Here is a 227,645-nt window from a genome sequence, read left to right as displayed (position 1 = left end):
CGCAACCAGGGTCGACAGGGCGGGGAGAGGCAACGATGGGGGCTCAGTACCAAGGCGCCGAGAGCGAGCACGGCGACCGCATCAGCACGGCCACCAGCATCGACACCGTCGGCCCGTGAGTTCACCGTCTGGATGGCCGCCCGCGACTTCCCCGGACGGCCGGCCAGGCAGGTCACCGACGTCTCCCACACGCTCTAGAGGCTGTCATCTCGCGGGTCGTGGACGGTGATCGCCCCGGCGGGGCAGACGCCGGCGGCCATGCGGGCGGCCGTGTCGTGCGGGGCGGGTGGGTCGGTGTGCAGCAGGAGTACCAGACCCTCGTCCGGGTCCTGGTCGAAGACCTCGGGGGCGGTCATGGCGCACATGCCGGCGCCGATGCAGCGCTCGCGGTCGACGCTCAGGTGCGGCGCGCTCATGTCCGGTCCCAGGTGACCGGGAGGCTCTTCACGCCGAAGATGTCCGCGGTCTCCGGGCGCAGGGCGACCTCTTCGGCGGGTACGGCCAGGCGCAAGGTGGGGAAACGGTCCAGCAACGCCCGGAACGCGACCCGCATTTCGACGCGGGCGAGCTGCTGGCCGAGGCACTGGTGGATGCCGTGGCTGAAGGCCAGGTGCCCGGCGGCCTGCCGGTGCAGGTCGAGGGTGTGGGGGTCGGCGAAGCGGTCGGGGTCGCGGTTGGCGGTGTGGTAGGAGAGGACGACGGTCGTTCCCGCCTCGATGACCTGGCCGCCCAGCTCGACGTCCTCCAGTGCCGTCCGGTGGAACGTCTTGGCGACGCTCAGGTACCGCAGCAGTTCCTCCACGGCACCGTCGGTGAGCGCGGGATCGGCGCGCAGTGCGGCCAGTTGCTCCGGGTTGCGCAGCAGCGCGTAGGTGCCGAGGGACAGCATGTTCGCGGTGGTGTCGAAGCCGGCCGCCAGGAGGATGAGGCTGATGCCCTTCAGCTCCTCGTCGGTCAGGTCGCTGTCGGTGAGTTCGCTGAGGATGTCGTCCGTGGGGTTGGCGCGCTTGGCTGCCACGAGTCGTGCGAGGTACTCCTGGGTCGCGGTGTACGCGGCGATCAGCTCCTCGTCGCTCACCTCCCCGCCCATGAACGTGTCGATCTGCTCCTGGAAGGACGCCCGGTCCTCGTACGGGACCCCGAGGATCTCGCAGATGACGATGGTGGGGATGGGCTTGGCGAACGCGGTCACCAGGTCCGTCGGAGGGCCGGCCTTCTCCATGGCGTCCAGGCAGTCGGCGGTGATCTGCTCGATCCGCTCGCTCAGCAGGCGCATCCGCCGCACGGTGAACTTGCCCACCAGGGGCTTGCGGTAGCGGCTGTGGTCCGGCTCGTCCATGAGGAGGAACTCGCCGGGCGGCGCCGGCGGGAGCGCGAAGTCCACGACGTTCATGAGGTCCTTGCGCGAGCTGAACCGGGGGTCGGCCAGGACCGAGCGCACCAGGTCGTATCCGGTGATCATCCAGCCGGGCTTGCCGCCGGGGTGGGTGTAGCGGCTGATGGGGCCGTGGCTGCGGGCGTCGAGCAGCTCCGCCGGCGGGTCGAAGGGGCAGCCGGGCCGGCGCTGCGCCGGCAGTGTGGTGACGGTGTGCAGGGATGCGCTCATGGTCCGTCCTCGCCTCGTGACTTGACGTTCGTCGATGCTCGAAAGCTACGTTGCGTTTAGTGAGTCGTCAATCGTCAATGCCCGTATCTGCTGGTCAGGCACCGTGAATTGATGCAATGGCGTGCGGCCGAACGCAACGGTGCGTTGCAATGGCTGCCGGAGAAGGCAATACTGGCGCCATGCCAGGCGGACGGTTGACCCAGCAGGAGCGGCAGCGCATCGCGGCGGGACTCGTGGACGGCCTCTCCTGCGCCGAGATCGCCCGCCGCCTCGGACGCCCGACCTCGACCGTCAGCCGGGAGGTCTCGCGCAACGGCGGCCCGGGCGGCTACCGGCCCGAGCGGGCGCACCGGTCGACGGCCCGGCGGGCGCGGCGTGGTGAGCCGGCCCGCCGCCACGAGGACCGACCGCGGGGCGGCGCGATGGAGGAGGAGATCATCGAGCTCGCGGTCAGGTCGGGGATGCCGAGAATGACGGCGCGCGTGCACGTCGACCTGTTGCTGTCCGAGGACGGCAGGCGCACCGCGGCCGAACTGGTCCGCAGGCTGCGGGTCAGCCCGGCCTCCGTCTCCGTGGCGGTGAACTTCCTCGTCCAGCACGGATTCGTCCGCCGCGAGCGGGACCCGCGGCGGCGACGTGACGTCTACGTCGTCGACGACCAGGCCTGGTACCACTCGGTCGCGGTCAGCGCGCGGCAGACGCGCGATTCGGCACGGGCCGCGATGGCGGCGGCCGAGACGCTGGGGCCCGAATCGCCGGTGGGAAAGCGGCTGCTCAGGGCGGGCATGTTCCTCGAACGGGTCGTCGAGGACATGAGCGAGTCGGCCGACCGCTGGCGCGGCCTCCTGAGGTGAGCGGGGTGATCACCTCCCTCCGCGACCACCGACGCGCGTAGGGGAGGCGTCAAGAGGGGCGTCCCGGAAGTCAGGGCCGCGTCAACGAGGCCGGCGGGTGGCCGAAAGGGATGTTTCCTCATCTCGTCAGAACATCCGCTCTTCGTTCTTCCGGGAGTTCACGATGGCCGACGTGGCCTTCGTCGTCGCCACAGCCGCGGTCTTCGCGCTGGTGGCCCTCGTCGCCAAGGGGGTGGCGAAGCTGTGAGTGCCGAGAACATCGTCGGGCTGCTCGTCGCCGCCGCCCTGCTGGGGTACCTCGTCCTGGCGCTGCTCAAGCCGGAGAGGTTCTGAGCGGGTATGAGTCCTGTCCTGGCTGGAATCCTCCAGCTGCTGGCGCTGGTCGTCGCGCTCGGTCTGTCGTACCGGCCGCTGGGCGACCACATGGCGCGGGTCTACTCCTCGCCGCGGCACCTGTGGGTCGAGAAGCGGATCTACCGGGTGATCGGTGCGAACCCCGACGTGGAGATGCGCTGGCCGGCGTACCTGCGCGGCGTCCTCGCCTTCTCCGCGGTGGGCGTGCTGTTCCTGTACGGCCTCCAGCGGTCGCAGGATGTGCTGCCCGGCTCGCTGGGCTTCGTGTCGATCGACCCGGACCAGGCGTTCAACACCGCCGCGTCCTTCGTCGCGAACACGAACTGGCAGTCCTACTACGGCGAGCAGGCCATGGGGCACGTCGTGCAGACCGGCGGCCTCGCGGTGCAGAACTTCGTCTCGGCGGCGGTCGGCATCGCGGTGGCGGTCGCGCTCGTACGCGGCTTCGCCCGGTCGCGCACCGGCGAGCTGGGCAACTTCTGGGCCGACCTGGTCAGGGGCGTCGTCCGGATCCTGCTGCCGATCTCCGTGATCGGCGCCCTCGTGCTCGTCGCCTGCGGCGCGATCCAGAACTTCTCCGGCATCCACGAGGTCGGCCAGTTCGGCGGCGGCACGCAGCAGTGGAACGGGGGCGCGGTGGCCTCGCAGGAGGTCATCAAGGAACTGGGCACCAACGGTGGCGGCTACTTCAACGCCAACTCCTCGCATCCCTTTGAGAATCCCAACGGTCTCTCCAACCTCTTCGAGATCTACCTGATCCTCGTCATCCCCTTCTCGCTGACCCGGACCTTCGGCCGCATGGCCGGCTCGGTCAGGCAGGGGTACGCGATCCTCGGCGCGATGGCCACCATCTGGCTCGGCTTCACGGCGCTGATGATGTGGACCGAGTACGCGGGCCATGGCCCGGCCTTCGAGATCGCCGGCGGCGCGATGGAGGGCAAGGAGACCCGGTTCGGCATCGCCGGCTCCTCGCTGTTCGCGGTGGCCACGACGCTGACCTCCACCGGTGCCGTGAACTCCTTCCACTCCTCGTACACCGGGTTCGGCGGCGGCATCACGATGCTCGGCATGCAGCTCGGCGAGATCGCGCCCGGCGGCGTCGGCTCCGGCCTCTACGGGATGCTGGTCATGGCGGTCGTCGCGGTGTTCGTCGCCGGCCTGATGGTCGGCCGTACGCCGGAGTACCTGGGCAAGAAGATCGGCACCCGTGAGGTCACGTTCGCGGCCTGCTACCTCCTGGTCACCCCGGCGCTGGTGCTCGGGTTCACCGCCGCCTCGTTCACCCTGGACACCCCGGTGCACTCGATGACGAACTCCGGCGCGCACGGCTTCTCCGAGATCCTCTACGCCTACACCTCCGGCGCCAACAACAACGGCTCCGCCTTCGCCGGCCTGAACGCCGACACCCCGTGGTTCAACACGACCATCGGCATCGCGATGCTCCTCGGCCGGTTCCTGCCGATGGTGTTCGTGCTCGCCCTCGCCGGCTCGCTCGCCGGCCAGCGGCCCGTACCCGAGACCTCGGGCACGCTGCGGACCGAAAAGCCGCTGTTCACGGGCCTGTTGGTCGGCACCATCATGATCATCACGGGTCTCACCTACTTTCCGGCCCTCGCGCTGGGCCCGCTCGCCGAAGGGCTCGCCGCATGACCATCGACGTGAAGAAGCAGCAGGACGGCATGGACCGTACGACACCTTCCACCACGGCTCCGCACGGCGACGTCCTCCCGGGCCGCGAGCCGGCGCCGGCGGGCCGGGCCGGTGGGGGACCCTTCGGCCCCGCGCAGATGATCGCGGCCTTCCCGGAGGCGATCCGCAAGCTCGACCCACGGGTGATGGTCGCATCGCCGGTGATGTTCGTGGTGCTGGTCGGCTCGGTGGTCACCACCGTGCTGGCGCTGAGGCACCCGGGGGAGTGGTTCGGCTGGGCGATCACGGTGTGGCTGTGGCTGACGACGATCTTCGCCAACCTGGCGGAGGCCGTCGCCGAGGGCCGGGGCAGGGCCCAGGCCGACACCCTGCGCAGGGCCAGGACCGACACCGTCGCCCGCCGGGTCACCACGGCGGGCGAGGAGGAGGTCCCCGGCACCGGCCTGCGCACCGGTGACCTGGTCGTCTGCGAGGCGGGGGACGTCATCCCCGGCGACGGCGACGTCGTCGAGGGCGTCGCCAGCGTGGACGAGTCCGCCATCACGGGCGAGTCCGCGCCGGTGATCCGCGAGTCCGGCGGCGACCGCTGCGCGGTGACCGGTGGCACGACGGTGCTGTCCGACCGGATCGTCGTCAGGATCACGACGAAGCCCGGCGAGACCTTCATCGACCGGATGATCAACCTGGTGGAGGGCGCCGCCCGGCAGAAGACCCCGAACGAGATCGCCCTCAACATCCTCCTCGCGTCCCTGACCATCATCTTCCTGCTCGCGGTCGTCACGCTCAAACCGTTCGCGATCTACGCCGGTGCGGACGAGCAGACCTCGCTGATCGTGCTGACGGCGCTGCTGGTCTGCCTGATCCCGACGACGATCGGGGCGCTGCTCTCCGCGATCGGCATCGCCGGCATGGACCGGCTCGTACAGCGCAACGTGCTCGCCATGTCGGGCCGTGCGGTCGAGGCGGCCGGTGACGTGTCGACACTGCTCCTGGACAAGACAGGCACGATCACGCTGGGCAACCGGCGGGCCGCCGAGTTCGTACCCGTACACGGGACGACGGAGACCGAGGTCGCCGACGCCGCCCAGCTCTCCTCGCTCGCCGACGAGACGCCCGAGGGCCGCTCGGTCGTCGTCCTCGCGAAGGAGAGGTACGGCCTGCGGGAGCGGCACCAGGGGGAGTTGGCGCACGCCACCTGGTTCGCGTTCACGGCCCAGAACCGCATGTCGGGCGTGGACGTGGACGGCAGGAGGATCCGCAAGGGCGCGGCGGGTGCGGTCGTCGCGTGGGTGCAGGAGCGGGGCGGCGAGGTCGCCGAGGACGCGCAGGCGCTCACGGACCGGATCGCCCTGGCCGGTGGCACACCGCTGCTGGTGGCCGTGGAGGACGACAGGGGTGCGCGCGTCCTCGGGGTCGTCCACCTCAAGGACGTCGTGAAGGACGGCATGCGCGAGCGCTTCGCCGAACTGCGCCGCATGGGCATCAAGACGATCATGATCACGGGTGACAACCCGCTGACCGCCAGGGCCATCGCCGAGGAGGCCGGCGTCGACGACTTCCTCGCCGAGGCCACCCCCGAGGACAAGATGGCCCTCATCAAGCGCGAGCAGGCCGGCGGCAAGCTCGTCGCGATGACCGGCGACGGCACCAACGACGCCCCGGCCCTCGCCCAGGCCGACGTGGGCGTGGCCATGAACACCGGTACGTCGGCCGCGAAGGAGGCCGGCAACATGGTCGACCTCGACTCCGACCCGACCAAGCTCATCGAGATCGTCGGGATCGGCAAGCAACTCCTCATCACCCGGGGCGCTTTGACCACCTTCTCCCTCGCCAACGACGTCGCCAAGTACTTCGCGATCATCCCCGCGATGTTCGCCGTGGCGTATCCGTCGCTGGACCGGCTCAACATCATGGGCCTCGCCTCGCCCCAGTCCGCGATCCTGTCCGCCGTCGTCTTCAACGCGCTGGTCATCGTGGCCCTCGTGCCGCTGGCGCTGAAGGGCGTGCGCTACCGCCCGTCCAGCGCCGACTCGCTGCTGCGGCGCAACCTCGGCCTGTACGGACTCGGCGGCCTCGTCGCCCCGTTCCTCGGCATCAAACTCATCGACCTCCTCCTCTCCCTCATCCCCGGAATCGGCTGATACGCGATGAACAACCCCGCAGGAAACACCGGGCGCGTCCTCTGGGCCGGGCTCCGAGCCCTGCTCGTCCTCACCCTGATCACCGGCGTCCTCTACCCGCTCGCCGTCACCGGCATCGCCCAACTGGCCCTTTCCGACCAGGCGAACGGCTCGGAGATCAGGGACGCACACGGCAGGGTGGCCGGCTCGGAGCTGATCGGCCAGTCCTACGACCTGCCGCTCGAGAAGGGGCAGGAGACCCCCGCTCCCGACCTCCGCTGGTTCCAGCCCCGCCCCTCGAACGGTCTCGGCACCAACTCGGTCAACACCCGGTACGCGCTCGTCCTGTCCGGCGCGACCAACCGCTCCGGCGACAACGCCGAACTGGTGCGGTGGGTCACGGCCGCCAAAGCGGCCGTGGTCAGGGACAACTCCACCCCCGGCCACACGGTGAAGCCGTCCGACGTCCCGCCGGACGCCGTCACGTCGTCCGGCTCCGGCCTCGACCCGCACATCTCCCCGGAGTACGCGAGGCTCCAGGCCCACCGGGTCGCGGACCGCAACGAGCTGGACGTCGCGACGGTCGAGAAACTGGTCGCCGACCACACCGACGCCCGCATCCTCGGCTTCGTCGGCGAACCCCGCGTCAACGTCCTCAAGCTCAACCTCGCACTCAAGGAGCTGGTGCCCAACGGCTGATGGGGCCCGGCCGTACGACGGCGGAGCCGGCGGGCCCCGGACGATCCGGGGCCCGCCGGGGTGTGTCGCGCCCCTGGAAGGGTTGTCCCTAGTCCCACTGGTTGTCGCCGAGCGAGGTGACCGGCTTCGGCTTGCCGATCACGGCCAGGGCGGTGAAGAAGTTGATCTGGCCGATGGCGACGGTGAGGGTGGCAAGCGCCTTGTCGTCGTAGTGCCGCGCCGCCTCGGCGTACACCTCGTCGGTGACGCGCTCCTGGCCGTGCGGGGCGGGCTGGACGGTGGCTTCGACCAGAGCGAGGGCGGCGCGCTCGGCGGCGGTGAAGTAGGGCGCGTCCTGCCAGGAGGACACGGCGGTGATGCGCTCCTCGCTCTCGCCGGCCTTGCGCAGGAAGCTGGTGTTGAGCACGGTCAGGTAGGTGTTGCGGGCGATCTGCCCGGCGCGCAGGTGGACGAGGTTGATCGTGGTGCGCGGCACGGACTGGTTGCCGGTGGCGCGGAACAGGGCGGCGCTGACGTCACTCAGCTCGGGGATGAACCGGGCCGGGTCCTGCATGCGGGAGACCTTGGTGGTCGTGTCCTCGGCGGTGGGGGCGGTGTTGGCGCTCATCGTGTTTCTCCTTGGTCATCGGTTAGCGTCCGTCATACGACCGACGGATCCCGAGGCGAGGATGTGACAGGTGAACGGGGACGAATTTCTGGCCGGGCGCTTCGAGGCGGAACGGCGTCAACTCCGCGCGGTGGCCTACCGGATGCTGGGTTCGCTCGCGGAGTCCGAGGACGCCGTCCAGGAGGCGTGGCTGAAGCTGGGCCGCAGCGACGTGAGCGGGGTGAAGAACCTGGGAGCCTGGCTGACGACGGTGGTCGGCCGGGTCTGCCTGGACATGCTGCGGGCCCGCACCTCCCGCCGTGAGGATCCGCTGACCGGTCCCGACGACCGTGTCCGGATACCCGACCCGGTCGTCAGCGGCCTGCCGGCGGCCGACCCGGAGCAGGAGATCCTGATCGCCGACTCGGTCGGCATCGCGCTCATGATCGTGCTGGAGACGCTGTCACCGGCCGAGCGGCTGGCCTTCGTCCTGCACGACATGTTCGACGTGCCCTTCGACGAGATCGCGGCCGTCCTGGACCGGACCCCCACCTCCACCCGGCAACTCGCCAGCCGCGCCCGCCGCCGCGTCCAGGGGGCCACACCGTCCGCCGACACCGACGTCACACGCAAGCGCGGAGTCGTGGACGCCTTCCTGGCCGCCTCCCGAGGCGGTGACTTCGACGCCCTGCTCGCCGTTCTCGACCCCGCCGTCGTGGCGCGCTCCGACGGCGGTGCGCTCCTGCCGAGCCTGGCCCGGCGCGGAGCGACCGACGTGGCGTCCCAGGCGATCACCTTCGCCCGCTTCGCGCAGGACGCCCGTGTGGTGCTGGTCAACGGCTCTCCCGGCGTGGTCTCGTTCGCCGACGGCCGCCCCCTGTCGGTGATGTCCTTCACCGTCCGGGACGGCCGGGTCACCGGCCTCGACATCCTCACCGACCCGGCCCGCCTGTCCACGCTCGGCCTGACCGGCTGACCCACCCGGCCCCCACCCGGGCCGGCCGGGCTCAGCCGTCCACGAGCCCGTGCGCGCGCTGGTACTCCCTGACCAGGCCCACCGGCAGCCGTCCGCGTGCGCTGACGGCCCTCCCCTGGGCCGCGGCCCACGCCCGCACCGCCGACGGCGTCACTCCGCCGGGCGTTTCCGCCGCGGGCGGCTCCTCCTTCCCGGGGAGCCGCCGGGCGGGATCCACCGCGGCGGGCGCCGTCGGTCCCCGGCCCGTCGACTCGATCGCCGACGCGAGGGCCCGCAGCCGTGCGGCGACCAGGGCGGGCGGGCCCGTGACGACGTGATCGGCGCCCTGCCGGACCACTCCGCCGACGAGGGGCGTGCCCAGGAAGGCGAGCGCTTCCTCGATCTCCGCCGGGTCCAGGGGGGTCTCCAGCACGGCCTTGGTCTCCCGCCAGATGTCGCGCACGCCCAGCGCTCCGGCGCTGTACTCGATGTCGACGGGGTCGTTGCCGCTCTTCCACAGGGTGTCCAGGACGTGCACCAGGGCCTCCTGGCGCCGCTCGGCCCTCTCGCAGGTGCGCTCCCACGCGGGCCGCTCGCCCACGCTCACCAGCGCGGCGATCTCACGGGGCGCCAGCGGCGTACGGCCGTGCCGTACGACGGCGTCCGCGAGCTCGCGTGCGGTGAGCAGAGCCACCCCGTCCTTCGCTGCCTCCTCCTCCACCCGGGCGTCGAACCGGGGACCGACCAGCACCGTGGACCGCGCCCGGTGGCGCTCGCGGTGCTGACGGAGCCTCACGAACCGGACGTCGTCGTCCGTGACCAGGCCCGCGCCGTCCGTCTTGGCCTCCACCGCGACGCGCAGTCGGCTGACCGGGGACTGCCACAACTCGACGACCACGTCGGTCTTCTTGGGGCCGCTGTGTTCCTCGACCTCGACCCCCAGGGTGCGGAACGCGGCGGCGACCGCCCTCTCGAAACGCTCGTAGTCGGCGCTGTCGGTGGCCGCCCGCACCACCTCGGCCGCGACCTCGGCGGCCCTCTCGGCCGGGTCGGGCCGAACCGTACGGTCCGCCCCGGCCGGGGACGGCGAGCCGGCCACCCCGTCGGCCTGGCCGCGCGGCCCGGGGAGCGCGCCCGGCCCCATGTCCTCCCGGGCCAGCAGCGGCAGCGTCCGCACCAGCGCCGCCCCCAGCTCGGTCCTCCGGACGATCTGGCCGATCCGCTCGGCCAGGCCGGTCTCCAGGAACAGGGCCACCCGGCGCGTGACGTCGTCCCGGGTCAGCCGCGCGTCCGGGTACCGCTCGGCGAGGACATGCACGAGCGTGCCCGTGTCGGTCTCGTCGGCCAGCGCGTCGAGCGTCTCCCCCAGCAGCGCGACCCGCAGGTGCAGGAGGCGGACGAAGTCCAGGGGCTCGCCGGACGCCAGGCAGCTCGCGGCGAGGTCGGTCGCCGCGAACGCGTCGGTGCCGACCTGCCCGACGAGGCCCAGCGCCTTCAGGGTGCCCAGCGTCTGGTCGGCGGACGACTCGCGGACGCCGAACTCCCCGACGCAGAAGTCGAGGAAGTCGCCGCGGTCGATGCTGGGCACGGCCGCGTTCACCAGGCGCGCCAGCGCGTCCACCCGTACACCGCCCGCGATGTAGCCGACGAGGCGCTTGCGGGACCGCAGTGCGTCCTGGCCGGCCTCTTCGAGCCCGGAGGCCAGCGGCGCGGGCGTCGGCGGCAGTTCCGGTGGCTGCGGCGACGACGGGCGACGGTGTGGCAGTTGCTCGGCGTCCGCGAGTTCCAGGCGCTCCAGGAACCGCCGGCCGCGTTCGTTGAGCAGGATCCTCCCGTTGCTCCAGTAGTCGACGACGCCCGCCGCGCGCAGCCAGTACACACGCCGCCGCACCTGGTCGAGCGAGTCCCACTTGAGGCCGTAGTCGCGGAGCGCGGCACCGTTCAGCTCGTCGTGGCTGAGGCCGTCCCCGACGGCGGCGAGGGCCTCGCCCATGAACCTGACGTGGGCGTGGAGCACGGAGAGCAGGTGGAGGGGATCACCGGCGGCGAGGAACCGCTCGGCCTCCTCGGTGAGGGTCACCCGGGCGGGGCGGCTCTGCCGGACCAGCAGGCCGCACGTACCGAGGAGGTGCAGGGCCTTCCGCAGGGTCGTGGGCCTGTCCCCGGTGGGCCAGCCGAAGGGGCGGTCGACCGTCGGGTCCGCCGCGATGTCCCGCAGCAGGGCGGTGAGGTTCCCGATGATCTCGGCCGGTCCGCCGGGGACGTGAGGGGCCGAACTCGCGCGCGCCAGCCAGGGGAGTGGCACGGGGTAGCCGTCGGGTTCGGCCTGTCGAAGGGAGCTCACGTGCCGTCCTCACAAGTTCGGTGCACACGTCATCGAGGTGAGGACGTCCCCCACTCGGTCCGTAAACCATTCAAACAGACCTGACGGCGTGTCGATTGCGCGAGAGAAGGGCCCGGAGCGGGCCGCCGAGGCGCGGCGTGTCGATGCCACGGGGTTATCGGGCGGCCGTGCGAGGCCTCATACCAGAGCGGGACGCTTGGCGGGCAAGTTTGTCAACTGCGCATCGCACGTGACGGATTGGCGACTACTGTGTGTTGCCAGTGATCAACCGCGGGCTCATGTGGCGCCTTGTGTCACCGCCGCGGCACCGTACTCGAACATCCGTTTAGTACGCCGATAGTACGCCGAATCCTGTTCCTGGGGCCCCACGTACCAAGGACGCTGATGTCTCAACTTCGCGCACCCGTCGCGCGGCCGGACCGCCGTGAGGGCGGGCGGCACGGCCGGCCAGGCGCCCGTTCCCTGTCGCACACCGGGAGGTCGCGCTCCTCGTCCCTCTCGCCGGACGTCCGTATACGACCCCAACTCCAGCGTGCCGCCGTGCTGCCCCCCGTCGTGGTGGCGCTGGGCGGCGCCGCCACCCTGCTGTTCACGATCCGCACCACCGGCGCGCACCTGTCTCCCGCCGTATGGGCGGCGCTGGCGGCCTCCGCGGGGCTCGCCGTGGCCGCCGTCGGCGCGGCGCTGCTCAGTGTGAACCGCGCGGCCGCCGCCGTACTGGACCGCTGCGACGCGCTCCGGCAGCGCAGCGCCCGCAGCCAGAACGAGCTGCGCGCCCTGGTCGAGCAGCTCCGCCGAGGGGAACGCCCGCCGGCCCGCCAGAGCCCGCCGCCGCTCCCCGCGGGCGGGGACGGGTTCGACCGGCTGGCGGACGAGCTGAACCGCGCCCACGACGCGGCCCTGACGACCGTGGTCCAGGCCTCGCGGCTGTCCAGCAGCGTCGGCAACGAACAGAAGGTCGAGGTCTTCGTCAACCTCGCCCGCCGCCTCCAGTCCCTGGTCCACCGCGAGATCCAGCTCCTCGACGAGCTGGAGAACGAGGTCGAGGACCCGGAACTGCTCAAGGGCCTGTTCCACATCGACCACCTGGCCACCCGCATCCGCCGGCACGCGGAGAACCTCGCCGTACTGGGTGGGGCCATCTCCCGCCGCCAGTGGTCGAACCCGGTCACGATGATGGAGGTGCTCCGTTCCTCCATCGCGGAGGTCGAGCACTACCCTCGGGTCAAACTGGTGCCGCCCATCGACGGCACCCTGCGCGGGCACGCCGTCGCCGACGTCATCCACCTCCTCGCCGAACTCGTCGAGAACGCCACGCTGTTCTCCGCCCCGCACACCCCGGTGCTGCTGCGGGCGCAGTACGTGACGGCCGGGCTCGCCGTCGAGGTGGAGGACCGGGGCCTCGGCATGTCCGTGTCCGAGCAGAACAAGATGAACGCCCTGCTCACCGATCCCGATCAGGTGAATGTGGCGCACCTGCTCCAGGACGGCCGGATCGGGCTGTTCGTCGTCTCGGCGCTCGCCCGCCGGCACGGCATCGCCGTACGTCTCCAGTCCAACATCTACGGCGGTGTCCAGGCCGTTCTGGTCCTTCCCCAGGGCCTGCTCGGCGCCGACCCCGACGGGCTGTCCACCGCCGAACGCCAGGCGGTGCTCCAGGCGGGCCACGAGGAGGCGTACCAGAACACGCACCAGGAGGCGCACCAGGAGGCGCGCGCACAACCGCGCACACCACTGGGCGAACAGGCGCCCGGACAACCGCGCGAAACCCTGCCGGACAGTCCGCGCGAGGCCCCGCGCGAGCCGGTGCACCACGCCGGCCCGGCGCGGCACATCCCCGGCGAGGTCACGGTCCCCGAGCCTGTGCACCGCAAGCCGGTCCACGCGCCCACCGCCCCGCCGATGATCCCGCACCAGCACCAGCACCAGCAGCAGCACGGCGGCGGCAACGCGCCCCTGCCCGTCCGCGGCGAACGGTCCGACCGGCCGAACCCCGCGTCGGCGACGCCCGGAACCCCGGGCCGCCCCCAACTGCCCAAGCGGCGGGCGCAGGAGCACATCGTCCCGCAGCTGCGGGACGCGCCCACGCCGCGCAAGCACGACGACGACGCCCTGCACGACCCGGGTCTGATGGCCGCCTTCCGGCGCGGCATCGGCCTGGCCGAGTCCATGCCGGCGGTCCCGCGCGACGCCGCGTACCCGGAGCAACCCGCGCACCCCCAGGCGCCGGAGAACGCGCTGCACCTCGGGCACCTGGCGCAACCCGGGCACCTGGCGCACCCGGGTCACCCGGAGCAGCCGCCGCACCCGGCCCAGTCCCCGCACCACGGGCACCACGGGCACCCGGAACCGCAACGACACGACGAAGCGCACAAGGAGTAGATGCACCATGGCGAGCGATGTGCCGACCGGCCATTCCTCGGATCTCGACTGGCTGCTCGGCGGCCTGGTCCAGCGGGTCCCCTACACCCGCAGCGCGGTTCTGCTCTCCTCGGACGGGCTGGTGAAGTCCGTGCACGGCCTGGACCCCGACAGCGCCGACCACATGGCGGCGCTGGCCTCCGGCCTCTACTCGCTCGGCCGCAGCGCCGGCAGCCGCTTCGGCGGCGACAGCGAGGTGCGGCAGGTGGTCGTCGAGCTCGACTCCACGCTGCTGTTCGTCTCCACCGCCGGCTCCGGCACCTGCCTGGCCGTGCTCGCCGGCCGGGAGACGGACGCCGCGGTCCTCGGATACGAGATGACCATGCTGGTCAAGAGCGTACGGCCCTACCTCGTCACCCCGGCCAGACAAGCGGCCGCGGCGCCGGGCGGCACAGGGCGCTGACCGTGCCGCGCCGACAGGACGGGCCGTGGCTCGACGACGCCGCGGGCCGGCTCGTCCGCCCGTACACGGTGAGCGGCGGCCGCACCCGACCGACGGCGGCACTGGACCTGCTCTCCCTGGTGATGGCCACCGGGGCTCTGCCCCAGTCGCACCTCGGCCCCGAGCACGCCCTGGCCCTCGGGCTGTGCGACGGGCCGACCTCGGTGGCCGAGGTCGCGGCGCACTTACGGCTGCCCGCCGTGGTCACCAAAGTGCTGCTCTCGGACCTCGTGGACTGCGGGGCGCTGACCGCGCGGGCGCCCCGCTTCCACGACACCCCCACCGACCGTTCCCTGCTGGAGGCAGTGCTCGATGGCCTACGACGACGGCTCTGAGGACCGACCCGAGGACCGGCCCGGGAACCGACCCGAGGACCGGGGGGACGACCAGGACGTCTTCCCCACCGCCCTGAAGATCCTGATCGCGGGCGGCTTCGGGGTCGGCAAGACCACCTTCGTCGGGGCGGTCAGCGAGATCGAACCGCTGAGCACGGAGGAACTGCTCACCACGGTGAGCGTCGGGACCGACGACCTGGAGGGCGTGGAGAGCAAGACCACCACCACGGTCGCCATGGACTTCGGCCGCATCGGCCTCGACGACCGCCATGTGCTCTACCTCTTCGGAACGCCCGGCCAGGAACGCTTCTGGTTCATGTGGGACGAACTGTCGGAGGGCGCCCTCGGGGCCGTCGTCCTCGCCGACACCCGGCGCCTCCAGGCGTCCTTCTCGGCGGTGGACTTCTTCGAGCGGCGCGGCATCCGGTTCCTGGTCGCCGTCAACGAGTTCGACGGCTCGTACCACTACGAACCGGACGAGGTGCGCGCGGCCATCGACCTGAAGCCGGACGTGCCCGTCGTCCTGTGCGACGCCCGGATCGCCAGCTCCGGGATCCAGACCCTGGTCACCCTCGTCCAGCACCTGCTGGACGCCAACCCGGCCCCGGCGCCGAGCTACGGAGCACCCACATGACGTACGACCCGACCGGCCACCTGCTGCTCACCCCCGTCGACCGGGAGGCTCCGCTGCGCGTGCGGCGGCTGCGCCAGCTCGGCATCGGGGAACGGCCGGACCCCGACTTCGACGCGTTCGCGCAGCGGCTCGCGAAGGTGACCGGCGCGCCCTACTCGATGGTCAACTTCATCGACGAGAACCAGCAGTTCTTCGCAGGGCTGCACACCCCGAACGGCACCCGGGCCACCGACGAACTCGGTGCGACCGCGGCCGTCGGCGGCGGCGTCAGCCGGTACATGGCCCGCGACCACGGCTACTGCCCGCACGTCGTCGTACGCCGCAAGGCGCTGGTCCTGGAGGACGTCTGCGACTACCCGCGGTTCGCCGGGAACCCGGTCGTCGACGAGATCGGCATCCGCTCGTACCTGGGCGCGCCCCTGATCGACCGTACGGGTACGGCCCTCGGCACCATCTGCGTGGTCGACACGGAACCGCGGCCGTGGGGAAGGCCGGGGCTGGAGACCATCAAGTCGCTCGCCGCCGAGCTGGTGGAGCAGATCCACCGCCGCGAGGAGGGCCGGTTGTGACAGGCCGCGCGCCACGCGCGGGGCGCACGTCCCCGCGGGGAGCCCGTGGGGACGTGCGCCCCGGGGACGTCGCGTCCTAGAGGGCCGGTTCCATCCGGACGGCGTCGGCGAGCCGCTCGGACCACTGGCCCTTCGCCGTGCCCAGCGCCACTTCGGCCAGGCGCAGCAGCTGGATGTCGGAGGTGCCGGCCGGGGCGAAAATGTGGTGCGCGTCCCGGAGGTAGCGCTCGATGGGCCGGTCGGTGCAGAGCCCGGCCGCGGCGTGGATCTCCATGGCGTTGCGCGCCGAGTCCAGCGTCGACTCGACGTTGACGAGCTTGGCGTTCATCAGCTCCGCGTCACAGGGCTGACCCGCGTCGAGCAGGTGCACGGCGTGGTACGCGGCGAGCCGGGCCGTCATCAGCCGGGACTGCATCTGGCCCAGCTTCAGCTTCACCGAGGGCAGTTCGTGCAGGGGCTTGCCGTACCGGTGCCGCTCCTCGCAGAACCGGGTGGTCTCCTCGAGGACGGCCCGGTGCAGGCCCAGGGACACGGCGGTGAGGTTGGCCCGCCCGTAGAGCACACTGGAGGAGTACGCGACCGCCAGCCCGTCGCCCTCGTCACCGAGCCGGTTGACCGCCGGGACGCGGCAGTCCTCGAAGACGAGCTCGCCGAAGCTGAATCCGTGCAGGCCCATGGTGGGTTTCTCGTCAACGGCCCGCACGCCGGGCCGGTCGGCCTCCACCAGGAAGGCCGTCAGCCCCTTGGAGCCCGGCCCCGTCCGTACGACGACCCCGTGCAGGTCCCCGATGTGGCTGTTGCCGACGTACACCTTTCGGCCGTTCAGGACGTAGTCGTCGCCGTCCCGCACCGCGGTGGCGCTCATGCCCAGCACATGGCCGCCCGACTCGGCCTCGGTGACGGCTATGGTCGGCAGGCACTCGCCCGCGGCGATGGCCGGCAGCCACGTCTTCTTCTGGTCGTCGCTGCCGAAGTGCACGATCTTGGCCGCGCCGAGCTGGGAGGCCTGCACCATGGCGCCCATGGCGCCGCTGACCCGCGACAATTCCTCGATGATGATGGTCTTGCCGAGATGGCCCACGCCCATCCCGCCGTAATCCCTGCTGATGGTCGCTCCGAGCCAGCCCTGCCGGGCGATCAGCGCGGACAGCCCGCGATGGACCGAGCGGGCCGCTTCCATGGCCGGTATCAGCGGCCGGACCTCGCTCTCCGCGAAATTCCGGACGTGCTGCCGGAGCTGATGATGCAGTCGACTGGCGAAGTACCCGTCCATGCGAGCCCTCCTCTGCGAAACGCCTGCTCGCGCGGTTGTACGAGCGGATGGTGCATCGGCAGTGGTCCCGTCCCGAACAGGCCGACCACCACATGGTGTTGATCATTCCGGAACGGTTCAACATGGTCGTCAACTCTGGCCGAAACGGCTGGCGTTGACGTTTGATTGAAATTATGTGTCGCGTGGTACTGGCCTGTCCGCTCCTATCCGAAGGGCATTCCCCCAGCGCTTCTTTCTGCCACATGCCAAGGGCAAAGCTTTCGGAGGAAGAGGGCGCCGAGGGCCGGTCCTCGACCTCATGAATGCACAGCAGTCCCACCGGTACACCTCTGCCGGATCGATTCCGCAGGAAGGTCGACCGAATCGGTTCCCTCTGTGCGCGGTCACTGCGCGGTGACTGCGCCCTCCCGGAGGCCTGCGTACGCCGGCGCACCGGCCCCGCCCCGCAGGAGCGGCGCGTCGGTGTGCCTTCCGGTGCGCACCGCGCGCCGCGGTGCTCCACGGCGCGCGCCCCGGAGCGCCAGGGCGACGGGTGCGCCCCCGGCCGGCCGCTTCCGGTGGCGTTGTCAGTGGTGGGTCGTACGGTCGTCACATGGCCACAGCCGACGATGTGCGCAGGATCGCGCTCTCCCTGCCGGGAGCCGTGGAGAAGCTCGCCTGGGGCATGCCCACGTTCCGGGTGGAGGGGTCCGGCGGGAAGGTCTTCGCCTCGCTGGACGACGACGACCGGGTGATGGGCGTCAAGTGCCCCAAGGAGGACCGGGAGGAGCTCATCGCCGCGGAGCCCGGAAAGTTCTTCATCCGGGAGGGGCACGACGACAACTACGCCTGGATGCGGGTCCGGCTCGCGGCGCTGGACGACGAGGACGAGCTGTACGCCGTCCTCGCCGACTCCTGGCGCCAGGCCGCCCCGCGCCGCCTCCTGGCCGCCCACCCGGATCTGGCGGCCGGGCGGGGCGGGCCGGAGGGCTGACGCCTCAGCGGCGCAGGAAGGCTCAGCCGCGCAGGAAGGCGGTGATGCGGGCGCGCAGGCCCCGCGGGTCGAGGCCGTGCGCGGCCAGGTGCTCGTCCATGCCGCCGTAGCGGCGCAGCTCCCGCCTGCCGACTCCCAGGCCGAGCACCCGGTGCGGGACGTCGGCGAGGGCTTCGGTGGCGGCGGCCGTGGAGGTGCCGGCGAGGTACGGCTCGACGAGCACGACGTCGGCCGTCCCGCCGCCGGCCACCGCGCGCCGCACGGCCTCGCCGTCGAAGGGGCGCACGGTGGTGGCGTACAGGACCGTCACGTCGAGCCCCTCCGTCGCCGCCAGGACGCCGTCGAGCATCGGACCGACCGCCACGACCACACCCCCGCGCCCCTCCCGCACGCGGAGGAAACCCTCGCCCGTGACGGTTCGGGCCCGGTCGTTCACCTGGAGCGACAGCCGGACGTACACCCGGTCGTCCCCCGCGACGGCGTGCCGCAGCAGCGCCTCCGCCTCGTCCGGGTGCCCCGGCACGTGCACCGTCCAGTCGTCGAGCGTGTCCAGCAGGGCCACGTCACCCGGGGACATGTGGGTGAAGCCACCGGCGGGCCAGTCGTAGGAGGCCCCGGCGCTGACCAGCACCCCGCCCACGCCCTGGTGGCCCAGGTCCAGCTTGACCTGCTCGAAGGGCCGCTCGACCAGGAAGCTCGCGAACGTGTGCATCACCGGCCGCATCCCCGTCAGCGCCATCCCGCCGCCCACCCCGATCAGCAGCTGCTCCCTGATCCCCACGTTGACGACCCGGTCCGGGTGCCGGGCCGCCGCCCGCTGGAACCCGTCGGCGCTGATCTCGGCCAGGACGACCGCCAGGCGCGGGTCCTCGTCCAGCAGCCGGCCCGTCGTCGCGATGAACCGGTCACGCATCGTGTCCATGATGTTCTCCCCCTCTTCTCTTCACGCTTCTCTTCACGCGTTCTTGGGCTCGACCCGGGCCACCACGGCCCGCGGCCGCCCCGGGTGTGGGCGGGTGAAGGCGGCGTACATCGCCTCGTGGTCCCGCCCGTCGACGGTCTCGGCGGACCAGCCCGCCGCCTCGAACCGGGCCACGATCCCGCCGGGCCGCGCGTACGACGCCGACGCGTTGTCGATCACCACCGTGTGCAGCTGCTCCAGGCCGGCCGCGCCCGCGTAGGCGATGGCCTCGTGGTTGCTGCCCTCGTCCAGCTCGGCGTCCCCGACCAGCACCCACACGCGCGGGTCGGTCAGACCCTGCGCCCGGAGCCCCAGCGCGCTCCCCACCGCCAGCGGCAACCCGTGCCCGAGCGAGCCGCTGCCGATCTCGGCGCCCGGCACCAGCATCCGGTCCGGGTGGTGGCCGAGTGGCGAGTCGTAGGACCCGAAGCCCGGCAGGAGGTCCTCGGCGAGGAACCCCTTGGCGGCGAGGACCGCGTAGTACGCCATCGGGCCGTGCCCCTTGGACAGCAGGAACCGGTCCCGCTCCGGCGCGTCGACGGTGGCGGGCGTCACCCGCAGCACCCGGTCGTAGAGCACCTGGAGGGCGTCGAGCGTGGAGGTGGCGGCGGGCCCGTGCTTCTCGTCGCCGGTCATCAGGGCCATCAGGCGGTGCAGGTCCGCCGTGGACGTCTCAGCCGTGTTCGTCATGGCACTCACGGTGCGACGTCAAGCGCGCTTGAGGTCAAGCGTCCAAAGCGGTTCGTGATCACCGGCAGGAGTGCGGTATTGTTCTCGTGCACGCCGGGCCGGGGGAAACCCCAGGTCAGACGGGCATCGGGACGTGGCGCAGCTTGGTAGCGCACTTGACTGGGGGTCAAGGGGTCGCAGGTTCAAATCCTGTCGTCCCGACCACGCGGAAACGCTGGTCGGAGGCCGTATCGGAGAAATCCGATACGGCCTTTCGCCGTTGTGGGGCTTGCCCGTCGCCCGTGGGTCAGGGGGCGGCGGGGCCCGGGAGCGGCTGGAGCAAGGGCTCGTCGCCCGCCAGTGGGTACCAGGCGACGAAGGTGGCCGGCAGGCTGTCCGACGCGTTGTCGAAACGGAGGACGGTCGCGCCCGGCGGCTCGAAGAAGGCGCTCCCGGCGCCGAGTTCACACGCGGGCCGCCCCTCCAGCTCGAAGACGACCCGGCCCTCGGTGACGTAGCCGGCGACGCCGCCGGGGTGGGTGTGGCGGCCGGCCACCGTGCCGGGCGGGAGGGTGACCCGGTGCATCTCCATCCGTTCGGCCGGGGCCGCCCGGGCGGCGAGGTCGCCGGTCACCAGGTGGTCGCGGCTGACGGCGTGTCCCCGGTGCCCGGCGTCCGTGGCGTGGTCCGGCCGGGCGGTGGCCGGGTCGTCGTGGCCGGGCGGGCGAGGGGCGGGGTGCTCCATGCGCATGGCGGCGGGCTCCTTCGGGTCGGTGAGGCGTGGGCCGTGCGGGGTGGGCGGACGGGTCAGGGGCGAGCGGCGCGTCAGCGGGAGTGGGCGGCGAGCAGGCCGAGGGCGCCGTCGACGGCCCGGCCGAACACCTCGGCCGAACCGGAGGCGCGCGCCAGCACGTAACCCCCCTGCACCACCGCGACCAGGGCGGTCGCGGTGGCCGCCGGGTCGAGCCCGCCGCCGAACTCGCCGGACGCCCGCCCCTCGGTCAGCAGTGCGGCCAGCCGGCCGGTGAGCCAGGCGAAGGTCTCCTCGACCGGGCGGCGCAGCTCCGGGTCGGCCATCACGTCGGGGTCCTGGGTGAGGCGGCCGACCGGGCAGCCCTTCAGTACCTCCCGCTCGCGCCGCAGGTAACCGGTGATCCGCTCGGTCACCGTGCCGGGACCGGAGAAGCCGGCCTCCGCCCTGGCCCGGAGTTCCTCGGCGCTGCGACCGATCGCGGCGAGAGCCAGGTCCGGTTTGCCGTGGAAGTGGTGGTACATACTGCCCTGTCCGGCCGCGGCCCGCTCCTGGATGGCCTTCGGGCTCGTGCCCACGTAACCGCGCTCCCACAGCAGCTCGCGCGTGCTGTCGATGAGCCGCTCCCGCGTACCCCTGGTGTCGCTCGTCCCCATGATCCGAGCGTACATACTAGTAGGTACAATCGGAACCCTCGCGGCCGCCCGGCACGCCCGGTTTGTATCCTCGCAGGACCCGCCCCCCACCGCCGCGGCACCTGTGAGAGGACACACCATGACCACCGAGCTGAGCCCCGACGCCCTGAGCGGGCTCCTCGACCGCGCCCGCCAGGACTACGAGGCCCTCGTGGGGCGCGGGCTCTCGCTCGACCTCACCCGGGGCAAGCCGGCCCCGGAGCAGCTCGACCTCTCCGGCGAGCTGCTGGCCCTGCCCGGCACGCGCTTCTCCGCCGCGGACGGCACGGACGTGCGCAACTACGGCGGACTGCACGGTCTGCCGGAACTGCGGGAGATCTTCGCGGAGGTCCTCCAGGTGCCGGTGGCGCAGCTGCTCGCCGCGGGCAACTCCAGCCTGGAGCTGATGCACGACTGCCTGGTGCACGCCCTGCTGAGCGTGGTGCCCGGCGCCGAGTCCCGCTGGGTGGAGCAGGAGCGGATCGCGTTCCTGTGCCCGGTCCCGGGCTACGACCGGCACTTCGCGCTGTGCGAGCGGTTCGGCATCGACATGATCCCGGTGCCGATGACGCCCGAGGGCCCCGACATGGACGCCGTGGAGCGGCTCGTCGCCGAGGACCCGAGCGTCAAGGGCATCTGGTGCGTACCGAAGTACAGCAACCCGGACGGCGTCAGCTACAGCGACGCGACCGTGGCGCGGCTCGCCGCGATGCCCACCGCCGCGCCCGACTTCCGGATCTTCTGGGACAACGCCTACGCCGTCCACCACCTCACCGACGAGCCCGTCGAGATCGCCGACCTGCTCGGCGCCTGCGCCGACGCCGGCCACCCCGACCGGGCGTTCGTGTTCGGCTCCACCTCGAAGATCACCGCGGCCGGCGCGGGCGTCGCCTTCTTCGGCTCGTCCCCCGCGAACGTCACGTGGCTCCTCGCCAACAACGCCAAGCGGTCCATCGGACCCGACAAGATCAACCAGCTGCGGCACGTCCTGTTCCTGAAGGACGCCGACGGTGTGCGCGCCCACATGGAGGGCCAGCGCGCCCTGCTCCAGCCCAAGTTCGAGGCGGTGGCGCGGATCCTCGACGCCGAGCTCGGCGGCACCGGGCTCGCCACCTGGACGTCCCCCAGGGGCGGGTACTTCGTCACCCTCCAGGTGCCGGACGGCTGCGCCAAGGAGGTCGTCCGCCGGGCCGCGGAGGCGGGCATCGTGCTGACCCCCGCCGGGGCCACGCACCCGTACGGCGACGACCCGCGCGACGCGGTCATCCGGATCGCGCCCAGCTACCCCGGCCTCGCGGAGCTGGAACAGGCGATCGAGGGCCTGGCCGTCTGCGTACGCCTGGTGGGGTACGAGCAGCGGGCGCGCTGAGCGGGGACGCCGGCCCGGCGCGGGCCGTCGCCCGGTGCCGCCCCCGCGCGGGGCGTTCCGGACGGCCCGCGCCGGCGCGGCTCACGCCCCGGAGCCCGCGCACGTCCGGCGCACGGTGTCCGCGAACGCGCGGGCCAGCGGGGTCAGGGCCTCCCAGCTGCGCACGGCCCAGCCCACCGACAGCGGCGGCAGCACCGGGACGGGCACGAACCGCAACGCCCCGCCGCTCCCGGCGGTCCGGCCGGGGAGGTCCGGCACCACGGCGTGGCCGAGGCCCAGTTCGGCCAGCAGGATGGCGGTGTCCCAGTCGGCGACGCTCGTGTCGGAGCGGCCGGGGACGCCCAGCGCGGCGAGGGCCGCGTCCAGGTGCGCCCGGGAGGTGGACCTGGCCGGCAGCCGGATGTGCCGGATCTCCGCCAGGTCGTCCGCCCCGATCCGCGGGCGCGCCGCGAGCGGGTCGTCGGCGCGGACGGCCAGCACCCAGGGCAGCTCGACCACCGGGTGCTGCTCGATGCCGCGCACGCGCTCGCCGATGGTGACCCAGGCGAGGTCGAGGTCGTCCGCGGCGAGCGCGTCGAAGCACCGGCTGCTCGAACTCTCGGTCTGGAACTCCAGACTGGCCCGCGGGTAGCGGTGGTGGAAGTCCACCACGGCCTCGGACATGAAGTGCCGCAGCGTCGTGGCGCCCGTCGTCACCCGCACCGACCCGACGTCACCGCGGACGGATTCCTGGATGCTCCGCACGGCCATGTCGAGGCCGGCCATGCTGTGCGCCGCGGCCGCCTGGAGCACCCGCCCCGCCTGGGTGGGGACGACACCGCGGGTGTGGCGCTCCAGCAGGGCGACGCCGGTCTCCCGCTCCAGCCGCTTCACGTGCTGGCTCACCGCCGACTGCGAACGGCCGAGGTCACGGGCGACCGCGCTGAGGCTGCCCGCCCGGCAGACGGCTATGAAGACGCGCAGATCGTCAAGAGTCACGGACCCAAGCTATCCCTTGGGGCTGAGCAGCAATCCCTAGGATTGACTCGGTGGTTGGGGCGGCGGAAGATCATCGCGGGGCCCTGGGCGGCAACCCGTCCCCCTCCGCACCCCACGGGCCCCGCGGAGCGGGACGGGTGCCGACCCTCCCGGCCCCCTGCCGAGCCGGTCTCCAGTGACGCTGCAGGACCGCGCGGGAGGCTGGGGGAGATCGGCGCGGCCACCGGGCCGGCCGTCTCGAAGGGAGTATCCATGTCTCAGCCGGTCGGGACCCTGCCCAACCAGGTCACCGGGGATCTCTACGCCGAGGTGCAGACCTTCTACGCCCGGCAGATGCGGCGGGTCGACGCCCTCGACATCGAGGGGTTCGCCGACACCTTCACCGAGGACGGCGAGGTCGTGCACGCCGGCGGCCAGCGACAGCGGGGCCGCGAGGAGATGATCGCCGGCATGCGGGCGAACCTGCCCCGCTACCGCGACATCGCCGTACGGCACTGGTTCGGCCACCTGATCATCGAGACCGACGCGGCCGACCCCGACCTGCTGCGCGTCTCGTACTACACCCTCGTCACCCAGACCGACCGCGAGGGCAAGGTGAACTTCCAGCCGACCTTCACCGTCGAGGACGAGCTCGTCCGGCGCGACGGACGGCTCCTGACGCGCTCCCGCGTCATCCACCGCGACAGCCCGGCCGAACCGCCCGCCGCCTCCTGACCCGTCCCCCGACCCCTCCCCCCGGGACACAGCGCCCCGCCCACGGACTGCCGTGAGCGGGGTGCTGTGGTGTGCGGCGGGGGACGGCGCTCAGTCGATGCCGCGCCAGATGTGCGGCTCGCTGCCGTCGTCGTCGGGGTCGCCCGCCAGCAGCAGCGGCACCCAGGCCGGCGGCGGCGGGTCGGGAGGCACGGGCACCGGCTCCTGGGTGGGCCGGTCCAGCAGGATCGTCGCCATTGACGGCTCCTCTCGCTCGGCATGCTCGGGGTCAGGCGTGACAGGCGGGCAGCCCGCCGTGGAAGGCGACCATCTCCTTGAAGGACGCCAGCACGTCGATGCGGGCACCGGGCGCCAGCCCGTCCAGCTCGGCGTACGCGCGGTGCAGGTTGCCCACCAGCCGCTCGGGGTCGACGAGCTTGGCGAACGGGCCGAGGTCCGCCTCCTCGGCGGCCCGCAGCGGGGTCAGCCCCCGGCGCACCCCGTCCCGCGCCAGCTCCTGGAGCAGCCGGAGGTACGCCTCCGTCTCGTCGAGCAACTCGGGGCCGCCGACCGGTCCGTGACCCGGCACGACCGTGGCGGCGCCCAGCGCCCTCAGCCGGGCGAGGGCGTCCAGCGACCCGGTGATCGAACCCATCAGGACGTACGGTGTGACGCCCGACCACACCACGTCGCCGGTGAAGAGCACCGAGCGCTCCGGAACCCACACCACGACATCGTTGGCCGTATGGGCGGGGCCCACATGGAGCAGCTCGACCCGCAGGTCGCCGGCGTGCACGGTCAGCGCGTCACGGAAGGTCAGCGAGGGCAGCGTGAGCGGCGTCTCGCCCCACTCCACACCGGGCCACAGGCCCCGCAGGCCCAGCCCCGCCTCCGCCGAGTCGGCGCGGCACCCCTCGTGGGCCACGATCACCGAACGCGGGACGAACTGTCCGTTGCCGAAGGTGTGATCGCCGTGGAAATGCGTGTTCACCACGAACTCCGGGCCGCCCGGCAGGAGCCGTTCGACCTCCGAGCGGAGCCTGCGGGCGCGCGCCTGTGTGGCGGCCGTGTCGACGAGCACCCCGTGGTCCCCGTCGACGACCAGGCCCGCGTTGTTCAGGCACCAGCCGCCGTCGGGCTGGACGAACGCGAACACGCCCTCGGCGACCGGCTCCAGCGAGGCGAGGGACGCCGTCATGACGACGCCGCCGGGTCGGCGGGCAGCCGGGTGAAACCGCCCCGGTGGAAGACGAGCGGGTCCGCCGCGGCGTCCCCGCCGCCGAGCGCGACCACCCGGCCGACGAGCAGCGTGTGGTCACCGGCGGCGTACTCCGCCTCCAGGACGCACTCGAAGTACGCCTCGGCCGAGGGGATCACGGCGTTCCCCAGCACGCCCCGGGTGGCTCCCAGCCGCGCCATGGCGGCCGGTCCGGCCGGGCGGTCCGGCCGGCAGAACTCCTGGGCGAGGTCCTGCTGGTGCCGGTTCAGCACATTGACGGCGAAACTGCCGGACCGGGCGACCCGCGGGCGCATCCGGCCGTCCGCCTTGACGGACACCAGGATCAGGACCGGCTCCAGGGACACCGAGGTCAGGCTGTTGAGGGTGATGACGCTGGTTGTCTCGTCACTGCCCTGGGTCAGCAGCGTCACACCGGTGGGGAAGCGGCCCATCGCCGCCCGGAAGGCGGCCGCGTCGGGCACCTGGGCCTCGGGCACATGGGCGTCGGGCACATGGGCGTCGGGCACATGGGTGTCCGGCACGAGTACGGCCGTGGCCGTTCCGCCGGTGGTCGTCGCTTCGGGCGCTTGGGTCATCGTGGAGGTGTCCGTTTCCGTTCGCATCAGTAGTTGCCCAGCCCGCCGCAGACGTTGAGCGCCTGTGCGGTGATCGACGCCGCCACGTCCGACACGAGGTAGCCGACCAGCCCCGCCACCTCCTCGGGGGTGGAATAGCGGCCGAGCGGGATCTTGGCGTTGAACTTCTCCTGGATCTCCTCCTCGGACACGCCGTAGTGGCCCGCGTAACCCTGGCGCACGCGCTGCGCCATCGGCGTCTCGACGTAACCGGGGCACACCGCGTTCACCGTGATGCCGGTCTTCGCCAGCTCCTTGCCCACGGCCTTGGTGAAGCCGATGACCCCGTGCTTGGAGGCGGAGTACGGGGCGGCCAGCTCCACCCCCTGCTTGCCACCCGTGGAGGCGATGTTGACGATGCGGCCCCAGTCGCCGTCCCGCATCCGTCCGGTGCTCAGCACCTCGCGGGTGACCCGGAACGTGCCGTTGAGGTTGGTCTCGATCACGTCGTCCCACAGCGCGTCGCCGATCTCGGCCGTGACGCCGCCGCCCCCGCGTCCCGCGTTGTTGACCAGGACGTCGATCCGGCCGTACGTCTCGACGGCCGACCGGACGGCGGTCTTGATCTGCTCCACCGACGTGACGTCGCAGACCGCGCCGGCGACGTCCAGGCCCTCTTCCCGCAGCCGCTTCACCATGGCCCGCACGTCCTCCTCACCGCGTGCGACGCCGAACACGGCGAGACCCTGCCGGGCCAGGAGTTCGGTCACCGCCAGACCGATACCGCTGGTCGCGCCCGTGACGAAGGCGACCCGCCGCTCGGTGCCCGTCCCCGTAGCTGTCATCGTGCTCTCCCGTCGCTCGTCGTCCGAATGGGTCGACCGTGACCCCGTCTCCTTGCGCGGTTCTCGACTCCTCCTCGAACAGCCGCCGTTCGAGCCGCCGTCGACGGGCGGTTGAGCCGCCGGCGCGAGGCTGGCCCGGTCCGAACGAAGTGACACGAGCGAGGAGGGTCCGTGGCCGAGCAGACGATTCCGGACGTACGGAAGTCGGTGACCGTGGCGGCGACGCCCGAGGAGAGCTTCACCGTCTTCACCGGGCGCCCCAAGGACTGGTGGCCGCCGTCGCACGTCCTGCTGAAGAAGGAGCGGGCCGGCCTCGCCTTCGAGGGCGGAGTGGGCGGGCGCTACTACGAGTGGGACGTCGAGGGCAACGAGATCACCTGGGGCCGCATCCTGGAGTGGCAGCCGGGGCGCCGCCTGCTGATGACCTGGCGGCTCGACGGCAACTGGCAGTCCATCCCCGACGACGAGCGGGCCAGTGAGATCGAGGTGACCTTCACGCCCGCCGCCGGCGGCGGCACCACGGTGGAGCTGGCCCACATCAAGCTGCACAAGCACGGCGAGGGCGCGCAGCGCATCTTCCAGGCGCTCGACGGGCCGAGCCCGGGGGAGACCCTGGAGCGGTTCGCCAAGCTCTTCTGAACCCGCGCCCGTCTTCATCCGTTTCTTCCCGTACGGCTCAGGGCCCCGGTCACCGACCGGGGCCCTGAGCCGTGTTGCCGTTCGCCGCGGGTCAGTCCGCGATGGCCTCGATGACCGAGACGACCGGGTCGACCGTCTCCAGCACCTTGGTCACGGTGAAGCCGGCCGCGCCGAGGATCTCCTTGAACTCCGGCAGCGTGCGCTCCTTGCCGTTGAACACCGTCATCATCATCATGTCGATGGTCTTGCTGACGTGGGGGTCGTTGCCCTCCGGGATCACCGCGTCGACCACCAGCAGCTTGGCGCCCTTCGGCATTCCCTCGCGGGTCGCCTTCAGGATGCGCAGGCCGTTCTCGTCGCTCCAGTCGTGGAGGATCGACTTGAGGATGTAGATGTCACCGCCGCCCGGCACCGACTCGAAGAAGTTGCCCGGCTCCGTCTTCCAGCGGCCGGCCACCTGCGGCTCGTCGAGCAGGTTCTCGCGGAGCACCGACTCCTGGTCGTACAGCGTGCCGGTCACCGTGGGGTGCTTGCTGAGGACCGACAGCAGCAGACCGCCGCGGCCACCGCCGACGTCCACGACGCGGGCGCCCTCCGGGAAGGGGTAGGTGTCGGCGACGAGGTCGGTGAACTGGCCGGAGAAGGCCGCCGTCCCCGCGTTGAAGATCGTCGCCTCCTCGGGGTGCGAGCCGAGCCACTCGAAGAACGGCGCGCCGTACAGCTCGTCGAAGATCGTGCTGCCCTTGCGGACCGTCTCGTTGAGCTTGCCGATCGGCTTCCAGAACAGCTCGTTGCCGAGCATCAGGAAGCTGTCGCGCACCGAGTTCGGGACACCGGTGCGCAGCAGCTCGGCCATCGGCGTCAGGTGGAAACGGCCCTCCTCGTCCTCACGGAACACCTCACGGGTCGCCAGGTAGCGCAGCAGCCGCCGGACGTAGGGACCGTGCAGGCCGCTCAGCTCGCCGAGCTCGGCCGGCGTGCGGGGGCCGTCGGCGAGGTGGTCGGCGATCTTCGCCTCGGCCGCCGTGTAGAGCGACGCGGAGTACAGGAAGCCCGTCATGTGCACGGTCAGCTCGGCGGCGAGCTCCGTGCGGTCGGACTCGGTTGCAGCCATGGGACCCTCCGTATGTCGGCTGCCCGGCCTCCAGTGGCCGGACGGTCGGCACGCCCTTCGACGTGCGGTGCGGCCAACCGTGCCCGCCGCGGCATGAGCGGCGGCGTAGAACGGGTCGCACGCCGCATGAGTACGCCGGCGGCGCGCAGGCCGCCCGGACGCACCCGACCGGGCCGGCGGGCGGCGGCCGGCCCGGCCCCCACCTGCGCCGGACCGCCGCGCCGCGCCTGGCGCGGTCCCGGGCGGCGCGGCGGGGGAGGGGGCGTCTCCCGCCGCGGCCGGGTACGTTCCTGCCGCCGTAGGGCGGCGCCCGGGTGGTGCTGGTCGTCGGCAGCGGCGACGACGGGGGCGACGCGCTGTACGCGGGCGCCCGCCTGACGCGCCACGGGGCGGACGTGTCCGCCGTGCTGCCCGGCCCCCGGGCCGACGTCCGGTGCGGGCCGGCGGGCGGAGCGCGACGTGCCGGGCGGGCGTCCAGCGGCGGTGTACCCGGCTTCGAGGCCCGGCGGCCACGCTGCCCGGACGACCGCGCACCGCGAAGCGTTCACCACAGGAGGTCACGAGGATGCCTGCCGCCATACAAGGGGACACCGGGTTGGCCGAGGCCGCCGACAAGCTGCGCGCCCTCGCCGCCGAGTACGCCGCCGAGGCGGACAGCACCCGCCGGCTCGCCCCCGACGTCACGGAAGCGGTCCGCGGGACCGGCTTCGCCCGCCACTTCGTGGCCTCCCGCTGGGGCGGCACCGAGGGCACGTTCGGCGAGCTGACGCGTGCCGTCGTCACCGTCGGCGAGGCCTGCGCGGCCACCGCCTGGTGCGCGTCGCTGGCCGCGTACTCGGCCCGGTTCGCCTCGCACCTGCCCGAGGAGGGGCACCGGGCCGTCTGGGGCGAGAGCCCCGACGTGGTGATCGCCACGGCCCTGATGCCGGCCGGCCGGGCCCGGGCGGTGGAGGGGGGCTGGCGGCTCAGCGGCCGGTGGTCCTACGTGAGCGGCATCGACTTCGCCGACTGGGCGCTGGTCTGCGCCGCCGTGCCCGGCGCCGACGGCCCCCCGCAGCTGCGGTTCTTCGCCCTGCCCCGGGGCAGCTGGACCGTGCAGGAGACCTGGGACAGCGTCGGGATGCGGGCCACCGCGAGCCACACCGTCGTCGTCGACGACGTGACCGTGCCCGGCCACCTGTCCTTCGACCGCACCGACATGCTCACCGGACGCAACGCCACCTCCACCGCCTCCTGCCACACGGTGCCGTTCCAGGCGGTCGGCGGACTGACGTTCATCGCCCCCGTCGTGGGAGCCGCCTCCGGGGCGCTCGCGGCCTGCGCCGCGACGATGACCGGCCGGCGCCGCAACCAGGCGGGCGAACTGCTCGTGGTCCGGGCCTCGGGGCGGATCGACGCGGCACGCCACCTGGTGGAGCAGAACGCGCGGGTCATCGACGAACGGCGGTTCACGCCGGAGTACATGGCGCGGAACGAGCGCAACGCCACCTTCTCCGCCGAGCTCCTCCAGGAGGCCGCCGGCCTGCTGATCCGCGGCGCGGGCACCGGCGGCCTGGGGGAGGCGCACCCGCTCCAGCGGTTCTGGCGCGACATCACCTCCGCGACCAGCCACGTCGCCCTCCAGTACGACACGGCCGCCCGCAAGAACTACTCGGCCGTGCTGTTGGGCCCCGAGGAGGGCTGACGCCCTCACCGGCCGGGGCGGACGTCAGGTCCGCGGCTCCATCAGGTCGGGGGCGGTCGCGCCGTCCAGCGACTCGCGCAGGAGGTCGGCGTGGCCCGCGTGCCGCGCCGCCTCCGTGATCAGATGGAGCAGGATCCACCGCACACTGCGCGGCTCCTCCGGCGGGCCCCACGGTGTCACCGGCATGGGCACCCGGCGCCCGAGGCCGCCCGGCAGGTCGCGTACCGCGCGCACGACCTCGGCGCCCACCCGCCGGTGCTCGCGCAGCAGGTCCCCCACGCTCTGCCCGGCCGGCGGCGTGAACTCGGCCTCGCCGTCCCGGTCCGTCCAGTCCCCGCCCCGGCCGCGCAGCACCGGGATCCAGGCGGGCTCACCCCGCACGGCGTGCGCCAGCAGCGCCGCCAGGGACAGTTCGCTCACACTGGGCCTGCTGTGCGCCTGCTCGTCGGTCAGCCCGCTCACCGCCCTGCGCAGGGCCGCGCGCTGCTCCTCCCAAGCGGACAGCAGCACCTCGCGTTCCTCGGTTCCCGCTTCCACCATGACCGGCATGCCGATCGCCTCCTCCACCTCGTGCCGGACGCCGTGCCGCACGGCCCCGTCCTCCCCGTATGTCCCGAACGCCGCGCTTCGTGCCCAACGGCGTGTTCGAGTCCCAGGACACGGACGTCGACCCGGGCACGGACCCGGGCTGCGGCGGGGCGTGGGCGGGGGGCGCGGGCGCGGGTGATGCGGGCGCCCCGCGATGTAGCGCCTCTCCAGGACGCGTCCAGCCCGCGTTGCCACCGTGGGCGGTGGATGCGCGCCGCCACGGTGGTGGCGCGCCGACCTACGGAAAGGGGAGCCGACGTGTCCCAAGCGCTGCGGTCAACCGACCGGCGCGTGAGCGCCGAACTCTACGTCGAGGTGCAGCAGTTCTACGCCCGGCAGATGCCGCTGCTGGAGGAGCGCAGGCTCGAGGAGTTCCTCCAGACGCTCACCGAGGACGGCTCCATCGAGCACCGTCCGGGCGGCTGGAAGCTGGAGGGCCGGCAGCAGCTGCTGGAGGAGATGACGGCCCGCCGGGGCGACGCCGAACGGCCCCTCGTCGACGAGATCTCGGCACGCGAGGCGCGGGAGAAGAACATCGCGTACTACGACGGGCTCGTCTACCGCTACTGGTTCGACCGGATGCGCGTCGAACCCGTCGACGACGACACCCTGCACGTGCGCTACCAGGCGATCGTCAGCATGACCGACCGGTCCGGCAAGGTCAGCTTCGAGCCGACCACCACCGTCGAGGACGTGCTGGTCCGCGTCGACGGCGTGCTGCACACCCGGTCCCGGGTCGTCACCCATGACACCCCGAACTGGGCCGACAAGATCCACAACCCTTCCTGAAGACAGCGCCCGCCCCGTTCCGTAACCCGCCCACAGCCCGCACCCCGCGGAGGTATCCCTTGTCCGCCTGCCCCGTGTCGCACGCAGCCGACGTCTTCCCCTTCCCCGGTTCGACCTATCGCGGCCCCGCCCCGCAGTACGCCGCCTTCCGCGCCGACCAGCCGGTGGTCAAGGTGCCTACCGCGGGAGGTGTGGACGCCTGGCTGGTCACCCGCTACGAGGACGTGCGGGCGCTGTCGGCGGACCCCCGGCTGAGCCGCGCCCGGGCCTGCGGGCCGGGCGCCCCCCGCATCGGCGGCACCATGCACACCACCCCCGAGATGATCATCTCGCTGGACTCGCCCGAGCACTCCCGGCTGCGCAAGCTGGTCGCCGGAGCGTTCACCCTGCGCCGGGTCGAACGGATGCGGGCCGGTGTGCAGAAGGTCGCCGACGAGCTGCTCGACGACATGCAGGCCCAGGAGGGCCCGGTCGACCTGGTGCAGCAGCTCGCCGTGCCGCTGCCGCTGACCGTCATCGGCGAGCTGCTCGGCGTACCGGCCGCGGACCTGCGGGACTTCGAGAAGTGGGCCCGCGCGTTCGCCACGGTCGACGACCGGGCCGGCGGCGAGGAGTCCCTCAACGGTCTCGCCAAGCTCAGCGAGTACATCGTCGGGCTGGTCGCGGACAAGCGTGCCCGCCCCACCGACGACATGCTCTCCGAGCTGATCGCCGCCCGCGACAACGACGACCGGCTCAGCGAGCAGGAACTGGTGACCTTCGGCTTCACGCTGATCGGCGCCGGCTTCGACACCACGGCCAACCAGCTCGCCAACTCCGTACTGGCCCTGATCGCGGACCACCGCGACCAGTGGCGGTGGCTCGCGGAGGACCGCTCGCGCATCCCCGTGGCCGTCGAGGAACTCCTGCGGCACGTCAACCTGTTCGCGACCGACACGTCCGGCTTCCCGCGCATCGCGGCCGACGACATCGAGGTCGGCGGGGTGACGATAGCCAAGGGCGACGCCGTGCTGCTCTCGCTCGCCTCCGCCAACCGGGACGGCGACGTCTTCCCCGACGCCGACCGGCTCGACCTCGCCAGGGAGAAGAACCCGCACATCTCCTTCGGCCACGGCCTGCACTACTGCCTGGGCAAGCACCTCGGCCGCATGGAGATGGAGATCGCCCTCGACGGCCTGGTGCGCCGCTTCCCCGACCTCCGGCTCGCCGTGCCGGAGGACGAACTGCCCTGGCACAACGGCGAGATCAACCACACCCTCACCAGCCTGCCGGTCGTGTGGGGAGCCTGACCCATGGCCACCGCCACCCTTCCCCTGCTGCGGGAGCGTGTGGACCGCGCCCTGCCCGACCGGTTCGCGCGCTCCGCCGCGGTCACCGGCGCCGGGGCGCGGACCCGTACCGCCGACGTCCTCGGCTGGCTGGAGGAGCGCCGCCGCGCGCACCGCTTCGGTGTGCGGCGCATCCCGTTCACCGGGCTGGAGGGGTGGTCCTTCGCGGCCGGTACCGGCAACCTGGTGCACCGCAGCGGCCGGTTCTTCACCGTCGAGGGGCTGCGGGTCACCACCGGCACCGGGCCGTACCCCTCCTGGCAGCAGCCCGTGATCCGGCAGCCCGAGGTCGGCATCCTCGGCATCCTCGCCAAGGAGTTCGACGGGGTCCTGCACTTCCTGATGCAGGCCAAGATGGAACCGGGGAACCCCAACCTGCTCCAGCTGTCGCCGACCGTGCAGGCCACCCGGAGCAACTACACCAAGGTGCACCGGGGCGCCGACGTGCGGTACCTCGACCACTTCCTGCGGCCCGGGCGCAACGGGGACCGGGTGGTCGCCGACAGCCTCCAGTCCGAGCACGGGGCGTGGTTCTTCCGCAAGAGCAACCGGAACATGATCGTCGAGACCTCCGGCGAGGTGCCCGGCCACGAGGACTTCCGCTGGCTGACGCTCGGTCAGCTCGGTGAGTTGCTGCGGCTGGACAACGTCGTCAACATGGACACCCGTACGGTGCTGGCCTGCGTGCCCGGCGCGGGCGGGCCGGGGGCGCTGCACTCCGACACGGAACTGCTGTCCTGGTTCACCGCCGAGCGGGCCCGTCACGACGTCGACGCCGGGCTGGTCCCGCTCGACCGGGTGGCCGGCTGGCGCCGCGGCTCCTTCGACATCGCGCACGAGGAGGGACGGTTCTTCACGGTGGTGGCCGTCTCGGTCGACGCGGGCAGCCGCGAGGTCACCGGCTGGACCCAGCCGCTCATCGAACCCGTGGGAAGGGGGGTGGCCGCCTTCCTCACCCGGTCCATCGGGGGCGTGCCCCACCTCCTGGCGCACGCCCGGGTGGAGGGCGGCTTCCTCGACACCGTCGAGCTCGGCCCGACGGTCCAGTGCGTACCGGAGAACCACACGCACCTCCCGGCGGACGCGCTGCCGTTCCTCGACACGGTCCTGCGCGCCGACCCGTCGCAGGTCCGGTACTCGGCCGTCCACTCGGAGGAGGGCGGCCGGTTCCTCAACGCCGAGAGCCAGTACCTGATCGTCGAGGCCGACGCGCCCCTCGACCCGCCGCCCGGCTACCGGTGGTGCACCCCTTCCCAGCTGCTGTCGCTGACCCGGCACGGCCACTACCTCAACGTCCAGGCGCGCAGCCTGCTCGCACTGCTGACCAGCGGCGCGGTCCGGCTCGAGCGCTGATCGAGCCCCGCGCGAGCGGCCGCCCGCACACTTGCCCCGCACCACCTCTGTCCCGCCCCTGTCCCACCCCTGCTCGACCGCCCGCCCGCCCCGGCCCACAACGGAGGACGACCATGCCAGCCGGAACGCCGTACACCATCCCGGCCAAGGCCCGTGAGATACGACTGGCCAAGCACCTCGAGGGTGCGCTGACCCCGGACCACTTCGACCTCGTCGACGTGGAGGTGCCGGAGCCCGGACCGGGAGAGGTCGTCGTCCGGATGGACCACCTCGGTGTCGCGGCCGCCTACCAGGACCTGATGCGGACGGACTGCCAGCTCCCGCTGCCGCCCTACCAGGTGGGCGCCCGGATCGGCGGCGGCGAGACCGGCACCGTCGTGGCCTCCAACAGCCCCGACCTGGCGGTCGGCGACCTCGTCCAGTCCATGACCGGCTGGTGCGAGTACTCGGTCGGACCCGCCTCGTCCTACTTCAAGCTCCCGGCCGGGCTCTTCCCCAGCACCTCCTACTTTTTGTGCCAGGGGCCCACCGCCTACTACGGCATGGCCGACATGGCGCGCGCGGGTGAAGGGGACGTGGTCTTCGTGTCCGGCGCGGCCGGCGGCGTCGGCTCGCTCGCGGGCCAGATCGCCAAGTGCCGCGGGGCGGCCCGGGTCATCGGCAGCGCGGGCAGCAAGGAGAAGGTCGCCTACCTGGTGGACGAGCTGGGCTTCGACGCCGCCTTCGACTACCACGACGGCCCGGTCGCCGACCGGCTCGCGGAACTCGCGCCGGAGGGCATCGACGTCTTCTTCGACAACGTCGGCGGCGAGCAGTTCGAAGCGGCGCTCCAGGCGGCCCGCCCGCACGCGCGGTTCGCCCTGTGCGGCGCGCTGTCGGTGCAGAACGGCGCCGGCCAGGCCTCCTTCCCCCGCTTCGACCTGATGACCGCCATCACCCGGCACGTGGAGCTGCGCCCCTTCGCCTGCTACCACACCCCCGAGCAGATCGGGGCGTGGATCCAGCACTTCGCGACCTGGCTGGGCGAAGGCCGGTTCGTCTTCCCGCAGACCGTCGTCGAGGGCGGCATCGAGGCCGCCCCCGAGGCCCTGCTCTCGCTCCTCAAGGGCGCCTACCGGGGCAACGTCTCCGTCGCCCTCTGACCCGCCCCCCGGTGCCGGCGACGGCACCGGGGCCAGGCACGTACGGCATTCACACAGATGGGAATCGTCATGACATCAGCGGCCGCCCCCGCGGACGCCCCCCGCAAGGCAGGCCGGCGGGAGTGGTTAGGACTGGCCGTCCTCGCCCTCCCCGCCATGCTCATCGCCATGGACATGACTGTCCTCTACCTCGCGGTCCCCCAGCTCAGCGCCGACCTCGCGCCCGACAGCTCCCAACTGCTGTGGATCCTCGACGTGTACGGGTTCCTCGTCGCGGGCTGCCTGATCACCATGGGGACCATCGGCGACCGCATCGGACGCCGGCGCCTGCTGCTGATCGGCGCCGCGGCGTTCGGCGTCGCCTCGATGCTCGCCGCGTGGTCCGACTCCGCCGGGATGCTCATCGCCACCCGCGCCCTGCTCGGCGTCGCCGGGGCGACCCTCATGCCCTCGACGCTCGCCCTGATCCGCAGCATGTTCCCGGACCCGGCGCAGCGCACGGCGGCCATCGCCGTGTGGATGACCAGCTTCACCCTCGGCATGACCCTCGGCCCGCTCGTCGGCGGCGCCGTCCTCGAACGCTGGTGGTGGGGAGCGGTCTTCCTGCTCGCCGTCCCCCCGATGGTGCTGCTGCTCGCGGTCGGACCCGCCCTGCTCCCCGAGCACCGCGACCCGGCCCCCGGCCGGCTCGACCTGGTCAGCGCCGCGCTGTCGATCGTCGCCACCATCTCGTTCGTCTACGGGGTCAAGGAGATCGCCAAGGACGGCGCCGGAGCGATCCCGTTCGTCGCCCTGCTCCTGGGCGTCGCCCTCGGCGTGGTGTTCGCCCGCAGGCAGCGCCGCCTCACCGACCCCATGCTGGACCTGAAGCTCTTCTCCGACCGCGCCTTCAGCGCCTCACTGGGAACGCTGACACTCACCCTGTTCGCGATGTCCGGGGTCTTCTTCTTCCTCTCCCAGTACATGCAGATGGTGCTGGGGCTCACCCCCTTCCAGGCGGGGCTGTGGACACTGCCCCAGGCCGGCGCCATGGTCGTGGTCGCCGCGCTGACGCCGGGGCTGGTGCAGCGCGTCCGCCCCGCCTACGTCATGGCGGGCGGACTCGTCGTGGGCGCGGTCGGGTTCCTGCTCTTCCTCGGCCTCGACGGCACGGACGACCTGTGGCTGCTGGTGACTGGGTCCGTCGTCCTGTCCATCGGCGTCGGCCCCATGACCATCATGGGCGTCGACATGATCGTCGGTGCCGCCCCGCCGGAGCGGGCGGGCGCCGCCTCGGCGATCTCCGAGACCAACCAGGAGTTCGGCATGGCCATCGGCGTGGCCGTCCTCGGCAGCGTCGGCACCGCCGTCTACCGCGGCACGCTCCAGGACACCCTGCCCGCCGGGGTGCCCGCCGAGTCCGCGGAGGCGGCCCGGGACACGCTCGGCGGCGCCCTGGAGGCGGCCGCCGCGCTGCCCGGCACGGCCGGACCGGAGCTCCTTGCCGCCGCGCGCCAGGCCTTCACCCAGGGCCTGCACGTCAACACCGTCATCGCCGCGGTGCTCGTCTTCGTCGCGGCGGCCCTGGTCGCGGGCCTGCTGCGGCAGGTGACGCCCCGCAGCGCCGAGGAGGCGGAGACCGCCGGGGAGCCCACCGGGAAGACGGGCGAGGACGGCGACGGTCCCGGGACGGCCCCCGCGGAGGTGGCCGAGAGCGCCGCCGCGGTGGACACTGCTGTCGCGGAACCGGCAGGGAAGACCACGCGCGCGGAAACGGTGTGATGACGAACGTACCCACGGTGGAGTGGCCGCGGGCGGCGGCCCGGCGCCTCGAACGGCACGGGCTCGCCGCCCCCGCGAAGGACGCCGGCCCCGCCGACGCCGTCGCGGCCATGTGCGGAGCCCACGCCCAGCTCATGTCCGCCGCCGAACTGTCCGTCGCCCTGCGGCTGAAGGGCACCACCCGGGCGGGCGTCCGGGAGGCGCTGTGGACCGCCCGCACCCTCGTCAAGACGTACGGGCCACGCGGCACCGTCCATCTGCTGCCCGCCCGTGACCTGGCGATGTGGACGGGCGCCCTGTCCGCGCTGCCGGGCGTGCGCAACCTGCACGCGCCCGGCGTCCGCCTCACCCCGGAGCAGACCGACCAGGTCGTCGAGGCCGTCGGCGACGCGCTCCTTGAGGGCGAGCTGACCGTGGAGGAGCTGGGCGAGGCGGTGACCGACCGGGCCGGGGCCTGGGCCGGCGACCTCGTCGTCCCCGCCTTCGGCGGCATGTGGCCCCGCTGGCGGCAGGCCATGGACGTGGCCGCCAACCGCGGCGCCCTGTGCTTCGGCCCCCAGCGCGGACGCAAGGTCACCTACACCAACCCGCACCGCCTGGTGCCCGGCTTCCGCCCCCTCGGCGGGACGGCCGCGCTCACCGCGCTCGTCGAGGCGTACCTGCGGTCCTACGGGCCCGCGACCGCCCAGCAGTTCGCCCAGTGGACGGCGACGCCCCGCCCCTGGGCCACGGAACTGTTCGCGTCCCTGGAGTCCCAGGGCCGCGTCGAACCCGTGGACTTCCTGGGACAACGGGCCTGGCTGGTCGCCGGCGACACCGCGATGCCGGGCGCGCCGCCGAGCGGGGTGCGGCTGCTGCCGTACTTCGACGCGTTCACCGTCGGCTGCCACCCCCGGGAGGCGCTCTTCCCCGGCCGGGCGGCGCAGCGGGCCCTCTCCGGAGGCCAGGCGGGCAACTTCCCCGTCCTGATCGTCGACGGCGAGGTCGCCGGAGTCTGGCACCAGCGGCGCTCGGGACAGAAGATCCTCCTCACCGTCGAGCCGCTGAACCCGCTCACCCCCGGGCAGCTGCGGGAACTGGACGAACAGGTCGAACGGGTGGGCCACATCCTCGAAGGCCGGCCCGAACTCACCATCGGCACGGTCACCGTGGGCGCCCACGCCTGACCGACCACCCCCCACACACGCCCCGCCCGGCCGCCCGCTCGCGGCCGGGCGGGGCCTTTTCCGGCCACGGCCGGCTCACGGCGGCGGTACGCCGGGGCGCAGCGGGCGCGCCGAGATCTCCACCCGGGAGACCCGCAGCCGCGCGCCGTCGGCGCCGTACACCACCGACGTGCCCTCACCCCTGAACCCGCCGCCGTCGCCGGTCAGCACGGCCCGCTGCTCGACGTCGACCCAGCCGGCACAGTCGCCGCGCGCGTCGAAGACCGGCTCGGCGACCCGGAAGGAGAACGCCCGCGCGCCGGTCGGCCACCAGGTGCCCGCGCCCCCCGACGCCAGGAACACCCGGCCGTCCACCGTGAAGTGGAGGACGCTGCTGGACGTGCCGCTCGGCCGGGCGACCCGGGCCGTCCAGGCCCCGGCCAAGAAGTCTCCGTCGACATCGAGAACGGCATCGGCATCGGCAGTCATGGCCGAAATGCTGCGCCTCCCGGCTCGAGCACCGGTCGAGTCCCGCCGGGGACAATGAGCCCATGGCCGTGATCTCTCAGCGCACGCTCAACAGAACGCTCCTCCAGCGCCAGTTCCTCACCGAACGCACCACCCGCGCACCCCTCGACGTGACCGGTCACCTGGTGGCCCTCCAGGCACAGGAGCCCGACGCGCCGTACATCGGACTGTGGACGAGGATCACGGACTTCGGGCACGACGACCTGACCTCCCTGGTGCACGACCGCTCCCTGGTACGGGCCAAGCTGCTCCGCAACACTCAGCACCTGGTCACCGCGGACGACTTCCCCTGGCTGTGGCCCCTGCTGGAACCGGTGCTCGGACGGACCAGGCAGGGCGCCTTCGGGCGCGCCGTGGCGGGCATCCCCGAGGACGAGCTGCGCGCCGCCGGGCGGGAGCTGCTGGCCGGCGAGCCGCTGACCCGGCCCCAGTTGGGCCGGCTGCTCGCCGAGCGCTTCCCGGGCCGGGACACCACCGCCCTGGCCTATGTGGTGCAGTCGCTGGTGGCGCACATCCACCCGCCGCCCAGCGGGACGTGGGGACAGCGCGGCGCGACGCCGCTGACCCTCGCCGACGCCTGGCTCGGCCGTCCCATGAGCACCGACGCCCGGCTCGACACCATGGTCCTGCGCTATCTGGCGGCGTTCGGGCCCGCGAGCGTCGCCGACCTCCAGGCGTGGTCCGGCCTCACCCGGCTGCGCGAACCGCTCGACGCGATGCGCTCCCGGCTGCGCGTCCACCGCGGCCCCGACGGCAAGGAACTCCTCGACCTCCCCGACGCACCGCTCGCCGACCCCGACCTGCCCGTCCCGGTGCGGTTCCTGCCTGCCTACGACAACCTCGTCCTCGGCCACGCCGACCGGACCCGGGTCATCGGCGACGAGGACCGCGCGCGGGTCATCACCGGCAGCGAGGTCAGGCCGGTGTTCCTGGTCGACGGGGTCGTCCACGGCGTCTGGGCGCTGAAGGAGACCACGCTCCACATCGAGCCCCACCGCCCCCTGACCGGTCCGCAGGCCGCCGAGGTGGAACAGGAGGCCTGGCGGGTGCTCGACTTCGTCCGGGCGGCCCCCGCCAAGCGGGGCAGGCGTCCGGCGGCGGCCGGCGAACCGGCCGTCACCTTCGTCTGACCCGCGCCGGGCCGGCCACGGGCGCACCGCTCACGGGACGGGCAGGACGAGGACCTCGTACGGGGTGGCCGGCGTCGGAACGGTCATGTTGATCCGCGAGTTGGGGACGTACAGCCGGTCACCGAACACGGCCACCGCCGAGGGGGCGTCGAACCGCTCGTCCTTCACGCGCCGGACCACCTCGCCCCGGGTGCCGGCCGCGTCGAGCCGGACCTCGGCGAGGTGGTGCTCGATGCCGACGGCCCCGTACAGCCTCGTCCCGGACAGCGCGAGGCCGTCGGCGCGCAGCGTCTCGCCCCCGAGGCCGACGCGCGTCGTCGTGCCCGTCCGCGGGTCGACACGGAACAGGACGCCCTCGTTGGCCTGCACGATCAGCAGTGCGGTGCCGTCCGGGGTGCGTTCGGCGCCCATCACGTTGAGCCCCTCGGTGTACACCAGGTCACCGGTGAGCGGCACCCGGCGGACGTCACCGGGACCGGGCAGGGCGCCGTCCGGGCCCAGCGGCAGGTGGTACAGCACCGGGGCGAGCGCGTCGGTGAACCACGCCCCGTCCGGAGTGAGCACCACGTCCGCGACCAGCGTGGGGCCGTCCGCCGCCAGCCGGTAGTCGGCGAGGATCTCGCCGGTCTCCCCGTCCACGACCCGGGCGTCACCGGCGAAAGCGCCCGCGACGAAGACCCGCCCGCGACCGTCGACCCGCACGCCCGCCGCCGGCGTACCGGGTCCCGGACCCAGCGTCCGCCCCACGCCCGTGACCAGGTCCAGCCGGTGCAGCGAACCGTCGGCCAGCGAACCGAACCAGGCGACCGGCTCCGCGCCGATCGTCACCGACTCCGGCTGGAAACCGTCGGGCAGCCGCAGTGCCGTGAGCACCGGACCCGGCGCCGCCCCTCCGTGCGCGCCCGCACTCCTCGTGTCGGTCATGGGTCCGCTCCTCCTCGCGTACGCCGCCGCCCCTCGTGCGGTGGCCGGTTCCCGTCGTCCGCCCATCGTCCGCAGAACCGCTCGACGTGGCCTCGAGAGCCGCCGCAGCGCTCCGCCCCGGCCGGTTCGAGCCCGCTTCGACCCGCGCTCCCTACCCTCCCGGCATGAGAATTCTGGTGAACACCGGCCCGTCGCACGGGCTGTACTTCCCCGTCGTGCCCATGGCCTGGGCCCTGCGCGCCGCCGGGCACGACGTCCTGGTCGCCGGCACCGAGGGCCTGGGCCCCCTGGTGAGCGGCTCGGGACTGCCGTTCGTCGCCGTCCCCGGCCCGTACCACACCAGCGAGGCCATGATCACGGACCGGGCCGGGCAGCGGCTGGTCCCGCCGGACGACGAGGCCGGCGTCCTGGAGCACATGGGCCGGGGCTTCGCCCGGCTCGCCGCCCGCACCCATGACGGCCTGTCGGACGTCGTCCGGCGCTGGCGCCCCGACCTGGTCCTGAGCGACGTGCACGCCTACGGGGCGGGCCTGGTCGCCCGCGAGCACGGGGTGCCGTGGGTCGAGCACAGCATCGGGCTCGGCTACCGCCACCGGCCCGTCATGGACAAGTGGGGCGCCGAGGAGCTGGCGCCCGAGCTGGAGCGCGCCGGGCTCGCGGGCCTGCCGCAGGCCGACCTGACGCTGGACGTGTGCCCCCCGAGCCTGCGGGCGGAGGAGGCGGCCACCGTCCAGCCGCTGCGGTACGCGCCGTACGACGCCCCGGGCACCCTGCCCGAGTGGGTGCTGCGGGAGCCGGAGCGGCCCCGGCTGCTGCTGAGCATGGGCACCGTGTGGCCCGCGATCGGCGGCGCGCCGCTGCTGGGCCGCCTGGTGGCCGCCCTGGCGTCGCTGGACGTGGACATCGTCGCGGCCGTCGACGACCAGTACCTGGAGCAGCTCGGGCCGCTGCCGCCGCAGGTCGTCGGCGCCGGGTGGATGCCGCTCGGCTCGGTGCTGCCGGGCTGCGACGTGGTGGTGCACCACGGCGGCGGGGGACTGACGATGGCGGCGCTGCGGGCCGGGCTGCCGCAGCTGCAGGTCCGCTACCTCATCACGGCCGAGCAGTTCGACAGCGGTCGCCGGCTGGCGGAGCTGGGTGTGGGACGGCAGGCGGTGAGCGAGGAACTCGACCTGGACGCGGTGGTGGAGAGCACCACGGCACTGCTGCGGGACAGCGGATACCGGGAGCGGGCGGGGAAGGTCCGCGACGAGATCGCGGCCATGCCGCCCGCCACCGACGTCGTCGCGGTGATCGAAGCGCTCGCCGGCGCCTGAGCGGAACACGGTGAGGGGCCGGGGCGATGTGCCGCCCCGGCCCCTTCGCCGTGCCGTCGTCGTCGAGCCGTGGTCGTCGTCGGGTCGTGTGGGTCGTCGGTGCGTGCCGGCAGCCGTCGGGCCCGTGCCGAAGCCGGGCCGTGTCGGCGTCGGTCCGGCGGTGTCGCCGTACCCTGCTGCCGCCGTGACGGCGGCTCAGGACTCGCGCGCCCGCTGGTAACCGTTGATCTCGCGGAGCCAGCCCTCGTGGTCGGCGAGGCGGGCCTGCGCGTGGTCCGCCACCTCCGGATGGGGCAGGACCAGGAACCGGTCCTCCGCCATGCCGTCGAACAGGGCCTGCGCCACCTCCTCCGGGCCGATGGGCGCGGACGTGAGGGTGAGCCCGCCGGAGGAGCCGGCCGTCGCGTGCATCGCGGTGCGCACCCCGCGCGGGCAGACGGCGTGCACGGCCACCCCGCGGTGCCGGTAGGTGACCGACAGCCACTCGGCGAACGCGAGCGCCGCGTGCTTGGACACCGCGTACGGGGCCGACCCCACCATCGTCAGGAGCCCGGCGGCGGACACCACCGATACGAACCGGCCGCTCCCGCGTTCCAGCCAGTCCGGCAGCAGGTCCCGCGCGGCCCGTACGTGCGCCATGAGGTTGACGTCCAGCGCCGAGGACCAGCCGTCGTCCGGTACGTCCGGGCCGCCCGCCGTGGCGACCCCGGCGTTGGCGCAGTAGACGTCCACGGGCCCGCCGAGCAGGTCGCGGGCGGCCGGGACCAGCGCGCCGGCGGCGTCGCCCGGCAGGGCCAGCCCGCCGATCTCGGCCGCCAGCGCCCGTGCCCGGTCCTCGTGCCGGTCGTTGACGACGACCCGGGCGCCCTCGGCGGCGAAGCGGCGGCACAGCGCGGCGCCGATGCCACGGCCCGCCCCGGTGACCACCACGCCCGCCCCGCGGAACCGCGACGCCCCGCCCGTCCCGTCCGCCCCGTGCGGCCGCGCCGACCCGTTCGTGCCGTGCCCGGTCATGGGCGCGCACCGGACAGGTCGAGCGCGCGGCAGTCCGCGTAGCGGGGGAGGAGCCCGGCGCGCTCTGCCTCGGCGAGGGTGGGGGCCGCCCGGTCCCGCTCCGACAGCACCGGGGTGATGTCGTCCGGGATCGGCAGGCCCAGTGCCGGGTCGAGGGGGGAGAGCGCGTGCTCGCGCTCGGCGGCGTAGGCGGTCGACAGCAGGTACGAGACGGCGGTGTCGTCCTCCAGGGCGACGAACAGGTGCCCGACGCCCGTCGGGAGCAGCACCGCCTGGCACTCCCGCGTGTCGAGGACCACCGAGTCCCAGGTGCCGAAGGTGGGCGAGCCGACCCGGGTGTCGACCACCACGTCCAGCGCCGCGCCGCGGGTGCAGTACGCGTACTTGGCCATGCCGGGCGGTGTCGCGGTGTAGTGGACGCCCCGGACGACGCCGCGCCGCGAGACGCTGTAGCTGCACTGCGCCACCGGGAACAGCGGGCGCCCCAGGGCCTGGGTGAACGCCTCCTCCTGGTGGGGCGACAGGAACATGCCCCGGTCGTCGTGGAACACCTCGGGGGTGAAGGCGAACGCGCCCTCGACCGCCAGCTCCCGCGCCTTCACGACCGGCCCCCGCGGGGGAGCCCGCCCGCCGCCCCGCCCAGCGGTGCGCTCATCGGTCCGCGCCGAGCACGCCGACGAACAGCCCGGGGCCGGCCTGGTCGTACGGCACGAACTCCACGGACAGCCCGGCGGCGCGGAACGCGTGCTCGTACTGCTCGCGGGTGAACAGCGTCATCACGTGCGTGTCGGTGAAGTGCTGGATGCCGTGCTCCGGTTCGGCGACCACGTAGTGCACCTCCATCCGGCTCACACAGTGCTCGTCGTGGCGCACGGTGTGCGAGACGCGGGAGATCGTCCGCCCGTCGACCTCGACCACGTTCCCGGCCACGTAGCCCGGCAGGAAGGTGTCGGGGGACCACCACGGCTCGACGACGGCCACTCCGCCGGGCGTCAGGTGCCGGGCGAAGGAGCGCAGCGCCGCGTCCAGCTCCGCGGTCGTCGCCAGGTAGCCCACGGAGCTGAACATGCAGGTGACGGCGGAGAAGGAACGTTCCAGCCGGAGGTCGCGCATGTCGCCCTGGTGGATCGGGACGCCGGGCACCTTGGTCCGTGCGGTACGCACCATGTCGTCCGACAGGTCGACGCCCTCGACGTGGGCGAACCGCTCGGAGAAGTACCGCAGATGGGATCCGGTGCCGCAGGCGACGTCCAGCAGGGATGTCGCGTCGGGCTTCCGGTCGAGGACGGCCCGGACGGTGACGGCCGACTCGGCCGCGTAGTCCTTGCCGCGCCCGCGGTAGATCGCCTCGTAGATGTCGGCCCTGTCGTACAGGTCCAGGACCTCTGCCGTGTTCACGTGACGCCTCCTTGGCCGATCGGCCGTCGTGGAGCGGCCGGGCCCGGTCGGGGCCCCGGTCCCGGTCCCGGGGGGCTGCCGCCCGCCCGGGGAACCGGGGCCGGACCCGGCCCGGCCGCTGGGGGATTCCCGGTCAGTCCCGGGCCAGCCTGACGAGCACCTGGCCCTTGTACTCGCCGCCCAGCAGCCCGAGGAACGCCTTCGGCGCCTGCTCCGGGCCGCCCTCGACGACGCTGTGCGGGAAGACGATGCGGCCCTCGCGCAGCCACTCGCCGAACTGCCGCTGCCAGTCCGCGATGGCGTCCGGCGTGTACGGGGTGCTGAAGCCCTTGATGACCACGTCCCGGCCGACGGCCGGGTCCAGGTCCAGGGTCGGGTTCTTGCCGGACAGCGCACCGCACAGGACGAAGCGGGCGCCGTGCGCGGCGTTCTGCATCGCGGCCTCGAACTGGTCGCCGCCGACGGTGTCGAAGTACACGTCGACGCCGTCGGGGGCCAGCTCGGCGAGGCGGTCGCCGAGCGACCCCTCCTTGTAGTTGAACGCGGCGTCGAAGCCGAGCTCCTTCACCACGTACTCGACCTTCTCGTCGCTGCCCGCGCTGCCGATGACGCGCTTGGCGCCGAGGCACTTCGCGATCTGGCCGGCCAGCGAGCCCACACCGCCCGCGGCGCCGGAGACGAACACCGTGTCACCCTCGCGGATGTCGGCGCTCTTCACCCCCCAGAACGCCGTGGGGCCCTGCTGGGCCAGGAAGTGCTTGACGTCGGGCAGCGAGCCGGCGTCCAGCTTGGTGAACTCCTCGGCCGCCGCGACGGCGTACTCGCGCCAGCCGAGGTTGTGGGACACCACGTCACCCACGGCCAGGTCCGGGCTCTCCGACGCGACGACGGTGCCGACCGCCGGGAACCACAGCGGCTCGCCCACCTCGAAGGTGGGGAACGGCAGGTCCGGGTCGGGCTCCAGGCTCAGCATGAAGCTCATCGCGTACGCGAGTGCCATGTACTCGTTGCGCACCAGCACCTCTCCGGAACCGGGACGGCGCACCTCCGTCTCCACCACGGCGAAGTGGTCGAGCGTGATGTCACCGTCCGGCCGTGCGGCGAGGTGCACTTCCTGCGCGGTGGAGGGAATTCGGGGGGTGGTCACAGGGTCTCTCCTCAGTTCCAGCGATGAACGCGGAACCAGCGTAGGGGTGTTCGGCTAGAGCGGCCCTCGATTCCCCCTGGAACGGCGGCCTCCGGAGTGGACGGCCGAAAATCGCGGGCCGGGGGTGTTCAATTCCGGCAGATCCGGCCGGGATCGGTCGTCGACACCCGGACGAAATCGGCCTCGCCCTCGAACGTGGCGACATGGTTCCCCGCCGCGTCGAATATCTTCGAGGTCCCCTTGGCGTGGTACGTGCCGCCGCTCTGGGTGGCGTCGTCGCTGATCTCCGCGTGCCCCTGCGGGGTGCCGTCCGGGGAGGGGAAACGCTCGGTGATGCGGTACGAGAACGTCTTCCAGCCCGTGGGATACCAGTGCCCGGTCCCGGTGGCGCCGCCACCGCCCTTCAGGCACGCCTTGCCCCGGTGGTCGAACGAAAGCGAAAGCGTGTGCGTACCTCCGGGCGTTTCCACCTCCGCCTCCCAGACTCCCAGGGGCAGGAAATCACGCCATTTCGCGCCGGACACCGGGGTGGATTTCGCGCCGGTCGTCGCCGAATCCGCGCCGGCCGGCGTCGTGGTCCGGCCGTGGGCGGTGGTGGCGGCGAGCGGAATCGTCGCCAGGGCGACGGCGGCCACGGCCAGTACTGTCGTTCTACGGCGCGGGAATCGTTGCATCATGTCGTCCTTTTCTGCTTTCCGCGGGGAATTCGACGGGAAGGGGTGACGGGAAGGCGTTACGGGAAGTGGTAGCGGGAACTCGTCCCGCCCGGCGGGCGGTCAGGCGGTGACGGGGGAGGGCGCCCGCCAGGTCTTGAGGTCGAACCCGGGCCGCGCCGCCTCGTCCGGGGTGGGCCGGGGGCCGTCCGAGGCCAGCAGCCGGCGAGTGATCATGTGGTCGGCCGGGCGGTTCACCGACTCGGTGCCCACCAGCAGGCCGTCGCGGAAGCACAGCACGGAGAACCGCCCCGCCGGGTCCCCCACCGTCACCCGGTGGTCGTGCGCCCGGACCACGCCCGCGATCTGCACCCGCAGGTCGTACTGGTCCGTCCAGAACCACGGCACCGCCGTGTACGGCGCCGACGCGCCGCACAGCTCGGCCGCCACGTGCCGGGCCTGGTCGGAGGCGTTCTGCACGGACTCCAGCCGCAGCCGGCCCGCCGCGTGCGGACTGGGGAACCGGGCGCAGTCCCCGATGGCGTACACGGCCCGGTCGCTGGTGCGCAGCCGTGCGTCGACGACGATCCCGCCGCCCACCTCCAGCCCCGCGTCCGCCGCCAGCTCCACCTCCGGCAGCACACCGATGCCCACGACGACCACATCGGCGGGGATGCGCCGTCCGTCGTTCAGCTCGACCACCCGGACGTGCCCGTCCCGGTCGCCCGCCAGCGCGGTCACCTCACGCCCGAGGAACAGCTCCACGCCGTGCGCCTCGTGCTCGGCGGCCAGCCGCGCCGAGACCTCCGGGCCCACCGTCCGCCCCATGACCCGGGTGCCGGCCTCGACGACCGCCGTCCGCACGCCCAGCCCGCTCGCCGTCGCCGCGAGCTCCAGACCGATGAACCCGCCGCCGATGACGGCCAGATGACGCGCCCCGGCCAGCGCGCGGCGCAGCGCGTCGGCGTCGGCCAGGCTCCGCAGGACCCGCACACCGGTGAGCCCGGCCCCCGGCACCGGCAACGACCGCGGCCGGGCCCCGGTGGCCAGCACCAGCCGGTCGTAGGGAAGGGTCCGCCCGGACGCCAGGACGACGGCTCCGGCGTCCCGGTCGATCCGCGTCACCCGGTCCTGGCGCACCCGCTCGATGCCGTGCGCGGAGTAGAACTCCTCCGGGCGCAGATCCAGTCCGGCGGCGTCCATCCGGCCCGCGAGGTACGCCTTGGACAGCGGAGGGCGCTGGTACGGGACCGCCCCCTCCTCACCGACCAGCGTGACCTCACCGGTGAAGCCGCGCTCGCGAAGCGCGGCCGCCGCGTCCGAACCGGCCTGACCGGCACCCACGACGACCACCCGCTGCCCGGTCATCAGCTCTGGACCTCCGGCAGGTGCACGACCAGCCCGTCGATCGCGTCGGACACGGGCAACTGGCAGCTCAGCCGGCTCGTCTCACGCCGCGGACTGGCCGTGCCGTACAGCACGTCGTCCTCGACCTCGTCCATCGGCGGCAGCGGCAGCGTATTGGCCTCGTCTATGTACACGTGGCAGGTGCCGCACTGGGCGGAACCGCCGCACTGCGCCTCGATGCCGGGCACGTTGTTGAGCTTCGCGCCGCGCATGACGCTGTTCGGTTCCGGAACGTCGACCACGGTCTCACTGCCGTCCGGATGCGTATACCTGATCTTGGCCATGGCGCCCTCCTCGTAGAAAACCGTCCGGCTGTACGCCCGGTACGCCCGGAACGCCCCTGCGCCCGCGACTGTGGCAACGCGGACTGGGGGTCGGCTGGAGCGACCCTCGAAACGCCTCCCGCCCGCGCGACGACGCGATCCCGCCCGGGCCCCGGCTCGACCCGGCCGCTACCGGGCGTCGATGCCCCGGGGCCAGCGTCCCGGCATGACGCTTAAGACCCTGCGTACGCCCGACACCCCCGCCAAGGCGGCCGGACGCCTCCGGCTGATCCTCACCGCCTGCTGCCTGGGCCAGTTCATGAACGTGCTGGACGCCTCCGTCGTGAACGTCGCCCTGCCGGTGATCGGCGCCGAACTGGGCTTCGCACCCACCGGTCTGAGCTGGGTGAACAACGCCTACACCATCACCGTCTGCGGCTTCCTGCTGCTGGGCGGGCGGCTCGCCGACCTCTTCGGACAGCGCCGCGTCTTCCTGGCCGGGGTCGCCCTGTTCACCCTCGCCAGCAGCGTCGGCGGGATGGCCGACGACCCCTCGACCCTCGTCCTCGCCCGCGCCTTCCAGGGGCTGGGCGCCGCCGTGATGGCCCCGGCGACCCTCACCGTGCTCGGGACGACCTTCACCGCGCCCGGCGCGCGGGCCAGGGCCTTCGGCATGTGGAGCGTGATCTCGGGCGCCGCGGGCGCGGTGGGCGTCCTCGCCGGCGGGCTGATCACCGAATGGCTCTCCTGGCGCTGGATCCTGCTGGTGAACGTCCCCATCGGCCTGCTACTCATGGCGCTCGTGCGCTGGGTGGTCCCCGAGACGCCCGGGCGCCCGGAGGGACGCCGGGGCCTGGACGTACCCGGCGCCCTCACCGTCACCGGCGGGCTGATGGCACTGGCGTACGGCATCGCGGAGTCGCACACCTACGGCTGGCACGCGCCCCGCGTCATCGCGGGCCTGGCCGCCGGAGCGATCCTGCTGGCGCTCTTCGTCCTGATCCAGGCCAGGTTCGCCACCTCACCGCTGGTGCCGCCGGCCATCTTCCGCAACCGCGCGGTGACCACCGCCAACCTGGTGGCGTTCTTCAGCATCGCCGCGCTGTTCAGCACCTTCTACTTCTTCACCCTGGTCCTCCAGCAGGTCCTGGGCTACAGCCCCCTGCACACCGGTCTCAGCTACCTGCCCCTGTCGCTGGGCATCGCCTTCGGCGGCTTCGGGGTGTCGTCCTTCGTGCCGCGGACCGGCCCGCGGCCCGTCCTCATCGGCGGGCTCGCCCTGTCGGTCGCCGGCCTGATGTGGCTGTCCGGGGTCGACGAGCACTCCGGCTACACGGCCGACGTCCTCGGCCCCGCCCTGCTGCTCGGCTTCGGCATGGGCGCCGTCCTCAACGCCACCACCAACGCCGCCACCTCGGGCCTGCCGCCTCGCCAGGCCGGGCTCGCGTCCGGGCTGCTGAACACCACCCGCCAGCTCGGCAGCGCCATCGGGCTCGTCACCCTGGCGACCCTGTCCGCCGCACGGGCCGAGTCGGAGGTGGCCCGCGGGCTGACCACGCCCCAGGCGCTGGCATCCGGCTACGGCCTGGCCCTGTTCTGCGCGGCGCTGTTCGCCCTGGCCGGACTGCTCGCCGCACTCGCCGTACCCGCCTCCCGGCCGGTCCGGAAGGGGTCCAGAGCCTCTCGAGGCGACACGGAGACGCTGGCCGCCTGAAACGAACTGGAGGTTCTGCGGTGGCAACCACTCGGTCCGCGACCACACCGACCGACCCGCTGAGCGAGTTCCGCGCCCAGCGGCCGGTCTGGACGACGACCACGACCGGCGACGGCACCACGGTCGAGCACACGACCATCGAGGTCCCTGCCGACTACGCCCACCCCGGCGGGGCGCGCCTCACGCTCGCCCTCAGCCGCCACCGGGCGACCGACCCGGCCCGCCGGCGCGGCATCCTGCTCTCCGTCAACGGCGGTCCCGGCGGCGACTGGGGCAGGGGAAGGGGCCTCGCGGCCGCGTACACCGGCACACCCGTGCACGAGGCGTACGACCTGATCGGCTTCGACCCCCGCGGCACCGGGGCCTCCACACCCCTGCACGCCGAAGTCACCCTGCCCACGGCGCCCTTCGACTCCCGCCCCCCGGACTCCGCGTTCGCCGCGCTCACCGAGGACATGCGGCTGCGGGAACTGGCCTGCGAACGGGCGGGCGGCACCCTGCGCCCCCACATCAGCACCCGCAACACCGCCCGGGACATGGACCTGATCCGCGCCGTGCTCGGCGAGGAGCGGATCAGCTTCGTGGGCTACGCCTACGGCGCGTACGTCGGCGCCGTGTACGGCACGATGTTCCCGGACCGGCTGGACCGCAGCGTCCTCGACTCCTGCGTCCACCCGGACTGGACGTGGCGCGAGCAGTTCCTCTGGCAGGGCGACGCGGTGCAGCGGAACGTCGACCAGTGGGCGCGCTGGACCGCCGACCGCCACGACCGCTTCGGGCTCGGCCGGGCGCCCGGTCAGGTCCTCGCCACCGTCGAGGACGTCGTCGCCCGGCTGGAGAAGCTCGACGACGGCAGCCACCTGCGCACCCTCCTCGACGGAGCCGTCGGCAACCGCGCCGCGGACCGGGCCCGGTGGGCCGAACTGGCCGACCTGGTCGGCGGAGTCCGGGACGCCACCGCCGCCGACGACACCACGACGGCCCGCACCCTGCTGTCCGAACAGGGCACCTGGCGGCCGAGTGACAACGAGGGCGAGCTGCGCACGGCCGTGCTCGAAGCGGTGACCCTGGAACACGAGTGGCCCAGCGACCCGGAGGTCTACTACCGGGACATGCGGGAGTTCCGCGAGCGGTTCCCCTACGGGTACGGGGTGCTGCGCGCCCAGCCGTGGGTCGGCGCCTTCCGCACCTTCACCGCACCCGAGGAACCGGTCGCCCCCGCCCGCGACGGCTACCCGGTGGGCCTGATCGTCCAGGCCGACGGCGACCCCATGGACCACTACGCCGGAGGCGTCGCCATGGCGGAGCGCCTCGCGCACCACCTGATCACCGTCGAGGACTCGGGCGACCACGAGGTCTACGCCCTCCTCGGCAACCCGCACGTGGACGACCTCGTCAACGCCTACCTCGTCGACGGCGTACTGCCGCCGCCGCGGGTCAGCGTCCCCGGAACCACCCCCAGGCCGGACGTCCCGGCCGACTCCGATTCCCGCAACGTACAGAGGAGCACCTCCGCATGACGACTGTCGCCGACCGTCAGGACTTCAAGGTCGCCGATCTCTCCCTGGCCGCGTTCGGCCGCAAGGAGATCACCCTCGCCGAGCACGAGATGCCGGGCCTGATGGCGATCCGCAAGGAGTACGCCGAGACCCAGCCGCTCGCCGGCGCCCGCATCACCGGCTCCCTGCACATGACCGTGCAGACCGCCGTCCTGATCGAGACGCTGGTCGCCCTCGGCGCCCAGGTCCGCTGGGCCTCCTGCAACATCTTCTCCACCCAGGACCACGCCGCCGCGGCCATCGCCGCCGCGGGCATCCCCGTCTTCGCCTGGAAGGGCGAGACCGCCGAGGAGTACTGGTGGTGCACCGAGCAGGCCCTGACGTGGCCCGGGCAGGCGGGGCCCAACATGATCCTGGACGACGGTGGTGACGCCACCCTCCTCGTCCACAAGGGCGTCGAGTACCAGAAGTCGGGCGCGCTGCCGGCGCCGGACAACGAGGAACTCCGCATGATCCGCGCCCTGCTGGAGAACAGCCCCCTCGACTGGACCCGTCTCGCCTCGGAGATCCGTGGTGTGACGGAGGAGACCACGACGGGTGTGCACCGTCTGTACGAGATGCACCGGGACGGCACGCTGCTGTTCCCGGCGATCAACGTGAACGACGCGGTGACGAAGTCGAAGTTCGACAACAAGTACGGCTGCCGACACTCGCTGGTCGATGGCATCAACCGGGCCACGGATGTCCTGATCGGTGGCAAGGTCGCGGTCGTGTGCGGGTACGGCGATGTCGGCAAGGGCTGTGCGGAGTCGCTGCGCGGCCAGGGTGCCCGTGTGATCGTCACCGAGATCGACCCGATCTGCGCGCTGCAGGCGGCGATGGACGGCTACCAGGTCACGACCCTGGACGAGGTGATCGGCCAGGCCGACCTGTTCATCACCACGACCGGTAACAAGGACATCATCATGGCCGCGGACATGGCCAGGATGAAGCACCAGGCGATCGTGGGGAACATCGGTCACTTCGACAACGAGATCGACATGGCCGGTCTGGCCAGGATCCCGGGCATCGTCAAGGACGAGGTCAAGCCGCAGGTCCACACGTGGACCTTCCCCGACGGCAAGACGATCATCGTGCTGTCGGAGGGCCGGCTGCTCAACCTGGGCAACGCCACCGGTCACCCCTCGTTCGTGATGTCGAACAGCTTCGCGGACCAGACGCTGGCCCAGATCGAGCTGTTCACCAAGCCCGAGGAGTACCCGACCGACGTCTACGTGCTGCCCAAGCACCTGGACGAGAAGGTCGCCCGCCTGCACCTGGACGCGCTCGGTGTGAAGCTGACGACGCTCCGCCCCGAGCAGGCCGCCTACATCGGCGTCGAGGTCGAAGGGCCCTACAAGCCCGACCACTACCGCTACTGACCCGGAACCCGCTACCCCCTTGGAGTGCGCATGTCCCGCCGCCTGTTCACCTCGGAGTCCGTCACCGAGGGGCATCCCGACAAGATCGCCGACCAGATCAGCGACACCATCCTCGACGCGCTGCTCCGGGAGGACCCCACCTCCCGCGTGGCCGTCGAGACCCTGATCACCACCGGTCAGGTCCACATCGCCGGTGAGGTGACGACCCGGGCGTACGCGCCGATCGCGTCCCTCGTCCGCGAGAAGATCCTGGAGATCGGCTACGACTCCTCCGCCAAGGGCTTCGACGGCGAATCCTGCGGCGTCTCGGTCTCGATCGGCGCCCAGTCCCCGGACATCGCGCAGGGCGTCGACACCGCCTACGAGAAGCGCGTCGAGGGCGCCGCCGCGGGGCACGACGGCGACGAGCTCGACAAGCAGGGCGCCGGCGACCAGGGCCTGATGTTCGGCTACGCGTCGGACGAGACGCCCGAGCTGATGCCGCTGCCGATCCACCTCGCGCACCGGCTGTCCAGGCGCCTCACGGAGGTCCGCAAGGACGGCACCGTCCCGTACCTGCGCCCCGACGGCAAGACCCAGGTCACCATCGAGTACGACGGTGACAAGGCCGTCCGCCTCGACACGGTCGTCGTCTCCTCGCAGCACGCCTCCGACATCGACCTCGAGTCGCTGCTCGCGCCCGACGTGCGCGAGTACGTCGTCGAGCACGTGCTGCGCCAGCTCGCCGACGAGGGCATCAAGCTCGACACCGAGGGCTACCGGCTGCTGGTCAACCCGACCGGGCGGTTCGAGATCGGCGGCCCGATGGGTGACGCCGGCCTGACCGGTCGCAAGATCATCATCGACACGTACGGCGGCATGGCCCGCCACGGCGGCGGTGCCTTCTCGGGCAAGGACCCGTCCAAGGTGGACCGCTCGGCCGCCTACGCGATGCGCTGGGTCGCCAAGAACGTCGTCGCGGCCGGGCTCGCCTCGCGCTGCGAGGTCCAGGTCGCCTACGCCATCGGCAAGGCCGAGCCGGTCGGGCTTTTCGTCGAGACCTTCGGCACCGCCAAGATCGACGCCGAGAAGATCGAGAACGCCATCGGCGAGGTCTTCGACCTCCGCCCGGCCGCGATCATCCGCGACCTCGACCTGCTGCGGCCGATCTACTCGCAGACCGCCGCGTACGGCCACTTCGGCCGTGAGCTCCCCGACTTCACCTGGGAGCGCACCGACCGCGTCGAGGCCCTCCGCGCGGCGGCGGGAATCTGACATGCGTATCGCCGTCACCGGATCCATCGCGACCGACCACCTGATGGCCTTCCCCGGCAGCTTCACCGACCAGCTCCTCGCCGACAGCCTGGACAAGATCTCCCTGTCCTTCCTCGTCGGCGGCCTCGACGTCCGGCGCGGCGGGGTCGCGGCCAACATCGCCTACGGACTCGGGGGGTTCGGGCTCGACCCGGTCCTCGTCGGCGCCGTCGGCGACGACTTCGCCGAGTACCGCGTCTGGCTCAAGGAGCACGGCGTCGACACCGACGCCGTCCACGTCTCCGCGACCCGGCAGACGGCACGCTTCTCGTGCGTGACCGACCGGGACATGAACCAGATCGCGGCCTTCTACGCCGGCGCGATGAGCGAGGCCCGTGACATCAGCATCGGGCACGTCGCCGAGTACGCCGGTGGACTCGACCTCGTCCTCGTCGCACCCAACGACCCCGAGGCCATGCTCCGGCACACCACCGAGTGCCGCGCCCTGGGCATCCCGTTCGCCTCCGACCCCTCACAGCAGCTCGCCACCCTCACCGGCCCCCAGATCGCCCACCTCGTGGAGGGGGCAACCTGGCTCTTCACCAACGAGTACGAGGCGGCGCTGCTCCTCGAACGCACCGGCTGGGAAAGGGCGGACGTCCTGCGCAAGGTCGGCGCCTGGGTCACCACCCTGGGCGCCGACGGCGCCCGGATCGAACGGGACGGCGACGCGCCCGTCGTGCTGCCCGCCGTCCCCGCCCGGTCGACGGCCGACCCGACCGGCGTCGGCGACGCCTTCCGGGCCGGGTTCCTGGCGGCGACCGGCCGCGGCCTGCCCGCCGAGTCGGCCGCGCGCCTGGGCTGCGCCCTGGCCACCACCGTCCTCGCGGCCGTCGGCCCCCAGGAGTACGAGGTGGACCCCGCGGCCCTCTTCGCCGACATCACGGCCGCCTACGGCCGCGAGGCCGCCGCCGAGTTCACCCCCTGGCTCGGGGAGGCCCCACGATGAGCGCCCGGTCGACGGCTCTCCGCGAGGCGCTCGCCTCCCGCGTGGTCGTGGCCGACGGAGCCATGGGCACGATGCTCCAGGACCAGGACCCCACCCTGGAGGACTTCCAGCAGCTGGAAGGCTGCAACGAGGTCCTGAACGTGACGCGGCCGGACATCGTCCGGTCGGTCCACGAGGCGTACTTCGCCGTAGGCGTCGACTGCGTGGAGACCAACACCTTCGGCGCGAACCTCGCGGCCCTCGGGGAGTACGACATCCCGGAACGCGTCTTCGAACTGTCGGAGGCGGGGGCGCGGATCGCCCGTGAGACCGCCGACCGGTTCACCGCCGGGGACGGCCGGCAGCGCTGGGTGCTCGGTTCCATGGGGCCCGGCACCAAGTTGCCCACGCTCGGCCACGCCCCCTACGACGCGTTGCGCGACGCCTACCAGCGGAACGCGGAAGGGCTGGTGACCGGGGGTGCCGACGCGCTGCTGGTGGAGACGACGCAGGACCTTCTCCAGACCAAGGCCGCGGTGCTGGGCGCCCGGCGGGCGCTCCAGGCCCTGGGTGAGGACCTGCCGCTGATCGTCTCCGTCACGGTGGAGACGACGGGGACGATGTTGCTGGGTTCGGAGATCGGGGCGGCGCTGACGGCGTTGGAGCCGTTGGGCATCGACATGATCGGGCTGAACTGTGCCACGGGTCCGGCGGAGATGAGCGAGCACCTGCGGTACTTGGCGCGGCATTCTCGGGTGCCGTTGTCGTGTATGCCGAATGCGGGTCTGCCGGTGCTGGGCAAGGACGGGGCGCATTATCCGCTGTCGGCCGGCGAGCTGGCGGACGCGCAGGAGAACTTCGTCCGGGAGTACGGGTTGTCGCTGGTGGGTGGGTGCTGCGGTACGACGCCGGAGCATTTGCGTCAGGTGGCGGAGCGGGTGCGGGGGCTGGTTCCGGCACCTCGTGATCCGCGTCCGGAGCCGGGGGCGGCGTCGTTGTATCAGACGGTGCCGTTCCGGCAGGACACCGCGTATATGGCGATCGGTGAGCGGACGAACGCGAATGGTTCGAAGAAGTTCCGTGAGGCGATGCTGGAGGGCCGCTGGGACGACTGTGTGGAGATGGCCCGGGACCAGATCCGCGAGGGCGCCCACATGCTGGACCTGTGTGTGGACTATGTCGGCCGGGACGGTGTGGCGGACATGGAGGAGCTGGCCGGCCGGTTCGCGACCGCCTCCACGCTGCCGATCGTGCTGGACTCCACCGAGGTCGAGGTGATCCGGGCGGGGCTGGAGAAGCTCGGCGGCCGAGCGGTGATCAACTCCGTCAACTATGAAGACGGCGACGGCCCCGAGTCACGGTTCGCGAAGGTCACCGCGCTGGCCCGGGAGCACGGTGCCGCGCTGATCGCGCTGACCATTGATGAGGAGGGTCAGGCGCGGACGGTGGAGACGAAGGTCGCGATCGCCGAAAGGCTGATCACCGACCTCACGGAGAACTGGGGCATCCATGAGTCGGACATCCTCATCGACACGCTCACGTTCACGATCTGCACGGGTCAGGAGGAGTCGCGCAAGGACGGGATCGCCACGATCGAGGCGATCCGGGAGCTGAAGCGGCGTCATCCCGAGGTGCAGACCACGCTGGGCCTGTCCAACATCAGCTTCGGCCTGAACCCCGCGGCGCGGATTCTGCTGAACTCGGTGTTCCTGGACGAGTGTGTGAAGGCGGGTCTGGATTCGGCGATCGTGCATGCCAGCAAGATCCTCCCCATCGCCCGGTTCGACGAGGAGCAGGTCACCACCGCGCTGGACCTGATCTACGACCGGCGCGCGGAGGGTTATGACCCGCTGCAGAAGCTGATGGAGTTGTTCGAGGGGGTCAACACCAAGTCGCTGAAGGCGGGCAAGGCCGAGGAGCTGGCGGCTTTGCCGTTGGAGGAGCGGCTTCAGCGGCGGATCATCGACGGGGAGAAGAACGGTCTGGAGGCCGACCTCGACGAGGCCCTCACCACCCGCCCCGCCCTCGACATCGTCAACGACACCCTGTTGGAGGGGATGAAGGTCGTTGGTGAGTTGTTCGGCTCGGGTCAGATGCAGTTGCCGTTCGTGCTGCAGTCGGCCGAGGTGATGAAGACGGCGGTGGCACATCTGGAGCCGCACATGGAGAAGACGGACGACGACGGCAAGGGCACCATCGTGCTGGCCACGGTCCGTGGTGACGTCCATGACATCGGCAAGAACCTCGTCGACATCATCCTGTCCAACAATGGCTACAACGTGGTCAACCTCGGTATCAAGCAGCCGGTTTCGGCCATCCTGGATGCCGCGGACGAACACAAGGCCGACGTCATCGGCATGTCCGGCCTCCTCGTCAAATCCACCGTGATCATGAAGGAGAACCTCGAAGAACTCAATGCCCGAGGTCTCGCCTCCCGCTTCCCGGTCATCCTCGGCGGCGCCGCGCTGACCCGGGCGTATGTCGAGCAGGACCTGCACGAGATCTACCAGGGCGAAGTCCGCTACGCCCGGGACGCGTTCGAGGGGCTGCGCCTGATGGACGCGCTCATCGCGGTCAAGCGCGGCGTCCCCGGCGCCACCCTGCCCGAACTCAAGAAGCGCAGGGTGCCGGTACGCGAAACCGCGCACGTCGAGGAGCGCCCGGAAGCCGGCGCCGTCCGTTCCGACGTGGCCACCGACAACCCCGTACCCCAGCCGCCGTTCTGGGGCACCCGGGTCGTCAAGGGCATCCAGCTCAAGGAGTACGCGTCCTGGCTGGACGAGGGCGCCCTGTTCAAGGGCCAGTGGGGCCTCAAGGGCCAGGACACCATCGAGACCGAGGGCCGGCCACGGCTGCGCGGCTGGCTGGAACGGCTCCACACCGAGCAGTTGCTCGAAGCGGCGGTCGTCCACGGCTACTTCCCGTGCGTCTCCAAGGGCGACGACCTGATCGTCCTGGACGAACGCGGCTCCGAGCGCGCCCGCTTCACCTTCCCCCGCCAGCGCCGCGGCCGCCGCCTCTGCCTCGCCGACTTCTTCCGCCCCGAGGAGTCCGGCGAGACGGACGTCGTCGCCCTCCAGGTCGTCACCGTCGGCTCGCGCATCGGCGAGGCCACCGCGGAGCTGTTCGCCGCCGACTCCTACCGCGACTACCTCGAACTGCACGGCCTGTCCGTCCAGCTGGCCGAGGCCCTCGCCGAGTACTGGCACGCGCGCGTGCGCGCCGAACTCGGCATCGCCGGGACCGATCCGTCGACGCTCGACGGGATGCTCCGCACCGAGTACCAGGGCTGCCGGTACTCCCTCGGCTACCCCGCCTGCCCCGACCTGGAGGACCGGGCCAAGATCGCCGACCTGCTCCGGCCGGAGCGGATCGGCGTCCACCTCTCCGAGGAGTTCCAGCTCCACCCCGAGCAGTCCACCGACGCCATCGTCGTCCACCACCCCGAAGCGAGCTACTACAACGCCCGCTGACCCGCCGCCCCCGTGCCGAGGCCGGCGCCCGGCCGAAGGCCGACCACGAGAGGCCGCCCATGCCATCCGTGCCGACACTGGGGGAGCTCCTGGCCTCAGGACAGCGCTCCTTCTCCTTCGAGTTCTTCCCACCCAAGAGCGACGCCGGCGCGCGCACCCTGTGGGCCGCGATCCGCCGCGTCGAGGCCCTGGCGCCCACGTTCGTCTCCGTGACGTACGGGGCGGGAGGGTCGTCCCGCGACCGCACCATCGAGGTCACCCAGCGCATCGCGGCCGAGACGACGCTGCGACCGGTGGCCCACCTCACCGCCGTCGGACACTCGGTCGCCGAGTTGCGGCACATCATCGGCCAGTACGCGGACGCGGGCGTCCACGACATCCTCGCCCTGCGCGGCGACCCGCCGGGCGACCCCCGCGGCCCGTGGCTGCCCCACCCGCAGGGACTCACCTACGCCCGCGACCTGGTCGGCCTCGTCCGCCGCTCCGGCAACTTCTGCGTCGGCGTGGCGGCCTTCCCCGAGCTGCACCCGCGCTCCCGCGACTGGGAGAGCGACATCCGGCACTTCGTCGCCAAGTGCCGGGCCGGCGCCGACTACGCCATCACCCAGATGTTCTTCGACCCCGAGGACTACCTGCGCTTCCGCGACCGGGTCGCGGCCGCCGGCTGCGACACCCCGGTCATCCCGGAGATCATGCCCGCCACCGACGCCCGCCAGATCCGCCGCTTCGCCGAACTCAGCGACGCCGCCTTCCCCGAGGACCTGGCCCACCGCCTGGAGGCGGCCAGGGACGACCCGGCCGCCGCGCACCGCATCGGCGTCGACCACGCCACCGCGATGGCCGACCGCCTCCTCGCCGAGGGCGCGCCCGGCCTGCACTACATCACGCTCAACCGGTCCACCGCCGCCCTCGACATCCACCGGAACCTCGGCGTGACCCCGCGCGGCGCCCTCCAGCCGGCCTGACCGGCGCGCGCACCACGGAAGCGGGCCCTGCTCTCCCGGAGAGCAGGGCCCGCTTCGGCGTTCCGGCGGTTCCGGGTCACCAGCCCTCGACGGGCAGCTCCCACAGGCCGTAAATGACCGCGCCTTCCTTCCGCTCGATCTCCAGGAACGGCTTGGCCAGCTTCAGCCCCGGGATGCGGTCGAAGAGCTTGCTCCACACGATCTCGAGCTCCAGCCGGGCCAGGTCCGCGCCGATGCAGTGGTGCACACCGTGCCCGAATCCCAGGTGCTTGCGGCTGCCGCGGCTGAGGATCACCTTGTCCGGCTCGGGGAAGACCTCCGGGTCGCGGTTGGCCGCCAGGCCCAGGCACAGGATGCCGTCGCCCCTGGGAATCACCTTGCCGCCGATCTCGATGTCCTCCAGCGCCACCCGGGGCACCGCGGTGTCGCCGATCGTCGCGATCCGCACCAGCTCCTCGACCGCCGGCTTGATCAGCGCCGGGTCGTTCCGCAGCTGCTCCAGCTGGTCCGGGTTCTCCAGCAGGCAGGCGGTACCCAGCGAGATCTGGCTGGCCGTGGTCTCGTGCCCGCCGTTCATCAGCAGCCGGACCATGTTGAACAGGTCGCGGTCGGTGTACGACTCGCCGGAGGCCTCGTAGTCGGCCATCGCCCGGCTGAGCAGGTCGTCGCCGGGCTCCCGCTTCTTGAGCTGGATCAGCTCCTCGACGTACGCGTTCACCTCGACGATCGCGGCCTGGCGCTCCTCCGTCGAGCTGTGCCCGCCGAGCAGCGCCGTCCCGTGCTTGATGAAGAAGTCGTGCCGGTCCTGCGGGATGCCGAGCAGCTCGCAGATGACGGTCATCGGCACGGCGAGCGAGAACACCCGGTGCATGTCGACCGGCGGCTCCATCGACAGCATCAGGTCGATGTGCTCGTCGACGATCTCCTCGATGCGCGGCCGCAGCCGCTGCACCTGGCGGTTGGTGAAGGTCAGCGCCGCCTTGCGCCGGGTGCTGGTGTGCTCCTTGCCGTCGTAGCCGATGAAGGAGGTCTCGGTCCGGTACTCCGGCGGCGCGATGAAGTAGAAGGGGAAGTTCGCGTGCCGGCGCGACGCGCTGACCCGCGGGTCGGTGAGCAGCCGGCGGATCGTCTCATAGCCGGTGACGGTCCATATCCGCAGTCCGGAACCGGTCAGGGTGACCTGCGAGACGTCCTCCTCGACCATCCCGGCGTACTCGGCGGGCGGCGTGAACGGGCAGGTGCGCTTGTAGGGGAAGGTCGGGTCCTGCTGCTCCTGGCCCGACTCGGCGGTGGGTGCGGTCACGATGGGTCCTTCCTCGAAGGGGTGGGGTCAGCGCAGCGAGCCGAAGAAGGCGCGCAGTTCGGCGACGAGGGTGCCGGGCTGTTCGAGAGCGGGGAAGTGGCCGCCGCTGTCGTGGTCGGTCCAGCGGCGCAGGTCGGTGAAGCGCCCCTCGATCCAGGGGCGGGGCATGCGGCCGTCCTTGGGGAAGTTGGACACCGCGGCCGGTACCCGCACCGGTCCGAGGGCCAGCTTGTTCTGGCTCTCCCAGTAGATGCGGGCGGACGAGACCGCCGTCGCGGCCAGCCAGCCGACGGTGACGGCGTCGAGGACCCGGTCGCGGGGGATCGCCTTCTCCAGGTCGCCGCCGTGGTCGCTCCACGCCCAGTACTTCTCGACCATCCAGGCGAGCTGGCCGGCCGGTGAGTCGGTGAGCCCGTAGCCGAGGGTCTGCGGCCGGGTCGTCTGGATGACCGAGTAACCGCCCTCGGTCCGCTGGAACTCCTTCATCAGGGACAGCCCGGCGAGGTCCCGCTCCGACAGTTCCACCTGCTCCTGGGGCGGCCGCGCGAAGGGCATCGTCACATGGATGCCGAGGAGCCGCCGGGCGTCCGCGGCGCGCTCGGAGTCCCGTTCGCCCAGGATGGCCGTGACGAACGAGCCCCAGTCGACCCCGTGGGCCGCGTACCGCTCGTATCCGAGCCGTGTCATCAGCTCGTCCCACGCGGCGGCGATGCGCTCGGCGGTCCAGCCGGTGGCGGACGGCCGGTCGCTGTAGCCGTAGCCGGGCAGGGAGGGGCAGATCACGTGGAACGCGTCCGCCGGGTCGTCCGGGTCGGTCAGCGGGCCAACGAGGTCGAGGAACTCCACGACGGAACCGGGCCAGCCGTGGGTGATCAGCAGCGGCACCGCGTTCTCGTGCCGGGACCGCACGTGCAGGAAGTGGATGCCCAGCCCGTCGATCTCGGTACGGAACTGCGGCAGGGCGTTCAGCCTCGCCTCGGTCGCCCGCCAGTCGTAGCCGTCCGCCCAGTACGCGCACAGCTCCCGCACGTACGACAGCGGCGCGCCCTGCGACCAGTCGGTGACCGTCTCCCGCTCCGGCCAGCGGGTGCGGGCCAGCCGCAGGCGCAGGTCGTCCAGGTCGCTGTCGGGCGTCTCGACACGGAAGGGGACGATGCTCATCAGGCCGCGCCCCCGCCCACGTCCATGCCGCCGTCGACGGTGATGACCTGACCGGTCACCAGGTCGCTGCCCGGCTCCGCGAGCCGGGTGATCCAGGGGGCGATGTCCTCGGCCTCGGCGACCCGGCCGAGCGGGATGCCCTGCACGACGCCCGCGAAGAGGCCCTCGACCTGCTCGGGGCTCAGCCCGTTGGCGGCGTACGCCTCGGTGCGGACGAAGCCGGGCGCCACCGCGTTGACGCGGATGCCCGAGGCGGACAGCTCCGCCGCCCAGCTACGGGTGAAGCTGTGCACCGCCGCCTTGCTCGCCGAGTAGACGGAGCTGCCCGGGCCGGGATTGTGGCCGCCCCGGCTGGAGACGAGGACGATGCTGCCGCCCGGCGAGCGCAGCAGCGGCAGCAGCCGGTGGGTGAGCCGCAGCGGGGCGACGACGTTGACGTCCCAGACCTCCTGGGCGGCCGTCTCGTCGAGCGCGGCCAGCGGGGTGAACCGGAACACCCCGGCGTTGTGGACCAGGACGTCCAGCGTGCCGCCCGCCGCGGTCACCGCGTCGGCGACCGCGCGCGTCCCCTCCTCGGTGGTGACGTCGGCGGCCACGGGCACCACCGCCGGGCTGAGCGCGGCGGTCTCGTCCAGCCGGTCCTTGCGCCGGCCGGTGACGATCACGGTCGCCGCGCCGAGCCCGGCGAAGGCCAGGGCGGTCGCCCGGCCGATGCCGGTGCCGCCTCCGGTGACGACGACGGTACGGCCGGTGAACGGCTTGTCGGTCATGACGGGTTGCCTCTTTCGTCGATGGTTGCTCGAACTGTGGACCGGGGCGCGGGGCCGCCGGAGGCGACGCGGACGTCGCGCGGGCCCGCCCCGGCCGCCGCGAACTCCAGCAGGCGGGCGCCCTCCTCCGCCACGGCGTCCCGCTCGGGGCGGGAGAGCGGGGCACCCTGACCGAGGGGTTCGACGCACAGGGTGGCCGCTCCGCGCTCCTGGACGACCGACCAGGTGCCCCGGACGAAGCCGTCGACCAGCACGGTGGCGCGGATGGTCCCGTTGCGGGTGAAGAGCGCCGACCGGGGCACGTCGCCCAGGACGCGGACCCGGTCGGCGTGCGACAGCAGGATGTTGTCGAACTCCGGCAGGAAGCGCACCGGCGCGGGGGTGTCCGCGTCGGGCAGCGGCGCCTCCGGCACGTCGAACAGCTCCGCGCCCTGCTCGTCGCGGAACGTCCGCAGGACCGGCCGGAGCCGCTCCAGGACCTCACGCAGCCGGGTCAGCCCCGACCAGGTCTGCACGTCCTTGACGGAGGCCGGGCCGTACGCGCGCAGGTAGCGCGTCACCATGGTGTCCACGCCGCCCGGCGGCGGGGTGGCCGCCGTTGGCCGGCCGAGCCAGGACTCGGCGGTGGCGTACCGGGTCCGTCCGCCCACGCCCCAGACGCCCCGCGGCGGCACCTGCACCAGCGGCAGCAGGTTGCGCACCGCGTACGCCAGCCCGGCCGGGTCGCGGTCCGCCCACCGCGCCGCGAGCGCGGAGCCCAGTTCGCCGGGGGTGAGCGGCCCGTCGGCCAGGGCGGCGCGCGCGGCCCGGCGCAGGGCGTCCGGGGGCAGCCCCGCGGACGCCTTGGCGTACCGGGTGGCGGCGCGCAGGTCGCGGTCGAGGGCCGGCTGGACCAGCGGGCGCAGGGCCAGGCAGTCCTCGGCGGTGACCAGGTGGACGGTGGCGCGCAACAGGGTCACGCGCACCGCCTCCCGTGAGGTCAGCAGCCCGGCCAGCTCCTCGTGCCGGAAGCCCGCCAGCCGGCTCCACAGGCCGACGTACGGCGGGTCCGGCGCCTGCGCCTGCATGCCGACCAGGTGGCCGACCGCCGTGGTGGCGGCCATGCGGTGGCGGCGGAGCAGCAACTGCCGCTCGATCAGGGCTCGGTTGAGCGCGCGGCGCTGGAGCGTGGGCATGCCCGTACTGTCGCCTGCCGCGCTCGGGCCGCCCTTGAGGGCGGGGGCCGCGCCGGCAGGCTTGAGGGGTTCTGTAGGACCCGTCCCTACCGTGCCCGCATGCTGATCACGCAACGTGACGATGCCCGGCCGGGTGGGCCGCTGAGCGGTCTGCGGGTCGTCGAACTGGCGGGGATCGGGCCCGCCCCCTTCGCCTGCATGCTCCTCGCCGACCTCGGCGCCGACGTCGTACGCGTCGACCGCGCCGACGGGGAGCGGGCGTTCGGCACCTGGCACCGGGTCCTCGACCGGGGGCGGCGCTCCGTGGCCCTGGACCTCAAGCACCCCGACGGCACCGAAGCCGTCCTGCGGCTGGCGGAGCGCGCCGACGTCCTCGTGGAGGGCTTCCGGCCGGGAGTCGCCGAGCGCCTCGGTATCGGCCCGGCGGTGTGCGCCGAGCGGAACCCGGCGCTGGTGTACGCCCGGATGACGGGGTGGGGCCAGGACGGGCCACTGTCCCGGGCGCCCGGCCACGACATCAACTACATCGCGCTGAGCGGCGCGTTGCACGCCATCGGCACCGGCGGCGGGCCCCCGGTGCCGCCCGTCAACCTGCTCGGTGACTTCGCCGGCGGCGGGCTGTACCTGGCCGTCGGCGTCCTCGCCGCCCTCCACGAGCGCCGGACGTCCGGACGCGGCCAGGTCGTCGACACGGCGATCGTGGACGGCACGGCGTCCCTGCTCGGCATGCTGATCGGCATGGCGGAGGCGGGGGAGTGGCAGGGCGGCAGGGGAGACAACCTGCTGGACGGCGGAGCCCCCTACTACACGGTGTACGCCTGCGCGGACGGCGGGCACGTCGCCGTCGGGGCCCTGGAGGACCGCTTCTACGCCGCCCTGCTGGACGGCCTCGGACTCGACGCCGCCCTCGTGCCCGACCGGTCGGACCGGGCCGGCTGGCCCGCGCTGCGCGAGCTGTTCGCCGCCCGGTTCGCCACCCGCACCCGCGACGACTGGGCGGCCGTCTTCGACGGCACCGAGGCGTGCGTGAGCCCCGTGCTGTCCGTCACCGAGGCCGTGGCCCACCCCCACCACGCGGCCCGCGGCACCTACCTGCGCGACGACACCGGCGTCCAGCCGGGCCCCGCGCCCCGCTTCGGCCGCACCACCGCGACGGTGCCCCCGCCCGCCCCGCGCCCCGGCGAACACACCCGGGAGGTCCTCGCGGAGTGCGGCTGGTCCGGCGCGGACACCGAACGGCTGCTGCGCACCGGCGCGGCCCGGGACGCCCACCGCCACGGGGCGACCACCCGCGCTTGAGCGAGACCCGACTGCCGCGCCACACATTGCGGGCACCGGACACCGGCCACCGGGCACGCACCGGACCACGGACACGGCGTACGGACCGCCCGACGGAACTGATGGAGGCTGACCCACCCATGACCACCTACGTCTGGGACTACCTGCCGGAGTACGCGACCGAGCGCAAGGACATCCTCGACGCCGTCGAGACCGTGTTCGGCTCCGGCCAGCTCGTCCTCGGAAAGAGCGTGCGGGGCTTCGAGGAGGAGTACGCCGCCTGGCACGGCGTACGGCACTGCACCGGCGTCGACAACGGGACCAACGCCCTCAAGCTCGCCCTCCAGGCCCTCGGCGTGGGGCCCGGCGACGAGGTGATCACCGTCTCCAACACAGCCGCGCCGACCGTCCTCGCCATCGACGCGACCGGTGCCACACCGGTCTTCGTCGACGTCCGCGAGAGCGACTTCCTCATCGATACCGACCAGGTCGCCGCAGCCATCACCCCCCGCACCAAGGCCCTGCTCCCGGTCCACCTCTACGGTCAGTGCGCCGACATGGCGCCGCTGACCCGGCTCGCCGAGCAGCACGGCCTGAAGATCCTGGAGGACTGCGCCCAGGCCCACGGGGCGAGCCACCACGGGCGGCTCGCCGGGACCATGGGCGACGCGGCGGCCTTCTCCTTCTACCCGACCAAGGTGCTGGGCGCCTACGGCGACGGCGGCGCCGTCATCACCGACGACCCGGACACCGACGCCCGGCTGCGCCGGCTGCGCTACTACGGCATGGAGAAGACGTACTACGTCGTCGAGACCCCCGGCCACAACAGCCGTCTCGACGAGGTCCACGCCGAGATCCTGCGCCGCAAACTGACCCGCCTGGACGCCTACATCGAGGGCCGGCGCGCGATCGCGCGCCGCTACGAGGAAGGGCTCGCCGACCTCACCGGACCCGGCGGCCTGCTCCTGCCGGCCACCAACCCCGGCAACGAGCACGTGTACTACGTCTACGTCGTCCGCCACCCGCGGCGCGACGAGATCATCGAGGCGCTGAAGAGCCACGACATCGCGCTCAACATCAGCTACCCCTGGCCCGTGCACACCATGACCGGCTTCCAGCACCTCGGCTACGAGCGCGGTGCCCTGCCGGTCACCGAACGGCTCGCCGGCGAGATCTTCTCGCTGCCGATGTACCCGTCGCTGCCCCCGGAGACCCAGGACCGGGTGATCGGGGCCCTGCGCGAGGTGCTGACCGCCCTCTGAGGAGGCCCGACGATGGAGGTCCGACGATGAAAGCACTCGTGTTGGCCGGGGGGCTCGGCAGCAGACTGCGCCCCTTCAGCCACTCCATGCCCAAACAGCTCATGCCGATCGCCAACAAACCGGTGCTGGCCCATGTGATGGAGGACCTGCGGGACCTCGGGGTGCGGGACGTGGGAGTCGTGGTCGGCGACCGCGGCCAGGAGATCGCCCGGGCACTCGGTGACGGCTCCTCGCTGGGCGTGCGCCTCACCTACGTCCACCAGGACCTGCCCCGCGGACTCGCCCACTGCATCGCCATCTCCCGCGACTTCCTCGGCGACGACGACTTCGTGATGTACCTCGGCGACAACCTGCTGACCGAGGGCGTCAAGGACATAGCCGACGAGTTCCGCGCCCTGCGCCCCGCCGCCCAGGTGGTGGTGCACCCGGTCCCCGACCCCCGGGCGTTCGGTGTCGCGGAGGTCGGTGACGACGGCCGCGTCCTGCGGCTGGTGGAGAAGCCGCGGACACCGCGCAGCGACCTCGCCGTGATCGGGGTGTACTTCTTCACCCCCGCCATCCACGAGGCGGTCGCCGCCATCGGGCCCAGCGCCCGGGGCGAACTGGAGGTCACCGACGCCATCCAGTGGCTGGTCGCCCGGGGCGACGACGTGCGCGCCAGTACCTACCACGGGTTCTGGAAGGACACCGGCAAGGTCGAGGACGTACTCCACTGCAACCGCGAACTCCTCGACGGCCTGAAGCCCGCCGTCGCCGGAGACGTCGACGGCACCAGCGAACTGGTCGGCGCCGTGGTCGTCGAGGAGGGCGCCCGCATCGTGCGGTCGCGGATCACCGGCCCCGTGATCGTCGGCGCGGGCAGCGTCGTCGAGGACAGCCACATCGGGCCGTACACCGCGATCGGGCGGGACTGCGTCCTCGCCGCGGCGGGGATGGAGGACTCGATCATGCTGGACGGGGCGCGGATCCACAGCGTCGGCGGGGTGCACGGCTCGGTCATCGGCCGGGACGCCACCGTGTCCTCGCAGGCCCGCACCAACCGCAGCAGGATCGTGGTCGGCGACCACTCCAGTGTGGTGGTGGCCGCATGAGGGTCTTCGTCACCGGAGGCGCCGGCTTCATCGGCTCGCACTACGTGCGGACGCTCCTCGAAGGCGGCTACCCCGGCTTCGCCCAGGCCCGCGTCACGGTCCTGGACAAGCTCACCTACGCCGGGAACCGCGCCAACCTGCCCCCCGACGGCCCGCGGCTCACCTTCGTCCAGGGCGACGTCTGCGACCGCGCGCTCCTGTTCGACCTGCTCCCCGGCCACGACGTCGTGGTGCACTTCGCGGCCGAGTCGCACGTCGACCGGTCGCTCGTCGACGCGTCGGACTTCGTCCGCACCAACGTCGCCGGCACCCAGACCCTGCTGGACGCCTGCGTCGCCGCGGGCGTCCAGCGCGTCGTCCACATCTCCACCGACGAGGTCTACGGGTCCATCGACACCGGCTCCTGGACCGAGGACTGGCCGCTGCTCCCCAACTCCCCGTACGCCGCCTCCAAGGCCGCCAGCGACCTCGTCGCCCGCTCCTACTGGCGCAGCCACGGACTCGACCTGTCCATCACCCGCTGCTCCAACAACTACGGCCCCTACCAGCACACCGAGAAACTGATCCCGCTGTTCGTGACCAACCTGCTCGACGGACTGCCGGTCGGCCTCTACGGCGACGGGAGCAACGTCCGCGAGTGGCTGCACGTCGACGACCACTGCCGCGCGGTCCAGCTGGTCGTCACCCGCGGCCGGCCCGGCGAGATCTACAACGTCGGCCGGGGCAACGAACGCACCAACCGGCAGATGACGGACCTGCTCCTGGAACTGTGCGGGGCCGACCCGGCCCTCGTGCGCACCGTCCCCGACCGCAAGGGCCACGACCTGCGCTACTCGCTCGACGACAGCAAGATCCGCGAGGAGCTGGGCTTCACGCCCGCGGTGCCCTTCGAGCAGGGGCTCGCCGACGTGGTGGCCTGGTACCGGGCCAACCCCGGCTGGTGGCGCCCGCTCAAGGAGACCGTGCCGCCGCTCGCCGCGGTACGCCCCTGAGGCGTCCGCGCCCAGCCCCCTCCGGCACCGCCGGAGGGGGCGCCGCCCTGCCCGCGTGGCCCGGGAGCGGCGCACACCGGGTGTCGACCGCCGCTCCAGGGCTTCCCGAGCCGGCCACCGGACGGTGGCCCGACCAGAGCCGCCGTATGACGGGTACCGGCGGCACGAAGGAGGAGGGGCGATGGCCGAGGAGAGCCTGCAGCTCTACGACACGACCCTGCGGGACGGCAGCCAGCAGGAAGGCATGGTGCTCACGGTCGACGACAAGCTGGCCGTCGCCCGCCACCTGGACGCCCTCGGCGTCGGCTTCATCGAGGGCGGCTGGCCGGGCGCCATCCCCAGGGACACCGAGTTCTTCCACCGCGCCCAGACCGAACTGACGCTCGACAACGCGCTGCTCGCCGCCTTCGGCGCCACGCGCCGGCCGGGCATCCCGGTCTCCACCGACCCCCAGGTCCGCGCCCTGCTGGCGGCCGGGGCACCGGTCATCACCCTGGTCGGCAAGAGCCACACCGGACATGTGCAGCGCGCCCTGCGCACCACGCTCGCCGAGAACCTCGCCATGATCGGAAGCACCGTGCGCCACCTGGTGCATGCCGGCCGGCGCGTCTTCCTCGACGCCGAGCACTACTTCGACGGCCACCGCCTCAACCGCGACTACGCCCTCGCCGTCGTCCGCACCGCGGCCGAGGCCGGCGCCGAGGCCGTGGTCCTCTGCGACACCAACGGCGGCTCCCTGCCCGACGAGGTCCACGAGATCGTGGCCGACACCATCGCCATGACCGGAGCCCCCGTCGGCATCCACTGCCACGACGACACCGGCTGCGCCGTCGCCAACACCCTCGCCGCCGTGGACGCCGGGGCCGTCCACGTCCAGGGCACCGCGCACGGCTACGGCGAACGCTGCGGCAACGCCGACCTGTTCACCGTCATCGGCAACCTGGTCCTCAAGAAGGACAGGGCGGTGATCGGCCCCGCACAACTCGCCGGACTGGCCGCCACCGGACACGCCATCACCGAACTCACCGGCATCCCGCCCCGCCCCGCCGCCCCCTACGTCGGCCCCGCCGCCTTCACCCACAAGGCGGGCCTGCACGCCTCAGCGCTGCGGGTCGACCCCGGCCTGTACCAGCACACCGACCCCGAGCGCGTCGGCAACGTCATGCGGACGCTCGTCTCCGACATGGGCGGCCGCTCGTCCGTCGCGCTCAAGGCCCGGGAACTGGGCTACGACGTCGAGGCGGGCTCGGAGGAGGTCGCCCGAGCCGCCGCCCGCGTCAAGGACCTGGAGAGCGACGGCTACAGCTTCGAGTCCGCCGACGCCTCCTTCGAGCTGCTGCTGCGCGAGGAACTGGCCGGCACCCCGGACGAACCGCCGTTCGAGGTCGACTCCTGGCACGTCTCCGTCGCCCGCCGCAAGGACGGCGATGTCCACACCGAGGCCACCGTCCGCCTGCGTCTGGACGGAGCGCCGCTCGCCGCCAGCGGCAGCGGCAACGGGCCCGTCAACGCCCTGGACCGGGCGCTGCACCAGGCGCTCGACCCGTACTTCCCGCAACTCGCCAAACTCGAACTCGTGGACTATCGGGTGCGCGTCCTCACCGGCGAGACCGGCAGCAGCGCGGCCGCCCGGGTCCTGATCTCCTACTCCGACGGCGAACGCCGCTGGGGCACCGTGGGCGTCGACCGGAACACCGTCACGGCCAGCTGGCGGGCCCTGCTCGACGCCGTCCACTACGTGCTCCTCGACGACGTGCGACCCGGACGCGGAGCCAGCCCCCTCGCCACCGCCCTCGCGGGCTGAAGAAGACGAACCGATACGGGAGCAGCCGTGCGCGTGGAAGACATCTACATCCGGGGGACGTCGGTACGGCTCCCCGACACGGTGTCCATTGCCGACGCCGTGGCGTCCGGGGCCTGCCCGCCCCGGGTCGCCACGACGACCGGACTGGTCTCCGTGGCGTACTCGCCCGACGAGTCCGCCGCCGAGATGGCGGCCACCGCGGCCCGAACGGCCCTGAGTCGCGCCGACTCGGCGCCGGAGGACGTCGACCTCGTCCTGCACGCCAACACCTACCACCAGGGCCAGGACCTGTGGCCCGCCGCCTCCTACATCCAGCGCGAGGCACTCGGCAACACCTGCTCCGCCCTGGAGATCCGGCAGATGTCCAACGGCGGCCTGGCCGCACTCGACCTCGCCACCGCCTACCTCACCGCCGGCGACGGCCGCTGCGACGCGCTGCTCACCACCGCCGACCGGTTCTGCGAGCCGGGCATCGACCGCTGGAACACCGACCCGGGCACACCGTACGCCGACGGGGCCACCGCCCTCGTCCTGTCCCGCCGGGGCGGCTTCGCCCGCCTCCGCTCGCTCGCCCTGCTCGCCGACCCGGAGCTCGAACCACTGCACCGCGGCGACGAACCGTTCACCCGCGCTCCGTTCAGCCACCGCATCCCGGTCGACTTCGAGGAGGCCAAGCGCGCCTTCGTCGGACGTGTCGGCATGTCGTATGCCATCACCCGCGCCCACGCAGGACAGAGCACCGTCATCAAACAGGCCCTGGCCGACGCCGGGATGGAACTGGCCGACGCCGAGTGGGTCGTCCTGCCCCACTTCGGCCTGCGCCGCCTCACCTCCATCTACCACCGGCCGTTCGGCATCGACCCCGCCCGCACCACGTGGGAGTGGAGCCGCACGGTCGGCCACCTCGGCGCCGGCGACCAGTTCGCGAGCCTGGACCACCTGGTCTCCACCGGCCGCGCCCGGCCCGGCGACCGCTGCGTACTGATCAGCGTCGGCGCCGGCTACAGCTGGGGCTGCGCCGTCGTGGAGATCACCGAACAACCCCACTGGGCCACCGGCTGACCCCGGCGGCACACCCCCCACCGCACTCTCGTTCCACCACCGCTCGAGTCTGGTTCGAGCCCACCTCTGCCACTCTGGACCGGCCGCTCTCACGGCCGCAGTGAAGGGAAGGTACGCCGTGGCGACCGTTACGCCCGCATCTCCGGCGATCCATGTCGCGGAACACTCCGTCACCATCTCCGCCTCACCGGCCACCGTCTACGGCCTGATCGCCGACGTCGCCTCCTGGCCCCAGGTGTTCGGCCCCACCGTGCACGTCGAGGTCCTCGAGGACGTCCCCGGCGACGGCGCGGCCGAGGGCGAGCAGCTCCTGCGCATCTGGGCCATCGCCAACGAACAGGTCCGCACCTGGACCTCCCGCCGCGTGCTCGACCCGGCCGGGCTCACCATCTCCTTCCGGCAGGTCGTCCCCGCCGCACCCGTCGCCTCGATGGGCGGCGAATGGCGCATCGAGCCCGCCGACGACGGCACCAGCCGGGTCGTCCTGCTGCACGACTACCGCGCCGTCGGCGACGACCCGGCCGCCGAGGAACTCATCGAGCGCGCCGTCGACCGCAACAGCCGCGCCGAGCTCGCCGCCCTCAAGAACGCGGCCGAGCTGGGCGACGCCCGCGACGAACTCCACTTCACCTTCCACGACTCCGAGACGATCCTCGGCGCCGCCGGCGACGTCTACGCCTTCCTGGACCGGGCCGACCTGTGGCCCGAGCGGCTTCCGCACGTCGCCCGCCTCGACCTCACCGAGGACGAGCCCGGCATCCAGACGATGGACATGGACACCCGCAGCCCGGACGGCTCCCTGCACAACACCACCTCGGTGCGGGTCTGCTTCGAGGACCGCCACATGATCGTGTACAAGCAGCTCAGGGTGCCCGTCGCCATGAGCGGTCACACCGGCCGCTGGGTCATCGAATCCCAGGGCGACGGCACCGTGAAGGCCACCTCGTGGCACACCGTGACCCTCGACCCCGAAGGCGTACGCAGCGCCCTCGGCCCCGAGGCCACCCTCGCCGAGGCCCGCGCGCTGGTCCGCAAGGCCCTCGGCACCAACAGCTCCACCACCCTGCGCCACGCCAAGCAATTCGCGGAGGAAGCACGTGCATGATCGCGACCCCAACGGGCCGATCACCGTCGTCAACAGGTTCGAGGTCAAAGGAGACACCGCGACGTTCGAGCGCGAACTCCGCCGCCACCACACGTTCCTGAGGCAGCGGCCCGGATTCGACTTCCTCGTCACCGTACGGCTCGTCGACCGGCCCAGGACGTACGTCCACTTCGGCCACTGGAGGAGACTCAGCGGCTTCCTGGACACCGCGCACGACGACGCGTTCGTCGCCCAGGTGCAGCGCCTCGGGCCCCTCGTGGACACCGAGGCCGACCAGGCGCGCAGCGTGGACCGTGCGCTGCGCGCCAACGCGGCCGTCGGCGACCCGGCCGTCGTCCTGCTCTCCTGCCGGGTGCGCGACCACAGCGCCTTCGAGAAGGCGTACCTCGCGCTCGGCGAGACCAGCGGGCGCCTCGGCGGATTCGGCGGCAGCGACCTGCTCCGCTCCATGGTGCGGCCGCTGTCCTACACCGGTGTCCAGTGGTGGCGGGACGCCGGCCACTGCGAACGCGCCCTGGCCTCCGACGCCTACCGCGCCGCGCTCGCCGAGCTGTCCGCCCACGCCGTCATCACCACCGAACGCGGCCATCACCTCGCCTACGAACGGGCCGTCGACTGACCCGCGACGGACCTCGCAGCCGCCGGAGTCGGGGACCACGCGTCCCCGGCTCCGGTGCGTGCCGCCCCCTAGGGCCCCTCGAGCGCCTGGGCGCAGTCTTCCTCCATGGCAGAAGAGACAGGCATAACCGTGCTGCGCGGCCTGCCGGACGCGGCGGAACTCGCTGCCGTGACGACCGTGCTGCTGGCACTGCTCCGCGACAGGTCCCGGCCGGCCGACGAACCGCGACCGGCCGCGTACGCCGACTGGAGCGTCAGAGGCACCGGCGGGCCCACCCCCGGGGGCTGGCCCGCCCGACACCTGAGGGGGCGCCAGTGACCGCGTACCGCACCTACATCGACGCGTTCCACCAGCGGGCCGCCGAGGCGCCCGGGCGCGACGCCCTCGTGCTCCTCACCGAACGCGACGGGCGGCTCACCCCCGAGAGCGTCAGCTACGCGGACCTCGCCGCCCGGGTACGCACCCTCGCCGCCCGGCTGCGTGCCCACGCCGCGCCCGGAGACCGGGTGCTCGTCCTGCACTCGTCCCGCCGGCAGTTCGCCACCGCGTTCCTGGCGTGCCTCCACGCCGGGCTCGTCGCCGTCCCCGTGGCGCCGCCGGGCGGCCGCGGCCACCACGACGAGCGCATCGCGGGGATCGTCAAGGACGCGGCGGCGGCCTGCGTCCTCACCGAGGCGGCCCACGCCGCGGACGTCTCACAGCTCCTGGCGCGCACCGGCTTCGGCGAGGTCACCTGCCTGCTCACCGACGCGGCCGCCCGGCCGGGGACCGACCCGGAGCCGGGCCCGCCGGTCACGGCCGCCCCCGACGACGTCGCGTACCTCCAGTACACCTCGGGCTCCACCCGCGAGCCCCGCGGGGTGATGGTGACGCACCGCAACCTCGTCGCCAACCAGGAGGCCATCCGCCTCGCCCTCGGCACCGGTCCCGCGTCCCGCTTCGGCGGCTGGCTGCCGCTCCACCACGACATGGGCCTCGTCGGCCAGCTGCTGCACCCCCTGTGGCTCGGCACCACGACGGTGATGCTCTCCCCGCAGGCCTTCGTCAAGAAGCCGTTCCACTGGCTGGACACCGTCTCCCGCTACGGCCTGACGGTCAGCGGCGCCCCCGACTTCGCGTACGACCTGTGCCTGCGCCGCGTCAACGACAGCCAGATCGCCTCGCTCGACCTGGCCCACTGGCGCACGGCCGTCAACGGCGGCGAGCCGATCAGCCCCGCCGTCCTCACGGCCTTCGCCCGGCGGTTCGCCCCAGCGGGCCTGCGCCCCGGCGCGCTCACCCCCGCCTACGGGCTCGCCGAGGCGACCCTGATGGTCTCCGGCGGCGGCGGGCCCTGGGACACCGCACACCCGACCGTCTCCTGCGGTGCGCCGGCGTCGGCGGAGGTCCGCGTCGTCGACCCCCGGACCGGCACCGAGGTCCCCGCCGGGCGCACCGGTGAGATCTGGGTCCGGGGCGACAGCGTCGCGAAGGGGTACTGGCGCCGGCCCGCCGAGACGGCCGCGTCCTTCGACGCCCGGCTCGGCGACCGGGGAGGGTACCTGCGCACCGGCGACCTCGGCATGCTGCACGAGGGCCGGCTCCACGTCACCGGACGGATGAAGGACATGATCGTGGTCGCCGGCCGCAACCTGTACCCGCAGGACGTGGAGCGCACGGTCCAGCAGGTCAGCGGACTGTTCGGGCCGGCCACCGTGTTCGCCGTCCCCGGGGCGCGGGAACGGGTCGTCGTCGTCCAGGAGCTGCGGGCCCGCAGCCACTACGACATCGACCTGGCCTCGCTCGCCGCGAGCGTGGAGGCCCGCATCGGCGAGGAGCACGAGGTGCGCACCGGGGGCCTGATCTTCGTCCGCCCCGGGACGGTGCGCCGGACCACGAGCGGCAAGGTGGAGCGGGCCGCGATGCGCCGCATGTTCCTGCGCGGCGAGCTCAGCCCGCTGCACCAGCGGGTCGACGGAGAGGTCGAGCGGCTGCTGATGGCGGGAAGCGGCTCATGACCCCGTTCCGCGAACGCCCGGCACCCGACCGCCCCGGCCAGGAGCGGCCGGGGCCCGGCCGTCCGGCCGCGGGCGGCACGGCGGCGGAACGCGCCGACGCCCTGGAGCGGTCCTTCGGCCCCCTCGACGACCCGGCGAACCCGCTCGGCGGGGCCTCCTTCGTCGCCGCGGACCGGGCCGGCGCCCTGCCGCCCACCGCCGAGGACGTCCTCGACGCGTACGGCATGAACGAGGAGTTCGTCCCGGCCGCGCTGGGCGGCCGGCTGCGGCGCATGGACGAACTCGGCCGGGTGCTGCGCCCCGTCTTCCGCCGGGACGCCTCGCTGGGATTCGGGTACGGGCTGAACTGCTTCTTCGCCGCGACGCCCGTCTGGACCGCCGGGTCCACGGAGCAGCGCGAGCGGGCCGCCCGGCTGCTGCTCGGCGGGGACCGGATCGCCGTCGCCCGGCACGGGGTCGCCCACGGCAACGACTTCGTCCGGGACGAGTTCACCGCCCGGCCCGGCCCCGGCCGGGACCTGCTGCTCAACGGGAGCAAGACCGGCATCGCCAACGCGTCCCGGGCGCGCGGCCTGCTCGTCTTCGCCCGGACCGGCACGCCCGGCCACGCCCGCAGCCACACCGTGCTGTTCCTCGACCGGGACGACGTGCCCCCGGGCCGCGTCCTCGACCTGGGCCGCCGCTCCACCAACGGCATGCGGGGGGCCGAGTTCGGCGGACTGGGCTTCGACGACTGCCCGGTCCCGGACACCGCGCTGGTCGGCGCGCCGGGCGACGGCTACGAACTGTCGCTGCGCTCCTCCCTGGTCATCCGGGGCCTGATCCCGTCGATCGTGCTGGCGGGGGCCGACACGGCACTGCGCACGGTGGCCGCGTTCGCGGCCCGGCCGCGTGCCGACGGCCGCTCCTCGCTCGACGTCCAGCACGTCCGCTCGGTGCTGACCGGGGCGTTCCTGGACCTGCTGCTCATCGACTGTCTCGCCCTGGTCGCCACCCGGGCGCTGCACCTGCTGCCCCGGCAGATGAGCGTCTACGCGGCGGTCGCCGCCTACCTGGCGCCCAAGCTCACCGCCGAGGCCATGGACGAGATGTCGGCGGTCCTCGGCGAGGAGACGTTCGCCGAGGACGGCGCGTACGGGATGTTCCAGAAGCAGCTGCGGGACCTGCCGGTCACGTCCCTGGGCCACGCCGGCAGCGCGGGCCGCCAGGTCAGCATCCTGCCCCAGCTGCCGTTCTTCGCCCAGCACGCGTGGTTCGCCGACCCCGAGCCGCCGCCGGGGCTGTTCGCGCCGCACGGTGACCTGCCGCCGCTCGACCTGGCGCAGCCCGCGCTGCTGGGCGACGCGGACCCGCTGGCCGCGACGCTGGTGGCCAGCACCGACCTGCTGGAGGAGGCACGGCTGCCGCGGGCGGGCCGGGACGCGGGCGTGCTGCGGTTCCTGGTCCGCGCGTTCGCCATCGAACTCGCCGACCTGCGCAAGGCCTTCGCGGGCATCCCGCAGTCGGACCGCAGCGCGCTCGCCAGCCCGCACAGTCTCGCGCTCGCCGACCGCTACACCCTGGTGCTGGCGGCGGCGGCCTGCCTGGGCGTGTGGCGCGAGCAGCAGGCGTCGGGGGACGCCACGGACCGGTTCCTGGCCGACACCGCCTGGCCGTCGGCCGCCCTGTACCGGCTGGCGCGGCGGCTGGGCCTGGCCCTGCCGGACCGGCCGGCGCTCGCCGAGCAGCGGGTGCTCGCCGAGGTCATGGCCCGGCTGCACGGCCGGCGCAGCTACGACCTGTTCAACTCCCCGCTCGCCTGACCCACCCCGCCCCTCGCCCCCGAAGGAGCACACACCATGCCCGCGCAGGAACCCGACCGCCTCGGCGGGGCCCATCGAGAATGGCTGCTGGAGCGGCTCGGCCACTATCTGGGCCGGCCGGTGGACGACTCGGTCCCGTTGTCCGAGTACGGTCTCGACTCCGTGGCCGCGCTGAGCCTCTACGGGGACATCGAGGAGGAGTTCGGACCACTCATCGACCTGGACGACATCCGGGCGTACCCCACGGTGCGCGAACTCGCCCGCCACATGGCGGTGCGCGACGTCCGCCGGCCGGGCGCCCACCGGGCCAGGGCGGCGTTCGTGTTCACGGGCCAGGGCTGCCAGTACCCGGGCATGACGTCGGCCCTGTACCTGGACTCCGCCGCCTACCGGGGCCATCTGGACGAGATGGCCGAGGCTCTGCACCCGTACCTGGGGCTGTCGGTCGTCGACCTGATCCTCAGCGAGGACCCCCGCATCCACCTGACGGCGTTCACCCAGCCGGCCCTCTTCGCCGTCGAGTACGCCCTCGCGAGGACGCTGGAGACCTCGGGCGTCGTGCCGGTCGCCGTCCTCGGCCACGGCATCGGTGAGTTCGCGGCGGCCACGGTGGCGGGCGCGCTCAACCCGGCGGATGCGGCCAAGCTGATCGCGATGCGGGGCGCCTTCATGCAGTACCTGCCCTCCGGCGGCGGCATGATGGCCGCCTGCGTCTCCCCGTACGAGATCGCCGAACTGGTCGTCGCGGAGCCGGGTGTCGGCATCAGCGCCGTCAACGCGGCCCGTGCGACCGTGCTCTCCGGCGAGGTGGCCGGACTGGAGCGGATCGAGGCGGAGCTGGCCACCCGTGGCATCAAGTGCCGGCACCTGCCGGTGGGCCACGCCTTCAACTCCCCGCTGATGGAGCCGGTCGTCCCCAAGTTCGAGGCGGTCGCCCGCCGGATCCCCGCCGGGACGCCGCGCGTGCCGTTCTACTCCACCGTGCTGGGCCGGCTGGCCACCGAGCCGCTGTACGCCTCGTACTGGACCGAACAGCTCACCTCGCCGATCCGGTTCGCCGACGCGGCCCGCGGCATGCTCGGCCAGCAGACCCCCACGCACGTCGTCGAGATCGGGCCGCGTCCCGTCCTCGGTCCCTACCTGCGGCGCATGGGCGGGCCCGCCTGCATCCCGATGTGCCCCCGGCCGGACAGCGACGCCGTGGACCTCGCCGGGGTCATCTCCGCGCTGGGCGCCGGCCCGCTGGCCGCCGAACTCGCGGGAGCGTGAGTGGGCACCCGAATCGGCCGGCCGCTGCCGGCGCTGGGGCCGGGCGGACCGTGGGACCGGGTCCGCGACGAACTGGCCGTCACCGGGAGCGTGCTGGTGTACGGCACGATGCCCGGCTGGCTGCCGCGGGGCGGGACCGACGCGGTGCGCCACCTCCTCGGCCGTGACTGGAACCGCTACGAGAGCTTCGACCGGCCCCGGATGAGGGACCGTTTCGTCGCCTCCCGGCTGTTCCTGCGGTACACCGCCGCCCAGGTGCTGGACACGACTCCGGACCTCGTCGACCTGTCCTACCAGCCGGGAGGCAGGCCCTACGTACGGGGCTGCGACCAGATCGACGTCAGCCTCAGCCACACCGAGGAGATGATGCTCGTCGGCGTCACCCGCCGGGGGCGGATCGGGGTGGACGTCGAGCGCGCCGACCGCAGGCTCGCGGGCACCGGTTCCGAACTCCAGGCGTGCACCCCGTACGAGAAGGCGTCGCTGGACGCCGGCGGTGAGCGGTCCCGCAACGACACGATGGTGCGGTTGTGGACGCTCAAGGAGGCGTACAGCAAGGCCCTGGGGCAGGGACTGCGGTTCCGTTTCACCGAGTTCGGCTTCGACCTGGACGGGCCCCGGACCACGCTGGTCCGTCCCGACGGCACGCCGGCGGGCGGGGACGAGTGGACCTTCGGCACCTTCCGGGTGGGGGAGCGGTACGTGGTCAGCGCCGCCGTGCACGACGCCGGCTTCGGCGACCTGCCGGACGTCTCGGTGGGCACGATGCTGGACCAGGGCATGCTCGACACGCTGCTCGGGTGGTCGAGGGAGGGGTCACGGGATCCAGCCGGCCTCCTCGGCGATCCTGATGGCGTCGATGCGGTTGCGGGCGCCCAGCTTGCTGACGATGGCGGTGAGGTAGTTGCGGACCGTTCCCTTGGACAGGAACAGACATCCGGCGATCTCGGCGGCGTCGGCACCCTGGGCGGCCAGTCTCAGGACTTCCAGCTCCCTGGGCGAGAGCGGGTTGTCCGGTGAGTCCCATGCCGTGAGGGCGAGCTGTGGGTCGACGACCCGTCTGCCCACGGCCACCGCGCGGACCGCCGCCGCCAGTTGCTCGGGCGGCGAGTCCTTGAGCAGGAACCCGGTGACGTGCGCCGTGAGGGCGCGCCGCAGCGTGCCGGGGCGACCGAGGCTGGTGAGGATGAGGGTGCGGCAGCCGGGGAGCTGGTCATGCAGGTCGGCCGCGGCGGTGAGTCCGTCCGTGCCCGGCAGGTCGATGTCGATGATCGCCACGTCCGGCCGTGTCTCCAGCGCCGTCTTCACGATGGTGTCCCCCCGGTCCACGGAGGCGACGACCTCCAGGTCCGGCTCCAGTTCCAGCAGCGCGATCAGCGCGCCGCGGATCATGTGCATGTCCTCTGCGAGCAGGATCTTCACGCATAGCATCGGTCCCCCCAGAAGTGCACTACGGTGCTAACTGGTCGTCATGGTCAGGCGGCGGCACGTTCGGTGGGCCTCGGGCCGGTACCCCTCGACCCGTCGTTCCCCGCCCGCGGCCGCACGGGCGCGTACGCCTCGAGATGGAAGCGGCCGTCCTCCCCCGGGCCGGCGCTGAGCCGGCCCCCGATCCTGGCGAACCGCTCGCGAAGGTTGTCCAGCCCGCTGCCTCCGGTCGATGCCGACGCGGGCGCCTTCCCCAAAGGCGCACCGTCGTTGACCAGGCTGAGCAGGACCGTTTCCGCATCCACGGTGGCCGAGATGCTGCACCTCTGCACCTTACTGTGTCGCAGTATGTTGGTCACACCCTCACGCAGAGCGGTGGCCAGCGCGGTGTCGACGACCGGGTGGAGCCGGCCGCACTCGATCGACACGTCGGCCCGTACGTCGGCCGCCGCCAGGATGGCCGCGGCCGTCTCGGCCTCGTCCCGCAGTGACATGTCGCGGTAGCCGCTGGACACCAGCCGCACGTCGGCCAGCGCCTGGCGCGCGACCGCGAGGAGCTCCGCCGTCTCCCCGCGCGCCTGGTCCGGGCGGGTGGTGATGAGCCGGTGGATGAGTTCACCCTTCAGGGCGATGGCCGACAGGCTGTAGCCCAGCAGGTCGTGCAGGTCCCGGGCGAACCGCAGCCGTTCCTGGTTGACCGCCATCCTGGCCAGTTCCTCGCGCGTGGAGTGCACTTCGTGGACCAGGTCGGTGAGCCGGCTGAGACCGTAGATGACGATGCCGCAGAGCATGCCGGCGATCAGGAAGTAGCCGACCTGGGCGGCGGGCTGGCCGAGGGCGATCGCGTACACCGGGATGCTGGCCACCACGGCACCGAACAGCGGCCAGGCGGTCCGCCAGCGGAACGTCAGGAGCACGGAGGCGGCGAGCGGCCCTTCCATGCTGCCCCACGACAGCCCGAACCAGACCAGCGGCAGATAGGTCAGCAGCGTCTGGAAGGCGAGGAAGCCGACCTTCCGGCGCATGGACCAGGTCCGGGCCGCGGGGGCGGAGACCACGAACTGCACGCCGAAGACGAGCAGGACGAGGCCGACGCAGACGGCGAGGCGGGTACCGCTCGACCCGCCCGACCGCAGGACGTTGAGCACGGTGACCGTGGCGTAGCACAGCAGGGCCACGATCGTGATGCCCCGGGCCAGCCGGGGGGCGGGAATGTCGGGCCGGGCCGGCGGCACCCCGGTGGCGGCCGGGAAGTGGCCGGGTTCCATCCCTTCCTCATTGGCCGAAATACCTATGTCTCGTTGTCTGTCGTCGAATATGTGCGGAACAGCATTCCGGACACGATCCGGCATCGCGGCCTCCTCGCAAGGACAGTGGCGATCCGCATGCTAATAAGCAAAGGTTCGGACTTGCCACCGATGAGGAGAAAGGAGGGGGTTCATACGAACAATGGAACGGGATTCAACTCCTCGTAGGGGACGGGCCGCTCGCGCCATCCCATGCGTACGGGCACGTCGAAGAGGCGTCCCGGGGCGAACCGCGCCCAGAAGTGCCGCAATCCCGGAACGATGACTTTGACGACGGGCAGGCCCACGTCCGGCCGCGTCTGGTCGAGCACCAGCAATTCCATGTCATGGGCACGTATAACTGATTCGGCCGCTTCCACATCCGCGCGCAGATCGGCCCGCGGAACGTAACCGTATCCGGCCGGCCCCCGGGCGGTCTGGGCGGGATCGGGGAGCAGGTACGGCTGGTTCCGGACGGTCGCCTCGCACCACCAGGCACGCAGTTCCGCGGGCACGCCGGGTCTTCGGTGCAGCGGCTCCTCGGACCCGGTGTCCGCGGGAGGCAGCAGCTGGCACATCTCCGTGACCGCCCGCCGCAGCGCCAGCCGGGGGTCGAAATGGGCACCGAAGCCGAAGGAGATCCGCTCCTCGGGCCCCTCCTCCCGGCGGGAGACGGCGGCCATCACGGGGATGCCGAAGTCGGCGGTGAGGTCGAGGACCCACAACGACCGGCCCGCCCTCCCGTACGCGGTGCGCGTCCGCGCGAGCCACGGCTCGTCGAACAGGTCGAGGTCGACCGCCGGCCGGCGCAGCCGGTTGTACCACCACAGGGCCACCGCGTCGCGCTCGACGAGTTCCAGGAACCCCTGGACCAGGGCGTCCTCCAGGCTGCTGCCGGCCGCGTTGCCGTTGGAGTCGGCCCAGGGGGCGCGGTCGACGCCGTCACGGCCGGGGCCGAAGTACAGCATGGAGGTGGGCAGCAGCCGGTGCCGCCGTGCCGTCAGCGACCAGACGGGCGTCCACTCCCGCTCCGCCCCCTCGTCGAAGCGCGGCGGTACCGCGTGCATCGGCGCGCAGTGCGCGTTCCACCGCTCCCGCTCCCGGAACTGCCGCTCGGCGTACAGCTGCACGCGCTGGGGGTGCACGGCGGCTTCCCCCAGCTCCGTGAACGAACCCCGCACCACCGCCTCGTCGCCCTGCCGCGTCCCGCAGTAACGTTCCACCGCCTCGCAGAGCGCGCCCGCCTCGGCCTCCTCGGGGGTGACCCCCTTGCCGCCGCTGCAACTGCGCAGCCCCTCGGGCCCCGTGCCGCGCCACGCGAGGTTCCGGCCCGACACCCAGTGGTTGAGGCCCTCCGGGGTGCCCGGGGCCGGCCGCAGCCCGGACACGACGCCGGTCACCGGATCGACCAGGTGCCGGTAGCGGCCGAGCACCTGCGCCGGGGTCATCGCCCGGTGATTGCCGCCCGCCCCGCTCACCTTCGGCCGGGACACCGGCACCACGGGACGCCGGGCCAGGGCGCCCACCAGCCCCGGGTCCCCGCACTCGGCGCACTGCGGGCGCCGGGTCACCGGGTGGTGGCTGGTGCGCAGGGTGCGGGTGTCGAGCCGGCACACCGAGCCCTGCCCCGCGTACCGCATCCCGGCCGCCCACTTCAGGGCCTCCAGCACGGTCGTCTGCACCCCCATGGTCCGCACCGCCGGCAGTGACGCCTCCGGCAGCGGCACCGGGCCGGGCAGCCCGAGGGCGTGCCGGACCGGCGCCTGCGACGAGCGGTGACCGCGCAGCCGGTGCGCCAGACACGACCAGCACGGTCCGCCGGCCGCGCCGAACACCGGGCCCACCCACACCTCCGGCCCGCCGGGCCGGGCCAGCAGCCACGGCCGGCCCGCCGCACGGTGCCGGGCGTCCACCTCGGCGAGTGCGGGATCGAGGTAGTCGTCGCACAGGATCAGCCCGAACGCGGCCTCCTCCTCGGACGGCGCGAGGGCCAGCCCGGCCGCCACGCACTCCGCCATGGCGGCCGCCCCGTCCGTCCGCCCCAGCGGCACCACGTGCACCGGAGTGGAACGGACCGCCGCCGCGACCCCGGGTGCGCCGATGCCGGCGAGCTCCCAGTAGGCCTCGGCCGCCGCGTCCGCCGCGGGGTCCCGGTACCCGACCAGGTCGGCCCTGGCCAGGGCGGCGATCACCCGGCCCGCCTCCGCCGCGGGCACCGCCGCCGTCGCCTCGGCGATCACCGCGGGCAGCGTCCGTGTCCCGTCCAGCAGCGGGGCCAGCACCTCCACCTGCGGGCCCCGCAGCACCGTGGTGCCCCGCTCCGACAGCAGGTACACCGCCTCTCCGCTCACCGTCTCCACCCGCAGGTGCCGCTTGAACCCCACCGGAAGACCGGCGGGAGCCGGATCGGTGACGGTCACGAGCGCTCCGCGGCGGACGTCGCGAAGCAGGACGGGCCGTGGGTGAAGTTGCAGAACGAGGCCACGCCCGCGCCCGGCTGGTCCAGGTTCTCCAGGTACACGTCCTCCGCGGCCACCAGGTAGACCGGCTCGGCTCCGGTCAGGCCGAACTCGGTCAGCACCGACAGCGGGTCGGTGGTGTAACGCTGCGCCAGGTCCGGCTCCAGACCCGTGCGGGCGGTGAGCAGTGCGTAGCGGTGGGACGTGTCCACCGACGGGGCCGTACCGGATTCGATCATGGTCGAGCCGAGCATGAGTTCCCCTCCCTGAGGCGGTGCCCGCCGGGGCTGTCGCCCGTCGGCCGGCGCCGATGTCCTGTGGGTCAGGATTCTGCGTGGTGGCTCTCCCCGCGGCACAGTGCCGGCTTCACCATCCCGCCATGACATTTTCACGTCTCCCTTCGTGAGCCGCTCACTGGGGCGCGGCCACCACGAGTGCGAGGCTCGAGCCACGCTCCGCTCCGAAGGCCGGCAGCAGGAGTGACGGGGAACCGAGGCAAAGGGGAACGAACGATGGAGATCAACGTACTGGGACCGCTCACCGCCATCGAGCACGGAGTCTCCGTGGTCCCCACCGCGGGCAAGCCGCGACAGATCCTCGCGCTTCTCGCCCTCCAGGCCGACCGCGTCGTCACCGTGCCGACACTCATGGAGGAGATCTGGGGCGAGGACATCCCGCGCAGCGCCGCCACCACCCTCCAGACGTACATCCTCCAGCTCCGCCGCAAGATCGCCGCCGCGCTCGACGGCGACCCGCTCCGCCGCGCCAAGGACGTCCTCGTCACCCAGCACGGCGGCTACCTGCTCCAGGTCCAGCCCGGCCGGGTGGACGCGCAGGAGTTCGGCCGCCTCACCTCCTCCGGGCGCGACGCCCACGAGGCGGGCGACCACCGTGCCGCCTCCCGCCTCCTCGGCCGGGCCCTGGACATGTGGCACGGGCCGGCCCTGGTCGACGTGCGCGTCGGCAGCGTCCTCGAACTGGAGGTGCTGGGGCTGGAGGAGGACCGGATGGCCGCCCTGGAGCGGCGCATCGACGCCGACCTGCACCTCGGCAGGCACACCGAGATCGTGCCGGAACTGCGGGTCCTGGTCGCCAAGCACCCCATGCACGAGAACTTCTGCGCCCAGCTGATGACGGCCCTGCACCGCTCGGGCAGCTCCTGGCGCGCCCTGGAGTCCTACCAGCGCCTGCGCACCACCCTCATCGACGAGCTGGGCCTGGAGCCGTCCCCCCGGCTCCAGCGCCTGCACCAGGCGGTCCTCTCGTCCGACCCGGGCCTCGACCTGCACGCGCCCGCCAGCACCTGACGCACCGTCATCACCGGTCGTGACAGCGGCCGCCACCCCCGATCCGCCGTGACCGGCGTGCCGGGGGCAGCGGCGCGTGCGGGCCCTCCACCGCGTTTCGAGGAGGCGTTCCTACGTTCGGCCAATGACGATCCTCGACGAGCTCACGGTCACCCCCGCCGCTCCCGACCTGCGGCGCGCCACCGACGAACTGCGCCGCCTCAAGGAGGAGGTGAGCCGGGGACCCGACCCGGCGGCCACCCGGCGACAGCACGAGAAGAACAAGCTGACCGCGCACGAACGCCTGGAACTCCTCTTCGACGAGGGGACGTTCACCGAGATCGAGCCCCTGCGCCGCCACCGCGCCACCGGCTTCGGCCTGGAGGAGCGCAAACCCCACGGCGACGGCGTCGTCATCGGCTGGGGCCTCGTCCACGGCCGTACCGTCTTCGCCTACGCGCACGACTTCCGCGTCTTCGCGGGCGCCCTCGGCGAGGCCCACGCCGCCAAGGTGCACAAGGTCATGGACCTCGCCGAGTCCGCCGGCGCCCCGCTGGTGAGCCTCAACGACGGTGCGGGCGCCCGCATCCAGGAGGGCGTCACCGCGCTCGCCGGTTACGGCGGCATCTTCCGCCGCAACGTCGCGGCGTCCGGGGTGATCCCGCAGATCAGCGTCATGCTCGGCCCGTGCGCCGGCGGCGCGGCCTACTCGCCCGCCCTGACGGACTTCGTCTTCATGGTCCGCGACACCGCCCAGATGTTCATCACGGGACCCGACGTGGTGCAGGCCGTGACGGGCGAGGAGATCACCCACAACGGCCTCGGCGGCGCCGACGTGCACGCCACCACCTCCGGCGTGTGCCACTTCGCCCACGACGACGAGGCGACCTGCCTGGAGGACGTGCGCTACCTGCTCGGCCTGCTGCCGGCCAACAACCGGGAGACGCCGCCCGCCGTCGCCTGCGACGACCCGGCCGACCGGCGCACCGACGCCCTCGCCGACCTCGTCCCCGCCGACCCCGGTCGCTCCTACGACATCCGCGGCGTCATCGAGGAGATCGTCGACGACGGCGAGTACCTGGAGATCCACGAGACCTGGGCCCCCAACGTGGTGTGCGCGCTCGCCCGGCTCGACGGTCACCCGGTCGGCATCGTCGCCAACCAGCCCGCCTCCCTCGCCGGCGTGCTCGACATCCACGCCTCGGAGAAGGCCGCCCGGTTCGTGTCGACGTGCGACTCCTTCAACATCCCGCTGGTCACCCTCGTCGACGTCCCCGGCTTCCTGCCCGGCGTCGACCAGGAGCACAACGGCATCATCCGGCACGGCGCCAAGCTGCTGTACGCCTACTGCAACGCCACCGTGCCCCGCATCTCCCTCGTCCTGCGCAAGGCCTACGGCGGCGCCTACATCGTCATGGACTCCCGGTCCATCGGCGCCGACCTGTCCTTCGCCTGGCCCACCAACGAGATCGCCGTGATGGGTGCCGAAGGCGCGGCGAACGTCATCTTCCGCCGCGAGATCGCCGCCTCCGACGACCCCGACGCGGTGCGCGCCCAGCGCATCAAGGAGTACAAGTCCGAGCTGATGCACCCGTACTACGCCGCCGAACGCGGCCTCGTCGACGACGTCATCGACCCCGCGGACACCCGCCGCGTCCTCGTCCGCTCCCTGGCCATGCTGCGCACCAAGCGGGCCGAGGTCCCGGCCCGCAAGCACGGAAACGTCCCCACGTAGTGGGGCGTTCCGGCAGATCCACGCCCGCGCGAGCCACGGTCGAGAGCACAGACGTTCCATGTCTGCACCGGACACGGCGGCCCGCCAAGAGCGAGCCGCCCGGCCGGTGCCAGGCCGGCCGGGGCGGGGAGGACCTGACCCTGAACCGCCCCGGCCGCCCAACCGATTCAGGAGCGTCACGGACGAAGGGATCGACAGTGACCCCCACAGTTCCATCCGGCTGGTGCGCCGCGCCGCACCCGGCCCCGTCGAAGGCCAGGTAGCCCATGCGCAGAGTCGCCATCACCGGCCTGGGCGTCGTGGCCCCGGGAGGGGTCGGTGTCAAGGAGTACTGGGACCTGCTCACGGCGGGACGCACCGCCACCCGCAGGATCACCTTCTACGACCCGTCCCCGTTCCGCTCGCAGGTCGCCGCCGAGTGCGACTTCGACCCGCGGGCCGCCGGTCTGTCGCCGCAGGAGATCCGCCGCCTCGACCGGGCCGCCCAGTTCGCGGTGGTCTCCACCCGCGAGGCGCTCGCCGACAGCGGCCTCGACACCTCCGCGCTCGACCCCGGGCGGATCGGCACCTCGCTGGGCAGCGCGGTCGGCTGCACCACCAGCCTGGAGCGCGAGTACGTGGTGGTCAGCGACGGCGGCCGCACGTGGAACGTCGACCACGAGTACGCCGTCCCGGAGCTGTACCGGCACTTCGTGCCCAGCTCCATGGCGGCGGAGGTCGGCCGGGCGGCCGGCGCCGAGGGACCGGCCGCCGTGGTCTCCACCGGCTGCACCTCGGGACTGGACTCGCTCGGCCACGCCGTCGACCTGATCCGCGAGGGCACCGCCGACGTCATGATCGCCGGCGCCACCGAGGCCCCGATCTCGCCGATCACCTCGGCCTGCTTCGACGCCATCCACGCCACCACCCCCCGCAACGACACCCCCGAGAGCGCCTGCCGGCCCTTCGACCGGACCCGCAGCGGCCTGGTCCTCGGCGAGGGCGCGGCCATCCTCGTCCTGGAGGAGTTGGAGAGCGCCCGGCGGCGCGGCGCCCACATCTACGCGGAGATCGCGGGATTCGCCTCCCGCTGCAACGCGTACCACATGACCGGACTCAAGCCCGACGGCCGCGAGATGGCCGAGGCCATCGACGTCGCCCTGGGCGAGGCGGCCCTCGCGCCGGACTCGGTCGACTACATCAACGCCCACGGCTCCGGCACCAAGATGAACGACCGTCACGAGACGGGCGCCTTCAAGCGCAGCCTGGGCGCCCACGCCTACGCGACCCCGATCAGCTCCATCAAGTCGATGATCGGGCACTCCCTCGGCGCGATCGGCTCCCTGGAGATCGCCGCCTGCGCCCTGGCGATGGAACACGGTGTGCTGCCGCCCACCGCCAACCTCCACGAGCCCGACCCCGAGCTGGACCTCGACTACATCCCCCTGACCGCGCGCGAGAAGAAGACCGACGTGGTCCTCAGCGTCGGCAGCGGCTTCGGCGGCTTCCAGAGCGCCATGGTGCTGGCCCGCCCGGAGAGGAGAAGCGCATGAGCACGGCAACGGTGGTGACCGGCCTCGGCGTCACCGCACCCAACGGGCTGGGCACCGAGGAGTTCTGGAAGGCCACCCTCGCCGGCGAGTCCGGGCTCGGACCGGTCACCCGCTTCGACGCCGGCCAGTACCCCTCGCGCATCGCCGGCGAGGTGTCGGACTACGTGGCCGAGGACCACATCCCCAGCCGCCTGATGCCGCAGACCGACCACATGACCCGCCTCGCGCTCACGGCGGCCGACTGGGCCCTGGCCGACGCCGGGATCAACCCGGAGGAGATGCCCGAGTTCGGCATCGGCGTGGTGACCTCGGCGTCCGGAGGGGCCGTCGAGTTCGGCCAGCGCGAGCTGGAGAACCTGTGGAGCAAGGGCAAGGAGTACGTCAGCGCGTACCAGTCCTTCGCCTGGTTCTACGCCGTCAACACCGGCCAGATCTCCATCCGCCACAAGCTGCGCGGCCCCAGCGGCGTCCTGCTCACCGAACAGGCCGGCGGCATCGACTCGATCGGACAGGCCCGCCGCCACATCCGCAAGGGCTTCCCGGCCGTCATCTCCGGCGGCGTCGACGCGGCCATCTGCCCCTGGGGCTGGGTCCCGCAGATCGCCTCCGGACTGATGAGCACGGTGAACGACCCCGCACGGGCCTACCTGCCCTTCTCGGCCGAAGCCAGTGGATACGTGCCGGGCGAGGGCGGCGCGATCCTCATCACCGAGGACGAGCGGTCCGCACGCGACCGGGGCGCGAGCAAGATCTACGGCGAGATCGCCGGATACGCGGCGACCCTCGACCCCGCGCCCGGCTCCGGCCGCCCGCCGGGTCTGCGCCGCGCCGCCGAGAACGCCATCGCCGACGCCGGGCTCACCCCGGCCGACATCGACGTCGTCTTCGCCGACGCCGCCGGCGTGCCGGAACTCGACCGCGCGGAGGCTGCCGCACTGGCCGGCGTCTTCGGACTGCACGGCGTCCCCGTCACCGCGCCCAAGACCATGACGGGACGCCTCCTCGCGGGCGGAGCCGCCCTCGACGTGGCGACCGCCCTGCTGTCCCTGCGCGACGGAGTGGTCCCGCCGACCGTGAACGTGACGGCACCGGCCGCCGACCAGCCCGTCGACCTCGTCACCGAGGCACGCGAGGCGGACCTGCGCACCGCACTCGTCCTGGCCCGCGGACACGGCGGGTTCAACGCGGCCCTCGTCCTGCGCCGCGCCGCCCGGCCGGACTCCCGGTGAGCCCGGCCGGCCCCACCGCCCCCACACGCACCCCCCACACCACCACATCACCGTCAGGCCCGACCGAGAGGACGTCTCCCATCATGACCACCACGACCACCACCGTCACCCTGGCCGACCTGACCCGCATGCTGCGCGAGAGCGCGGGCGAGGAGGAGGGCGTCGACCTGGACGGCGACGTCATCGACACCCCCTTCATGGACCTCGGCTACGACTCCCTGGCCCTGCTCCAGGTCATCGGCCAGATCCAGCGCGAGTACGGCATCGAGATCCCCGACGACGCCGTCGTCGACGCCGAGACCCCCGGCGCGCTCCTCGCCCTCATCAACTCCGGCTCGACGGCCACCGCCTGAGCCGGCCCGGACGCGGCCGCTCCGCCCAGTCATCCCCCGTGGGCGGGGCGGCCGCCCCCCTCTTCCCCACCCTTGCCCGGGCGGCCCGACGCCGTGGCCCCACGAGGAGGTAAGCATGTCGCTCACGTCGTACAGCGCGGTCGTCCGGAGGCTGGTCGTCAGCCCCGGCCCCGCGCAGGAGCAGCGCGCGCAGATCGTGGCCTCGGCCGCCGGTGTCTCCGCGGTGCTCCGCGCCTTCGGCCGGCCGCTGGACCGGCTGCCCGTGCGTACCGTCGTGTACATCGGTGCCGCCGCGCTCGACCCCGGCCTCGGCCCCGAGCACGAGGGGTTCACCGTGCGCACCGCGCTCGGCCCCGGCGGCGCCCTGCGCCTCGCGCACCGCGAACTCCAGTCCGGGACCACCGACTTCGCCCTGGTCGCCGGGTTCGGCGAGCCCGACACCCACACCATCACCGTGTACGCGGTCAAGCGGGCCGCCGAGGCGGTCGCCGACGCCGACCGCGTCCTCGGCGTCCTGGACGGGACCGGCACCGACGAGGACGGGACACCGTCCCTGCGCCCGCTGCACCACGGCCACCGCGCCACCGACCCCGAAAGGCACCGGCTGCTGCTCTGGTCGGGCCGGGACACGGAGGACGAGACCCGCGTCCGCGGTGAACTGCTCCCGCTGCTCAGCGGACTGCACAGCGAGGCGTTCCCCGCCCTGCCGACCGCCGTCCCCTGCGGAACGCCCCCGGGGCCCGTGCGCGGCGCCGCCGTCACGGTCGCCGCGCTCGCCGCCGGAACCGTCCACAAGGCCACGGCCGTCCGCGCCGGAAGGCCCCGCCCGGTGGCCCTCCTCTTCCCCGGCCAGGGCTCGCAGCACGCCGGCATGGCCCGCGGGCTGTACCGCCGGGAACCCGTCTTCACCGCGGCCGTCGACGCGGCCCTCTCCCACATGGGCGACGAGGGCGGGCGGATCCGGGAGGACTGGCTCACCCCCGGCGAGCCGCGCGTCCCCATCGACGACGTACGCCGCGCCCAGCCGCTGCTGTTCGCCGTCGACTACGCCCTCGGCCGCATGGTCCTCGGCTGGGGCGTACGCCCCGCGGCCCTCCTCGGGCACAGCGCCGGTGAACTGGTCGCCGCGGTCATCGCCGGAATCGTGTCGCTGCCGGACGCGGTCGGCATGATGATGACCCGCGTCCGGGAGGCGGTGAAGATACCGGAGGGCGGCATGCTGGCCGTCGCCGCGAGCGAGGAGCGGCTGCGCCCGTACCTGAACGCGGACGTCGCCATCGCCGCCGTCAACGCCGCCCAGCAGGTCATGCTCGCCGGCTCGGCGGAACCGCTGGCCGCCACCGCGGCCCGGCTGCGGGCCGACGGCCTGACGGTGGTCACGGTGCCCGCGACGAGCCCCTTCCACTCCCCGGCGATGGCACCCGCCTCCGACGCGGTGGAGGCCGACTACGCCCGCGTCCCGCTGCGCGAGCCGGTCCTGCCCCTCTACTCGGGCTACACCGGAGCCCTGATGCGCCCCGAGGAGGCGCTCAGCCCGCGCTTCTGGGCCCGTCAGATCACCGACACCGTCCACTTCCGCGCGGCGCTGGAGGAACTCCTCGCGATCGAGGACGTCCTGCTCGTCGAGGCCGGACCGCGCCAGACGCTCACCGCGTTCGCCCGCAGGCACCGGGCCGTCCGCCTCGGCGCGAGCGCGGTGACCCCGCTCCTGCCGGCCCGCCGCGGCACGGCCGAGGGCGACCGCCAGTCGGTGCTGAACGCCGCCGCGCGGATCTGGACCGAGGGCCACGACCTCGACATGGACGCCGTGTCCCGGCTGTGGACGTGGAGCGACGAGGAGCAGCCGCCGGCCGCGGCGGCCCCGAGCACGGCGGCGGTCCTGCGCGAGCCGGCACCGGCCCTCCCCGGCTGAGGGTGATGCGTCCATGAGAGCGATCGCGCGGTTCCTGCGCGGCTGCTACGACGCCCTCGCGGCCGCCGGGTGGCTGTGGCTGGGCGTCCCGATGCCGCCGCCGCCCGAACAGCGGCCCGCCCTGCGGCCCCCGCCGGACCCGCCGCCCGCCCTGCGGCCCCCAGCCGCCGGCCACCCCGAGCGGGTCCGTCCCGACCTGCCGCCGAGCAGCACGGAGCGCGCGCTGTGGCGGCAGCTGATGGAGCCGACCGGGGACCGGTGACTCGGGCGTGGCGTTACGCCGGCTGGCGGGCGCCCATGTCTCCCATAAAGCCGAAGAAACGTTAATCCGACATGGCGGGAGGGGCTTTCGGACACCTCTGGTTCGGCACGTCTTCCCCGGAAGAGACCCCCGAACAGAGGTGACACCCGATGCTCCACAGACACGCCACAGCCGCGTGCGCCACCCTTACCGCCGTCGGCGCGCTCGTGCTGGCCGGCTCGCCCGGCGTGGTGGCCGCCGAAGTGCCCACGCCCCCGTCCACCCCCGCGGTGGCCGGCACCCCCGGCGCCGACAAGCCGTCCCCCGCGCTGCTCGACGCCATGCAGCGCGACCTCGGCCTCACCCGCGAGCAGGCCGAGACCCGGCTGAAGAACGAGGCCGAGGCGGGCGCCCGGGCGGGCCGCCTGCGCAACACCCTCGGCGACCGGTTCGCCGGGGCGTGGGTCAGCGGCCCGGTCTCCGCCACCCTCACGGTCGCCACCACCGACGCCGCCGACACCGCCGCCATCAAGGCGGGCGGCGCCGAGGCGAAGGTGGTCCGCCACGGGCTCAAGCGGCTGGAGGAGGCCAAGGCCGAGCTCGACAAGGGCTCCGTCCGCACGAAGACCACCGACGCGCCCGTCTGGTACGTCGACCCGCGCACCAACAGCGTGACGCTGGAGGCGGCGAAGGAGTCCGCCGCCGACGTCTTCCTCACCGCCACCGGCGTCGACCGCACCCTCGTACGGGTCAGGGCCACGACCGAGCGCCCCCGCCCGCTGGCGCACGACATCCGCGGCGGCGACGCCTATTACATCGGCAACAGCCGGTGCTCCGTGGGCTTCGCCGTGGTCTCCGGCACCCAGCAGGGCTTCGTCACGGCCGGGCACTGCGGCCGGGCCGGCGCCGCGACCCTGGGCCACAACAAGGTCGCCCAGGGCGCCTTCAAGGCCTCCACCTTCCCGGGCAAGGACATGGCCTGGGTGGGCGCCAACGACGACTGGACGGCGACGGCGCACGTCAAGGGCGAGGGCGAACAGAACGTCGAGGTCGCCGGCTCCACCGAGGCCCTCGTCGGCGCGTCGATCTGCCGCTCCGGGTCCACCACCGGCTGGCACTGCGGCACCGTCGAGCAGCACGACACGAGCGTGTCGTACCTCCAGGGGACCGTGAAGGGCCTGACCCGCACCACGGTCTGCGCCGAGCCGGGCGACTCGGGCGGCCCCTACGTCTCCGGCACCCAGGCCCAGGGCGTGACCTCCGGCGGCTCCGGCAACTGCAAGGACGGCGGCACCACCTTCTACCAGCCGGTCAACCCGCTGCTCCAGGAGTACGGGCTGACGCTCAAGACCAACGGCACCGACGCGGGCGACGCCGGCAAGGCGGGCAGCACCTGGGCCGCCGGCAAGGTCTACCGGGCCGGCGACCGGGTGACGTACGACGGCGTCCCCTACCGCTGTGTCCAGTCCCACCAGGCCCAGACCGGCTGGCGGCCCTCGGGCACCGCGGCCCTGTGGCAGCGCGCCTGACCACCTCCCCACCGCGGACGCGGGCCCGGGCCGCCCACCGGCCCGGGCCCCCGCGACGCACCGCGCACCCCGCGCCCGCGACCTAGCCTGGAGACATGACGCGAGCCCACCGCCCCAGGATCCGCCGCATCTACGAACCGGCCGGGCCCGACGACGGCGTGCGGGTCCTCGTGGACCGGCTGTGGCCCCGCGGCCTGGCCAAGGCGGACGCCCAGGTGGACGAATGGCCCAAGTCCCTCACCCCGTCCACCGAACTCAGGCGCTGGTACCACGCCGCGGAGGGCGACGCGTACGACGAGTTCCGCCGCCGCTACGAGGACGAACTCACCCGCCCGGAGCCGGCCGAGGCCCTCGACCGGCTGCGCGCCCTCGCCCGCGAGGGCCCGCTCACCCTGCTCACCGCGTCCACGGACCCCGAGCACAGCCACGCCGCCGTGCTCGTGGACCTGCTCACCGGGTGACCGGCCCCGGGCCGAAGATCACCACGCGGTAGGCTCGTCCCGCAACACGACGCGAAGGGGAGCTTGTGGCGCGGGTTGCGGTCATCGGTGGGGGAATCAGCGGCTTGGGCGCGGCGCTCATGCTCGGCCGGCGGGGCCATACGGTCACGTTGTTCGAGCAGGACGCGCGGCGGGCGGGGGAGGACCTCGACCGGGACTTCTTCGGCTGGCGCCGGCCCCGCACACCCCAGGCCGTCCAGCCCCACTCGTTCCTCGCGCCCGTACGCGACGTGCTGCGCGCCGAGGTGCCCGACGTCCACGCGGACCTGCTGGCACGGGGAGCCCGCGAGTACCACGACTTCGACTGGTTCGGGGAGCATCCGCCGTACCGGCCCGGCGACGAGGACCTGGTCACCCTGCGTACCCGCCGCATCGTGCTGGAGGCCGCCCTGACCGCGGCCGTGCGACGTGAACGCACCGTCGAGGTGCGGCAGGGCAGCCGCGTGACCGCCCTCGCCTTCACCGCCGGCCGTCCCGCACGCGTCACCGGGGTACGGGCCGGTACGGACACGCACCGGGCTGACCTCGTCGTCGACGCGTCCGGCCGCCGCTCACCGGTTCCCGGCTGGCTGGTCCGGGCCGGCTGCCGCCCGCCGGTGGTCGACAGCCACCGCGCCGGGATCGCCTACCTGTGCCGCTGGTACCGCCTGCGCCCGGGTGGTCCGCGGGACGCCGGGCGGGTGAAGACGGGCTCGTCCGCGCCGTTCGCACTGGCCGGCGTCTTCCCCTCCGACAACGACACCTTCGCGCTGAACATCGTGCTCTCCACGGCGGACCCGACCCGTGCGGCGCTCACCGACCCGGCCGTGTTCGAAGCCGCGGCCCGCCTCTTCCCCGCCTGCGCCGCCTGGCTCGCCCTGGACCCCGAACCGCGGTCGGCCGTCCTGGCGATGGCCGGTCTCGACAACCGCTGGACCGCCCTGGCCGACGGAGACGGTCCGGTCGTCACCGGTCTGGTCAACGCCGGTGACAGCCTCGTCCACACCAACCCCACCCTGGGCCACGGGGTGGCCCTCGGCCTGCTCGCCGCCCGGCACCTCGCCGCCCACGCCGACCGGATCGCCGAGGACCCCGCCCGCTACCACACCTGGGCGGGGAGGGCCCTGCGCCCGTGGTTCGACGCACAGGTGGCGGCCGACCGCGCCGGCGAACGACGTCTCGCCGAGGGCTCGCCGTCCTCGGACCGGCGGGCCGCCGCGGTGGGCGCCTGCGCCTTCGACGACCCCGTCGTCATGAGAGCCCGGGCCCAGGTCCGCCATCTCCTGCGACCGGCACACGAGGCCTACGGCGCAGCGGAAGTGGACCGCCACGTCACCGCCTGGCTGGCCGCCCGGCCGGACTTCACGCCCGCGCACGACGGCCCCGACCGGGCACGGTGGGACGCGCTGATCCCGGGCTGAGCGTCTCCGGTGTCACGGTGGGGGCGCCGGAGCCGGCTTTTTCCGGCCAGGCCGTAACCCGCGTGCATGGGCGGTCGTTTCCGGGGCACCAGAACGTCGACCCGAGCTCGGCCGGCCAACCCCCCGACCGCCGCCGAGCACACCGGCCCCGCCTCCCCTCCCCCCCCCCGGGAGGCGGGGCCGGTCCCCTTCGGGCGGAACCCGGCGCCGCTACGGCGTGGTCGAGGCGGTGCGGGGCTCCGGGACGCGGGGCGCGGGCACCGGCGCCGGGTGCCCGGCCGTCAGCACCAGCACCCCGCGCGCCGCCACCGCGCCGGACACCGCCGCGACCAGCCAGCCGACCGGGCCCGCCCGGAACGTCTCGCCCAGCAGCGCGACGCCGATGACGGCGGCCGCGGCCGGGTTCGCGAGGTTCACCACCGCGAGCGGGGCCGCCAGCCCGCCCCGGAACGCCGCCTGCGACAGCAGCATCCCGCCCGTCGCGAACACCGACACCAGCACCGCCAGGAGCGTCGTCTGCCACCACGTCATCGGGCCGCCGGGCAACTCCCGCGCCAGGGACGCGGTGACCGTCTGCGTGAGCGCCGAGGCGACGCCCGAGGCGATCCCGGCGGCCGTCGCCAGCCGCAGCCCGCGGCCCCCGCGGCGTACCAGCGCGGCGATCCCCGCCGCCGTCACCGCGGCCACCGCCAGCGCCTCCGGCAGCGACAGGGCGTCGCCCGGAGTGGCCGGGCCCACCACCGCGACCAGCCCGACCAGACCGGCCAGCGTCCACAGCGCCCCGCGCCACTCCACCCGGCTCACCCGCCGCCGTTCGTAGTACGCCCCGATCGGCAGCGCGGCGACCAGGGTGAGAGCGCCGAGCGGCTGGACGAGCGTGAGGGGGCCGTAGTGCAGGGCCGCGACATGGGTGAGCGCACCCGCCGCGTTCAGCCCGACCGCCCACCACCACAACGGCCGGGCGAACAACGCCGTGGCGCGCCCGGTGCCCGTGGCGCCCTCAGCACGTCCGGCGCTTCCGGCTCCGGCGGCCAGCCGCGCCTGGGCGACGGCCGCGAGGGCGTATCCGGCCGCCGAGGCCAGCGACAGCAGCACGGCGAACAGCGTGGCTCTCATCGGGGCACCGCTTCCAGCCGTACCGGGGCCGCTGGACGCCGCCGCGCTCCGGGCGGCCGGAGGACGGCGAGGGCGGCGCCGAGCAGCGCGGTGGCCACCAGGGCGTCCAGCCAGTAGTGGTTGGCCGTGCCGACCACCACCAGCAGTGTCAGGAACGGGTGCAGCAGCCACAGCGCCCGCCACCGGCCGCGCGTGGCGGCGATCAGCCCGACCGCGACCATCAGCGCCCAGCCGAAGTGCAGTGACGGCATCGCCGCGAACTGGTTCGCCATGCCGTCCGTCGCGGGGGTGGCGCCGTACACGGACGGTCCGTAGACCCGTGCGGTGTCGACGAGCCCCGCCTCGGCCAGCATCCGCGGCGGCGCGAGCGGCATCAGCAGGTGGAGGGCGAGCGCGGCGGCGGTCAGCAGCGCCAGGACGCGGCGGGCCCACACGTAGTGGCCCGGCTGGCGCCAGTAGAGCCAGGCCAGGAAGGCGACCGTGGCCGGGAAGTGCACCCAGGCGTAGTAGGCGTTCGCGGTGTGGACGACCGTCCCGCCGTCCAGGAGCAGGGCCTGCACCCGGCCCTCACCCGGCAGGTGCACGGCCCGCTCCAGGTCCCACACGCGGTCCGCGTTGCCGAAGGCCCGGGCCTCGTGCCCGTTCGCGAACAGCCGGCCGAGCTTGTAGACGAGGAACAGCGCCGTCACCAGCGCCAGTTCGCGTACCAGGGGCGGCCGCGGCGTATCGGTCGTCTCCGGCTCGGCAGGGCGTATCCCGGCGGTCCCGGTAGCCATCTCCGGCCTCATTCACAGATCAAAACGGAAGCAAACGAGTGAAAGCGTAGATCCGATTTTATCGAGACGCAAGCGTATCGATACGTTTGCGTCTCGATTGAGCGCGCCCTACTCTCGTACGTGCACGCCCCGACCGCCCACGCCCCCGTGGAGGAACCCGATGTCCACGCAGGCCGCCACGGCCGACAGGACCGCCGCGCGCCGCAGCAGGATCAGCCCGGAGCGAGAACTGGAGCTGTACGGGGCGGTGCTCGACCTGCTGCGGGAGGGCGGCTACGACGCCGTGACCATGGAGGGCGTCGCCGCGCGCACCAAGTGCGGAAAGGCCACCCTCTACCGCCAGTGGAAGACCAAGTCCCAGCTCGTCACGGCCGCCCTCGACAAGAGCCGGTGCCCTCTGTTCACCGGCATCGACACCGGGTCCCTGGCGGGCGACCTGCGCGCCGCCGCGGTCGCGGCCGGGGGCCGCCGGGGCCGCGACACCGAGCTGATGGAAGCCGTCGGCCAGGCCTACCTCCGCCACCCCGACCTGCGCAGGGCGCTGCGCGAGACCGTCATCACCCCCGAGGTCGCCGCGCTCGACGCGATGCTCGCGCGCGGTGTCGAGCGCGGCGAGATCGCCGCCGACAACCCGGCCATCGCCTTCGTGGCCCCCGGCTTCCTCGGCGTCCTGCGCGTCGAGGGGCTCTTCGAGGACCGGTTCGGCGACGAGGACGCCCTGCCGGCGTACGTCGAAGCGGTGATCCTCCCGGCCCTCGGCATCGCCCCCTCCGGCCCCTGACGGAGGCCTCCGCCCCTGACGGATCCCCGGACAGCGCCCCGCCCCCGCTCAGCCGCGCAGTCTCGGCGCCTCAGCCGCGGGGTCGACCACTCCGTCCAGCCGTCCCGCCAGCTCCCGCGCCCACGCCACCAGACCGCTCCCGTCGAGCCCGTACGGAGGCGTACCGAACGCATCGATCCGGTCCGCGCCCCGCAGCAACAGCCGGGCGCCGCCCGCCGTGTTGCCCCGGGCGGCGTGGGTGAGACCGACCGCCAGCTGCGCCAGCCCGCGCCACAGCTCGCGCTCCTCCGCGGGGCCGGACTTCCAGGCGTCCTCGAAGACCTCATGGGCGTGGAAGGGCATCCCGCCGTCCAGCAGCCGCTGTGCCTCCCGCACGGTCTCCTCGGGGGAGCGCACCACCCCCTCGGGCTGCCGCTCCACCCCCTCCGCGCCGTACGGCAGGGGCCGCCCCAGCCCGTCCCGGGGGCGTGCGCTGCGCGCCCGCCCCTCCTCGTCCCGGTCCCTTCGCGTCCTGTTCACCCCACCAGTGTCGCCCGTACGGCGGGTACCGTCCCCACCATGTCCGCCGGCCGGGGCACGGGGCTACGCTCGGGTGGCCACGATGTGTGGGGACTCGTCGGGTACTCGTGGGGGAGGGAAGGCGATGCTGCCGTCCCGGCCGGAACACCGGTTTGCCGTGAGGCTGTTGGAGCGCGAGCCCGAGCTCGCCGCGGCCGCTCGCGCCGTGGAGTCGCTGTGCGGCCCGGTCGCCTCCGGCGGCCTGCTGATCTACCGCGGCGAGGCCGGCATCGGCAAGACCGCCCTGCTCGCCGCCGTCCGCCGGCTCGGCCGGGACCGGTGCACCGTCCGCGGCGCACGCGGCGGGGAGACGGTCACCTCCGTGCCCTTCCACGTCGTGCGGCAGCTGATGCGCCCGGCCCTCGCCGCACTCGGCGACGACCAGGCGGGGCGCCTGTTCGGCGACTGGTACGACATCGCCGCCCCCGCCCTCGGCCTCGCCGCACCCACCCGGCCGGCCCCCGACCCCCAGGGCGTCCGCGACGGCCTGGACCGGTTCGCCGCGCGGCTCGCCGAACGCCACCGGGCACGCCCCCTCGTCCTGCTCGTCGACGACGCGCACTGGGCGGACACCGAATCGCTGACCTGGCTCGCCTCCCTGGCCGTCAGCCTGCCGAGCCTGCCGCTGCTCGTCGTCCTCACCCACCGCTCCGACCCGCCGCCCGGGCCCGCGGGCACCCTGCTCGGCCGGCTCGCCGACGCCGCCCGGCTGCGCGTCACCCTGCGCCCCTTCAGCCCCGGCGCCACCGCCGCACTGACGCGCGCCACCCTCGGCGACCGGGCGGACGACCCGTTCTGCCGGGAGGTGTGGGCGGTGACCGGCGGCAACCCGTACGAAACGGTGGAGCTGCTCGCCAAGGTCCAGGACCGGATGCTCGACCCCGTCGAGCGGTCGGTGGGCCGGCTGCGCGACCTCGGCGCCTCCGCCCGGGGCAGCGGACTCGTCACCCGGCTGGAGCGGCTCGGCACCGGCCCCACCCGGCTCGCCCGGGCCGCCGCCGTGCTCGGCACGGACATCTCGCGGGGCCTCGCCGCCTCCCTGGCCGGAATGACACCGGCCGAGGCCGCCGGCTGCACCGAACGGCTCCAGGAGGCCCGCATCGTCACCGGCTCCGACCCGCTGGAGTTCGTCCACCCGCTCATCGCCTCCGCCATATACCGCTCCATCCCGCCCGCCACCCGGACCGCCCTGCACGGCCGGGCCGCCTGGGCCGTCGCCCACGCCGGACTCGGCGCCGCGGCCGCCTCCCGCCACCTGCTGGAGATCCACCCGGACGACGACGAGTACGTCGTCGCCCAACTGCGCGCGGCCGCCCGCGAACACCTCGCCGTCGGCGCCCCCGAGGCCGCCCGCCGCTGCCTGGAGCGAGCCCTCCAGGAACCCCCGCCACCCCACAGTTACGCCCAGGTCCTCTACGAACTCGGCTGTGCCTCCCTCCTCACCTCGCCCGCCGCCACCGTGCGCCACCTCCGCTCCGCCCTCGCCCTGCCCGGCCTCGACGGCGAGCTGCGCACCGATGCCACCTGCCGCCTCGCCCAGGCGCTCGCCCACGACGACCAGCTGGGCGAGGCCGCCCACGCCGTCGCCGCGGAAGCCGCCCGCACCTCCGACTCCACCGCCCGCACCCGGCTCCGGGCGGCCCACTTCATGTACGAGGCGTTCCGGGCCACCGAGGACGACGGCCCCGCCCGCTCCCGGCGCCTCGCCGAACTCGCCGACCACCTGCCCGGCGCCGACAACGCCGAGCGCGCCCTCCTCTCCCTGCGGGCCTTCGACGCCATGCTGCGCGGTGAGGACGCCGAACACGTCGTCGACCTGTGCGACCGCGCCCTCGTCGACGGCCGCCCGGCCCGCGGCATGAGCTGGACCGACACCGCTTGGGGCTTCGAGACGCCCGCCGTCGTCGGCGTCGCCTACGCCTTCACCGACCGGCCCGACCGCGCCCTGGCCCTCTTCGAGGAGGCCGTCCGCGCCTACGAGATCTCCGGCTGGAGCGGCACCCACCTCGCCTTCGCCCACACCCTCCTCGGCCTGGCCCACCGCCGGCGCGGCGCGCTCGTCCTGGCCGAGAGCTTCCTGCGCGAAGGGCTCCGCCTCGGCAGCGGGCCGCCCGTCCAGTGGGACGCCGCCTGCCTGCTCATCGACACGCTCCTGGCCCGCGGCCGCGTCGCCGAGGCCCGCGCCGTCGCCGACCGCCACCGCTTCGGCCCGCCCTGGCCGAACGCCATGGTCATGCCGGACGGCCCCTGCGTCCACGGCCGCCTGCTCCTCGCCGAAGGCCGTACGAGGGAAGCCGTCACCGAACTGGAAGCAGCCGGCCGCGCCTTCGAGGCCCGCGCCCGGCACAACGGCGTCTGGGCGCCCTGGGCCTGCGACCTCGCCCGCGCCCTCAGCCCCGAGGACCCCCACCGCGCCGCCCGGCTCGCCGGACGCGCCCGCGTCCAGGCCGAACGCTTCGGCACCCACACCGCCATCGGGGAAGCCCTCCGCTGCGCCGCCCTCTTCGCCCGACCCGACGAAGCGGTCGCCCTCCTCGCCCAGGCCGTCCGCCACCTGGAGGCGTCGCCGTCCGCGTACGAGCACGCCCGGGCGCGCCACGAGTACGGCCTCGCCCTCGGCTCACCGTCGGAACTGGCCCGCGCCGCCGCCCTCGCCACCACCTGCGGCGCCGACGCCCTGGCCGCCCGCGCCCGCTCCGACCACGCCCGCCCGCCCCGCGACACGGACCCCGCCCCGGAGTGAGGTAATCTTCTCTTGCGCGCCCACCACGGCGATGACCGCGGGACGCGCGCACCGGGACGTGGCGCAGCTTGGTAGCGCACTTGACTGGGGGTCAAGGGGTCGCAGGTTCAAATCCTGTCGTCCCGACTCGTGAGAGTCGCAGCGCAAGGGCCGTTTCAGAGAGATCTGGAACGGCCCTTCGCCGTTCCCGGAACCGCCGCCCGGACCGTTCCCGGGGCTCGGGCCCCGTGCTCGCGGCGGGCTCGCGGCGGGCTGTTCCCCGGCCGGGTAGAGGCTGGAATTCCGCTTGCGGCGGGCTGAAAAGCCGCTCGGCTGGGCTCCGGCAATCCGGAATGTTAAATTCTTAACGAGGTCGACTTTCCGGACAATCTTGTTGCAAATATTGCTCGACAAGCGTTACGGGGCTATGGCACTCTTCAAGTGAGCCGAGGTCTCGGGGGACACCTGAACGGCACACGGGGGGACACAATCTCTTCTGCATGCCCGCGCATGATCGACGCGGGTATCACACGTATGGGCTTTCGCGACTTCTGCGCGCGTCGCGCTTTCGCGTGCCCACAATCAACGGGGTTAGATTTCAGTGATAGCGGAAGAAATCTATGATCTGGTGCTGGATGACTTGTTCATCCGGGCTGATCATCTGGCACCGGGAAGTTTCGTCTATCTCAAACTAGAGGGCCTCAATCCGGCCGGATCGGTCAAGCTCAAGACCGCCGTCGCGCTGGTGAACCAGGCCGAGGAAACGGGTCGCGCGTTCCCGCGCACCCGGCTGATCGAATCGACGTCGGGGAACCTCGGGGTGGCCCTCGCCATGGTCTGCGCGGCCAAGGGATACCACCTCACCTGCGTGACCGACCCGACCGCCAACGCCCAGTCGGTGCGCCTGATGAAGGCGCTGGGGGCCGAGGTCGTCGTCATTGACCGGCGGGACCGCAACGGCGGCTTCCTGCAGTCCCGCATCGACTACATCGGCGAGCGCCTGCTGCGCGAGCCGGACACCTACTGGCTCAACCAGTACGCCAACCCGGCCGGCCCCCGGGCCCACCGGGAGCGCACCGGCCGTTCGATCTCCGAGACGATCGGCCACGTCGACCACGTCTTCATCGGGGCCGGCACGACCGGCACCCTGATGGGCTGTGCGGAGTTCTTCCGGCAGCACAGCCCGCACACCCGGATCATCGCGGTGGACTCGGTCGGCTCGGTGACCTTCGGCGGCCCTCCCGGCCGCCGGCACATCCCGGGCCTGGGCACCAGCCGGCGCCCCGAGATCGTGGACGAGGACCTCGTCGACGAGGTCGTCCTGGTCCCCGAGGCACGCGCCGTGGAGATGTGCAGAATGCTCGCCGAAGAGCGCGGGCTGCTGCTCGGCGGATCCTCCGGCACGGTTCTCGCCGCGGTCGCCGAAAAAGCCAAGGAAATTCCCGCGGGAAGCGTGGTGGTGGCCCTCTCCCCGGATTTCGGCGAGCGCTATCTGGAAACCGTCTACAACGACGACTGGGTGGCCGAGCGCTGGCCCGGAACCACGTCCGACGACATCGCAGAAAATTCTCGGGCCCGGGTCCGGGTCTGAGGAGAGGAAAAGAACGTGTTCGACTTCGATGTGGTGGCGGGCGAAACCGTTCGCGACGTGCTCGACGGCAAACGTGCCGAAGTACTCGGTATCGTCAGCGACGCCTATCGCAGCCATGAAGCAGGGGAAACCGTCAATCCGGACAGCTACTTCCTGCGATTCCCCGACAAGCCCGACTCCCGGATCATCGCACTGCCCGCCTATCTCGGCGCCGGCGTCCAGCTCGCCGGGATCAAGTGGATCGCCAGCTTCCCCAGGAACACCCTGGCCGGAAAGCCCCGCGCCTCCGCCGTACTCATCCTCAACGACTACGAGACCGGCTACCCGGTCGCCTGTCTGGAAGCCGCCAACATCAGCGCGGCCCGCACCGCCGCGTCGGCCGCCGTCGCGGCCACCGCACTGCGTCCGGACGGCTACACCGGGACCCGTGTCGCGATCGTCGGCGGCGGCGTCATCGCCCGCAACATCTGCGACTACCTCCACGCGGCGGGCGTCGCCCCGGACGCGTACGTCGTGCACGACCTCCACCGGGAGTCGGGCGAGGCACTGGTCGCGCACCTGCGCTCCACACAGCGCCGTGCCGCCGCGTTCACCGACGACCTCGGCACCGCGCTGGAGGCCGAGACCGTCGTGTTCGCCACGACCGCGCTGGAACCGTACGTCACCACACCCTTCAAGCCCGGCCAGGTCGTGCTGAACGTGTCGCTGCGGGACCTGGCGCCCGAGGTGGTGCTGGCGGCGCAGAACGTCCTCGACGACGTCGACCACTGCCTGAAGGCCAACACCTCGCCCCACCTCGCCGAACAGCTCACCGGCTCCCGGGACTTCGTGACCGGCACGCTCGCCGGGGTGCTGGGCGGCGACGTGCCGGTGACCGCCGACCGTCCGGTGATCTTCTCGCCGTTCGGCCTCGGCGTCCTCGACCTGGCCGTCGGCGCCTACGTACTGGAACAGGCGCGCGCGGCCGGCTCGGCCATCGCGGTCCCCAACTTCTTCGGGGAGACACGACGATGGTGACCACATCCCTCACCGAGCCGGCCGGGCCTACCGCCCCGCCCACCGGCCACCCCGGCGGCGACCACCTCACCCTCGCGGTCGTCGGCGCCGGATCACGCGGCCTGGGCGTCATCGAGCGCCTGGTCAGCCACTGCCTGGCGGACCCGTTCCCGGTCACCGTGCACCTGGTGGACACCCGGCCGCTGGGCCCCGGATTCCACACCGACGACCAGCCCGACCACCTGCTGCTGAACACCGTCTGCGCGCAGATCACCGCCTTCGCCGACGACGAGATGGTCGACGGACCCACGCGCGTGCCGGGTCCGTCGCTCTACGAGTGGTGCCGGGAAAGGCAGTTGCGCCTGCTGCCGGACGGCTGCACCGTACGGGAGGCGGCACATGAGGACGCTGCGGACGGCCGGGAGATCCGGCCCAACGACTTCCTGCCCCGCCGGCTGCTGAGCGACTACCTGCTCTGGGCCGCGCGGCGCATCGTCGCCGCTGCACCGCCCTGCCTCACCCTGGTACGGCACGCCACCACCGCCCTCGAGGTGCGGCCATCGGCCGGCGGCGGGGAGACCGTCCTCCTCGACGACGGCGGCGCCATCGACGCCGACGCGGTCTTCGTCACCGTCGGGCACCACTCGCTCTACCTGCCGGCCCCACCGCCGGCCGAGCCACGGCTGATCACCCGCCCGTACCCGCTGCCCACGGCCCTGGACGGGATCGCACCCGGCGACCGCGTCGCGGTCCTCGGCATGGGGCTGACCGCCATGGACGTCATCGCGTCCCTGACCCTGGGCCGCGGCGGCCGGCACGAGAAGACCGACGAGGGCCGCACGCGCTACGTCCCCAGCGGCGACGAACCGCTGATCGTGCTCGCCAACCGCTCCGGCCTGCCGTCCCGCAGCCGCCCCCACCTCCACCCGGGGCGGACCCGGTTCGCCCCCCTCGCCCTGACACCGGAACGTGTCCGGGAACTGCGCGCACGGCGGCCGGACGGCCGGATCTCCTTCGCCGAGGACGTGCTGCCGCTGGTCGAGGCCGAGATGGAACTGGCCTATTACCGGACCCTGCTGGGCCGCGCGAGCGGTGACGTCCAGGGCGTGGGCGACGCGTTCGCCCGGCGCGCCGCCGAGTCCGGCTGTGAAGGGCTGCTGACCGAACTGCGCGCCGCCCATGGACCGTTCCCGCTGCGGGGCGTCCTCACCGAACGGCTCGCCGACCGGCAGTGGCCCGGACAGGACGACTACACCGAGTGGTTCACCGCCCGGATCGCCGACGACCTCGCCGAGGCCCGGGCGGGGCTGGGCGTGAGCCCGGTCAAGGAAGCCCTGGAGGTGCTGCGCGACCACCGCGACGCGCTCCGGTCGGTGATCGACGCCCCCGGAGTCGACGACCCGTCGCTGGAGTACTTCTTCGGCACCTTCACCCCCACCGTCAACCGTCTGGTGATCGGCCCGCAGCTGGACCGGTCGGCTGAACTGCTGGCGCTGCTGGACGCCGGGGTGCTGCGGATCGGCCCCGGCCCCCGGCCCCGGCTCGTCGCCCCCTCCGGGCAGGGGCCGTGGCGGCTCGAATCCACCTGTCTGGCCCGGCCGGAGAGCGTCGAGGCCGACCACGTCGTCCTGGCCCATCTCGCCGAACCGGCCGCCGGCGAGCTGCCCGGCTCCCTGCTCGGCCGGCTCGTCTCCGCGGGCCGCGTCACCACCATGGCGGACCGCGGAGGCCGGGTCCCCGGACTGCGCGTCACCCGGGAGGGCCGGGGCATCGGACCGGCCGGCGACGTCCAGCCCCGGCTGTTCTTCCTCGGCCCGCACACCGAGGGCTCCAGCTACTACAACCACTACGTTCCGTCGCCCGGCGCGCCCTCCCGGGCGCTGCGTGACGCCGAACTGGCTCTGCGTACCGCCCTGACCGCCCTGACCGCGAGGACATCATGAGCAACAACCGCGACACCTACACCCCGTGGACCCGGGACTACCGTCCCGAGACCCGTGCCGCCCAGGGCGACGGCTGGCGCTGCCCGACCACCGGAGCCGTACCGCCGCCGATCGGGCTGGGCGCCACCTTCGCCCGCGACGACCAGTACCGCACCCCCGCCGGCCACGCCTATCTGCGCGACCAGGGAACACCCGGCTACGAGCAGGCCGAGGACGTGGTCGCGGGCCTGGAGGGCGGCAGTGAGGCGCTCGTCTTCTCGTCCGGCATGGCCGCCGCCACCGCCGTCTTCCAGGTGCTGCCCGCCGGTTCCCGGGTCGTCGTCCCGCAGACCATGTACTTCGGCCTGACGAAGTGGCTGCTGGAGTTCGGGCCGCAGCGCGGCCTCGAGGTCGTCCGCGTCCCCATGGACGACCTGGACGCGGTGGCCGCGGCGGTGGCGGCGGCGCCGACCGCCCTGCTGTGGGCGGAGTCGCCGGCCAACCCCACCTGGCTGGTGACCGACCTGGCGGCGTGCGCCGAGATCGCGCACCGCGCGGGCGCCCTGTTCGGCGTGGACAACACCGTCCCCACCCCGGTGCACGCCCGCCCCTTCGAGCTGGGCGCCGACCTGATCATGCACTCGGGTACGAAGTACCTGAACGGCCACACCGACGTCGTCGCCGGCTTCCTGGTCGCCGCGCCCGGGCCCGACGAGCACCGTGCGGCCCTGTGGGAGCGGCTGCGGCTGCACCGGCGGCTGACCGGCCCGATCCTGGGCCCCTGGGAGACGTACCTCCTGATGCGCGGCATCCGCACGCTGTACCCCCGGATGCGGCAGATATCGGCCACGGCCATGCAGCTGGCCGAGCACTTCGACGGCCACCCCCTGGTCAGCCGGGTCGCCTACCCCGGCCTGCCCGGCGACCTGGGACACGAGGTCGCCGCCCGGCAGATGACCGGCGGTTTCAGCGGCATGCTCTCCCTGCACGTCGCCGGGGAGTGGCAGCGGTCGCTGCGCGCGGCCCAGTACTGCGAACTGTTCATCCGGGCAACCTCCCTGGGCGGGGTGGAAAGCCTGATCGAACACCGATACACCTTTGAGGGACCGGGCAGCACCTCTCCGATGGACATGCTGCGCCTGTCCATCGGCCTGGAGAGCCCCACCGATCTCGTGGCCGACCTGGAGCAGGCATTGGAACGCGCCGCTAAGGACGAACTTTGAGCTCTGACACCACCAAGGCCGGCAGCGCCGGGGAGGCCGGCACCGCCGCCCACTCCGACGCTGCCGGCGGCGCCGCCACGGCGTCACCCCCGGACGGCCGCCCGCGGCTGTGGCGGGACATGTCGCTGTCCGCGGTCCTCGCCGGGTTCGTGGCCGTGGTCGTCTCGTACTCCGGGCCGCTGGTCATCGTGCTCGCCGCGGCCTCGGCCGGGCACCTGGACACGGCACAGACCGGCTCGTGGGTCTGGGCCATCTCCATAGGCAGCGGCCTGACCTGCATCGGCCTCAGCCTGCGCACCAGGATGCCGGTCATCACGGCATGGTCGACGCCGGGCGCCGCCCTCCTGGTCACCAGCCTGGGCGCCTACTCCTACGCGGAGGCCATCGGAGCGTTCCTCGTCACCGGCGTCGTGATCACCCTGGTCGGGCTGACCGGGGTGTTCGGCCGGCTGATGCGCCAGGTGCCCACGGCCGTGGTCGCGGCCATGCTCGCGGGCATCCTGTTCTCCTTCGGCACCGGGGTGTTCACCTCGCTGAAGACGGCGCCCTGGATCGCCGGGACGGTCCTGGCCGCCTACCTGGTCGGCAAGCGGCTGCTGCCCCGCTACGCGGTGCTGATCGCCCTGGCGGTCGGGGTGGCGTGCAGCGCGGCGACCTCGCGGCTGGACATCCGGCTGGACCACGTCGAGCTGGCCCGCCCGGTGCTGACGACGCCCGACTTCTCCGTCGCCTCCCTCATCGGCATCGCGGTGCCGATGATCCTGGCGACCCTGGCCTCGCAGAACGCCCCGGGCATGGCGGTGCTCACCGCGTCCGGCTACCGGCCCGACGACCGGCTGCTGATCGGTTCGACGGGCCTGGTGTCCACCGCCCTGGCGCCCTTCGGGTCGCACGCCATCAACCTCGCGGCGATCACCGCGGCGATCTGCACCGGCCCGGAATCGCACCGCGACCCCCGGCGCCGCTATGTCGCCGGTGTCGCGTGCGGGGCGTTCTACCTCCTCATCGGGGCCTTCGGCACGACCCTCGTGGTCTTCTTCGCGGGCCTGCCGAAGGAACTGGTCGCCGCCATCGCCGGTGTCGCCCTCTTCGGCGCGCTGGCCGGAGGACTGGCCGGAGCGGTCACCGAGGAGAAGGACCGGGAGGCCGCGCTGATCACCTTCCTGGCCACCGCGTCCGGCATGACCCTCTTCGGCATCGGATCGGCCTTCTGGGGCCTGGTGTTCGGCGTCGTGGCCCATGTCGTACTGACCCGCCGGCGGGCCCGCTCCGCCACCGGCTGACCCCGCGCGCCGGGCCACCCGGCCGCCCCGGTGCCCACCGGGGCGACCGGGTGCGCCCCGCGTGCGGGCCAGGCGGGCTCGCCGGAGCCGGGGGCGGTCAGCCCTCCGTCGACGGGTACGGGGCGCCGACGGGCGCGGGCCGCTGCGAGCCGGTGAAGTACGCCGCGTCCTTCGGCCGCGCGGGGCTGTGGCCGGCCGGGCGCGGGGCCGGTTCCAGGTGCGGGATGTACTTGGAACAGTGGATGTACGCCTCCTCCACCCGCAGGTGCACCCAGAGTTCGGGTGCGCGACCGGGCGCGATGCCGGTGGGCAGGGTGGGGTGCAGGGCCCGCAGCTCGGTGTCGCCGTAGAGCCGGGCCACGCCGTTGACGTGGAGGCCCACGTGGTGGTGGGTGAAGTCCACGAACAGCATGCCGAGGTGCGGGTTCTCCGTCATGTTGCCGGCGCTGGCCAGGACGCCGTTGCCGCGGAACTCGGGGTAGGCGAGCGCCTGGTCGTCCAGGACGTGGACGAAACCGGGCGGGCCGGCGCGGAAGCTGGCGTCGCACTCTCCGCGGGAGTCCGCGGTGGCCAGGAAGACCATGGCCTGGCGGCCTATGAACGCCCGCATCTCCGGTGTCAGGCAGGGACGCACCTGCTGGTCGTAGAACCGGGCGGCGCGCTCGGTGGTGCCCAGCCGCTGCTGCAGCCGGTGTTCGCCCGCTGATCCGAAGGGCGGTGGAGGCAAGGTCACGGGGCGTTCTCCTGATGGGGCGGCCGAGCACACGGCTCAGGGCATGGACAGGACGGGAACGTCGAACGGATCGTGGTGGATGCGTTCGGGCAGGGTGCCGTGGAGGGTGAGTGTCTCCCGGGCGGAGACGATCATCCGGGGCGGGCCACTGAGGTAGACGTCGTGCTCGAACCACGGGCCGTACTCGGCGAGGACCTCCGGCAGGGAGCCCCGCAGGCCGGGCGTGTACTCGTCGGAGACGGCCCCTCTGATGGTCAGCCAGTGGTGGCGCTGGGCCATCCGGAGCATGTCGTCGACCCCGTACAGCTCGGCGCTGGTGCGGGCGCCGAGGAACAGCTCCACCTGGTGGCGCCCGCCGCGGCGGGCGACCTCCTCCACGAGGGCGCGCACCGGAGCGAGCCCGGTGCCTCCCGCCACGCAGAGCAGGTTCTCGAAGACGGCGGTGTCCAGCACCATGTCACCCGTCGCGGGACCCAGGGTGAGACGGTCACCGACCCGGGAGCGGTGCACCAGCGCGGTGCTGACGGAGCCGCCGGCCACCGCGCGCACGTGAAAGGTGAGGGTGCCGTCCTCGCGCGGTGCGTTGGCGGGGGAGTACGAGCGCCACTGCCGGGGCCACCAGGGCGTCTCGACGCTGACGTACTGCCCGGCGGCGTAGGAGTAGGGCGAGTCGGGCCGTACGGTGATCTCGGCGATGCCGTGTCCGCGCGGGACGTGCCGCACCACCGTGGCGGGCCACACCGCCGGCCGCACCGCGGCGTCCTCCTCGGCGGCACGGATCATGAGCCCGGCGACCGCGCCGTACGCCTTCGTCCAGGCCGCGGCGGTCTCCGCCGTCCAGGCGGGCCCGGCGTAGCGCGCCAGGGAGTCGAGGAGGCACGCGCCCACGGCGGGGAAGTGCTCGGCGACGGTGCCGAACTTGCGGTGGTCACGTCCGAGGCGGTCACAGAAGCGCGTCAGGTTCCCGGGGTCGTCGACCAGGTCCACGATGCGCAGCAGCGCGCGCAGCAGGCGCCCGCGCTGGGCGTCCATCGCCGGCGGGAACAGCGAGCGGACCTCGGGGTGACGGGAGAAGAGGATCGCGTAGAAGTAGACCGTCATGTCCGCCGCGACGGGTGCGACCGCGGCGGCGGAGCCCCGTATCAGCTCCGTCTCGCGGGCCGACAAGGGTGCCTCGGCGGCCCGGGGCACGTCGTGGGACGCGGCGGGGGAGGGCGCCGTGTCCCCGGACGGGGTGCGCGCCGGTGCGCCGTTCGCGCGGGTGATCCGGAACCTCACGGGTGCGGCGCTCCTCCATCGGGCCCCGGTCTCCTCAGGGTGCGGCGGGGCGTGGTGTCCGGGGCGTCGAAGGTGACGGTCATGAGTCCTCACGGGCGGCGGAACGCGGAAACGGATCAAGCGGTTCCGGACGCTACAGGACCGTGTGGGTGACTCAGAAGTAGCCAAGGTATTTGGCCGGAAAGGACCGAATCGGAAGCCGTACCGGGCGCTCCAGGACGGGTTCCGGGACGGGTTCCGGCCCCGGTCGCGCCGGACCGGAGCGTGGCGCGCACCGGGCCGGTCGGTCCGGGCGGCGTGGGGCCGACGGAACCAAACGGCGACCGCCCCGGCCGGGGGTGCCGGTCGGGGCGGTCGCAGGGGTGCGGGCGGGAGCGCCGCGGGGGCGTCAGGCCAGGGTGGCGAGCGCCTGGTTGAACGTCGCCGACGGGCGCATGACGGCCGAGGCCTTGGCCGGGTCCGGGTGGTAGTAGCCGCCGATGTCGGCCGGCTTGCCCTGGACCGCGATCAGTTCACCGACGATCGTCTCCTCCTGCTCCGTGAGCGTCTGGGCGAGCTGGGCGAACGCCTTGGCGAGCTCCGCGTCGTCCGTCTGCCGGGCCAGCTCCTGCGCCCAGTACATGGCGAGGTAGAAGTGGCTGCCGCGGTTGTCGATGCCGCCGAGGCGACGGCTCGGCGACTTGTCCTCGTTGAGGAACGTCGCGGTGGCGCGGTCCAGCGTGTCGGCCAGGACCTGGGCGCGGGCGTTGCCCTTGGTCTGCGCGAGGTGCTCGAAGCTGACCGCGAGCGCCAGGAACTCGCCCAGGCTGTCCCAGCGCAGGTAGTCCTCCTTGACCAGCTGCTGGACGTGCTTCGGCGCGGAGCCGCCGGCGCCCGTCTCGAAGAGGCCGCCGCCGTTCATCAGCGGGACGACCGACAGCATCTTGGCGCTGGTGCCCAGCTCCAGGATCGGGAACAGGTCGGTCAGGTAGTCGCGCAGCACGTTGCCGGTGACCGAGATGGTGTTCTCGCCGCGGCGGATCCGCTCGACGGACAGCTTGGTCGCCTCGACCGGGGACATGACGCGGATGTCCAGGCCCTCGGTGTCGTGCTCCGGGAGGTACTGCTCGACCTTCTTGATGAGCACGGCGTCGTGCGCGCGGGTCTCGTCGAGCCAGAAGACCGCCGGGTCCCCGGTCGCGCGGGCGCGGGTGACGGCCAGCTTCACCCAGTCCTTGATCGGGGCGTCCTTGGTCTGGCAGGCGCGGAAGATGTCACCGGCCGACACGGCCTGCTCGATGACGACGTCGCCGGCCTCGTCGACCAGGCGGACGGTGCCCGTGACCGGGATCTCGAAGGTCTTGTCGTGGCTGCCGTACTCCTCGGCCTTCTGCGCCATCAGACCGACGTTGGGAACGGTGCCCATCGTCGAGGGGTCGTAGGCGCCGTTGGCGCGGCAGTCGTCGATGACGACCTGGTAGACGCCGGAGTAGCTGCTGTCCGGCAGCACCGCGAGGGTGTCGGCCTCCTGGCCGTCCGGGCCCCACATGTGGCCGGAGGTGCGGATCATGGCCGGCATCGAGGCGTCGACGATGACGTCGGACGGGACGTGCAGGTTGGTGATGCCCTTGTCGGAGTCCACCATGGCGAGCTCCGGGCCCTCGGCGAGCTCGGCGTCGAAGGACGCCTTGATCTCGGCGCCCTCGGGCAGGCCCTCCAGGCCCTTGAAGATGCCGCCGAGGCCGTCGTTCGGGGTCAGGCCGGCCGCGGCGAGCGCCTCGCCGTACTTCGCGAACGTCTTCGGGAAGAAGGCGCGTACGACGTGGCCGAAGACGATCGGGTCGGAGACCTTCATCATCGTCGCCTTCAGGTGCACGGAGAACAGCACGCCCTCCGCCTTGGCCCGGGCGACCTGCGCGGTCAGGAACTCGCGCAGCGCGGCGACCCGCATCACGGACGCGTCGACGACCTCGCCCGCGAGGACGGGGACCGACTCGCGCAGGACGGTGGTGGAGCCGTCGTCGCCCGCCAGCTCGATGCGGAGCGAGCCGGCCTCGGAGATCACCACGGACTTCTCGGTGGAGCGGAAGTCGTTCTGGCCCATGGTCGCCACGTTGGTCTTCGACTCGCCGGTCCACGCGCCCATGCGGTGCGGGTGGGTCTTGGCGTAGTTCTTGACCGACGCGGGAGCGCGCCGGTCGGAGTTGCCCTCGCGCAGGACCGGGTTCACGGCGCTGCCCTTGACCTTGTCGTAACGGGCGCGGATGTCCCGCTCCTCGTCGGTCTTCGGGTCGTCCGGGTAGTCCGGGAGCGCGTAGCCCTGCTCCTGGAGCTCGGCGACGGCCGCCTTCAGCTGCGGGATCGAGGCCGAGATGTTCGGCAGCTTGATGATGTTCGCATCGGGCGTCTTGGCCAGCTCGCCGAGCTCGGCGAGCGCGTCGTCGATGCGCTGCCCCTCCTGGAGGTACTCCGGGAAGCCCGCGATGATCCGGCCTGCCAGGGAGATGTCCCTGGTCTCCACGCTGACCCCGGCGGTCGAGGCGTACGCCTGGATCACGGGCAGGAACGAGTGCGTGGCCAGGGCCGGGGCCTCGTCAGTGTGTGTGTAGATGATGGTCGAGTCAGTCACCGGGTGCTCCGCTCCACGTCTGCAACATTGCTCGACATCAAGATATCTCGTGATCGAGGTCTGCTCGACAGCGGTCCGGGTCCTTTCCGGCGGGCGGTGGCGGGAGGAAGCCCTCCTCCACGAAAAAGCGAACATAACGCTCGAAAAGGGCGCTATCGACGTCCGGCGGGATCACGGTCGAGCCCCGGAGCGCCTCCCGGGTGGCGGAGGAGTCGAACAGCGGCGAGCCTGCCGGCCGTGCCGTGCCCGTCGGCGGAAGGAGGCCGAGGAGCGGGTACGCCGCGTTCCCCGGCCGCCCCTCGACGTGGCGGTGCCAGACCTCCAGCGGCACGTCGTCCAGCCGGTAGCCCAGCGACCTCAGCGTGGCCGTGATCCCGGTGAACGGCCGCAGCCGCTCGCTGGACAGGTGGAACGTCCCTCCGGCCGCCCCGGGGTCGGCGGCGAGCGCGGTGATCGCCCCGCTGACGTGGTCCACCGGCACCAGGTCGAAGTCCGAGACGTAGTCCGCGGGCGCCAGACCCGCCTGGACACAGCCCTTCACGAGCAGCCACAGGAAGTCGGACCGCTGGCACACCCCCGTGACGCTGGAGCCGCCGATCCTCGTGGGCCGGTACACCGTGACCGGCAGACCCCGCTCCCGGGCCCGGGCGACGAGGGTCTCGGCCACCCACTTCGACTCGGCGTACCCGTTGCGCAGCCGCGTCACGTCGCCCAGCGGCTCGGCGGGCAGGACGCGGCCCGCGGGCGGTCCGGCCCCCGGGAAGACCCCGACGGTCGACACGTGGTGCACCGGCACCGTGCGGTGGGCGGCCGCCAGGCGCAGGACCTCGGCGGTCCCGCCGACGTTGGCCGCCTCCAGCCGCTCGTAGCCGTACGCCAGGTTCACCTCGGCGCCCGCGTGGAACACCGCGTCGACCGTCCGCGCCAGCTCGTCGAACCGGTCCCGGTCCAGCCCCAGCCGGGGCAGCGCCAGATCGCCGGGCACGGCCACGACGCGGTGCGCGAGGGAGTCGTCCCACAGCCGGTACCGCTCCAGCGCGGCGCGGATCCGCTTGCCCGCCACGGCCTCCGCCCCGGCGACCGGCTCCCCGGCGACCGACGTCCCGAGGACCGGCTCCCCGGTGCGGACGAGACAGTGCACGACCGCCTCCGTCCGCACCAGCAGGTCCCGCAGAATGAACGCGCCCAGGAACCCGGTCGCCCCGGTCAGCAGCACCCGGCGCGGCTCCCGGGCCACCCGCACCACCTCCCGCGCGGGCACGACGCCCGCGTCGAGCGTCGCCGGACCAAGGGCCGGCACCGCCCGGCCGCGCGCGGTGGCGAGCGCGGTCAGGGCGCCGAGCGTGGGGGCAGCGACGACGTCGGCGGGCCGGACGTCCAGCCCCAGCTCGGTGCGGAGGCGGACGGACAGCCGCACGGCCAGCAGCGAGTCGCCGCCGAGGGCGAAGAACGACTGGTCCGGGTCGGCCGCGCCGCTCGCACCGGACGTACTCGTCACGCCGGTACGCAGGACCTCGGCCCAGATCGCCGCCAGACCGCCGGCCCGCGCCCCGCCGCCGTGCTCCTCGTGCGGGCCCGGCGACGGACGCGGGGTGGTGCCGGCGCCGTGCAGCCGGTGCACCGCCGCACGGTCCGTCTTGCCGCTCGCGGTGAGCGGGAACTCCGGCACGCGGACGACGGACGCCGGCACGAGGTGGCGCGGGAGCCGCTCCACCAGCGCCGCGCGCACCCGCTCGGGCGCCGGCTCCGCGGCGCCCGCCGCCGAGGTGAAGTACGCCACGAGCCGCTTCTCCGCCGGTCCGGCCGCCGCCCGCTCGCCCCCCGCCGCCGGGGCGCCCTCCCCGTCGGTGGCGACGGCGTGCACGACGGCGTCCGTCACGCCCGGTACGGCCTTCAGCGCGGCCTCGACCTCGCCGGGCTCGACCCGGTAGCCGCGGATCTTGACCTGGTCGTCGTCCCGGCCGAGGAACTCGATGGTGCCGTCGGCCCGGAAGCGCCCCCGGTCCCCTGTGCGGTACAGGAGGCCCCCCGACCCGGCCGGGCGGCCGAAGGGGTCGGGCACGAAACGGCGGACGCCCGTGGGCTCTCCCGAGAGGTAGCCGAGGGCGACGGAGTCACCGGCGACGCAGATCTCCCCGACCGTGCCGACCGGACACGGCCGCAGCCGGTCGTCCAGGACGTACACCCGGCTCCCCGGCACCGGGCGGCCGATCGGCGGCCGGTCCGGCCACCCGGCCGGCGCTCCGGAGAGGCGGTGGGCGGTGACCACATGGGTCTCGGAGGGACCGTACTGGTTCTCCAGGAGCGCCCCCGGACAGGCCGTGGTGAAGAACGCCCGGATCGCCGGGGTGACGTACAGCTGCTCACCGGCCGTGATCACCTCGCGCAGCGACCGGGCGGAGAGGCCCGCGGCCACGGCGTACTCGGCCAGCTGCTGCAGGGCGACGTACGGCAGGAACAGGCGGTCCACCGCCTCCCGCCCGACGAGGTCGAGCAGCCGGTGCGGGTCGCCCCGCGTCCCGTCGTCCGCCAGGACGAGCGTTCCGCCGCACGCCCACGTGCCGAACGTCTCCTGGAACGCCACGTCGAAGCCGAGCGGTGCGAACTGGAGCGTGCGCGAGCCGGGCCCGGCGGCGGAGGCCCGGCACTGCCAGTCCAGGAGCGCCGCCAGCGAGCGGTGGGGGAGGGCCACACCCTTGGGGCGGCCGGTCGAGCCGGAGGTGTACACGATGTACGCCACGTCCTCGGGGGACGTCCCGGGCAGGACGGCGTCCGGCGCGGGCGGGGGCACGTCCTCCAGGAACAGCAGGGGGACGCCGGTGGCGGGCGGTGCGGGAGTCGTACGGGTGGTGAGGACCGCGGCCGCACCGCTGTCGCGCACCATGAAGACGGTGCGTTCGGCCGGGAGGGACGGATCCAGCGGCACACAGGCGCCGCCCGCCCGGAGGACGGCCAGGACGGCGACGAGGGTGTCCACCGACCGCTCGGCGCGGACGCCGATCCGCGCACCGGCCAGTCCCCGGGACACCAGCCACCGGGCCTGGGCGGCGGAGGCGGCCCGCAGTTCGCCGTACGTCAGGGTCCGCCCGGCGTGCGTCACGGCCGGGGCGTCCGGCACCGACCGCGCCGTGCGGGCCACCAGCTCGTGCGCGTGGGGGAGCGGACCGGAGGGCCCTCCCGCCTCCGTGCCGCGACTGAAGTCCTCGGTGACCAGCCGGCGTTCCGGTCCGGGCATGACGGCGAGGTCGTCGACGGCGGCGTCCGGGTTCGCGGTGGCGTCGGCGAGCAGGGTCAGGAAGCGCCCGGTGAGCCGGCGCGCGGTCGACGCGTCGAGGACGCCGGTGGCGTACTCCATCAGGGCCCGGTAACCGCCGTCCCCGCGCGGGACGAGCTCGAGGAACACGTCGAACTTGGCCGTGCCGTTGTGAGCGTGGAGGCGTTCGGCCACCACGCCCGGCAGCCCCAGCCCGGGCGCGCCCGCGTCGTCGACCGTGAACACCACCTGGAACAGCGGGAACCGCCCCGGCACCCGCTCGCCCGCCAGCTCCGCGACCAGCCTGCTGTGCGGGACGTGACGGTGCGCCGCCGCCCCGCGTACGCACCCGGCGCTCTGCTTCACCAGCTCCCTGAACGTCTGCCCCGGGCGCAGGCGCTGACGCAACGGCATGACGTCGCTGAGGCAGCCGATCAGCGGTTCCAGCTCCAGCCGGTCCCGCCGGGTGACCGGCGTGCCCAGCACGATGTCGTCCTGACCGCCGAGCCGGTGCACGAGGACGGTCAGGACCGCGGTGAACAGCACGAACGGTGTCGTACGGAGCGCGCGGCAGGCGGCGCGCACGGCGTCGCCGAGGTCGGCGCCGACGGAGAACTCGATCAGCTCGCCCCGGTGGTCCGGCTCCACCGGACGGGGCCGGTCCAGCGGGAAGGCCGACTCCGCGGGCGCCCCCGCGAGCGTCCGGCGCCAGTAGTCCATGTCCGGGTCGGCCGCGCCCGGCTCTCCGGGCGTTTCCGGCGCGTGCGGCGGCCCGCCCGGCGCGTGTGGGGCGTGCGGTGCTTGTGGTGCCGTGCCCGCCGGCCGTCGCTGGGCGCGGGCGTAGTCGCCGTACGTCGTCTCCAGGGCGGGCAGGTCGGGCGGCCGGTTCTCCACCGCCGCCCCGTACAGCTCGCTGAACTCCTGGTCGAGCAGGCGGAACGACCAGCCGTCGATCGCCGCGTGGTGCAGGGCCACCGCCAGGACCGCGTCCCGCTCGCCGGTGCGGAGCAGCGTCGCCCGCAGCAGCGGTGGCCGGTCCGCGGGCAGGGGCCCGGACACGGCCGCCCGGACCGCCGCGGCCACCCCGCCGGGGCCGACGTCCCGGACGGCCAGCGGAACCGGCGCCGCCGGGAACACGCGCTGCACCGTACGGCCGTCCGCCAGCACCAGGGCGGTGCGCAGCGGTTCGTGGCGTGCGACGACCCCCGTCAGCGCGGCCTCGACGGCCCGGACATCGATGTCGCCGCGCAGGCGGTGGATCCACGACTCGACATAGCGTCCGGCGCCGGACTGGAACTGGTCGTTGAGCCAGATCGACTCCTGCTCGAACGACATCGGATGGACGGCGGAAGCGGCGGCGCCCTCGTCCCCGTACGCGGCGCCCTCGTCCCCGTACGCGGCTCCCTCGGCCCCGTACGCGGTCACGCCCCGGCCTCCGTGCCGTCGCCGGCCGGCCGGAGCGTGCGCAGCAGCGCGGCCCGGTCCAGCTTCCCGTTCGCGGTGAGCGGCAGTTCCGCCAGCTCGCGCACCAGGTCCGGCACGAGATGACGGGGCAGCCGGCCGGCCAGTCCCCGGCGTACGGCGCGGGGAGGCGGCGGATCGCCGGCGGGCGCCCACGTGTAGAACAGCGCCAGGCGCTCGTGCCCCCCACTGGCACCGGGGACGGGGACGACCGCGCAGTCGGCCACGCCCGCCACGGTGCGCACGACGGCCTCCACCTCCTCCGGCTCGACCCGGTGACCGCGCACCTTGACCTGCCGGTCGGCGCGGCCCGTGAAGTGCACGACGCCGTCGGGGTCCTGGAACCCGAGGTCCCCGGTGCGGTACATCCGGGTGGGTACGCCGTCGACGGTGACGGTCGGGAAGGCGCGGGCGGTCAGTTCCGCGTCGCCCAGGTAGCCCAGGGCGATGCCGTCGCCCGAGACGCAGATCTCCGCGGTGGCCCCCGGCGCGGCCGGCCGGCCGCCGGTCAGGAGGTGCACCCGGCGGCCGGGTACCGGCTCCCCGACCGGGATCCCGGACGGGACGTCGCAGTCGGAGCGGCGAACCCGGCGGGCCGTGGCGAACACGCACGTCTCGACCGGCCCGTAACCGTTGGTCAGCCGGACGGACGGGTGGCGGTCGAGGAACGCCCGCACCCGCGGCACGGAGAGCCGTTCCCCGCCCGTCAGGACGTGGCGCAGCCCCTCGAAGCAGCCGGGGTCCTCGTCGACGAACAGGTGGAACAGTGACGCGGTGAGCCAGACCGTGTCCACCCCTTCGCGTTCCACGAGCGTGCGCAGCGTGCCGGGCATCAGGTAGCCGCCGTCGATGAGCACACTGGTCCCGCCGTTGATCAGCGGCCCCCACGCCTCCAGCGTGAAGCCGTCCCAGGAGACCGGGGCGGCCTGGGGCATCACCGGCCGCCCCGGGCCGCCGGCGGTGACGGTGAACGGCTCGAAGCAGCCGCCGAGCAGACTCAGCGTGGCCCGGTGCCCGGACACCACCGCCTTGGGACGGCCGGTGGTGCCGGAGGTGAAGAAGACCGTGGCGGGACAGGACCCGTCCACCGGCGGCCGCGCCGCGCTCCCCTCCGCCCCCCGGCGCGTCGGCGGGGCGGCCGTCGCGTCGCGGGGGAGCAGCCCGTGGGCCGCGGGCGGGCACAGCACGCCGTCCGCCCAGCCGTCCCGCCCCTCCGCCGCCACCGTCACCCGGGGCGCGAGCATGCCCGCCACCGAGCGCAGCCGCTCGGCGGGCCAGTCGGGGTCCAGCGCCGCGTAGGCGGCACCGGTCTTCAGTACGCCGAGGAGGGCCGCCACCAGCGTCGCGGAACGCCGCAGCACGACCGGGACGAACACGCCCGGTCCGGCGCCCCGCTCCAGCAGCGCGGCCGCCCAGGCCTCGGCCGCCGCGTCCAGCTCCGCGTACCCGACGCGGCGGTCACCGTCGACCAGGGCGACCGCGTCCGGCCGGTGCGCGGCGTGGCGCGCGACCGCCTCATGGATCAGGGACGCCCCGGGCTCCGAGGCCGCGCCCGGTTCCGGTTCCGGTTCCGGGGACGTGCCGGGCGGCGTCCCAGGCGATACGGGGGGTGCGCCCGGGGCTACGGTGGCGCTCACCGGTCGCTCCCCGGTGTGGTCGCGGCGGCGGTGGCCGTGGCGACGACCGTCGCGAAGTCGGCGAGGTCCTCGCTGTCCAGCAGGGTCTCCGGGGGGACGTCCACGCCCAGCTCACGGCCGACGCGCAGGCATATGCGTATGGCGTCCAGCGACGTGCCGCCGAGATCGTAGAAACCGTCCGTCAGCCGGTGGGGTCCGGCGCCGGTCACCTCGGCCACGACGGACAGCACGACGTCCGTGACTCGTTCGGTGGGCGAGGCGCTCTCCGTGCTCACGTGGGGGGCTGACACCCTGGATGTCCCCTTCTGCTCTCCCGGGCCCGGTCTCGGGTTGATCCGGCTTGATCTCGGCTTGTTGTCGGCGTGGTCTCGGCTCTGAATTCGCAACCGCCGAACGGGCCTTGTCGGTGGGGTCCGGCGAGTCTGCGCCCATCCTGCCCCATGACCGGCGCGTTCGGACCGGGGGCGGCCGGTCGGCGGACGGGGCGGCTCACGCGGGTCGTCTCGCCGGGACGGCGGTTTCCGGCGGACGCGCGCACGGAAGTCTTCACTTCCCCCGTGCCGGGCCGGCCGGCACCTTCGGAGCAGAGCGGAGCCCCCGTGCAGCAGCGCCCCCACCAGGCGGATCGCCACGACGGCGACCGACGCCGTCAGCCGGAACGCCCCGTCCGGACCCACCCGGGCGCCGGAATCGCGGTCGTCACCACGGTGGTGGCGGCCGCCGTGGTCACCGGCGTCCTGATAACCAAGGACACGGGACGGGCCCCGGGCACCACCCGGGCCGGCCTCCACGCCGTACCCGCGCCGCCCGGCAGGCCGCCGGCCACGGCTCCGGCCTCCACGCCCGCCACCGCCCCGAGGGCCCTGCCCACCTCGGCGTACGGCGACGCCGGCACGCCCCGGACCCGCCGCGCCCTGGCGGGGGGCGCCGCCGCGACGTACGCCGAGCGGATCCTCGCCCTGGTCAACGCGGAACGCGCGAAGGCCGGTTGCCGGGCGCTCCGGACGGACGGCCGCCTCCAGGAGGCCGCCCAGGGCCACGCCGACGACATGGCGGCCCGCGGCTACTACGGGCACGACAGCCCCGAGGGGCGCGACGCGGGTGACCGCATGGAGGCGGCCGGCTACACCTGGCAGACCTGGGGCGAGAACATCCACCGCGGGGTCAAGAGCCCCACCCGTGCCATGCGGGACTGGATGGCCAGCGCCGGGCACCGCAAGAACGTCGTGAACTGCGCGTTCAGGGACGTCGGCGTGGGCGTGAACCTCCGCTCCAACGGCCCGTGGTGGGTGCAGAACTTCGGCACGGCCGGCTGACCCGGCGCCGGCCGCCCGGGCCGGGTCCCCGGGTGGCCGCCCGCCCGGCCCCGTACCCCGGACTTCCGGGTGGACATTCGGAGGTCGGCCGGCCCGGAGCACGTCCTGGGGAGTGTCCGGAAAGTATCGGCGTCCGCCCGGAGGGCGGGGGCCGTGGCGTCCGGTGCGTGCTGTCGCAAGGCGGAGGAGGGAGACATGGCGGAGCCATGGCGACCGACGACAACGCGGCGACAGTGCGTGCAGGGCGTCACGGGCCAGGCGAGACGTTACGGACACGACCTAGGTCTATTGATCACGAGCGCCGCTGGATACGGGCCGCCCGGGCGCCGATGTCGGGCAGTTTGGCGTGCAGGGCGGCGCCCGGGCAGCGGGTGGCGTAGCCGTCCGCGTGACCGCCGACCACCGGCAGCAGCACCTTCGTCCCCTTCGGGTAGCGCGCCTCGTCGTGCGAGGACACCAGGGCGACCCTGCCGCGCGGGTCGGGGCCGCGGGGTCCGAGCTTCCAGGCGACCAGGCGTGCGATCGCGTCGAGCATCGGCTCCGGAACGGTCTCCCCGCGCGTGAACGTCCCGATCGCCGCGACGCCGACCGTCCCCTCGTTGAACCCCTTGGTGTGCGCACCGATCACCGCCCGGTCCACCCCGCCCGCGCGGCCCTCGTAGATGGTGCCGCACGCGTCGACCAGGAAGTTGTAGCCGAGGTCGTCCCAGTTCCTGCCGTGGGCGTGGCCCGCGTACAGGTCGCGCAGGGTGTGCGGCACGGACGCGCAGTCGTAGCCGTTCGGGGTGCTGGTGTGGTGGATGACGGCGGCCCTCACGGACGGCGCGTAGCGGGCGGGGGGCGCGGTGTCGACGCGCTCGGCGTGCCAGGCCCGGCGGGGCACGATCGCGGGCCGGGGCCCCTGGTGCCGGGCCTGCCGGGCGCGCTCGCGCTCCGGTGACGACGAGGCGCTGCCCGGCGGCGTCCCGGCGGGGTTGAGCCACAGCGACGTCGCGACGAGGAGCACCAGCACGGCCAGCGCGGCGGCGCTGCGGTACCGGCGCCTCCGCAAGAGCTGCATGCTGCCCCCTCCGCTCGTCGGCACACGGCCGCGGTGGTGCCGCACCCCACCGGAGACCGGGCTCGGTCCCCGCCATCGTCTCCGCGCCCGGCCGCGCCCGCCCGCCGGACTGCTCCGAGTGGCTGCCCGGCCGCGTCAGGCCGGCTTGCGGGCCAGCAGGCAGGCCTGTGGGGTCCTCTCCGTCAGGTGCGCCTCGCGCAGCATCCGCACCTCCACGGTGAACCCCGCCCCGGTCAGCAGCCCGGCCAGCCGGTCCGGGGACCAGCGGTGGAGGTCGAGCGCGACGGTGCGGCCGAAGGCCTCGGTGAGGCGGAGCGGCTCGTCGCCGACCTGGAAGGCCAGCAGGAGGTGCCCGCCGGGGGCCAGCACCCGGTGGAAGCCGTCCAGGACATCCGGCACCTGCCCGGGTTCGACGTGGATGAGCGAGTACCAGGCGACGACACCGCCGAGGGCGCCGTCCGCGAGGTCCAGGCCGGTCATGGAGCCCTCGTCGAACCGCAGGTGCGGGTACGCGCGGCGGGCGACCTCCAGCATGCCGGGCGACAGGTCGATGCCGAACACGTCCAGCCCGAGGGAGTGCAGGTGTCCGGTGATCCGGCCGGTGCCGCAGCCGATCTCGGCGACCCGCCCGCCACCGGCGTCCCGGACGGTGTCCGCGAACGCGGCGAGCATCGCCCGGTCCATCGGCCTGGCGTCGAGGTCGCCCGCGGCGAACGCCTCGTAGTCGGTGGCGATGGCGTCGTAGGACCGCCTGGTGTCTTGTACGTAGTCCGCTTCGGTCATGGCCCGACCCTAGAGGGTGCCCCGGCGCCCCCAACCGGCACCCGGCGCGCGGTGATTGTCAGTGGTGCCTTCTACGGTTCGGGAAGTGGGACTCGCGGATCGGGCCGCGGGGTCCGTCCTGGGGAGGGGTCTGCCATGTCGACGACGTCGACGACGTATCTGGAGCTGTCACAGGACGGCGGCGGTGCGCACAAGTTCTACGAGGTGACGGTCCAGGGCATGGTGGTGTCCGTGCGCTACGGACGGATCGGCGCCGCCGGGCAGACGCAGACGTCGACGTTCTCGACGCCGCAGAAGGCACAGGCGGCCGCGGCGAAGAAGGTGGGCGAGAAGGTGCGCAAGGGGTACGAGCCGGCGGTGCCGGGCGGGCGCGCGCCGCGGGCGGTCACCCGGCGTCAGGTCTCCTCCGCGCCGTCCACCGCGCGGTCGGTCGCGCCGGTGCTGTGGCGGTTCCGTACGGGCTCGGCGGCGTTCGGCATCCACGTGGACGGCGAGCGCGCCTGGGTCGGCAACCAGGCGGGTGACGTCTACACGCTGGACCACGGCGGTGAGGTCCTCGCCCGGTACAGCCTGCCCGACGGCGTCAAGTGCCTGGTCGCGGACGACTTCTGGATCTACGCGGGCTGTGACGACGGCCGGGTGTACGACCTGTCGTCGAAACTGCCGTTCGCGGCGTACGACATCACGGCCGACATGGACATCTTCTGGCTGGACATCCACGAGGGCGTGCTGAACGTCGCGGACCGGGGCGGCCGGCTCACCGTCATCGACCACGAGGACGAGCACCAGTGGGCGCGCGGCGGCCGGGGCGAGCACGCGTGGATGGTGCGCGCGGACGACCGGGCCGTCTACCACGGCCACACCCGGGGCGTGACGGCCTACGCCCCGGACGGTGGGGGCGAGTTGTGGCACACGCCCACCAAGGGGGCGGTGCTGTTCGGCTGGCAGGAGGCCGACGCGGTGTACGCGGGCACGGGGCACCGGGTGGTGCAGCGGCTGTCGAAGCGGGACGGCGCGCTGGAGGTGACGTACGCCTGCGACAGCGCGGTGTACTCGTGCGCCACCTCGCCGGGCGGCCGGTTCGTGTTCGCCGGCGACTCCGCGTCGTCGGTGTATTGCTTCGACCGGGACGGTACGCGGCTGTGGAAGCTCGGCACGGGCGGCGGCTCGGCGCTGTCGATGCAGTACCACGAGGAGCGGCTGTACCTGGTGACCACGGACGGCTCCCTGGTGTGCGTGGACGCGAGCGAGGCGGCGATCGCGGCCGCCCAGCAGGGCACGGTGCCCGTCGCCCGGGACGTGAAGCTGGCCGCCGCCCTGCCCACGTACGCGCCGGCCACCGCCGCCGCCTCGGTGACGACGGTGACGGCCGCGCCCGCCGGCGCGGTGGTCGTGGAGTGCGTCCAGGAAGGCGGCCGGATGCGGGTGCACGTGCTGTCGGACGGTTACGACCGGTCGTGGAACGTCCAGTTCCCGCGGGCGATACGGGAGGCCGGCGCGCGGTACGTGGTGGACGCGCTGCACCCCGCCTCGGGAGGCTTCTACCGTGTGCGGGGTGACATCAGGAGGCTGCGGTGACCGACGAGTCGTTCGAGGCCGCGACGGGCGACGGCCCCGCGCCGCCGGTGACCCCCGGGGCGGCGGAGCGCCGGGCGGCCGGGGTGCGGGTGGCGTTCGAGGGGCTGCTGCAGATCCGGCGCCTGACCAACACCGGGGGCGGTGACCCCGAGGCGGTGCCCGCGGTGTGGGAGCGCAACCGGCCGGTCAGGGCGGTCGCCCTGGCCCTGGAGGCGGCCGGGACGGCTCCGTCGGCCGTCGACGCGGAGGGGCGGCGCGTGGCGACGGGCTACCGCGTCGGTCCGGAGGAGGAGCCGGGGACGGTGCGGGTGGAGTGGCTGGGCCCGCCGGGGGGCGGGGCGGCGCACGAGGAGGAAGACGCCCTGGGCCGGTGCGCCCGGGTCCTGGACCGGCTGGGCTGGGAGGCCCTGCTGTACCGGGGCCCGCGCAGGCGCCGCTTCCTCCAGGTGGAGCCCCTGCCCGCCCCCGGGCGTGACATGTGACGCCCCCGGGCGGGCAGGGCGGCGGGTACCGGCTCCGCGCCCCGCTCCGGGCGCCCCCTCATCCGTACGGCGCAGCACCACGGTTGCCCCGGGGCGCCGGGGGCGACAGTGGAACGGTAGGCAACCGTCGCCGTCATGCCAGGGAGACCCCATGAGCGCCATCAACCGCCGCGACCTCGGCCTGTGCGTGCTGCGCGTCGGCACCGGAGCGGTGCTCGTCGCCCACGGGGCGCAGAAGCTGTTCGGCTGGTTCGGCGGCGGTGGTCTCGAGGGGACGGCCAAGGCGATGGAGTCGATGGGGTACCGGCCGGGCCGCCGGAACGCCGTCGCGGCCGGTCTCGGCGAGGCGGGCGGCGGGGCGCTGCTGATGCTCGGGCTCGCCACCCCCGCAGCGGGAGCCGCCGCGGCGGGCGCGATGGCGGGCGCGGTCGCCGTGCACGCCCCGGCCGGGTTCTTCAACCAGTCCGGCGGCTTCGAGTACCCGGCGTTCCTCGGCTTCACGGCCGCGGCCATCGGTGTCACCGGGGCGGGCCGGTACTCCCTGGACCATGTCACCCGCCACCGCTTCGACCAGCGCTGGATGGTCCCGGCGGCGTTCCTGGGCGCCGCGCTGGCGGCGGCCGCCGTGGTCGGCAAGCGGGCCGTCGAGCAACTGGAGGAAGCCGCCGACTCGGACCGCACCGGCGACTAGCAGCGCACCGGCGAATAGGCTGCGCCGGATACGCGGACGTCACGGGCGGCACCGCCGGCGCGGGGCGGCGGTGCCTGAGGATCGGGGAGCGGCTTCCGGCGCGCCTCACCAGTAGTGGCGCCGTCCGCCGACCGCGTGTCCCACCGCGCCCAGAACCCAGAGGGCCGCCCCGATCACGATCAGGATGAGTCCGATGGTCCACAGGATGCTGATTCCCGCGATGGCACCGATGATGAGCAGGATAAGGCCCAAGATGATCATGACGCCTCCGTTCTGGAGAGTCCCACTACTCAGGACCTCCCCCGCCAGCGCCGGTGCAAACCGCCCAAATGCCCTCAGTCCGGTCGGTAAGGTGCTACCTTTCGTGTCCCATTGACCAGGGTGTGTCATCCAGGGGAGCGCGCGTGAAGGTCGCCTGCGTCGGCGGCGGGCCCGCCGGCCTGTACCTCTCGATCCTGCTGAAGCTGCGGGACCCGTCCCACGAGATCACCGTCCACGAGCGGGACGCGGCTGGTTCGACGTACGGCTGGGGCGTCACCTACTGGGCGGGCCTGCTCGACCAGCTCCGGCGCCACGACCCGGTGTCCGCCCGGGCCATCGGCGAGCAGTCGGTCCGCTGGAGCGACGGCCTGGCCCACGTCCGGGACCGCACCACCCTGCACCACGGCGACGAGGGTTTCGGCATCGGGCGCCGCACCCTGCTCCGCATCCTCGCCGAACGGGCCGAATCCCTGGGCGTGCGCGTCGAGTTCCGGCATCCGGTCACCGCGACGACCACGCTCACCGGGGCCGATCTGATCGTCGCCGGCGACGGGGCCAACAGCGCACTGCGCGACCGTCACGCCGACCACTTCGGCACCGACGTCGCGGTCGGGCGCAACCAGTACATCTGGCTCGGCACCACCAAGGTCTTCGACGCCTTCACCTTCGCCTTCGTCGAGACGGAGCACGGCTGGATCTGGGCCTACGGCTACCGGTACGGGGAGAACCACAGCACCTGCGTCGTCGAGTGCTCACCCGGCACCTGGCAGGGCCTCGGCCTCGACCGCGCGAACCACGACGACACCCTGACCCTGCTCCAGCACCTGTTCGCCGGGCCCCTGGACGGCCACCCCCTGATGGGGCGGGCCCGTTCCGACGGGGGCGCGCGATGGCTGAACTTCCGCACCGTGACCAACCGGACCTGGTACCGGGACAACCTCGTCCTGCTCGGCGACGCCGCGCACACCACGCACTACTCCATCGGCGCGGGCACCACCCTCGCCCTGGAGGACGCCATCGCCCTGGCCGGCGCCCTGCACGAGCGCGACATGCCCCACCTCCAGCCGGCCCTCGCCCGCTACGAGCGGGAGCGCCGCGCCGCCCTCGTCCCCACCCAGAGCGCCGCCCGCTTCAGCGCCCGCTGGTACGAGAACCTGCCGCGCTACATCAACCTGGACCCCGCGGAGATGTTCGCCCTCCTCGGCCAGCGGCACTCGCCGCTGCTGCCGTACGTCCCGCCCCAGCTGTACTACCGCATCGACCGCGCGGCCGGCCGGCTCGAAGCGCTCCGCAGGCTCAAGCGCTGGCTGGGCCCCCGGCTCGCCCGCACGGTCGGGGGCGTCAGCACGGTCGCGGGCGTCAGCGCGGGGGCGGACCGAGGTAGAGGTTCGCGCCCAGCTCCTCCACGTACACCCGGTGACCCGAGCGGTAGGTGAAGCGGCACCCCTCCGCCGCACCGGCACCGGACGCCGACCGGGCCTCCACACGCACCATGTAGTGCACGGTGCTGCGCTCGCCGGGCGCGATGCGGACGGGGCTCTTCGAGCGGTCGTTCCGCATCAGGGGCTCGGTATCGAACGTGGCGTCGACCGCCCCGAGCGCCACGGGATCGTCGCCGAAGTCGACCGCCCGGACCTCGCCGGTCCTCCAGTGCGCCGGAGCACCCAGGATCTCCGCCCCCAGCACGTCGACGGGCACCGAGGAGACGTTGGTCAGCGGCGGGCAGTTGAACCAGTAGCCCTTGCCCGCCACGAACGTCTCGAAGCCCAGACTGTAGTGCGACCCCGCACCCGCGCCCTCCAGGGCCCTTCCCCCGGCTGCGGCACCCGACGCGGTGCTGCCCAGCACCAGCAGTGTCACCGCGGCGACCGCCGCGATCGGACGAACCTCCATCACACCCCCCGATCGGTATCCCTGCTCATGATCGTTCGCATCGCATCACGGACGGCACCGGCCCGCCATGCCACTTGAGCGAATCCAGAGCTTGGACCCGAGTACCGGAAAGGGCGCGAACACCGCACACTGGATCATTGTGAGCGAAGGACCGGACGACCACCACGCCCCTTACGGGCCGCACGAGGATCCCCATGCGCCGGCGCGCGACGACGAGGACGCGCCGGGCAGGGGGCGCGTGCTGCTGATGGCGTTGCTGGTTCCCGCGGTCGGGGCGGCCGGAGGAGCGGCCGGGCCGCTGTTCCGGGGCGCGTCGTCCGCCGGCGGGCCGCTCCTGGTCGTCACGGCCGTCGTGGGCTTCCTCCTCTGCTTCGCCCTCTGCTCGCTCAGTGCCATCTGGCTCCTCGACAAGGCGTCGGTCGCGGTCACCCTCGTCCGGGAGGGCCGGGACCGCCGCAACGACCGGCGGCGGGAGCCGCGTTGAGGGGGGCGGGCCGGAACGTACGCGCGTGCCGTGACCGCCACCGGTCACGGCACGCGCTCCCACGGCCCGGCGCCCGGACGGACGCGGCGCGCACCCTCAGACGCGCTGCCAGAGCGCCGGGACGTTCGGCGGTTCCCACCCGGCCTGCGCCTGGTGGCCCTGCAGACAGCGGTACGCCGCACCGCCGTACGTGACCTGGGCACCGGGCTGGTAGACGGTTCCGGCCGCCCAGGTGCCGCCCGGCTCGCCGGGACCCGGGTCCTCGGGGTCCTCCGGGTCCCCGGGGCCGGTGGACGTCGTCAGCGTCAGCCCGTACGCCTGTAGGAGCGGGTTGATCGGCTGGTGGTACGTCGTGCCGCCGCTGCGGCAGTCGCCCGAACCCCCCGACGTGACGCCCTGGGCCTGGCTGCCCGAGATGTACGAGCCACCGGAGTCACCCGGCTCGGCGCACACCGTCGTCCGCGTCACCCCGGAGATGGTGCCCTCCGGATATGTGACGCTCGTGTTGTGCTGCTGGATGGTGCCGCAGTGCCAGCCCGTGGTCGACCCGGAGCGGCAGATGGAGGCGCCGACCGGCTGCTGGACCGAACCGGCCACCCGCACGTTCGCACCGCCCGCACCCTTCACGTACGGCGTGGCCGTCCAGTTGGTGTTCGTCGCCACCCAGGCCGTGTCCCGACCCGGGAACGTCGAGGCCTGGAAGGAGCCCTGCGCGACCCGGTTGTACCCGGTCGTGGTGGTGCCGGCCCGGCCGCAGTGACCCGCCGTCGCGAACCCCTGCTGCGTCCCCCGGGTGACGGCGAAGCCCACCGAGCACCGGCCGGAACCGCCCATGTAGTACGCGTCTCCGCCCCTGATGTCGTACAGCGGGCGCGGCTGCTCGTCCGTCGGCAGCACCCGTGTCCGGGACCGGTCGGCCGCGCCCAGCCGGGCGACCAGCGACCGCGCCGCCCCCGGGTCCCAGGCGCGGACCACCACGGAGTTGGTGCGGACGTCGACGTACCAGACGGGTACGCCGGGGGAGGCCGCGGTGCGTGCCGCGCGGTCCAGGGCCGCCTTCGTGGCGTCGAGCCGGGCCAGGTCGTGCGTCACGACCTCGGCCCGGGCGCCGCTTGCCCTGACGGCGGCCGCGCCGGCGGCGCTGGTGGTGGCCACGGTCAGCTCGGACGACGTGGGCCCCTCGACCCAGGCGCCCGCGTACGAGCCGGCCAGCCGCTGCCGGAGGCCGGCCGCGACGGCACCCGCCTCCGCCTCGTTCGCCAGCCGGAGGCGCGCCTGCGCGGCGGTCAGGCCCAGGTCCCGCCGCATGGCGTGCAGGACCTCCGGCTGGACGGCGGAGACGGCGAGGGTCTCCGCGGCCGAACGTGCCGCCGGTGCGACCGGCGACGACGGCCCGGGACCCGCGGATGCCGCCGCGGTCCCCTGGAGCGCGGACAGGACCAGCGCGCCGACGGTGGCGGCGCCCACACACGCGGCTCTGGCGTGTCGGTGGAACATGAATAAGTCTCCTCGGTTTTGGCGGTGGGGGGTGTCGCATGGGGAGGTGTGCCGAAACCGTAGGGAGGGGCGGCCCTGGTGGGGGAGATGTCAGTCGGCCCCCTGCACGGCGTTATGCCGGCCGTCGCACGCCGATGTGCGGACCGCCCGCCACCGCGCCCGGTCCCTCACCCGTCGCCGGGCCCTCCTCCGCGCCCGCCCCGGCGCCGGACCGGGACGCCAGCCAGCGGGTGTAGCTCCCGCTGCGGGCCACCGCCGCCCGGTGCGCCGCGCGCAGCTGGCCGAGCACGCGAGGCGCCCCCCACCGCGGCCGGCCCGTCCGGGTGCCAGCCCAGCAGGTGACGCCACACCAGGGGCGTGCCCGCCAGCGGCCGGGTCACCATGCCCGGCGTGTCCGGGAACGAGGCACGGCACAGGCCCACGGCCCGGCCCACCTGGACCAGATGGACACAGGACGCGGTGTCCGTCTCGTACACGGACGCCGGGGTGAAACCGGCCCGCAGGCACGCGGCGGCGAAGCAGTCCGCGAAGCACCCGTCACCGGGCACGTCCGTCCAGGCCGCCGCGGCCAGCTCGCCGAGGCCCACCTCGTACGCCGTCGCGAGGGGATGGGCCGCGGCCAGCATCACGAACACCGGGTCGCGCGCCACCTCCGTCCACACCAACCGCCCCGGCTCGGGAGGAGCGCTGTCCCCGCACGTGCCGATCAGCGCGTAGTCGAGGCCGCCCTCGGCCGCAGCGGCCGCGATCTCGCGCTCCGACCACGACGTGCGCGTCACCACCGTGACGCCCGGGTCGGTGGACGCGATCCGGTCGACCAGCCCGCCCAGCAGCGGCCCGTGCGTCCCCCCGATGCGTACGTGGCGGCGTCCGGCGCCGGGCCCGCCCGACCGGGCGAACCGCACCGCCTCCTCCTGGAGTTCGTGCACCGCGGGCAGAACAACCCGGGCCCGGTCCAGCACCAGCGCGCCGAGCGCGGTGGCCCGTACGCCCTGCCGCCCGCGCTCGAACAGCGCCCCGCCCAGCGAGCGCTCGATCCTCTTCAGCTGCGCGCTGAGGGCCGGCTGGGCGAGGCCGAGAGCGGTCGCGGCCTTGGTGAGGCTGCCGGCGTCGGCGATGGCCCTGATCGCCTTGAGGTGACGCAACTCCAGTTCCATGACGGCAGCTTGACGCCGCGCGGAACCGCCCGGCAAGACAAAGGTCCGGACCAATCCCGGCGGTGGGGCGGCGACGACCACGCACGGGGCCGAACCGCTCGCGCGCGTCAGTCCTCGCGGAAGACGATGCGGCGCGGAGCCGTGCCGCCCGCGGACGCCGCGGCGACCGCGGTGCGCCCGGCCGGAACCGCCCGCTCACGCCCCCACGCCCGGATCTCCTCGATCTGCTCCGGGTTGACGCGGCTCAGCGGCACCGTGTTCGCGAAGGTGTCCATGATCAGATTGGGCTTCAGGTTCCCGGCACCACCGCACAGGTGGGCCTCCGCGCCCACGTCGTGCAGGGCGGACGCGATGTCCGAACCGGCGAACCCCTCGGAGAGGTCGACCAGCCGGTCCAGCTGCTCGGCGTCGGGCCGGATCCTCAGGTAGCGGCCGAAGTACAGCTCGATGATCTCCCTGCGGTCCTGCGCGTCCGGCAGGTCGACGAAGAACAGCTCGTCGAAGCGGCCCTTGCGCAGCAACTCCGGCGGCAGGCTGCGGATGTCGTTCGCCGTGGCGACCACGAAGGCGCGCGACTGGGACTCCTGGAGCCAGAACAGGAACTGCCCGATGATGCGCTGCGGCACGCCCGAACCGTCGTCCCGGCCCGCGAGCCCCTTCTCGATCTCATCGATCCACAGGACGCACGGCGCGACCCGGTCCGCCATCGCCAGCGCCTCCCGGAACCTGCCCTCCGACTCGCCCAGGTACTTGCCGTGGATGCTACCCATGTCCAGCCGGTAGAGCGGCAGTTGCCACTCGTGGGCGATGGCCTTGGCGGACAGCGACTTGCCACAGCCCGGGACGCCCACCAGCAGCACCCCGCGCGGCGGCCGCAGCGCCGTGCCGCGCAGGTCGGCGTGCATCAGCTCGTGCTTGCGCTTGAGCCACTGCCGCAGGCTGAACAGCCCGCCCACGGTGTAGTCGCCCTCCTGGAGGTGGACGCGTTCCAGGCCGGTCAGGTCGCTGAAGATCCGGTCCTTGGCCTGCGCCAGCCCCAGGACGTCCGGCTTGGCGATGGAGCCCTTCGCCGCGACCGTCGCCATCAGGTTGATCGCCTCCGCCTCGGTCACCCCGGCCAGGAACTCGGCGGCCCGCCGCGCGTCGCCCTCGTCCCACTCGACCGGGATGTGCCCCTGGTGGTCGCCCAGGAACGCGCTGAGGATCCCGTACATCTCCTCCGAGTTCGGCAGGTCCAGGTGGAGGCTCATGCCGAGCCGCTGGAGACCGCTCCAGACCGGGGTGTCCGTGATGATGACGATGCTGCCCATGTTGTTGTCGGCCAGCCGGGCGAGCTCGGCCATGTGCCGGGTGACCGGGCTGTCCCCCTCCAGGTCCGCCGGGTCGACGAAGACGACCGTCGCGTTGGCCCGGCTGGTGAACTGGGAGGCGGCGAAGTCCATCGCCCCGGTCAGCGAACGGTCGTCCATCACCGTGGCGTTCGTCCGCAGGTCGCGCAGCCCGGTCGCCCTGGTGTAGATCCAGAACGGCATGCTGCTGCGCCGCGGCTGGGTGGCGGCCTCCCGGAACAGGCGCAGCGCGCGCTGCTGCTCGATGGTGCGCATGCCGATGACCGGTACGCGCGCGGAGATGTAGCTGTCGAGGTGCTGGAGGCTCTCGGCGTAGTTCGACATGCGGACCTTCGCGTTCAAGGGCGGGCGGTACGGGAAAGGGGGCGGCGGCCGTGGCCGTGGTCGTGGGGGACCGCGGTGGCACCGGCGGTGGCGGGTCAGTCGGTGACGATCCGCCGCCGGGGCGCCGCCGCCGGGTCGTAGGCCCAGGCGTCCGCCCGGGGCCCGGACGAGGGCTGCCACGCCGGGGGCGCCGGCTCCTGCGCGAGGACCCGGGTGAGCGCGTTGTCCCGCAGGGTCCGGCGCCGCTGCTCGACCCAGTGCGTGTCGGGGCCCTCGGCCCGCGCCGCCTCCTCCAGGCTCCGCTCCAGCTGCGCCTGGAGGTCGGGAACCTGCCGGTCGACCAGCTCGCCGAGCTGCTCGCGCAGCCGCTCGGGCAGCCCCGGGTGGCGCGCCACCGCGCGGATGCTCTGCAACCCGGTCCTCGCCTGCGTCAGTTCACGCCCCGCGGAGAACTCGTCGGTGGCCGCCTCCATCGCCCGGACCAGCGTGTCGGCCCAGGCCTGGAGCCGGGTGCCGAGCGCCCGGCCGGCGTGCGCGGTCAGCCGTGCCATCGTGTCACCGTCGTAGGTGCCTTCGTCGACCGCGGGCAGCGCGCCCGGGTCCACCGGCTCGAACGCCGCCCAGCGGCGCAGGAACTCGACCCACTCCTGGTACGCACCGCCGTGCCCCCACAGCCCGCTCACGGCGCGCTGCCCGGGCGGCGCACGAAGGTCTCGCCCGGAGGCAGCGGTTCCCAGTCCGGGAGGCCCTCCACCACACGGCGCATCCGGCTGGTCGCCCGGTCGGTCCGCTCCGCCGCGCGGGCGGTCGCCCAGGGCGAGTCCGCGGCCGGCCGGCGCACGGGCGCCAGGGGAGCGGCGGCTGGCTGGTGCGGCTGCTGTGGCTGCTGCGGCACGTGGGGCGCGGCCTGCGGTCGAACGGGCTGCCAGGGCTGCGCGGGCTGTCCGGGCTGCGCAGGTGGTGGCTGTGCGGGGGGCGGGTCGTGCGGCTGCGGCGGCACATACGGCGTGGTCACCGGTCGTCCTCCTTGCGTACGGTACGGCCGTCGAACGGCGAGCCGCCCTCGGCGGCGGTGCTCAGCGAGGTGATCAGCCCGCGACAGCGGGCCTCGACCGCGTCGGCGGCCCGGAACTTCTCGTACCAGTCGGTCAGCTCCGCCGACGCGGCCCGCAACTGGTGCAGCGACTCCGTCCTGGCCTGCTCCAGCAGCCGGCGGGCGTTGGCCTGGTGCCTCTGCGCGGCCCGGGCGCCGTTGAACACGAAGGCGCCCCAGACGCCGCCGGTGACCAGCGCGGCGACGAGCGCGAAGCCGAGGTTGATCTGACCGATGATCACCAGGATGCCTGCCACCACCGCGGCGAGCGGCAGCACCTTCTTCACCATCGGATACGCGAGCCCGTCGATGAAGGGTGCCATGTGCTGGTTCCAGTGCCCGGCCAGCGACCCCTCCAGCGTCGCCAGCGGCTGGGTGAACGACCCCTGCCACGGCGGGAGCTGGAACGTCTGCGCGCCCACACCGTGCGCCGAGTCGAAGCGGGCCCGCACGTCCTGCGGCACCGCCGCCCGGCAGTCCCGGGTGAAGCCCGCGTGCGCCCGCGAGAACCACTCGTGGCAGGCCGCCACCGCCAGCCGCTGGGTGGCGGCCGAGGTGCCGATGGCGCCCGGGTTGAGCGCGGCGGCGGTCTGCACCGTCAGGTAGTCGAGCGTCTCCTCGTACGAGGCGGAGTCCGCGTCCGCCGCCGTACGGGCCGCGTCCAGGTCACCGTCGTGGTCGACGACCGCCCGGTTGAACGCCAGGTCCCGGCGCAGCGGCAGCTCGTCGTTGTCGTACTCCGACACCAGCCGGTCGAGGATGTCGTCGACGGCGTCCTCCAGCCGGCCCGACGGGGTGAACTCCCGCTCCATCAGGGCGGTGTACTTGTCGAGCAACGCCTGTTGGGCACGGGCCGCCGACAGCACGGCGTCCAGTTCCGGCCACTGCGGGGAGACCCTCGCCAGCCCCGGGAACTCGGCACCGGCCGACGGGGCGCGCAGCGTCTCGATCTCGGCGCGCCAGCGCTCCACCTGCCGCGCCTGCGCGTCCGGGTCGTCCGCCAGCCGCTCGCGCCAGCCGTGCAGGGTCTTGTTGAGCAGCTCGCGGCCCTCCGGGCCGAAGGCGCCCTGCGCGATCGACTCCAGGATCACCGCGAACTCCCGGCCCAGCCCCGCCGGGTCCTGGGCGAGGAGGTAGTGCCGCAGCCAGCGCACGGCGCCGGGCCGCCGGTCCTGGCGGCGCAGGACGAGGGCGAAGAACAGCGAGGTCCGGTCCGGCGAGCGGCGGAACGCCTCGTCGACGGCCCGTTCGCACAGCGTCCGGTCGTCGGCGGACCACGACGCCAGCGCCACCAGCGCGGGCGCCAGCCAGTAGCGCGGTGTCTGGAGCATCAGCTGCTCGCTGACCATCCGGACGTTCTCCTCCGACACCAGGCCCACGTCGAAGGCCTGGAGCATGCCCACCGCCGTGCGCCGGACCGTCTTGTGGTGGCCGAACTCGTGGTCGACCTGGTCCTGGATGACGCCGATGCGCGTCTCGGCGCGCTGCACGTTGGCGGTGAGCTGGGCCTGTCGCATGAAGGCGAGGAAGTCGTTGCGCAGCTGCTGCAGCTCCGTGGTGGTCTGCTGCTGCCTGGCCTCGACGGACGAGACCTGGCCGGACACGGAGCCGACCTGCTCGCTGAGCCGGGCCACGAGGTTGCCGACCTCCCGCACCTTCTGGTGCAGCGAGTAATCCACCTCGACCATTCGGATCTCCGTTCAGGGCGGTGCTTGCCAGGGGATGGCCGCGTGCCAGGGCCGGTCGCGCGCCGAGGGCCGGTCGCGTGCCGGTGCCGGGAGCGACGGGTTCAGGGGCGGACGACGGTGCCGTCCTCGAGCACGGGCAGGATCAGGCCGCTGCTGTAGACCTCGACGTACGCGTAGCCGCCCGAACGGGCCAGCATCCGCGCCCCGGAGAACGGGTCGGGCATCGCGTCCGCCGGGGCGAAGTGGCGGACGATCACATGCAGCAGGTTGAGCTGGTGGTCGACGAAGGGCGGGCCGAGGAAGCACCGCGCCACGAAGCCGAGCGGCACGTCGCCGTGTGCCGCGGCGTACTCCTCGCGGGCCCACTCGGCGAGCTGCCGGCACGCCGCCTCGTCGAGCCCGGAGTCCAGTCCTCCGACGGCCCGGCGGAGCCGGTCCGAGCGGCGGTCGTAGAGCCCGGGCCGCACCGGGCCCGCCCCGGTCCCGCCGGTCGCGGTGGTCCGGCCGCCCGTGCCAGTGCCCGTCCCCGTGCCTGTGCCCGTGGTGAGGCGGCGGCCGGTCCCCGGTACCGGACCGGTCGACTGCGTGCCCCCCGGCTGGACCACGCGCCGGGGACGCTCGATGTGACCCATGTGTCCCCCGAATGTCATGGGTGGTGACCCGTCCGTTCTCGTTGTGACGGGGAGAGCCTAGTGACGCGTCATCAATCATGGTCCCCGAACAGCGGTTTGTCGCCACATGGACCCGAGGACGCCCAGAAGGCGCCCTGTTTTCGGACCGTCCCGCCGGCCGGAGCCGGACACCCGGCTGACAGACTCTCCGGCATGGGCTCGTTCTACGCACTCATGGCCGGGATCGACGACTATCCGCCGGCCGTGGCCACGCCGCTCGCCGGCTGTCTCAACGACATCGCCGCGGCGGGCGGGCTCGTCCGCGACCGCGTGCCGGCCGGCGGACTCCGCATGGTCACGCTGCTGAACGCCGACGCGACCCGCGAGGCCGTCGAGGCCGGCATCCGCGACCACTTGGGGCAGGCGGGACCGGGCGACACCGCGCTGTTCTGGTTCTCCGGCCACGGAACACAGTCCCGGGCGGTGGACGAGGCGCACCTGCGCATCGAGGCCACCGGCCGCAACCAGGCCCTCGTCTGCGCCGACGGACCGCTGCTCGACAAGCGGTTGGGCGCGCACCTGGACGCCGTCGCGGCGCGCGGCGCCCACGTCGCCGCCATCCTCGACTGCTGCTTCTCCGGCGGCGCCACCCGCGACCCCCGGCGCACCGCGCGCTACGCCCCGCCCGCCGCCCACTGGAGACTCGACGACAACACCCCTCCACCCGCGGAGCCTTCGCCCGCAGTCCGGGATGCCGGATCCGGGGGCGGGCCGGTACCGCGCCACGTCCTGATGGCCGCCAGCCGGCTCGACCAGCTGTCGTACGAGGGCGACCACGACGGCCGGCGCCACGGCGCCTTCACCCACGCCCTGCTCGGCGCGGTGCGCGACGCCGCCCCGGACGCCAGCTACCGCACGCTCCTGTCCGCCGCCGACGCCCGGCTGCGCCGCTCCGGCGGGTGGCAGCGGCCGGTGCTGTACCCGGCGGAGGCCGGCGGGGTCGCCGACCTGCCGTTCCTGGGCGGTGCGCCCCGCCGCGCCCCCGCCCCGTACCTGTTGCGTCTCGGCGCGGACGGCTGGGAGGTCGACTGCGGTGCGGTGCACGGCCTGCCGGAGGGTACGGCCGGGGCGGGCGCCCTGTTCGCCCCGCTGACCCCCGACGGGGGCACCCCGGGCGCCGGAGCCGCCGTACGGGCACGCGTGGTGGAGGCCGGCCGCACCCTCGTGGACCCGGTCGACTGGACGCCCTCGCCCGGCCGGGCGCACCCGGTCGCGCTCACCGCCCTGCCGCAGCCCCCCGCTGCCGTCACCGTCACGACGGCCACGACCACGACCGGAGCCGTGAACGCGACCGCGTCCGGCCGGACCGGCGCCGAGGACGACCTGCGCCGCAGCATCGCCGCCTCCCCCCTGCTGGAGCTGACCGACGGCACGGCCGGCCCCGGGCCCGGCGACCTCCACCTGCGCGTCCACATCGAGGGCACCCGCGCCCACGTCCTGCGCCACGACGGCACGCCCTTCACCGACGCCCTCGCGCTCACCGGCCGCGAGGACGCCGATCGGGTCGCCGCGTGCCTGACCCACCTGACCCGCTGGCACCAGATCCGCGACCTTGCGCCCGGCCCCTCCGCGCTGGACGGTCTGGTCCGCGTGGAGATCACCCCCTTCGACGGTGACGAGCCCCTCGTACCGGACGGGAATGGCGACCTCGTGTGCGCCTACACGCCCGGCCCCGACGGGTTCCGGGCGCCGAAGGTCCGCGTACGGCTGCACAACCGCTCCGTCGACCGCACGTTGTGGTGCGTCCTGGTCGACCTGACCGACAGCTACGCCAGTCACACGTCCCTGTATCCGGGCCACTTCATCGGGCCCGGCCGCACCGGACACGCCCTGGACGGCGATCCGGTCCAGCTCTCCCTGCCCGCCGGCCGGCCCGTCGTCCCCGGAGCGAGCACCCAGGACTGGCTGAAACTGATCGTTTCGACGAGTGAACTCAACACCGTGCCCTACCACCAGCGCCCCTGGGACGCCGCCGCTCCCGTCGCCGCCCGCGACATGGGAGCGGTGCCCGCCCCGGCCGGCCACCGGTGGGCGACCCGGACCGTCCGCCTGCGCACCGTCGTCCCGGAGCTCTGACGGCCCGGCCGGTCCGGCCCCAACACGACCTAGCGCCCCAGGTGCGTGAACCCGGCCCACGAACTCAGGTCGTCCGGGTCCACCCGCCGCGCCCGCTCGGCCAGCACCGGCGGCAGCCCGGCGGGCAACTCCCGCGCCGGGTCCAGCATCCACAACTGGGCCCGGCGCAACGCCTTCGCCGGCGGCTCGCCCTCCCGGCGCAGGAAGTGGTGCACCATGAACATGAGCACGGACGTCGCGTCGTCGGGCACCGGCCACAGCGAACCGACCACCGACCGCGCCCCCGCCACCATGAACGCCGTGGCGAGACTGTACGCCTCGTTGTGTCCCCGGCCGGACACATGGCTGCGGCACGCGGCCAGCAGCACCACCGCCAGACCGCCCCTCCCGCCCGCCGCCTCGGTCAGCTCCTCCGCCGCCAACTCCCCGCCGGACAACGAGAGGTACGCACTGCGTCGCGCCCGCTCGGCGACCGTGGCATGGCACGCCAGGTGCAGCACACCGCCCTCCGCCGCCCCGCCGCGCAGCCAGGACACGACCTCCCGCGGCGTCCCCGCCCCGTCCACCCGGCCGCCCTCCCGCCGGCCCAGGAACCGGCCTCGCGGGTAGAACACCCGCTGTACGGCGTCGGCCTCCTCGCCCGCGAACCGCAGGTCGCCCGTGGGGTTCCCCACGATCAGCGCCGCGCCCGCCCCCTGCCCCGGCTCCGCGCCGTCGCGGACCACCGGCGGCCGGGCCGCCACCTCGCACAGCAGCCGCGCGGACGCGGCGTACGAGATCTCGGCCTCCTGGAGCGCGTACCGCCGGCGACCGTCCCCGGCCGGCTCCCAGGCGGCGTGCCAGGGCACGAGGCCGAGCCGCCCCATCGGCACCAGCACCAGCCGGGGGACCCGCCCCGGCCGGGTCGGCGCGGCGAACGCGTCGAACAGCGGCCGGATGCCCGCGTACCACGCCCACCCGCACAGCCGGTCCAGCTGGGCCCGCAGCTCCGGCACCGGACGCACCCCCGCGCCGGTGACGCCGGGACCGTCCGTCACCGGGCCCATGTCCCGCGCGCCGCCCGGCCCGGGGAGGTAGTCCCGCAACGGCGCGGCCTGCTCGTTCAGCGTCGGCAGGGGCACCGCGTGCACCTCGCCCGACGAGGTCACCACGACCGCCGTGCCGCCCGACTCCTCCGACGCGGGCAGCAGGTACACCAACGCGTCCTTGTCCACCGCGCGCAGCGCCCGCCCGATCTCCTCCGGCGCCGGCGGCTCCAGCAACCTGCCCTGGACGGCGCCCTCGCCGGTCAGCACCGCCAGCACCCGGCGCCGCAGCTCGCTCGGCACGCTCAAAGGCTCCCGCACGCCCGCCAGCGGGTCGCCCGCCGGGGCCGGGCCGGCGACCGCGCGCCACTCCTCGGCCAGGTCCGCCCGCCCCGCGGCCACCAGCCGCTCCGGCACCGTCATCGACGTCGTCGCCGCGTGCAGCACCAGCCCGCGGCACGCGTCGAGCGCCGTCAGCGCCTCCTCGGGCCTGTTGTCCCGCAGGCACCAGCCGGCGACCTCCAGCGCCGTGCCGGTGGCCGTGGCCGCCGCCTCCGCCGCGTGATCCGTGCCCGACTGCAGCAGCGCCGCCCAGGCATGACCGCGCAACGCCTCGAGACCGAGGCGCCGGCCGGCCTCCCGGTCACCGCGGTACAGCGACGCACGCATCCGGTAGGCGCGGCCCAGGCCGAGGCGGACGCTCGCGTGGAGCCGGTGCTCGGGCCCCTCGACCGCCGCGTTCGCCTCCTCCAGCAGGGCGATGCCCTTCGCCAGGTGCGCCTCCTGCGCGTGCCGGACCCGCTCGACGGCGGCCAGCGAACAGTGCCCCGCGCCCAAGCAGTTGGTGTACCGCAACCAGCTGTCACTACCCTTGTCGACCAGGCCGTGCGCCTCCCGCACCAGCTCCATCGCCTCGGCCACCCCGGCCATGTCGTGGGCGCCCGCCGCCCGTACGAACCGGGTGAGCCCGCCGTCGCCCAGCACCCACGCCCGGTGGTCGCGCGGCAACCGGGCCGCGTCCTTGCGCAACCGGGCGGCGGTGGGCCGCCCCGGCAGCGGCGGGGCGGCCGGCGCGCCCAGGCGGCGGGCCAGGTCGTCGCGGGTGAGGCAGGTGTTCTCGATGGACGTCCACAGCTCCACGCGCGAGGGGTCCTCCGGGTCCAGCCTGCCGTGGGCGTCGAGCATCAGGGCGATCCTGTCGTCCACGGTCCCCAGGTCCCCGCGCCGGGCCGCCAGGTGCGCCTCGTGCGAGGCCTGCTGGGCGTCCATCATCAGCCGCAGGTGCCCGGTGATGCGCGGGTCCTCGCGGATCCGGCGCCAGGTGTCGATGCCCGCCTCGACGTCGTCCGTCGCGCCGCCGGTCTGCCCCCGGTGCGTACGGGCGAGCACCGTCACGAAGTCCAGGTCGCCCTCCGGGACGCCCCCGTCGGCGGGCGCCGTCCTGCGCGCCGCCTCGAAGTGGGCCAGCGCCTCGTCCATCCGCGCGCCCGTCCCCGCCATCTCCTCCCGCATCCGCACCGCCCCGGCCACCGCGTGCGCCTTGCTCCGCCACGCGGGGTCGTCGTCGTCACCGGGCGTCAGCAGCGCCCGCATCAGCTCGGCCCGCCGATCCTCGCCGACCCGGTTGCCGTGCGGGTCGAAGAACGGCAGGTGGGTGAGGAGCATCGCGGCCGCACGGGCACGTTCCGGGCCTCCCTCCGGCATCGCGCGCCACTCCTCGAACAGCACGTCGAACCCCCGGACGAGCCGCTCCGGGTCGGCCACCTCACCGGCCACGCCCGGGAAGCCGTAGTCGCTGTCCAGGTCGAAGAACAGCCGGCCCTCCTCGAGGCCCCGGAGCATCTCCCGGTACATCTCGCGCGTCTCCTCGAACCCGGGGGCCTCCGGCAGCTCCCCGCCGTCCGGCTCGATCCCGCGCTCCGCCATCTGCTGCCGCGCCCAGGCCACCATCATCCGGGCGCCGCCGCGCAGTTCCGGATCGAACCCCTCGTCCCCGAGTGCCAGCGCTGCGCCGAACGCCACGTCCTTCAGCCGCTGCGGATCGTCCGGCGCCTCCTGGTCGCGGATCTGCTGGAAGGCCGCCAGGCAGAAGGCCGCGGCCGCCACGCTCCCGTCCCGTTCCGGCCGCCACTCCCGCACCCCCCGGCGCATCAGCCCGAGCGCCCGGTCCCGCCCGGCCGCGTCCCGGCGGGCGGCGGCCCGCTCGTACAGCAGCCGCCCGAACGCGTCGAGGTACTGCGGCAACAGCCGGTCCGCCGCACCCTCCACGGCCAGCAGTGACTTCAGCTCCGCCTCCGCCGCGGCGGCGTGCCCCTGGTCCTTCCAGGTGGCCCAGATCATCGTCCGCACGAACACCGCCCGGATCTGCGCCTCCCACACCCACTCGGGCTCGGGGCCGCCGTCCCGCCGCGCCTCGGCCACCGCGAGACCGAACGCCTCCCTGGCCTCCTCCAGCTCCTCCCGGTCCCGGCGGCCCCGGCCGTGCAGCATCAGCCCGATGCCCATGTGGCAGCGTACGAAGGGGAGGTCGGTGCCGGGCAGGGCGGCGTCCAGCACCGCGCGGTAGTGGCCGGCGGAGACGGCCGCGTCCGGGGTGCTGTCGTTCAGGGTGCAGCGCTCCAGGTACAGGTGCCCGAGCGACTCCCGGAGGTCCACCGCCTCCGGCGATCCAGGGTCGAACACCCCCAGCGCCTCCTCGTGCCGGCGCAGCGCCTCCTCCAGCAGGTCCGCCCGCCCGGCGTCGTCCGCCCGCTGCTGGTAGCGCACCATGGAGCCCAGCGCCAGCAGATGGACCCCGACGTCCCGGACCGGGGCGTACTCCTCGTCCCCGGGCGGCAGGCCCGCGACACCGGCCCCGACCGTTTCCATGATCCGGTCGAGCCGGCCGGCCGACGGGTCCTCGTCGTGGCCGAACGCCTCGACGTGCCCGTACTGGACCCGCCACATGTGCCAGTCGGCGCCGTCCCGGGCGTGCCCCGGGTCGCCGAACGCCAACGCGAACGCCTCCCGGGCCAGTTCCAGGTCCTCCGGGTCGCCGTGGCGGAGGTACAGCACGTAGCCGACGCTGCCGGTCCGCGCGCAGAGCCCGGGCGCGCCGGGGTCGTCGGCGGGCGTCCGTGCCAGCGCGTCGAGGAGTTCGTCGCGCTCGGACCGCAGTGCGTCGTCGCCGGCCGTGTGGGGTGCGTTCATCGTCAGGGTGCGAGCCTCACCTGGTAGGGCTGGAGGACGGAGTCGAGCCACGCCTCGCCGTCCGGGGTGCCGAAGTCGACGGCGTCCTCCGGGACGGCCTCGACGGCTCCCGGCGGGCAGCGGTCGCCGAACAGGACCACCGTCCGGTCGCCCGGCTCCCGCTTGGACGACCAGATCAGGCCCTGCGCCCATGGTCCGGTCTGCCGCCGGATCCAGTGCGCCCAGTCCCGCGTGTACGCGTAGTCGTGCGCCTCGGTGTGGACCAGCCACCCGTCCTGGTGGACGGCGGCCAGGTCACGCCCCGACACCAGTGACACGACGTCGAGGTCCGTGCCCAGCCGCAACGGGGACAGCCGCCGCCGCACCACGCCCGCCCGGGGCAGCAGCCGGGGCCCGCCCGCCGGGTCGAACGGCAGCGACCGCAGCAGCGTCTCGCACAGCGCCGCCCCGGCGGTCAGCCCCGCGTACAGGTAGCCGTACGGGTCGCACCCCGTCCCGTCGAACCGCCCCCCGCCGTACAGGCAGTGCGCCGGCACCGGGTTGAACGCCGCGGCGTCCCGGTGCGCGGAGTGCACCCGGAACAGCGGGGTGCCCCGGGGCAGCGTGACCTTCCCGGGGGCGCCGGACATGACCGCGGGCGGCCGGTAGTTGGGCACGCTGCTACTCCCCGTCCATCAGGAAGCCCGCCGTGTCGACGAGCCGGCGGTCGTTGCCCGTCCCCAGCAGCTCGGCCGGTGCCGTGCCCAGCCAGGCGTTGCCGGACAGCCACCAGTCGGCGGCCCCCCACGGGTCGCGGTCCGCCCCCAGCAGCGCGTTGACCTCCAGGACCACCAGCCACGGCAGCCCGTCCCCCGAGAACTGGAACGCCGGCAGCCGCACCGCCCCGCCCGCGCCCCGCAGCCGGATCAGCTCCCTGGCGTACGGGTCACCGCCCCGGCCCCGCACCGTCTCGGCGCCCACGGCGGGCACCGCGAGCAGCCGGTCGCGCACCGGCCCGAGGACCGGGCCCACCATCCGGTGCCCGTCGACCAGCAGCACCGCGAGATCCTCCACCCGGAAGCCCAGGTACGCGTCGTCGACGGCGTCCACCACGTCCAGCGCGCCGGCCACCAGCCGTGCCCCGCCCGCCTCACCCGGTCCGTGCACACCGCCCGTCCCGCCCGCCCCGCCGAACTCCTCCGGCAGCGCCTCCTGCAGCACCCGAGCGGCCGCCTCCGCCGCCGCCCTCAGTTCGCCCTCACCGGCCGCCCCCGCCCGTTTGCGGCGCACGTCGGCGAGGAGCACGGCCAGCCGCTCGCGCGAGGGGCCGTCGACACGGCCGGCGACCCGGTCCCAGTGGGCCGCCGCCGCGGCCAGCACGGCATAAGGATTCACCCGGTCCCCCCGTCGTCGGCGAGCAGTCGCTCGATGAGGTCCGCGCGGGCGTGCGCCCGGACGACCAGATGCACCTCCCAGGGCCCCGCGCCACCCCGCGCGCCCTGCTCCGCACCACGGGCGAGTTCCGCCTCCACCGCCGGCCACAGCGCACCGAAGCTCTCCAGCGGGGTGAGCCCGCCGCGCCCGGCGCCCACCAGCGGCAGGCACACCGACCGCAGCGGCGGGTCGAACCGGGCGGACTCCTCGGCCAGCAGCGCGAACACCCGCGCCACGCCCCGGGTGACGTCGGCGGGCTGCACGTCGTAGTCGTTGGTGCCGGGCCTGGGCTGCGCCACGGCCAGGTGGTAGATCCGGCGGATCCCCTGGGCCGCCAGGGCGCCCGCCGAGGTGGGCGCGACCGTACCCGGCAGGACCGCCCGGCCCGGTGTCCCGTGCCGGGCGGCCCACCCCCGCAACTCGTCGTGGACGCGGTCCGTGACGAGTCCCCCCGTCGGGTCGAGGTCCGCCCCCGCGCGGCGCAGCGTGGCGGAGACGGACGACTTGTAGGTGGCGGGGAGCGCGAAGTAGGTGTTGGTGGGGGAGACGACCACGTCGACGTCCCGCAGGAGGTCGACCGAATGCACGTGGACGCGCAGCGTGGCCGCCCCCCGGGCGCGCACCGTGCGGTGCGTACGGTGCACGGCGGCGACCGCGAGGGGGGTGCCCTGCGCGGCGGACCCGGCCGCCCCGCCCCCTCCGGCGTCCCGCCCCGCCTCGCCGTGCTGCCCGGCGAGCCCGAGGAGTTGCTCCGCGATCTGCCCGAGCACCATCAGCTCGTGGTGCTTGCGGAACCTCTCGACGCTCACCCCGTACACCTGTGCCGCCCTGCGGCGCCGGTCGGCGGCCGGCCAGTCACGGGTGCCCTGGGCGAGCCCGAGGCTGTACTCGGCGGCCGTCTGGAGCGTACCGCCGCCGACGCGGGACACCGCGGCCCGTAACAGCCGCTCGACGCCACCGCCGGCGTCCACCGGGGCGGGCGCCGTGACGGGTGCCGGGGCGGGTGTCGTGGCGGCGGAGGCGGTGAACTTCCGGGCGATGCGGGCGAGTTCGGGAACGTGCAGCTCGCGCAGCCTCACCACACCGGCTCGCCTCACCTTCCTCACCTCCGCCAGGACCGACCCGTGTTCAGGCAGGTGAGGAGGGTGGGCAGGCATGGCGGAAAGGATCCCACTCCCGCCACCCGCCTCACAAGCCGGTTCGACGTCTTCCATTGCACCGGACCGGCCGGTCGCGGACCGGCCGGTTCCTGGTCGGATCCGGGGCGCGGCCCCGCGCGGGAGGCGGCGTGCGGGCGCGACCGGTCTGTGTGACGCTGACGTGCGGGGCGGGCCGCCCGGCCCGCCCCGCCGGCGACCCGCGCGACCGGCACGGCCGGGCGCGGTCCGGAGGGAGACGGTCGATGAACCAGCTCGGAGAGAAGCCCGAAGAGGTCCGCAAGCGGCTCGAGGAGGAGAAGCGGCAGGCCCGGCGGCGGCACGAGGACGACGACGCCGAACGGTCGCAGGAGCCGCCGCAGCCGGCCCCGCCGAAGGGCCCGGTGCCCGGGGACGCGCTGCGCGAGACCCACCCCGACGCCCAGGACCGGCAGTGAGGGCCGCCCGGGGTTGGTAACGTACCGCCACGCGACGGTCACAGGGGGGTGCGCGCCATGGACCCGCTCGCGGGTGACGAGCACCCTCCCGGCACGCTTCCCGTGCAGCACATGGGCCCCGGGCACCACGCGTTCCTGGCGTACGACGACGAGGCGCCCGGCTGGGACGTCCTGGCCGCCTTCGTCCGGGCCGGACTGGCCCGCGGCGAGAAGGTCATCGTGTTCGGACCGCCGCGCCTGACCGAGGCCCAGGTCCGGTCGCGGCTGGACGAGGCCCCCGGGACGCCGGCCACGCCCGGGTACGAGAGGACGCAACTGGAGCTGAGCAGCATGCGCGAACTGATCCTGCCCGCGCGGCGGTTCACCGCCGACCGGCAGTGGCGGCGCATCGCCGAGGAGTCCGGGGCGGCCCGCGACGACGGGTACACCGGACTGCGCACGTACATCGACATGGGCTGGGTCGCCGATCTGGGCGCCGGACTCGACATGATGATGGACCGTGAGCGCCGGGCCGGGCACCTCTTCACCGACGGCTTCTACAGCGAGGTCTGCGCCTACGACCGGCGCCGCTTCCCCGAAGCCGTCCTGGAGGCCATGTACCGGGCCCACCCCGAGAACCTGCTGCCCGGGCTCGGACGCCTCAGGTGCCTGCACGGCCGGGGCGCCCTGCGGGTGGTCGGCGAGGCGGACACGGCGACGTACGGGCAGTTCGCCAGGGCCCTCGCCCGCCTGCTCGCGGACCCCGCGCCCGGCCCCCTCACGGTGGACCTGCTCCGTACGGCCTTCCTCGGCGCCCGCGCGGCGGCCGAGCTCGCCGGCCTGCCCGGCCGGGCGCCGGCCGGCCGGACGGTCCGAATCCGCTGCTCGCGGCGGCACGCACGCCTGCTGCGCCACCTCGGCGCGGACCCGGCCGTCCTCGACGTGACGGAGTAGGGGATGACCGTGGAACCGGCCGGGGGTCCGCCCGGCACCGGGGAGGAACTCCTGCTGCGCCGCCGGTTCGCCGGCGTGGACATCCCGCGCCTGCGCGTCCTGGTCGAGAGCTGCGCGGCCCTGTCCGGCCTGCCGGAGGCCCGGCGCGGCGACTTCGTGGTGGCGATGGACGCGGTGGCCGGCAACGTCGTCCAGCACGCGGGCGGGGCGGGCCTGCTGGTGCTCGCCAGGACGGCGGAGGAACTGCGGTGCCGGGTCACCGACCGGGGCCCGGGCTTCACCGAGGACGTCATCCCCGACCTGGCCCCCGGCCTCAACGGCGCCTGCCGGGGCCGGGGCCTGTGGCTCACCCGCCTGATCACCGACCGGCTCGCCGTCACCCGCGGTCCGGACGGCACCACCGTGACGTTCGCGATGACGCTGCGCTGACGTACGGCCGCCGTCCGGCGGGGACGGGACGGGAGAGGGTGGTGGGGGAGGCGCGTGGGGTCAGGCGACCGGGGTGTCGGGCCGGGCGGCGGCCTTGCGGCGCAGGTACAGCGGCAGCGCGTACCAGCACAGACCGAACCAGAGCATCACGCCGCCGACCAGCAGCTCCGCCAGGAGGCCCGGCACCACGACGTGCAGGATGAGCAGCAGCGTGCACCCGATGGTGAGCGCGAGGAGCACCATGCCGCACATCATCAGCCGGCTCGCGGCCTGCACGACCTCGTCCTTCATCCGCTGCCCGGACAGGAAGCGGTGGATCGAGACCGGTGCTATCAGCGAGCCCGTCGCGGACGCGCCCAGGACGACCGTGATGACGTAGACGACCCGGTCGAAGGTGCCGAGGTCCCGGAACAGCGGAGTGAAGGCCACGCTGAGCAGGAAGCCGAAGAGGATCTGTACGCCCGTCTGGGCGACGCGCGTCTCCTGGAGTATCTCGTTCCACCGCCGGTTGACCCGTTCCCGTGCCGTCTCCGGCGGTTCCGCCACCGGTTCGGCCCGCGTGCCCGCCGCGCACGCGCAGGGAGCCCCGGTACCGGAGTCCCGCCCTCTCGCCCCGGCCTCCCGCTCCGTGATCGTCATGGCACCCTCCAAGCCTCGGTCACGTCCCGTTGACCACGTCCCATTGCCCCGTTCGGACGCGTTCATGCTCACCCGATCGGGGACGCGAACCGGGCATCGTCCGGGAGTCCCGGGTACCAGGGACGACATGAAGGCACTCGTGATCAACTGCACGCTCAAGGAATCGCCCGAACCGTCGAACACGCACGCGCTCGCCCACGTCGTGGCGCGCCAACTCGTGTCGTACGGAGTGGAGGTGCACTTCGTCCGGGCGGTCGACCTCACCATCAAACCCGGAGTGACCTCCGACGAGGGCGACGGCGACCAGTGGCCCGAGGTGCGCCGGATGCTCCGGGACGCGCGGATCCTCATCATGGCCTCGCCCACCTGGCTGGGGCGCCCCTCCTCCGTGGCCCAGCGCGTACTGGAACGGATGGACGCCATGCTGTCCGAGACCGACGACGAGGGCAGGCCGGTGGCGTACAACCGGGTCGCCGGGGTCGTGGTGACCGGCAACGAGGACGGCGCCCACCATGTGATCAGCGAGATCGCCGGCGCCCTCGGCGACATCGGCTACACCGTCCCCGGCCAGGCGTGGACCTACTGGCACCTCGGACCGGGCGCCGGCCCCGACTACCTGGACGACGAGCGGGGCCACGACTGGTCCGACCGGACCGGCCGGGCCATGGCCGCGAACCTGTACGGCGTGGCCAGGGCCCTGGAGCAGAACCCACTGGGCCCTCCGCCGGGCTGACGCCCCGTGGGCCGGCCCCGCTCCCGGCCAGGCGCCCGACCGGGCGGCGTACCGGGCGCGAACCCGAGCCCTGGCCCGAGCCCGAGCCCTGGCCCGGGTCAGCGCGGTGCGATCGCCGCCTCGGCCGCCGCCTTGATCCGGGCGCCGAACGCTTCGGCGTCCTTGCGGGCGGCGACCAGCGCGAGGCCCACCAGGAGCTTGCCGAGCCCGTGGCCCTCCAGCACGTTGAAGAGGCGTACCCGGGTCCCGCCGTCCGCCAGCGCCTCCAGGTCGTAGCCGCCCTCCCGCGCCGTCACGAGGTTCTTCGACACCTCGGCCCACCGGATGGTCCTCGGCGCTTCGAGGGCCGTGATGCGGAATTCCCTGGCGGTCGTCATCCCGGCGTCCTTCACGGTGCTGCGGAAGACGGTGCCCAGGGTGGTCGGGGCGTCCGGGATCCGCTCGATGCGCTGGACCCGGGGGCTGAACTGCGGGTCGTTGCGCCCGTCGGAGAGGTAGTCGAACACCGCCTCGACGGGGCGGTCGACGCGTACCGTGGCTTCGAACTGTCCTGACATGGCCCTCCGACCTCCGGCCTCCGGGTGCAGGCGCGTACGTCCCGCGCCTGCACCCAGCTGTACACCGGCCGCGGCCGGGACGACACCCGGCCACCCGTCAGGGGCGGGTGTTGAGCTCCGCGACGACGGAGGCGGGGGAGTGGCCGCTGCCGTCCGACTGCCGGTGGAAGTCCACGGAGACGAAGTTCGGGTCGCGCCCGCCGGTGGCGGGCCGGCACCGGTCGGCGATGCGGTTCCTCAGCTTGGTGCCGTTGTCCAGGCCGGCGGTGAGGACGGTGGGTACGTTGCGGTGGTGGCTCATCGTGAACAGCCGCCGGAAGCCGGGCTCCTCGCGGTCCAGCGGCACGTCCGGCCAGCGGCTGACGCATGAGAGGTCGTCGCCCAGGTCCCCCAGGCTCCAGAAGTTGCTGACCGTCCAGGACCTGTCGTACATGACGCCCAGGTGCTCGCGGTCGGACCGGTCGGAGAAGATCAGAAGCCGCTTGCCGGCCGTGACGAGGTCGGCCACCTTCGGCCACCCCTTCTGCCGTACGTCCCACTCGTCCGCGCGGAACAGCATCTGCGGCAGCCCCCTGACCCTTCCGAGGGAGTTCTCCAGCTGCCCGGCGCTGACGTAGTCCTCGAGGAAGACGGTCACGACCTCCTGCGGATGGGCGGCCAGGAAGTCCACCACGGTCTGCATCGTGCCGTGGAAAGACTGCCGCGGCAGCGCGTAGGTGACACCCGCGAAGGTCTTGCACCCACCGTGGCACAGATACACGTCACTGGGGTAGCAGTCGCTGCCGAAGCTGATGACGCACAGCCAGGTGCTGCGTTCGTACCAGTGCGCGTCCAGGCTCAGCCCCCGGACGCCGTTGCCCAGCTGGTTGCGCACCGACTCGGCCTGGTTCGCCGAACTCCAGCGGGAGTCCTCGTAGTTGGTGAAGGCGTTGTGGGTGGTCAGGAAGCTCACCTCGTCGAGCCGGCGCTCGCCCCACCGGGCCCTGGCGGCGTCGGACGCGCGCGTGCCCGCGGACGCGGCGGCGGCCGTCGTGCCCTGGGCGGCGGGCGCGGTCGTCGCTCCGGCCGCACCGGTCGTGGTGCCCAGGAGGGCGAGGAGCAGGAGGCAGACGACGGAGTGCCGACGCAGCCGCGTGTGCAACATGGGCATGTCAACCATGCGCGGAGGGTAGCGCGCGTGCCCTGGATTTGCTCCCCCCACGGACACGTTCGTTCGCCGTGCTGGCCGGCTGGGTCCGGGCCATCGCCGAGATCATGTACTACGGGGGCGACATCGCCGAACTGCTGCTGGCCGGCGCCCTGGTCGCCACCTGGCGCCCCGAACCCCGGCGCCGCACGCCCCGCGACCGCGACCTGCCCGCCGCCCTGCGGTCCGCCGCATCCCGCCACGCCCGACACACCCGCCTGAGGCCTCAGAGGGCCACGACGGTCGTCTCCGTCGCCTTCACACTGGTCCACACCGATGCCCCGTCCACCAGGCCGAGTTCGGCGGCGGCCTGCGGGGTGATCTCGGCGACGAGGTCGGGCGCCCGGTCGGAGGTGATCAGGACCCGCAGCCGGCTGCCGCTGCTGGTGATCTCGCGTACGGTGCCGGGCCAGACGTTGCGGGGGCTGCCCGCGGGCTTCTCGCGGTGGACGGACACCGCCTCGGGCGCCACGATCGCGAGCGCCGGGGTGCCCGCCGGCGCCGGTTCGGCCGCGACCAGGGTGCCGCCACCGTCCAGCGCGAGGCCGTCCGGGGTGGCCGTACCGGGCCAGGCGTTGCGGCCGAGCATCCGGGCCACCCACGGCGAGCGGGGGTGACGGGTCACCTCGCTGGGCGAGTCCTCCTGCAGGGCACGTCCTTCGTCCAGGACGAGCACGCGGTCGGCGAGGGACACCGCCTCCACCGGGTCGTGCGTGACGATGAGGCACACGCCGCCGAAACCGGCGAGGTGGGTGCGCAGGGTGTGACGGACGTGGGCGCGGGTGGTCTGGTCGAGCGCGGCGAGCGGTTCGTCGAGCACGAGGAGCCGGGGGCGGGCGGCCAGGGCACGGGCCAGGGCGACCCGGCCCGCCTGCCCGCCGGACAACTGTGCGGGCCTGCGGTGCGCCAGGTGGCCGACCCCGAGGCGGTCGAGCCAGCCCTGGGCCTCGCGCCGGGCCTCCGCACGGGCGACGCCCTGCACGCGCAGCCCGTACGCGGTGTTGGCGACGGCCGTCATATGCGGGAACAGGGCGCCGTCCTGCGGCACCCACGCGACGCGCCTGAGGTGCGGGGGCAGCGCGGTGACGTCGGTGTCCCCGAGGGTGAGGCGCGCGTGCGCCCGGGGGGTGAGCCCGAGGAGGGCGCGGAGCAGGGTGGTCTTGCCGGCGCCGTTGGGACCGACGACGGCGATGGTGGTGCCGGGCTCGGCGTCGAGGGTGAGGCGGGTGAAGCCGGTGACGTCGGCACGCATCGGCCAGCGCTCACCGGGCGGCCCGGCCGTGTCCCCGACGACCGGCCCGACCGCCGCCCCGCCCGCGGGCTCGGCCGTGACCGGGTCGGGGACGGCTTCCGTGACCGGGGCCTTTGCCGGGCCCGCGCCCCGGCCCGCGCCGGTCTCGGGCACGGCGCGGCGCGCACGGTCGGCGGGGCCGCCGGTCCACCGCCCTCGCAGGGCGACCAGGACGGCCATGGCGATGGCGAGCAGCAGGAGCGAGACCGAGGTCGCGGCCTCCGGTTCGTCCTGGAGCAGCAGATAGACCTGCAACGGCAGGGTCTGGGTGGCGCCGGGGAGGTTGCCGGCGAAGGTGATGGTGGCGCCGAACTCGCCGAGGGCCCGCGCCCAGGTGAGGGCAGCCCCCGCGATGACCCCCGGCGCCACCATGGGCAGCGTGACGGTGAAGAACACCCGTACCGGTGAGGCGCCCAGGGAGGCCGCCGTCTCCTCGTAACGCGGGCGCAGTCCGCCGAGCGCGCCCTCCAGGCTGATGACCAGGAAGGGCATGGCGACGAACGTCGCGGCGAGCACGGCACCGGACGTGTGGAACGGCAGCGTGATGCCGAACGTGTCCTCCAGCCACGGCCCGAGCAGCCCCCGCCGGCCGAACCCGAGCAGCAGCGCCACACCGCCGACGGTCGGCGGCAGCACCATGGGCAGCAACACCAGCGAGCGCACGACCGCCTTGCCCGGAAAGGGCACCCGGGCCAGCAGCCAGGCCAGTGGGATGCCGAGCAGCAGCGAGATCCCGAGCGCCCAGAAGGAGACGACGAGCGACAGCTTCAGGGCCTCGACCGTGCCGGGCGAGCTCAGGTGACCGGCGAGCTCGCCCCACTCCGTCCGGGCGAGGATCCCGACCAGGGGGAGGGCCAGGAACGCCACGGCCAGGAGCGCGGGCACCGCGAGGGTGAGCGGCGGACGGGCGGTGGGCGTGCGTACGGCTGCTCGTCTCATCCGGCTGCTCGTTTCATCGCTGCCCCAGGGATCAGGGATCAGGGTTCGGGTGTCGAATACCGGGTCCGGTCCGTTACGGCTTCTGGAACCCGGCGTCCTGAAGGATCTTCTGGCCCTCCGGCGAGGACAGCCAGGCCACGAAGGCGGCCGCGGCCTCGGCGTTCTTCGAGCCCTTCAGGGTGGCGGCCGGGTACTGGGCGACGGCGTTCTGGGCGTCGGGGATCTCGACCGCGTCGACCTTGTCCTCGGCGCTCTCGGCGTCGGTCCGGTAGACGAGACCGGCGTCGGCCTCGCCCAGCTCGACCTTGCTGAGCACGGCGCGCACGTTCGGCTCCAGCGAGACCGGCTCCACCGTGATCTTCCGGGCGTCGAGGATCTGCCTGCTGTACTTCCCGGCGGGGACCTCCGGGGCGGCGAGGACCACCTTGAGCTCGGGGCCCGCGAGGTCCTTCAGGTCGTCGACCTTGTGGGGGTTGCCCTCGCCGGTGGCGACGACGAGCCGGTTCTTCGCGATGACCGTCGGCGTGCCGGTGTCGGCCCTCACCTTGTCCATGCTCTTGGTGTCGGCGGTGACCAGGGCGTCGGCGGGGGAGCCCTGCGTCACCTGGGCGACGAGCTCCTGCGAACCGGCGAAGGAGAAGGTGATCTTCGTGCCGGGGTGGGACTTCTCGTACGCGGCACCCGCCGTCTTGAACACGTCGGTGAGCGAGGCGGCGGCGAGGACCGTGAGGTCGGCCCCGGCGGCGGCCTTCGCCGAGCCGGATCCCGTCGACGCGCCGCCGTCCTTCCTGGTGTCGTCGTTTCCGCAGGCGGCGAGCGGGACGAGCAGGGCCGCGGCGAGGACGGTGGCGGCGGCACGACGCCCGGTGAGCGAGAGGGACATGAGAGTCGGGACTCCTTGGGACGAACGGAAGGTGCGGAGGAGAGGCCGGTCGCGCCGACGGCCGAGGTGTCTCGGTGTTGCGTGTGAGTCAGGTGCGGTCGATGTGCACGCTGGTCGACTTCACGCGGGCGGTGGCCTGCATGCCGACTTCCAGTCCCAGTTCCTCCACGGCCTCGCGGGTGAGGAGGGACACCAGCCGGTGCGGACCGGCCTGGATGGTGACCTGGGCCGCGACGTCGCCGAGCTTGACGTCCGTGACGATCCCGGGGAACGAGTTGCGCGCCGAGGTGTAGGAGGCGTCCTCGTCCTCGCTCTGCGCGATCTCCACGGAGAACGCGGCCAGCGACTTGCCGTCGATCACGCGCCGCCCGCTCTCGTCGCGGTGCGTGGCGACCCTGCCCGCGTCCGCCCAGCGCCGCGCGGTGTCGGCGCTGACGCCCAGCAGACGCGCGGCCTGACCGATGGTGTAGGACTGCATATGCGACACGTTATGGCTGATCGGACCGCATCTGCAAGAAAGTCGTGGGACTGTCCATGGCGGATGAGAGCCGGTTGGTAGGTATGGACGAAGGAACCGGCCGCCGGTCTCAGCCCCTGGACACCACACCCCGCCGAGGCCGCCCCGGGAAGCGAAGCCGCCCCGAGGAGCGAGGCGCCCCGGGAAGCGGCGGGCACGCGCGAGGCTGTTACGCCCGTCCGGCCGACCGGGCCCCGGCCAAGCCGTGCCGCAGGAGGGCGAAGGCGTGGTCCGCGTCGGCCACCGCCTCGGGGTGGACCTCGTCCGCGGACCGGCCGGCGACGACGCGCTGCCAGTTGACCGACGCCAGGACGCGCTGCGTGGCGACGACCTGGCCGGCCAGGAGGGCGGGGGTGATGTCGCGGTCCGGGTCGAGCGCGTCTTTCAAGGCCCCGGCCAGTACGTCCTCGGCCTGGGCCAGGTGCTGGCCGACCCGCGCCACCAGGCTCGGCGTCGAGTACACGAGCCGGTGGAAGGCCAGGACGCCTTCGTCGTCGCTGAGCCCCGTGATCGGGTCCCGGGCCGCCAGCCCGTCCAGGAAGTGCTGGTGCAGGGCGTCGATCGCGGACACGCCCGGCGCCCGCTCCGCCACCACCGTGCCGCTCTCCGCCAGATGGTCGGCGAACCGGTGCACAACCAGGTCTTCCTTGGTGGGGAAGTACTTGAACAGCGTGGGCTTGGAGACCTCGGCGACGGCCGCGATGTCGGCGACCGACACCTGGTCGAACCCGTGCTCCAGGAAGAGCGTGATCGCCGCGTCGGAGATCGCCTCCCGCGTTCGCTGCTTCTTGCGCTCCCGCAAGCCCATCGGCGCATTCACCACAGCATCCTAACGCGCTCGAAACCGGGGCAATTCGGAGACCCGGTTGGCGCACTGTCACCCGGCGAGCGGTTCCGGCAGCGGGCGGGTGTGCAGCACGTCGAGCCGGGACACCGCGCGCGTCACCACCACGTACAGCCGGTGCAGTCCGCGCCGCTCGGACTCGACGATCGCGGCCGGCTCGACCACGACGACGTGGTCGTACTCCAGCCCCTTGACCACCGTCGCGGGCAGCACGCTCACGCGCTTGGCCGTGCCGACCTCCTCGGCGGTCGCCGTCTCGAATCCGGCCGCGCGCAGGGCCTGTGCGAGGGCGGCCACCGCACCGTCGGCGGCGATGACGGCGATCGACCCCTCGCGGTCGAGAGCCGCGCGGACGGCCGCCACGGTCGCCCCCGCCAGGTCGTCGACCGCGCTCACCGTCAGCTCGCCGTCGTGGCGGAGCGAGCGGGCCGGCGGCACGTCGACGCCGAGGGCCCGCACGAGCCGGTTGGCCGGCTCCATCACCGCGGCGGGGACACGGAAGCCGGTGGTCAGCGGGACGACCGTGGCCCGCGCCTTGCCCAGGTGCTCCAACTGCTCCCGCCAACTGCCCGCCGCCCAGGGCGCCGTGGCCTGCGCGAGGTCGCCGAGCACCGTCAGGGAGCCGAACGCGCTGCGCCGGGCGATCGCCCGGCACTGCATCGGCGACAGGTCCTGGGCCTCGTCCACGACCACATGGCCGTAGCCGTCGGGGCGTTCGACGAGCCCCGCGACCTCGTCCAGGAGCAGCATGTCCGCGACCGACCAGGCGGCACTCCTCTCGGACCGCGGAGGCTCCGCCCACAGCAGGGCCCGCTGTTCGCCGGCGTCGAACACACCGTCCGCCGCCGCCTCCAGTGCCGCCGGGTCGCTCAGCAGCCGGGCCACGACCTCCTCCGGTCGCGCCACCGGCCACGCCGCCTCCAGCAGTGCGGCGACCGGCTTCGAGCGGCCGGTCCTCCGGGCCCAGGTGACGCTTCTCGGGCCGGCCCGCCGTTCGGCCTGCTGCTGGATCAGTGCCACCACGCGCGTACGGACGTGCTCGCGGCCCACCGCGTACGGGACGCCCGTGGCCCGTACCTCGTCGATGACCCGGGCCAGCTCCGAGGAGTCGACCCGCCAGCGGTACGAGCCGTCGGTGACGGCGATGGACTCCACCGGGTGCGCGACCCGGGCGTACAGGGCGCGTTCCAGCACGGTGGCCATGCGGTCACTGTGCTTGAGGACGGCGGCCTCCTCCGGGTCCACCCGCCGGACCGGGTGCCGGGCGACCACGTCCTCGACCGTGAGCTGGGCGATGTCGACCTCCCCGAGCGAGGGCAGCACCTCCGAGATGTACCGCAGGAAGGTGCGGTTCGGGCCGATGATCAGCAGGCCGCCGCGGCGAAGCCGCTCGGGGAACGTGTAGAGGAGGTAGGCGGCGCGGTGCAGGCCGACGGCGGTTTTGCCGCTGCCGGGCGCGCCCTGGACGCACACCGACTCGTTCAGCTCGCCGCGGACCAGGTCGTCCTGCTCGGGCTGGATGGTGGCGGCGATGTCACGCATCGGGCCGAGGCGGGGCCGCTCGATCTCGGCCGCGACGATGGCGCTCGCCGCGCTGTCGTGGGCGGCGGCCCGGTCGAGGTGCTCGTCCTCCAGGCCGGTGAGGTCCTCCGGGGCGCCGTGGCTCCCGGGCGCCCACCCGAAGCGCCGCCGCGCCGCGACTCCCCTCGGGTCCCGGGCGCTCGCCTGGTAGTAGGTGCGGGAGACCGGAGCCCGCCAGTCGATCACCAGTGGCGGTGCGGCCGGGTGCTCCGAGACCCGCCTGCGGCCGACGTAGTAGCGCTGGCGCCGGTGGTCGCCCGCCTCCTCCGAGTCCGCGAAGTCGAGCCGGCCGAAGAACGGCGGGCCGTCCGGCTCCTCCGCCATCCGCCGTGCGCGGGTGCGCAGGTACCGGCCGAGCACCTCGGCGCCGGCGCCGTCGCCCGACACGTCCTCGCCCGCGACCACCTGGTGCCGGGCGCCGTCGACCTGACGGGTCATCGCCTCGCGGCACGTCGCGACGTACGCACGCTCCTGGGCCAGCTCGTCGCCGAGCCCGACCGCCTCTTGGGTGGCGCGGGTGTCCTGGACGTGTGACGTCATCGCTCGACCTTTCCGAGTGGCGGCCCTGTGCGCCACCCGGCGGGGCCGGTGGCGATCTTCGATCCCCAGCATAACTTAACTTGGTCAAAAGATTGGCTCGGTTAAAGTTCATCTCCAGTGTCCCGGACTGCCCGCGCGTTCCCTCCAGGCATTCCAGGGCCCACGCGTATCCGCAGGTCACAGCCGGTGTCGGTGTTCCCGCGTCCCGAACCGCCCGTCACCGGTGGCAGCCGGGATGCGCCGTGCCGCAGGCTCCGGACCACCTGTCGAACAGATTGGAGTGCCTTGGTGTCCCTCCGGATAGCGATCACCGCCGAACCGATCCCGTCACACGTGTCCGCGCTGGACTACGTGACCTGCCCGGCCCTCGAACAGGGCCACCGGGTCACGCTCCACGCCCCCGTCATGTTCCGCCGTGAAGCGCGGCGGCGCGGGGTGCGGTTCTCCGTCGCCGGCACGGACTGGACGTGCGATCCCGCACTCCAGCGGGCGGCGAGCGAGGTCTGGAAGCGGTACGGGAACGCCACCTTCAACCGGTACGCCTTCGGTCGCCTCTGGCCCCGACAGGCCGGGGTGAAGGCCCGGCACCTGCTCACCGCGTGGGGGCGGAAGCGACCGGACCTGGTGATCGCCGAGTGCAGCGACCTGGGCGCGCACCTCGCCGCCCGGGTCCTCGGGCTGCCCCTGGTCGCCGCGGACAACGGCCTCGGGCCGGTGCTCGTCGATCTCTGGGACGCCCACATCGCGCCGGCCCTCCTTCCCCTCTACCGGCGGTACGAGCCGCAGGTGCCGGGCGCGGAGGACGCGCAGCGCGCGCCCACGCTCCCTCCGATGCTCACCCCCGCGCCGGTGCACTGGTTCTACGGGACGCCCCCGCCGGCGGTGCGCGCGGTCCGGCGCACCCTCGCCGGCTTCCGCACCGCGCGTTCCGGCCTGCCGGACGTCTCCTTACGCCCGTCCCGCCCGCTCGTCTACGTCAGCCTCGGCACCCTGACCACCGCGATGTCCGGACTCCGTACCGCCGTCGAGGACGTGTACCGGGAGGTGGTGGCCGCACTCCTCGCCATCGACTGCGACGCCATCGTCTCCGCGGGCGACCTCGCGCCGCACCTGGCGCACCTGCCGGGCGTGGGCCCGCACATCAAGGTCGTCGCGCATGCCCCGCAGCCCGCCCTCCTGCACCGGGCGGACCTGTTCGTGACGCACGCGGGCCGGGCGTCCCTGCTCGACGCGGTGCAGGGCGCAACGCCCGTTCTGGCGCTGGGCGTTCTGGGCGATCAGCCCGGCAACGCCGCCGCGTTCGCCCGCCGCGGCCTCGGCCGGGCGCTGGACGTCACGGCGGGACGCGGCGAGATCGCCGACGCCCTGACAGCGCTCCTGGACGCCCCGTGCCACGCCGCCGCCCTGTGCGTGGCCAGGGCCGAACTGTCGCGGCTGCCACCACTGAACCTCACGGACATACGGGACAGCCTGAGCGGGCGCCCGGGCGTGCCGTGGGCGGGTTGGGTGGAGGAGGTGTGTGGGGCGGACAACGAGTGATCGTTTGCATGTGCAGGGGGTGCTAGCCTGCCCGCGGTCGTGATCGAACGCATGCAACAGCGAACGGGGGAGGCACGGTCAGCTTGGACGGCTACCAGGTCAAGGCGGGTATGACCGGCCCCGCCCTGCAACTCGACGACGCCGGTACCGACATGGACGGCATCCGCTCCGCCGTGAAGGTTCGCACGAGGTACTCGTACGGCGACGTCGGTGGCGAGGACGCCGCGTCGGCGCTCAACGCGTTCGTGGAGGCCTGGGAGGCGGAGGCCAAGCTGCTGGCGTCGGCGCTGCACCAGCTCGGCAGCAAGGTGCAGTTGGCCAAGACGACCTACCGCGGCACCGACGGCCTGGTGAAGCAGGGCGCGGACGGCGTCCCCGTCGGCGGCACGAGCGGCCTCACCGACACGTCGTCGGCGCGGAGCGCACGTACCTCCGTCCTGTCGAGCTACTGAGGAGCGGGCCGGTGTCGTTCTTCTCCTCCCCTCTCGACTCCCCGTCCTTCCGTCTCGCGTGGCTCGCCGGACTGTCCAAGAAGATGCTCGGTGCCGGGAGCAAGAACGAGCTCCTCGACCTGATCGACGACGCCCTCTCGGTGCCCGGACCGGGCGGCGACCAGGGCCTGCTCGAGGGTCTGGCACGGCTCTACCGCGGTCAGACCGACCAGGTCGGCGGCGTGTTCGACCAGGTCGACCGGGTGGGCCGCAAGGGGCTTCCCGAGGTGTGGGTCGGTGACACGAGCGTCCTCGCCTCCGACGTCGTGAACGCCACCGGACGGTCGGTGACCCAGATGGGCGAGGCGTTCCGGGGCGGCGCGTCCGCGCTGCTGACGCTGGCCGACGCGATCGGCGCCGCGCAGCGCAAGGACGAGCAGGGCCGCGGCCAACTGCGGGAGCAGAAGAAGACCCTCGGCGGCAGGGACGGCTTCTTCGACGACCTGCACGAGGACGACGAGGAGGAGTGGGACCGCAAGAACGCCGCCCACTTCGGCTCGTACGCGGTCGACCTCATGCACGACGCCGTCTCCGAGGCACAGGAGGCCACCCGCGTCGCGGCGCGCGACCTGAACAAGTGGGCCGCAGAAGCACGGGCCGGGAAGATGGAGACCAGCGAACTCACCCCGGTCGACAAGCTGATGCTCGCCGACACCGGAGTCGCGGGCGCCGACGCCGAGCTGAACGAGATCCTCACCGCCGCCGACCTGGCGCGCGTGTCGACGCGCATGGACCTGCTGAGCCTCGACGACGAGATGGCCATGGAGCGGATGCTCGCCACGTCGGACAGCCCGCAGGAGCGCGCCTACCTGATGAAGGCCCTTGCCGCCGGCCACGGCGTCGCCGAGATCGGCACCTTCCAGGACAAGATCCACGGCAAGGACCCCGACTGGCTGCGCCGCCACCTCACCCCGGTGGTCACCGAGGCGGACAGCATGGACGACGAGGGCCAGGCGCCGGACGGCTCGAACAACAACAAGGACTTCGCCACCTTCAACGGCCAGCGCTGGGTCCAGGGCGGCGACGGCTCCGAGGGCACCTGCGTCGCCTCGTCCACCGTCACGTCCCGCGCCATGGTCGACCCCGTCTACGCGCTCGGCCTCACCGGCGGCCCCGACGGGCAGCAGGACGACCCCGAGGCGTTCAAGCAGCGTCTGGTGGCCGAACAGCACCGGCTGCACACCGAGGGCGAAGGCGGCGAGAACTGGACCGGCATGGGGCCCGAGGGGCAGGAGCGGATCAACGACAGCACCGTCGGCAGTGCCACCGGCAAGGACTACGAACGCCAGGACCTGGACAGCGCCGCCGACCGCAGGGCCGTCCTCACCGAGGTCGAGAAGTCCGTGGCGCAGGGACACCCGGTGCCGGTCGACGTCTCGGGCAAGGAGGGCGCCCACGCCATGACCATCATCGCCCAGGAGGGTGACATGCTCCAGGTGTACAACCCCTGGGGCTCCACCACCTGGGTCAGCGAGGACGACTTCATCAACGGGCACATGGGCAAGGCTTCCAACAGTGATCTCCCCAACGCGTACAGCGTCTACCTTCCCCGCTAGCAGGGGCGGTGCCGCGATCGCGGCCGCCGCGCTCCTCGCTCTCACCACGGGCTGCGCCTCGGGCACCGGCGAACCGGACGGCGACTCCACGACCACCACGAGCCGCCCGGTGGCGGACACCAGCATCACCGCCGAACCGGGCGAGCGCTTCACCCTCACCGTCGACCAGAACGCCTCCACCCGCGAGTACTGGTACCTGGTCGACCCCCAGCCGGACAGCTCGGTCCTGGTCAGCCGCGGCCGGGACCACGCGCCGAACCCCGGCGACGAACCCGCGCCCGGCGCCGGCGGCCGGCTCACCTTCACCTTCGAGGCGAAGGGCAAGGGGACCACCCGGTTCACGCTGCTGCACTGCACGTTCACCACCTGCCAGGGCAACACCTCCACCCGGCCCCCCGCGACGACCGGCCCCTCCGCCACCCCCACCACGGGAGCGACGGCCACCCCCTCCCCGGCCCCCGAACGCATCACCTACACCGTCACCGTCGGCTGAGCCGCAGCCGCAGCCGCAGCCGCAGCCGACCCGACCGACGAGCCGAGACACCCGAGGCCCCGCCATGAACGACGCCGCCCCCCACCCGCCCAGCCGCACGGACGACGAGCTGGCCCGGCTCGACCTCACCGCCCTGCTGCGCCTCGGCCTCACCGCCGGACCCGGCACCCGCCGCACCGCCCTGTTCGGCGACGGCGCCGCCGCCGCGGCCGTCATCCTCGACCGCCTCGGCACCGAACCGCGCTCGGTCGCCTTCCTCGCCGACACCGTACGCGCCGGCGGCCTCGCCCACGCCGCCGCACTCCCCGAGCCCCTGCCCCGCCGCGAAGCCGCCGTCCTCGTACGGGACTGGCTGCGCACCGGCACCGAACTCACCGCCGGAACCCCAGCCGACGACACCGCGGCCACCTGGCTCCACGCCGTCGCGACCATCCTCGAACTCAAACACCTGACCCGCGCCCGGCACCGGCCCGTGTGAGGTGACGATGCTTACGTCAGTTCGTCGGAGCGGCCGGCTTCGATGCGGGACCAGTGGGCGATGGGGCGCCCGTTCGTACGCCACTCCTCGGGGTTCTCGGCGGAGTACCAGGGCTGGGGCCAGCCGTCGGGGGAGTCCTCCCACGCTTCCTGGCGTCCGTAGACCGTCATGTCCAGCAGCCCGTGGGTGGGGGTCATGATCTCGACGCCGCGCCCGCCGGTGTAGTACGTCTCGAAGACCCGCTCGCCGTCGCGGACGTAACAGACGAGGTGGTGGCGCTGCCAGTCACGGCCCTCCAGCAGCTGCGGTGCCGTTTCTTCGACCGAGTACCACGGCATGTCCAGGCCCAGGAAGTCCCGGTAGCGGACGCTGGCCTCATAGGGGCCCTTGCACAGCGTCGCGTACGTGGCGTCGCGGGAGTGGAGGTAGGACAGCTCGCGGACCTGGCTGTTGAAGAACGTGCAGCCCTCGCACTGTTCGGCGGCGGGCCGTCCGGGCCACCAGGCGTGGAAGTACGCGATCAGCTGCCTGCGGCCCTCGAATACGTCGAGGATCGTGATCGGCCCGTCGGGGCCGATGACCTCGATGGTGGCGTCGACCTCCACCATCGGCAGCCGCCTCCGCGCCGCCGCGATCGCGTCCCCTTCGCGGGTATGCAGCTTCTCACGCGTGAGCAGCGCTTCCCGCGCTTCCTGGAACGTTTCTCTGTCCACCACAGGCGGGAGGGCCGGGCCGGCTCCCTGGGCATGCATGAGCGCCTCCATGGGTTCGTTGCGCCCACCGCGACGACCGTCGCGCGCGGTCGAATGAGCTTCGTGGGCGGGCTACCTGCCGTTCTACAGCCCACGGACTGACCCGGCGGATCACCGAGCTCACCGGTGCTGCTGATGGATCCCGTGGACCACCCCTATGGACGCGCCCGCACCGCAGGCGGCTCCGGACTCGGCCTCGCCATCGCCCACACCCTCGCCACGGCGCTCCTCGACACCGCACCCCGGGCAGGTTGCACGTTCCACAGCATCCTGCCCTTTGCCGGCCGCGCGCTCAGGCCGTTTCCTCCGGAGGACCTGAGCGGCAGATGGCGCGGTTCATGGTGAGGGGGCCTCGACCAGAGGTACTCGGATGGTGAGCACGGCAACATCGTCGTCGTTGTCGGAGGGACGGGCTTCCATCAGAGCGTCGATGAAGCTCTCCAACGGGTGGCGGGCGAGGCGGGCGGCGTGGCGGCGCAGTCGTTCCAGCCCGTCGTCGATGGGGTGGCTGGGGGACTCGACCAGCCCGTCGGTGTAGAGCACCAGTGTCGACCTGGGCGGCAGTGTGCTGGTGGCGTCGGTGCGGCGGATGCCTGCCTGGGCGCCGAGCAGGATGCCGTGCCCGCCGGTGAGGTAGCGGGCCCGCCCGTCGTCGGTGACCAGCAGGGGAGGAGGGTGGCCCGCGTTCGTCCAGTGCAGTTGCCATTGCCCGCCGGTCCGGGGCTCGAGCCGGCCCAGGACCATCGTCGCCATGCCGACATCGGTGATGTGGGGCAGGGACCGGTCGAAGCGGTCGACGATGACGCTCGGCGGCTCCTGCTGGGACCAGGCGTAGGCGCGCAGGATGTTGCGCAGCTGGGCCATGCCGGCCGCGGCGTCCAGATCGTGTCCGGCGACATCGCCGATCACCAGGGCGAGTGCCTGGTCGGGCAGGCGGAAGACGTCGTACCAGTCTCCGCCCACTTGGGAGGCGTAGGGCGCGGAGACGTAGCGGGCGTTCATCTCCAGGCCGGGCACGCTCGGCAGTTGCGGCAGCAGGTGGCGTTGCATGGTGTCGGCGACCTTGCGCTGACGCTGGTAGAGGCGGGCGTTGTCCAGCGCCAGACCGGCCCTACGGGTGATGTCCTCGAGGAGTGGAATCTCGGCGGTGGTGAACGGCTCGGGCTGCCCGGACCGGCCCAGGGTGAGCGCGCCGAGAACCTCGCGCAGGCCCCGGATGGGCGCGATGACCGCGGAGTGCATGCCGGTGGCGTCGAAGAGTCTGCGCTGTTCGACGGCGATGTGCGTGTCGGGCGGGCCTTGATACGTCTGGGGGGTCGCCAAGGTGGAGCCGGCGCCGCGCAGCGCGCGCGACAGCGGCAGCGGAGAGGTCTCGGGGACGGAGAACAGGGTTCCTTGCAGGTCCTGTCTGCGGGTGACGCCCCCCTCGTCACCGTGAGCGACGAGGGTGCGCTGGACATGGCCGCTCTCCGTGATCAGGTCGACCACCATCCAGTCGGCCAGCATCGGGATGACCAGCTTGACCAGCCGGTCCAGCGCCTCGTTGACGTCGAGGGTCGCCGTCAGCTGCGTGGTGGTCTCGGCCAGCAGCGCCAGCCGCTCCAGCTCGGGAAGCAGCCCCGCGTGGAGGGTGGACGCCGGCAGGGAGACACCGGCCGGATCGTACGCGTGGAAGACCACCAGCGCCCCGGTCTCCTGAGGGGTGAAGCGCAAGGGGGTCACCAGCCAGGACGCTGTCAGCAGCGTGCCGTCCCCACGCGCGAAGAAGCCCTGTTTCTCCTGGCGCGCCTGGCCGCCGATGAAGGCTTCCATGATCGAGCACTGGCTGCGCGGCATGCGCATTCCGCTGGCCTGCCGGTGCAGGAGGTCGTGCGCGTCCTGCCCCAGCGCTTCGTGCGCGCTGAGGCCGAGCAGCATTTCGGCCTGCGCGTTCATGGCGACCAGAGTCCAGTCGGCATCCACGGCGTAGGCCCCGGCGCCCAGCCGGTCCAGCGCCTCGCCCAGCAGACGCTGCAGCATGACCAACCGCTCACGAGGGCTCGCCGCACCCGCCGTGTCGTTCATCCCCGTACCTCCACGCTCCGGAAAGACCAGTGCGCCCGGTGCCCGGCCCCAGACCGGAGGGCGGGGCTGGCAACGGCACCGGCGACCACGCACGGACACGGCGCTCCGCCGCTGCTCAGGGACGGCTGGGTGACACTGGAACCGTACACGCTGAGTACCGGCAACCATGTACTGCGCCCACGCTGCTACAGACGTGCGGTCCGAGGTTCCGAGGCGCCTTGCCGCAATGAACCAGATGATCCGAAGGAATGCCCTAAGGGGCGGCTACCCGGACCTGCAGAGGGGCGCGGAAGGAGAGGAGGCCGAGGATCGGCGGTCGCTCGTCCCCCGGGGTGATACGGGCGTGGGGGAGGCGCCGGGCAGCGACGCGGAGGGCGACGGCGGCTTCCGTCCGGGCCAGCGAGGCGCCCGGACAGCGGTGTCGGCCCACGCCGAAGGACAGGTGGTGGCGGGCGTTGGCGCGGTGCGGGCACATCTGGTCCGGGGCGTCGAACACCTCCGGATCCGAGCCGCTGCCCATGAGCATCAGCAGCAGCTGTGCCCCGGCGGGGACGTCCACGCCGCTGAGCGTCACGGGCTCGGCGGCCACCCGGCGCCACGTGGTCACCGGCGGTTCGCGGCGCAGTACCTCCTCCACCCACGCCTCGGGAAAACCCTGCTCGTCGGCCGCGCGCGACCACAGGCCCGGCTCGGTCAGGGCCCGGTGCAGCGTGGTGGAGATGAGCTGCCCGGTGGTGGACTGGCCGGCGATGAAAGCGAAGAAGCACACGCCGACCGCGGTCCCGACGTCCAGAGGCCTGCCGTCCGGCAGGCGGTGACGGCTCAGCGCCTCGACGAAGCTGCCGGGCCGCGCCGGGGCCGCGCTCACGGTCGCGGTGAGCCACTGGTTGAACTCACCGACAAGGGCAGCGAGTTCCAGCTGGCGCTCAAGTGCGGGCCTGCCCCAGAACAGTTCCAGCGAGGCGTCGCTCCAGCGGATCAGGGTGGCGGGGTCGACACCGTCGATACCGAGGAGTTCCATCAGCACCCGGCAGGGCAGGATCTGGGCGTAGACCTCGAACAGGTCACAGGAGCCGGTCGCCTCGAGGCGCCGCTGCGCGGCGTCGAGGAGCTCGTCGGCGATGCGCTCGATGACGGGGACGGCCGCGGCGACGCGCTGGGCGTTGAAGAACCGGGTGACCACGCGCCGCAGACCGTGGTGGCTGTCCGTGCCGTTGTTGGCGAGCGAGGGCGGAAGCCTGAAGCCCGCCCGGGCCAGTACCCGCAGCACGCCGACGGGCAGCGGCGTGACGGCGTCCTGCGCGTTGTCGGGGTGGAACACCGCCGGGTCCAGCAGGACGCGCCGGATGTCGTCGTACCGGCTGACCAGCCACAGCCCGGTGCCCGGGTCCTGGTGCACGGGGGCGTCGGCCCGCAACGCGTCCAGCCAGGGGTAGGGGTCGCGGACGAACTCGTCTCCGAACAGGTCGAGCCGGGACATCGCGGCAGGTGAGGGCAGGTCGAGGTCCTGGGGAGTCACGGCCGGACGCTAACACGCACGGGGTTCGGCGCTCCTCCGGTGTGCCAGGCGTCACGGGGGCGGAGGCCGGGCGCTGCGAGGCCTATGGGGTACAGGCCCAGGGTGCACGGGTCCGCCCGGTGGCGGCGCCGGCAGGCGCCGGTGCCTTGCCCGACAGGGCGGTCGTGTGTGGGCGTACGTCGTCCGTGTGCGCAGAGCGGTCTCCCGCATGACTGATGGCTCATCAGGTAAGTCGGCACTCGGTCAGCATGAGTCCCCGCGCGTTCCGGGACGGTCGCCCCAACAGGCATCGGTATGAAGGGAAAACCCAGGAGGAAGCGCTGTCTCGCCTGACCGGAGCGATGTTCCTCACAGACACCGGACGGGGGTGTAGGTGTAAGGTCGAGGACGCCCTTGACCTGCAGAAAGCAGGCAGGGAGCCGTCCCGGAGGAGTCCACAGTGCTGCGTACTCTGTTCAAGTCCAAGATCCACCGAGCCACCGTGACCCAGGCGGATCTTCACTACGTCGGGTCCGTCACCGTCGACGCGGACCTGATGGAGGCGGCCGATCTGCTGCCCGGCGAGCTCGTGCACATCGTCGACATCGACAACGGCGCCCGCCTGGAGACGTACGTCATCGAGGGTGAGCGGGGCTCCGGGGTCATCGGCATCAACGGCGCGGCCGCCCATCTCGTCCACCCCGGCGACCTGGTCATCCTGATCAGCTACGCCCAGGTCGACGACGCCGAGGCCCGCGCGTTCGTGCCGCGCGTCGTGCACGTCGACGGGGAGAACAAGATCGTGGAGCTGGGTTCGGACGCGTCGGCGCCGGTGCCCGGCAGTGACACCGCCCGCAGCCCGCAGGCGGTCCCGGCCGCGCGCGGCTGAACGGGGAAGGCGGCCGCGGCCCTGACGACCCGGGAGACCTGCCGGTGTGGTGACCCCGACGGGTGACCCCATGAGTGATCCCGTCGCGCGGGGGAACGCGCACCGCGAGAACCTGGACGTGCAGGCCGAACCGCCGAGGGAGCGTGCCATGACCAGCCCGAACCCGTACCCGCCGGACCCCGTCCCGCCCGCGCCGACGCCCCCGCCCGGCCCGCCGGACCCGGTGCCGCCGACGCCCGTGCCGCAGCCGGGGCCTCCGGGTCCGGAACCGGGTCCCGCGCCGGGCCCCGTCCCGACCCCGACGCCCCCGCCCCACCCGGGCCCGCCGCCCCCCGGCCCCGCCCCGGACCCGGTGCCGAAGCCGCCCGGCCCCGAGCCGGTGCCCGGACCGGAACCGGAACCCGGCCCGGCGAGCTGACCCCGCCCGTACCGACCCCGCCCGTCCCCCTGGGGCGGTGACCGCCCCCTTGAGCGGTCACCGCCCCGCAAGGCGACCTCACCGCCCCCCTCGGGTGGTCACCGCCCCACGAGACAGCGTCACCGCGCCGCAGCGCGCTCCGTCAGCCGGCCACCTCCGTGCGGTCGCCGCCCCAGAGGGTGTGGAAGGAGCCCTCCCGGTCGGTCCGCCGGTAGGTGTGGGCGCCGAAGTAGTCCCGCTGGCCCTGAGTGAGGGCGGCGGGCAGCCGGGGCGCCCGCAGGGCGTCGTAGTACGCGAGCGCCGCCGAGAACCCCGGCGTCGGCACGCCGCGCCGGGCCGCTTCGGCGACCACGTCGCGCCAGCCGCCCTGGGCCGCCCCGATCTCGTCCGCGAAGCCGGGGTCGGCCAGCAGGCTCACCAGGTTCGGCCGTGCGGCGTACGCGCTGCGGATGCGGTCCAGGAACGCCGCCCGGATGATGCAGCCGGCCCGCCACAGCGCCGCCACCGCCGCCAGGTCCACCTTCCACCCGTACGCCTCGCCGCCCGCCCGGATCTGGTGGAAGCCCTGCGTGTACGAGACGATCTTCGACGCGTACAGGGCCTGCTCCACCCGTTCGGCGAAGCGGGCCGCTGCGGCCTCGTCGAGCGGTTCCGCCCCGGGGCCCGGCAGGTGCGCCGCGGTCTCGCGCAGCGCCGGGTGCCCCGACAGCGAACGGGCGAACACCGCCTCCGCGATGCCCGACACCGGCACGCCCAGGTCCAGCGCGGTCTGCACGGTCCAGCGCCCGGTCCCCTTCTGTTCCGCCCGGTCGGCCACGACGTCGACGAACGGCTTCCCGGTCGCCGCGTCGGTGTGCGCGAGCACCTCCGCCGTGATCTCCATCAGGTACGAGTCCAGCCGTCCCGCGTTCCAGCCCCGGAACGTCTCGGCGATCTTCGCGGGGGAATAGCCCGCCACGTCGCGCAGCAGGTGGTACGCCTCGGCGATCAGCTGCATGTCGGCGTACTCGATGCCGTTGTGCACCATCTTCACGAAGTGTCCGGCGCCGTCGGGACCGACGTGGGACACGCACGGCGTCCCGTCCGGGGCCTTGGCGGCGATCCGCTCCAGCAGGGGGCCGAGGGACTTGTACGACTCCGCCGGTCCGCCCGGCATGATGCTCGGTCCGCGCAGCGCACCCTCCTCGCCGCCCGAGATGCCCACCCCGACGAAGTGGATCCAGTGCTTCCGTAGTTCGCTCTCGCGGCGCCGGGTGTCGGCGAAGTGCGCGTTGCCGCCGTCGATGATGACGTCACCCGGCTCCAGCAGCGGCACGAACTCCTCGATCACGGCGTCCGTGGCCGCCCCCGCCTGCACCATGACGACCAGACGGCGCGGTCGCTCCAGTGACGCCACGAACTCCTCGGCGCTCTTCGCGGCGATGAACGCGCCCTCGCCGCCGAACTCCTCGACCAGGGACTCCGTCCTCCCGTAGGTGCGGTTGTGCACCGCGACGGTGAGGCCGTTCCGGGCGAAGTTGCGCGCGAGGTTGCGGCCCATGACCGCGAGCCCGGTCACGCCGATCTGAGCAGTGCCACTCATGTGTGTACTCCAAGGGTTGCGCCAACGGGTACGCGTCCATACGCGCCGCGCGAGCAGGGCGTTCACCGACGAGCACGCCCGCGTCCCGGCGGGGAACCCCAACCTCCGTTCCCGAACGGCTATGTGACGAACACACAACCTCTTGTCACGGCCTGTCATATACCTCTAGCTTGGGCGGCTGCTGACGTGTGCAAGGGGGGACCGACCCATGGCCGTACGCGGACGACACCGCCGGTACCAGCCGAGCCGTATCAACCGGGCATCGCTCACCGTCACGGCGAGCGGCGCCGGCATGGCGCTGCCGCTGATAGGAGCGGGTTCGGCGCACGCGGCCTCCGTGGACGTCTGGGAGAAGGTCGCCGCCTGCGAGTCCACCAACAACTGGAAGATCAACACCGGTAACGGGTACTACGGCGGACTCCAGTTCACCCAGTCGACCTGGGAGGCCTACGGCGGTGCGCGCTACGCGCCGCGCGCCGACCTGGCCACCAAGGACCAGCAGATCGCGATCGCCGAGAAGGTCCTCAAAGGGCAGGGGCCGCGCGCCTGGCCCACCTGCTCGGTCAGGGCGGGCCTCACCCGCGGGGGCGACGCGCCCGACATCGCGCCGCAGGCCGGGGCCGGTACGGCGTCCGAGGCAAAGCCCTCGGCGGACCCCCGGACGGCGCCGAAGAGCGAGTCCCGGCCGCGAACGCCGGCCGCCACCCCCACCACCGTCCCCGGCAAGCGCGAGAGCTACACCGTGGCGCACGGCGACTCCCTGTCCGGCATCGCCGAGACGGAACGGGTCAGGGGCGGCTGGCAGCGGCTCTACGCGGAGAACCGCACCGTCATCGGCAGCGACCCGGACCTCATCATGCCGGGCCAGAAGCTGACGCTCCGCACGACGGGGGTCAAGCCGCCCACCGCGAGGCCGGCGACGCCGAAGCCGCCGGCCGCGACGCCCAAGCCGCCCGCGGCCAAGCCCGCCGCACCGAGGCCGCCCGCCGCCAAGCCCGCCCCCGCGAAACCGGCTCCCGCCAAGCCGGTCGCCGCCAAGCCCCGGACCGCCGGTTTCAGCGCGCCCGTCGACTCCGGCCCCAGCACCGCCTACCGCAAGGCCGGCTCCGCCTGGTCCAGCGGCTATCACACCGGCGTCGACTTCCCGGTCCCCACCGGCACGTCCGTGAAGGCCGTCGCCACCGGCCGGGTCGTCTCCGCGGGCTGGGCCGGCGCGTACGGCTACCAGGTCGTCATCCGGCACGAGGACGGCAAGTACAGCCAGTACGCCCACCTGTCCGCGCTCACCGTGCGCGAGGGCCAGCGGGTCACCAGCGGCCAGCGGATCGCCCGCTCGGGGTCGACCGGCAACAGCACCGGGCCGCACCTCCACTTCGAGGTGCGCACGGGACCGGGGTACGGCTCCGACATCGACCCCCTCGCCTATCTGCGCACGGGCGGCGTCCGCCTGTGACGAGGGTGACGACGGTGACGCAGGCGTAGTACGCGTACGCCTCCGTCGCCCCGTCCCCCGCCGCGCCTGCCACGGCGCTCCGTCTGCCCGCGCCCGCCCCGCCCCCGCCTGCCCCGTAAGCCGTGCCGTGACCGGACGGCGGTTTGGCGGCGGGGCACCCCACTGGCGTAAAGTGCGGCTTTTGAAAAGTAAACGTGGCATACGAGTGATCGAGGAACGGCAGCGGCATGACGGTGACTGAAGAGAACCAGGTGTACGGGCCGGGAATCGACCCCGAGCGCCTGGCCGTCTGCCTGAGCGTCCTCGAGGAGCTCGACACCCTGGACGTGGACCACCCGGACGCGATCGCCGTGCGCCGGGCCACCGCCGGGATCTACCGGACCGTGAAGCAGCGCCGCCGCCAGGAGCGCCGCGCGGCCAAGACCGCCCACGACAAGGCGGTCACCGAGGCCACCGCGACCGGCTCGGCCGAGCGGATCGACGACGAGACGCAGGGCCTGCTGCCGTCCTCCTCCGTCGCCGGCGAGATCGCGGGCGTACTCCAGCGCCCCCGCTCCTGCTACATCTGCAAGACCCGGTACGTCGAGGTCGACGCCTTCTACCACCAGCTCTGCCAGAAGTGCGCCGCCGAGAACCGGGCCCGCCGAGACGCCCGCACCGACCTGACGGGCCGCCGCGCCCTCCTCACCGGCGGCCGCGCCAAGATCGGCATGTACATCGCGCTGCGCCTGCTGCGGGACGGCGCCCACACCACGATCACCACCCGGTTCCCCAACGACGCGATCCGCCGCTTCAAGGCGATGCCGGACAGCGACGAGTGGATCCACCGCCTGAAGATCGTCGGCATCGACCTGCGCGACCCGGCCCAGGTCGTCGCCCTCGCCGACTCGGTGGCCGCCGAGGGGCCGCTGGACATCCTGATCAACAACGCCGCGCAGACCGTACGCCGCTCCCCGCAGGCGTACAGCGAGCTGGTCGCCGCCGAGTCCGCGCCGCTGCCCGCGGGCGAGCTGCCGCCCGCCCAGGTCATCGGCACCTTCGGCAGCGGTGCCGTGGAGACCATGGCCGCGCTTCCCGGGCCCCGGGCCGGCGACGCCCTGACCGCGCAGGAGGTCACCGAGCTGGCGCTGGTGACCGGTTCGGCGTCACTGGAGCGGATCGCCGCCGGTACCGCCATCGACGCGGGCGGCCTGGTGCCGGACCTGCACGACACCAACAGCTGGATCCAGACCGTTTGCGAGGTGGATCCGGTCGAACTCCTCGAAGTCCAGCTGTGCAACTCCACCGCGCCGTTCATCCTCATCAGCCGGCTCCGCCGCTCGATGGCCGCGTCCTCCGCGCGGCGCACCTACGTGGTGAACGTCTCCGCCATGGAGGGTGTCTTCAGCCGCGGCTACAAGGGCGCCGGCCACCCGCACACCAACATGGCCAAGGCCGCCCTCAACATGCTCACGCGCACCAGCGCCCAGGAGATGTTCGAGTCCGACCGCATCCTGATGACCGCGGTCGACACCGGCTGGATCACCGACGAGCGCCCGCACCCCGACAAGATGCGGCTCGCCGAGGCGGGCTTCCACGCCCCGCTCGACCTGGTCGACGGCGCGGCCCGCGTCTACGACCCGATCGTCCGCGGCGAGACGGGTGAGGACCTGTACGGCTGCTTCCTGAAGGACTACGCGCCGTCCAAGTGGTGAGCGTCACACAAGAGCGCCCGCGCCCGTCCGGAAGCGGGCGCGGTGTCCGAATCCTGACTGTGTGACGCGTTCCATCGAGCGGAAGCGCGCTCATTTGGTTAACCTGAGGCGAACGGCCCGCCGCCAGGGATCCACGAAACCCCCTCAGGCGGGTCTCGGGGACAAGCCTGCCACCAAGGCTGCGTTTCCGCCCGAGTACCGGCGCCACCGCGACCGACGGCAGTCCATGTCCTCACAGGTTCGCGACACGAAGGAGTGCGCGGTGACACCAGAACTCATGAAGCAGGAGCAGCGGCCGAAGGATCGGGGTGACCGGTCCGCCGGACCCGACACCCTCGGCAGCCTCGAAGTGTGGGCCCGCTCGGCCCCGATCCGGCTCGCCGGGTACGAGGAAGACCTCGCCGAGCCGCACATCCTGCCCGGCATCGACTGATCGGCCCGGTCCGGGCCGCCGCCCGGGCGCCGCACCACGCGGGCCGATCCGCACCGTGCGCCCCACGCCCCCCGCCACACCGGCGGGGGGCGTCGTGGTGTCCGCCCTCGTCCGCCCTCGTCCGCCCTCGTCCGCCCCCGTCCGCCCCGAGTCCTCCCGCCGTCACGACAGCCGGGTGGGCGGCAGGAACTCCCGTACGTAGGTCCGGTGCCACCAGGCGCCCGTCTCCCGCCGTTCGCGCCGGGTCGTGAAGCGGTAGCGGTAGAGCCTGGCGCGGATCCGGACGGGCGGGGCGTCCGGGAAGGGGTTGTGGCGCAGCAGCCGCAGTGTGTCGCGGTCCCCTTCGAGCAGCCGCTCCACGAACGGCCCGAACCAGTGGTGGGCGTACGCGGGCGAGAGCGCCGCGAACCACATCATCCAGTCGAGGCGCAGGTGGTACGGGGCGAACTGGCGCGGCAGCCGCCGCACGTCGCCGGGCTTGCCCTCGAACTCGTACTCCCGCCACACCGTGCCCGCGTGGACGGCCGGCTCCTCGGTGCCCTCGATCACGAGCTCGTGCCGGACCCGGCCGACCGTACCGAAGGCTCCGTACGCGTTGACCAGGTGCAGCGGGTCGAAGGAGCGGTTCATGGCCTGGCGGCGGGAGAGCAGGTTGCGCGCCGGGCGCCGGCTGAGGACCACCACCAGCGCGGTGACGGCGATGACCAGGACCCCGTACCAGAGCGGGGGAGGGGGCAGCGCGGGCGCGTCGGCGACGAGGGAGCCGTCCACGGCCGACAGGGCGAGCACGATCGTGATCCAGTTCAGCCAGGAGAAGTTGCCCGACAGCACCAGCCACAGCTGCGTCAGCGCGACGAGTCCCGCCGCCGCGCTCGCCACCGGCTGGGGGGTGAAGAGCAGGACCGGCACGACCAGTTGCGTCACGTGGTTGGCCGCGACCTCCACGCGGTGCAGGGGCTTCGGGAGGTGGTGGAAGAACCAGCTCAGCGGCCCCGGCATCGGCTGGGTCTCGTGGTGGTAGTACAGGCAGGTCAGATCGCGCCAGCAGGCGTCGCCGCGCATCTTGATCAGCCCGGCCCCGAACTCCACCCGGAACAGCAGCCAGCGCAGCAGGAACAGGATCAGCACGGGCGGGGCCGTGTCCTCATTGCCGAGGAAGACGGCGAGGAAGCCCGCCTCCAGGAGCAGCGATTCCCAGCCGAAGCCGTACCAGGTCTGGCCGACGTTGACGATGGACAGGTACAGCGCCCACAGCAGTGCCCACATCAGCATCGCGACCGCGAGCGGCACCGCGTCCCCGGCGCCCGCGACCAGCGCCAGCGACAGGGCGGCCCCCGTCCACGCGCAGAGCGCGAAGAACCGGTCCGAGTAGTGGAGGTGGAAGACGCTGGGCGCCACCCGGGGCGGGACGCGGCGCAGGTACGCGGGCACCGGCAGCATCCCGCGCTCGCCGATCAGCGCGCGGAACTGGAGCGCCGCGCAGAGGAACGCGACCAGGTAGACCCCGGCGAGCCCGCGCTGGAAGACCAGGCGGCTCAGCCAGTAGTCGGGCGAGGTGAACCAGGACCACTCCATCGGTCCCAGTATCGGGCGCCGTTCACGCCGCGGCGATCTTTCGCAGCGTCCGGCCCAGGTGTCGCGCGTACGCCCGCTGGAGTACGGGGACGACCGGCCCGGCGGCCCGGGTGTACCAGCGGCCGGGCCGGCTGAAGGCCGTCACGGTGAACCACACGCTTCCGTCCGGGCGGCGGTCCACCACGAAGGACTCCTCCCCGATCTCCGGGTGGCCGTGCAGCGTTCCGTACGCGAAGCCGATGCGGTCCTCCTCGTACGCCGTCCACACCACCTCGCACGGCACGCCGATCCGGAGCGGTCCGGCGCCGAGCGCGATGTCGACCCGGGTGCCCGGTTCGGCCCGCGCCGACCCGGCCCGCACCCGTACTCCGGAGCTCCGGTGCATCGCCCAGGTGGTCACGGCGGCGCCCGCCGACGCGAGGGCGTGCGGGCCGTGGCCGATCAGCGCCTCGTGGTGCAGGTGGTGGTAGCCGGCGGGGAGCGGGCGGGTACGGGTCGCGCCGACGTCCGGGTAGCTGAAGCCGGAGGTGGCGGCGGGGGTGCTGAGGCTGCGTATCAGACGTGTCATGCCGGGGTCTCCTCGGTCTTCCACTGAGTCTGCCGGGTCTGCGGGGGCTGGTGGGCCTGGTGGTCGGGGTGCGGTCTTCCGCGGGGCGCCTCGGTCTCCTCCAGGCGGCGCCAGGCCAGCACCGAGCAGAGGGCGAAGCCGAGCGCGTTGCCGAGGCCATGGGTGGCGGCCATCCAGGCAAGGCTGGGGTGCGGCAGGCCGGTCGCCTCGCCGAGCGCCCAGCTCAGCGCGAGGAGCATGGTCGCCACCAGGACGGCGGACGACACGGCGAGCAGCAGGCGGGTGGTCCGGTCGTGGCACCTCGCCGTCACGTCGCGCCACGTCAGCAGGGCCACGGCCCACATACCGGCGGTGAGGACCAGTGCCCCGGCCAGTTCGGCCCAGTCGTCCAGGAAGTAGCCCAGGAGGACGAGCAGGGTGCCCAGCGGAACGCTGAGCGCCGCGAAGCGGGCGGCCGGGCGGTCCACGGCGCGGCAGACGAGCCCGGCCACCAGGGCGGCGGCGAAGCCGGCGAAGTGGAAGTGCGGGACGGTCAGCGCCAGGATGTCGGTGCCGAAGCCGAACAGCCGGTGCCCGAGCCGCTCGGCGACCAGGGAGAGCGCGGCCACCGACGGGGCGGTCAGCGCGGTCATGACGGCGATCTCGGCGGGCGCCGCCGACCGGGTCCGGAGCAGGCGGCGCGGGGCGTGCAGCGCGAGGAGGACGGTGCCCAGCGCGTAGCAGGCGGCGAGCGCGCCGGCGGGCGCGCCGCGCGGCAGCCACAGGCAGACGGCGCCCGGCACGGCGAACAGCGGCCACAGTCGGCGTATCGCGGTGAGTCCCGGGTCGTCCATCAGCCGCAGGCCCGCCGGGACGATCACCAGCATGCCGAGCGTCACCACCAGATCGACCAGCACCCACATGGCCACCACCCCCTCGCTTGAACGTGTTCAATTCCTGAGCGTAGAGCTTCTTTTGAACGTGTTCAAGTCCACCTGGGTGGCGGGATCTCCGGTTGCGGCCCGGACAGGTATCCGGCAGACAGGAACCACCTAGAGGAGGCTCGCGTGGGTTCACCGATACGTCGCCGCCGCCGGTACGCCGCGCTCGCCGCGCCGGCCGCCCTGCTGGCCGCCGCCGTGCTGCTGACCGCCGGCTGTGGCGGCGCGGAGGACCGTGACCGGCGCGCCGCGGCCGAGGCGCGGGCCGTGGCGGACGCGCGTGACGTGCGCCTTCACCCGGCCGCCGATCCGGGGGCCGACCCCTTCACCGCCTCGACCGTCCGGCGCGCCCGGAACGTACCCGTACCGCCCCGGCGGGACGGCGCCGAGGCGCAGGGCCCACGGGCCGTGCCCGGCTCCACGCCCGGCCTCTACGGCGGTACGCCCTCGGTGCCCGCCTGCGACGTCGAGCGGCAGGTGCGCCTGCTGACGGAGGACGCCACCAGGGCGGGGGCCTTCGCCCAGGCCGCCGGGATCGGCCCGGCCGGGATCGCGTCCTGGATGCGCGGCCTCACCCCGGTGGTGCTGCGCGCCGACGCCCGGGTCACCGGTCACGGCTACCGTGACGGAGCGGCAACGCCCCACCAGGCCGTCCTCCAGACCGGTACCGCCGTCCTGGTCGACCAGTACGGCGCTCCGCGCGTACGGTGCGCGAGCGGCAGTCCGCTGCGGTCGCCGTCCTTCTCCCGCGCGGCCGGCGCCGCCGCGGGGGCGGACGGGACCGAGCGGGCCGGCCGGGCCCACCGCGCCGACGGGGTCCAGGGGCCCAACGCGGGCAGGGTGAAGCCGTGGGCCGGCTACGACCCCGGGCGCGTCGTGATCATCACGCCCACCCAGCAGGTGGTGCACAGCCTGATCATCGTGAACCTCCTCGACAACACCTGGCTCGAACGCCTCACGGGCACCGGCGTCCAGCGGGACAGGCGCCCCGAGGTGCCGCCCCCGTACGCCCCCGGCGAGCGTGACCTCCTGGCGCCCCCCGCCTCGGAGGAGCCCCAGGAGCCCCAACTGCCCCAGCCGGTGGAGCCTGCCGACTGCCCGACCGCGGTCGGCGGCGTCCGGGCCGTGCCGCCCGGCTGTCCGACACCGCCGCCCTCCCCGCCGCCCCCGGTCCTGCCCGCGCCGGACGCCCCCGGACGCCCCGATGCCCCTGCCGAACCGGCTGAACCCGCCGAGCCCGCCGAGCCCGTCCAGCCCCCCGAGCCGCAGGTGCCGGACGCGCCCACCGGGCCGGACGCACCCGGCGTACCGGACGGTGCCGGGCTTCCCGGCACGGGTGGCGACCCGACCGGAGAGGGGCAGGGGGACGGCGCGCCGGTGGAGCCGGAGGACGTCCTGCTCGGGCCCGAACTCCACGACGCCTGACGCCCCCGGCCCCCGGCCCCCGGCCCCCGGACCGCCGGACCGCCGGACCAGCGTGGCGGCGACCCGGCGGCCCCGGGCGCGAGGTGGATACGAACAGTCGAGAAACCGGACGAATGATGACAGAGTGGCTCCATGGTTGATCGGGCAGCGGAAGCCCTGTCGCTTCCCGCGGACTGGCCCGCCCACCCGGATATGAGCCTGACCCTCAACCGCATGGGCAGCTTCGACTGGGACCTCGACACCGGGCTCATGCACATGGACCAGACCGCCCTCGACGTGTTCCAGGTGGACGCCACCGAGTACGACGGCCGGCCGGAGAGCCTTGCCTCCCGCGTCCCGCCCAGCGAGTCCGTCCGGCTCGACGGGATGGTGGCCCAGGCCCTCAAGAGCGGCAGCACGCACTACGGCGCCTACTTCCGCATCCGCACCCGTGACGGCGGTCTGCGCTGGACGCACACGCAGGGCTTCATCCGGCGGGACGAGACGGGCCGCCCGCGCCGCATCATCGGGATCGTCCGGGACGCCACGCAGGAACTCGCCGAGTCCACGGCCCGGCGGGAGGTGGACGAGGAGCGCCGACGCCAGACCAGCGTCGTCGAGACCACGACGGCGGCGCTGGCCCACGCCCGTACCGTCCAGGACGTCATCGACGTGCTGAAGGACTCGCACGGCCTGGAGCACTTCGGGGCGACCAGCCTCGTGATGGGCCTGCTGGAGGCGGGGCGCATCCACCTGGTGGCCGACGGGCCCGAGGGCTCCTTCGTGCCGGGCACCCGCTACACCCGGGTGGACGAGCAGTACCCGATGAGCGAGGTGGTGCGCACCCTCGCCCCCCGCTTCATCGAGTCGCCCGAGGACTTCGCCACGTCCTATCCCATCCTCTGGCCGAACATCAGCGGCCTCGGGATCACCTCCGCCGCCTATCTGCCGCTGATCGCCCAAGCCCGGCCCATCGGCGCGCTCGGCCTGCTCTACAGCGACAAGAGCGGCTTCTCGCCGGAGGACCGCAACGTGCTGGTCGCGCTGGGCAGCAGCATCGCCCAGAGCCTCCAGCGCGCCATGCTCTTCGAGCAGGAGCACGACCTCGCGGAAGGGCTCCAGCAGGCCATGCTGCCGCGCCGGATCCCCGAGGTCCCCGGCGCGCAGATCGCCGTCCGCTACCGGTCGGCCCGGCTCGGCCGGGACATCGGGGGCGACTGGTACGACGTCATCCCGCTGCCGGGCGGGCGGGTCGGCGCCGTCATCGGGGACGTCCAGGGCCACGACACGCACGCCGCGGCCGTCATGGGCCAGCTGCGCATCGTGCTGCGGGCGTACGCGGCGGAGGGGCACACCCCCGCCACCGTGATGGCGCGGGCCTCCTCCTTCCTGCACGAGCTGGACACCGACCGGTTCGCCACCTGCACCTATCTGGAGGCCGACCTGGCGACGGGGGTGGTGCAGGTGGTGCGGGCGGGCCATGTCGACCCCCTGCTGCGCGACACCGACGGCGACTGCCGCCGGGTGCCGGTGCCGGGCGGGATGCCGCTGGGCCTGTCGGCGGAGTTCGGCCGGCTCGACTACCCCGTCGGCATCCTGGAGCTGGACCCCGGCCAGGCCCTGCTGCTCTACACCGACGGCCTCGTCGAGCAGCCGGGTGCCGACCTCGACGAGGGCATGCGGTGGCTCGCGGCGCTGGTGCGCAACGGCCCGGACGACCTCCAGGAACTCGCCGACCACATGTGCGACGTGGTCGACGAGCGCGGCGGGGACGACGACGTCGCCGTCCTCCTGCTGCGCCGCAGGGGCGGCTCCACGCCCCAGCCCGGCGGACGGTTCCAGCAGCACGTGGCCCAGAGCGACCCCGAGGCGCTCAGCTCCGCGCGCCACATGCTCCGGGCGGCCGTGCGCACCTGGGGCGCGGGGGAGCGGTCCGACGAGATCGAGCTGGCCGCCGACGAACTGATCACCAACGCGCTGCTCCACACCGACGGCGGGGCGATCGTGACCCTGCGGGTGCCGGCGGGCTCCGGGCGGCGGCTCAGGGTCGAGGTCGAGGACCGCTCCAGTGCCCTGCCCCGGCGCCGCGAGGCGGGCCTCTCGGGTGTCTCGGGACGGGGACTGCTGCTCGTCGACCGGCTCGCCGACGGATGGGGCGTCGAGTCGCGCGGCACCGGGAAGTGCGTCTGGTGCGAGTTCACCATCACCGACCGGGCGGAAGCGTGACGCCGACATCGCCGCGCGACCGGAAATGTTCAGGACATCCACTGTTAACTGTAAGTGAAGCGATCGTACTTGACCGTAACCGACCGCAGGCGATTGACTGCGGTACCTGTAGCCTTCCTCGGCCCTCGTCCCACACACGGGTCTCGTCCGACACACGGCCCTCGCACGACATGGGGATCCCTTGAGCAGTGAGCTGCTGGCACCTCTCGACCTGGCCTTCTGGCACCTCGAAACGGCCGACCACCCCATGCACCTGGGCGCCCTCGCCCGGTTCGACCCGGCCCCCGACGCCCCGGGCGGACCCGCCGAGATCCTCGCCCTGCTCGCGGAACGCGCCGCGGCCGTACCCCGGCTGCGGATGCGGGTGCGTGACGTCCTGCTGCCCGTCGGCGGCGCCGCCTGGAGCACCGACAAGGCCTTCGACGTACGCCGGCACGTCCACCACCTCCGGCTGACGGACGGCGCCGACCCCGGCGACTTCACCGCCAGGGCCACCCGGCTCGCCGGCGAGCTGATGGAACGCCCCCTCGAACGCGGGCTGCCTCCCTGGGAGATGTACCTGCTGACCGGGGAGCCCGGCGGGCCCTTCGCCGTCCTCGTCAAACTCCACCACGCGCTCGCCGACGGGATGCGCGCCGTCGCCATCGGCGCCGGGATCTTCGACCAGATCGCCGGCGCCCGGCCGCCCGGCCGCCGCCGCCCGCGCCCCGTGACCCCCCGCTCCTGGCTGCCCGGCCCGCTGAACGTCGCCGGCGCCGCGCGCGGCCGCATCGAGGAACTCGGCCGTGCCCTGGGCGTCGGCGCCTCCGTCGTACGGGCCAGCCGCCTCGACCCGCGCGGCACGCCCGCCCTCACCGCCGGCTCCAGCGGAACGCGCCGGCTGGCCACCGTCGACCTCGACCTGGAGGAGGTACGGCGGGTCCGCAGGGTCACCGGCGGCACCGCCAACGACGTGCTGCTCGCCGTCTTCACCGGTGCCCTGCGCCACTGGATGCTGGAGCGCGGCGAGCCGCTGCCCGCCGCCGACCCGCGCGCCCTCGTCCCGGTCTCCCGGCGCCGCCCGGGCGGCGCCCCCGGACCCGGCCCCGGCAACACCTTCTCGGCCTACCTCCTCGACCTGCCGGTCTCCGACCCCGACCCGCTGGGCCGGCTCGACGCCGTACGGCGCGGAATGGACCGCAACAAGGCCGCCGGGCCCTCCCGCGGGGCCGGGGCCCTCGCCGTACTCGCCGATCAACTGCCGCCCCTCGCCCACCGCTTCGGCGCGCCGCTCGCCGGGGGAGCCGCGCGCATGCTGTTCGACGTCCTGGTCACCAACGTGCCGCTGCCCCGCTCCACCCTGTCCCTCGGCGGCCACCCGCTGCGCGCCCTCCACCCGATGGCCCCGCTCGCCCAGGGCCAGGCCCTCGCCGTCGCGATGTCCCCGTACGACGGACGCGTCCACACCGGGCTCGTCGCCGACGGCAAGGCCGTACCGGACGTGGACCGGCTCGCCGCCGCCATCTCCGACGAACTCACCGACCTCGTCAAGATCACCGACAGGTCCGGCTGACCCCGCCGACGGGCGGGCCCGGGGCGGCACACCGGGCCCGCCTGCGGCAGGCTGGAGACATGCCCGAGCTGCCCGAGGTCGAAGCCCTGCGAGAGTTCCTCGACGAGAACCTGGTGGGCAAGGAGATCGCCCGCGCCCTGCCCGTCGCGGTCAGCGTCCTCAAGACGTACGACCCGCCCGTGTCCGCACTCGACGGCACCACCGTCACCGCCGTCGGACGACGGGGCAAGTTCCTGGACGTCGAGGCGAGCGGCCCCGGCCGGCCCGACGGGCTCCACCTGCTGATCCACCTCGCCCGCGCCGGCTGGCTCCAGTGGCGCGACGTCCTGCCCACCGGGCTGCCGCGCCCCGGCAAGGGGCCGCTCGCCCTGCGCGTCGCGCTCACCGGCGGCGACGGCTTCGACCTCACCGAGGCGGGCACCACCAAACGTCTCGCCGTCCACCTCGTCCACGACCCGGCCGACGTCCCCGGAGTCGCCCGCCTCGGCCCCGACCCGCTCGCCGACGGCTTCGACCGAAACGCCTTCGCCGCCCTGCTGGCCGGGGAGCGGCGCCAGATCAAGGGCGCGCTGCGCGACCAGAGCCTGATCGCGGGCATCGGCAACGCGTACAGCGACGAGATCCTGCACGTGGCCCGGATGTCGCCGTTCAAGCCCGTGCAGAACCTCACCGAGGAGGAGACCACCGCCCTCTACGAGGCGATGCGCACCACGCTGACCGAGGCGGTGGAACGCAGCCACGGGGTCGCCGCCGGGCGCCTCAAGGCCGAGAAGAAGAGCGGGCTGCGCGTCCACGGCCGCACGGGTGAGCCGTGCCCCGTCTGCGGCGACACCATCCGCGAGGTGTCGTACCGCGACTCGTCGCTCCAGTACTGCCCCACCTGCCAGACCGGCGGCAAACCCCTCGCCGACCGGCGCCTGTCGCGCCTGCTGAAGTGACACCCCGGCGCCCGAGCCGCCGACCACCGCGCCGGGCCGCGCCCCGTTCGTCCCGGCCGCCGCGCCGGTCCGGCCCGCCGGCACGCCCCGGTGGGGCCGGCTGCGCCCGCCCGGGTCGCTGCCGCCCCAGCCCGGCCGACTCACGCGACCGCCCCGCGTCCTTCCGCCGAGCCCGGCCCGCCTCCGTCAGCCGCCGCGCCCCCGCGCCGACTACCGGGCCGGGGCCGGCTGAAGTGACGCCCCGGCGCCCGGCCGCGCGCACCCGCCCGCCCGCCGGCGGGACCGCTCAGGGGCGTACCGACACCAGCCGCTCGCCGGACACGGAGCGGACCTCCAGCCGCTCGATCTCACCGAGCCGCAGCGCGATGCCGCCCTCCATCAGCGGTTTGTCGCCGTCGTCCGTCGCCCAGGTCATCACCGGCCACGCCCGTCCGTCCGTCCCCACGACCACGAGTTCGCACACATGGGGACCGCGCACCCCGGCCACCCGCAGCGCCACCTCCGTGCCCCACTCGCGGTCCCTCAGCGCGACCGACGCCGACGCCCCGGTCGCCGAGTCGGTCGCCGCCGCCCGCCGTATCCCCGGGTCCTCGCCGACCCCGTCGGGGGCGCCCAGCAGGACGGCGCCCGGCACGGCGACGGCCAGCGCCGCGGCCACCCCGACGACCCGCGCCCGCCACCGCCGGCCGGCCGGGCGGCGACCACGCGCCCGCCGGCGACCCGCCGGGGCCGCGTGCCCGCGCACCGACCCGAGCGGCCGCAGCGGCTCCCGCTCCGCCAGCTGGGCCAGCGCCGACGCGGTGAAGGCGAAGTCCGCGAGCCCGACCGCACAGGCCGGGCACCGGGCCAGGTGCTCCTCGCAGCGGAGGGCGTCCGCCGGCTCCAGCACGCCCAGCGCATAGGCGGCGACATCGTGATGCCGCTCCCCGAGACTCATGGGCGTGCCTCATTCCCGCGTACGCGTCCGTGTGCCGTGTGCTTCGCCGAAGCCTTCCGCCAACCAGTACGCATCCGAGCTGTTTCTCGCTCAATCGCCGCGCCTACACTCCGCACATGGTGCGCGTACTGGCCGTCGACGACGAGAAGCCCGCTCTCGAGGAGCTCCTGTACCTCCTGCGCTCCGACCCGCGGGTGCGCAGCGCCGAAGGCGCCACCGACGCCACCGAGGCGCTCCGCCGCATCGGACGCGCCCTCGAAGCCGGGCCGGGCGGCGAGGAGGCCATCGACGTCGTCTTCCTCGACATCCACATGGCCGGGCTCACCGGTCTGGACATCGCCCGGCTGATAGCCGGGTTCGCCAGGCCGCCTCGCATCGTCTTCGTCACCGCCCACGAGGGGTTCGCCCTCCAGGCGTTCGACCTCAAGGCCGTCGACTACGTCCTCAAACCGGTCCGCAAGGAGCGCCTGGCGGAGGCGGTACGCCGCGTCCGCGACCTCACCGAACCCGCGGTCGCCCCCACGGCGGCGGCACAGATCCCGGTCGAACTGGGCGGCGTGACCCGGTTCGTGGCCGTCGACGACATCGTGTACGTCGAGGCGCAGGGCGACTACGCCCGGCTGCACACCGACGAGGGCAGCCACCTGGTGCGCGTCCCGCTGTCCACCCTGGAGGAGCGGTGGGCGTCGCGCGGCTTCGTACGGATCCACCGCAGCCACCTCGTCGCGCTGCGCCGCATCGACGAACTCCGCCTCGACGCCGGCACGACCACCGTCCGCGTCGGCAGCGCCGAACTCGCCGTCAGCCGCCGGCACGCGCGCCAGCTGCGCGACCTGCTGATGCGCCGGCCCCGCGGCTGACCGCCGGGCGCCACACCGGGGTCTACCACCGGTAATGGCTTCTGCGTAGACTCCACCGACCGGACCAGCCGCCCCCGCCAGCCCACCACGGACGCCGATGCCCGCAGAGCCCCCCGCCGCGCCCCGCCCCCGCCGCGAGACGGTCACCGGTGTGCCGCGCTCCGCCCGCCGTCCGCCCGGCCACCCGCCCGCCCGCTCCGAGATCAGCGAGCAGACCACCCTGGGCCACACCTACGTGCGCTCCCTGATGCGCAGCCAGCTGCGTGCCGCCCTCTACGCGCTCGCCGCCCTGGCCCTGCTCGTCGGCTCGCTGCCGCTGCTGTTCACCCTCCCGGCCGCCCTGGGGCACGGCACCGCCCAGCCGTACCTGTGGGCCGCCCTCGGGGTCGGGGCGTACCCCGTCATCTGGCTCATAGCCCGCTGGTACGTCCGCCGCGCCGAGCGCAACGAGCGGGACTTCACCGGCCTGGTGGAAGGCCGCTGACGCCGGTGACGGACCGGACGTGAACCAGACCTACGCGGTGGCCGCCGTCACCGCCGTCGTCCTCGCCACCGTGCTCATCGGCGCGCTCGGACTGCGCATCTCCCGCACCACCTCCGACTTCTACGTCGCCTCCCGCACCGTCGGGCCCCGCCTCAACGCCGCCGCCATCAGCGGCGAGTACCTCTCCGCCGCCTCCTTCCTCGGCATCGCGGGACTCGTCCTCCTCCAGGGCCCCGACATGCTCTGGTACCCGGTCGGCTACACCGCCGGGTACCTCGTCCTGCTGCTCCTGGTCGCCGCCCCGCTGCGCCGCTCCGGCGCGTACACGCTCTCCGACTTCGCCGAGGCCCGGCTCGAATCGCCCCGCGCGCGCCGCCTGGCCAGCCTGTTCGTCGCCGGCGTCGGCTGGCTGTACCTGCTGCCGCAGCTCCAGGGCGCCGGCCTGACGCTGGAGATCCTCACCGGGGCGCCCGAGTGGGTGGGCGGGCTGGTCGTGGCCGTCGTCGTCACGGGCGCGGTCGCCGCCGGGGGGATGCGCAGCATCACCTTCGTGCAGGCCTTCCAGTACTGGCTGAAGCTCACCGCCCTGCTGGTCCCCGCGTTGTTCCTGGTCACCGCCTGGTGGGGCGACGACACGCCGCGCGCCCGGTTCGACGCGCCCGCCGTGTTCCGCGAGCACACCACCGTCACGCTCGACGAGACCGTGCGCGTCGACGTCGACGCTCCGCTCACGCTGACCGTCACCGGGCGCGTCGACTCCACCGCTTACGACGACGACCGGGTCACGCTCGACGCGGGCGGTCACCGCGTCGAGGCGGGGACCACGCTCGGCTTCCCGCGGGGGGCGCACGTCCCGGAGCGGGCGGCCGCCGGGGGCGACCCCGTCGGCTGGTCGCAGCCGCTGGCGGGCGGTCGCGACGGCCACCAGCTGTATGCCACGTACGGACTGATCCTCGCCACGTTCCTCGGCACCATGGGGCTGCCGCACGTCGCCGTCCGCTTCTACACCAGCCCCGACGGGCGCACCGCCCGCCGCACCACGCTCGTCGTCCTCGGCCTGGTGGGCGCCTTCTACCTGCTGCCCCCGGTGTACGGGGCGCTCGGCCGGATCTACGCGCCCGAACTCACCCTGACCGGTGCCGCGGACGCCGCCGTGCTGGTGCTGCCCGACCGGGTCGTGGGCGGAACGGCCGGAGAGCTGCTGGGCGCGCTGCTGGCGGGCGGGGCGTTCGCCGCGTTCCTGTCGACGGCGTCCGGACTGACCATGTCGGTCGCGGGCGTCCTCAGCCAGGACGTGCTGCCCTCGCGCGGGGTGCGGCACTTCCGGCTGGCGACGCTGCTCGCGGTGGCGGTGCCGCTGGCCGTCAGCCTGGTCGCCACCCACGTGCCGGTGGCCGACGCCGTGGGGCTGGCGTTCGCCGTGTCGGCGTCCTCGTTCTGCCCCCTGCTGGTGCTCGGCATCTGGTGGCGGCGCCTCACCCCGCCGGGTGCGATGGCCGGCCTCCTGGCGGGCGGCGGCGCCGCGCTCACCGCCGTGATGGCGACCCGCGCCGGGCTCGCCCCCGACGGGTGGCCGCACACCCTGATGGCGTGGCCCGCCGTCTGGTCCGTGCCGCTCGGGTTCCTCACCATGGTCGCCGTCTCGCTCGCCACGCCGCGCCGCGTACCGGCCGGCACCCCGGCGATCCTGGCCCGGCTCCACCTGCCCGAGGACCTGGCCGGCAAGCCGCGCCGCCAGGCGCCGGAACAGCGCGGAGGAGCCACCCGATGAGCGGAACGCTGCTCGCCGCACTCGCCACCGCCGGGACGGTGCTCCTCGCCGCCGGGTTCGCGCTCGGGCGGCTCACCGCCCGCCGCGCCGGACGGGACGTCCTGGACCTCGGCACCCCCCTGGAACGCGCCACCTTCCACACCCTGCACACCGCGTCGCTCGCCGCCCCGCCCCTGCGCGCCGGGCTCACCGAGGACACGGCCCGCAAGGCCGCCCGCCGGCTGCGCCCCCTGCTCGGCACGGAGGCGCTGTGCCTCACCGACCGGACGGCCGTGCTCGCGTGGGACGGCCCCGGCGGCGACCACCACCGGGACCAGGTGATGGAGCGGGTCGCCGAGGTGCTCGGCTCCTGGCGGGGCCAGAGCGTGCGCGCCGCCTGCGACCAGCCGGACTGCCCCCTGCGCTGGGCGGTGATCGCCCCGCTGACCGGCGAGGAGGGCGTGCTGGGCGCGCTGGTGGCCTACGGCTCGCGCGAGTCGGCGGTCCTGGCGCGGGCCGCGACCGAGGTGGCCCGCTGGGTGTCCGTGCAGCTGGAACTGGCCGAGCTGGACCGGTCCCGCACCCGCCTGATCGAGGCCGAGATCCGTGCCCTGCGCGCCCAGATCTCCCCGCACTTCATCTTCAACTCGCTCGCCGCCATCGCGTCGTTCGTCCGTACCGACCCACAGCGCGCCCGTGAGCTGCTGCTGGAGTTCGCCGACTTCACCCGCTACTCGTTCCGCCGGCACGGCGAGTTCACCCAGCTCGCCGACGAGCTGCGCTCCATCGAGCAGTACCTGGCGCTGGCCGGGGCGCGGTTCGGCGACCGGCTCCAGGTCACGCTCCAGGTGGCGCCCGAGGTGCTGCCGGTGACGCTGCCGTTCCTGTGCCTCCAGCCGCTGGTGGAGAACGCCGTGAAACACGGCCTGGAGGACTCCCGCACCACCTGCCGGGTGACGATCGCGGCGCAGGACGCGGGCGCCGAGGCCGTCGTCACCGTCGAGGACGACGGCGTCGGCATGGACCCGGCCGAGCTGCGGGCCGTCCTCGCCGGGGAGCGCCCCCGGTCCTCCGGCGTCGGCCTGCCGAACGTCGACGAACGGTTGCGCCAGGTGTACGGGGACGACTACGGCCTGGTCGCGGAGACGGGCGTCGGCGCCGGGATGAAGGTCACCGTGCGTATCCCGAAGTATCACGCGGGTGTGCACCGGGACCCGCCGGCGCCCGTAGAGGAATGAAAAGTTCCGGTTTGGGGACGCGGATGCGTGGCGGCTGAACGCGTTCCGGGAGGCAGACATGGGCAGTCATGAGCACTACGAGCTGGACTTCGGCCGGGAGGACGTCGTACGGGTGCACCGCACCGACCGCAAGGGCGCCGGCGGGCATCCGGTCTACGCGGACGACACGGGCATCGTCCTGGCGGAGATCAGCGACCGGGGCGAGGTGCGCATGGTCGCCAGCGGCGGCCACCAGGACCTGCCCCTCACGGTCCACGCCCGCCCGGTGCAGCCCCACTGACGCGGCGCGCGGCCGGCGTGGGCGTGCCGTGTCGGGGGACCGGCCGGGCGGGGCGTGCCGTGTCCGGGGGTCGGGCGCTCAGTACAGGCGCAGCGCCAGGTGTCCGAGCGGCAGGCCCAGGCGCCAGGACGGGAGCCACACCGCCTCCGACTCGTCGACGGTGAGCCCGGCGGCCGGGGCGGCCGTCAGGGCGCCCAGGTCGGTGGCGAGCAGGTGGGTGCCCTCCAGCCGCTGCCAGGTCTCGCGGGCGAGGGCGAGCCCCTCGTCGTCACCGTCGTGCTCCTGGCGCACGGCCAGCCTCTCGCGCACCCAGTCCTCCCAGGGGTGGCCGTGCGACGTCCGGGTCAGCCACTCGTCCAGCCGGTCGTCGGCGCCCGTGCCGGGGGCGCCGTCGGTGCCGTCACCCAGGTAGACGGTGAGCGCGAGCGTCCGGCGGCCCGCCTGGTACTCCAGCGAGCCGGGTTCGACCAGGCCGCCGGCTCTCAGCAGTTCATCGGCGATGTACTCGGCACACAGCCATGCCATCGGGACGGCCAGACCTCCGCCCCCGCCGGTGCCGTTCGTGCTCTCGGGCCGCAACGTTCCCACCTTCTCCCGGACGTTCTGCGCGTGCGTGTGGTCCTCGACGACGAGCCTCTACCGTCAGGCACGGCCCAGGACCGCTGTTTGCTCAACTCGGCGGTGTGGTTTCGCCAACATTCCCGCCGGAGCCGTGACGCACGGGCTGCGGCGTGCCGGGAGGGGACGGTGTGACGGGCGGGATGGCGGCCGGGGCGGCGGCCGGGTTCAGGCCGGGAGGGAATCGGAGAGCGAGCGGCTGTAGCCCGGCAGGCACCGTCCGAGTGCCCGCAGCGCGTAGTACGAGCGCGACTTGACCGTCCCGGCCGGTATACCCAGATCGGCGGCCGCCTCCTTCACGGACAGCCCGTCGAAGTAGATCCGCTCCAGCACCGCGCGGTGCTCGGGGCTCAGCTCCCGTACCGCCGCCCGTACGTCCAGCGCGGCGACGGCGGACTCGGTGACGTCCGACGGGTCGGGCGTGCCGTCGAGCACGCCGTCCCCGATCTCGGCGGGGCGGGCCATCCGGGACCGGCGGGCGTCGATGGCGAGGCGCCGGCCGACGGTGAAGAGCCACGGGCGCATCGACGCGTAGGGGGCCTCGAAGGCCTCGGGGTGCTGCCAGGCGCGCACCAGCGTCTCCTGGAGCAGGTCCTCGGCGCGCTGCCTGTCGCCGTACGTCAGGCCGAGCAGGAAGCTCATCAGGGCGGGTCCGTGGTCACGCTGGAGCTCCTCCAGGGCCCGCTCGTCGGTGGTCGCCGTCGCCATCGTCACACCCTTCCGCGCCGCACTCCGCCCCTCGACGCGTATCCGAACGCATCCGCGGCCCGAGCGACAGGCGCCGCACCGTCGTGTGCGACGAGCGGTCACACCGAGCGGCGAATGGTGCGGTGAACGGTCACCCGGAGAGAGGTGTCCCCCTATCACTGCGTTTGTATGATTTTGCGTATTTAAGGATTGACTGATCCTCATTTCCCGTAGGGATCGAGGGGAGCGCCCCCACCCCCCGAAGCCCCACGGAGCCGGCTGATGACCACCCCACGCATGCGACGACGGACCACGGTGACGGTGGCCGCCGTCCTCCTCTCCGCGGCGGCAGGCTGTGCCGGTGCGCCACCCGAGTCGCACACCGCGCCGGTACCGGCGGGCCGCGCGGGCCACGCCGCCCCCTCCTCGGCGGGCAGTGCCGCCACGGCGCCCGCACGCGGCTTCACGCTCGTGGCCAGCGGCGACGTCCTGCCGCACGCCTCGATCATCCGGCAGGCCCAGGCGGACGCCGGCGGCGACGGCTACGACTTCCGCCCCATGCTCGCCGGGGTCGCACCCGTCGTGAGCAAGGCCGACCTGGCCATCTGCCACATGGAGACGGTCTACGGAAAGGCGGGCGGCCCCTACACCGGCTACCCGTCCTTCAAGTCACCGCCCGAGGTCGCCACCGCCCTCGCGGCCACCGGCTACGACTCCTGCTCCACCGCCTCCAACCACACCCTGGACGACGGTGTCGCCGGGCTCGGCCGCACCCTGGACGCCCTGGACAAGGTGGGCGTCCGTCACGCCGGTTCGGCCCGCAACGCCGCCGAGGCCGCCCGGCCCACGCTGCTCAAGGCCGGCGGCGCCACGGTCGCCCACCTGGCGTACACCTACGGCACCAACGGCATCCCCGTCCCGCAGGACAGGACCTGGTCGGTCAACCTGATCGACCAGGACAAGATCCTCGCCGACGCGCGCGCGGCCCGGAAGGCCGGCGCCGACGTCGTCGTGGTCAGCCTCCACTGGGGCACCGAGTGGCAGACCGCCCCCGACGACAAGCAGCTGAGCCTCGGGCGGAGCCTCACCGCGTCGGCCACCGGCGGACGCCCGGACGTCGACCTCATCATCGGCACGCACGCCCACGTGCCGCAGGCGTACGAGAAGGTCAACGGCACCTGGGTCGTCTACGGGATGGGCGACCAGATCGCCGGCGACATGATCAACTACAACGGCGCCTTCGACCCGCGCGGCAACCAGGGCACCATCGGCCGCTTCACCTTCGCCCCGCCCACCACGCCCGGCGGCCGCTGGGACGTGGCGAAGGCGGAGTTCCTCCCGCAGTGGTTCAACACGGGGACGGGCCGGGTGGTCAACCTCAACGCGGCGATCAAGGGCGGTGAGAACCACACCGGGGTGCGCGACACGATCCAACGGGTCGTCCTCAGCCGTGGCGCGGCCGAGGACGGGCTGGTCATGGGGGAGTAGGGGAGGAACGGGAGGAGCGGGCGCTACGGCGCGGGCGGGCCGGCCGGCCCGTCCGCCTTCGCCGTGCCGTCGGTCCCGGCCTTCGCCAGGTTCGACTGGCGGTACGAGTAGGCGAAGTAGACCACCAGCCCGATCGCGAACCACACGGCGAACCGGGCCCACGTCCGCGCCTGGAGGAACGTGATCAGCCAGAGGGAGAAGACCACGCCGATCGCCGGCACGAACGGCATCCCCGGCGTGCGGAACGTGCGGGGCAGCTCCGGCCGCTTGTAGCGCAGCACGATCACGGCCACGCACACGACGACGAACGCCAGCAGGATCCCGATGTTGGTCAGCTCGGCCGCCTCGCCGATCGGCAGGAAGCCCGCGATGAGCGCCGACGCGACGCCGACGATCCAGGTCACACGGGTCGGCACGTGCCGCGTCGGGTGCGTCTTGGCGAACCAGCGCGGCAGCAGCCCGTCCCGGGACATGGAGAACCACACACGCGTGACACCCAGCATGAACGTGAACATGACCGTGAGGATGCCGATGATGGCGCCCACCGCGATGACGTCCGCCAGGGCGTCCAGGCCCACCGACTTGAAGGCGGTCGAGAAGCCGCTCTCCGGGTCGATCTCCGTGTAGTTCTGCATGCCCGTCAGCACCAGGCAGGCCAGCACGTAGAGCACCATCGAGATGGCGAGGGAGTACAGGATCGCCTTGGGCATGTGCCGCTGCGCGTCCTTGGACTCCTCGGCCGCCGTCGACATGGCGTCGTACCCGAACACCGCGAAGAACACCGTCGCCGCACCGGTGAAGGCGCCGCCGACCCCATACGGGAAGAACGGCGTGTAGTTGTCGGTCGTGATGTGGAAGAAGCCGACCACGATCACCAGCAGGACCACCAGCACCTTCAGCACCACCACGACCGTCTCGAAACGGGCCGCGTTCTTGATGCCGAGCGTGAGCAGGTAGGCGATCAGCAGGCACAGCACCGCCGCGAACAGGTCGACCTTGTGGCCCTCGCCCGTCCCCGGCGCGCCCAGCATCCAGGCGGGCAGCTCCGCACCGACCTCCCCGAGCAGGAAGTTGAAGTAGCCGGAGATGCCGATCGCGACGACCGCGACGATCGCGGTGTACTCCAGCAGCAGGTCCCAGCCGATCAGCCAGCCCACGAGTTCGCCGAGCACCGCGTAGCCGTAGGTGTACGCCGAACCCGCTTTCGGGATCAGGCCCGCGAACTCGGCGTAGCTGAGCGCGGCGGCCGCGCTGGCGACGCCCGCGATCAGGAACGAGACGAGCACCGCGGGGCCCGCCGTGCCGTTGGCGACCGTCCCGGCGAGGGTGAAGATGCCGGCGCCGATGATGCCACCGACCCCGATGGCGGTGAGCTGCCACAGCCCCAGGGTCCGGGTGAGCCTCTCCTCCTCGCCGCCCTCGTCGATCAGTGCGATGGGTTTGCGGCGCAGAATTCCCTGCCCCGCACGGATTCCGGCCATGGGCGTCACCTCTTTGCAGACGGCATCGGCTGACGGCGGATCATGATGGCCCACCCGGGTGCCGCGGGGAAGACGACACACACCGCCCGGGGCGGCGGTACGCGACCGGGTCGCCCGCTGGTCCCATCGGGTGCAATCGGCCGCCCGGCCGGTGTGGGTCGGGGGCCCGGGGCATCCGCCATGCGAGTTATCAGTCATGAAATCAGATCAATTGCCCACCTCGCGGCGGATGGTGCTGCGCATCGCCGCCGCCCTGGGGGCCACCACCACCTTCGGGCTCTTCGCCCTGGAACGGACGGGCTCCCCCGCCCGCCCCGCCCCTCCCGCACCCCCCGGTGCCGCCGGCCCCCCGGCCGGCCCCCGGCTCGGCGCCCCGGCGGGCCCCCGGCTGGCACCCTCCTCGTACCGCCTCCAGCCCATGACCGCGTACGCCCCGCCCCGGTACCGGCGCGCCCTGCCCCCGGTGCGCCAGCGGCCCTTCCTGCGGGTCTCCGGAGCCGGCCGGTCCATGGTCCTCTCCTTCGACGACGGACCCGACCCCCAGTACACGCCCGCCATCCTCCGCACCCTGCGCGAGCACGACGTGCGCGCCATGTTCTTCGTCTGCGGCGAGATGGCGGCCGTGAACCAGGACCTCCTGCGGGAGATGGCCGACGACGGGCACGTGGTGGGCAACCACTCCTGGTCCCACCCGCTGATCCCGAAGCTCCGCCCCTCCCGCATCCGCGACGAACTCGGCAGCACCAGCGACCTGATCGAACGGACCCTCGGCACCCCGCCCCTGTGGTACCGGGCGCCCTACGGCGCCTGGAACCGGCACTCCTTCGAGATCGGGGCCGAACTGGGCATGGAACCGCTCGCCTGGACCGTGGACACGCTGGACTGGAAGGAACCCGGCACGGGCCCGATCGTCCGCCGCGTCCTGGACGGCGCCGGGCCGGGCGTCGTCGTCCTCTCCCACGACGCGGGCGGCGACCGCTCCCAGAGCGTGGCCGCGCTCCGCACCTACCTGCCCGAACTCCTCGCCGCCGGCTACCACCTCACCGTGCCCCGCCGGTGAGGCGCGGCACGAACCCCGCCGGGCGGGCCGGCCCGCGACCACCGAGCGACCGGCCCGCCCAGTGCCCGCCCGGTGCCTTCTGAGGGCCCGCTCAGGACCCGCTCAGGACCTTCTCAGGACCCGCCCCTCAGCGCCCGCTCAGCGCGTGGCGACCAGCCGCGCGAAGGCGACCACGTTGCCGTCGTAGCCGTGGGCCTTGGAGTAGCCCCCACCGCAGGTGATCACCCGTAGCTCCGGCTGCCCGGTGTCCCCGTACACCCGCACCCCGGGGAAGTCCTCCTTGGAGAACACCTCGACGCCGTACACCTCGAAGACGGCCACGCGCCCGTCGTAGCGCGTCACCTCCACGTGCCCGCCCCGCTTGAGCGACCCCAGGCCGTAGAAGACCGCGGGGCCCGCCTCGTTGTCCACGTGGCCGACGATCACCGACGTACCGCGCTGCCCCGGTGAGATGCCGTTCTGGTACCAGCCCGCCATGTTCGGGTCCTGGGCCGGCGGCGCCTCGATCCAGCCCGCCTGGTCCAGCCCCACGTCCATGACCGGGGCGTCCACGTCGATCGACTCGATACGGATCCGGGAGGCGGGGGCGTACGCGAGCGCCCGCAGCCCGGCGGGCGGCACCGGGGCCACACCGGTCCGGCGGCTCTCGGAGACGGCGGCGGGGGCCGGCTGGGGCGGGCCGGGCTCGCTGTCGACGCCGTTCCGCACCATCGCCAGACCGGAGAGCATCACCAGAGCCAGCGCCCCCCACGGTGAGCGTCTCCTCAACTCGAAGCCACTGTGGTACAGGCCCCTGCCCATGGTTCTCCCTTCGCGGCGTAGTAGGCACGCTAAGTGCGCCGTGCCGCACCGGCGATCAGGGAAGGGGCGAACGGGTGGCGCGCGCCACGGGGGATGACCCATCCGAGTCATCGTCGCCCGCGAGCCGCCGAACGTCCCCTGACGGTCCGTGACCTGCGGCTCCGTCAGGTACGCGGGCGCGGCGCACGGCGTGTCGGCTCACCGGAAGGGACGAATTCCGAAATGCGGTAATCGGACCGGCTTGTGAAGGTTCGTCGTGGGAGGCGTACTCGTCGATCCGCCCGGAGCGCCGCTTCGGGGCGTCTTCCACTGGAGGTTCAACGATGCGTGCTTCACGCGCTCTCGCGGTGGCCGCCACCGCCGGCGCGGCCATCGGGCTCTGCGCCCCCCTGGCCGCCGCCAACAACGGTCCGACCAACGTCACGGTCTCCCCGAGCCGGGTGCACCAGGGCGGTCAGCTCGCCGTCAGCGCCATGGGGTGCGGCCACGGCGGCACGGTCACGTCCAACGCCTTCCCCAAGACGGCCCTCACCGTCAACTCCTCGGGCCACTCGGCCGCCACGCCCCGGATCTACGACCACGCCACACCGGGGCAGTACAACCTGGCCGTCAAGTGCAGCGACAACTCGATGGTCGTCACCCGGACCTTCACGGTCGTCCGCGGCCAGGGCTCCCAGGGCGGTCTCGGCGGCTCGATGGCGCCGAGCTCCACCGAGATGGCCATCGGCGGCGCCCTGGTCGCCACGGCGGCCGTCGGCGGCGGGCTGTTCATCAGCCGCCGTCGCCGTCTGAGCGGCGGAAAGGTCTGACCGGCCGAACCTCCCGGTCGGCCGAATACGCCCGTCGCCCCGAGTCCTGGTCGGTCAGGACTCGGGGCGACGGGCGTGTCCGCCGGACGACGGCCGGATGGGCGGCGGCTGACGGGCAGGTGGGTGCGGCTCGCAGGTGGTGCGGCGTGCCCGCCGGCCGGGGCGCGGCGGGCACGGCCGGGGCACGGTCAGTGGCGGCGGTTGTCGGCGCGGCGGCGCAGGACGAAGATGAGCCCGGTGGCGGCCGCCACGACCAGGCCGGTTCCGGCAGCCAGCTCGCCGGCGTTCAGGCCGCCGATGCTGCCGCCCACGCCGCCCCGCACACCCTGGCTGGGTGCCGTGCTGGCCACCGTCCGTGTGGCCGTCACCGTGGGCGCGGCGGTGGAGCTGGTGGTCGGGGTGCTGGTGGCGGGCGCGATGGTGAGGTCGACCGTGCCCGGCGCGCCGCCCGCGCAGGTGAACGACACCGTGTAGACCGCGCCCCGGCGGGCGTCCCAGTCGACGGTGGCCGTCGCCGAGCGGCCTGCGGGGATGGTGACCGTGTCGAAGACCCCCGAAGAGGCCATGGCGGTGCCGGAGCAGCCGGGAGCCGTGAGCACGACCCTGCCCCCCGGCTGGACGGTCGAGGGGCTGATGGCGAAGTCACCGGGGGCGTACTTGCCGGAAGCCACCGCCGGGGCGGGGGCGGTCAGGGCGAGAGCGGCCGCTCCGAGGAGAGCGGCGGAGGCGGCACCTATCGCGCGCATCGTCAATCCTCCGGGTCCCGAGGGGCAGCTGCGGAACGGATTTCCACAAAGCGTCTGATATGCACCTCGATGCCGGAAACGCTAGGAGCGCCTTACCACAACCGCGATCGCAGTCGAGCGAATGGGGCACCGAGGTCACCCGTACGGCGGACGCGAAAAGTGCCCGTACTCGGCGCAGGTCGCCACCGATCCGCCCGGCCCGTCCCGCCCCGGGGCGGCGTCGCGGTCAGCCTCCCAGGTTCTCCAGGTGCGGGAAGGCGTTGAGGAAGGGGTCCGTGGTCGCGGAGATCCCCCGGCCGAATGGCGCGTCCAGGGCCCAGATCAGGAACAGCAGGAAGGCGATCAGGGCGCTGAAGAGGCCGGCCAGCAGCAGCTCGCGGAACGTGCGCCGGATCTGGAGCGTGAAGATCAGGCCCACGGTGATCAGGGCGCCGGTGATCAGGCCGAACCACACCACGCCGGGCATGGTGGCCCCCGCGTTCTCGGCACGGGCGCTGCGCGCGTCGTCCGCCACCGCCACTTGGTCCACCATCGGCTGGTAGGCCTCGCCCTCGTGGGCGTCGGCCGGCCGGTAGTCCGAGACGCTGCGGCGCACCCGCTCCAGCAGCTCGGTGCCCTTGGCGGTCAGCTCGCCGCGTTCGGCCATCGCCTGCCACTCGTCGTCGACGACGTGCGACACGTACGCGTTGACGTCGGCGCGGATGCGGGCGCGGACGTCCGCGGGCCAGACCTCAGCCCGCGCGGACACCTCGTGCAGGGCCTGGGCCTCCTGGCGGACGCTCTCCTGGGCGGCGCTGCGCCCCTCCCAGACGCCGGCGATCGCCAGGCCCAGCACGATCGCGTACACGACGCCGATCATCATCGTCATGTACTCGAGGACGTCCGGTGTTTCGGACGGGTCGTCGTCGTCGCCGATCCGGCGGTTGTTGATGACGACGATGGTCAGGACGACCGCGCAGGCGGCGGCCATCGCGATGGACAGGACAAGCCATTCCGACAAGGTGTTCTCCGGGGCGGTCGGTAGGAAGGGGCCGGGGGCCGGCGGGGGAGGTCAGCGGGAGGAGCGGGGGCGCAGGATGGCGGCGGCGAACACCGCGGGCGCCATGATCAGGAGCATCACGGTGACGGTGGACGGGCCGCCCGCCGGTTCGGCGCGCTGCGCCCTGCGGTAGGCGGGCAGCGGAACCCGGGCCGGTGGGCCCGGGCGGGGGCGCAGCGCGGGGCCGGGTGCCGGGCCAGGCGCCGGCGGTGCCGGGGCCGCGGGCGGTGGGGCCGCCTCCCGGCCGGACGCGGTGGGGCGTGGCGGCAGGGCTGTGGGCCGGGCCGCCGGCGGGGGCTGCGGTACGGCCTGCCCGGGCGCCGGAGGCTGCGGGGCGGGGGGCGGCGCGGGTACCGGCGGGGGTGGCTGTGGCGGAGGCGTCGGGGTCGGCGCCGGTGGGGGAGGCGGCTCGGGCGCCGGGGGCGAGGGCGGCGGGCAGGTCGCGTCACCCGCGACCGCGACCACCGGGTCGGGGCTCCCGGGACCGACGTGGGCGACCGCGCACGCGTCGGCGGCCGCCGGCAGCGGGACGGCCAGCGACCAGCCGAGGGCGACGGCGGCGAGGACGCGCGCGACGTGAGTTCCGTACACGCCGACGATCATGATCGCCCGGGCGCCCCGGGGTGGTACCGAACCGGTGTGATTCCCCTGATGGAAGGGTTTTGCGTAACCTCCGCCGCCGCCGGACGAGAAAATTTCGCGACGCGTTGAACGCGCGCGGCACTCCCACCCGTACATAGGGCCATGAACGGCGCACCTGGCGTCGCCAAAGTACCTCAATACAACGGGAGTTGACATGAAGACCTGGCGGAACGCCTCGCTCGCGCTGTCCGCGGCGGCCGTGCTCGCGCTGACGACGGCGTGCGGTCAGGAGAAGGGTGCCACGGCCCCCGCCGGTTCGGTCGGCGCCGCCGCGCCGGCGGGGGCCCCGGCCGAGAACGGCGCCGGATACGGTTCGGGTTCCGGCTACGGATCGGGTGCCGGTTCCGGGGGCCAGGCCGCCGCCGCCAAGCCGGCCGGCCAGCTCGCCGTGTGGGACAGCAAGGAACTCGGCAAGGTCGTCACCGACAGCGAGGGCCTCACGCTCTACCGCTTCGACAAGGACACGCCGAACCCGCCCAAGTCCAACTGCGAGGGCGACTGCGCCAAGGCCTGGCCCGTGGTGGCCGCCGACGGCGCGAAGCCCCCGGCCGGGGTCGACGCCTCCCTCATGGGCGAGGTGACCCGCGCCGACGGCACCAAGCAACTCACCATCGACGGCTGGCCGATGTACCGGTACGCCAAGGACACCAAGCCGGGCGAGACCAAGGGCCAGGGCGTGGGCGGCACCTGGTTCGCCGCCGCTCCCGACGGCAAGAAGGCCGCCCTCGGCGGCGACGAGGGTGCCGCCGAGGAGCAGGACGGCGGCGGGGCCCCGGCCGACCTGGCGGGTCTGTCCGTCCGCAAGGACCCCAAGCTCGGCGAGGTCGTCGTGGACAAGAACGGCATGACGGTCTACCGGTTCGAGAAGGACTCGGCGTGGCCCATGAAGACCGCGTGCACCGGCGAGTGCCTGGAGAAGTGGCCGGTCGTCGCTCCGGTGGACAAGAACGACACCGAGGGCATCAACCTCAAGGGGTACACGGTGTTCAACCGCCCCGACGGCATCAAGCAGCAGACCATCGACTGCTGGCCGCTGTACACCTTCGCGGGCGACAAGAAGCCCGGTGACACCAACGGTCAGGGCGTGGGCGGCACCTGGTTCGCCATCTCGCCCGCCGGAAAGATGGTCGGGGCGTCCAAGTAGAGTCCCCACGTACGTTCCGACCCCGGGGAGTCCGGCCCAGCCGGCCCGGACCCCCCGCCGGCCCGCCGTCCCGCGCCCCCCGCGTGGGCGGCGGGCCGGTCGTACGGGCGCGTCCGGCCGGTACGGCGGGCCCCGGCCGGCAGCGCCGGACGTACGTGCCGGGCGCACGTGCCGCTGTCCGGTGACCGAGACGTGTGACCAAGAACGGATCGCTAATTTCCGTTTCCTCTCGCCCTCCAGGCGAGCGATCAGTAGCCTCGGCTCGAACAATGGCCATGAACATGGCCTCATACCGTGGCGACTTGTTGGAGACATCGATGGAGCGTCCCGCCTGGGCCCCGCCGGGCATCGACATTTCGGTGCCGAGCGTGTCCCGCATCTACGACTACTACCTGGGCGGCTCGCACAACTTCGAAGTGGACCGGGAAGCGGCCCGCAAGGCCATGGAGTTCATGCCGGGTCTCCCCAAGGTCATGCAGGCCAACCGCGCGTTCATGCGCCGCGCGGTGCGGTACGCGGTCGCCGAGGGCGTCACCCAGTTCCTCGACATAGGCTCCGGCATCCCCACCTTCGGCAACGTCCACGAGGTCGCCCGGGCCGCCGACCCCGAGTCGCGGGTCCTGTACGTGGACCACGACCCGGTGGCCGTCGCCCACAGCCGGGCCGTCCTGGCGGACGAGGACAGGGCGGCGGTCGTCAACGCCGACCTCCGCAAGCCCCACGACATCATCGCCGCCCCCGAGACCGGCGACCTGCTGGACCTCGACCGGCCGGTCGCCCTGCTCCTGGTCGCCGTACTGCACTTCGTCGCGGACGCCGACGAGCCGGAGCGGGCGCTCGCCGAACTCCGCGACGCCCTCGCCCCCGGCAGCCTGCTGATCCTCACCCACGCCTCCTACGAGGGCATCCCGCTGTCCCAGGAACGGGCGAGCGGCACCGTGGGCGTCTACAACGAGATCCGCAACCCGCTGATCATGCGCACGCGCGACGAGGTGACCCGCTTCTTCGACGGGTTCGAGATGGTCGAACCGGGCCTGGTGTCCATGCCCGAGTGGCGGCCCGAGAACCCGGTCGACCAGGAGGATCCATACGCCTTCTCGGGCTTCGCAGGGGTGGGGCGCAAGCGTTGAGCATGCCCGTGCGACCCTCCGGTTCCGCGGCGGAACCGGACGGCCTGGAGGACAGACTCCAACGGTTCGCGACCATCTGGAGCCGCGCCGTCTTCCCCGTCACGGCCACGTCGCTGACCCGTTCCGAGGTCGAGCAGCACCTGCTGCCGCTCGCCCGCGACCTGTGCGCCGCCCTGCACGCCTGGCCGTTCGACCCGGCGCCCGCGCACCGCGTGGGTGCCGCCCTGGTGGCCGCGCACTGCACCGATCCGGACGCGCTCAGCCGCAGCCTCGGCGTGGTCGACTCCTACCTGGTGCTGTACTGCGGCGGTGACGGGGAGGGCGGCGCGGCCGAGGAACTCCGGGCCCGCTGTGCCCGGCTCCAGCACGCCCTGGCGGCCGGCTTCGCCCAGGCGCTGCGCGAGCGGACCCTCGTCGAGCAGGAGGCCATCGCCCGCTCCGCGCTCATGGCCCGCAGCTTCGCCGAGCAGGCCCTGCACGCCACCGAGGCGCGCTTCCGCGCCGTCTTCGAGGGCGCGGCCGTCGGCATCGGCATCGCCGACCTCGACGGCAACATACTGGAGGTCAACGGCGCCCTCACCCGGATGTTCGGCGGCCTGGAGCACCATGTGCGCGGCCGCAGGGTCAGCGAGTGGGTGCACCCCGAGGACGCGCCGCACGTCTGGAAGCTCTACGGGGAGCTGGTGCGCGGCGAACGGGAGGACTTCCGGGTCGAGAAGCCCTTCTACCGCGGTGACGGCACCGTCCTGTGGACCAACCTCACCGTCTCCCTGCTGCGGGACGCCGAGGGCCGCCCGCAGTACCAGCTGGCGCTGATGGAGGACACCACCGAGCGCCGGCTGCTCAACCTTCGGCTGCGGTACGAGGCGACCCACGACGCGCTGACCGGGCTGCCCAACCGGACCCTGTTCTTCGAGCGGCTCGACAAGGTGCTGACCGCGCCCGACGGCACCCGCTTCGGGCTCTGCTACCTCGACCTCGACGGCTTCAAGGCCATCAACGACAGCCTCGGCCACGCGGCCGGCGACCGGCTGCTCGTCGAGGTCGCCGACCGGCTCCAGTCCGTCGCGACCGGGCCGGGCGAGATGGTCGCCCGCCTCGGCGGCGACGAGTTCGTGGCGCTCACCACCGGCGCGGACACCGAGCAGCAGGCCGACGAGCTGGCCCACCGCATCCTCGCCGCCCTCTCCACGCCGGTCCGCCTGGACGGCCGCGAGCTGACCGTCCGCGGCAGTGTCGGCGTCGTCGAGGGGCCGGCCGGCGAACGCGGTCCGGCGGAGGTGCTCCGCAGCGCCGACATCACCATGTACCGGGCCAAATCGCGGGGCGGGAACCGGTTCGAGCGGGCCGACCCCGAGGCGGACGCCCGCGCCATCACCCGGCACGGCCTGACCACCGCGCTGCCGGCGGCCCTGGACCGGGGCGAGTTCTTCATCGAGTACCAGCCGCTGGTGCACCTCGGGGACGGCAGCGTGCACGGCGCTGAGGCGCTGGTGCGCTGGTGCCACCCGCAGCACGGGGTGCTCGGCCCCGACCGGTTCATCCCGCTCGCCGAACACACCGGACTGATCGTGCCGCTCGGCCGCTGGGTGCTCCAGGAGGCGGTGCGCCAGGCCAGGTTCTGGAACCGGAGCCACGCCGACGGCGGCCCCCTGCGCATCAACGTCAACCTGTCGCCGACACAGCTGCACCACCCGAACCTGGTCGCCGACACCGTCGACGTCCTGGAGCGTTCCGGCCTCGACCCGGGCGCGCTGTGCCTGGAGGTCACCGAGTCCGCGCTGATCGGCGCCGACGAGGACCTCCTCAAGCCGCTGCGGCAACTGGCCGACATGGGCGTGGACATAGCCCTGGACGACTTCGGCACGGGATACTCCAATCTGGCCAACCTGCGCCGGCTGCCGGTCAGTGTGCTGAAGCTCGACCGCTCCTTCACCCAGAGCATGCAGCAGCACCCGATCGACCCGGTCGACCTGAAGATCGTCGAAGGGATCGTCTCCCTGGCGCACAGCCTGGAACTCGCCGTGACGGTGGAGGGCGTCGAGACGGGCGCGCAGGCGGAACAACTGCGGGAACTGGGCTGCGACACGGCACAGGGCTGGTACTACGCCCGCCCCGGCGCCCCGGACCGCATCCACTCGCTCGTCCTCGCCGACGCGGTCTAGGGCCCGAACCACACGGTTCGGGCCCTGCTCGGGTTTCGGGGGTGCTGCTCGCGAAGGCTACGGCCACGGGCGGGCAGCGGCAGCGGCGACGCCGGTCTCACCGGGGCGGAGTCCGCCGCGGACGCCCCGTCCCCGCGCCCGCCGGGCGTCACGGGCCAGGCGAGACTTTCCGGACGCGACCTAGTCCTGCTCCGGCCGGCGGGCCAGGAGGAGGCGCTGGAGTTCGCGGGCGGCGCGGGGTGGTGCGACGTCGCTGCGGTGGGCCAGGCCGATCGTGCGGCGCAGTCCCGGGCGGGCGAGGGCGGTGACCCGGAGGTCGCGGCCCGCGCGGGCGGCGACCATCGCGGGTACCACCGCCACGCCGAGACCCGCCCGGACGAAGCCGAGTACCGCGTCCATCTCGCCGCCCTCCACGGTGAACGACGGCTCGAAGCCCTCCGCGCGGCACGCCGCCACCGTCAGCTCCCGCAGGTCGTAGCCGTGCCGGAACATCACCATCGGCCGGCCCTCCAGGTCCGCGATCCGCACCGCCCGGCGGGGGGAGGGGGCCGGCGCCGCCGCGGAGGAGACCACCACGAGGTCCTCGTGGAGCAGCTCGACCGTCGTCAGCGCGGGTGACGGCGTGGGGAGGGGCAGCACCACCAGTGCCAGGTCCAGCGCTCCGCGGGCCAGCTCGCGGACGAGGTCGTGGGAGCCGCTCTCCTCGATCAGGAGCTGGATACCCGGGTGCAGGTCGTGGAAGGCGCGCAGCACGTCGGGGAGCAGCCCGGTGCACAGGCTGGGGGTCGCCCCCAGCCGTACCCGGCCCCGCCGCAGCTGGGCGAGTTCCTGCACCTCGTGGCGGGCGGTGTCGGTGTCCGCCAGGATGCGGCGGGCCAGCGGCAGCAGGGCCTCCCCGGCGTCCGTGAGCGCGATGTTGCCGCGCGCCCGGCTGAAGAGTTCGGCGCCCAGCTCCTTCTCCAGGGCCCTGATCTGCTGCGACAGCGAGGGCTGGGAGACGTGCACGCGCTCGGCGGCCCGGGTGAAGTGGCGGGTCTCGGCCACCGCCACGAAGTACTGGAGCTGCTGGAACTGCATGACACCACTCTAGACCCCTGCATAGGCAACGCCTATGGCGATCAGCCGGACCATGTCTTGGACCTCTGGCAGAAGCGGCCCTTAGCGTCGGAGCCATGGCTCTGGCAACGCGGACGGATCGGAAACCGTCCCTCCCGCGCACGTTCTGGCGCTCGACGGTCGGCAAGAAGACGGTCATGGCCGTCAGCGGCCTGATCATGATCGCCTACCTCGTCGCGCACGTGATGGGCAACCTGAAGGTCTTCTTCGGCCCCGGCGAGTTCAATGCGTACGGCCACTGGCTGCGCACCATGGGCGAGCCCGTCCTGCACTACGAGTGGGGCCTGTGGATCGCCCGTGTCGTGCTGCTCTCGGCCGTGATCGCGCACGGTGTCAGCGCGTACCAGCTCAGCAGGCGCGACATCAGGGCCCGCCCCACCGCCTACGTCCACAAGCGGCGGCGCGCGAGCTACGCCACCCGCACCATGCGCTGGGGCGGCGTGATCGTGGCGCTGTTCATCGTCTGGCACATCCTGGACCTGACGACGCTGACCGTGAACCCGAACGCGCAGGCCGGCCACCCGTACGAGAACGTCGTCGCGACCTTCTCCACCTGGTACGGCAACGTCATCTACATCGTCGCGATGCTCGCCGTGGGGCTGCACATCCGGCACGGCTTCTGGTCCGCCGCGCAGACCCTCGGCGTGGGCAACGCCGCCCGCGACCGCGTGCTGAAGGGGATCGCCAACCTCCTCGCGCTCGCGCTGACCGCGGGCTTCGTCTCCGTACCCGTCGCCGTCATGACCGGAGTGGTGAGCTGACATGAGCTACCTGGACCACGAGACCGGCGCACCGCTCGCCGACACCAAGGCGCCCGGCGGGCCGATCGCCGACCGCTGGGACACGCGCCGCTTCGAGGCGAAGCTGGTCAACCCGGCCAACCGGCGCAAGCACACCGTCATCGTCGTCGGCACCGGCCTCGCGGGCGGTTCCGCCGGCGCGACGCTGGCCGAACAGGGCTACCACGTCGTGCAGTTCTGCTACCAGGACTCGCCGCGCCGTGCCCACTCCATCGCCGCCCAGGGCGGCATCAACGCGGCCAAGAACTACCGCAACGACGGCGACTCCGTCCACCGCCTCTTCTACGACACCGTCAAGGGCGGCGACTTCCGGGCCCGCGAGTCCAACGTCCACCGCCTCGCGCAGATCTCCGTGGAGATCATCGACCAGTGCGTGGCGCAGGGCGTCCCCTTCGCCCGCGAGTACGGGGGCCTCCTCGACACCCGCTCCTTCGGCGGCGTCCAGGTCTCCCGCACCTTCTACGCCCGCGGCCAGACCGGGCAGCAGCTGCTGCTGGGCGCCTACCAGGCGCTGTCCCGGCAGATCGCGGCGGGCAACGTCGAGATGCACGCCCGTACCGAGATGCTGGACCTGATCGTGATCGACGGGCGGGCGCGCGGCATCGTCGCCCGCGACCTGGTCACCGGCCGGATCGACACCTACTTCGCGGACGCCGTCGTGCTCGCCTCCGGCGGCTACGGCAACGTCTTCTACCTGTCGACGAACGCCATGAACTCCAACGCCACCGCCGTGTGGCGGGCGCACCGGCGCGGCGCGTACTTCGCCAACCCCTGCTTCACCCAGATCCACCCCACCTGCATCCCGCGCACCGGTGACCACCAGTCCAAGCTCACCCTGATGAGCGAGTCGCTGCGCAACGACGGCCGCATCTGGGTGCCGAAGGCGGAGGGCGACACCCGCCCGCCGAACGAGATCCCCGAGGAGGACCGCGACTACTACCTGGAGCGGATCTACCCCTCCTTCGGCAACCTCGTCCCGCGTGACATCGCCTCCCGCGCCGCCAAGAACGTCTGCGACGAGGGGCGCGGCGTCGGGCCCGGGGGCCAGGGCGTGTACCTGGACTTCGCCGACGCCATCCGGCGCATGGGGCGGGGGGCCGTCGAGGCCAAGTACGGCAACCTCTTCGACATGTATCAGCGGATCACCGACGAGGATCCGTACGAGGTGCCGATGAGGATCTACCCGGCCGTGCACTACACGATGGGCGGCCTGTGGGTGGACTACGACCTCCAGACCACCGTGCCCGGGCTGTTCGCGATCGGCGAGGCCAACTTCTCCGACCACGGCGCCAACCGGCTGGGCGCGTCCGCGCTGATGCAGGGCCTGGCAGACGGGTACTTCGTCCTGCCGTCCACCATCAACGACTACCTCGCCCGCCATCCGCACACGGACGCGGTCGACGCCACGCACCCCGTCGTGGCGGAGGTCCTCGCGGAGACCGAGGACCGGCTGAGCCTGCTGCTCGCCGTCGACGGCGACCGCACGCCGGACTCCTTCCACCGCGAACTCGGCGAACTGATGTGGGAGTTCTGCGGCATGGCCCGCGGTGAGGCGGGGCTGCGCAAGGCCCTCGACCGGATCCCGCGAATCCGTGAGGAGTTCTGGCGGCGGATCAAGGTGCCGGGCACCGGCGAGGAGTTCAACCAGTCGCTGGAGAAGGCCAACCGCGTCGTCGACTACCTGGAACTCGCCGAGCTGATGTGCCTCGACGCGCTGAACCGGTCGGAGTCGTGCGGCGGTCACTTCCGCGAGGAGTCCCAGACGCCGGACGGCGAGGCGCTCCGCGCCGACGAGGAGTTCTCGTACGTCGCCGCCTGGGAGTTCCGCGGCACGGGCGAGGCTCCGGTGCTGCACAAGGAAGACCTCGTCTTCGAGTACGTCCACCCCACCCAGCGGAGCTACGCATGAGGCTCACCCTGCGCGTCTGGCGCCAGAAGAACCCCGACGCCCCCGGCGCGATGGCCACCTACGAGGTGGACGGCATCTCCCGGGACATGTCCTTCCTGGAGATGCTCGACACCCTCAACGAGGAGCTCATCCTCCGCGGCGAGGACCCGGTCGCCTTCGACCACGACTGCCGCGAGGGCATCTGCGGCGCCTGCTCGCTCGTCATCAACGGCGACGCCCACGGGCCCGAGCGCACCACCAGCTGTCAACTGCACATGCGGGCGTTCGAGGACGGCGACACCATCGACATCGAACCGTGGCGCGCCGCCGCCTTCCCGGTCGTCAAGGACCTGGTCGTGGACCGCTCGGCCTTCGACCGGATCATCCAGGCCGGCGGCTACGTCAGCGCCCCCACCGGCTCCGCGCCGGAGGCGCACGCCACGCCGGTGCCCAAGGCGGACGCGGACTTCGCCTTCGAGCACGCCGAGTGCATCGGCTGCGGCGCCTGCGTGGCGGCCTGCCCCAACGGTTCGGCGATGCTGTTCACCTCGGCGAAGGTGAACCACCTCAACGTGCTCCCGCAGGGTGCTCCGGAGCGGGAGACCCGCGTCCTGGACATGGTGCGGGTCATGGACGAGGAGGGCTTCGGCGGATGCACGCTGACCGGCGAGTGCGCCACCGCCTGCCCCAAGGGCATCCCGCTGCCGTCGATCGCGGCCATGAACAAGGAGTGGCTGCGGGCGAACCGCAAGGCGCCGCGCCGCACCTGATTCCGGACAGTCTTCCGGCGTGAGTTGTGCCACGCCGACCGCCCCGGTACCGAAGAATCTTCACGAAGTTGCTACATCTTCTGCAAGACTTCCGGTCCGGGGCTGTCGCGCGCCCATCGGCAGGAAAGATCACTTATGTTCAACTATGGACAAAGTGGCTGAAGTTGCCTCAATAGCGACCGGCTCACCCCTGCGGAATTCCTGACTCCGGAAACCCCCGGATAGCAATGGGGCCGCGCCGGGGGGCCTGACCACCCCCCGGCGGAAACCGACCACCGCACAGGGGGGAACCATGACCACACTCACACGCCGCCGCGCCCTCGGCGTCGCCGCGTCGGCCGCCGCCGGCCTCGCCGCCGGACGCGCCCTCACCACGTCCGACCGGGCCGTCGCCGCACCGGCCCACCGGAGCACCGGACCGGACACGTTCGACGAGGTCTACCAGGGCCGCCGCATACAGGGAGCGCCCTCGCACACCGGCGGCCACCACGGGCACGGGGCACACGGCGACGGCTACGCCGTACGGATCGACGGCGAGGAACTGCACCTCATGCGGAACGCCGACGGCACCTGGATCAGCGTGATCAACCACTACGAACCGCTCGCCACGCCCCGGGCCGTGGCACGCGCCGCCGTCCGGGAACTCCAGGGCGCCACCCTCGTCCCGCTCGCCCCGCCCCTCGCCTGACCACGATCCGGAGCCGCACCACCATGACCGTACGCAAGAACCAGGCCCAGCTGACCGCCACCGAGAAGCGCCGCTTCACCGACGCGGTGCTGGAGCTCAAGCGCACCGGCCGGTACGACGAGTTCGTCACCACGCACAACGCCTTCATCATGAGCGACACCGACAACGGCGACCGGGTCGGCCACCGCTCACCGTCCTTCCTGCCCTGGCACCGCCGCTTCCTCCTCCAGTTCGAGCAGGCCCTCCAGGCCGTCGACCCCGAGGTCGCCCTGCCCTACTGGGACTGGACCACCGACCGCACGCCCCGCGCCTCCCTGTGGGCCCCCGACTTCCTCGGCGGCACCGGCCGCGCCCGGGACGGACAGGTCATGGACGGCCCCTTCGCCCGCAGCGGCAACCGCTTCACCGTCTCCGTACGCGTCGACGGCCGCGACTTCCTGCGCCGCGCCCTCGGCGCCGGAGGCCGCCAACTGCCCACCCGCGCCGAGGTCGACGCCGTCCTCGCCATGGAGACGTACGACATGCCGCCCTGGAACAGCGCGTCCGACGGCTTCCGCAACCACCTCGAGGGCTGGCGCGGCGCCAACCTCCACAACCGCGTCCACGTCTGGGTCGGCGGCCAGATGGGCACCGGCGCGTCCCCCAACGACCCGGTGTTCTGGCTGCACCACGCCTTCATCGACAAACTCTGGGCCGACTGGCAGGCCCGCCACCCCGGCTCCCCCTACCTCCCGGCCGGCGGCACCCCGAACGTGGTCGACCTCAACGACACCATGCGCCCGTGGAACGACGTCACCCCGGCCGACATGCTCGACCACACCCGCCACTACACGTACGACACGGCCGCGTAAGCGCCACCCGGGCACCCAGAGCCCATCTTTCGGATCTTGCTGCACCACGGTGACATCAGCCGCTCCGTGGCGGGCGCTCACTGATCCAGCCTGATCCGGCAGCAGGTCCTCGCCGAACCGGCCTGGGCGAGGAAGCTGTCCGGCGAGGACCGGCAAGGACTGACCGCGCCGGCTGGCAACACCGCCGCCCGCGTCGTGTCCACCCGTAACCTTCCATGGACGTCATCCAGGCGGGAGCATTCTGGTGACGGTGGACGGGGGTGGCACGGACCATGGGGCGTGGACGGGGTGCGTGGGCCGGGTCGGCGGTGGCGGGAGGGGCCGCACTGGCGGCGGCTGCGCTCGGGCCGGTGACCAACTACGCCAGTGCCGCGGTGCCGGGCTGGGCGGCACAGGCGTGGGTGATCTGGCCGGTGTTCGCCGTGCTGGTGGCGGTCAGCATCGGGCTGTTGCTGTGGGGCCGGCATCTGGATGCCGCGGCAAGACCCCCGGCGCGGGTGGCACCGGTGAGCCGACTGGCCCGAGGCCGGCAGGCTTCGTTACGTCCCCCGCACGTTCAGCGCGTGCGGGGGCGTGAGGGAGAACTCGCCGTGCTGGCAGGCATGCTCCGGCGGCCACAGGGCCGGTTCGCGGTGCTGTGCGCGGTCGGCGGGATGGGCAAGACAACGGTGGCCGCTCAACTGGCCGCCCAGGCCGAGGCGATGGGCTGGCGAGTGTTCTGGGTGCGCTGGCGGGACGGCGCCGAGCTGGCGCAGCAGATGGTGCAGGCGGCGCTGGCCTGCGGCCTGCCAGAGGCAGAGCTGGAGGCCGCGCGAGCGGGGCAGGCGAGCCTGCCGGACGTGGTCTGGCGACAGTTGGGCCGGGTGCGACGGTGGCTGCTGGTGGTGGACAATGCCGACGAGCCGTACGAGATCGGCCCGGCAGGGGAGCCGGTGGCCGACTACCGCGGCTGGATCCGTCCGCACGGCCGGGGCCTGCTGGTGGTGACCAGCCGGGATGGCAGCGAGCAGACCTGGGGTCCGTGCGCACGGCTGCTGCCGCTGGAGCCGCTGCCGGTGCGACCCGCGGGGCAAGTCCTACTGGACACTGCTCCCGCGGCCGGCACCGCCGAGCAGGCCCGGGAGCTGGCGGCACGACTGGGCGGGCTGCCACTGGCGTTGCACGCGGCTGGCACCTATCTGGCCGGACCCACCAGCCGCTACCGCACCTTCGCCGCCTACCGACAGGCCCTGGATCAGGAACTGCGGTTCTTATTGGGAGCGGCGCACCCGAATGCCTCCCATCCGCAGGTCGCCCGCGCCGTGGTGCGGCATACCTGGGAAGTGTCCTTGGACCAGCTCGCCGGGGAGGGCAACGCTCTGGCCCGCCCCTTGTTGCGACTGCTGGCCCTGCTGGCTCAGGCCCCCGTCCCACTGTCCCTGATCACCCCGGACCTGCTGTCCGTCGTCACCGGTCACGACGTCACCGCGATGGCCCTGGAAGGCGCGTTCGCCGGCCTGCACCGCTACGGTCTCCTCGGCCTGCCCCACTCTCCCGGCAGCACCGGCCCGGCGTCGGGCAGCAGTGAGGGGGCGCAGGTGGTGCTGCATCCCTTGATACGGGAGATCAACGCTGTCGCCCTCACGGCCGAGACCTCCGAGCTCGCCGTGTGGCACCGGGCCCTTGCCGAGCGGCTGACCACGGCCGTGCACGAGGCCAGCCGGCGCGGGCGCGCTGGTTGGCCCGCAGCCGTGCTCCTCGCCCCCCACCTGCCTCTGCTGCTCGAGTACGGGGACCCGCGCACGGCCACACACCACCGCACCGCTCTCGACGCCCTGGCGCAGGTGCTGCAGAAGGCCGGCGCTTTCGGTGCGGCGCGCCTGCTGGATGAACGGGTCCTCGACGTCGCGACCCGCATGCTGGGCCCCGAGCACCCCGACACCTTGACCAGCCGCAACAACCTGGGCAATGCCTTGTTCGGACTGGGAGAGCCGGCCGAGGCACTACGCCTGCTGCGGCAGACCCTGGAGGACCGCGCCCGCGTACTGGGCCCCGTGCACCCCGATACCCTGACCAGCCGCAATGACCTCGCATGCGCATTGGACGGGACGGGTGAGCATGCCGAGGCGGTGGGTCTGCTGCGGCAGACCCTCAACGACCGTACCCGCGTCCTGGGCCCCGAGCATCCGCATACGCTGGCCAGCCGGGACAGCCTCGGACTCGCCCTGGACGGGATGGGCGAGCACGCGCAAGCAGTGCGCATGCACCGGCGCACCCTGGAGGACCGCACCCGTGTCCTGGGCCCCGAGCACCACCTCACCCTGCTCAGCCGCCATAACCTCGCCGGCGCCCTGACCAGGGCGGGTGAGCGGACGGAGGCGATACAGCTGCTGCGGCAGGTGCTCAACGACCACGCCCGCATTCTGGGCGACGCGCATCCGCATACGCTGGCCGGCCGGGACAGCCTCGGTCTCGCCCTGGACGGGATGGGCGACCACGCGCAAGCAGCGCGCATGCACCGGCAGACCCTGGAGGACCGCACCCGTATCCTGGGCCCCGAGCACCCGGACACCCTTGCCAGTCGCCACAACCTCGCTCTCGCTTTGACCAGTGCGGGTGAGCAGGCCGAGGCGATACAGCTGCTGCGCCGAACCCTCGATGACCGCGTCCGCATCCTGGGCGACGAGCACACGCACACCCTGAGCACCCGCAACGCGCTGGAGACAGCGCTTGCCATGTCCACCCATCAGCCACAGAGCCGGTGGTGGCACTGGCTGCGGCGCAGGAACGACGCAGCCGGTGGCGATTGAGCAGGCGTTGTACCCCCGAGCCGCCACCAAGCGTCAAGAAGCACTCTGCGATCGCACGCCCCAGACGCCCCCGGCCCCGCCCTCCGGGCGGACGCCGATACTTTCCGGACAGACCCTAGCGCCCCAGCACCGCCGCGAGGTACGGCGCGGTGCGGCTGCCCGCCGCACCCGCCACCTCGGCCGGCGTCCCGGTGGCGACGACCCGGCCGCCCGCGTCGCCGCCCCCCGGCCCCAGGTCCACGACCCAGTCCGCGCCGGCCACCACGTCCATGTCGTGCTCCACGACCACCACCGAATGCCCGGCGTCCACCAGGCCGTGCAACTGGCGCATCAGCACCTCCACATCGGCCGGGTGCAGACCGGTCGTCGGCTCGTCCAGCACGTACAGCGTGTGCCCGCGGCGCACCCGCTGGAGCTCGGCGGCCAGCTTGATGCGCTGCGCCTCACCGCCCGACAGCTCCGTCGCCGGCTGCCCGAGCCGCAGATAGCCGAGCCCCACGTCCAGCAGCGCCCGCAGACTGCGCACCGCGGTGGGGGAGCCGGCGAAGAACTCCGCGGCCGCCTCCACCGTCAGGTCCAGCACCTCGGCGATGTTCCGCCCCCGGTACCGCACCTCGAGCGTCTCCGGCTGGTAGCGGGCCCCGCCGCAGTCGGGACACGGGGTGTACGTACTGGGCAGGAACAGCAGCTCCACCGAGACGAACCCCTCGCCCTGGCACGTCTCACACCGTCCGCCCGCCACGTTGAACGAGAACCGCCCCGCCCGGTACCCCCGCGCCCGTGCCTCCTCCGTCCCCGTGAACAGCTTGCGCACCACGTCGAACAGACCCGTGTACGTCGCCAGGTTCGACCGCGGCGTCCGGCCGATCGGCCGCTGGTCCACCGTCACCAGCCGCCCGACGCCGGGCAGTTCTTCCGACAGCTCGGCCACCAGCGTCGACTTGCCCGAACCGGACACCCCCGTCACCGCCGTGAGGGCACCCAGCGGCAACCGCGCCTTCAGGGCCCGCAGGTTGTGCCGCGTGACCGGACCGACCTCCAGCCACCCGGACGGCTCGCGCACCACCCGCACCGGCGCCGCGGCCCCGTCGAACAGGAACCGGCGCGTCGCCGACTCCCGCACCTCCCGCAGCCCCCCGGGCGGACCGCTGTGCAGCACCCGGCCCCCGTGCTCGCCCGCCCGCGGCCCCACGTCGACCAGCCAGTCCGCGTGCCGCATCACGCCCAGGTGGTGCTCCACCACGAACACCGAGTTCCCGGCCGCCTTCAGCCGGTCCAGCACCACCAGCAGCGCCTCCGTGTCGGCCGGGTGCAGCCCCGCGGACGGCTCGTCCAGCACGTACACCACGCCGAACAGCCCCGACCGCAGCTGCGTGGCCAGCCGCAGCCGCTGGAGCTCACCGGCGGACAGGGTCGGCGTCGCCCGGTCCAGACTGAGATAGCCGAGACCCAGCTCGGTGACCGTGGCGATCCGGGCCGCCAGATCGGCCGTCAGCACCCGCGCGGTCTCGCCCTCCGCCACCCCGGCCAGCGCCCGCGCCGCCCCGGCGAGCACCTCGGCCAGCGCGGCCACCGGCAGCGCCGCCAGTTCCGCGATCGTCCGCCCGCCGAACGTCACCGCCAGCGCCTCCGCCCGCAGCCGGCTCCCGCCGCACACCGGGCAGGGCGCGCTCGTCAGGAAGCGCTCCGCCCTCGCCCGCAGCGCCTGGCTCTTCGAGTCGGCGAAGGTGTGCAGCACATGGCGCCGCGCGCTCGTGTACGTGCCCTGGTATGGACGCTGGATCCGGCCCGCCTCCCGCACCGGGTGCACCGTGACCACCGGCTGCTCGTCCGTGAACAGGATCCACTCCCGGTCCTCGCGCGCCAGCTCCCGCCACGGCCGGTCCACGTCGTACCCGAGGGCGTCCAGCACGTCCCGCAGGTTCTTCCCCTGCCAGGCACCCGGCCACGCCGCGATCGCGCACTCCCGGATCGACAGACCCGGATCCGGCACCAGCAGCTCCTCGCTGGTGCCGTGCACCCGGCCCAGCCCATGACACTCGGGACACGCCCCGGCGGCCGTGTTCGGGGAGAACGCGTCCGAGTCCAGCCGCTCCGCCCCGGCCGGATAGTCGCCCGCCCGCGAGAACAGCATCCGCAGCGAGTTCGACAGCGTCGTCACCGTACCCACCGAGGACCGCGACCCCGGCGACGACCGGCGCTGCTCCAGCGACACCGCCGGCGGCAGCCCGGTGATCTCCCCGACCTTCGGCGCCCCCACCTGCTGGATCAGCCGCCGCGCGTACGGCGCGACCGACTCGAAATAGCGCCGCTGCGCCTCCGCGTAGATCGTCCCGAACGCCAGCGACGACTTGCCCGAACCGGAGACCCCCGTGAACACCACCAGCGCGTCCCGCGGGACGTCCACGTCGACCGCGCGCAGATTGTGCTCCCGCGCGCCGCGGACACGGACGAAACGATCAGGGTCATGAGGAGCCGGCATGACCGCCAGTCTAGGTGTTTACGCTGGTCAGACCCGCGAGCCGGGCTAGCCTGGTGTACGAGTCCAGCAGCGCCGCACGGTCGTGCGTACTGGTCGTCACCAGGATCTCGTCCGCCGCCGTCTCCTTCAGCGCCTCCTCCAGGGCGTCCCGCACCTGCTCCTCCGTGCCGTGGACGTGGCCCGCCAGACCCGACGCGTAGAACTCCCGCTGCCGGGCGGTCATCGGCAGGCCCTCGATCCGCTCCGGCGGCGCGAGCGGCGGGAACACGCCCTCGGTGCGCGCGTATGCCATCGCCCACGCCTCCGGTATCAGCAGCCGCCGCGCCTCCTCCTCGGTCGCGGCGACCGCGACGGTGCCCGCCACGACGACGTACGGCTCCGCCGACCAGACGGAGGGGCGGAACGCCGACCGGTAGCGCTCGATCGAGGCCACCACCTTGGGCCGCCCCTTCAGGTCGCCGATCACCAGCGGCAGCCCCGCCGCGGCGGCGACGGCCGCCCCCTCACCGGTGGCCAGCACGTACGGAGCGACCCGCAGCCCCTCGGCCGGCCGGGCGTGCACCCGCGGATGCGCCGTCTGCGTACCCGTGAACCAGCCCAGCAGCTCCTCCAGCCGCCCGGCGAAGTCGTCCGCGTCCTTCTTGCCACGGCCCAGCGCCCGCCGGATCCCGTCCGTGAACCCCACCGACCGGCCCAGACCCATGTCGATCCGCCCCGGGAACAGCGACTCCAGCACCCCGAACTGCTCCGCCACCACCAACGGCTGATGGTTCGGCAGCATCACCCCGCCCGTGCCCACCCGGATCGTGCGCGTCGCGGCCGCCACGGCGGCCGCCAGTACCGTCGGCGCCGAGCCCGCGACGCCCGGCACGCCGTGGTGCTCCGAGACCCAGAAGCGGTGGTACCCGAGCCGCTCCACCTCCCGGGCCAGGTCCACGGTCGCCCGCAGGGCCTGACCGCCGTCCTCCCCCTCACGGGTGCGGGACCGGTCCAGAACCGACAGGCGCGTCGCAGCGATCAAAGAGCTCACGCCCAGGTTCAACACCGGTGCCCGCGGATGATTCCCTACGCTGGGGCCGTGACACGCAGCAGCAGGCCCCTGGCCGTCTTCGACCTGGACAACACCCTGTCCGACACCCGGCACCGGCAGCACCACCTGGATCGCCGGCCCCGCGACTGGGACGCCTTCTTCACCGCCGCGCCCCACGACCCGCCGCTCGCCACGGGCGTACGGCTGTGCCGGGAGGCCGCCGCCGACTGCGACATCGTGTACCTCACCGGACGCCCCGAGCGGTGCCGCGCGGACACGGTCGCCTGGCTCGCCGCCCACGGTCTGCCCGAAGGGCCGGTCCACATGCGCCGCAACCAGGACCGCCGGCCGGCCAGGGTCACCAAGCTGGAGATCCTGCGGCGGCTCTCCGCGAACCGCGAGGTCCGGATGCTCGTCGACGACGACGAACTGGTCTGCGACGCCGCCGAACGGGCGGGTTTCCGGGTCGTACGGGCCCGCTGGGCGGAGGAGTCGGAGACCCTCGTCCAGGCCCAGGAGCAGGAGGGCCGGACCTGATCAGCCGGCGGCCTCGTGCCCGGCCCTGATCAGTCAGAGGTCCCGTGGTCGTCCTCCAGGCGGAAACCGACCTTCATCCCGACCTGGTAGTGGGCGATCCGCCCGTCCTCGATGTGCCCTCTGACCTGCGTCACCTCGAACCAGTCCAGGTTCCGCAACGTCTCGGAAGCACGCGCGATGCCGTTGCGCATCGCGTCGTCCACGCCCTCGTGCGAGGTGCCGACGATCTCGGTGACGCGGTAGGTGTGGTGCGACATGGAGGTCTCCTCGTTCGCCCGGCCGTCATCGCCCGGTGGTACGTCCTTCCACGGTGCACCACCGGGCCGGGGTCCGCACGGCATGGCCCCCCGGGGGCCCGGTCACCGTCCGTCACCACCGGCCACCCCTTGACCCGCCACTTGGTCCATACCAAAATCCAGCCATCACGCCCGCGGCGAACCGGCTTCGCATCCCCCCACGTCGGGTCCACTCTCCCTGCTCAGCAAAAGGTGACCTACGTGACCTCCGTGAAGAAGCGCACCCTGGCCGGCGCCTGCGCGCTCCTGGCCACAGCCCTGCCCGGCCTCGCCGGGTGCGGCGTCCTGCCCGGCGACGACGCGCCCGGCACCCGCACGGTGACGGTCTGGCTGATGAAGGGCAGCGTGTCCGACGACTTCCTGGAGCGGTTCACCACCTCGTACGAGAAGGAGCACCCCGGCGTCGAGCTGGAGGTCACCCTCCAGGAGTGGACCGGCATCGGGAAGAAGGTCACCGCCGCGCTGGCGAGCGACGACGCCCCCGACGTCATCGAGGTCGGCAACACCCAGGTCGCCCAGTACGCCGAGACCGAGCTGCTGCACGACCTGACCCTCGAATCGGTGCGGGACCTCGGCTACGAGGACTGGCTGCCCGGCCTCGCCGAGCCCGGCAAGGTCCGGGGTTCCCAGTACGGCATCCCCTGGTACGCCGCCAACCGTGTCGTCATCTATCACAAGGACCTCTTCGCCCGGGCCGGCATCGACTCGCCCCCCAAGACCCGCGAACAGTGGCTGGAGGACACCGAGAAGCTCGACGACGGCCCCGGCGGCACCCAGGGCATCTACCTCGCCGGCCAGGACTGGTACACCCTCGCCGGGTTCGTGTGGGACGAGGGCGGCGAGCTGGCCACCGAGAAGAACGGCACGTGGACCGGCGCCCTGCACAGTCCCGCCGCCCTGCGCGGCATGGCCGTCTACCAGGAGCTCCAGGCGCTGGGCGACGGCCCCAAGGACGCCGACGAGGAGAACCCGCCACAGGCCCAGGTCTTCGCCGGGGGCGACGTCGCCCAGATCATCGCGCCGCCCAGCGCGGCCGCCGCCATCGAGGAACGCAACCCCGCCCTCAAGGGGAAACTCGGCTTCTTCCCGATCCCCGGCAAGACCGCCGACCAGCCGTGCGCGGTCTTCACCGGCGGCTCCGACCTGATCATCCCGCTCAACTCGGGCGAACGGCACGCCGCCACCCAGGTCGTCGCGGCGCTGGCCGGCGGGAAGTGGCAGACCGACCTGGCCCGCACCATGAACTACGTCCCCAACAAGGCGTCCCTCGCCCCCGTCGTCCAGGGCCAGGAGGCCACCGCCGCCATGGCCGTGGGCGCCGAGCGCGGCCGGGCGACTCCCAACTCGCCGCGGTGGGCGGCCGTCGAGGCGGCCAACCCGATCAAGCCGTACATGACCGCGGTCCTGGAGGGCGAGTCCCCCGAACGCGCGGCCCGCGCCGCCTCCGCCCGCATCACCGCCCTCCTGAGCGACAACCGCTGACCCCCCCGCGGGCCCGCCCGGCCGGGTGCGCCCCGGGGCCGTACCGGGCATTCAGCCGCCGCACATCCGGGCATCGCCGCGCGGTCATGTCGAATCCAGCCGGCCACGGAAGAAGTAGGGAGCCGGACCGGCGCAGCCGCGGTCCGGCCCCGTCCGTTCCTCCGGCACAGGAGACCTCCATGCCCGCTTCCCCCGCCGCGCTCGCCGGCCCCACGGCAGCGCCCGCCCCGGCCCCGCCCCACTACGTCGTCTCCCTCGCCCGCGACCAGGAGGAGGTGCGCGCCGCCCAGCGACTGCGCCACCAGGTGTTCGCCGGTGAACTCGGGGCGCGCATCGAGGGGCCCGAACCGGGCCTCGACGGCGACGAGTTCGACGCCTACTGCGACCACCTGCTCGTACGCGAGGAGGTCACCGGCGAGGTCGTCGGCACCTACCGGCTGCTGCCGCCCGACCGCGCCCGCGTCGCCGGACGGCTCTACTCCGAGGGCGAGTTCGACCTCACCCGGCTCGCCCCGCTCCGGCACGACCTGGTGGAGGTGGGCCGCTCCTGCGTCCACCCCGCCCACCGCAACGGAGCCGTGATCTCCCTGATCTGGGCGGGCATCGCCCGGTACATGGTGCGCACCGGGCACACCTGGCTGGCCGGCTGCTGCTCGCTCCCGCTTGCCGACGGCGGCGCCCTCGCCGCCGCCACCTGGGACACGGTCAGGGACAAGCACCTGGCCCCGGAGGAGCACTGGGTCACCCCGCACCGGCTGTGGTCCGCCGACGGCGTCGCCCGGCCCGCCGGCCGCACCCCCCTGCCGCCCCTGCTGCGCGGCTACCTGCGGCTCGGCGCCCAGGTCTGCGGGGCCCCTGCCCACGACGTCGACTTCGGCGTCGCCGACCTGTACGTCCTGCTGTCGCTGCGCCGCACCGACCCCCGCTACCTGCGCCACTTCCTCTCCCTGGCGCCCCTCCGGTGAGCGTCTGGCTGCCCGGCGCACCGTGCACGCCCCGTACCTGCGCCCGCGCACCGCACCAGAGTGCCGTCGCACGTCCGGGGATCGCCGCCGCGCGGCTCACGGCCGGCGTCCTGGTGGTCCTCGCCGGGGTGCTCCTCGCGCCGCTCGCCGCGCCCCTCGGCCGCACCGCCCGCGAGCGGGCCACCCGGCTCTGGTGCCGGGCCGTGCTCCGCGCGTTCGGGGTACGCCTCCGGGTGGCCGGCCGGCCGGACGACACGCCCCGCCTCGTCGTCGCCAACCACATATCGTGGCTCGACATACCGCTCGTCGCCGCCGTCCTGCCCGGCCGGATGCTCGCCAAGAGCGAGGTGCGGCGCTGGCCGCTGCTCGGGCCGCTCGCCGCCCGCGGCGGCACCCTCTTCGTCGCACGCGACCGGCCGCGCGCCCTGCCCGGAACGGTCCGGGAACTCGCGGACGCCCTCCGGGGCGGCTCCCGCGTGGTGGTCTTCCCCGAGGGCTCCACCTGGTGCGGCCGCGCCCACGGACGGTTCCGGCCCGCCGCGTTCCAGGCCGCGCTGGACGCGGGCGCCGCCGTCCAGCCCGTACGCCTCACCTATCACCCGACCGGGCCGGCGGCGTTCGTCGGGGACGACCCGCTCGCCGCCTCCCTGTGGCGGATCGCGGCGGCCGGCGGGCTCACCGCGGAGATCCGGATCCTCGCCCCGATCCCCGCCGGCCACCACCCCGACCGCCGCACCCTGGCTCGCGCGGCGCAGCGGGCCGTGCACCCCACCGGTCAGACGGCCGTCGCCAGCGACAGCGCGAACCGCCCCTCCTCGTCGGTCCACCAGTGCGCCAGCTCCATCCCGGCGGCCGCGAGCTCGGCGCGCACGCCCTCCTGACGGAACTTCGCCGACACCTCCGTACGCATCTCCTCACCGGCCTCGAAGGTGACCGCCAGGTCCAGCTCCGGGATCTTCACGGTCAGCGCCTCACGCGCCCGCAACCGCATCTCGATCCACTCCTTCTCCCGGTCCCACACGGCGACGTGGTCGAAGTCGGCCGGGTCGGCGTCCGCGCCCAGCTCGCGGGCGAGCACCGACAGCACGTTCTTGTTGAACGCGGCCGTCACCCCCGCCGCGTCGTCGTACGCCGCGACCAGCGTCTCCTCGTCCTTCACCAGGTCGGTGCCCATCAGCAGCGCGTCGCCCGGCGTCAGCAGTGCCCGCACCGAACGCAGGAACAGCCGCCGCTGCTCCGGGAGCAGATTGCCGATCGTGCCGCCGAGGAAGGCGACCAGCCGGGGCCCGGGCGTGCCCGGCAGGGCGAGGCCCCGGGTGAAGTCGGCGATCAGCGCGTGCACCTGGAGGTCCGGGTGCTCGGCGGTCAGCGCCTCGGCCGCCCCGCGCAGCGCGCTCTCGCTCACGTCGACCGGCACGTAGCTCTCCAGGCCCGGCAATAGCGCGTCGATCAGGTGGCGGGTCTTCTCCGACGAGCCCGAACCCAGCTCCACCAGGGTGCGGGCCCCGGTGATGCGCGCGATCTCGCCGGCGCGGGCGATCAGGATCTCCCGCTCCGCCCGCGTCGGGTAGTACTCGGGCAGCCGGGTGATCTCCTCGAACAACTCGCTGCCCCGCGCGTCGTAGAACCACTTGGGCGGCAGGTCCTTGGGCGTGCGGGTCAGGCCGTGCAGGACGTCGGTGCGCAGGTCGGCACCGGTGGCGTCCTCGGGCAGGGTGCGGGTCAGCAGGAACGGGCTCACGCGGGGGGCTCCTTGAGCGGGGTGAGAAGGACATCGGTGCGGGTGGCGGCGAGGACGGTGCGGTCCGGCACCTCGCGCCAGCCCGGATCGTCGTCGTACGGCTCCGAGGCCACGACCGTACGGCTCCGGCCCGGCTCGGCCAGGTACCACAGGGTGTCGCCCCAGGCGGTCGCGCAGACCGTCTCGCCGTCGGTCAGCAGCAGGTTCAGCCGGGAGCCGGGCGCCGCCGCGGCGACGTCCAGGACGGTGTCGGCCAGCGCCTGGCCCGGCTCGTCGCCGTCCCGCAGCCGGTGCAGGACCAGCGCCCAGACCAGGGCCGAGTCGTTGCGGGCTTCGAGCGACAGCAGTTCGTTCGCCGGGAGCAGCGAGGCGAGCCGGCCCAGCGAACCGGGCCAGCCCTTCACGGCACCGTTGTGGCTGAACAGCCACGGCCCGGCGGCGTACGGGGCGGCGGCGGCCTCCGCGTCGGCGCCCGACAGGGTGGCGTCCCGGACGGCCGCCAGCAGGGCCCCGGTGCGCACCACCCTGGCCAGGTCGGCGAACGACAGGTCGGCCCAGATCGGCCCGGCGCGCCGGTAGCGGGCCGGGACGGGGTCACCGTCCGCGTACCAGCCGACGCCGAACCCGTCCGCGTTCACCGTCCCGTACCGCTGCCGCCGGGGCTCCCAGGACTGCCGGTACAGGCCGTGCGCGGGCCGCACCAGCAGCTCACCCAGCGGCGACGGCGGTCCCAGGTAAGCGATATGACGACACATCAGGCGCCACCCCCGTCCCGCGCCCCGTCCCGCGCGGTGCGGAAACCGGAGAAGATCTGGCGCCGCACCGGCAGGTCCCAGTTGCGGAACGTACCCCGGCACGCCACCGCGTCGACCGCGAACGAACCGCCGCGCAGCACCTTGTGCCCCGGCCCGAAGAACACCTCCGAGTACTCCCGGTACGGGAACGCGACGAAGCCGGGGTAGGGGAGGAAGTCGCTGGACGTCCACTCCCACACGTCCCCGATCAACTGCCGGACCCCGAGCGGCGACCGCCCCGCCGGATAGCTTCCGGCCGGTGCGGGCCGCAGGTGGCGCTGACCCAGGTTGGCGTGCGCCGGCGTCGGGTCCTCGTCGCCCCACGGGTAGCGCAGCGAACGGCCCGAGACCGGATCGTGCCGGGCCGCCTTCTCCCACTCCTCCTCGGTCGGCAGCCGGCGCCCCGCCCAGCGGGCGTACGCGTCGGCCTCGTACCAGCTGACGTGCAGCACCGGCTCGTCCTCCGGCACCGCCTCGACCACCCCGAACCGGCGCCGCAGCCACTGGCCGCCCTCCCGGCGCCAGAACAGCGGCGCGCCGATGCCGTGCTCCCGGATCTGCGCCCAGCCCTCCGGCGCCCACCAGCGCTCGTCGCGGTAGCCGCCCTCCGCGATGAACGCCATGTACGCGCCATTGGTGACCGGCACCGTGTCGATGAAGAACTCCGGCACCACGCGCGCGTGCGCGGGCCGTTCGTTGTCCAGCGCCCACGGCTCGGCCGAGGTGCCCATGGTGAACGGCCCGCCCGGTACCCGCACCTCGGCGGGCAGACCGTCCGTACCGGGACCCGGCGGCGGCTCCGGGGCGTCCAGCGCGGCCGGCCCGCGCCGCAGCTGATGGGTAATCAGCATCGTTTCGTCGTGCTGCTGCTCGTGCTGGGCGACCATGCCGAACGCGAACGCCGCGTCGACCAGCGGCGGGCCGCCCTCCAGCGCGGTGCGCTCCAGCACGTCGAGGACCCGGCCGCGCACGTCGGAGGCGTAGACCCGCGCCTCGGCCGGGGCCAGCAGCGGCAGCGTGGGCCGGGTGGCCCTGGGGTGCTCGAACGCGTCGTAGATCGAGTCGATCTCCGGGCGCAGCGCCTCACGCCCGGCGACCGCGCGCAGCAGCCACTGCTCCTCCTGGTTGGAGATGTGCGCCAGGTCCCACACGAGCGGGGACATCAACGGCGAGTGCTGGGCGGTCAGTTCACCCTCGCCGACACAGCTCGTGAGCAGGGTGGTCCGGGCCCGGGCGGTGGTCAGCGCGTCCAGCGCCCGCCGCCTGAGCCGTTCGGGGTCGGTCATGTACGGACGTCCTTCCCGGGTGTCCCGGTCTCCGGCACGGTCGCGGGGGTGTACGGGTCGTCGGCGGGACACCTGCCCGGCGCGACGTGACGCTCGCGGAACGCGGCGACCGCGTCCACCACGGCGGCGGTGGCGCCCCGGCGGGGCAGCGCGTCCAGCGCGAGGGCGAAGCAGGCGTCGGCCGCGTCGCGCAAGGGGGGCGCGGTCAGACCGTCGCGCGCGGCACTCCGCCACAGCGCGTCACGCGGCGGGGCGTCGTGCGGGGCACCGCCCGGCGCCGCCGGCGCGAGTGGCTCCACCACCCGGTACGCGGCCTCGGCCGCCTCCGGGTCGTCGAACAGCGCGGCCGTGACGGCGAGCGGCACGATCCAGCCGTCCTCGCCCGGCTGGGCGTCGATCATGCGCAGTTCCAGGTGACCGCGCGGCCTGACCGGCGGGAATAGCGTGGTCAGGTGGTAGTCGAGGTCCGCACGGGTGGCGGACCTCGGCTCCCCGGACCGCAGCCACTGCCGCAGGGTCAGCCCCTCGGGCACCAGCCACGCCCCGTCTCCGCCCCGGACGCACATCACGGGCGCGTCCAGCGCGTGCGCGGCGTAGGCGGCGCGCGGCTCCAGGCGGATGTCCGGAGCCAGGCTGCGCACCGGGTCGAGGTCGGCCCACAGGCCCTGCCGGGTGGACCGCAGACCGGACGGCTTGCCGTGCAGGACGGGGGAGTTGGCGAACGCGGCGACCAGCACCGGGCCCAGCAGGTGGGCCAGGCGCCAGCGCCGCTCGAAGCCCAGCGGCCCGGGCTCCTCGTGCCCCGCGTCGAGGCAGACCTGGACGGAGGCGGAGTCACGCATCATGGCGCGCCCCGCCGGGCCCGTACGGTCGAGGAAGGTCTCCATCGCGTCGTACCGGGGCTCGCACAGCAGCCGGTCGCGCGGTGGGTGCCAGGGATCGGTGCCGGATCCGGTGAGGGTGAGACCGGAGGCGGCGAGCGCGGTCCGTACGGCCGCCAGATCGGCCGATACGGTGGTGACGCACTCCATGAGGGACGCGGCGGGCGGCGAGCTGAGCTCCAGCTGCCCGCCGGGTTCGAAGGTGAGTGCCGATCGCAGCGGCAGGGTCCGCAGTCCGCCGAAGGCGGTGCGGAGCCGGTCGGTGGCGACGGGGAGTTGCGGCACGTGCAGGTCGTGCACGAACCACTCCAGTTCGACCCCCACCGTGCGCGGTGGGCCGGTCTTGAAACAGATACAGCGCAGCAGATCCTCGGCCTCGTCCTCGGCGAGCGGACCACCGCTGTCCGGCACGTCGCTCAATGGCATGGGGGCTCCTCCTGTCGAGGGGTTCCGTCCCACCTAAGCCACCGGTGTGTGTTCGCACAAGGGTGCCTTCGGCGGCGAAAATCCGGTTGCCACGCGCTTGAATGATTATCGAGCATGCCGGGTATGAGTGCACGTCTGCGAGAGATCGCGAAGCGGACCGAGGAGATCGTCGCGGTGGGCCGGTACGAGGCCCCCGACGGCCGTCCGCTCACCATCGGACCCCAGGTCGCCGCCGCTCTCGCCAGGACCGTCCTGTACGGCCCGCAGCCCGTCCCGGTGACCCCCGGCACCGACCGGACCACCCGCTTCGAGGTCACGGGGGAGTCCAGCCTGGACGCGGCCCGGCGGCTGACCGAAGCCGCCCCCGGCCGGCCCGTCGCCGTCCTCAACTTCTCCTCCGCCCGCAACCCCGGCGGCGGCTACCTCAACGGCGCCCAGGCGCAGGAGGAAGCCCTGTGCCGGGCGTCCGCGCTGTACGCCACGCTGCGGCGCGTCCCGGAGTTCTACGACCACCACCGCGCCGACCGCAGCCCGTTCTACACCGACCGGGTCATCCATTCCCCCGCCGTGCCGGTCTTCCGCGACGACCGGGGCCGCCTCCTCAACTCCCCGTACACAGTGGGATTTCTCACGTCACCCGCGCCCAACGCCGGAGTGATCGCCCGTCGTTCGCCCGGAGAGGCCGGCCGGATCCCGGCCGCGCTCGCCTCGCGCGCGGAGCGGGTGCTGGAGACGGCGGCGGTGTGCGGCTACCGCCGCCTCGTGCTGGGCGCCTGGGGCTGCGGCGTCTTCCGCAACGATCCCGCGACGGTGGCGGCCGCGTTCCGGTCGCTGCTGACCGGTGAGGGCCGGTTCGCCCGCCACTTCGAGGAGGTCGTGTTCGCGGTGCTGGACCGCACGCCCGGGGCGACGACCCTGGGCGCGTTCCGCGACGCGTTCGCGGCGGTCACCCCGTCCACCTGACCCGGCCGGTGCCCGACCGGGCCCGTCACACCCACCCCTCCAGGGCCGCCATGAAGGCGTCGAAGTCGTCCCGGTGGATCGTGTGCCCGGCGCCCCCGACCGTACGGACCTCGAAGCCGCGCTTTCGGAGCAGCGCGGCGAGCTCCGGCGGCACCAGCGGGCTGGGGTCGGCGAGCGTCACCAGGGACGGCACGACCGGCGCGGGCGGCAGCAGGTCCGTCCCGGCGACCGGCTCCAGCCCGTACGCCGTCGCCTCGTCCCACACCTTCAGGGTCTCCAGTTCGATGTCGACGTCCGCCGCCTCCCAGCGCGGGTTCATCGCCCGCACCTGCTCGCGGGTCGCGGCCTTGGCACCGGCCAGCAGCTCGCCCCGGTATCCGTCGTCGCCCGCCGGGAGGTGCCAGGCCGGGTCCGAGTAGACCGCGCGGCGCGGGACGAGGCGTTCGACGGCGAGCGACAGCGCCAGTCCGCCGAGCGAGTGCCCGATCGCCAGGTCGGCCCCGGCCGGCAGGGTGGCGACGAGGTCGTCGGCGAAGTCTTGCGCCGTGTACGTCTCCGCCCGCCCGCTGGCGCCGTGGCCCCGCAGGTCGACGGCGAGGACCCGGTAGCCCCGCCCGGCCAGCACCGGTCCGACGCGCCGCCAGGTGCGGTGGTCGGCCATGATCCCGTGGACGAGCAGGGCGACCCGGTCGCCCTCGCCCCAGGTGGTGGTGTGCAGCCGCACGTCGGTGCCTTCCGGTCGGGGACGGGTAACCGATCAAGTTACACGTGTCACCGCCGGGTGGGAACGGTGGAGCGCCCCCTTCCGGCAGCCGCCGGACCCCGCCCCGGGCCGGTCTGGAAAAATGCCGAGGGCGATGACCCAGACACCTCCCCGGCCGCCCGCCGGACCCCCGGCCCGCCGCCCGGTCCCGACCAGCGCCGACGTCGCGCGGCTGGCCGGTGTCTCCCGGGCCACCGTCTCGTACGTGCTCAACAACACCTCGGCCGTGCGGATCAGCGAACCCACCCGCCGCCGGGTGCGCGAGGCCGCCGAGGAACTGGGCTACGTCCCGCACGCCGCCGCGCGCAGCCTGCGCGCCGGCCGCACCCGGATCGTGCTCCTGCCCACCGCGCACGTCCCGGTCGGCCCGCTCTACGGCCACTTCCTCAACGAACTCCAGTGGGCGCTGCGCCGCCTGGACTACACGGTGGTGCAGTACGCGAGCATGGGCCTGCGGGGTGACGAGGCGGCCCGCGCCTGGGCCGAACTGCGGCCGGTCGCCGTCGTGTCGTTCGGCGCGGTCGATCTCACCCCGTTCGGCGTCGACATCCTCAAGCGCTCCGGCGCCAGAGCCGTGATCACCCTGGGGACGCGGCCCGTCGAGGGCGCCCACAACGTCGTCATGGACCAGCGCCGGGTGGGCGCCTGCGCGGGCGCCCACCTGCTGGAGCGCGGCTACCGGCGCCTCGGCGTGGTGATGCCCGAGGAGCCCGGCCTGAACGTGTTCTCCGCCCCCCGCCTCGAAGGGGTGCGGGGTGCGGCGGCCGGCACGGACGCGGAGGTCGTACCGCTGCCGCTCGCCTACACGGAGGAGTCGGCGGCGGCCCTCACCGCCCGCCTGCCCTCCCTCGGGGTGGACGCCGTCTTCGCCTACAACGACGAGTACGCCTCGCTGCTGCTGCGCGCCCTGCTGGACGCGGGGGTGTCCGTCCCGGACGACACCGCCCTCATGGGCGCCGACGACCTGCTGCTCGGCAAGCTCCTGCGACCCCGGCTGAGCACGGTCCAGGTCGACATGGAGACCGGCCAGCACCTGGCCGAGCTGGTCGACCGGCTGGTCGGCGACCCGGACCGCACACCCGACGACCACGGTCACCAGGCAGGCCACGCGCCCGGCCACGACCTGATGGCCGCCCGGGCGATCCGGCGGGAGTCCACCTGACCGCGACGGGGGACCCGCCGGCCTCCCGCTGAGGTGCGTGGCGGGCGGAACGTCTCTAGCGTCGCCGGCATGAGCACACATCCGCAGCGCTTCGAGATCCTGGTGGTGCCCGAGCACGTGGAGGGGCGCGACGCGGCGCACCTCGCGGCGGCCGCGATCCGCTCGGCCGTGGTCGAGGCGACGGGGGAGACGGGCGCCTCGGGCTACCCGCGCTACGCCGGCCAGGGCGTGGAGGCCGACATCGACCCGGAGACCCGCACGGTGGAGGCCGTGCTGGTGGACGGCGCGGAACTGGACTACGGACTGACGGCCCGCGTCCGCTGACCGGGTGGCCGGGTGACCACCGGTGATCCGTTGACACGCGACGGACCCCGGACGGAGACTCGGGCGAGGCCGGGGAGGAAGGACGCTTCCCCCGGCGAACAGCCGAGGTCAGGGGAGAGCACCCGATGAGCACCCGCGACGTCTACATCGTCGACGCCGTCCGCACGCCGATCGGCAAGTTCGGCGGCGCCCTCGCCTCCGTGCGTCCGGACGACCTGGCCGCCCACGTCGTCAAGGCGCTCATGGCCCGTACGCCCGGCCTCGACCCCGCGCGCCTCGACGACGTCTACTTCGGCGACGCCAACGGCGCCGGCGAGGACAACCGCGATGTGGCCCGCATGGCCGTGCTGCTCGCCGGTCTCCCCGTCTCCGTACCGGGAGTCACCGTCAACCGCCTGTGCGGCTCCGGCCTCGAAGCCGTCATCCAGGCGGCCCGCGCCATCGCGGTCGGGGACGCCTCGGTCGTCCTGGCGGGCGGCGTCGAGTCGATGTCCCGGGCGCCCTGGGTGCTGCAGAAGCCCGAGCGTGCCTTCCCCGCCGGGCACCAGCAGCTCCACTCGACCACGCTGGGCTGGCGCATGACCAACCCGAGGATGCCCGCCGAGTGGACCGTCTCCCTCGGCGAGGGCGCCGAGCTGATCGCCGACAAGCACGCGATCACCCGCGAACAGCAGGACGCCTTCGCGCTGGCGAGCCATCAGAAGGCCGCCGCCGCCTGGGCGGAAGGGCTCTACGACGGTGAGGTCGTGCCGTACGCGGGCGTGGACCTCGTCCGTGACGAGTGCATCCGCGACAGCACCTCCATGGCGGCCCTGGCCAAGCTGAAGCCGTCCTTCCGCACCGACGGCACCGGCACCGTGACGGCCGGCAACGCCTCGCCGCTCAACGACGGCGCCGCCGCGCTGCTGCTCGTCGACGAGGCGGGGCTGAAGGCCTGCGGCCGCGAACCGCTCGCCCGCATTCGCACCTCGGCCGTCACCGGCATCGAGCCGCAGCTGTTCGGCCTCGGACCGGTGGAGGCCGTCCAGCGCGCCCTCACCAAGGCGGGCCGCACCTTCGCGGACCTCACCACGTTCGAGCTGAACGAGGCGTTCGCCGCGCAGTCGCTGGGCTGCCTCGCCGAGTGGCCCGAGCTGGACCCGTCGGTGGTCAACCCGCGCGGCGGCGCCATCGCCGTGGGCCACCCGCTGGGTGCCTCGGGCGCCCGCCTGGCCGGCGCGGTGACCCACCAGCTCGCGGCCGCCGGCTCCGGCACCGGTCTCGCGGCGCTCTGCATCGGCGTGGGCCAGGGCCTGGCACTGGTACTGGAGCGCTGACGCGCCTCCGGGGCGTCCCGCCGGTCAGTGCGCCGTCGTCCGGGTCATGCCCCGGCCTTGCCCTCCTCGATGGACTTGCGCACCTCGTCCATGTCCAGTTGGCGCGCCTGCCCGATCAGGTCCTCCAGGGCCGGCTCGGGCAGCGCCCCGGGCTGGGCGAACACGGCGACGTTGTCACGGACGATCATCAGCGTGGGGATCGACTGGATCTCGAACGCCGCGGCCAGCTCCGTCTGCGCCTCCGTGTCGACCTTCGCGAACACCAGGTCCGGATGGCGCTCGGACGCGCTCTCGAAGACCGGCGCGAACTGGCGGCACGGTCCGCACCAAGCAGCCCAGAAATCGATCAGGATGAAGTCGTTCTCGCTCACGACCTGATCGAAGTTGTCCTTGGTGAGCTCTACGGTGCCCATGCTGCCTACCTCTTCCCGATCTACGTGGGGGATCGCCCCGGACCCCGGACAACCGTGCCCGGAGCCGCGCTATTCCGACTGCCCATGTGGCCCCCGCGCACACGTACCACCAGACTGGCCCCATGACTGAAACGGTGGAGTACGACGTCGTCGTCGTGGGCGCAGGCCCCGTCGGCGAGAACGTGGCCGACCGGGCCGCCGCGGCGGGCCTGAGCGTCGCGGTGGTCGAGAACGAACTGGTGGGCGGCGAGTGCTCCTACTGGGCGTGCATGCCCAGCAAGGCGCTGCTGCGCCCCGCGATCGCCCGCGCCGACGCCCGCAAGGTCCCCGGCCTGCGCGGAGCCGTCCAGGGCCCGCTCGACGCCCCCGCGGTGCTCGCCCACCGCGACGGCCACGTGTCGCACTGGAAGGACGACGGCCAGGTGGACTGGCTGGACTCCATCGGCGCCCGCCTCCACCGCGGTCGCGGCAGGCTCGACGGCCCCAGGAGGGTCACCGTCGAAGGGGCCGACGGTGCACGGCAGACCCTGACCGCCCGGCACGCCGTCGCCGTCTGCACCGGCAGCCGCGCCGTCCTGCCCGACCTGCCGGGCCTCGCCGCCGCCCGCCCCTGGACCAGCCGCGAGGCGACCAGCGCCCAGCAGGCGCCGGGCCGTCTCGTCGTGGTCGGCGGGGGAGTGGTCGGCACCGAGATGGCCACCGCCTGGCAGGCGCTCGGCTCCGCCGTCACCCTCCTGGTACGCGGCGGGGGCCTGCTCCCGCGGATGGAGCCCTTCGTCGGCGAGCACGTGGCGGACGCCCTCACCGAGGCCGGCGCCGACATCCGTACCGGCGTCTCCGTCACCGCCGTCGAGCGGCCGGAACCCGGCGGTCCGGTCACGGTCGCCCTGGACGACGGCACCCGCCTGGAGGCCGACGAGATCCTCTTCGCCACCGGCCGCGCCCCGCGCACGGACGACCTCGGCCTGGAGACCGTCGGCCTCGAACCCGGTTCCTGGCTGTCCGTCGACGACACCTGCCTGGTCGGGGGCACCGACTGGCTGTACGCGGTCGGCGACGTCAACCGCCGTGCCCTGCTCACCCACCAGGGCAAGTACCAGGCGCGGATCGCCGGGGCCGCCATCGGCGTCCGCGCCGACGGGGCAGCCCCGCCGGACACCGGCCCGTGGGGCGCGCACTCCGCGACCGCCGACCACGCCGCCGTGCCCCAGGTCGTCTTCTGCGACCCGGAGGCCGCGTCCGTCGGTCTCACCCTCGCCGAGGCGGAGGCGGCCGGGCACCGCGTCCGGGCGGTCGACCAGGACCTGGCGGGCGTCGCCGGCTCCGGCCTCTACGCGGACGGCTACCGGGGCCGCGCCCGGATGGTCGTCGACCTGGAACGCGAGATCCTGCTCGGCGTCACCCTCGTCGGCCCGGCGGTGGGCGAACTCCTCCACTCGGCCACCATCGCCGTCACCGCCGAGGTCCCGGTCGCCCGCCTCTGGCACGCCGTCCCCGCGTACCCCACGATCAGCGAGGTGTGGCTCCGGCTGCTGGAGGGCTACCGCGGCTGATCCCCCGGGCCCCCGCGCCGCCCATGGCGCTCGCCGACCCGGCCGCGCACGTGCCGGGTCAGCGAGGTCGCCGCGGCGGTGAGGAACACGAAGTTGAACAGGATCTGAAGCATCGTCACGAACCGTGCTCCCTGCCCCTGGGGCGTGATGTCCCCGAAGCCGATCGTCGCCAGGGTGACCAGGGTGAAGTAGAGCGCGTCCAGCCTGGTCCTCAGCCCCGCGAACTCGCCCGGCTGCTTCGCCAGCCCGTAGTACGCGGCGGCGAAGACCAGCACCGACAGGCACATGAGCAGGGGGATCACCAGACCCGGCCGGGTGTCGCGCCGTTCCAGCGTCACGGCTGTGATCTGCCGCAGCAGGAGCACGGCCACCACGCCCACGGACACGAGGAACACCGACCAGCTCACGGCGGGGCGATGAGGCCCGAGGGAGTCCAGCGGCAGCAGGAAGTACGCCGCCACCAGCGCGGCCGCGCTCAGCACGGTCAGCGGCCGTGCCCTCGACCGGTACGCCCCCTCCGCCCCGGCGGGACCTTTCACCCGGCGCCCCGGGCGACCCCGGCGGGCCTCACCGGGCGGCCCCGGCGGGCGCTGCGCCGCCGGCCACGGGTTTCGGCCCGGTCCTGTCCTCGACGAGCCGGGCGGTGAGGAAACCGACCACGGAACACACCACGATCAGCGGCATCTGATCGGCCCCGTCCCGGCCGAGCAGCAGGACGGCCAGCACACTGCTCGCCAGCGGCAACCGGGTCACCGTGGCCGTCGCCGTGGCGATCCCCGCCGCCAGTCCGGGCGCCGCCCCGAGGCCCGGCAGCCCCGCGCACGCCACCCCCATCGCCGCGCCCAGCAGCACCGCCGGGAAGATGGGCCCGCCCCGCAGGCTGCCCAGGCACACGCCCCAGGCCAGCCCCTTGCAGACGACCAGGACGAGCAGGGCGGCGACCGGCCACGACCCCGGATCCCCCGCCAGCGCCCCCAGCGTCTCCTCGCCCGACAGGGCCGCCTCCGCCGGTGACCGCCCGGTGATCAGCGCGTACGCGGCGACGCACACGCCCGCCGCCACGGCGCA

202 protein-coding genes, 2 tRNA genes and 3 pseudogenes (1 of these 207 running past the window's edge) are annotated in these 227,645 nt (G+C 73.5%); 115 read left to right on the top strand and 92 right to left on the bottom strand.

All coding sequences use genetic code 11. The annotated features are described in order from the left end of the window. Positions 1–194: 194 nt before the first annotated feature. Positions 195–416 (bottom strand): ferredoxin, encoded by a 222-nt coding sequence (locus EIZ62_RS04205; RefSeq protein ID WP_156691367.1) that lies wholly within the window; start codon positions 414–416, stop codon positions 195–197. After that, positions 413–1,606, bottom strand: a complete 1,194-nt coding sequence (locus tag EIZ62_RS04200; RefSeq protein ID WP_156691366.1) for a cytochrome P450 — start codon at positions 1,604–1,606, stop codon at positions 413–415. The genes EIZ62_RS04205 and EIZ62_RS04200 overlap by 4 nt, the downstream gene beginning before the upstream one ends. Positions 1,607–1,785: 179 nt before the next feature. Here EIZ62_RS04200 and EIZ62_RS04195 point away from each other — a divergent pair, with 179 nt between their 5' ends. The 6 genes from EIZ62_RS04195 (at position 1,786) to EIZ62_RS04175 (ending at position 7,283) form a co-directional block, all read left to right on the top strand. Next, positions 1,786–2,460 (top strand): helix-turn-helix domain-containing protein, encoded by a 675-nt coding sequence (locus EIZ62_RS04195; protein ID WP_156691365.1) that lies wholly within the window; start codon positions 1,786–1,788, stop codon positions 2,458–2,460. A gap of 97 nt (positions 2,461–2,557) precedes the next feature. After that, a complete protein-coding gene (locus tag EIZ62_RS31885) occupies positions 2,558–2,707 on the top strand; it encodes a hypothetical protein (protein ID WP_167536333.1) in 150 nt (49 codons plus the stop codon). After that, positions 2,704–2,793 (top strand): K(+)-transporting ATPase subunit F, encoded by a 90-nt coding sequence (gene kdpF / locus EIZ62_RS04190; protein WP_156691364.1) that lies wholly within the window; start codon positions 2,704–2,706, stop codon positions 2,791–2,793. The genes EIZ62_RS31885 and kdpF overlap by 4 nt, the downstream gene beginning before the upstream one ends. A gap of 6 nt (positions 2,794–2,799) precedes the next feature. After that, on the top strand, positions 2,800–4,464 hold the full coding sequence (kdpA, locus tag EIZ62_RS04185) for a potassium-transporting ATPase subunit KdpA (RefSeq protein WP_156691363.1): 1,665 nt from the start codon (positions 2,800–2,802) through the stop codon (positions 4,462–4,464). After that, positions 4,461–6,605, top strand: coding sequence for a potassium-transporting ATPase subunit KdpB (kdpB, locus tag EIZ62_RS04180; RefSeq protein WP_156691362.1), 2,145 nt, complete (start codon positions 4,461–4,463; stop codon positions 6,603–6,605). Before kdpA ends, kdpB begins: the two co-directional genes overlap by 4 nt. 6 nt (positions 6,606–6,611) lie before the next feature. After that, positions 6,612–7,283 carry a potassium-transporting ATPase subunit C gene (locus tag EIZ62_RS04175; protein ID WP_156691361.1) on the top strand — a complete coding sequence of 224 codons (672 nt, stop codon included), beginning with the start codon at positions 6,612–6,614 and terminating at the stop codon, positions 7,281–7,283. A gap of 88 nt (positions 7,284–7,371) precedes the next feature. On the opposite strand, the gene EIZ62_RS04170 is transcribed toward EIZ62_RS04175, so the two are convergent. Then, positions 7,372–7,890 (bottom strand): carboxymuconolactone decarboxylase family protein, encoded by a 519-nt coding sequence (locus EIZ62_RS04170; protein WP_156691360.1) that lies wholly within the window; start codon positions 7,888–7,890, stop codon positions 7,372–7,374. A gap of 70 nt (positions 7,891–7,960) precedes the next feature. Here EIZ62_RS04170 and EIZ62_RS04165 point away from each other — a divergent pair, with 70 nt between their 5' ends. Then, complete coding sequence (locus tag EIZ62_RS04165) at positions 7,961–8,845, top strand: sigma-70 family RNA polymerase sigma factor (RefSeq protein WP_156691359.1); 885 nt, start codon at positions 7,961–7,963, stop codon at positions 8,843–8,845. Between the two features lie 31 nt (positions 8,846–8,876). Here the strand turns inward: EIZ62_RS04165 and EIZ62_RS04160 are convergent, their stop codons facing one another. Next, positions 8,877–11,168, bottom strand: coding sequence for an Lsr2 family DNA-binding protein (locus EIZ62_RS04160; protein WP_156691358.1), 2,292 nt, complete (start codon positions 11,166–11,168; stop codon positions 8,877–8,879). 540 nt (positions 11,169–11,708) lie between these two features. Between EIZ62_RS04160 and EIZ62_RS04155 the strand changes: the two genes are divergently transcribed. The 5 genes from EIZ62_RS04155 to EIZ62_RS04135 are packed head-to-tail and all read left to right on the top strand — an operon-like array spanning position 11,709 to position 15,569. Next, positions 11,709–13,550: a sensor histidine kinase gene (locus EIZ62_RS04155; protein ID WP_425281794.1), complete on the top strand. Its 1,842-nt coding sequence runs from the start codon at positions 11,709–11,711 to the stop codon at positions 13,548–13,550. A 7-nt stretch (positions 13,551–13,557) separates the two neighbouring features. Further along, positions 13,558–13,992, top strand: coding sequence for a roadblock/LC7 domain-containing protein (locus tag EIZ62_RS04150; protein WP_156691357.1), 435 nt, complete (start codon positions 13,558–13,560; stop codon positions 13,990–13,992). Between the two features lie 2 nt (positions 13,993–13,994). Beyond that, entirely contained in the window at positions 13,995–14,366 is a 372-nt protein-coding gene (locus EIZ62_RS04145) for a DUF742 domain-containing protein (RefSeq protein WP_156691356.1), read from the top strand. After that, positions 14,344–15,000: a GTP-binding protein gene (locus EIZ62_RS04140; RefSeq protein ID WP_156691355.1), complete on the top strand. Its 657-nt coding sequence runs from the start codon at positions 14,344–14,346 to the stop codon at positions 14,998–15,000. Before EIZ62_RS04145 ends, EIZ62_RS04140 begins: the two co-directional genes overlap by 23 nt. Then, positions 14,997–15,569 carry a GAF domain-containing protein gene (locus EIZ62_RS04135; protein ID WP_156691354.1) on the top strand — a complete coding sequence of 191 codons (573 nt, stop codon included), beginning with the start codon at positions 14,997–14,999 and terminating at the stop codon, positions 15,567–15,569. The genes EIZ62_RS04140 and EIZ62_RS04135 overlap by 4 nt, the downstream gene beginning before the upstream one ends. Before the next feature lie 76 nt (positions 15,570–15,645). Here EIZ62_RS04135 and EIZ62_RS04130 read toward each other — a convergent pair whose 3' ends face one another. After that, on the bottom strand, positions 15,646–16,842 hold the full coding sequence (locus EIZ62_RS04130) for an acyl-CoA dehydrogenase family protein (RefSeq protein WP_156691353.1): 1,197 nt from the start codon (positions 16,840–16,842) through the stop codon (positions 15,646–15,648). Between the two features lie 592 nt (positions 16,843–17,434). Here EIZ62_RS04130 and EIZ62_RS04125 point away from each other — a divergent pair. Further along, entirely contained in the window at positions 17,435–17,815 is a 381-nt protein-coding gene (locus tag EIZ62_RS04125; protein WP_156691352.1) for an MmcQ/YjbR family DNA-binding protein, read from the top strand. 22 nt (positions 17,816–17,837) lie between these two features. Here the strand turns inward: EIZ62_RS04125 and EIZ62_RS04120 are convergent, their stop codons facing one another. Then, positions 17,838–18,737: a transketolase family protein gene (locus tag EIZ62_RS04120; RefSeq protein ID WP_156691351.1), complete on the bottom strand. Its 900-nt coding sequence runs from the start codon at positions 18,735–18,737 to the stop codon at positions 17,838–17,840. 33 nt (positions 18,738–18,770) lie between these two features. Then, complete coding sequence (locus EIZ62_RS04115) at positions 18,771–19,466, bottom strand: thiamine pyrophosphate-dependent enzyme (protein ID WP_156691350.1); 696 nt, start codon at positions 19,464–19,466, stop codon at positions 18,771–18,773. 127 nt (positions 19,467–19,593) lie between these two features. Here EIZ62_RS04115 and EIZ62_RS04110 point away from each other — a divergent pair. Beyond that, a tRNA-Pro gene (locus EIZ62_RS04110) sits at positions 19,594–19,670 on the top strand. 82 nt (positions 19,671–19,752) lie between these two features. Here the strand turns inward: EIZ62_RS04110 and EIZ62_RS04105 are convergent. Both EIZ62_RS04105 and EIZ62_RS04100 read right to left on the bottom strand, forming a co-directional pair. Further along, complete coding sequence (locus EIZ62_RS04105; protein ID WP_156691349.1) at positions 19,753–20,196, bottom strand: cupin domain-containing protein; 444 nt, start codon at positions 20,194–20,196, stop codon at positions 19,753–19,755. Between the two features lie 74 nt (positions 20,197–20,270). Next, complete coding sequence (locus tag EIZ62_RS04100) at positions 20,271–20,852, bottom strand: TetR/AcrR family transcriptional regulator (protein WP_156691348.1); 582 nt, start codon at positions 20,850–20,852, stop codon at positions 20,271–20,273. A gap of 118 nt (positions 20,853–20,970) precedes the next feature. Here EIZ62_RS04100 and EIZ62_RS04095 point away from each other — a divergent pair, with 118 nt between their 5' ends. Beyond that, positions 20,971–22,239, top strand: coding sequence for an aspartate aminotransferase type Ic (locus EIZ62_RS04095; RefSeq protein WP_156691347.1), 1,269 nt, complete (start codon positions 20,971–20,973; stop codon positions 22,237–22,239). 81 nt (positions 22,240–22,320) lie between these two features. On the opposite strand, the gene EIZ62_RS04090 is transcribed toward EIZ62_RS04095, so the two are convergent. Then, a complete protein-coding gene (locus tag EIZ62_RS04090) occupies positions 22,321–23,217 on the bottom strand; it encodes a LysR family transcriptional regulator (RefSeq protein WP_156691346.1) in 897 nt (298 codons plus the stop codon). Positions 23,218–23,469: 252 nt separating this feature from the next. On the opposite strand from EIZ62_RS04090, the gene EIZ62_RS04085 reads away from it, so the two are divergent. Further along, positions 23,470–23,931, top strand: a complete 462-nt coding sequence (locus EIZ62_RS04085; RefSeq protein WP_156691345.1) for a nuclear transport factor 2 family protein — start codon at positions 23,470–23,472, stop codon at positions 23,929–23,931. Between the two features lie 90 nt (positions 23,932–24,021). Here EIZ62_RS04085 and EIZ62_RS04080 read toward each other — a convergent pair whose 3' ends face one another. The 4 genes from EIZ62_RS04080 to EIZ62_RS04065 are packed head-to-tail and all read right to left on the bottom strand — an operon-like array spanning position 24,022 to position 26,549. Beyond that, the gene (locus tag EIZ62_RS04080) at positions 24,022–24,168 is read right to left on the bottom strand and encodes a hypothetical protein (RefSeq protein WP_156691344.1); all 147 of its coding nucleotides are present in this window, start codon (positions 24,166–24,168) and stop codon (positions 24,022–24,024) included. A 31-nt stretch (positions 24,169–24,199) separates the two neighbouring features. Further along, complete coding sequence (locus EIZ62_RS04075; protein WP_156691343.1) at positions 24,200–25,108, bottom strand: MBL fold metallo-hydrolase; 909 nt, start codon at positions 25,106–25,108, stop codon at positions 24,200–24,202. Beyond that, positions 25,105–25,725 carry a flavin reductase family protein gene (locus EIZ62_RS04070; protein ID WP_167536332.1) on the bottom strand — a complete coding sequence of 207 codons (621 nt, stop codon included), beginning with the start codon at positions 25,723–25,725 and terminating at the stop codon, positions 25,105–25,107. Before EIZ62_RS04070 ends, EIZ62_RS04075 begins: the two co-directional genes overlap by 4 nt. A 26-nt stretch (positions 25,726–25,751) precedes the next feature. Further along, a complete protein-coding gene (locus EIZ62_RS04065; RefSeq protein WP_156691341.1) occupies positions 25,752–26,549 on the bottom strand; it encodes an SDR family NAD(P)-dependent oxidoreductase in 798 nt (265 codons plus the stop codon). 171 nt (positions 26,550–26,720) lie between these two features. Here EIZ62_RS04065 and EIZ62_RS04060 point away from each other — a divergent pair, with 171 nt between their 5' ends. After that, positions 26,721–27,188 (top strand): SRPBCC domain-containing protein, encoded by a 468-nt coding sequence (locus EIZ62_RS04060; RefSeq protein ID WP_156691340.1) that lies wholly within the window; start codon positions 26,721–26,723, stop codon positions 27,186–27,188. 91 nt (positions 27,189–27,279) lie between these two features. On the opposite strand, the gene EIZ62_RS04055 is transcribed toward EIZ62_RS04060, so the two are convergent. Beyond that, positions 27,280–28,302, bottom strand: a complete 1,023-nt coding sequence (locus EIZ62_RS04055) for a methyltransferase (protein ID WP_156691339.1) — start codon at positions 28,300–28,302, stop codon at positions 27,280–27,282. A 314-nt stretch (positions 28,303–28,616) separates the two neighbouring features. Here EIZ62_RS04055 and EIZ62_RS32910 point away from each other — a divergent pair. Both EIZ62_RS32910 and EIZ62_RS04045 read left to right on the top strand, forming a co-directional pair. Further along, positions 28,617–28,670 (top strand): annotated as a pseudogene (locus EIZ62_RS32910) (hypothetical protein); the annotation flags it as partial. Positions 28,671–28,867: 197 nt separating this feature from the next. Continuing rightward, positions 28,868–29,986, top strand: coding sequence for an acyl-CoA dehydrogenase family protein (locus EIZ62_RS04045; RefSeq protein WP_244375450.1), 1,119 nt, complete (start codon positions 28,868–28,870; stop codon positions 29,984–29,986). 24 nt (positions 29,987–30,010) lie between these two features. Here EIZ62_RS04045 and EIZ62_RS04040 read toward each other — a convergent pair whose 3' ends face one another. Continuing rightward, complete coding sequence (locus tag EIZ62_RS04040; RefSeq protein ID WP_244375448.1) at positions 30,011–30,577, bottom strand: DinB family protein; 567 nt, start codon at positions 30,575–30,577, stop codon at positions 30,011–30,013. Positions 30,578–30,865: 288 nt separating this feature from the next. On the opposite strand from EIZ62_RS04040, the gene EIZ62_RS04035 reads away from it, so the two are divergent. The 6 genes from EIZ62_RS04035 to EIZ62_RS04010 all read left to right on the top strand — a co-directional run bounded on the left by EIZ62_RS04035 (position 30,866) and on the right by EIZ62_RS04010 (position 38,113). Beyond that, the gene (locus tag EIZ62_RS04035; RefSeq protein WP_244375446.1) at positions 30,866–31,363 is read left to right on the top strand and encodes a nuclear transport factor 2 family protein; all 498 of its coding nucleotides are present in this window, start codon (positions 30,866–30,868) and stop codon (positions 31,361–31,363) included. 74 nt (positions 31,364–31,437) lie between these two features. Next, a complete protein-coding gene (locus EIZ62_RS04030; RefSeq protein ID WP_156691336.1) occupies positions 31,438–32,652 on the top strand; it encodes a cytochrome P450 in 1,215 nt (404 codons plus the stop codon). A 3-nt stretch (positions 32,653–32,655) separates the two neighbouring features. Next, the gene (locus tag EIZ62_RS04025; RefSeq protein ID WP_156691335.1) at positions 32,656–34,044 is read left to right on the top strand and encodes an NDP-hexose 2,3-dehydratase family protein; all 1,389 of its coding nucleotides are present in this window, start codon (positions 32,656–32,658) and stop codon (positions 34,042–34,044) included. Positions 34,045–34,157: 113 nt separating this feature from the next. Beyond that, positions 34,158–35,186 (top strand): MDR family NADP-dependent oxidoreductase, encoded by a 1,029-nt coding sequence (locus EIZ62_RS04020; RefSeq protein WP_156691334.1) that lies wholly within the window; start codon positions 34,158–34,160, stop codon positions 35,184–35,186. Between the two features lie 69 nt (positions 35,187–35,255). Further along, positions 35,256–36,947, top strand: a complete 1,692-nt coding sequence (locus EIZ62_RS04015; RefSeq protein WP_156696191.1) for an MFS transporter — start codon at positions 35,256–35,258, stop codon at positions 36,945–36,947. Continuing rightward, entirely contained in the window at positions 36,947–38,113 is a 1,167-nt protein-coding gene (locus tag EIZ62_RS04010) for a winged helix DNA-binding domain-containing protein (RefSeq protein ID WP_156691333.1), read from the top strand. Before EIZ62_RS04015 ends, EIZ62_RS04010 begins: the two co-directional genes overlap by 1 nt. Positions 38,114–38,188: 75 nt before the next feature. Here the strand turns inward: EIZ62_RS04010 and EIZ62_RS04005 are convergent, their stop codons facing one another. Further along, on the bottom strand, positions 38,189–38,581 hold the full coding sequence (locus EIZ62_RS04005) for a hypothetical protein (protein ID WP_156691332.1): 393 nt from the start codon (positions 38,579–38,581) through the stop codon (positions 38,189–38,191). Between the two features lie 62 nt (positions 38,582–38,643). Here EIZ62_RS04005 and EIZ62_RS04000 point away from each other — a divergent pair, with 62 nt between their 5' ends. After that, complete coding sequence (locus EIZ62_RS04000) at positions 38,644–39,750, top strand: winged helix DNA-binding domain-containing protein (RefSeq protein WP_156691331.1); 1,107 nt, start codon at positions 38,644–38,646, stop codon at positions 39,748–39,750. A 30-nt stretch (positions 39,751–39,780) separates the two neighbouring features. Here the strand turns inward: EIZ62_RS04000 and EIZ62_RS03995 are convergent, their stop codons facing one another. After that, a complete protein-coding gene (locus EIZ62_RS03995; RefSeq protein ID WP_156691330.1) occupies positions 39,781–40,674 on the bottom strand; it encodes an NHL repeat-containing protein in 894 nt (297 codons plus the stop codon). A gap of 164 nt (positions 40,675–40,838) precedes the next feature. Here EIZ62_RS03995 and EIZ62_RS03990 point away from each other — a divergent pair, with 164 nt between their 5' ends. Then, positions 40,839–41,990: a nucleotide disphospho-sugar-binding domain-containing protein gene (locus tag EIZ62_RS03990; RefSeq protein ID WP_156691329.1), complete on the top strand. Its 1,152-nt coding sequence runs from the start codon at positions 40,839–40,841 to the stop codon at positions 41,988–41,990. Positions 41,991–42,185: 195 nt separating this feature from the next. On the opposite strand, the gene EIZ62_RS03985 is transcribed toward EIZ62_RS03990, so the two are convergent. From EIZ62_RS03985 to EIZ62_RS03955, 7 genes are all read right to left on the bottom strand, one after another. After that, complete coding sequence (locus EIZ62_RS03985) at positions 42,186–43,004, bottom strand: SDR family NAD(P)-dependent oxidoreductase (protein ID WP_156691328.1); 819 nt, start codon at positions 43,002–43,004, stop codon at positions 42,186–42,188. After that, entirely contained in the window at positions 43,001–43,606 is a 606-nt protein-coding gene (locus EIZ62_RS03980; RefSeq protein WP_156691327.1) for a dTDP-4-dehydrorhamnose 3,5-epimerase family protein, read from the bottom strand. Before EIZ62_RS03980 ends, EIZ62_RS03985 begins: the two co-directional genes overlap by 4 nt. A gap of 49 nt (positions 43,607–43,655) precedes the next feature. Further along, on the bottom strand, positions 43,656–44,402 hold the full coding sequence (locus tag EIZ62_RS03975) for a class I SAM-dependent methyltransferase (RefSeq protein WP_244375442.1): 747 nt from the start codon (positions 44,400–44,402) through the stop codon (positions 43,656–43,658). A 133-nt stretch (positions 44,403–44,535) separates the two neighbouring features. After that, entirely contained in the window at positions 44,536–45,549 is a 1,014-nt protein-coding gene (locus EIZ62_RS03970; RefSeq protein ID WP_156691326.1) for an MDR family NADP-dependent oxidoreductase, read from the bottom strand. A 128-nt stretch (positions 45,550–45,677) separates the two neighbouring features. Next, the gene (locus EIZ62_RS03965) at positions 45,678–46,184 is read right to left on the bottom strand and encodes a hypothetical protein (RefSeq protein ID WP_156691325.1); all 507 of its coding nucleotides are present in this window, start codon (positions 46,182–46,184) and stop codon (positions 45,678–45,680) included. A gap of 141 nt (positions 46,185–46,325) precedes the next feature. Continuing rightward, entirely contained in the window at positions 46,326–47,570 is a 1,245-nt protein-coding gene (locus EIZ62_RS03960; protein WP_156691324.1) for an NAD(P)/FAD-dependent oxidoreductase, read from the bottom strand. Then, positions 47,570–47,893 carry a 2Fe-2S iron-sulfur cluster-binding protein gene (locus EIZ62_RS03955; protein ID WP_156691323.1) on the bottom strand — a complete coding sequence of 108 codons (324 nt, stop codon included), beginning with the start codon at positions 47,891–47,893 and terminating at the stop codon, positions 47,570–47,572. The genes EIZ62_RS03960 and EIZ62_RS03955 overlap by 1 nt, the downstream gene beginning before the upstream one ends. 205 nt (positions 47,894–48,098) lie before the next feature. Here EIZ62_RS03955 and EIZ62_RS03950 point away from each other — a divergent pair, with 205 nt between their 5' ends. From EIZ62_RS03950 to metF, 7 genes are read left to right on the top strand one after another with little or no spacing between them, the layout of a single operon-like run. After that, the gene (locus EIZ62_RS03950; protein ID WP_167536330.1) at positions 48,099–49,586 is read left to right on the top strand and encodes an MFS transporter; all 1,488 of its coding nucleotides are present in this window, start codon (positions 48,099–48,101) and stop codon (positions 49,584–49,586) included. A 20-nt stretch (positions 49,587–49,606) separates the two neighbouring features. After that, entirely contained in the window at positions 49,607–51,106 is a 1,500-nt protein-coding gene (locus tag EIZ62_RS03945; protein WP_244375440.1) for an alpha/beta hydrolase, read from the top strand. Continuing rightward, positions 51,103–52,506, top strand: coding sequence for an adenosylhomocysteinase (gene ahcY, locus EIZ62_RS03940; protein WP_156691321.1), 1,404 nt, complete (start codon positions 51,103–51,105; stop codon positions 52,504–52,506). Before EIZ62_RS03945 ends, ahcY begins: the two co-directional genes overlap by 4 nt. 30 nt (positions 52,507–52,536) lie before the next feature. Beyond that, entirely contained in the window at positions 52,537–53,760 is a 1,224-nt protein-coding gene (gene metK, locus EIZ62_RS03935) for a methionine adenosyltransferase (protein ID WP_156691320.1), read from the top strand. A gap of 1 nt (position 53,761) precedes the next feature. Next, complete coding sequence (locus EIZ62_RS03930; protein ID WP_156691319.1) at positions 53,762–54,748, top strand: carbohydrate kinase family protein; 987 nt, start codon at positions 53,762–53,764, stop codon at positions 54,746–54,748. Further along, a complete protein-coding gene (gene metH, locus EIZ62_RS03925; RefSeq protein ID WP_156691318.1) occupies positions 54,745–58,200 on the top strand; it encodes a methionine synthase in 3,456 nt (1,151 codons plus the stop codon). Before EIZ62_RS03930 ends, metH begins: the two co-directional genes overlap by 4 nt. Before the next feature lie 59 nt (positions 58,201–58,259). Further along, positions 58,260–59,165, top strand: a complete 906-nt coding sequence (gene metF, locus EIZ62_RS03920; RefSeq protein WP_156691317.1) for a methylenetetrahydrofolate reductase [NAD(P)H] — start codon at positions 58,260–58,262, stop codon at positions 59,163–59,165. A gap of 76 nt (positions 59,166–59,241) precedes the next feature. Here metF and EIZ62_RS03915 read toward each other — a convergent pair whose 3' ends face one another. The 4 genes from EIZ62_RS03915 to EIZ62_RS03900 are packed head-to-tail and all read right to left on the bottom strand — an operon-like array spanning position 59,242 to position 63,574. Next, on the bottom strand, positions 59,242–60,468 hold the full coding sequence (locus tag EIZ62_RS03915; protein WP_244375436.1) for a cytochrome P450: 1,227 nt from the start codon (positions 60,466–60,468) through the stop codon (positions 59,242–59,244). A 27-nt stretch (positions 60,469–60,495) separates the two neighbouring features. Next, positions 60,496–61,629: an epoxide hydrolase family protein gene (locus EIZ62_RS03910; protein WP_156691316.1), complete on the bottom strand. Its 1,134-nt coding sequence runs from the start codon at positions 61,627–61,629 to the stop codon at positions 60,496–60,498. Beyond that, entirely contained in the window at positions 61,629–62,399 is a 771-nt protein-coding gene (locus tag EIZ62_RS03905; protein WP_156691315.1) for an SDR family NAD(P)-dependent oxidoreductase, read from the bottom strand. Before EIZ62_RS03905 ends, EIZ62_RS03910 begins: the two co-directional genes overlap by 1 nt. After that, positions 62,396–63,574 (bottom strand): winged helix DNA-binding domain-containing protein, encoded by a 1,179-nt coding sequence (locus EIZ62_RS03900; protein ID WP_156691314.1) that lies wholly within the window; start codon positions 63,572–63,574, stop codon positions 62,396–62,398. The genes EIZ62_RS03905 and EIZ62_RS03900 overlap by 4 nt, the downstream gene beginning before the upstream one ends. Before the next feature lie 99 nt (positions 63,575–63,673). Between EIZ62_RS03900 and EIZ62_RS03895 the strand changes: the two genes are divergently transcribed. The 13 genes and pseudogenes from EIZ62_RS03895 to EIZ62_RS32805 form a co-directional block, all read left to right on the top strand. Further along, positions 63,674–64,873 carry a CaiB/BaiF CoA transferase family protein gene (locus EIZ62_RS03895; protein WP_156691313.1) on the top strand — a complete coding sequence of 400 codons (1,200 nt, stop codon included), beginning with the start codon at positions 63,674–63,676 and terminating at the stop codon, positions 64,871–64,873. Between the two features lie 119 nt (positions 64,874–64,992). Next, the gene (locus tag EIZ62_RS03890) at positions 64,993–66,114 is read left to right on the top strand and encodes a DegT/DnrJ/EryC1/StrS family aminotransferase (RefSeq protein ID WP_156691312.1); all 1,122 of its coding nucleotides are present in this window, start codon (positions 64,993–64,995) and stop codon (positions 66,112–66,114) included. Positions 66,115–66,140: 26 nt separating this feature from the next. Then, the gene (locus EIZ62_RS03885) at positions 66,141–67,205 is read left to right on the top strand and encodes a glucose-1-phosphate thymidylyltransferase (RefSeq protein ID WP_156691311.1); all 1,065 of its coding nucleotides are present in this window, start codon (positions 66,141–66,143) and stop codon (positions 67,203–67,205) included. Further along, positions 67,202–68,197: a dTDP-glucose 4,6-dehydratase gene (gene rfbB / locus EIZ62_RS03880; protein ID WP_156691310.1), complete on the top strand. Its 996-nt coding sequence runs from the start codon at positions 67,202–67,204 to the stop codon at positions 68,195–68,197. Before EIZ62_RS03885 ends, rfbB begins: the two co-directional genes overlap by 4 nt. A 181-nt stretch (positions 68,198–68,378) precedes the next feature. Further along, positions 68,379–70,001: a citramalate synthase gene (gene cimA / locus EIZ62_RS03875; protein ID WP_156691309.1), complete on the top strand. Its 1,623-nt coding sequence runs from the start codon at positions 68,379–68,381 to the stop codon at positions 69,999–70,001. Positions 70,002–70,028: 27 nt separating this feature from the next. Further along, positions 70,029–71,063, top strand: a complete 1,035-nt coding sequence (locus EIZ62_RS03870) for a ketoacyl-ACP synthase III family protein (protein WP_156691308.1) — start codon at positions 70,029–70,031, stop codon at positions 71,061–71,063. Between the two features lie 118 nt (positions 71,064–71,181). Next, the gene (locus EIZ62_RS03865) at positions 71,182–72,168 is read left to right on the top strand and encodes an aromatase/cyclase (protein ID WP_156691307.1); all 987 of its coding nucleotides are present in this window, start codon (positions 71,182–71,184) and stop codon (positions 72,166–72,168) included. Further along, entirely contained in the window at positions 72,161–72,787 is a 627-nt protein-coding gene (locus EIZ62_RS03860) for an antibiotic biosynthesis monooxygenase family protein (protein ID WP_156691306.1), read from the top strand. Before EIZ62_RS03865 ends, EIZ62_RS03860 begins: the two co-directional genes overlap by 8 nt. Positions 72,788–72,892: 105 nt before the next feature. After that, positions 72,893–73,105 (top strand): acyl-CoA carboxylase subunit epsilon, encoded by a 213-nt coding sequence (locus tag EIZ62_RS03855; RefSeq protein WP_156691305.1) that lies wholly within the window; start codon positions 72,893–72,895, stop codon positions 73,103–73,105. Beyond that, positions 73,102–74,784, top strand: a complete 1,683-nt coding sequence (locus tag EIZ62_RS03850) for a fatty acyl-AMP ligase (RefSeq protein WP_156691304.1) — start codon at positions 73,102–73,104, stop codon at positions 74,782–74,784. Before EIZ62_RS03855 ends, EIZ62_RS03850 begins: the two co-directional genes overlap by 4 nt. After that, positions 74,781–76,586 (top strand): acyl-CoA dehydrogenase family protein, encoded by a 1,806-nt coding sequence (locus EIZ62_RS32710; RefSeq protein ID WP_156691303.1) that lies wholly within the window; start codon positions 74,781–74,783, stop codon positions 76,584–76,586. Before EIZ62_RS03850 ends, EIZ62_RS32710 begins: the two co-directional genes overlap by 4 nt. 36 nt (positions 76,587–76,622) lie before the next feature. Continuing rightward, positions 76,623–77,855 carry an acyltransferase domain-containing protein gene (locus tag EIZ62_RS03840; protein WP_156691302.1) on the top strand — a complete coding sequence of 411 codons (1,233 nt, stop codon included), beginning with the start codon at positions 76,623–76,625 and terminating at the stop codon, positions 77,853–77,855. A gap of 108 nt (positions 77,856–77,963) precedes the next feature. Beyond that, positions 77,964–78,554 (top strand): annotated as a pseudogene (locus EIZ62_RS32805) (4'-phosphopantetheinyl transferase family protein); the annotation flags it as partial. Positions 78,555–78,671: 117 nt separating this feature from the next. Here the strand turns inward: EIZ62_RS32805 and EIZ62_RS03830 are convergent. The 4 genes from EIZ62_RS03830 to EIZ62_RS03815 form a co-directional block, all read right to left on the bottom strand. Further along, positions 78,672–79,286, bottom strand: coding sequence for a response regulator transcription factor (locus tag EIZ62_RS03830; protein ID WP_156691301.1), 615 nt, complete (start codon positions 79,284–79,286; stop codon positions 78,672–78,674). A 44-nt stretch (positions 79,287–79,330) separates the two neighbouring features. Then, a complete protein-coding gene (locus tag EIZ62_RS03825; RefSeq protein WP_244375434.1) occupies positions 79,331–80,551 on the bottom strand; it encodes a sensor histidine kinase in 1,221 nt (406 codons plus the stop codon). A 170-nt stretch (positions 80,552–80,721) separates the two neighbouring features. After that, a complete protein-coding gene (locus EIZ62_RS03820) occupies positions 80,722–82,989 on the bottom strand; it encodes a TOMM precursor leader peptide-binding protein (RefSeq protein WP_156691299.1) in 2,268 nt (755 codons plus the stop codon). Then, positions 82,986–83,282, bottom strand: coding sequence for a hypothetical protein (locus EIZ62_RS03815; RefSeq protein WP_156691298.1), 297 nt, complete (start codon positions 83,280–83,282; stop codon positions 82,986–82,988). Before EIZ62_RS03815 ends, EIZ62_RS03820 begins: the two co-directional genes overlap by 4 nt. Before the next feature lie 258 nt (positions 83,283–83,540). Here EIZ62_RS03815 and EIZ62_RS03810 point away from each other — a divergent pair, with 258 nt between their 5' ends. The 10 genes from EIZ62_RS03810 (at position 83,541) to EIZ62_RS03765 (ending at position 94,745) form a co-directional block, all read left to right on the top strand. Then, positions 83,541–84,335: an AfsR/SARP family transcriptional regulator gene (locus EIZ62_RS03810; protein WP_156691297.1), complete on the top strand. Its 795-nt coding sequence runs from the start codon at positions 83,541–83,543 to the stop codon at positions 84,333–84,335. Positions 84,336–84,459: 124 nt separating this feature from the next. Next, on the top strand, positions 84,460–86,049 hold the full coding sequence (locus EIZ62_RS03805; RefSeq protein ID WP_156691296.1) for an acyl-CoA carboxylase subunit beta: 1,590 nt from the start codon (positions 84,460–84,462) through the stop codon (positions 86,047–86,049). Between the two features lie 266 nt (positions 86,050–86,315). Then, entirely contained in the window at positions 86,316–87,581 is a 1,266-nt protein-coding gene (locus EIZ62_RS03800; protein WP_156691295.1) for a beta-ketoacyl-[acyl-carrier-protein] synthase family protein, read from the top strand. After that, on the top strand, positions 87,578–88,810 hold the full coding sequence (locus EIZ62_RS03795) for a ketosynthase chain-length factor (protein ID WP_156691294.1): 1,233 nt from the start codon (positions 87,578–87,580) through the stop codon (positions 88,808–88,810). Before EIZ62_RS03800 ends, EIZ62_RS03795 begins: the two co-directional genes overlap by 4 nt. Before the next feature lie 83 nt (positions 88,811–88,893). Continuing rightward, on the top strand, positions 88,894–89,163 hold the full coding sequence (locus EIZ62_RS03790; protein WP_156691293.1) for an acyl carrier protein: 270 nt from the start codon (positions 88,894–88,896) through the stop codon (positions 89,161–89,163). A 115-nt stretch (positions 89,164–89,278) separates the two neighbouring features. Further along, positions 89,279–91,075 carry an acyltransferase domain-containing protein gene (locus EIZ62_RS32125; protein WP_156691292.1) on the top strand — a complete coding sequence of 599 codons (1,797 nt, stop codon included), beginning with the start codon at positions 89,279–89,281 and terminating at the stop codon, positions 91,073–91,075. 13 nt (positions 91,076–91,088) lie between these two features. After that, positions 91,089–91,337 carry a DUF6059 family protein gene (locus EIZ62_RS03780; protein WP_156691291.1) on the top strand — a complete coding sequence of 83 codons (249 nt, stop codon included), beginning with the start codon at positions 91,089–91,091 and terminating at the stop codon, positions 91,335–91,337. 149 nt (positions 91,338–91,486) lie between these two features. Next, a complete protein-coding gene (locus EIZ62_RS03775) occupies positions 91,487–92,845 on the top strand; it encodes a trypsin-like serine protease (protein WP_156691290.1) in 1,359 nt (452 codons plus the stop codon). A gap of 95 nt (positions 92,846–92,940) precedes the next feature. Then, the gene (locus EIZ62_RS03770; RefSeq protein ID WP_156691289.1) at positions 92,941–93,306 is read left to right on the top strand and encodes a DUF488 domain-containing protein; all 366 of its coding nucleotides are present in this window, start codon (positions 92,941–92,943) and stop codon (positions 93,304–93,306) included. A 65-nt stretch (positions 93,307–93,371) separates the two neighbouring features. Next, positions 93,372–94,745 carry an FAD-dependent oxidoreductase gene (locus EIZ62_RS03765; RefSeq protein ID WP_156691288.1) on the top strand — a complete coding sequence of 458 codons (1,374 nt, stop codon included), beginning with the start codon at positions 93,372–93,374 and terminating at the stop codon, positions 94,743–94,745. Positions 94,746–94,955: 210 nt separating this feature from the next. Here EIZ62_RS03765 and EIZ62_RS03760 read toward each other — a convergent pair whose 3' ends face one another. Then, positions 94,956–95,861, bottom strand: a complete 906-nt coding sequence (locus tag EIZ62_RS03760) for a DMT family transporter (protein ID WP_167536329.1) — start codon at positions 95,859–95,861, stop codon at positions 94,956–94,958. Then, the gene (locus tag EIZ62_RS03755; protein ID WP_156691287.1) at positions 95,858–96,637 is read right to left on the bottom strand and encodes a phosphatase PAP2 family protein; all 780 of its coding nucleotides are present in this window, start codon (positions 96,635–96,637) and stop codon (positions 95,858–95,860) included. The genes EIZ62_RS03760 and EIZ62_RS03755 overlap by 4 nt, the downstream gene beginning before the upstream one ends. A 160-nt stretch (positions 96,638–96,797) precedes the next feature. Here EIZ62_RS03755 and EIZ62_RS03750 point away from each other — a divergent pair, with 160 nt between their 5' ends. Beyond that, positions 96,798–97,418: a TetR/AcrR family transcriptional regulator gene (locus EIZ62_RS03750; protein WP_156691286.1), complete on the top strand. Its 621-nt coding sequence runs from the start codon at positions 96,798–96,800 to the stop codon at positions 97,416–97,418. Positions 97,419–97,466: 48 nt separating this feature from the next. On the opposite strand, the gene EIZ62_RS03745 is transcribed toward EIZ62_RS03750, so the two are convergent. Further along, positions 97,467–97,937 carry a DUF309 domain-containing protein gene (locus EIZ62_RS03745; protein ID WP_156691285.1) on the bottom strand — a complete coding sequence of 157 codons (471 nt, stop codon included), beginning with the start codon at positions 97,935–97,937 and terminating at the stop codon, positions 97,467–97,469. A gap of 124 nt (positions 97,938–98,061) precedes the next feature. Here EIZ62_RS03745 and EIZ62_RS03740 point away from each other — a divergent pair, with 124 nt between their 5' ends. The 7 genes from EIZ62_RS03740 (at position 98,062) to EIZ62_RS03710 (ending at position 107,713) form a co-directional block, all read left to right on the top strand. Then, positions 98,062–100,719, top strand: coding sequence for an ATP-binding protein (locus EIZ62_RS03740; protein ID WP_156691284.1), 2,658 nt, complete (start codon positions 98,062–98,064; stop codon positions 100,717–100,719). 52 nt (positions 100,720–100,771) lie between these two features. Beyond that, positions 100,772–100,845, top strand: a tRNA-Pro gene (locus EIZ62_RS03735). 454 nt (positions 100,846–101,299) lie between these two features. Beyond that, positions 101,300–102,289, top strand: a complete 990-nt coding sequence (sbnA, locus tag EIZ62_RS32120) for a 2,3-diaminopropionate biosynthesis protein SbnA (protein ID WP_244375431.1) — start codon at positions 101,300–101,302, stop codon at positions 102,287–102,289. A 15-nt stretch (positions 102,290–102,304) separates the two neighbouring features. Then, positions 102,305–103,306, top strand: coding sequence for a 2,3-diaminopropionate biosynthesis protein SbnB (gene sbnB / locus EIZ62_RS32115; RefSeq protein WP_156691283.1), 1,002 nt, complete (start codon positions 102,305–102,307; stop codon positions 103,304–103,306). Continuing rightward, positions 103,300–105,228 (top strand): FAD/NAD(P)-binding protein, encoded by a 1,929-nt coding sequence (locus EIZ62_RS32705; protein ID WP_156691282.1) that lies wholly within the window; start codon positions 103,300–103,302, stop codon positions 105,226–105,228. Before sbnB ends, EIZ62_RS32705 begins: the two co-directional genes overlap by 7 nt. Continuing rightward, a complete protein-coding gene (locus tag EIZ62_RS03715) occupies positions 105,225–106,430 on the top strand; it encodes a trans-sulfuration enzyme family protein (RefSeq protein ID WP_156691281.1) in 1,206 nt (401 codons plus the stop codon). The genes EIZ62_RS32705 and EIZ62_RS03715 overlap by 4 nt, the downstream gene beginning before the upstream one ends. Before the next feature lie 107 nt (positions 106,431–106,537). Further along, a complete protein-coding gene (locus EIZ62_RS03710) occupies positions 106,538–107,713 on the top strand; it encodes a benzoate/H(+) symporter BenE family transporter (protein ID WP_156696186.1) in 1,176 nt (391 codons plus the stop codon). A 97-nt stretch (positions 107,714–107,810) separates the two neighbouring features. Here the strand turns inward: EIZ62_RS03710 and EIZ62_RS03705 are convergent, their stop codons facing one another. The 6 genes from EIZ62_RS03705 to EIZ62_RS31870 form a co-directional block, all read right to left on the bottom strand. Then, on the bottom strand, positions 107,811–108,446 hold the full coding sequence (locus EIZ62_RS03705) for a pyridoxamine 5'-phosphate oxidase family protein (protein ID WP_156691280.1): 636 nt from the start codon (positions 108,444–108,446) through the stop codon (positions 107,811–107,813). A 36-nt stretch (positions 108,447–108,482) separates the two neighbouring features. Further along, entirely contained in the window at positions 108,483–109,724 is a 1,242-nt protein-coding gene (locus EIZ62_RS03700; RefSeq protein ID WP_156691279.1) for a globin domain-containing protein, read from the bottom strand. A gap of 388 nt (positions 109,725–110,112) precedes the next feature. Then, the gene (locus EIZ62_RS03695; protein ID WP_156691278.1) at positions 110,113–112,332 is read right to left on the bottom strand and encodes an NADP-dependent isocitrate dehydrogenase; all 2,220 of its coding nucleotides are present in this window, start codon (positions 112,330–112,332) and stop codon (positions 110,113–110,115) included. Between the two features lie 37 nt (positions 112,333–112,369). Further along, positions 112,370–117,010, bottom strand: coding sequence for a non-ribosomal peptide synthetase (locus EIZ62_RS03690; RefSeq protein WP_156691277.1), 4,641 nt, complete (start codon positions 117,008–117,010; stop codon positions 112,370–112,372). Beyond that, entirely contained in the window at positions 117,007–118,683 is a 1,677-nt protein-coding gene (locus tag EIZ62_RS03685; protein ID WP_156691276.1) for an amino acid adenylation domain-containing protein, read from the bottom strand. Before EIZ62_RS03685 ends, EIZ62_RS03690 begins: the two co-directional genes overlap by 4 nt. Next, positions 118,680–118,958 carry an acyl carrier protein gene (locus EIZ62_RS31870; RefSeq protein ID WP_167536328.1) on the bottom strand — a complete coding sequence of 93 codons (279 nt, stop codon included), beginning with the start codon at positions 118,956–118,958 and terminating at the stop codon, positions 118,680–118,682. Before EIZ62_RS31870 ends, EIZ62_RS03685 begins: the two co-directional genes overlap by 4 nt. Positions 118,959–119,282: 324 nt before the next feature. Here EIZ62_RS31870 and EIZ62_RS03675 point away from each other — a divergent pair, with 324 nt between their 5' ends. After that, complete coding sequence (locus EIZ62_RS03675; RefSeq protein ID WP_167536327.1) at positions 119,283–119,999, top strand: CAP domain-containing protein; 717 nt, start codon at positions 119,283–119,285, stop codon at positions 119,997–119,999. Between the two features lie 292 nt (positions 120,000–120,291). On the opposite strand, the gene EIZ62_RS03670 is transcribed toward EIZ62_RS03675, so the two are convergent. Then, on the bottom strand, positions 120,292–121,059 hold the full coding sequence (locus tag EIZ62_RS03670) for a peptidoglycan recognition protein family protein (protein ID WP_156691274.1): 768 nt from the start codon (positions 121,057–121,059) through the stop codon (positions 120,292–120,294). Between the two features lie 135 nt (positions 121,060–121,194). Continuing rightward, positions 121,195–121,842 carry a class I SAM-dependent DNA methyltransferase gene (locus tag EIZ62_RS03665; RefSeq protein WP_156691273.1) on the bottom strand — a complete coding sequence of 216 codons (648 nt, stop codon included), beginning with the start codon at positions 121,840–121,842 and terminating at the stop codon, positions 121,195–121,197. A 135-nt stretch (positions 121,843–121,977) separates the two neighbouring features. Between EIZ62_RS03665 and EIZ62_RS03660 the strand changes: the two genes are divergently transcribed. The 3 genes from EIZ62_RS03660 to EIZ62_RS03650 all read left to right on the top strand — a co-directional run bounded on the left by EIZ62_RS03660 (position 121,978) and on the right by EIZ62_RS03650 (position 124,593). Beyond that, on the top strand, positions 121,978–123,420 hold the full coding sequence (locus tag EIZ62_RS03660; RefSeq protein ID WP_156691272.1) for a WGR domain-containing protein: 1,443 nt from the start codon (positions 121,978–121,980) through the stop codon (positions 123,418–123,420). Continuing rightward, positions 123,417–123,902 carry a hypothetical protein gene (locus EIZ62_RS03655; protein ID WP_156691271.1) on the top strand — a complete coding sequence of 162 codons (486 nt, stop codon included), beginning with the start codon at positions 123,417–123,419 and terminating at the stop codon, positions 123,900–123,902. The genes EIZ62_RS03660 and EIZ62_RS03655 overlap by 4 nt, the downstream gene beginning before the upstream one ends. Before the next feature lie 151 nt (positions 123,903–124,053). Beyond that, complete coding sequence (locus tag EIZ62_RS03650) at positions 124,054–124,593, top strand: DoxX family protein (protein ID WP_156691270.1); 540 nt, start codon at positions 124,054–124,056, stop codon at positions 124,591–124,593. A gap of 105 nt (positions 124,594–124,698) precedes the next feature. Here the strand turns inward: EIZ62_RS03650 and EIZ62_RS31865 are convergent, their stop codons facing one another. Then, positions 124,699–124,854 (bottom strand): DUF6131 family protein, encoded by a 156-nt coding sequence (locus tag EIZ62_RS31865; RefSeq protein ID WP_167536326.1) that lies wholly within the window; start codon positions 124,852–124,854, stop codon positions 124,699–124,701. Positions 124,855–124,997: 143 nt separating this feature from the next. On the opposite strand from EIZ62_RS31865, the gene EIZ62_RS03645 reads away from it, so the two are divergent. Then, positions 124,998–126,290 (top strand): FAD-dependent monooxygenase, encoded by a 1,293-nt coding sequence (locus EIZ62_RS03645; RefSeq protein ID WP_156691269.1) that lies wholly within the window; start codon positions 124,998–125,000, stop codon positions 126,288–126,290. Here EIZ62_RS03645 and EIZ62_RS03640 read toward each other — a convergent pair. Next, a complete protein-coding gene (locus EIZ62_RS03640) occupies positions 126,214–126,747 on the bottom strand; it encodes a hypothetical protein (RefSeq protein WP_156691268.1) in 534 nt (177 codons plus the stop codon). The genes EIZ62_RS03645 and EIZ62_RS03640 overlap by 77 nt on opposite strands. Before the next feature lie 139 nt (positions 126,748–126,886). On the opposite strand from EIZ62_RS03640, the gene EIZ62_RS03635 reads away from it, so the two are divergent. After that, a complete protein-coding gene (locus EIZ62_RS03635; protein ID WP_156691267.1) occupies positions 126,887–127,231 on the top strand; it encodes a hypothetical protein in 345 nt (114 codons plus the stop codon). Positions 127,232–127,327: 96 nt separating this feature from the next. On the opposite strand, the gene EIZ62_RS03630 is transcribed toward EIZ62_RS03635, so the two are convergent. The 7 genes and pseudogenes from EIZ62_RS03630 to EIZ62_RS03600 form a co-directional block, all read right to left on the bottom strand. Further along, the gene (locus tag EIZ62_RS03630) at positions 127,328–128,728 is read right to left on the bottom strand and encodes a carbohydrate-binding protein (protein ID WP_156691266.1); all 1,401 of its coding nucleotides are present in this window, start codon (positions 128,726–128,728) and stop codon (positions 127,328–127,330) included. A 112-nt stretch (positions 128,729–128,840) separates the two neighbouring features. Continuing rightward, a pseudogene (locus tag EIZ62_RS03625) lies at positions 128,841–129,885 on the bottom strand (LysR family transcriptional regulator). 107 nt (positions 129,886–129,992) lie between these two features. Next, positions 129,993–131,558, bottom strand: a complete 1,566-nt coding sequence (locus tag EIZ62_RS03620) for an AAA family ATPase (RefSeq protein ID WP_156696184.1) — start codon at positions 131,556–131,558, stop codon at positions 129,993–129,995. Positions 131,559–131,653: 95 nt separating this feature from the next. Further along, on the bottom strand, positions 131,654–132,241 hold the full coding sequence (locus tag EIZ62_RS03615) for a hypothetical protein (RefSeq protein WP_156691265.1): 588 nt from the start codon (positions 132,239–132,241) through the stop codon (positions 131,654–131,656). Beyond that, entirely contained in the window at positions 132,238–132,573 is a 336-nt protein-coding gene (locus tag EIZ62_RS32315; RefSeq protein ID WP_244375429.1) for a hypothetical protein, read from the bottom strand. The genes EIZ62_RS03615 and EIZ62_RS32315 overlap by 4 nt, the downstream gene beginning before the upstream one ends. Next, positions 132,570–134,339, bottom strand: a complete 1,770-nt coding sequence (locus EIZ62_RS03605; RefSeq protein ID WP_156691264.1) for a hypothetical protein — start codon at positions 134,337–134,339, stop codon at positions 132,570–132,572. Before EIZ62_RS03605 ends, EIZ62_RS32315 begins: the two co-directional genes overlap by 4 nt. Before the next feature lie 101 nt (positions 134,340–134,440). After that, positions 134,441–134,971: a hypothetical protein gene (locus EIZ62_RS03600; protein ID WP_156696182.1), complete on the bottom strand. Its 531-nt coding sequence runs from the start codon at positions 134,969–134,971 to the stop codon at positions 134,441–134,443. 192 nt (positions 134,972–135,163) lie between these two features. Here EIZ62_RS03600 and EIZ62_RS03595 point away from each other — a divergent pair, with 192 nt between their 5' ends. Next, a complete protein-coding gene (locus EIZ62_RS03595) occupies positions 135,164–137,086 on the top strand; it encodes a caspase family protein (protein ID WP_156691263.1) in 1,923 nt (640 codons plus the stop codon). A gap of 29 nt (positions 137,087–137,115) precedes the next feature. Here the strand turns inward: EIZ62_RS03595 and EIZ62_RS03590 are convergent, their stop codons facing one another. From EIZ62_RS03590 to EIZ62_RS03575, 4 genes are read right to left on the bottom strand one after another with little or no spacing between them, the layout of a single operon-like run. After that, on the bottom strand, positions 137,116–141,300 hold the full coding sequence (locus EIZ62_RS03590; protein WP_156691262.1) for a CHAT domain-containing protein: 4,185 nt from the start codon (positions 141,298–141,300) through the stop codon (positions 137,116–137,118). Positions 141,301–141,302: 2 nt separating this feature from the next. After that, positions 141,303–141,956, bottom strand: a complete 654-nt coding sequence (locus tag EIZ62_RS03585; protein ID WP_244375427.1) for an RES family NAD+ phosphorylase — start codon at positions 141,954–141,956, stop codon at positions 141,303–141,305. Between the two features lie 4 nt (positions 141,957–141,960). Next, the gene (locus EIZ62_RS03580) at positions 141,961–142,674 is read right to left on the bottom strand and encodes a hypothetical protein (RefSeq protein ID WP_156691261.1); all 714 of its coding nucleotides are present in this window, start codon (positions 142,672–142,674) and stop codon (positions 141,961–141,963) included. Further along, complete coding sequence (locus EIZ62_RS03575) at positions 142,671–143,870, bottom strand: macro domain-containing protein (RefSeq protein ID WP_156691260.1); 1,200 nt, start codon at positions 143,868–143,870, stop codon at positions 142,671–142,673. Before EIZ62_RS03575 ends, EIZ62_RS03580 begins: the two co-directional genes overlap by 4 nt. Positions 143,871–144,115: 245 nt before the next feature. Here EIZ62_RS03575 and EIZ62_RS03570 point away from each other — a divergent pair, with 245 nt between their 5' ends. The 3 genes from EIZ62_RS03570 to EIZ62_RS03560 are packed head-to-tail and all read left to right on the top strand — an operon-like array spanning position 144,116 to position 145,669. After that, complete coding sequence (locus EIZ62_RS03570; RefSeq protein ID WP_156691259.1) at positions 144,116–144,307, top strand: hypothetical protein; 192 nt, start codon at positions 144,116–144,118, stop codon at positions 144,305–144,307. A gap of 57 nt (positions 144,308–144,364) precedes the next feature. Continuing rightward, entirely contained in the window at positions 144,365–145,240 is an 876-nt protein-coding gene (locus EIZ62_RS03565; protein WP_156691258.1) for an MEDS domain-containing protein, read from the top strand. A 3-nt stretch (positions 145,241–145,243) separates the two neighbouring features. Continuing rightward, complete coding sequence (locus tag EIZ62_RS03560; RefSeq protein WP_156691257.1) at positions 145,244–145,669, top strand: ATP-binding protein; 426 nt, start codon at positions 145,244–145,246, stop codon at positions 145,667–145,669. Between the two features lie 60 nt (positions 145,670–145,729). Here EIZ62_RS03560 and EIZ62_RS03555 read toward each other — a convergent pair whose 3' ends face one another. Then, complete coding sequence (locus tag EIZ62_RS03555; RefSeq protein WP_156691256.1) at positions 145,730–146,308, bottom strand: DUF6328 family protein; 579 nt, start codon at positions 146,306–146,308, stop codon at positions 145,730–145,732. 127 nt (positions 146,309–146,435) lie between these two features. Between EIZ62_RS03555 and EIZ62_RS03550 the strand changes: the two genes are divergently transcribed. After that, positions 146,436–147,041 carry a flavodoxin family protein gene (locus EIZ62_RS03550; protein ID WP_167536324.1) on the top strand — a complete coding sequence of 202 codons (606 nt, stop codon included), beginning with the start codon at positions 146,436–146,438 and terminating at the stop codon, positions 147,039–147,041. A gap of 98 nt (positions 147,042–147,139) precedes the next feature. On the opposite strand, the gene EIZ62_RS03545 is transcribed toward EIZ62_RS03550, so the two are convergent. The 7 genes from EIZ62_RS03545 to EIZ62_RS03510 form a co-directional block, all read right to left on the bottom strand. Then, entirely contained in the window at positions 147,140–147,598 is a 459-nt protein-coding gene (locus EIZ62_RS03545; RefSeq protein WP_156691255.1) for an SRPBCC family protein, read from the bottom strand. Between the two features lie 97 nt (positions 147,599–147,695). Further along, the gene (locus EIZ62_RS03540) at positions 147,696–148,757 is read right to left on the bottom strand and encodes a PI-PLC domain-containing protein (RefSeq protein WP_156691254.1); all 1,062 of its coding nucleotides are present in this window, start codon (positions 148,755–148,757) and stop codon (positions 147,696–147,698) included. A 253-nt stretch (positions 148,758–149,010) separates the two neighbouring features. Further along, positions 149,011–151,014 carry an ABC transporter permease gene (locus EIZ62_RS03530; RefSeq protein ID WP_156691253.1) on the bottom strand — a complete coding sequence of 668 codons (2,004 nt, stop codon included), beginning with the start codon at positions 151,012–151,014 and terminating at the stop codon, positions 149,011–149,013. Between the two features lie 73 nt (positions 151,015–151,087). Beyond that, positions 151,088–151,897: a molybdate ABC transporter substrate-binding protein gene (gene modA, locus EIZ62_RS03525; protein WP_156691252.1), complete on the bottom strand. Its 810-nt coding sequence runs from the start codon at positions 151,895–151,897 to the stop codon at positions 151,088–151,090. 88 nt (positions 151,898–151,985) lie between these two features. Then, positions 151,986–152,375 (bottom strand): TOBE domain-containing protein, encoded by a 390-nt coding sequence (locus EIZ62_RS03520; protein ID WP_156691251.1) that lies wholly within the window; start codon positions 152,373–152,375, stop codon positions 151,986–151,988. Between the two features lie 208 nt (positions 152,376–152,583). Beyond that, a complete protein-coding gene (locus EIZ62_RS03515; RefSeq protein ID WP_156691250.1) occupies positions 152,584–153,234 on the bottom strand; it encodes a TetR/AcrR family transcriptional regulator in 651 nt (216 codons plus the stop codon). A 57-nt stretch (positions 153,235–153,291) separates the two neighbouring features. Further along, positions 153,292–155,379 carry a HelD family protein gene (locus EIZ62_RS03510; RefSeq protein WP_156691249.1) on the bottom strand — a complete coding sequence of 696 codons (2,088 nt, stop codon included), beginning with the start codon at positions 155,377–155,379 and terminating at the stop codon, positions 153,292–153,294. A gap of 288 nt (positions 155,380–155,667) precedes the next feature. Between EIZ62_RS03510 and EIZ62_RS03505 the strand changes: the two genes are divergently transcribed. The 5 genes from EIZ62_RS03505 (at position 155,668) to EIZ62_RS03485 (ending at position 159,936) form a co-directional block, all read left to right on the top strand. Continuing rightward, positions 155,668–156,918, top strand: a complete 1,251-nt coding sequence (locus tag EIZ62_RS03505) for a glycosyltransferase (protein ID WP_156691248.1) — start codon at positions 155,668–155,670, stop codon at positions 156,916–156,918. Between the two features lie 83 nt (positions 156,919–157,001). Further along, complete coding sequence (locus EIZ62_RS03500) at positions 157,002–157,370, top strand: hypothetical protein (protein ID WP_244375425.1); 369 nt, start codon at positions 157,002–157,004, stop codon at positions 157,368–157,370. 11 nt (positions 157,371–157,381) lie between these two features. Beyond that, positions 157,382–158,965 (top strand): peptidoglycan-binding protein, encoded by a 1,584-nt coding sequence (locus tag EIZ62_RS03495; RefSeq protein ID WP_156691247.1) that lies wholly within the window; start codon positions 157,382–157,384, stop codon positions 158,963–158,965. Positions 158,966–159,074: 109 nt separating this feature from the next. Beyond that, positions 159,075–159,458 (top strand): protease inhibitor I42 family protein, encoded by a 384-nt coding sequence (locus EIZ62_RS03490; RefSeq protein ID WP_244375423.1) that lies wholly within the window; start codon positions 159,075–159,077, stop codon positions 159,456–159,458. Positions 159,459–159,522: 64 nt separating this feature from the next. Continuing rightward, positions 159,523–159,936 carry a hypothetical protein gene (locus EIZ62_RS03485; RefSeq protein ID WP_156691246.1) on the top strand — a complete coding sequence of 138 codons (414 nt, stop codon included), beginning with the start codon at positions 159,523–159,525 and terminating at the stop codon, positions 159,934–159,936. 11 nt (positions 159,937–159,947) lie between these two features. Here the strand turns inward: EIZ62_RS03485 and EIZ62_RS03480 are convergent, their stop codons facing one another. From EIZ62_RS03480 to EIZ62_RS03470, 3 genes are all read right to left on the bottom strand, one after another. Next, entirely contained in the window at positions 159,948–160,688 is a 741-nt protein-coding gene (locus EIZ62_RS03480; protein WP_156691245.1) for a DUF899 family protein, read from the bottom strand. Positions 160,689–161,024: 336 nt separating this feature from the next. Continuing rightward, positions 161,025–162,707, bottom strand: a complete 1,683-nt coding sequence (locus tag EIZ62_RS03475; RefSeq protein WP_244375421.1) for a SpoIIE family protein phosphatase — start codon at positions 162,705–162,707, stop codon at positions 161,025–161,027. 298 nt (positions 162,708–163,005) lie between these two features. After that, positions 163,006–164,271: a cytochrome P450 gene (locus EIZ62_RS03470; protein WP_244375419.1), complete on the bottom strand. Its 1,266-nt coding sequence runs from the start codon at positions 164,269–164,271 to the stop codon at positions 163,006–163,008. Between the two features lie 439 nt (positions 164,272–164,710). Between EIZ62_RS03470 and panD the strand changes: the two genes are divergently transcribed. Then, a complete protein-coding gene (gene panD / locus EIZ62_RS03465) occupies positions 164,711–165,139 on the top strand; it encodes an aspartate 1-decarboxylase (RefSeq protein WP_156691243.1) in 429 nt (142 codons plus the stop codon). 560 nt (positions 165,140–165,699) lie between these two features. On the opposite strand, the gene gndA is transcribed toward panD, so the two are convergent. Continuing rightward, positions 165,700–167,139 carry an NADP-dependent phosphogluconate dehydrogenase gene (gndA, locus tag EIZ62_RS03460; protein WP_156691242.1) on the bottom strand — a complete coding sequence of 480 codons (1,440 nt, stop codon included), beginning with the start codon at positions 167,137–167,139 and terminating at the stop codon, positions 165,700–165,702. Positions 167,140–167,347: 208 nt separating this feature from the next. On the opposite strand from gndA, the gene EIZ62_RS03455 reads away from it, so the two are divergent. From EIZ62_RS03455 to EIZ62_RS31860, 3 genes are all read left to right on the top strand, one after another. Next, entirely contained in the window at positions 167,348–168,592 is a 1,245-nt protein-coding gene (locus tag EIZ62_RS03455; RefSeq protein WP_156691241.1) for a transglycosylase family protein, read from the top strand. 227 nt (positions 168,593–168,819) lie between these two features. Beyond that, positions 168,820–170,286 carry an SDR family NAD(P)-dependent oxidoreductase gene (locus EIZ62_RS03450; RefSeq protein WP_156691240.1) on the top strand — a complete coding sequence of 489 codons (1,467 nt, stop codon included), beginning with the start codon at positions 168,820–168,822 and terminating at the stop codon, positions 170,284–170,286. Positions 170,287–170,548: 262 nt separating this feature from the next. Continuing rightward, a complete protein-coding gene (locus EIZ62_RS31860; protein ID WP_167536323.1) occupies positions 170,549–170,719 on the top strand; it encodes a hypothetical protein in 171 nt (56 codons plus the stop codon). A 162-nt stretch (positions 170,720–170,881) separates the two neighbouring features. Here the strand turns inward: EIZ62_RS31860 and EIZ62_RS03445 are convergent, their stop codons facing one another. From EIZ62_RS03445 to EIZ62_RS03435, 3 genes are read right to left on the bottom strand one after another with little or no spacing between them, the layout of a single operon-like run. Continuing rightward, complete coding sequence (locus EIZ62_RS03445) at positions 170,882–172,294, bottom strand: lipase maturation factor family protein (RefSeq protein WP_156691239.1); 1,413 nt, start codon at positions 172,292–172,294, stop codon at positions 170,882–170,884. 22 nt (positions 172,295–172,316) lie between these two features. Next, positions 172,317–172,862 carry a DUF1990 family protein gene (locus EIZ62_RS03440; RefSeq protein WP_156691238.1) on the bottom strand — a complete coding sequence of 182 codons (546 nt, stop codon included), beginning with the start codon at positions 172,860–172,862 and terminating at the stop codon, positions 172,317–172,319. Then, complete coding sequence (locus tag EIZ62_RS03435) at positions 172,859–173,764, bottom strand: YndJ family protein (protein WP_156691237.1); 906 nt, start codon at positions 173,762–173,764, stop codon at positions 172,859–172,861. The genes EIZ62_RS03440 and EIZ62_RS03435 overlap by 4 nt, the downstream gene beginning before the upstream one ends. A gap of 144 nt (positions 173,765–173,908) precedes the next feature. Between EIZ62_RS03435 and EIZ62_RS03430 the strand changes: the two genes are divergently transcribed. From EIZ62_RS03430 to EIZ62_RS03415, 4 genes are all read left to right on the top strand, one after another. Beyond that, positions 173,909–175,207, top strand: a complete 1,299-nt coding sequence (locus EIZ62_RS03430) for a DUF6777 domain-containing protein (RefSeq protein ID WP_208827753.1) — start codon at positions 173,909–173,911, stop codon at positions 175,205–175,207. A gap of 132 nt (positions 175,208–175,339) precedes the next feature. Next, the gene (locus tag EIZ62_RS03425; protein ID WP_156691236.1) at positions 175,340–177,412 is read left to right on the top strand and encodes a SpoIIE family protein phosphatase; all 2,073 of its coding nucleotides are present in this window, start codon (positions 175,340–175,342) and stop codon (positions 177,410–177,412) included. 181 nt (positions 177,413–177,593) lie between these two features. Then, positions 177,594–178,964: a wax ester/triacylglycerol synthase family O-acyltransferase gene (locus EIZ62_RS03420; protein WP_156691235.1), complete on the top strand. Its 1,371-nt coding sequence runs from the start codon at positions 177,594–177,596 to the stop codon at positions 178,962–178,964. A gap of 59 nt (positions 178,965–179,023) precedes the next feature. Next, positions 179,024–179,902 carry an Fpg/Nei family DNA glycosylase gene (locus tag EIZ62_RS03415; protein ID WP_156691234.1) on the top strand — a complete coding sequence of 293 codons (879 nt, stop codon included), beginning with the start codon at positions 179,024–179,026 and terminating at the stop codon, positions 179,900–179,902. A gap of 286 nt (positions 179,903–180,188) precedes the next feature. Here EIZ62_RS03415 and EIZ62_RS03410 read toward each other — a convergent pair whose 3' ends face one another. Continuing rightward, positions 180,189–180,839: an anti-sigma factor family protein gene (locus EIZ62_RS03410; RefSeq protein WP_156691233.1), complete on the bottom strand. Its 651-nt coding sequence runs from the start codon at positions 180,837–180,839 to the stop codon at positions 180,189–180,191. A gap of 116 nt (positions 180,840–180,955) precedes the next feature. Here EIZ62_RS03410 and EIZ62_RS03405 point away from each other — a divergent pair, with 116 nt between their 5' ends. From EIZ62_RS03405 to EIZ62_RS03385, 5 genes are all read left to right on the top strand, one after another. Beyond that, entirely contained in the window at positions 180,956–181,699 is a 744-nt protein-coding gene (locus EIZ62_RS03405) for a LytR/AlgR family response regulator transcription factor (RefSeq protein WP_156691232.1), read from the top strand. 97 nt (positions 181,700–181,796) lie between these two features. Beyond that, complete coding sequence (locus tag EIZ62_RS03400; protein WP_156691231.1) at positions 181,797–182,183, top strand: hypothetical protein; 387 nt, start codon at positions 181,797–181,799, stop codon at positions 182,181–182,183. A 19-nt stretch (positions 182,184–182,202) separates the two neighbouring features. Next, the gene (locus EIZ62_RS03395) at positions 182,203–183,954 is read left to right on the top strand and encodes a sodium/solute symporter (RefSeq protein ID WP_156691230.1); all 1,752 of its coding nucleotides are present in this window, start codon (positions 182,203–182,205) and stop codon (positions 183,952–183,954) included. Continuing rightward, positions 183,951–185,171, top strand: a complete 1,221-nt coding sequence (locus EIZ62_RS03390; RefSeq protein WP_156691229.1) for a histidine kinase — start codon at positions 183,951–183,953, stop codon at positions 185,169–185,171. The genes EIZ62_RS03395 and EIZ62_RS03390 overlap by 4 nt, the downstream gene beginning before the upstream one ends. A gap of 58 nt (positions 185,172–185,229) precedes the next feature. Continuing rightward, on the top strand, positions 185,230–185,451 hold the full coding sequence (locus EIZ62_RS03385) for a DUF6296 family protein (protein ID WP_156691228.1): 222 nt from the start codon (positions 185,230–185,232) through the stop codon (positions 185,449–185,451). 78 nt (positions 185,452–185,529) lie between these two features. Here the strand turns inward: EIZ62_RS03385 and EIZ62_RS03380 are convergent, their stop codons facing one another. Together EIZ62_RS03380 and EIZ62_RS03375 are read right to left on the bottom strand one after the other, a co-directional pair. Further along, a complete protein-coding gene (locus tag EIZ62_RS03380) occupies positions 185,530–186,030 on the bottom strand; it encodes a hypothetical protein (protein WP_156691227.1) in 501 nt (166 codons plus the stop codon). A gap of 207 nt (positions 186,031–186,237) precedes the next feature. Then, positions 186,238–186,777 carry a sigma-70 family RNA polymerase sigma factor gene (locus tag EIZ62_RS03375; RefSeq protein WP_208827751.1) on the bottom strand — a complete coding sequence of 180 codons (540 nt, stop codon included), beginning with the start codon at positions 186,775–186,777 and terminating at the stop codon, positions 186,238–186,240. A gap of 261 nt (positions 186,778–187,038) precedes the next feature. Between EIZ62_RS03375 and EIZ62_RS03370 the strand changes: the two genes are divergently transcribed. Further along, a complete protein-coding gene (locus EIZ62_RS03370; RefSeq protein ID WP_244375417.1) occupies positions 187,039–188,244 on the top strand; it encodes a CapA family protein in 1,206 nt (401 codons plus the stop codon). Positions 188,245–188,267: 23 nt separating this feature from the next. Here the strand turns inward: EIZ62_RS03370 and EIZ62_RS03365 are convergent, their stop codons facing one another. After that, positions 188,268–189,725 carry an amino acid permease gene (locus tag EIZ62_RS03365; protein WP_156691225.1) on the bottom strand — a complete coding sequence of 486 codons (1,458 nt, stop codon included), beginning with the start codon at positions 189,723–189,725 and terminating at the stop codon, positions 188,268–188,270. A 196-nt stretch (positions 189,726–189,921) separates the two neighbouring features. Here EIZ62_RS03365 and EIZ62_RS03360 point away from each other — a divergent pair, with 196 nt between their 5' ends. Next, positions 189,922–190,785 (top strand): polysaccharide deacetylase family protein, encoded by an 864-nt coding sequence (locus EIZ62_RS03360; protein WP_156691224.1) that lies wholly within the window; start codon positions 189,922–189,924, stop codon positions 190,783–190,785. Between the two features lie 138 nt (positions 190,786–190,923). Here EIZ62_RS03360 and EIZ62_RS03355 read toward each other — a convergent pair whose 3' ends face one another. Continuing rightward, the gene (locus EIZ62_RS03355; RefSeq protein WP_156691223.1) at positions 190,924–191,586 is read right to left on the bottom strand and encodes a class F sortase; all 663 of its coding nucleotides are present in this window, start codon (positions 191,584–191,586) and stop codon (positions 190,924–190,926) included. A gap of 323 nt (positions 191,587–191,909) precedes the next feature. Here EIZ62_RS03355 and EIZ62_RS03350 point away from each other — a divergent pair, with 323 nt between their 5' ends. Continuing rightward, the gene (locus tag EIZ62_RS03350; RefSeq protein ID WP_156691222.1) at positions 191,910–192,395 is read left to right on the top strand and encodes a hypothetical protein; all 486 of its coding nucleotides are present in this window, start codon (positions 191,910–191,912) and stop codon (positions 192,393–192,395) included. Positions 192,396–192,583: 188 nt separating this feature from the next. Here the strand turns inward: EIZ62_RS03350 and EIZ62_RS03345 are convergent, their stop codons facing one another. The 3 genes from EIZ62_RS03345 to EIZ62_RS03335 all read right to left on the bottom strand — a co-directional run bounded on the left by EIZ62_RS03345 (position 192,584) and on the right by EIZ62_RS03335 (position 194,771). Next, positions 192,584–193,141 (bottom strand): hypothetical protein, encoded by a 558-nt coding sequence (locus tag EIZ62_RS03345; protein WP_156691221.1) that lies wholly within the window; start codon positions 193,139–193,141, stop codon positions 192,584–192,586. A 226-nt stretch (positions 193,142–193,367) separates the two neighbouring features. After that, a complete protein-coding gene (locus EIZ62_RS03340) occupies positions 193,368–194,141 on the bottom strand; it encodes a bestrophin-like domain (protein ID WP_156691220.1) in 774 nt (257 codons plus the stop codon). 51 nt (positions 194,142–194,192) lie between these two features. Further along, positions 194,193–194,771: a hypothetical protein gene (locus tag EIZ62_RS03335; RefSeq protein ID WP_156691219.1), complete on the bottom strand. Its 579-nt coding sequence runs from the start codon at positions 194,769–194,771 to the stop codon at positions 194,193–194,195. 205 nt (positions 194,772–194,976) lie between these two features. Between EIZ62_RS03335 and EIZ62_RS03330 the strand changes: the two genes are divergently transcribed. The 3 genes from EIZ62_RS03330 to EIZ62_RS03320 all read left to right on the top strand — a co-directional run bounded on the left by EIZ62_RS03330 (position 194,977) and on the right by EIZ62_RS03320 (position 199,261). After that, complete coding sequence (locus EIZ62_RS03330; RefSeq protein ID WP_156691218.1) at positions 194,977–195,966, top strand: SCO0930 family lipoprotein; 990 nt, start codon at positions 194,977–194,979, stop codon at positions 195,964–195,966. 317 nt (positions 195,967–196,283) lie between these two features. Continuing rightward, on the top strand, positions 196,284–197,096 hold the full coding sequence (locus tag EIZ62_RS03325) for an SAM-dependent methyltransferase (protein WP_156696175.1): 813 nt from the start codon (positions 196,284–196,286) through the stop codon (positions 197,094–197,096). Continuing rightward, positions 197,093–199,261 (top strand): putative bifunctional diguanylate cyclase/phosphodiesterase, encoded by a 2,169-nt coding sequence (locus tag EIZ62_RS03320; protein WP_156691217.1) that lies wholly within the window; start codon positions 197,093–197,095, stop codon positions 199,259–199,261. The genes EIZ62_RS03325 and EIZ62_RS03320 overlap by 4 nt, the downstream gene beginning before the upstream one ends. A gap of 180 nt (positions 199,262–199,441) precedes the next feature. Here the strand turns inward: EIZ62_RS03320 and EIZ62_RS03315 are convergent, their stop codons facing one another. After that, complete coding sequence (locus EIZ62_RS03315; protein WP_156691216.1) at positions 199,442–200,338, bottom strand: LysR family transcriptional regulator; 897 nt, start codon at positions 200,336–200,338, stop codon at positions 199,442–199,444. Positions 200,339–200,433: 95 nt separating this feature from the next. On the opposite strand from EIZ62_RS03315, the gene EIZ62_RS03310 reads away from it, so the two are divergent. From EIZ62_RS03310 to EIZ62_RS03285, 6 genes are all read left to right on the top strand, one after another. Then, positions 200,434–201,138 (top strand): succinate dehydrogenase cytochrome b subunit, encoded by a 705-nt coding sequence (locus EIZ62_RS03310; RefSeq protein ID WP_156691215.1) that lies wholly within the window; start codon positions 200,434–200,436, stop codon positions 201,136–201,138. Between the two features lies 1 nt (position 201,139). Beyond that, positions 201,140–203,086 (top strand): fumarate reductase/succinate dehydrogenase flavoprotein subunit, encoded by a 1,947-nt coding sequence (locus EIZ62_RS03305; RefSeq protein ID WP_156691214.1) that lies wholly within the window; start codon positions 201,140–201,142, stop codon positions 203,084–203,086. After that, complete coding sequence (locus tag EIZ62_RS03300; protein ID WP_156691213.1) at positions 203,083–203,835, top strand: succinate dehydrogenase/fumarate reductase iron-sulfur subunit; 753 nt, start codon at positions 203,083–203,085, stop codon at positions 203,833–203,835. The genes EIZ62_RS03305 and EIZ62_RS03300 overlap by 4 nt, the downstream gene beginning before the upstream one ends. Positions 203,836–204,127: 292 nt before the next feature. After that, the gene (melC1, locus tag EIZ62_RS03295) at positions 204,128–204,523 is read left to right on the top strand and encodes an apotyrosinase chaperone MelC1 (RefSeq protein ID WP_156691212.1); all 396 of its coding nucleotides are present in this window, start codon (positions 204,128–204,130) and stop codon (positions 204,521–204,523) included. A 23-nt stretch (positions 204,524–204,546) separates the two neighbouring features. Beyond that, complete coding sequence (gene melC2, locus EIZ62_RS03290) at positions 204,547–205,374, top strand: tyrosinase MelC2 (RefSeq protein WP_156691211.1); 828 nt, start codon at positions 204,547–204,549, stop codon at positions 205,372–205,374. 350 nt (positions 205,375–205,724) lie between these two features. Further along, positions 205,725–208,163 carry a tetratricopeptide repeat protein gene (locus EIZ62_RS03285; RefSeq protein WP_156691210.1) on the top strand — a complete coding sequence of 813 codons (2,439 nt, stop codon included), beginning with the start codon at positions 205,725–205,727 and terminating at the stop codon, positions 208,161–208,163. A gap of 115 nt (positions 208,164–208,278) precedes the next feature. Here EIZ62_RS03285 and EIZ62_RS03280 read toward each other — a convergent pair whose 3' ends face one another. Next, the gene (locus tag EIZ62_RS03280; RefSeq protein ID WP_156691209.1) at positions 208,279–210,645 is read right to left on the bottom strand and encodes an ATP-binding cassette domain-containing protein; all 2,367 of its coding nucleotides are present in this window, start codon (positions 210,643–210,645) and stop codon (positions 208,279–208,281) included. Between the two features lie 10 nt (positions 210,646–210,655). Beyond that, positions 210,656–211,675, bottom strand: a complete 1,020-nt coding sequence (locus EIZ62_RS03275; RefSeq protein WP_208827746.1) for an MsnO8 family LLM class oxidoreductase — start codon at positions 211,673–211,675, stop codon at positions 210,656–210,658. A 48-nt stretch (positions 211,676–211,723) separates the two neighbouring features. Between EIZ62_RS03275 and EIZ62_RS03270 the strand changes: the two genes are divergently transcribed. After that, positions 211,724–212,212 carry a phosphatase domain-containing protein gene (locus EIZ62_RS03270; protein WP_156691208.1) on the top strand — a complete coding sequence of 163 codons (489 nt, stop codon included), beginning with the start codon at positions 211,724–211,726 and terminating at the stop codon, positions 212,210–212,212. Between the two features lie 29 nt (positions 212,213–212,241). Here the strand turns inward: EIZ62_RS03270 and EIZ62_RS03265 are convergent, their stop codons facing one another. Continuing rightward, positions 212,242–212,469, bottom strand: a complete 228-nt coding sequence (locus EIZ62_RS03265) for a dodecin (RefSeq protein WP_156691207.1) — start codon at positions 212,467–212,469, stop codon at positions 212,242–212,244. A gap of 249 nt (positions 212,470–212,718) precedes the next feature. On the opposite strand from EIZ62_RS03265, the gene EIZ62_RS03260 reads away from it, so the two are divergent. The 3 genes from EIZ62_RS03260 to EIZ62_RS03250 all read left to right on the top strand — a co-directional run bounded on the left by EIZ62_RS03260 (position 212,719) and on the right by EIZ62_RS03250 (position 215,836). Next, the gene (locus EIZ62_RS03260; protein WP_156696173.1) at positions 212,719–213,990 is read left to right on the top strand and encodes an extracellular solute-binding protein; all 1,272 of its coding nucleotides are present in this window, start codon (positions 212,719–212,721) and stop codon (positions 213,988–213,990) included. A 179-nt stretch (positions 213,991–214,169) separates the two neighbouring features. Beyond that, the gene (locus EIZ62_RS03255) at positions 214,170–214,955 is read left to right on the top strand and encodes a GNAT family N-acetyltransferase (RefSeq protein WP_156691206.1); all 786 of its coding nucleotides are present in this window, start codon (positions 214,170–214,172) and stop codon (positions 214,953–214,955) included. Beyond that, positions 214,952–215,836, top strand: coding sequence for a lysophospholipid acyltransferase family protein (locus EIZ62_RS03250; RefSeq protein ID WP_156691205.1), 885 nt, complete (start codon positions 214,952–214,954; stop codon positions 215,834–215,836). The genes EIZ62_RS03255 and EIZ62_RS03250 overlap by 4 nt, the downstream gene beginning before the upstream one ends. Here the strand turns inward: EIZ62_RS03250 and egtD are convergent. The 4 genes from egtD to egtA are packed head-to-tail and all read right to left on the bottom strand — an operon-like array spanning position 215,731 to position 220,083. Next, the gene (gene egtD / locus EIZ62_RS03245) at positions 215,731–216,696 is read right to left on the bottom strand and encodes an L-histidine N(alpha)-methyltransferase (protein ID WP_156691204.1); all 966 of its coding nucleotides are present in this window, start codon (positions 216,694–216,696) and stop codon (positions 215,731–215,733) included. The two genes, EIZ62_RS03250 and egtD, sit on opposite strands and share 106 nt — an antisense overlap. Beyond that, positions 216,693–217,451, bottom strand: coding sequence for an ergothioneine biosynthesis protein EgtC (gene egtC, locus EIZ62_RS03240; RefSeq protein ID WP_156691203.1), 759 nt, complete (start codon positions 217,449–217,451; stop codon positions 216,693–216,695). Before egtC ends, egtD begins: the two co-directional genes overlap by 4 nt. Next, on the bottom strand, positions 217,451–218,776 hold the full coding sequence (gene egtB, locus EIZ62_RS03235; RefSeq protein ID WP_156691202.1) for an ergothioneine biosynthesis protein EgtB: 1,326 nt from the start codon (positions 218,774–218,776) through the stop codon (positions 217,451–217,453). Before egtB ends, egtC begins: the two co-directional genes overlap by 1 nt. Further along, positions 218,773–220,083, bottom strand: a complete 1,311-nt coding sequence (gene egtA / locus EIZ62_RS03230) for an ergothioneine biosynthesis glutamate--cysteine ligase EgtA (protein ID WP_156691201.1) — start codon at positions 220,081–220,083, stop codon at positions 218,773–218,775. The genes egtB and egtA overlap by 4 nt, the downstream gene beginning before the upstream one ends. 123 nt (positions 220,084–220,206) lie before the next feature. Between egtA and EIZ62_RS03225 the strand changes: the two genes are divergently transcribed. Next, the gene (locus EIZ62_RS03225; protein ID WP_156691200.1) at positions 220,207–221,046 is read left to right on the top strand and encodes a TIGR02452 family protein; all 840 of its coding nucleotides are present in this window, start codon (positions 220,207–220,209) and stop codon (positions 221,044–221,046) included. Between the two features lie 25 nt (positions 221,047–221,071). Here the strand turns inward: EIZ62_RS03225 and EIZ62_RS03220 are convergent, their stop codons facing one another. Beyond that, positions 221,072–221,770, bottom strand: a complete 699-nt coding sequence (locus EIZ62_RS03220) for an alpha/beta fold hydrolase (RefSeq protein ID WP_156691199.1) — start codon at positions 221,768–221,770, stop codon at positions 221,072–221,074. Positions 221,771–221,903: 133 nt separating this feature from the next. On the opposite strand from EIZ62_RS03220, the gene EIZ62_RS03215 reads away from it, so the two are divergent. The 3 genes from EIZ62_RS03215 (at position 221,904) to EIZ62_RS03205 (ending at position 224,611) form a co-directional block, all read left to right on the top strand. Next, positions 221,904–222,971, top strand: a complete 1,068-nt coding sequence (locus EIZ62_RS03215; RefSeq protein WP_156691198.1) for a LacI family DNA-binding transcriptional regulator — start codon at positions 221,904–221,906, stop codon at positions 222,969–222,971. A gap of 69 nt (positions 222,972–223,040) precedes the next feature. Beyond that, entirely contained in the window at positions 223,041–223,295 is a 255-nt protein-coding gene (locus tag EIZ62_RS03210; protein WP_156691197.1) for a hypothetical protein, read from the top strand. A gap of 125 nt (positions 223,296–223,420) precedes the next feature. After that, a complete protein-coding gene (locus EIZ62_RS03205; RefSeq protein ID WP_156691196.1) occupies positions 223,421–224,611 on the top strand; it encodes a thiolase family protein in 1,191 nt (396 codons plus the stop codon). 44 nt (positions 224,612–224,655) lie between these two features. On the opposite strand, the gene trxA is transcribed toward EIZ62_RS03205, so the two are convergent. Beyond that, positions 224,656–225,024, bottom strand: coding sequence for a thioredoxin (gene trxA / locus EIZ62_RS03200; RefSeq protein WP_156691195.1), 369 nt, complete (start codon positions 225,022–225,024; stop codon positions 224,656–224,658). Between the two features lie 122 nt (positions 225,025–225,146). Here trxA and EIZ62_RS03195 point away from each other — a divergent pair, with 122 nt between their 5' ends. Next, a complete protein-coding gene (locus tag EIZ62_RS03195) occupies positions 225,147–226,577 on the top strand; it encodes a dihydrolipoyl dehydrogenase family protein (protein ID WP_156691194.1) in 1,431 nt (476 codons plus the stop codon). On the opposite strand, the gene EIZ62_RS03190 is transcribed toward EIZ62_RS03195, so the two are convergent. Both EIZ62_RS03190 and EIZ62_RS03185 read right to left on the bottom strand, forming a co-directional pair. Next, the gene (locus EIZ62_RS03190; RefSeq protein ID WP_167536467.1) at positions 226,565–227,059 is read right to left on the bottom strand and encodes a potassium channel family protein; all 495 of its coding nucleotides are present in this window, start codon (positions 227,057–227,059) and stop codon (positions 226,565–226,567) included. The two genes, EIZ62_RS03195 and EIZ62_RS03190, sit on opposite strands and share 13 nt — an antisense overlap. A gap of 85 nt (positions 227,060–227,144) precedes the next feature. Beyond that, positions 227,145–227,645: the 3' portion of a chloride channel protein gene (locus EIZ62_RS03185; protein ID WP_425281793.1), read on the bottom strand. It continues 852 nt past the right edge of the window; 501 of the gene's 1,353 nt are visible here — the last part of the coding sequence; its start codon lies off the right edge, out of view; its stop codon occupies positions 227,145–227,147.

The sequence above is a fragment of the Streptomyces ficellus genome (assembly GCF_009739905.1).
Lineage (GTDB): Bacteria > Actinomycetota > Actinomycetes > Streptomycetales > Streptomycetaceae > Streptomyces > Streptomyces ficellus_A.
Note: the sequence above shows the minus strand (reverse complement) of the source record. Positions and strands in the feature narration are given on the sequence as shown.

Bases quoted from the DNA above. Each gene is read 5' to 3' on its own strand.
- EIZ62_RS04205 (WP_156691367.1), bottom strand. From the start codon at position 416: ATGAGCGCGCCGCACCTGAGCGTCGACCGCGAGCGCTGCATCGGCGCC.
- EIZ62_RS04200 (WP_156691366.1), bottom strand. From the start codon at position 1,606: ATGAGCGCATCCCTGCACACCGTCACCACACTGCCGGCGCAGCGCCGG.
- EIZ62_RS04195 (WP_156691365.1), top strand. From the start codon at position 1,786: ATGCCAGGCGGACGGTTGACCCAGCAGGAGCGGCAGCGCATCGCGGCG.
- kdpA (WP_156691363.1), top strand. From the start codon at position 2,800: ATGAGTCCTGTCCTGGCTGGAATCCTCCAGCTGCTGGCGCTGGTCGTC.
- kdpB (WP_156691362.1), top strand. From the start codon at position 4,461: ATGACCATCGACGTGAAGAAGCAGCAGGACGGCATGGACCGTACGACA.
- EIZ62_RS04175 (WP_156691361.1), top strand. From the start codon at position 6,612: ATGAACAACCCCGCAGGAAACACCGGGCGCGTCCTCTGGGCCGGGCTC.
- EIZ62_RS04170 (WP_156691360.1), bottom strand. From the start codon at position 7,890: ATGAGCGCCAACACCGCCCCCACCGCCGAGGACACGACCACCAAGGTC.
- EIZ62_RS04150 (WP_156691357.1), top strand. From the start codon at position 13,558: ATGGCGAGCGATGTGCCGACCGGCCATTCCTCGGATCTCGACTGGCTG.
- EIZ62_RS04140 (WP_156691355.1), top strand. From the start codon at position 14,344: ATGGCCTACGACGACGGCTCTGAGGACCGACCCGAGGACCGGCCCGGG.
- EIZ62_RS04135 (WP_156691354.1), top strand. From the start codon at position 14,997: ATGACGTACGACCCGACCGGCCACCTGCTGCTCACCCCCGTCGACCGG.
- EIZ62_RS04130 (WP_156691353.1), bottom strand. From the start codon at position 16,842: ATGGACGGGTACTTCGCCAGTCGACTGCATCATCAGCTCCGGCAGCAC.
- EIZ62_RS04125 (WP_156691352.1), top strand. From the start codon at position 17,435: ATGGCCACAGCCGACGATGTGCGCAGGATCGCGCTCTCCCTGCCGGGA.
- EIZ62_RS04120 (WP_156691351.1), bottom strand. From the start codon at position 18,737: ATGGACACGATGCGTGACCGGTTCATCGCGACGACGGGCCGGCTGCTG.
- EIZ62_RS04115 (WP_156691350.1), bottom strand. From the start codon at position 19,466: ATGACGAACACGGCTGAGACGTCCACGGCGGACCTGCACCGCCTGATG.
- EIZ62_RS04105 (WP_156691349.1), bottom strand. From the start codon at position 20,196: ATGCGCATGGAGCACCCCGCCCCTCGCCCGCCCGGCCACGACGACCCG.
- EIZ62_RS04100 (WP_156691348.1), bottom strand. From the start codon at position 20,852: ATGGGGACGAGCGACACCAGGGGTACGCGGGAGCGGCTCATCGACAGC.
- EIZ62_RS04095 (WP_156691347.1), top strand. From the start codon at position 20,971: ATGACCACCGAGCTGAGCCCCGACGCCCTGAGCGGGCTCCTCGACCGC.
- EIZ62_RS04085 (WP_156691345.1), top strand. From the start codon at position 23,470: ATGTCTCAGCCGGTCGGGACCCTGCCCAACCAGGTCACCGGGGATCTC.
- EIZ62_RS04080 (WP_156691344.1), bottom strand. From the start codon at position 24,168: ATGGCGACGATCCTGCTGGACCGGCCCACCCAGGAGCCGGTGCCCGTG.
- EIZ62_RS04075 (WP_156691343.1), bottom strand. From the start codon at position 25,108: ATGACGGCGTCCCTCGCCTCGCTGGAGCCGGTCGCCGAGGGCGTGTTC.
- EIZ62_RS04070 (WP_167536332.1), bottom strand. From the start codon at position 25,725: ATGACCCAAGCGCCCGAAGCGACGACCACCGGCGGAACGGCCACGGCC.
- EIZ62_RS04065 (WP_156691341.1), bottom strand. From the start codon at position 26,549: ATGACAGCTACGGGGACGGGCACCGAGCGGCGGGTCGCCTTCGTCACG.
- EIZ62_RS04055 (WP_156691339.1), bottom strand. From the start codon at position 28,302: ATGGCTGCAACCGAGTCCGACCGCACGGAGCTCGCCGCCGAGCTGACC.
- EIZ62_RS04045 (WP_244375450.1), top strand. From the start codon at position 28,868: ATGCCTGCCGCCATACAAGGGGACACCGGGTTGGCCGAGGCCGCCGAC.
- EIZ62_RS04025 (WP_156691335.1), top strand. From the start codon at position 32,656: ATGGCCACCGCCACCCTTCCCCTGCTGCGGGAGCGTGTGGACCGCGCC.
- EIZ62_RS04020 (WP_156691334.1), top strand. From the start codon at position 34,158: ATGCCAGCCGGAACGCCGTACACCATCCCGGCCAAGGCCCGTGAGATA.
- EIZ62_RS04015 (WP_156696191.1), top strand. From the start codon at position 35,256: ATGACATCAGCGGCCGCCCCCGCGGACGCCCCCCGCAAGGCAGGCCGG.
- EIZ62_RS04010 (WP_156691333.1), top strand. From the start codon at position 36,947: ATGACGAACGTACCCACGGTGGAGTGGCCGCGGGCGGCGGCCCGGCGC.
- EIZ62_RS04005 (WP_156691332.1), bottom strand. From the start codon at position 38,581: ATGACTGCCGATGCCGATGCCGTTCTCGATGTCGACGGAGACTTCTTG.
- EIZ62_RS04000 (WP_156691331.1), top strand. From the start codon at position 38,644: ATGGCCGTGATCTCTCAGCGCACGCTCAACAGAACGCTCCTCCAGCGC.
- EIZ62_RS03995 (WP_156691330.1), bottom strand. From the start codon at position 40,674: ATGACCGACACGAGGAGTGCGGGCGCGCACGGAGGGGCGGCGCCGGGT.
- EIZ62_RS03990 (WP_156691329.1), top strand. From the start codon at position 40,839: ATGAGAATTCTGGTGAACACCGGCCCGTCGCACGGGCTGTACTTCCCC.
- EIZ62_RS03985 (WP_156691328.1), bottom strand. From the start codon at position 43,004: ATGACCGGGCACGGCACGAACGGGTCGGCGCGGCCGCACGGGGCGGAC.
- EIZ62_RS03960 (WP_156691324.1), bottom strand. From the start codon at position 47,570: ATGACCGGGCAGCGGGTGGTCGTCGTGGGTGCCGGTCAGGCCGGTTCG.
- EIZ62_RS03955 (WP_156691323.1), bottom strand. From the start codon at position 47,893: ATGGCCAAGATCAGGTATACGCATCCGGACGGCAGTGAGACCGTGGTC.
- EIZ62_RS03950 (WP_167536330.1), top strand. From the start codon at position 48,099: ATGACGCTTAAGACCCTGCGTACGCCCGACACCCCCGCCAAGGCGGCC.
- ahcY (WP_156691321.1), top strand. From the start codon at position 51,103: ATGACGACTGTCGCCGACCGTCAGGACTTCAAGGTCGCCGATCTCTCC.
- metK (WP_156691320.1), top strand. From the start codon at position 52,537: ATGTCCCGCCGCCTGTTCACCTCGGAGTCCGTCACCGAGGGGCATCCC.
- EIZ62_RS03930 (WP_156691319.1), top strand. From the start codon at position 53,762: ATGCGTATCGCCGTCACCGGATCCATCGCGACCGACCACCTGATGGCC.
- metH (WP_156691318.1), top strand. From the start codon at position 54,745: ATGAGCGCCCGGTCGACGGCTCTCCGCGAGGCGCTCGCCTCCCGCGTG.
- metF (WP_156691317.1), top strand. From the start codon at position 58,260: ATGCCATCCGTGCCGACACTGGGGGAGCTCCTGGCCTCAGGACAGCGC.
- EIZ62_RS03910 (WP_156691316.1), bottom strand. From the start codon at position 61,629: ATGAGCATCGTCCCCTTCCGTGTCGAGACGCCCGACAGCGACCTGGAC.
- EIZ62_RS03905 (WP_156691315.1), bottom strand. From the start codon at position 62,399: ATGACCGACAAGCCGTTCACCGGCCGTACCGTCGTCGTCACCGGAGGC.
- EIZ62_RS03900 (WP_156691314.1), bottom strand. From the start codon at position 63,574: ATGCCCACGCTCCAGCGCCGCGCGCTCAACCGAGCCCTGATCGAGCGG.
- EIZ62_RS03895 (WP_156691313.1), top strand. From the start codon at position 63,674: ATGCTGATCACGCAACGTGACGATGCCCGGCCGGGTGGGCCGCTGAGC.
- EIZ62_RS03890 (WP_156691312.1), top strand. From the start codon at position 64,993: ATGACCACCTACGTCTGGGACTACCTGCCGGAGTACGCGACCGAGCGC.
- EIZ62_RS03885 (WP_156691311.1), top strand. From the start codon at position 66,141: ATGAAAGCACTCGTGTTGGCCGGGGGGCTCGGCAGCAGACTGCGCCCC.
- rfbB (WP_156691310.1), top strand. From the start codon at position 67,202: ATGAGGGTCTTCGTCACCGGAGGCGCCGGCTTCATCGGCTCGCACTAC.
- cimA (WP_156691309.1), top strand. From the start codon at position 68,379: ATGGCCGAGGAGAGCCTGCAGCTCTACGACACGACCCTGCGGGACGGC.
- EIZ62_RS03855 (WP_156691305.1), top strand. From the start codon at position 72,893: ATGGCAGAAGAGACAGGCATAACCGTGCTGCGCGGCCTGCCGGACGCG.
- EIZ62_RS32710 (WP_156691303.1), top strand. From the start codon at position 74,781: ATGACCCCGTTCCGCGAACGCCCGGCACCCGACCGCCCCGGCCAGGAG.
- EIZ62_RS03840 (WP_156691302.1), top strand. From the start codon at position 76,623: ATGCCCGCGCAGGAACCCGACCGCCTCGGCGGGGCCCATCGAGAATGG.
- EIZ62_RS03830 (WP_156691301.1), bottom strand. From the start codon at position 79,286: ATGCTATGCGTGAAGATCCTGCTCGCAGAGGACATGCACATGATCCGC.
- EIZ62_RS03825 (WP_244375434.1), bottom strand. From the start codon at position 80,551: ATGGAACCCGGCCACTTCCCGGCCGCCACCGGGGTGCCGCCGGCCCGG.
- EIZ62_RS03815 (WP_156691298.1), bottom strand. From the start codon at position 83,282: ATGCTCGGCTCGACCATGATCGAATCCGGTACGGCCCCGTCGGTGGAC.
- EIZ62_RS03810 (WP_156691297.1), top strand. From the start codon at position 83,541: ATGGAGATCAACGTACTGGGACCGCTCACCGCCATCGAGCACGGAGTC.
- EIZ62_RS03805 (WP_156691296.1), top strand. From the start codon at position 84,460: ATGACGATCCTCGACGAGCTCACGGTCACCCCCGCCGCTCCCGACCTG.
- EIZ62_RS03800 (WP_156691295.1), top strand. From the start codon at position 86,316: ATGCGCAGAGTCGCCATCACCGGCCTGGGCGTCGTGGCCCCGGGAGGG.
- EIZ62_RS03795 (WP_156691294.1), top strand. From the start codon at position 87,578: ATGAGCACGGCAACGGTGGTGACCGGCCTCGGCGTCACCGCACCCAAC.
- EIZ62_RS03790 (WP_156691293.1), top strand. From the start codon at position 88,894: ATGACCACCACGACCACCACCGTCACCCTGGCCGACCTGACCCGCATG.
- EIZ62_RS32125 (WP_156691292.1), top strand. From the start codon at position 89,279: ATGTCGCTCACGTCGTACAGCGCGGTCGTCCGGAGGCTGGTCGTCAGC.
- EIZ62_RS03780 (WP_156691291.1), top strand. From the start codon at position 91,089: ATGAGAGCGATCGCGCGGTTCCTGCGCGGCTGCTACGACGCCCTCGCG.
- EIZ62_RS03775 (WP_156691290.1), top strand. From the start codon at position 91,487: ATGCTCCACAGACACGCCACAGCCGCGTGCGCCACCCTTACCGCCGTC.
- EIZ62_RS03770 (WP_156691289.1), top strand. From the start codon at position 92,941: ATGACGCGAGCCCACCGCCCCAGGATCCGCCGCATCTACGAACCGGCC.
- EIZ62_RS03760 (WP_167536329.1), bottom strand. From the start codon at position 95,861: ATGAGAGCCACGCTGTTCGCCGTGCTGCTGTCGCTGGCCTCGGCGGCC.
- EIZ62_RS03755 (WP_156691287.1), bottom strand. From the start codon at position 96,637: ATGGCTACCGGGACCGCCGGGATACGCCCTGCCGAGCCGGAGACGACC.
- EIZ62_RS03750 (WP_156691286.1), top strand. From the start codon at position 96,798: ATGTCCACGCAGGCCGCCACGGCCGACAGGACCGCCGCGCGCCGCAGC.
- EIZ62_RS03740 (WP_156691284.1), top strand. From the start codon at position 98,062: ATGCTGCCGTCCCGGCCGGAACACCGGTTTGCCGTGAGGCTGTTGGAG.
- EIZ62_RS32705 (WP_156691282.1), top strand. From the start codon at position 103,300: ATGGTGACCACATCCCTCACCGAGCCGGCCGGGCCTACCGCCCCGCCC.
- EIZ62_RS03715 (WP_156691281.1), top strand. From the start codon at position 105,225: ATGAGCAACAACCGCGACACCTACACCCCGTGGACCCGGGACTACCGT.
- EIZ62_RS03670 (WP_156691274.1), bottom strand. From the start codon at position 121,059: ATGCAGCTCTTGCGGAGGCGCCGGTACCGCAGCGCCGCCGCGCTGGCC.
- EIZ62_RS03665 (WP_156691273.1), bottom strand. From the start codon at position 121,842: ATGACCGAAGCGGACTACGTACAAGACACCAGGCGGTCCTACGACGCC.
- EIZ62_RS03660 (WP_156691272.1), top strand. From the start codon at position 121,978: ATGTCGACGACGTCGACGACGTATCTGGAGCTGTCACAGGACGGCGGC.
- EIZ62_RS03650 (WP_156691270.1), top strand. From the start codon at position 124,054: ATGAGCGCCATCAACCGCCGCGACCTCGGCCTGTGCGTGCTGCGCGTC.
- EIZ62_RS31865 (WP_167536326.1), bottom strand. From the start codon at position 124,854: ATGATCATCTTGGGCCTTATCCTGCTCATCATCGGTGCCATCGCGGGA.
- EIZ62_RS03640 (WP_156691268.1), bottom strand. From the start codon at position 126,747: ATGGAGGTTCGTCCGATCGCGGCGGTCGCCGCGGTGACACTGCTGGTG.
- EIZ62_RS03630 (WP_156691266.1), bottom strand. From the start codon at position 128,728: ATGTTCCACCGACACGCCAGAGCCGCGTGTGTGGGCGCCGCCACCGTC.
- EIZ62_RS03620 (WP_156696184.1), bottom strand. From the start codon at position 131,558: ATGTCGAACTACGCCGAGAGCCTCCAGCACCTCGACAGCTACATCTCC.
- EIZ62_RS03605 (WP_156691264.1), bottom strand. From the start codon at position 134,339: ATGGTCGAGGTGGATTACTCGCTGCACCAGAAGGTGCGGGAGGTCGGC.
- EIZ62_RS03600 (WP_156696182.1), bottom strand. From the start codon at position 134,971: ATGGGTCACATCGAGCGTCCCCGGCGCGTGGTCCAGCCGGGGGGCACG.
- EIZ62_RS03595 (WP_156691263.1), top strand. From the start codon at position 135,164: ATGGGCTCGTTCTACGCACTCATGGCCGGGATCGACGACTATCCGCCG.
- EIZ62_RS03590 (WP_156691262.1), bottom strand. From the start codon at position 141,300: ATGAACGCACCCCACACGGCCGGCGACGACGCACTGCGGTCCGAGCGC.
- EIZ62_RS03575 (WP_156691260.1), bottom strand. From the start codon at position 143,870: ATGCCTGCCCACCCTCCTCACCTGCCTGAACACGGGTCGGTCCTGGCG.
- EIZ62_RS03570 (WP_156691259.1), top strand. From the start codon at position 144,116: ATGAACCAGCTCGGAGAGAAGCCCGAAGAGGTCCGCAAGCGGCTCGAG.
- EIZ62_RS03565 (WP_156691258.1), top strand. From the start codon at position 144,365: ATGGACCCGCTCGCGGGTGACGAGCACCCTCCCGGCACGCTTCCCGTG.
- EIZ62_RS03560 (WP_156691257.1), top strand. From the start codon at position 145,244: ATGACCGTGGAACCGGCCGGGGGTCCGCCCGGCACCGGGGAGGAACTC.
- EIZ62_RS03555 (WP_156691256.1), bottom strand. From the start codon at position 146,308: ATGACGATCACGGAGCGGGAGGCCGGGGCGAGAGGGCGGGACTCCGGT.
- EIZ62_RS03550 (WP_167536324.1), top strand. From the start codon at position 146,436: ATGAAGGCACTCGTGATCAACTGCACGCTCAAGGAATCGCCCGAACCG.
- EIZ62_RS03545 (WP_156691255.1), bottom strand. From the start codon at position 147,598: ATGTCAGGACAGTTCGAAGCCACGGTACGCGTCGACCGCCCCGTCGAG.
- EIZ62_RS03540 (WP_156691254.1), bottom strand. From the start codon at position 148,757: ATGGTTGACATGCCCATGTTGCACACGCGGCTGCGTCGGCACTCCGTC.
- EIZ62_RS03530 (WP_156691253.1), bottom strand. From the start codon at position 151,014: ATGAGACGAGCAGCCGTACGCACGCCCACCGCCCGTCCGCCGCTCACC.
- modA (WP_156691252.1), bottom strand. From the start codon at position 151,897: ATGTCCCTCTCGCTCACCGGGCGTCGTGCCGCCGCCACCGTCCTCGCC.
- EIZ62_RS03520 (WP_156691251.1), bottom strand. From the start codon at position 152,375: ATGCAGTCCTACACCATCGGTCAGGCCGCGCGTCTGCTGGGCGTCAGC.
- EIZ62_RS03510 (WP_156691249.1), bottom strand. From the start codon at position 155,379: ATGACGTCACACGTCCAGGACACCCGCGCCACCCAAGAGGCGGTCGGG.
- EIZ62_RS03485 (WP_156691246.1), top strand. From the start codon at position 159,523: ATGAACGACGCCGCCCCCCACCCGCCCAGCCGCACGGACGACGAGCTG.
- EIZ62_RS03480 (WP_156691245.1), bottom strand. From the start codon at position 160,688: ATGCATGCCCAGGGAGCCGGCCCGGCCCTCCCGCCTGTGGTGGACAGA.
- EIZ62_RS03475 (WP_244375421.1), bottom strand. From the start codon at position 162,707: ATGCTGCAGCGTCTGCTGGGCGAGGCGCTGGACCGGCTGGGCGCCGGG.
- gndA (WP_156691242.1), bottom strand. From the start codon at position 167,139: ATGAGTGGCACTGCTCAGATCGGCGTGACCGGGCTCGCGGTCATGGGC.
- EIZ62_RS03455 (WP_156691241.1), top strand. From the start codon at position 167,348: ATGGCCGTACGCGGACGACACCGCCGGTACCAGCCGAGCCGTATCAAC.
- EIZ62_RS03450 (WP_156691240.1), top strand. From the start codon at position 168,820: ATGACGGTGACTGAAGAGAACCAGGTGTACGGGCCGGGAATCGACCCC.
- EIZ62_RS03445 (WP_156691239.1), bottom strand. From the start codon at position 172,294: ATGGAGTGGTCCTGGTTCACCTCGCCCGACTACTGGCTGAGCCGCCTG.
- EIZ62_RS03440 (WP_156691238.1), bottom strand. From the start codon at position 172,862: ATGACACGTCTGATACGCAGCCTCAGCACCCCCGCCGCCACCTCCGGC.
- EIZ62_RS03435 (WP_156691237.1), bottom strand. From the start codon at position 173,764: ATGTGGGTGCTGGTCGATCTGGTGGTGACGCTCGGCATGCTGGTGATC.
- EIZ62_RS03425 (WP_156691236.1), top strand. From the start codon at position 175,340: ATGGTTGATCGGGCAGCGGAAGCCCTGTCGCTTCCCGCGGACTGGCCC.
- EIZ62_RS03415 (WP_156691234.1), top strand. From the start codon at position 179,024: ATGCCCGAGCTGCCCGAGGTCGAAGCCCTGCGAGAGTTCCTCGACGAG.
- EIZ62_RS03410 (WP_156691233.1), bottom strand. From the start codon at position 180,839: ATGAGTCTCGGGGAGCGGCATCACGATGTCGCCGCCTATGCGCTGGGC.
- EIZ62_RS03405 (WP_156691232.1), top strand. From the start codon at position 180,956: ATGGTGCGCGTACTGGCCGTCGACGACGAGAAGCCCGCTCTCGAGGAG.
- EIZ62_RS03400 (WP_156691231.1), top strand. From the start codon at position 181,797: ATGCCCGCAGAGCCCCCCGCCGCGCCCCGCCCCCGCCGCGAGACGGTC.
- EIZ62_RS03390 (WP_156691229.1), top strand. From the start codon at position 183,951: ATGAGCGGAACGCTGCTCGCCGCACTCGCCACCGCCGGGACGGTGCTC.
- EIZ62_RS03385 (WP_156691228.1), top strand. From the start codon at position 185,230: ATGGGCAGTCATGAGCACTACGAGCTGGACTTCGGCCGGGAGGACGTC.
- EIZ62_RS03375 (WP_208827751.1), bottom strand. From the start codon at position 186,777: ATGGCGACGGCGACCACCGACGAGCGGGCCCTGGAGGAGCTCCAGCGT.
- EIZ62_RS03370 (WP_244375417.1), top strand. From the start codon at position 187,039: ATGACCACCCCACGCATGCGACGACGGACCACGGTGACGGTGGCCGCC.
- EIZ62_RS03365 (WP_156691225.1), bottom strand. From the start codon at position 189,725: ATGGCCGGAATCCGTGCGGGGCAGGGAATTCTGCGCCGCAAACCCATC.
- EIZ62_RS03360 (WP_156691224.1), top strand. From the start codon at position 189,922: ATGAAATCAGATCAATTGCCCACCTCGCGGCGGATGGTGCTGCGCATC.
- EIZ62_RS03355 (WP_156691223.1), bottom strand. From the start codon at position 191,586: ATGGGCAGGGGCCTGTACCACAGTGGCTTCGAGTTGAGGAGACGCTCA.
- EIZ62_RS03350 (WP_156691222.1), top strand. From the start codon at position 191,910: ATGCGTGCTTCACGCGCTCTCGCGGTGGCCGCCACCGCCGGCGCGGCC.
- EIZ62_RS03345 (WP_156691221.1), bottom strand. From the start codon at position 193,141: ATGCGCGCGATAGGTGCCGCCTCCGCCGCTCTCCTCGGAGCGGCCGCT.
- EIZ62_RS03330 (WP_156691218.1), top strand. From the start codon at position 194,977: ATGAAGACCTGGCGGAACGCCTCGCTCGCGCTGTCCGCGGCGGCCGTG.
- EIZ62_RS03325 (WP_156696175.1), top strand. From the start codon at position 196,284: ATGGAGCGTCCCGCCTGGGCCCCGCCGGGCATCGACATTTCGGTGCCG.
- EIZ62_RS03315 (WP_156691216.1), bottom strand. From the start codon at position 200,338: ATGCAGTTCCAGCAGCTCCAGTACTTCGTGGCGGTGGCCGAGACCCGC.
- EIZ62_RS03310 (WP_156691215.1), top strand. From the start codon at position 200,434: ATGGCTCTGGCAACGCGGACGGATCGGAAACCGTCCCTCCCGCGCACG.
- EIZ62_RS03305 (WP_156691214.1), top strand. From the start codon at position 201,140: ATGAGCTACCTGGACCACGAGACCGGCGCACCGCTCGCCGACACCAAG.
- EIZ62_RS03300 (WP_156691213.1), top strand. From the start codon at position 203,083: ATGAGGCTCACCCTGCGCGTCTGGCGCCAGAAGAACCCCGACGCCCCC.
- melC1 (WP_156691212.1), top strand. From the start codon at position 204,128: ATGACCACACTCACACGCCGCCGCGCCCTCGGCGTCGCCGCGTCGGCC.
- melC2 (WP_156691211.1), top strand. From the start codon at position 204,547: ATGACCGTACGCAAGAACCAGGCCCAGCTGACCGCCACCGAGAAGCGC.
- EIZ62_RS03280 (WP_156691209.1), bottom strand. From the start codon at position 210,645: ATGCCGGCTCCTCATGACCCTGATCGTTTCGTCCGTGTCCGCGGCGCG.
- EIZ62_RS03265 (WP_156691207.1), bottom strand. From the start codon at position 212,469: ATGTCGCACCACACCTACCGCGTCACCGAGATCGTCGGCACCTCGCAC.
- EIZ62_RS03255 (WP_156691206.1), top strand. From the start codon at position 214,170: ATGCCCGCTTCCCCCGCCGCGCTCGCCGGCCCCACGGCAGCGCCCGCC.
- egtC (WP_156691203.1), bottom strand. From the start codon at position 217,451: ATGTGTCGTCATATCGCTTACCTGGGACCGCCGTCGCCGCTGGGTGAG.
- egtB (WP_156691202.1), bottom strand. From the start codon at position 218,776: ATGACCGACCCCGAACGGCTCAGGCGGCGGGCGCTGGACGCGCTGACC.
- egtA (WP_156691201.1), bottom strand. From the start codon at position 220,083: ATGCCATTGAGCGACGTGCCGGACAGCGGTGGTCCGCTCGCCGAGGAC.
- EIZ62_RS03225 (WP_156691200.1), top strand. From the start codon at position 220,207: ATGAGTGCACGTCTGCGAGAGATCGCGAAGCGGACCGAGGAGATCGTC.
- EIZ62_RS03215 (WP_156691198.1), top strand. From the start codon at position 221,904: ATGACCCAGACACCTCCCCGGCCGCCCGCCGGACCCCCGGCCCGCCGC.
- EIZ62_RS03210 (WP_156691197.1), top strand. From the start codon at position 223,041: ATGAGCACACATCCGCAGCGCTTCGAGATCCTGGTGGTGCCCGAGCAC.
- EIZ62_RS03205 (WP_156691196.1), top strand. From the start codon at position 223,421: ATGAGCACCCGCGACGTCTACATCGTCGACGCCGTCCGCACGCCGATC.
- trxA (WP_156691195.1), bottom strand. From the start codon at position 225,024: ATGGGCACCGTAGAGCTCACCAAGGACAACTTCGATCAGGTCGTGAGC.
- EIZ62_RS03195 (WP_156691194.1), top strand. From the start codon at position 225,147: ATGACTGAAACGGTGGAGTACGACGTCGTCGTCGTGGGCGCAGGCCCC.